Annotated in this window: 199 protein-coding genes, 1 tRNA gene and 1 riboswitch (2 of these 201 only partly in view); of the genes, 127 read left to right on the plus strand and 73 right to left on the minus strand. The window is 58.3% G+C overall.

The features are described 5' to 3' along the window. Positions 1-455 carry the 5' portion of a lycopene beta-cyclase CrtY gene (crtY, locus tag V7650_RS08125; RefSeq protein ID WP_335655729.1) on the minus strand. The gene continues 718 nt to the left of window position 1, outside the view, so 455 of the gene's 1,173 nt are visible here — the first part of the coding sequence; it begins with the start codon at positions 453-455; its stop codon lies beyond the left edge, outside the window. Positions 456-564: 109 nt separating this feature from the next. Between crtY and V7650_RS08130 the strand changes: the two genes are divergently transcribed. The 4 genes from V7650_RS08130 (at position 565) to V7650_RS08145 (ending at position 3,283) form a co-directional block, all read left to right on the plus strand. Next, positions 565-1,329, plus strand: a complete 765-nt coding sequence (locus tag V7650_RS08130) for a sterol desaturase family protein (RefSeq protein WP_335655730.1) — start codon at positions 565-567, stop codon at positions 1,327-1,329. Then, a complete protein-coding gene (locus V7650_RS08135; RefSeq protein WP_335655731.1) occupies positions 1,271-1,729 on the plus strand; it encodes a DUF2141 domain-containing protein in 459 nt (152 codons plus the stop codon). The genes V7650_RS08130 and V7650_RS08135 overlap by 59 nt, the downstream gene beginning before the upstream one ends. A 153-nt stretch (positions 1,730-1,882) precedes the next feature. Next, positions 1,883-2,743 carry a MipA/OmpV family protein gene (locus V7650_RS08140; protein WP_335655732.1) on the plus strand — a complete coding sequence of 287 codons (861 nt, stop codon included), beginning with the start codon at positions 1,883-1,885 and terminating at the stop codon, positions 2,741-2,743. 132 nt (positions 2,744-2,875) lie between these two features. Next, on the plus strand, positions 2,876-3,283 hold the full coding sequence (locus V7650_RS08145) for a hypothetical protein (protein WP_335655733.1): 408 nt from the start codon (positions 2,876-2,878) through the stop codon (positions 3,281-3,283). Between the two features lie 6 nt (positions 3,284-3,289). Here V7650_RS08145 and V7650_RS08150 read toward each other — a convergent pair whose 3' ends face one another. After that, positions 3,290-5,872, minus strand: coding sequence for a flavin-containing monooxygenase (locus tag V7650_RS08150; protein WP_335655734.1), 2,583 nt, complete (start codon positions 5,870-5,872; stop codon positions 3,290-3,292). A gap of 147 nt (positions 5,873-6,019) precedes the next feature. After that, positions 6,020-6,125, plus strand: a riboswitch (TPP riboswitch). A gap of 40 nt (positions 6,126-6,165) precedes the next feature. Here V7650_RS08150 and thiC point away from each other — a divergent pair. Genes thiC through V7650_RS08165 form a run of 3 tightly spaced genes read left to right on the plus strand, consistent with a single transcriptional unit; the run spans position 6,166 to position 9,240 of the window. After that, the gene (thiC, locus tag V7650_RS08155) at positions 6,166-8,076 is read left to right on the plus strand and encodes a phosphomethylpyrimidine synthase ThiC (protein WP_335655735.1); all 1,911 of its coding nucleotides are present in this window, start codon (positions 6,166-6,168) and stop codon (positions 8,074-8,076) included. Between the two features lie 4 nt (positions 8,077-8,080). Next, complete coding sequence (locus V7650_RS08160; RefSeq protein ID WP_335655736.1) at positions 8,081-8,308, plus strand: hypothetical protein; 228 nt, start codon at positions 8,081-8,083, stop codon at positions 8,306-8,308. Between the two features lie 26 nt (positions 8,309-8,334). Beyond that, positions 8,335-9,240 carry a hypothetical protein gene (locus V7650_RS08165; RefSeq protein WP_335655737.1) on the plus strand — a complete coding sequence of 302 codons (906 nt, stop codon included), beginning with the start codon at positions 8,335-8,337 and terminating at the stop codon, positions 9,238-9,240. A 45-nt stretch (positions 9,241-9,285) separates the two neighbouring features. Here V7650_RS08165 and V7650_RS08170 read toward each other — a convergent pair whose 3' ends face one another. Beyond that, positions 9,286-9,918, minus strand: a complete 633-nt coding sequence (locus tag V7650_RS08170) for a DUF2726 domain-containing protein (protein WP_335655738.1) — start codon at positions 9,916-9,918, stop codon at positions 9,286-9,288. 321 nt (positions 9,919-10,239) lie between these two features. Between V7650_RS08170 and V7650_RS08175 the strand changes: the two genes are divergently transcribed. Together V7650_RS08175 and V7650_RS08180 are read left to right on the plus strand one after the other, a co-directional pair. Next, a complete protein-coding gene (locus V7650_RS08175) occupies positions 10,240-10,689 on the plus strand; it encodes a PaaI family thioesterase (RefSeq protein ID WP_335655739.1) in 450 nt (149 codons plus the stop codon). 74 nt (positions 10,690-10,763) lie between these two features. Next, the gene (locus V7650_RS08180; RefSeq protein ID WP_335655740.1) at positions 10,764-11,348 is read left to right on the plus strand and encodes a hypothetical protein; all 585 of its coding nucleotides are present in this window, start codon (positions 10,764-10,766) and stop codon (positions 11,346-11,348) included. A 247-nt stretch (positions 11,349-11,595) separates the two neighbouring features. Here V7650_RS08180 and V7650_RS08185 read toward each other — a convergent pair whose 3' ends face one another. From V7650_RS08185 to V7650_RS08195, 3 genes are all read right to left on the minus strand, one after another. After that, entirely contained in the window at positions 11,596-11,766 is a 171-nt protein-coding gene (locus V7650_RS08185) for a CsbD family protein (protein ID WP_335655741.1), read from the minus strand. A gap of 214 nt (positions 11,767-11,980) precedes the next feature. Continuing rightward, positions 11,981-12,478: a DUF4402 domain-containing protein gene (locus V7650_RS08190; RefSeq protein ID WP_335655742.1), complete on the minus strand. Its 498-nt coding sequence runs from the start codon at positions 12,476-12,478 to the stop codon at positions 11,981-11,983. A 111-nt stretch (positions 12,479-12,589) separates the two neighbouring features. After that, positions 12,590-13,039: a GFA family protein gene (locus tag V7650_RS08195; protein ID WP_335655743.1), complete on the minus strand. Its 450-nt coding sequence runs from the start codon at positions 13,037-13,039 to the stop codon at positions 12,590-12,592. On the opposite strand from V7650_RS08195, the gene V7650_RS08200 reads away from it, so the two are divergent. Beyond that, entirely contained in the window at positions 13,038-13,415 is a 378-nt protein-coding gene (locus V7650_RS08200) for a DUF4160 domain-containing protein (protein WP_335655744.1), read from the plus strand. The two genes, V7650_RS08195 and V7650_RS08200, sit on opposite strands and share 2 nt — an antisense overlap. After that, positions 13,399-13,659, plus strand: coding sequence for a DUF2442 domain-containing protein (locus V7650_RS08205; RefSeq protein WP_335655745.1), 261 nt, complete (start codon positions 13,399-13,401; stop codon positions 13,657-13,659). The genes V7650_RS08200 and V7650_RS08205 overlap by 17 nt, the downstream gene beginning before the upstream one ends. A gap of 243 nt (positions 13,660-13,902) precedes the next feature. Here V7650_RS08205 and V7650_RS08210 read toward each other — a convergent pair whose 3' ends face one another. Continuing rightward, positions 13,903-14,334, minus strand: coding sequence for an ester cyclase (locus tag V7650_RS08210; RefSeq protein WP_335655746.1), 432 nt, complete (start codon positions 14,332-14,334; stop codon positions 13,903-13,905). A 458-nt stretch (positions 14,335-14,792) separates the two neighbouring features. On the opposite strand from V7650_RS08210, the gene V7650_RS08215 reads away from it, so the two are divergent. From V7650_RS08215 to V7650_RS08225, 3 genes are all read left to right on the plus strand, one after another. Then, entirely contained in the window at positions 14,793-15,221 is a 429-nt protein-coding gene (locus V7650_RS08215; protein ID WP_335655747.1) for a hypothetical protein, read from the plus strand. Between the two features lie 97 nt (positions 15,222-15,318). Continuing rightward, the gene (locus tag V7650_RS08220; RefSeq protein ID WP_335655748.1) at positions 15,319-15,714 is read left to right on the plus strand and encodes a DUF6632 domain-containing protein; all 396 of its coding nucleotides are present in this window, start codon (positions 15,319-15,321) and stop codon (positions 15,712-15,714) included. A 29-nt stretch (positions 15,715-15,743) separates the two neighbouring features. Next, positions 15,744-16,088, plus strand: coding sequence for a DUF2834 domain-containing protein (locus tag V7650_RS08225; RefSeq protein WP_335655749.1), 345 nt, complete (start codon positions 15,744-15,746; stop codon positions 16,086-16,088). A gap of 18 nt (positions 16,089-16,106) precedes the next feature. Here V7650_RS08225 and V7650_RS08230 read toward each other — a convergent pair whose 3' ends face one another. The 6 genes from V7650_RS08230 to V7650_RS08255 form a co-directional block, all read right to left on the minus strand. Continuing rightward, positions 16,107-16,535: a cupin domain-containing protein gene (locus V7650_RS08230; protein ID WP_335655750.1), complete on the minus strand. Its 429-nt coding sequence runs from the start codon at positions 16,533-16,535 to the stop codon at positions 16,107-16,109. Continuing rightward, the gene (locus V7650_RS08235; RefSeq protein ID WP_335655751.1) at positions 16,532-16,963 is read right to left on the minus strand and encodes a hypothetical protein; all 432 of its coding nucleotides are present in this window, start codon (positions 16,961-16,963) and stop codon (positions 16,532-16,534) included. The genes V7650_RS08230 and V7650_RS08235 overlap by 4 nt, the downstream gene beginning before the upstream one ends. Positions 16,964-17,028: 65 nt before the next feature. Further along, on the minus strand, positions 17,029-17,274 hold the full coding sequence (locus V7650_RS08240) for a hypothetical protein (protein WP_335655752.1): 246 nt from the start codon (positions 17,272-17,274) through the stop codon (positions 17,029-17,031). Positions 17,275-17,403: 129 nt separating this feature from the next. Then, complete coding sequence (locus tag V7650_RS08245; RefSeq protein WP_335655753.1) at positions 17,404-18,852, minus strand: S41 family peptidase; 1,449 nt, start codon at positions 18,850-18,852, stop codon at positions 17,404-17,406. Between the two features lie 188 nt (positions 18,853-19,040). Beyond that, on the minus strand, positions 19,041-20,633 hold the full coding sequence (locus V7650_RS08250) for an isocitrate lyase (RefSeq protein ID WP_335655754.1): 1,593 nt from the start codon (positions 20,631-20,633) through the stop codon (positions 19,041-19,043). A 225-nt stretch (positions 20,634-20,858) separates the two neighbouring features. Further along, positions 20,859-22,652: an SLC13 family permease gene (locus tag V7650_RS08255; protein WP_335655755.1), complete on the minus strand. Its 1,794-nt coding sequence runs from the start codon at positions 22,650-22,652 to the stop codon at positions 20,859-20,861. Between the two features lie 188 nt (positions 22,653-22,840). Between V7650_RS08255 and V7650_RS08260 the strand changes: the two genes are divergently transcribed. Next, positions 22,841-23,644, plus strand: a complete 804-nt coding sequence (locus V7650_RS08260) for a lipid II flippase Amj family protein (RefSeq protein WP_335655756.1) — start codon at positions 22,841-22,843, stop codon at positions 23,642-23,644. 29 nt (positions 23,645-23,673) lie between these two features. Here the strand turns inward: V7650_RS08260 and V7650_RS08265 are convergent, their stop codons facing one another. The 4 genes from V7650_RS08265 to V7650_RS08280 all read right to left on the minus strand — a co-directional run bounded on the left by V7650_RS08265 (position 23,674) and on the right by V7650_RS08280 (position 25,247). Next, positions 23,674-23,826 carry a hypothetical protein gene (locus V7650_RS08265; RefSeq protein ID WP_335655757.1) on the minus strand — a complete coding sequence of 51 codons (153 nt, stop codon included), beginning with the start codon at positions 23,824-23,826 and terminating at the stop codon, positions 23,674-23,676. Between the two features lie 75 nt (positions 23,827-23,901). Further along, a complete protein-coding gene (locus V7650_RS08270) occupies positions 23,902-24,330 on the minus strand; it encodes a DoxX family protein (protein WP_335655758.1) in 429 nt (142 codons plus the stop codon). Further along, positions 24,330-24,758 carry an ion channel gene (locus V7650_RS08275; RefSeq protein WP_335655759.1) on the minus strand — a complete coding sequence of 143 codons (429 nt, stop codon included), beginning with the start codon at positions 24,756-24,758 and terminating at the stop codon, positions 24,330-24,332. Before V7650_RS08275 ends, V7650_RS08270 begins: the two co-directional genes overlap by 1 nt. Positions 24,759-24,764: 6 nt before the next feature. Next, on the minus strand, positions 24,765-25,247 hold the full coding sequence (locus V7650_RS08280) for a hypothetical protein (protein WP_335655760.1): 483 nt from the start codon (positions 25,245-25,247) through the stop codon (positions 24,765-24,767). Between the two features lie 398 nt (positions 25,248-25,645). Between V7650_RS08280 and V7650_RS08285 the strand changes: the two genes are divergently transcribed. Further along, positions 25,646-25,852 carry a cold-shock protein gene (locus V7650_RS08285; RefSeq protein WP_089132154.1) on the plus strand — a complete coding sequence of 69 codons (207 nt, stop codon included), beginning with the start codon at positions 25,646-25,648 and terminating at the stop codon, positions 25,850-25,852. A gap of 71 nt (positions 25,853-25,923) precedes the next feature. Here V7650_RS08285 and V7650_RS08290 read toward each other — a convergent pair whose 3' ends face one another. Beyond that, positions 25,924-27,072, minus strand: a complete 1,149-nt coding sequence (locus tag V7650_RS08290) for a ribosomal protein uL16 3-hydroxylase (protein ID WP_335655761.1) — start codon at positions 27,070-27,072, stop codon at positions 25,924-25,926. A gap of 129 nt (positions 27,073-27,201) precedes the next feature. On the opposite strand from V7650_RS08290, the gene V7650_RS08295 reads away from it, so the two are divergent. Genes V7650_RS08295 through V7650_RS08305 form a run of 3 tightly spaced genes read left to right on the plus strand, consistent with a single transcriptional unit; the run spans position 27,202 to position 29,198 of the window. After that, positions 27,202-27,747: a pseudouridine synthase gene (locus tag V7650_RS08295; RefSeq protein ID WP_335655762.1), complete on the plus strand. Its 546-nt coding sequence runs from the start codon at positions 27,202-27,204 to the stop codon at positions 27,745-27,747. Between the two features lie 60 nt (positions 27,748-27,807). Then, the gene (locus V7650_RS08300) at positions 27,808-28,779 is read left to right on the plus strand and encodes an alpha/beta fold hydrolase (RefSeq protein ID WP_335655763.1); all 972 of its coding nucleotides are present in this window, start codon (positions 27,808-27,810) and stop codon (positions 28,777-28,779) included. Continuing rightward, positions 28,779-29,198, plus strand: coding sequence for a hypothetical protein (locus V7650_RS08305; protein ID WP_335655764.1), 420 nt, complete (start codon positions 28,779-28,781; stop codon positions 29,196-29,198). The genes V7650_RS08300 and V7650_RS08305 overlap by 1 nt, the downstream gene beginning before the upstream one ends. Here V7650_RS08305 and ung read toward each other — a convergent pair. Continuing rightward, positions 29,188-29,892: a uracil-DNA glycosylase gene (gene ung / locus V7650_RS08310; RefSeq protein ID WP_335655765.1), complete on the minus strand. Its 705-nt coding sequence runs from the start codon at positions 29,890-29,892 to the stop codon at positions 29,188-29,190. The two genes, V7650_RS08305 and ung, sit on opposite strands and share 11 nt — an antisense overlap. Before the next feature lie 132 nt (positions 29,893-30,024). Here ung and V7650_RS08315 point away from each other — a divergent pair, with 132 nt between their 5' ends. From V7650_RS08315 to V7650_RS08330, 4 genes are all read left to right on the plus strand, one after another. Beyond that, entirely contained in the window at positions 30,025-31,158 is a 1,134-nt protein-coding gene (locus V7650_RS08315; RefSeq protein WP_335655766.1) for a beta-ketoacyl-ACP synthase III, read from the plus strand. After that, positions 31,151-31,951 (plus strand): DUF72 domain-containing protein, encoded by an 801-nt coding sequence (locus V7650_RS08320; RefSeq protein WP_335655767.1) that lies wholly within the window; start codon positions 31,151-31,153, stop codon positions 31,949-31,951. The genes V7650_RS08315 and V7650_RS08320 overlap by 8 nt, the downstream gene beginning before the upstream one ends. Positions 31,952-31,962: 11 nt before the next feature. After that, positions 31,963-32,367 (plus strand): GFA family protein, encoded by a 405-nt coding sequence (locus V7650_RS08325; protein WP_335655768.1) that lies wholly within the window; start codon positions 31,963-31,965, stop codon positions 32,365-32,367. Positions 32,368-32,540: 173 nt separating this feature from the next. Continuing rightward, positions 32,541-32,975: a hypothetical protein gene (locus tag V7650_RS08330; protein WP_335655769.1), complete on the plus strand. Its 435-nt coding sequence runs from the start codon at positions 32,541-32,543 to the stop codon at positions 32,973-32,975. A 9-nt stretch (positions 32,976-32,984) separates the two neighbouring features. On the opposite strand, the gene V7650_RS08335 is transcribed toward V7650_RS08330, so the two are convergent. From V7650_RS08335 to V7650_RS08350, 4 genes are read right to left on the minus strand one after another with little or no spacing between them, the layout of a single operon-like run. Further along, positions 32,985-33,386 (minus strand): VOC family protein, encoded by a 402-nt coding sequence (locus V7650_RS08335; RefSeq protein ID WP_335655770.1) that lies wholly within the window; start codon positions 33,384-33,386, stop codon positions 32,985-32,987. A 1-nt stretch (position 33,387) separates the two neighbouring features. Further along, on the minus strand, positions 33,388-34,164 hold the full coding sequence (locus V7650_RS08340) for an enoyl-CoA hydratase (protein WP_335655771.1): 777 nt from the start codon (positions 34,162-34,164) through the stop codon (positions 33,388-33,390). Then, complete coding sequence (locus tag V7650_RS08345; RefSeq protein ID WP_335655772.1) at positions 34,164-34,994, minus strand: SDR family NAD(P)-dependent oxidoreductase; 831 nt, start codon at positions 34,992-34,994, stop codon at positions 34,164-34,166. The genes V7650_RS08340 and V7650_RS08345 overlap by 1 nt, the downstream gene beginning before the upstream one ends. Beyond that, positions 34,994-35,305, minus strand: coding sequence for a DUF3297 family protein (locus V7650_RS08350; RefSeq protein WP_335655773.1), 312 nt, complete (start codon positions 35,303-35,305; stop codon positions 34,994-34,996). Before V7650_RS08350 ends, V7650_RS08345 begins: the two co-directional genes overlap by 1 nt. 201 nt (positions 35,306-35,506) lie before the next feature. Between V7650_RS08350 and V7650_RS08355 the strand changes: the two genes are divergently transcribed. After that, positions 35,507-36,343, plus strand: coding sequence for an outer membrane protein (locus V7650_RS08355; protein WP_335655774.1), 837 nt, complete (start codon positions 35,507-35,509; stop codon positions 36,341-36,343). Positions 36,344-36,415: 72 nt separating this feature from the next. On the opposite strand, the gene typA is transcribed toward V7650_RS08355, so the two are convergent. Then, positions 36,416-38,233, minus strand: coding sequence for a translational GTPase TypA (gene typA / locus V7650_RS08360; protein ID WP_335655775.1), 1,818 nt, complete (start codon positions 38,231-38,233; stop codon positions 36,416-36,418). A 139-nt stretch (positions 38,234-38,372) separates the two neighbouring features. Between typA and V7650_RS08365 the strand changes: the two genes are divergently transcribed. Further along, on the plus strand, positions 38,373-39,341 hold the full coding sequence (locus tag V7650_RS08365; protein ID WP_335655776.1) for a bile acid:sodium symporter: 969 nt from the start codon (positions 38,373-38,375) through the stop codon (positions 39,339-39,341). Between the two features lie 2 nt (positions 39,342-39,343). On the opposite strand, the gene V7650_RS08370 is transcribed toward V7650_RS08365, so the two are convergent. Beyond that, positions 39,344-41,851: an ABC transporter permease gene (locus tag V7650_RS08370; protein ID WP_335655777.1), complete on the minus strand. Its 2,508-nt coding sequence runs from the start codon at positions 41,849-41,851 to the stop codon at positions 39,344-39,346. Beyond that, the gene (locus V7650_RS08375; protein ID WP_335655778.1) at positions 41,848-42,540 is read right to left on the minus strand and encodes an ABC transporter ATP-binding protein; all 693 of its coding nucleotides are present in this window, start codon (positions 42,538-42,540) and stop codon (positions 41,848-41,850) included. The genes V7650_RS08370 and V7650_RS08375 overlap by 4 nt, the downstream gene beginning before the upstream one ends. Positions 42,541-42,593: 53 nt before the next feature. Here V7650_RS08375 and V7650_RS08380 point away from each other — a divergent pair, with 53 nt between their 5' ends. The 3 genes from V7650_RS08380 to V7650_RS08390 all read left to right on the plus strand — a co-directional run bounded on the left by V7650_RS08380 (position 42,594) and on the right by V7650_RS08390 (position 45,395). Further along, on the plus strand, positions 42,594-43,310 hold the full coding sequence (locus V7650_RS08380; protein WP_335655779.1) for an arylesterase: 717 nt from the start codon (positions 42,594-42,596) through the stop codon (positions 43,308-43,310). A 159-nt stretch (positions 43,311-43,469) separates the two neighbouring features. Continuing rightward, positions 43,470-44,675 (plus strand): toxic anion resistance protein, encoded by a 1,206-nt coding sequence (locus tag V7650_RS08385; protein ID WP_335655780.1) that lies wholly within the window; start codon positions 43,470-43,472, stop codon positions 44,673-44,675. Between the two features lie 6 nt (positions 44,676-44,681). After that, positions 44,682-45,395 carry a hypothetical protein gene (locus V7650_RS08390; protein ID WP_335655781.1) on the plus strand — a complete coding sequence of 238 codons (714 nt, stop codon included), beginning with the start codon at positions 44,682-44,684 and terminating at the stop codon, positions 45,393-45,395. A gap of 51 nt (positions 45,396-45,446) precedes the next feature. Here the strand turns inward: V7650_RS08390 and V7650_RS08395 are convergent, their stop codons facing one another. Further along, the gene (locus V7650_RS08395; protein ID WP_335655782.1) at positions 45,447-45,884 is read right to left on the minus strand and encodes an ester cyclase; all 438 of its coding nucleotides are present in this window, start codon (positions 45,882-45,884) and stop codon (positions 45,447-45,449) included. Between the two features lie 2 nt (positions 45,885-45,886). Continuing rightward, positions 45,887-46,384 carry a glyoxalase superfamily protein gene (locus tag V7650_RS08400; protein WP_335655783.1) on the minus strand — a complete coding sequence of 166 codons (498 nt, stop codon included), beginning with the start codon at positions 46,382-46,384 and terminating at the stop codon, positions 45,887-45,889. A 222-nt stretch (positions 46,385-46,606) separates the two neighbouring features. Between V7650_RS08400 and V7650_RS08405 the strand changes: the two genes are divergently transcribed. The 4 genes from V7650_RS08405 to V7650_RS08420 all read left to right on the plus strand — a co-directional run bounded on the left by V7650_RS08405 (position 46,607) and on the right by V7650_RS08420 (position 51,836). Next, positions 46,607-47,194: a carboxymuconolactone decarboxylase family protein gene (locus tag V7650_RS08405; RefSeq protein WP_335655784.1), complete on the plus strand. Its 588-nt coding sequence runs from the start codon at positions 46,607-46,609 to the stop codon at positions 47,192-47,194. Positions 47,195-47,205: 11 nt separating this feature from the next. Beyond that, positions 47,206-48,480 (plus strand): cytochrome P450, encoded by a 1,275-nt coding sequence (locus V7650_RS08410; protein WP_335655785.1) that lies wholly within the window; start codon positions 47,206-47,208, stop codon positions 48,478-48,480. A gap of 173 nt (positions 48,481-48,653) precedes the next feature. Beyond that, positions 48,654-50,717 carry a catalase gene (locus tag V7650_RS08415; RefSeq protein WP_335655786.1) on the plus strand — a complete coding sequence of 688 codons (2,064 nt, stop codon included), beginning with the start codon at positions 48,654-48,656 and terminating at the stop codon, positions 50,715-50,717. 186 nt (positions 50,718-50,903) lie between these two features. Next, the gene (locus V7650_RS08420) at positions 50,904-51,836 is read left to right on the plus strand and encodes an SDR family oxidoreductase (RefSeq protein WP_335655787.1); all 933 of its coding nucleotides are present in this window, start codon (positions 50,904-50,906) and stop codon (positions 51,834-51,836) included. Positions 51,837-51,839: 3 nt separating this feature from the next. Here the strand turns inward: V7650_RS08420 and V7650_RS08425 are convergent, their stop codons facing one another. Beyond that, entirely contained in the window at positions 51,840-53,219 is a 1,380-nt protein-coding gene (locus tag V7650_RS08425) for an aromatic ring-hydroxylating dioxygenase subunit alpha (RefSeq protein ID WP_335655788.1), read from the minus strand. Continuing rightward, a complete protein-coding gene (locus V7650_RS08430) occupies positions 53,219-53,746 on the minus strand; it encodes a nuclear transport factor 2 family protein (protein ID WP_335655789.1) in 528 nt (175 codons plus the stop codon). Before V7650_RS08430 ends, V7650_RS08425 begins: the two co-directional genes overlap by 1 nt. Positions 53,747-53,868: 122 nt before the next feature. Between V7650_RS08430 and V7650_RS08435 the strand changes: the two genes are divergently transcribed. Continuing rightward, on the plus strand, positions 53,869-54,399 hold the full coding sequence (locus V7650_RS08435; RefSeq protein ID WP_335655790.1) for a nuclear transport factor 2 family protein: 531 nt from the start codon (positions 53,869-53,871) through the stop codon (positions 54,397-54,399). A 105-nt stretch (positions 54,400-54,504) separates the two neighbouring features. On the opposite strand, the gene V7650_RS08440 is transcribed toward V7650_RS08435, so the two are convergent. Next, positions 54,505-56,991, minus strand: a complete 2,487-nt coding sequence (locus V7650_RS08440; protein WP_335655791.1) for a TonB-dependent receptor — start codon at positions 56,989-56,991, stop codon at positions 54,505-54,507. A 165-nt stretch (positions 56,992-57,156) separates the two neighbouring features. After that, positions 57,157-57,972, minus strand: coding sequence for a helix-turn-helix domain-containing protein (locus V7650_RS08445; protein WP_335655792.1), 816 nt, complete (start codon positions 57,970-57,972; stop codon positions 57,157-57,159). Positions 57,973-58,313: 341 nt separating this feature from the next. Between V7650_RS08445 and V7650_RS08450 the strand changes: the two genes are divergently transcribed. The 5 genes from V7650_RS08450 (at position 58,314) to V7650_RS18210 (ending at position 63,506) form a co-directional block, all read left to right on the plus strand. Then, on the plus strand, positions 58,314-59,537 hold the full coding sequence (locus tag V7650_RS08450; RefSeq protein WP_335655793.1) for a tyrosine-type recombinase/integrase: 1,224 nt from the start codon (positions 58,314-58,316) through the stop codon (positions 59,535-59,537). Positions 59,538-59,942: 405 nt separating this feature from the next. Further along, entirely contained in the window at positions 59,943-60,299 is a 357-nt protein-coding gene (locus V7650_RS08455; RefSeq protein ID WP_335655794.1) for a hypothetical protein, read from the plus strand. A 527-nt stretch (positions 60,300-60,826) separates the two neighbouring features. Continuing rightward, positions 60,827-61,489: a hypothetical protein gene (locus V7650_RS08460; RefSeq protein WP_335655795.1), complete on the plus strand. Its 663-nt coding sequence runs from the start codon at positions 60,827-60,829 to the stop codon at positions 61,487-61,489. A gap of 298 nt (positions 61,490-61,787) precedes the next feature. Continuing rightward, a protein-coding gene (locus V7650_RS08465; RefSeq protein ID WP_335655796.1) for an IS3 family transposase occupies positions 61,788-63,133 on the plus strand; the annotation gives its coding sequence in 2 pieces (ribosomal slippage) (positions 61,788-62,118 and positions 62,118-63,133; 1,347 coding nt in all). Between the two features lie 133 nt (positions 63,134-63,266). Then, positions 63,267-63,506 carry a WYL domain-containing protein gene (locus V7650_RS18210; RefSeq protein ID WP_442955278.1) on the plus strand — a complete coding sequence of 80 codons (240 nt, stop codon included), beginning with the start codon at positions 63,267-63,269 and terminating at the stop codon, positions 63,504-63,506. 37 nt (positions 63,507-63,543) lie between these two features. Here V7650_RS18210 and V7650_RS08470 read toward each other — a convergent pair whose 3' ends face one another. The 4 genes from V7650_RS08470 to V7650_RS08485 form a co-directional block, all read right to left on the minus strand. Beyond that, positions 63,544-64,224: a hypothetical protein gene (locus V7650_RS08470; protein WP_335655797.1), complete on the minus strand. Its 681-nt coding sequence runs from the start codon at positions 64,222-64,224 to the stop codon at positions 63,544-63,546. Positions 64,225-64,303: 79 nt separating this feature from the next. Then, positions 64,304-66,388, minus strand: a complete 2,085-nt coding sequence (locus V7650_RS08475; RefSeq protein WP_335655798.1) for an AAA family ATPase — start codon at positions 66,386-66,388, stop codon at positions 64,304-64,306. A gap of 741 nt (positions 66,389-67,129) precedes the next feature. Then, entirely contained in the window at positions 67,130-68,752 is a 1,623-nt protein-coding gene (locus V7650_RS08480) for a hypothetical protein (RefSeq protein ID WP_335655799.1), read from the minus strand. A gap of 11 nt (positions 68,753-68,763) precedes the next feature. Further along, positions 68,764-69,048 carry a DUF4258 domain-containing protein gene (locus V7650_RS08485; protein ID WP_335655800.1) on the minus strand — a complete coding sequence of 95 codons (285 nt, stop codon included), beginning with the start codon at positions 69,046-69,048 and terminating at the stop codon, positions 68,764-68,766. Positions 69,049-69,154: 106 nt separating this feature from the next. Here V7650_RS08485 and V7650_RS08490 point away from each other — a divergent pair, with 106 nt between their 5' ends. Beyond that, complete coding sequence (locus V7650_RS08490) at positions 69,155-69,484, plus strand: tetratricopeptide repeat protein (protein ID WP_335655801.1); 330 nt, start codon at positions 69,155-69,157, stop codon at positions 69,482-69,484. 436 nt (positions 69,485-69,920) lie between these two features. Here the strand turns inward: V7650_RS08490 and V7650_RS08495 are convergent, their stop codons facing one another. Then, entirely contained in the window at positions 69,921-70,604 is a 684-nt protein-coding gene (locus V7650_RS08495; RefSeq protein WP_335655802.1) for a SoxR reducing system RseC family protein, read from the minus strand. A gap of 305 nt (positions 70,605-70,909) precedes the next feature. Between V7650_RS08495 and V7650_RS08500 the strand changes: the two genes are divergently transcribed. Next, a complete protein-coding gene (locus V7650_RS08500; protein WP_335655803.1) occupies positions 70,910-71,137 on the plus strand; it encodes a hypothetical protein in 228 nt (75 codons plus the stop codon). Positions 71,138-71,410: 273 nt separating this feature from the next. On the opposite strand, the gene V7650_RS08505 is transcribed toward V7650_RS08500, so the two are convergent. Further along, complete coding sequence (locus tag V7650_RS08505; RefSeq protein WP_335655804.1) at positions 71,411-71,758, minus strand: hypothetical protein; 348 nt, start codon at positions 71,756-71,758, stop codon at positions 71,411-71,413. A 398-nt stretch (positions 71,759-72,156) separates the two neighbouring features. Between V7650_RS08505 and V7650_RS08510 the strand changes: the two genes are divergently transcribed. The 12 genes from V7650_RS08510 to V7650_RS08565 all read left to right on the plus strand — a co-directional run bounded on the left by V7650_RS08510 (position 72,157) and on the right by V7650_RS08565 (position 108,242). Next, positions 72,157-75,576, plus strand: coding sequence for a TM0106 family RecB-like putative nuclease (locus tag V7650_RS08510; protein WP_335655993.1), 3,420 nt, complete (start codon positions 72,157-72,159; stop codon positions 75,574-75,576). 433 nt (positions 75,577-76,009) lie between these two features. Beyond that, positions 76,010-77,194 (plus strand): DUF6361 family protein, encoded by a 1,185-nt coding sequence (locus V7650_RS08515; RefSeq protein WP_335655805.1) that lies wholly within the window; start codon positions 76,010-76,012, stop codon positions 77,192-77,194. Beyond that, a complete protein-coding gene (locus V7650_RS08520) occupies positions 77,191-79,173 on the plus strand; it encodes a phospholipase D family protein (protein ID WP_335655806.1) in 1,983 nt (660 codons plus the stop codon). The genes V7650_RS08515 and V7650_RS08520 overlap by 4 nt, the downstream gene beginning before the upstream one ends. After that, positions 79,170-82,484, plus strand: coding sequence for a hypothetical protein (locus V7650_RS08525; RefSeq protein WP_335655807.1), 3,315 nt, complete (start codon positions 79,170-79,172; stop codon positions 82,482-82,484). The genes V7650_RS08520 and V7650_RS08525 overlap by 4 nt, the downstream gene beginning before the upstream one ends. 346 nt (positions 82,485-82,830) lie before the next feature. Further along, entirely contained in the window at positions 82,831-86,178 is a 3,348-nt protein-coding gene (locus V7650_RS08530) for an STY4851/ECs_5259 family protein (protein ID WP_335655808.1), read from the plus strand. Positions 86,179-86,189: 11 nt separating this feature from the next. Further along, positions 86,190-92,183 carry a DEAD/DEAH box helicase gene (locus V7650_RS08535; protein WP_335655994.1) on the plus strand — a complete coding sequence of 1,998 codons (5,994 nt, stop codon included), beginning with the start codon at positions 86,190-86,192 and terminating at the stop codon, positions 92,181-92,183. Positions 92,184-92,561: 378 nt separating this feature from the next. Next, positions 92,562-95,603 (plus strand): BPTD_3080 family restriction endonuclease, encoded by a 3,042-nt coding sequence (locus V7650_RS08540; protein ID WP_335655809.1) that lies wholly within the window; start codon positions 92,562-92,564, stop codon positions 95,601-95,603. After that, the gene (locus tag V7650_RS08545; RefSeq protein WP_335655810.1) at positions 95,596-96,606 is read left to right on the plus strand and encodes a hypothetical protein; all 1,011 of its coding nucleotides are present in this window, start codon (positions 95,596-95,598) and stop codon (positions 96,604-96,606) included. The genes V7650_RS08540 and V7650_RS08545 overlap by 8 nt, the downstream gene beginning before the upstream one ends. Next, entirely contained in the window at positions 96,606-99,584 is a 2,979-nt protein-coding gene (locus V7650_RS08550) for a site-specific DNA-methyltransferase (protein ID WP_335655811.1), read from the plus strand. Before V7650_RS08545 ends, V7650_RS08550 begins: the two co-directional genes overlap by 1 nt. A 2-nt stretch (positions 99,585-99,586) precedes the next feature. Beyond that, positions 99,587-100,345: a hypothetical protein gene (locus tag V7650_RS08555; RefSeq protein WP_335655812.1), complete on the plus strand. Its 759-nt coding sequence runs from the start codon at positions 99,587-99,589 to the stop codon at positions 100,343-100,345. Then, the gene (locus V7650_RS08560; RefSeq protein ID WP_335655813.1) at positions 100,342-102,423 is read left to right on the plus strand and encodes a 3'-5' exonuclease; all 2,082 of its coding nucleotides are present in this window, start codon (positions 100,342-100,344) and stop codon (positions 102,421-102,423) included. The genes V7650_RS08555 and V7650_RS08560 overlap by 4 nt, the downstream gene beginning before the upstream one ends. After that, a complete protein-coding gene (locus tag V7650_RS08565; protein ID WP_335655814.1) occupies positions 102,420-108,242 on the plus strand; it encodes a DUF4011 domain-containing protein in 5,823 nt (1,940 codons plus the stop codon). The genes V7650_RS08560 and V7650_RS08565 overlap by 4 nt, the downstream gene beginning before the upstream one ends. Before the next feature lie 398 nt (positions 108,243-108,640). On the opposite strand, the gene V7650_RS08570 is transcribed toward V7650_RS08565, so the two are convergent. Next, positions 108,641-109,612, minus strand: coding sequence for a hypothetical protein (locus tag V7650_RS08570; protein ID WP_335655815.1), 972 nt, complete (start codon positions 109,610-109,612; stop codon positions 108,641-108,643). Between V7650_RS08570 and V7650_RS08575 the strand changes: the two genes are divergently transcribed. Next, positions 109,595-110,002: a hypothetical protein gene (locus tag V7650_RS08575; RefSeq protein ID WP_335655816.1), complete on the plus strand. Its 408-nt coding sequence runs from the start codon at positions 109,595-109,597 to the stop codon at positions 110,000-110,002. The genes V7650_RS08570 and V7650_RS08575 overlap by 18 nt on opposite strands. Before the next feature lie 623 nt (positions 110,003-110,625). On the opposite strand, the gene V7650_RS08580 is transcribed toward V7650_RS08575, so the two are convergent. Beyond that, positions 110,626-112,920, minus strand: a complete 2,295-nt coding sequence (locus V7650_RS08580) for a hypothetical protein (protein ID WP_335655817.1) — start codon at positions 112,918-112,920, stop codon at positions 110,626-110,628. A 1,078-nt stretch (positions 112,921-113,998) separates the two neighbouring features. Here V7650_RS08580 and V7650_RS08585 point away from each other — a divergent pair. Together V7650_RS08585 and V7650_RS08590 are read left to right on the plus strand one after the other, a co-directional pair. Then, positions 113,999-114,526, plus strand: a complete 528-nt coding sequence (locus V7650_RS08585) for an exonuclease domain-containing protein (protein WP_335655818.1) — start codon at positions 113,999-114,001, stop codon at positions 114,524-114,526. Between the two features lie 387 nt (positions 114,527-114,913). After that, positions 114,914-115,801 carry a hypothetical protein gene (locus tag V7650_RS08590; protein WP_335655819.1) on the plus strand — a complete coding sequence of 296 codons (888 nt, stop codon included), beginning with the start codon at positions 114,914-114,916 and terminating at the stop codon, positions 115,799-115,801. Positions 115,802-115,900: 99 nt separating this feature from the next. Here V7650_RS08590 and V7650_RS08595 read toward each other — a convergent pair whose 3' ends face one another. Then, positions 115,901-116,116, minus strand: a complete 216-nt coding sequence (locus V7650_RS08595; RefSeq protein ID WP_335655820.1) for a hypothetical protein — start codon at positions 116,114-116,116, stop codon at positions 115,901-115,903. A gap of 42 nt (positions 116,117-116,158) precedes the next feature. On the opposite strand from V7650_RS08595, the gene V7650_RS08600 reads away from it, so the two are divergent. The 10 genes from V7650_RS08600 (at position 116,159) to V7650_RS08645 (ending at position 128,840) form a co-directional block, all read left to right on the plus strand. After that, positions 116,159-116,545, plus strand: coding sequence for a hypothetical protein (locus V7650_RS08600; RefSeq protein WP_335655821.1), 387 nt, complete (start codon positions 116,159-116,161; stop codon positions 116,543-116,545). Positions 116,546-117,131: 586 nt separating this feature from the next. After that, positions 117,132-118,874, plus strand: a complete 1,743-nt coding sequence (locus tag V7650_RS08605) for a hypothetical protein (protein WP_335655822.1) — start codon at positions 117,132-117,134, stop codon at positions 118,872-118,874. A gap of 90 nt (positions 118,875-118,964) precedes the next feature. Further along, entirely contained in the window at positions 118,965-120,773 is a 1,809-nt protein-coding gene (locus V7650_RS08610) for a hypothetical protein (RefSeq protein ID WP_335655823.1), read from the plus strand. Between the two features lie 577 nt (positions 120,774-121,350). Next, positions 121,351-121,749 carry a VOC family protein gene (locus V7650_RS08615; protein WP_335655824.1) on the plus strand — a complete coding sequence of 133 codons (399 nt, stop codon included), beginning with the start codon at positions 121,351-121,353 and terminating at the stop codon, positions 121,747-121,749. 268 nt (positions 121,750-122,017) lie between these two features. After that, a complete protein-coding gene (locus V7650_RS08620; protein WP_335655825.1) occupies positions 122,018-122,374 on the plus strand; it encodes a GFA family protein in 357 nt (118 codons plus the stop codon). 932 nt (positions 122,375-123,306) lie between these two features. After that, the gene (locus tag V7650_RS08625; protein WP_335655826.1) at positions 123,307-123,981 is read left to right on the plus strand and encodes a type 1 glutamine amidotransferase domain-containing protein; all 675 of its coding nucleotides are present in this window, start codon (positions 123,307-123,309) and stop codon (positions 123,979-123,981) included. Between the two features lie 22 nt (positions 123,982-124,003). After that, on the plus strand, positions 124,004-124,600 hold the full coding sequence (locus tag V7650_RS08630; RefSeq protein ID WP_335655827.1) for an SDR family oxidoreductase: 597 nt from the start codon (positions 124,004-124,006) through the stop codon (positions 124,598-124,600). Positions 124,601-124,604: 4 nt separating this feature from the next. Next, positions 124,605-126,290: an MFS transporter gene (locus V7650_RS08635; protein ID WP_335655828.1), complete on the plus strand. Its 1,686-nt coding sequence runs from the start codon at positions 124,605-124,607 to the stop codon at positions 126,288-126,290. Next, entirely contained in the window at positions 126,287-127,438 is a 1,152-nt protein-coding gene (locus V7650_RS08640) for an HlyD family secretion protein (RefSeq protein ID WP_335655829.1), read from the plus strand. Before V7650_RS08635 ends, V7650_RS08640 begins: the two co-directional genes overlap by 4 nt. Before the next feature lie 4 nt (positions 127,439-127,442). Further along, entirely contained in the window at positions 127,443-128,840 is a 1,398-nt protein-coding gene (locus V7650_RS08645) for an efflux transporter outer membrane subunit (protein WP_335655830.1), read from the plus strand. 468 nt (positions 128,841-129,308) lie between these two features. On the opposite strand, the gene V7650_RS08650 is transcribed toward V7650_RS08645, so the two are convergent. Both V7650_RS08650 and V7650_RS08655 read right to left on the minus strand, forming a co-directional pair. Further along, positions 129,309-129,941, minus strand: a complete 633-nt coding sequence (locus V7650_RS08650; protein ID WP_335655831.1) for a tyrosine-type recombinase/integrase — start codon at positions 129,939-129,941, stop codon at positions 129,309-129,311. Between the two features lie 164 nt (positions 129,942-130,105). Continuing rightward, a complete protein-coding gene (locus V7650_RS08655) occupies positions 130,106-130,432 on the minus strand; it encodes a DUF6471 domain-containing protein (protein WP_335655832.1) in 327 nt (108 codons plus the stop codon). Positions 130,433-130,886: 454 nt separating this feature from the next. Between V7650_RS08655 and V7650_RS08660 the strand changes: the two genes are divergently transcribed. From V7650_RS08660 to V7650_RS08670, 3 genes are all read left to right on the plus strand, one after another. Continuing rightward, positions 130,887-131,567 (plus strand): hypothetical protein, encoded by a 681-nt coding sequence (locus V7650_RS08660; RefSeq protein WP_335655833.1) that lies wholly within the window; start codon positions 130,887-130,889, stop codon positions 131,565-131,567. 1 nt (position 131,568) lies between these two features. Next, complete coding sequence (locus tag V7650_RS08665) at positions 131,569-132,387, plus strand: hypothetical protein (RefSeq protein ID WP_335655834.1); 819 nt, start codon at positions 131,569-131,571, stop codon at positions 132,385-132,387. A 624-nt stretch (positions 132,388-133,011) separates the two neighbouring features. After that, on the plus strand, positions 133,012-133,533 hold the full coding sequence (locus V7650_RS08670) for a hypothetical protein (protein WP_335655835.1): 522 nt from the start codon (positions 133,012-133,014) through the stop codon (positions 133,531-133,533). Between the two features lie 311 nt (positions 133,534-133,844). Here the strand turns inward: V7650_RS08670 and V7650_RS08675 are convergent, their stop codons facing one another. Both V7650_RS08675 and V7650_RS08680 read right to left on the minus strand, forming a co-directional pair. Beyond that, positions 133,845-134,489: a hypothetical protein gene (locus tag V7650_RS08675; RefSeq protein WP_335655836.1), complete on the minus strand. Its 645-nt coding sequence runs from the start codon at positions 134,487-134,489 to the stop codon at positions 133,845-133,847. 193 nt (positions 134,490-134,682) lie between these two features. Beyond that, positions 134,683-134,756 (minus strand) — tRNA-Gln (locus V7650_RS08680). Positions 134,757-135,059: 303 nt separating this feature from the next. Between V7650_RS08680 and V7650_RS08685 the strand changes: the two genes are divergently transcribed. Together V7650_RS08685 and V7650_RS08690 are read left to right on the plus strand one after the other, a co-directional pair. Further along, positions 135,060-136,172, plus strand: a complete 1,113-nt coding sequence (locus tag V7650_RS08685; RefSeq protein ID WP_335655837.1) for a Ppx/GppA phosphatase family protein — start codon at positions 135,060-135,062, stop codon at positions 136,170-136,172. After that, positions 136,169-136,843 carry an RlmE family RNA methyltransferase gene (locus V7650_RS08690; protein ID WP_335655838.1) on the plus strand — a complete coding sequence of 225 codons (675 nt, stop codon included), beginning with the start codon at positions 136,169-136,171 and terminating at the stop codon, positions 136,841-136,843. The genes V7650_RS08685 and V7650_RS08690 overlap by 4 nt, the downstream gene beginning before the upstream one ends. Here V7650_RS08690 and V7650_RS08695 read toward each other — a convergent pair. The 3 genes from V7650_RS08695 to V7650_RS08705 all read right to left on the minus strand — a co-directional run bounded on the left by V7650_RS08695 (position 136,840) and on the right by V7650_RS08705 (position 141,885). Continuing rightward, on the minus strand, positions 136,840-137,622 hold the full coding sequence (locus V7650_RS08695) for a DsbA family protein (protein ID WP_335655839.1): 783 nt from the start codon (positions 137,620-137,622) through the stop codon (positions 136,840-136,842). The two genes, V7650_RS08690 and V7650_RS08695, sit on opposite strands and share 4 nt — an antisense overlap. Positions 137,623-137,705: 83 nt before the next feature. Beyond that, complete coding sequence (locus V7650_RS08700; RefSeq protein WP_442955274.1) at positions 137,706-139,106, minus strand: M48 family metalloprotease; 1,401 nt, start codon at positions 139,104-139,106, stop codon at positions 137,706-137,708. Positions 139,107-139,221: 115 nt separating this feature from the next. Next, a complete protein-coding gene (locus V7650_RS08705; protein ID WP_335655840.1) occupies positions 139,222-141,885 on the minus strand; it encodes an Rne/Rng family ribonuclease in 2,664 nt (887 codons plus the stop codon). A 521-nt stretch (positions 141,886-142,406) separates the two neighbouring features. On the opposite strand from V7650_RS08705, the gene V7650_RS08710 reads away from it, so the two are divergent. The 5 genes from V7650_RS08710 to phoU all read left to right on the plus strand — a co-directional run bounded on the left by V7650_RS08710 (position 142,407) and on the right by phoU (position 149,088). Beyond that, a complete protein-coding gene (locus tag V7650_RS08710) occupies positions 142,407-143,651 on the plus strand; it encodes an N-acetylmuramoyl-L-alanine amidase (protein ID WP_442955275.1) in 1,245 nt (414 codons plus the stop codon). Between the two features lie 108 nt (positions 143,652-143,759). Next, on the plus strand, positions 143,760-146,288 hold the full coding sequence (locus V7650_RS08715; RefSeq protein ID WP_335655842.1) for a penicillin-binding protein 1A: 2,529 nt from the start codon (positions 143,760-143,762) through the stop codon (positions 146,286-146,288). A gap of 21 nt (positions 146,289-146,309) precedes the next feature. Continuing rightward, positions 146,310-146,933 carry a GNAT family N-acetyltransferase gene (locus tag V7650_RS08720; RefSeq protein WP_335655843.1) on the plus strand — a complete coding sequence of 208 codons (624 nt, stop codon included), beginning with the start codon at positions 146,310-146,312 and terminating at the stop codon, positions 146,931-146,933. 142 nt (positions 146,934-147,075) lie between these two features. Next, entirely contained in the window at positions 147,076-148,122 is a 1,047-nt protein-coding gene (locus tag V7650_RS08725) for a substrate-binding domain-containing protein (protein ID WP_335655844.1), read from the plus strand. 240 nt (positions 148,123-148,362) lie between these two features. Then, positions 148,363-149,088: a phosphate signaling complex protein PhoU gene (gene phoU, locus V7650_RS08730; protein ID WP_335655845.1), complete on the plus strand. Its 726-nt coding sequence runs from the start codon at positions 148,363-148,365 to the stop codon at positions 149,086-149,088. Between the two features lie 6 nt (positions 149,089-149,094). Here the strand turns inward: phoU and V7650_RS08735 are convergent, their stop codons facing one another. Together V7650_RS08735 and V7650_RS08740 are read right to left on the minus strand one after the other, a co-directional pair. Next, positions 149,095-150,501 (minus strand): OprO/OprP family phosphate-selective porin, encoded by a 1,407-nt coding sequence (locus V7650_RS08735; RefSeq protein ID WP_335655846.1) that lies wholly within the window; start codon positions 150,499-150,501, stop codon positions 149,095-149,097. Positions 150,502-150,648: 147 nt separating this feature from the next. Continuing rightward, on the minus strand, positions 150,649-150,825 hold the full coding sequence (locus V7650_RS08740) for a hypothetical protein (RefSeq protein ID WP_335655847.1): 177 nt from the start codon (positions 150,823-150,825) through the stop codon (positions 150,649-150,651). Positions 150,826-151,380: 555 nt separating this feature from the next. Between V7650_RS08740 and lepA the strand changes: the two genes are divergently transcribed. Together lepA and V7650_RS08750 are read left to right on the plus strand one after the other, a co-directional pair. Beyond that, positions 151,381-153,186, plus strand: coding sequence for a translation elongation factor 4 (lepA, locus tag V7650_RS08745; RefSeq protein WP_335655848.1), 1,806 nt, complete (start codon positions 151,381-151,383; stop codon positions 153,184-153,186). Between the two features lie 134 nt (positions 153,187-153,320). After that, the gene (locus tag V7650_RS08750) at positions 153,321-153,527 is read left to right on the plus strand and encodes a hypothetical protein (protein WP_335655849.1); all 207 of its coding nucleotides are present in this window, start codon (positions 153,321-153,323) and stop codon (positions 153,525-153,527) included. A 12-nt stretch (positions 153,528-153,539) separates the two neighbouring features. On the opposite strand, the gene V7650_RS08755 is transcribed toward V7650_RS08750, so the two are convergent. Then, positions 153,540-154,334: a class I SAM-dependent methyltransferase gene (locus tag V7650_RS08755; protein ID WP_442955276.1), complete on the minus strand. Its 795-nt coding sequence runs from the start codon at positions 154,332-154,334 to the stop codon at positions 153,540-153,542. Between the two features lie 424 nt (positions 154,335-154,758). Here V7650_RS08755 and V7650_RS08760 point away from each other — a divergent pair, with 424 nt between their 5' ends. Further along, positions 154,759-157,488, plus strand: a complete 2,730-nt coding sequence (locus V7650_RS08760; protein WP_335655850.1) for a TonB-dependent receptor — start codon at positions 154,759-154,761, stop codon at positions 157,486-157,488. Next, positions 157,488-158,552: a phytase gene (locus tag V7650_RS08765; protein WP_335655851.1), complete on the plus strand. Its 1,065-nt coding sequence runs from the start codon at positions 157,488-157,490 to the stop codon at positions 158,550-158,552. The genes V7650_RS08760 and V7650_RS08765 overlap by 1 nt, the downstream gene beginning before the upstream one ends. A 109-nt stretch (positions 158,553-158,661) precedes the next feature. Here the strand turns inward: V7650_RS08765 and V7650_RS08770 are convergent, their stop codons facing one another. Continuing rightward, complete coding sequence (locus tag V7650_RS08770; protein WP_335655852.1) at positions 158,662-161,013, minus strand: putative bifunctional diguanylate cyclase/phosphodiesterase; 2,352 nt, start codon at positions 161,011-161,013, stop codon at positions 158,662-158,664. Continuing rightward, on the minus strand, positions 161,010-161,624 hold the full coding sequence (locus tag V7650_RS08775) for a methylamine utilization protein (RefSeq protein ID WP_335655853.1): 615 nt from the start codon (positions 161,622-161,624) through the stop codon (positions 161,010-161,012). Before V7650_RS08775 ends, V7650_RS08770 begins: the two co-directional genes overlap by 4 nt. 122 nt (positions 161,625-161,746) lie before the next feature. Between V7650_RS08775 and V7650_RS08780 the strand changes: the two genes are divergently transcribed. Beyond that, positions 161,747-162,634 (plus strand): DUF3034 family protein, encoded by an 888-nt coding sequence (locus tag V7650_RS08780; RefSeq protein WP_335655854.1) that lies wholly within the window; start codon positions 161,747-161,749, stop codon positions 162,632-162,634. 12 nt (positions 162,635-162,646) lie between these two features. Next, complete coding sequence (locus tag V7650_RS08785; protein WP_335655855.1) at positions 162,647-163,129, plus strand: group I truncated hemoglobin; 483 nt, start codon at positions 162,647-162,649, stop codon at positions 163,127-163,129. A gap of 21 nt (positions 163,130-163,150) precedes the next feature. Here V7650_RS08785 and prfB read toward each other — a convergent pair whose 3' ends face one another. After that, the gene (gene prfB, locus V7650_RS08790) at positions 163,151-164,278 is read right to left on the minus strand and encodes a peptide chain release factor 2 (RefSeq protein ID WP_335655856.1); all 1,128 of its coding nucleotides are present in this window, start codon (positions 164,276-164,278) and stop codon (positions 163,151-163,153) included. Between the two features lie 170 nt (positions 164,279-164,448). Here prfB and V7650_RS08795 point away from each other — a divergent pair, with 170 nt between their 5' ends. The 5 genes from V7650_RS08795 to V7650_RS08815 all read left to right on the plus strand — a co-directional run bounded on the left by V7650_RS08795 (position 164,449) and on the right by V7650_RS08815 (position 169,419). Then, entirely contained in the window at positions 164,449-165,363 is a 915-nt protein-coding gene (locus tag V7650_RS08795) for an oxidoreductase (RefSeq protein WP_335655857.1), read from the plus strand. A gap of 121 nt (positions 165,364-165,484) precedes the next feature. Then, entirely contained in the window at positions 165,485-166,882 is a 1,398-nt protein-coding gene (locus V7650_RS08800) for a circularly permuted type 2 ATP-grasp protein (protein ID WP_335655997.1), read from the plus strand. Positions 166,883-166,895: 13 nt separating this feature from the next. Beyond that, the gene (locus tag V7650_RS08805; RefSeq protein ID WP_335655858.1) at positions 166,896-167,846 is read left to right on the plus strand and encodes an alpha-E domain-containing protein; all 951 of its coding nucleotides are present in this window, start codon (positions 166,896-166,898) and stop codon (positions 167,844-167,846) included. A 2-nt stretch (positions 167,847-167,848) separates the two neighbouring features. Next, on the plus strand, positions 167,849-168,649 hold the full coding sequence (locus V7650_RS08810) for a transglutaminase family protein (protein WP_335655859.1): 801 nt from the start codon (positions 167,849-167,851) through the stop codon (positions 168,647-168,649). Positions 168,650-168,681: 32 nt separating this feature from the next. Beyond that, positions 168,682-169,419 (plus strand): proteasome-type protease, encoded by a 738-nt coding sequence (locus V7650_RS08815; protein ID WP_335655860.1) that lies wholly within the window; start codon positions 168,682-168,684, stop codon positions 169,417-169,419. Here the strand turns inward: V7650_RS08815 and V7650_RS08820 are convergent. Together V7650_RS08820 and V7650_RS08825 are read right to left on the minus strand one after the other, a co-directional pair. Next, the gene (locus V7650_RS08820) at positions 169,416-171,437 is read right to left on the minus strand and encodes a GMC family oxidoreductase (protein WP_335655861.1); all 2,022 of its coding nucleotides are present in this window, start codon (positions 171,435-171,437) and stop codon (positions 169,416-169,418) included. The genes V7650_RS08815 and V7650_RS08820 overlap by 4 nt on opposite strands. A 40-nt stretch (positions 171,438-171,477) precedes the next feature. Further along, positions 171,478-172,503: a YncE family protein gene (locus V7650_RS08825; RefSeq protein ID WP_335655862.1), complete on the minus strand. Its 1,026-nt coding sequence runs from the start codon at positions 172,501-172,503 to the stop codon at positions 171,478-171,480. Positions 172,504-172,647: 144 nt separating this feature from the next. Here V7650_RS08825 and V7650_RS08830 point away from each other — a divergent pair, with 144 nt between their 5' ends. The 3 genes from V7650_RS08830 to V7650_RS08840 all read left to right on the plus strand — a co-directional run bounded on the left by V7650_RS08830 (position 172,648) and on the right by V7650_RS08840 (position 175,353). Continuing rightward, on the plus strand, positions 172,648-173,223 hold the full coding sequence (locus tag V7650_RS08830) for a hypothetical protein (protein ID WP_335655863.1): 576 nt from the start codon (positions 172,648-172,650) through the stop codon (positions 173,221-173,223). Positions 173,224-173,226: 3 nt separating this feature from the next. Continuing rightward, positions 173,227-173,943: a hypothetical protein gene (locus V7650_RS08835; protein ID WP_335655864.1), complete on the plus strand. Its 717-nt coding sequence runs from the start codon at positions 173,227-173,229 to the stop codon at positions 173,941-173,943. A 105-nt stretch (positions 173,944-174,048) separates the two neighbouring features. After that, positions 174,049-175,353: an FAD-dependent oxidoreductase gene (locus V7650_RS08840; protein ID WP_335655865.1), complete on the plus strand. Its 1,305-nt coding sequence runs from the start codon at positions 174,049-174,051 to the stop codon at positions 175,351-175,353. Here the strand turns inward: V7650_RS08840 and V7650_RS08845 are convergent. Next, entirely contained in the window at positions 175,350-176,243 is an 894-nt protein-coding gene (locus V7650_RS08845; protein WP_335655866.1) for an alpha/beta fold hydrolase, read from the minus strand. The two genes, V7650_RS08840 and V7650_RS08845, sit on opposite strands and share 4 nt — an antisense overlap. A 78-nt stretch (positions 176,244-176,321) precedes the next feature. Here V7650_RS08845 and V7650_RS08850 point away from each other — a divergent pair, with 78 nt between their 5' ends. Beyond that, the gene (locus V7650_RS08850; protein ID WP_335655867.1) at positions 176,322-178,064 is read left to right on the plus strand and encodes an N-acyl-D-amino-acid deacylase family protein; all 1,743 of its coding nucleotides are present in this window, start codon (positions 176,322-176,324) and stop codon (positions 178,062-178,064) included. A 70-nt stretch (positions 178,065-178,134) separates the two neighbouring features. Here V7650_RS08850 and dnaN read toward each other — a convergent pair whose 3' ends face one another. Then, complete coding sequence (dnaN, locus tag V7650_RS08855) at positions 178,135-179,250, minus strand: DNA polymerase III subunit beta (protein WP_335655868.1); 1,116 nt, start codon at positions 179,248-179,250, stop codon at positions 178,135-178,137. Positions 179,251-179,479: 229 nt separating this feature from the next. Between dnaN and V7650_RS08860 the strand changes: the two genes are divergently transcribed. The 3 genes from V7650_RS08860 to rlmN are packed head-to-tail and all read left to right on the plus strand — an operon-like array spanning position 179,480 to position 181,895. Beyond that, positions 179,480-180,124 (plus strand): histidine phosphatase family protein, encoded by a 645-nt coding sequence (locus V7650_RS08860; protein WP_335655869.1) that lies wholly within the window; start codon positions 179,480-179,482, stop codon positions 180,122-180,124. Then, positions 180,121-180,615 carry a hypothetical protein gene (locus V7650_RS08865; RefSeq protein WP_335655870.1) on the plus strand — a complete coding sequence of 165 codons (495 nt, stop codon included), beginning with the start codon at positions 180,121-180,123 and terminating at the stop codon, positions 180,613-180,615. Before V7650_RS08860 ends, V7650_RS08865 begins: the two co-directional genes overlap by 4 nt. A 23-nt stretch (positions 180,616-180,638) precedes the next feature. Then, positions 180,639-181,895: a 23S rRNA (adenine(2503)-C(2))-methyltransferase RlmN gene (rlmN, locus tag V7650_RS08870; protein WP_335655871.1), complete on the plus strand. Its 1,257-nt coding sequence runs from the start codon at positions 180,639-180,641 to the stop codon at positions 181,893-181,895. Here rlmN and V7650_RS08875 read toward each other — a convergent pair. Continuing rightward, positions 181,892-182,281: a RidA family protein gene (locus V7650_RS08875; protein ID WP_335655872.1), complete on the minus strand. Its 390-nt coding sequence runs from the start codon at positions 182,279-182,281 to the stop codon at positions 181,892-181,894. The two genes, rlmN and V7650_RS08875, sit on opposite strands and share 4 nt — an antisense overlap. Positions 182,282-182,580: 299 nt before the next feature. Between V7650_RS08875 and V7650_RS08880 the strand changes: the two genes are divergently transcribed. From V7650_RS08880 to V7650_RS08890, 3 genes are read left to right on the plus strand one after another with little or no spacing between them, the layout of a single operon-like run. Next, on the plus strand, positions 182,581-183,393 hold the full coding sequence (locus V7650_RS08880; protein WP_335655873.1) for a cytochrome b/b6 domain-containing protein: 813 nt from the start codon (positions 182,581-182,583) through the stop codon (positions 183,391-183,393). Then, complete coding sequence (locus tag V7650_RS08885) at positions 183,390-184,148, plus strand: molybdopterin-dependent oxidoreductase (RefSeq protein ID WP_335655874.1); 759 nt, start codon at positions 183,390-183,392, stop codon at positions 184,146-184,148. The genes V7650_RS08880 and V7650_RS08885 overlap by 4 nt, the downstream gene beginning before the upstream one ends. Before the next feature lie 38 nt (positions 184,149-184,186). Beyond that, positions 184,187-185,446 (plus strand): cyclopropane-fatty-acyl-phospholipid synthase family protein, encoded by a 1,260-nt coding sequence (locus V7650_RS08890; protein ID WP_335655875.1) that lies wholly within the window; start codon positions 184,187-184,189, stop codon positions 185,444-185,446. Here V7650_RS08890 and V7650_RS08895 read toward each other — a convergent pair. Further along, positions 185,434-185,877 carry a DUF1801 domain-containing protein gene (locus tag V7650_RS08895; RefSeq protein ID WP_335655876.1) on the minus strand — a complete coding sequence of 148 codons (444 nt, stop codon included), beginning with the start codon at positions 185,875-185,877 and terminating at the stop codon, positions 185,434-185,436. The genes V7650_RS08890 and V7650_RS08895 overlap by 13 nt on opposite strands. Positions 185,878-185,966: 89 nt before the next feature. Between V7650_RS08895 and V7650_RS08900 the strand changes: the two genes are divergently transcribed. The 16 genes from V7650_RS08900 (at position 185,967) to ligA (ending at position 205,024) form a co-directional block, all read left to right on the plus strand. Further along, complete coding sequence (locus V7650_RS08900; protein WP_335655877.1) at positions 185,967-187,193, plus strand: argininosuccinate synthase; 1,227 nt, start codon at positions 185,967-185,969, stop codon at positions 187,191-187,193. A gap of 10 nt (positions 187,194-187,203) precedes the next feature. Further along, entirely contained in the window at positions 187,204-188,178 is a 975-nt protein-coding gene (locus V7650_RS08905) for a calcium/sodium antiporter (RefSeq protein WP_335655878.1), read from the plus strand. A gap of 125 nt (positions 188,179-188,303) precedes the next feature. Beyond that, positions 188,304-188,861, plus strand: a complete 558-nt coding sequence (rimP, locus tag V7650_RS08910) for a ribosome maturation protein RimP (RefSeq protein WP_335655879.1) — start codon at positions 188,304-188,306, stop codon at positions 188,859-188,861. 2 nt (positions 188,862-188,863) lie between these two features. Beyond that, positions 188,864-190,492, plus strand: a complete 1,629-nt coding sequence (nusA, locus tag V7650_RS08915) for a transcription termination factor NusA (RefSeq protein ID WP_335655880.1) — start codon at positions 188,864-188,866, stop codon at positions 190,490-190,492. Continuing rightward, a complete protein-coding gene (locus tag V7650_RS08920; protein ID WP_335655881.1) occupies positions 190,473-191,156 on the plus strand; it encodes a DUF448 domain-containing protein in 684 nt (227 codons plus the stop codon). Before nusA ends, V7650_RS08920 begins: the two co-directional genes overlap by 20 nt. A 64-nt stretch (positions 191,157-191,220) precedes the next feature. Next, positions 191,221-193,764 (plus strand): translation initiation factor IF-2, encoded by a 2,544-nt coding sequence (gene infB / locus V7650_RS08925; protein ID WP_335655882.1) that lies wholly within the window; start codon positions 191,221-191,223, stop codon positions 193,762-193,764. Positions 193,765-193,876: 112 nt separating this feature from the next. Then, positions 193,877-194,278 carry a 30S ribosome-binding factor RbfA gene (gene rbfA / locus V7650_RS08930; RefSeq protein ID WP_335655883.1) on the plus strand — a complete coding sequence of 134 codons (402 nt, stop codon included), beginning with the start codon at positions 193,877-193,879 and terminating at the stop codon, positions 194,276-194,278. Positions 194,279-194,360: 82 nt separating this feature from the next. Next, entirely contained in the window at positions 194,361-194,939 is a 579-nt protein-coding gene (locus V7650_RS08935) for a thymidine kinase (RefSeq protein ID WP_335655998.1), read from the plus strand. Next, entirely contained in the window at positions 194,932-195,468 is a 537-nt protein-coding gene (locus tag V7650_RS08940) for a GNAT family N-acetyltransferase (RefSeq protein ID WP_335655884.1), read from the plus strand. The genes V7650_RS08935 and V7650_RS08940 overlap by 8 nt, the downstream gene beginning before the upstream one ends. Continuing rightward, positions 195,456-196,436 (plus strand): tRNA pseudouridine(55) synthase TruB, encoded by a 981-nt coding sequence (gene truB / locus V7650_RS08945; RefSeq protein WP_335655885.1) that lies wholly within the window; start codon positions 195,456-195,458, stop codon positions 196,434-196,436. Before V7650_RS08940 ends, truB begins: the two co-directional genes overlap by 13 nt. A gap of 23 nt (positions 196,437-196,459) precedes the next feature. After that, entirely contained in the window at positions 196,460-196,729 is a 270-nt protein-coding gene (gene rpsO, locus V7650_RS08950; RefSeq protein WP_335655886.1) for a 30S ribosomal protein S15, read from the plus strand. 256 nt (positions 196,730-196,985) lie between these two features. After that, a complete protein-coding gene (gene pnp, locus V7650_RS08955) occupies positions 196,986-199,280 on the plus strand; it encodes a polyribonucleotide nucleotidyltransferase (protein WP_335655887.1) in 2,295 nt (764 codons plus the stop codon). A gap of 250 nt (positions 199,281-199,530) precedes the next feature. After that, positions 199,531-200,319, plus strand: coding sequence for an outer membrane protein assembly factor BamD (locus tag V7650_RS08960; RefSeq protein WP_335655888.1), 789 nt, complete (start codon positions 199,531-199,533; stop codon positions 200,317-200,319). Between the two features lie 56 nt (positions 200,320-200,375). Then, complete coding sequence (gene recN, locus V7650_RS08965; protein WP_335655889.1) at positions 200,376-202,040, plus strand: DNA repair protein RecN; 1,665 nt, start codon at positions 200,376-200,378, stop codon at positions 202,038-202,040. Positions 202,041-202,252: 212 nt separating this feature from the next. Next, positions 202,253-202,663, plus strand: coding sequence for an endonuclease domain-containing protein (locus V7650_RS08970; protein WP_335655890.1), 411 nt, complete (start codon positions 202,253-202,255; stop codon positions 202,661-202,663). Between the two features lie 213 nt (positions 202,664-202,876). Then, positions 202,877-205,024 (plus strand): NAD-dependent DNA ligase LigA, encoded by a 2,148-nt coding sequence (gene ligA, locus V7650_RS08975; protein WP_442955279.1) that lies wholly within the window; start codon positions 202,877-202,879, stop codon positions 205,022-205,024. Between the two features lie 221 nt (positions 205,025-205,245). Here ligA and V7650_RS08980 read toward each other — a convergent pair whose 3' ends face one another. After that, entirely contained in the window at positions 205,246-206,100 is an 855-nt protein-coding gene (locus V7650_RS08980; protein ID WP_335655892.1) for a sterol desaturase family protein, read from the minus strand. Between the two features lie 87 nt (positions 206,101-206,187). Here V7650_RS08980 and V7650_RS08985 point away from each other — a divergent pair, with 87 nt between their 5' ends. Then, complete coding sequence (locus V7650_RS08985) at positions 206,188-206,850, plus strand: Crp/Fnr family transcriptional regulator (protein ID WP_335655893.1); 663 nt, start codon at positions 206,188-206,190, stop codon at positions 206,848-206,850. A gap of 4 nt (positions 206,851-206,854) precedes the next feature. Here the strand turns inward: V7650_RS08985 and V7650_RS08990 are convergent, their stop codons facing one another. Beyond that, a complete protein-coding gene (locus tag V7650_RS08990) occupies positions 206,855-207,541 on the minus strand; it encodes a TIGR02117 family protein (protein WP_335655894.1) in 687 nt (228 codons plus the stop codon). Between the two features lie 29 nt (positions 207,542-207,570). Between V7650_RS08990 and phhA the strand changes: the two genes are divergently transcribed. Further along, positions 207,571-208,464, plus strand: coding sequence for a phenylalanine 4-monooxygenase (phhA, locus tag V7650_RS08995; protein WP_335655895.1), 894 nt, complete (start codon positions 207,571-207,573; stop codon positions 208,462-208,464). 91 nt (positions 208,465-208,555) lie between these two features. Here phhA and V7650_RS09000 read toward each other — a convergent pair whose 3' ends face one another. Further along, complete coding sequence (locus V7650_RS09000; protein WP_335655896.1) at positions 208,556-209,539, minus strand: 50S ribosomal protein L11 methyltransferase; 984 nt, start codon at positions 209,537-209,539, stop codon at positions 208,556-208,558. 12 nt (positions 209,540-209,551) lie between these two features. After that, positions 209,552-211,432 carry an ABC-F family ATP-binding cassette domain-containing protein gene (locus V7650_RS09005; RefSeq protein ID WP_335655897.1) on the minus strand — a complete coding sequence of 627 codons (1,881 nt, stop codon included), beginning with the start codon at positions 211,430-211,432 and terminating at the stop codon, positions 209,552-209,554. A gap of 114 nt (positions 211,433-211,546) precedes the next feature. Between V7650_RS09005 and V7650_RS09010 the strand changes: the two genes are divergently transcribed. After that, a complete protein-coding gene (locus V7650_RS09010; protein ID WP_335655898.1) occupies positions 211,547-213,223 on the plus strand; it encodes a M20/M25/M40 family metallo-hydrolase in 1,677 nt (558 codons plus the stop codon). 114 nt (positions 213,224-213,337) lie between these two features. Further along, complete coding sequence (locus tag V7650_RS09015; RefSeq protein WP_335655899.1) at positions 213,338-214,624, plus strand: MgtC/SapB family protein; 1,287 nt, start codon at positions 213,338-213,340, stop codon at positions 214,622-214,624. A 15-nt stretch (positions 214,625-214,639) separates the two neighbouring features. On the opposite strand, the gene V7650_RS09020 is transcribed toward V7650_RS09015, so the two are convergent. Then, positions 214,640-215,320, minus strand: a complete 681-nt coding sequence (locus V7650_RS09020; RefSeq protein ID WP_335655900.1) for a spermidine synthase — start codon at positions 215,318-215,320, stop codon at positions 214,640-214,642. Then, entirely contained in the window at positions 215,317-216,030 is a 714-nt protein-coding gene (locus V7650_RS09025; RefSeq protein WP_335655901.1) for an SDR family NAD(P)-dependent oxidoreductase, read from the minus strand. The genes V7650_RS09020 and V7650_RS09025 overlap by 4 nt, the downstream gene beginning before the upstream one ends. 201 nt (positions 216,031-216,231) lie before the next feature. Between V7650_RS09025 and sdhC the strand changes: the two genes are divergently transcribed. The 3 genes from sdhC to sdhA are packed head-to-tail and all read left to right on the plus strand — an operon-like array spanning position 216,232 to position 218,867. Continuing rightward, entirely contained in the window at positions 216,232-216,642 is a 411-nt protein-coding gene (gene sdhC / locus V7650_RS09030) for a succinate dehydrogenase, cytochrome b556 subunit (RefSeq protein ID WP_335655902.1), read from the plus strand. Positions 216,643-216,660: 18 nt separating this feature from the next. Continuing rightward, positions 216,661-217,050: a succinate dehydrogenase, hydrophobic membrane anchor protein gene (gene sdhD, locus V7650_RS09035; protein ID WP_335655903.1), complete on the plus strand. Its 390-nt coding sequence runs from the start codon at positions 216,661-216,663 to the stop codon at positions 217,048-217,050. Continuing rightward, a complete protein-coding gene (gene sdhA, locus V7650_RS09040) occupies positions 217,047-218,867 on the plus strand; it encodes a succinate dehydrogenase flavoprotein subunit (RefSeq protein WP_335655904.1) in 1,821 nt (606 codons plus the stop codon). The genes sdhD and sdhA overlap by 4 nt, the downstream gene beginning before the upstream one ends. A gap of 24 nt (positions 218,868-218,891) precedes the next feature. Here sdhA and V7650_RS09045 read toward each other — a convergent pair whose 3' ends face one another. The 5 genes from V7650_RS09045 to V7650_RS09065 are packed head-to-tail and all read right to left on the minus strand — an operon-like array spanning position 218,892 to position 221,717. Beyond that, positions 218,892-219,143, minus strand: coding sequence for a type II toxin-antitoxin system RelE/ParE family toxin (locus V7650_RS09045; RefSeq protein WP_335655905.1), 252 nt, complete (start codon positions 219,141-219,143; stop codon positions 218,892-218,894). A 26-nt stretch (positions 219,144-219,169) separates the two neighbouring features. Next, a complete protein-coding gene (locus V7650_RS09050; protein WP_335655906.1) occupies positions 219,170-219,418 on the minus strand; it encodes a type II toxin-antitoxin system ParD family antitoxin in 249 nt (82 codons plus the stop codon). 32 nt (positions 219,419-219,450) lie between these two features. Further along, the gene (locus V7650_RS09055; protein ID WP_335655907.1) at positions 219,451-220,014 is read right to left on the minus strand and encodes a hypothetical protein; all 564 of its coding nucleotides are present in this window, start codon (positions 220,012-220,014) and stop codon (positions 219,451-219,453) included. Positions 220,015-220,054: 40 nt separating this feature from the next. Beyond that, positions 220,055-220,543: a hypothetical protein gene (locus V7650_RS09060; RefSeq protein WP_335655908.1), complete on the minus strand. Its 489-nt coding sequence runs from the start codon at positions 220,541-220,543 to the stop codon at positions 220,055-220,057. A gap of 25 nt (positions 220,544-220,568) precedes the next feature. Next, positions 220,569-221,717, minus strand: coding sequence for an alpha-hydroxy acid oxidase (locus V7650_RS09065; protein ID WP_335655909.1), 1,149 nt, complete (start codon positions 221,715-221,717; stop codon positions 220,569-220,571). Between the two features lie 127 nt (positions 221,718-221,844). Here V7650_RS09065 and creD point away from each other — a divergent pair, with 127 nt between their 5' ends. Further along, the gene (creD, locus tag V7650_RS09070; protein ID WP_335655910.1) at positions 221,845-223,260 is read left to right on the plus strand and encodes a cell envelope integrity protein CreD; all 1,416 of its coding nucleotides are present in this window, start codon (positions 221,845-221,847) and stop codon (positions 223,258-223,260) included. A gap of 38 nt (positions 223,261-223,298) precedes the next feature. Here the strand turns inward: creD and ypfJ are convergent, their stop codons facing one another. Continuing rightward, a complete protein-coding gene (ypfJ, locus tag V7650_RS09075) occupies positions 223,299-224,207 on the minus strand; it encodes a KPN_02809 family neutral zinc metallopeptidase (RefSeq protein ID WP_335655911.1) in 909 nt (302 codons plus the stop codon). A 127-nt stretch (positions 224,208-224,334) separates the two neighbouring features. Between ypfJ and V7650_RS09080 the strand changes: the two genes are divergently transcribed. The 6 genes from V7650_RS09080 (at position 224,335) to V7650_RS09105 (ending at position 229,581) form a co-directional block, all read left to right on the plus strand. Beyond that, positions 224,335-225,120, plus strand: a complete 786-nt coding sequence (locus V7650_RS09080) for a 3-hydroxybutyrate dehydrogenase (RefSeq protein WP_335655912.1) — start codon at positions 224,335-224,337, stop codon at positions 225,118-225,120. Between the two features lie 147 nt (positions 225,121-225,267). After that, a complete protein-coding gene (locus tag V7650_RS09085) occupies positions 225,268-226,560 on the plus strand; it encodes an amidohydrolase (protein ID WP_442955280.1) in 1,293 nt (430 codons plus the stop codon). Beyond that, positions 226,561-226,926 carry a hypothetical protein gene (locus V7650_RS09090; RefSeq protein WP_335655913.1) on the plus strand — a complete coding sequence of 122 codons (366 nt, stop codon included), beginning with the start codon at positions 226,561-226,563 and terminating at the stop codon, positions 226,924-226,926. A gap of 156 nt (positions 226,927-227,082) precedes the next feature. Next, entirely contained in the window at positions 227,083-227,502 is a 420-nt protein-coding gene (locus V7650_RS09095; RefSeq protein ID WP_335655914.1) for a rubrerythrin family protein, read from the plus strand. A 92-nt stretch (positions 227,503-227,594) separates the two neighbouring features. Further along, positions 227,595-228,926, plus strand: coding sequence for a (Fe-S)-binding protein (locus tag V7650_RS09100; RefSeq protein ID WP_335655915.1), 1,332 nt, complete (start codon positions 227,595-227,597; stop codon positions 228,924-228,926). 61 nt (positions 228,927-228,987) lie between these two features. Continuing rightward, on the plus strand, positions 228,988-229,581 hold the full coding sequence (locus V7650_RS09105; protein ID WP_335655916.1) for a DUF3501 family protein: 594 nt from the start codon (positions 228,988-228,990) through the stop codon (positions 229,579-229,581). Here the strand turns inward: V7650_RS09105 and V7650_RS09110 are convergent. Further along, the gene (locus tag V7650_RS09110; RefSeq protein WP_335655917.1) at positions 229,578-229,937 is read right to left on the minus strand and encodes a hypothetical protein; all 360 of its coding nucleotides are present in this window, start codon (positions 229,935-229,937) and stop codon (positions 229,578-229,580) included. The genes V7650_RS09105 and V7650_RS09110 overlap by 4 nt on opposite strands. 160 nt (positions 229,938-230,097) lie before the next feature. Here V7650_RS09110 and V7650_RS09115 point away from each other — a divergent pair, with 160 nt between their 5' ends. Further along, positions 230,098-230,686, plus strand: the beginning of a protein-coding gene (locus tag V7650_RS09115; protein ID WP_335655918.1) for a helix-turn-helix domain-containing protein. The gene runs 803 nt beyond the window's last position; the window shows 589 of its 1,392 coding nt (coding positions 1-589); its start codon is at positions 230,098-230,100; its stop codon lies beyond the right edge, outside the window.

The following is a 230,686-nucleotide window of genomic DNA, read 5'->3' on the forward strand; positions in this document are numbered from 1 at the left end:
GAGATGTCGCCACTGCCGCGCACGTCGAGGACCGCCCGCGCGGCAAATTCCGAACCGTCGGCGCAGGTCACCAGCCCCTTTTCGACCGTCCGGACCGTCTGCCCGGTTTTTACCGCTGCCCGCGGCAGCCGCTTTCTCAATTCGCGATCGAGATTGCCCGATTCGATGGAGAAATAGCCGTTTTTCAGGCTGCGGCTATATTGCGGAAAATGGACGTCATAGCTGTCCCACTGACGCGAGATCAGCGGGTCGACTAGCCAGCGATGCTCCGGCTCGATATCGCTTTCGAAGAAGGACCAGATATGGTTGCCGCCAAAATGGTCTTCGGCCTCGATCAGCGCAATGTCGAGATCGGGCCGGATCTTGGCCAGTGCCAGCGCCACCAGGCCGCCGGCGAGCCCGCCGCCGGCGATAGCCAGATCGTATGTGTTGGAGGAAAGGGGCGACTTCGGCATCACCCCGCCTTAGCCGATGCACGGGGCAGGGGAAAGCCTGTCTGAAGGGCTGTAGCCACTTCCTGCATTACCCCTTGCTCCCGGGCCTTGCGCACCATATTCGTCGGCGATGGACTATGTTCCCGCCATCCTGCTCTCCGCGCTCGCGATGACCGCGATCGTCGGCGGTCGCTATCTGCTCAGCAGCGGCTTCTTCGCCTGGCTGACCAGACGGGTGCGCCCCGGCCAATATGATCCGTTGCAGCCACAGATCCGCCGGGAAATCCGCTGGTCGCTGCTGTCCGCCGCGATCTACGGCGTGCCCGCCGGCATCGTCGCCTGGGGGTGGCAGAATGCCGGCTGGACCCGGATCTATACCGACCCGGACCTGTACCCATTGTGGTATCTGCCGCTGTCGCTTTTCCTCTATCTTTTCCTGCATGATACATGGTTCTACTGGACCCACCGTCTGCTGCATCAGCCGCGATGGTTCCGGCTTGCCCACGCGGTTCACCATGACAGCCGTCCGCCGACCGCCTGGGCGGCGATGAGCTTTCATCCGCTGGAGGCGATCAGCGGCGCCGTCGTCATTCCGGCACTGGTCATCGCGATACCGATTCATGTCGGCGTTTTGGGGCTGGTATTGCTGGTGATGACCGTTATGGGCGTCTCCAACCATATGGGGTGGGAAATGTTTCCGCGGTGGCTCGTTCACGGAAAATTGGGCAAGGGGCTGATAACAGCGACCCATCACGAGAAGCACCACGAATCGTACAGGGGAAATTATGGGTTATATTTTCGCTTTTGGGACAGGGTCTGCGGCACGGACATCGGGCTTGCCGACACTGGGAGCCGTTTCGCTGCTCCTCCTCGGGGCAAGCGCGTCGGCGGCTGAAGCCCCCGAACCGGTCGCGCCGGCCGTCGCCGCGTCGATCGATCTCGCGATAACCGGCCTGCGTTCCGAAAAAGGCAATGTGCTGGTCTGCCTGAGCGCCAGCCCGCAATATTTCCCCGACTGCACCAAGGACGCAAAGGCCCGCAAGCTCAAGATATCGGCAACCCGCGCCGGCTCGATCGAGATCCCCGGGGTCAAGCCGGGCACCTATGCGGTGGCGCTGGTTCATGACGAAAATGCCAATGGCAAGATGGACCTCAGGCTGTTCCTGCCGCGCGAAGGCTTCGGCTTTTCCCGCAACCCGAAAATCGGCATGGGTCCGCCGAAATTCAAGGCCGCGCAATTCACCGTTGGAGCCGATGACGAGCAATATACGGTGCACATGAAATATATTCTGTAACCAGCGAAACCGCTGTGCTTCTGGCATGTCGATGCGGCCGGGGAGCGCTTCGCCGAAACCGATCATGCCGCACCGGCCCGGGTCGGGCAACGAAACGGAACCGATCCGCGTTCCGGGCGTTTCACTGCTGAACACCGAAAATGGGGAACCGTCTTGAAAAATCCGAAAATTCTTTGCCAGGCCGCCGTCGTGACGCTGGGTCTCGCCATGTCTTCGCCATCGCTGGCACAGCCCGAACCAGGCCCGACCGAACGGTCGGTGTTCGACGGCGACTATCTGACTGCGGGTGTCGGTGTCGCCTATGGCCCCAGCTACGAAGGGTCGGACGATTATGTTGTCTCGCCGCTGCCGGTGGTGCTGGGCAGTTTCGGCGGCGTCGATTTCCAGCCACGTGGTCCGGGGATCGCCTTTGATGTCATTCCCGACCGGCAGGACGCAAAGGTCGATTTCATTTTCGGCCCGGTGGTGCGCGCTCGCTTTGACCGGCACAATTCGATCAAGGACCCGGTCGTGCGCTCACTCGGCAAGCTCGACTTCGCGGTAGAGGTCGGCCCCTTTGCCGGCGTGCAGGTCAACCGCCTGCTCAACCCCTATGACTCGCTCACCGCGCAGGTCGATGTCCGCTGGGATGTCGCCGGCGCCCATGACGGGATGGTGGTCTTCCCCAGCCTGACCTATTTCACGCCGCTCAGCCGCGGCGTCGCGGTCAGCCTGTCGGTCAACGCCGAGCATGTCGACGACGACTATGCCGACTATTATTTCAGCGTCTCGCCGGCCGGAACCGCGGCAAGCGGCCTGCCGACCTTCGCTGCCGGTGGCGGCTGGAAAAATGTCGGCGCCACCCTGCTGACCGGCGTCGATCTCGACGGCGACATCACCAACGGCGGCTTCGGCCTGATCTTCCTCGGTGGCTATTCGCGGATGCTGGGTGACCCCAAGCGGTCCCCGGTCACCTCGATTCGCGGCAGCGCCGACCAGTGGTTCGGCGCGATCGGCATCGGCTACACCTTCTAGCGCTCTGTTCCTGTCCGCGCCGGACGGGGGTGCGAAAATCTCCGCTGGACCCGCTTCGACGCGCAACCTACAATCGTGTCAGGAAGCGGGCGACTGCCTGACCGGTGTGCCCGCTGGCGCAGGAGGCATGTCATGGGCAATGCAGGCAATATCACCGGCTGGATTACCTTCTTCATAGGGCTGTACGCTGTCGCCGCCGGGATTGGCGAACTGCGCCGACCCGGTTTCTGGGCCCGGATGGTCCAGGAGTTTCGCGAGAGCAGCGCGCTGCAGTTTCTGGCCGGATTTGTCACCCTCGCGATCGGCGCGACCATCTATCTCGTCAACCCCTGGAACCCGGCAGACCCGCTGTCGATCCTGATCACCGTGCTCGGCGCCTGGATATTCGTGGAGGGCGCGCTGATTCTGGCGATGGGCGACCGGTTCCTCGCCTTCGCTGGCAAGCTGATGGGCAACGGCAATCGCGTCTGGGCCGGCTTTTCCATCGCGCTCGGCCTCGCCACCCTGTTTGCGGCGCTGGTGCGGCTGCAGATGGGCTGATCCGGCTCAGGCCGGCTCCATCACCCGGAAACAGGCGCGCAGCGCCGACGCCAGCTCTTGCCGCGCCCCGTTTGCGGTCCGAATGGCGCCGACGGCGGCGAAGGACGTGTGGATCTGTCCCGGATAATTGATATGGCGCGCGTCGGTCCCCGCCGCGACCAGCGCCTCGGCATAGGCTTTCCCCTGGTCGCGCAGCGGATCGAATTCGGCCGTAATGACCAGCGCCGGCGGCAGTCCCGACAGATCCCCGGCCAGCAGCGGCGATGCCCGGGGGTCGTCCCGCTGCGCCGGATCGGCATAATGGTCCCAGAACCAGTCCATCAATGCCCGGGTCAGCACGAAGCCCTCGGCATTGTCGGTCATCGACGGGCGGTCGTCGCCGCCATCGACCACCGGCGTGATCAGCACCTGGCCGCGAATTTCCGGGCCACCGGCGTCGCGCGCCAGCTGGCAGACCACAGCGGCAAGATTGGCGCCTGCGCTCCAGCCGCAGACCGCCAGCTCGCCGGTGATCCCGCCAAGCGTCTCAGCATGTTCCGCCGCCCATATCAAAGCTGCAAAAGCATCGTCGACGGCAGCAGGGAAGGGCGCTTCCGGCGCATGGCGATAATTGGCGGACAGGATGATGCTGCCGCTGTTCGCGCACAGGTCGCGGCACAGCGCGTCGTCGGACATGTGGTCGCCCAGCACCCAGCCGCCACCGTGAAAATAGACCGTCACCGGATGCGGCCCCGGACTGTCCGGCCGGTACAGGCGATATTCAACCGGCCCGTCCGCTCCCGGATAGCTGCCGTCGACCACTTCGCCGACCTCAGGCCCCGGCGGGTTGCCCGCGTTCATCGCCACCGACATCGCGCGCGCCTCTTCGGCGGACATGGCTTCGAACGGCGGCAGTTCCATCTCCGCCAGCATCTCCAGAAGCGCGACAACGTCCGGTTGCTGCCGCCGCACCAGCCCGTCGTTGCAGCGCGCCCCGCCCGCACCGGCAAGCCGGAACCCCAGATAGTCCTGCGCCGCCACATCGTTGCACGCTCGCCGATAGGCGTCGACGCCGCCCACATAGGGCAGGCACACCCGCGGCTTGCCGGGCACATTGGCACCCATGTACCAGGACTTGGCCTGCGGAAAGAGCGTCATGTCGCTGGTCGCCGTGCCATAGTCGACCCAGCCGGTTTCCGCGGTTACGGTCGCTTCGATCCGGGTCAGGTTCTCGCGGTCCATATGGTCCAGGCAATCGGCGATCCACTCGACATGCTGCTCGATCGACAGGATCATGTTGGACAATACCGACGGGCTGCCCGGGCCGGTGATCATGAAGAAATTGGGAAAGCCGGAGACGGTCAGCCCGAGATAGTTGAGCGGTCCGTGTGCCCATTTCTCCTTCAGACTCTGGCCGCTGCAACCGCGGATATCGACCGCCAGCAGCGCCCCGGTCATCGCATCGAAGCCGGTGGCAAAGACGATCGCGTCGAAGGCGAATTCCCGGTCCCTTGTCGCGAGTCCGGTGGCGGTGATCGAGGTGATGGGGTCGGCCTTGATATCGACGATATCGACATTCTGCTTGTTGAAGGTCTGGTAATAGTTGGTGTCGAGGCAGGCGCGCTTGGTGCAGATCGGAAATTCGGTCGGGGTCAATATGTCCGCAACATTGGAATCCTCGATCACGCTGCGGATCTTGCGCCGGACAAATTCCGCCAGCGTGTCATTGGCTTTCTCGTCGAGCAAAAGGTCGGCAAATTCGGAGCCCAGGTGCGGGATCGCGCCGGTGTTCCACAGGTCCTCGTAGCGCTGCTGCCGCTCTTCCTCCGACACGGTCAGCGCAAAATCCATCGCCTTCTTGCCCGGCACGCCGACGCTGGTCCAGCGCGCCTCCTCGCGATAGTCCTGATAGCGCTGCTTCACCGCCAGCTTTTCCGGCGCAATCGGGCCGTTGCCGGCGGGGATCGAATAATTGGCGGTCCGCTGGAACACGGTCGTGTGCTCGGCCTGCTCGGCGATCAGCGGGATCGACTGGATGCCGGACGACCCGGTGCCGATGATGCCAACCGTCTTGCCGGAAAAATCGACGCCCTCGTGCGGCCAGCTGTGGGTGCGGTATATCTCTCCGGTGTAGGTCTCCACCCCGGGGATATCGATATCCTTGGGTTGCGACAGGCAGCCGGTGGCCATGATGAAGAAGCGGCCGTTGACCGTTTCGCCCTGGTCGGTGGTCACGGTCCAGCAGGTGCGATCCTCGTCCCAGACCGCCTGATCGACGCGCGTTCCGAAGCTGATATCCCGTCGCAGATCAAATCGCTCGGCGACATGCTGCGCGTAGCGCAGGATTTCCGGCTGGGTCGCATATTTCTCGGTCCACTCCCATTCCTGCTCGAGATAGGGATCGAAGCTGAACGAATAGTCGATGCTCTCGATATCGCAGCGTGCGCCCGGATAGCGGTTCCAGTACCAGGTGCCGCCGACATCGTTGCCGGCCTCAAAGGCGCGGGCGGACAGGCCCATCTGGCGGAACTTGTGCAGCAGATAGAGGCCGGCAAAGCCCGCCCCGACCACGATTACATCCAGCTGTGGCTTGTTCGATTCCCTCATCATCCGCTCCATGTTGCGCCTCGCCGGGCTTTTACGGCAAGATAGCAGATCATGATCCGGGATACCAAATATTTAATCACCTGATTAAACTATGCCAACGGACCCGCGACGAGAATTGGGATGACATCGCCCCGCCGAGCCTTTACCATCCGGCCATCCCCGGGGAGTCGTTTGACTGAGAGGCAGGTGTAACGCCCTGCGACCCGCTGAACCTGATCCCGATCACACGGGCGGAGGGAGGGAGCGGCGTTAGACACAAGCCCGCCCTCGTTCCGCGAATGACAAAGGAACGACACATGGCCGACCTCCCCGCAAAAACCGAAATTGGCGTCACCACCGGAGCGATCCGCGGTTCCAAAAAGGTCCATGTCGCGGCGCACAGCGGCTCCGGCATCCGCGTCGCGATGCGCGAAATCCATCTGGAAGGCGGCGAAGCGCCGGTCCGCGTCTATGACACCAGCGGCCCCTATACCGATCCCGAGGCGCTGATCGATATCAAGACCGGGCTCAACGAGCTGCGCAGCCCCTGGATCCGGGCGCGCGGCGATGTCGAGGAAGTGATCCAGCGCGAAGTCAAACCGGAAGATAATGGCCAGCTCGGCCCCGACCGCTCCGGCGGCGTCGCGCCTTTCCCCAATGTCCGCCGCAAGGTGCTGCGCGCCAAGCCCGGCGCCAACGTGTCCCAGATGCACTACGCGCGCCAGGGCATCATCACCCCGGAAATGGAATATGTTGCCGAGCGCGAAAATCTCGGGCGCGAGCGGCTCAGGGAATATAAGCGCGACGGTGAAAGCTTCGGCGCTTCGATCCCCGACTATGTCACGCCCGAATTCGTCCGCGACGAAATCGCACGGGGCAGGGCGATCATCCCCAACAATATCAACCATCCGGAATCCGAGCCGATGGCGATCGGCCGCAACTTCCTGGTCAAGGTCAACGCCAATATCGGCAACAGCGCCGTCGCCTCCGACGTCGCCAACGAGGTCGACAAGATGGTCTGGTCGATCCGCTGGGGCGCCGACACCGTTATGGATCTCTCCACCGGCCGCAATATCCACGACACCCGCGAATGGATCATCCGCAACAGCCCCGTCCCGATCGGCACCGTGCCGATCTATCAGGCGCTGGAAAAGGTCGGCGGCGTCGCCGAGGACCTGACCTGGGAAATCTTCCGCGATACCCTGATCGAGCAGGCCGAGCAGGGCGTCGACTATTTCACCATCCACGCCGGCGTCCGGCTTCCCTATGTGCCAATGGCGGCCAAGCGCGTCACCGGCATCGTCTCCCGCGGCGGCTCGATCATGGCGAAATGGTGCCTCGCGCACCACAAGGAGAGCTTCCTCTACGAGCATTTCGACGACATCACCGAGATCATGAAGGTCTATGACATCGCCTACAGCCTTGGCGACGGCCTGCGCCCCGGCTCGATCGCCGACGCCAATGACGAAGCGCAGTTCTCCGAGCTCTACACGCTCGGCGAACTCACCCACCGCGCCTGGAAGTCGGATGTGCAGGTGATGATCGAGGGCCCCGGCCACGTGCCGATGCACAAGATCAAGGAGAATATGGAAAAGCAGCTCGAAGTCTGCGGCGAGGCGCCCTTCTACACGCTCGGCCCCCTAACCACCGACATCGCGCCCGGCTATGACCATATCACCAGCGGCATCGGCGCCGCCCAGATCGGCTGGTACGGCACCGCCATGCTCTGCTATGTCACGCCCAAGGAACATCTCGGCCTGCCCGACCGCGACGACGTCAAGGTCGGCGTGATCACCTACAAGCTCGCCGCCCACGCCGCCGACCTCGCCAAGGGCCACCCGGCCGCGCAGGTCCGCGACGACGCGCTGTCAAAAGCCCGCTTCGAATTCCGCTGGCGCGACCAGTTCAACCTGTCGCTCGACCCGGAAACGGCGGAAGAATATCACGACCAGACCCTCCCCGCCGAGGGCGCCAAGACCGCGCATTTCTGCTCGATGTGCGGCCCGAAATTCTGCTCGATGAAGATCTCACAGGAGGTCCGAGACTTCGCCAGCAAACAGAACCAGAGCGCCGAGGGCTTTATCGCGTCGGAAAAACTGGGCGCGGAGACCGCCGCGGCGAGCAAGGCGGCGGCGGAAGAGGGGATGCGCGAGATGAGCGAGAAATATAAGGACATGGGCGACCGGCTCTATCTGCCGGCGGACGAGGTGGAAGAACCGGCGGAGTGACGTGATGCTGCGGCGATTGACCGGCATGTTCCTGCTGATCGCCGCAGTTCCAACGGGCATTCTCTTTTTGCAGCGCCGAGGCCTGCCGTATAATGAATTGGGTCGCTATTTTGATCCTGCCGAAGGGTTGGTCTACGAAGCACAGGCCGTCACGATATATGGCGCATTGGCGACCATTTTCTTGTGTGCGGGCCTGGCAGTTCTGCTCGGCGGCAAGCGGCCCAACGGATGATGCCGGACTGGGGGAGAATTGAGGCAATGCTGACCGGAACCAACTTCTGGATCGCAGCCTTGACCGCGCTTTCGCCCGCGGCCGCGACGGCGCAGAATGCCGCGGCATTCGATCCGCAGATCGCAGCGGCAGCGTTTGTCGAGGGGGAGGCGGAGGCACCGATGGTCTATAACGTCCGCGAGGTCTCGCGCTGCAACGGCCGCTGGATGCTCCACGCGGATGCAGTCGACGATGGCGCATTCCCTGGCGCGGCGATGGATGCCTTTCCCGAAGCGCTGCGCTTGCCCTATGCGATGCAGGCGGTGGAATTTTTCCGCACGACCCAGCTGGACCATCCCGCCTATCGCGATGCTGCCGACGCGGCGGAGCGGCAGCTGCAGCTTGCGCTCGCCGGAGACAGCGACGCCAGCCGGACTTATTTCGAAGCGCTCGGCCAATGCTCGATGCAGCCGGAGGAAGTGCGCGACTATCCCGCCGATGCGGTCGATGCGCCGGCGTCCCCCAGTCCCGAAACCGCCTTCGAGCGGCTCAAGGCGCTGGCCGGCGTGTGGCAGCCGCTGGGCAAGCCGGAGAGCGCCCTGCGCATCCGCTTCTATCCGACCGCGCGCGGATCGGTGCTGGTCGAGGAATGGACCGGCAACGGCCAGCCCCATTCGCTGACCCTCTATCACCGCGACGGCGAGGCCTTGCTGGCGACCCATTATTGCCCGCAGGGCAACCAGCCGCGCCTGGCGCTGGCGCCGGACAGCGACGGGGCGATCCGCTTCGCCTTTCGCGACGCCACCGATCTCGACCCCGCGCAGGAACAGCATCAGTCCGCCCTCAGGTTTGCGCTCACCGGTCCGGGGCGCATGACGCGCAGCGAAACCTACCGCGACGGCGACGGCGATGAGCATCCGTCGCAACTGCAGCTGGAGCGGATATCGGACTGACAATATTCGGGCGGGTGGTACAACTCCCCCCCAAAGAGCAACGCCTCAGCTCCCCGGTACCAGCTTCTCCACCAGCCGCCTGAGCTCCCCCGCCGTCGTGTGCCCCGCCACCACCTCATGATAGCCAATCCCGGCCCGGCGCAGCGCTTCCTTCTTGACCGCGTCGCGGGCGGCGGCCGTGCCCTGGTGATGGCCCGCCCCCTGATATTCGATCGCGTGCGCCACGCGGGCGTCGGGGTCCATCAGCGCAAAGTCGACGCGCTTGGAATTGACGCTCAAAAAGGCCTGCTTGTCGGGACTGGCGAGAAACTCGCCGAGCGAGACCTGCGCCATCACCTGCCAGCCGGGGTTGCGCGCGATCACCGCCGCGTCGAGCGCCTTGAACAATTTTGCCTCCGGCCCGTTGAGCAGCGGTCGCGCCCGGAACGTCGCCTCCATCACGCAGGCCAGCTGGCTGGTGGCGATCGCGCACGGGTCCGCCGACCCGGCGGTGCCGCCGCCGCCGCCAAAGCGGCCGCCCCGCTTGCCCGTGTTGCGCCCCTGCCAATAGGCGCGTCGCTCGGCGCGCTTCTGCCCCTCGACCAGCCGTTCGACCGCGATCCCCAGCACCGCGCCCACCGCCAGCAGGGCGATGAGCAGCAGGGGCTTGTCGATCAGCGCGAGTATTTCCGTAGGCATGGTGCCAATATGCCAGAAACTGGTCAACAATTGGTCAACAACATCTCGCCGTTCTGCGGCATTACTGGAGCTGGCCTTCGATCGCGATGCCAAACCGCTTGCCGATGGCTTTGCCCTTGCCGATCCGGCCGGGCTGCTCGCGATGAGAGCGCCCGATCGCGGTCTGATCGACCGCCAGCGGCGGACCGACCGGCCATATCCTGAACAGCCGTCAGCAACCGCTCTATCAGATATGACAGGCTGTTCAAATTCGGGCCAGGGCCTATGCTGACCGAAGGCGGAAACCATGTCCGCCAAACGACCCGATGGAGGAGGACCAGCATGACCGAAGCGCAAACCGCCGCAGAACCGAAATATCGCGTCGAATTCGTCGAGCGCACCGGCCTCAGGACCCTGGAACAGGGCCGCGGCCATGCCCATCTGCTGATGCCCTTGGCGGGCAATGAAAATCATGTCGGCGTGCTCTATATGGGCGCCTATACCGTGCTCGCCGAGGCGGTCGCCGCGCTGCCCGGCATTTCGCTGCTCGACGTGAAGCGGCATTTCCCGATCCTGAAGGATATTTACGTCGACTTCCACAAGTCCGCCGCCAGCGACGTCACCGCCGAATATCGGTTGGACGAGGAAACCATGGCCGGGCTGCTGGCCGATCTCGATCGCAAGGGCAGCGCCACCTATATCGCCGAATTTCCGATGCACGACGCCGACGGTACCCATGTTGCCAGCGGCCGGGTGACGGTAAAGCTGCTCACGCACGGCTGGAAGAAATAGTCGGGAGTCTGCCAATCGTCTGCAACCCTCGTGCATCCCCGCAACCTTTCCGCCCCACGGGAGTCAACAGCTCTATGAAACAGATATTCCTCCTCGCCCCGCTCGCCCTGCTCGCCGCCTGCAACTCGCAGCCCGCGCCCAACACCATGCCCGATGATGCCGACGCGCTGCCGGTGCCGCCGGTCGAGCAGAAGGCCAGCGCCCCCGCTCCGGAAACCGCCACGCCTGGCCCCAATGTGCTGCGCCTCGAAGGGCTCGGCGACCTGCGCATCGGCCAGCCGGTGCCCGACGGCAGCAGCTGGGCGGTGCGCGGCGCGCAAGCCTCCGATGCCTGCCTGGTGCTGTCCTCGCCCGATTATGACGGCGTCTATGCGATCGTCGAGGGCGGCAAGGTCCGCCGCATCTCGGTCGGCCAGCGCTCCACGGTCAAGCTGGTCGAGGGCATCGGCGCCGGCGCCACCGAGGCCGAGGTGAAGCAATATTTCTCGTTCCCGGCGACGCCGCACAAATATGTCGACGCCCCCGGCAAATATCTGACCGCGCCCAATGCCGACAGCGGCGATCCGGCGCTGCGCTTCGAGATCGGCAGCGACGGCACCGTCAGCCAGATCCACGTCGGCACGATGCCGGTGCTCGGCTATGTCGAGGGCTGTGCCTAGAAATCCCTGAACATCCTCCCCGCTCGCGGGGAGGGGAACCGCGCGCAGCGTGGTGGAGGGGCGGTGCGTCGAAAAGCAGCGCCTGGACCTGAGAGACGTTCCGGCTGCCACCTCCCCGCTGGCGGGGAGATTTTCTTCGCCCCCCAACCGCCAAAAAAAAGCCGCCCCATAAAGGGACGGCTTTCCGTTTGGCGCTGCCAGGGACCGGGGGGGTGGGCAGCGCCGGGGGGTTCAGGGATGGGGAGGCTTAGACCTTGTCGCCGAGAGCGCCCTTCACGGCACCCTTGACTTGCTGGCCCTTGCCCTTGATTTCCTGGCCCTTGCCTTCGGCGCGGGTGTCAGGATTGTTGCTTTGCTGCTTGGCCTTGCCAACGGCTTCGTTCACATTGCCTTTGATCTTGTCTACGAGTTCGCCCATTTTCATGGTCCTTCTGCTTGGCCGGTTGTCCGGCCCTTGGGGGATGCAGGCAATGGCGCCTGCACAATATCAATGCACAGACCGGCCAGCGGTTCCCGCCGCTTTGCATTCTGGCGCTGAAATAGAACGCTTGGGCGCAGGCCCCGGAAGATAGGGAAAGCGTCCGGCGACCATCACCGCCCCGAAGGCGTAATCCGGTGCCTGTTGCCGGTGCCTACTGGTAGTTCACGTCGACCGCGAACTGGCCGCTATAGGCGCCCGGCACCTGGTCCGGATTGACGTGCAGGATCGCGCCGAACTGGACCTCGGCGGAGCCGCCGGTCATCTCGATCTGCGAGCCCGAGCCGCCGGGATAGGTCAGCTGCGCCCCGATCGGCGCACCCGGGCCGGTCAGATAGAAGAGCGGCGCATAGCTGATGTCGACCATCGCGTCGCTGCCGGTGATCGCCAGCCGCGACCAGCTGAACGCGCCGGTGCAGACCAGCGTCCCGCAATTGCGCGAGCTGGACAGCGGGTCGAGCACGACGCTGCCGCCACTGCTGTTGGCGATGATGTTGCCGAAGTCGAGCTCGAGCAGCACGGCAAACTGGATCGGGCGAAGGATCTGCGCCTTGCTGTCGGCGCTTGCGGTTTCCGCCGCCGCGGCGGCCGGGACCAGCGCGGCACCGATCGCCGCCGCCATCGCCAGATATTCTATGCTTTGTGCGGCCATGATCGATTTCCCAACGTGATTTTGCAGATATTGCAGTATCTTGCATAGCAGCCAGCGATGCAGACAAGGTGCACCAGCGCGGTTAAGCCGGCCTTTACCACGCCGCCGCCGTCACTCCGGCGGCGCGTCCCCGATCCTCGCGAACAGCTCCGCCCCGGTCAGCGTCTCGCTGTCCCCGGCAAAGGCGTAATAGCCGGGCTTCTCGTCGATAAACACCTGCCGTTTCAGGCGCAGGCCGGCATCCCTGTCGGTCGCATCGTCGAACAGCCCGGCGCAGACCATATGCTCGCCGCTGTCCTTCAGCCGGTAAAACAGATGCGAGCCGCAAGCCGAACAGAAGGCCCGCTCCGCCCATTCGGACGAGCTGTAGACGGTCATCTTCTCCGCCCCGCCGATCACCACGTCGGTTCCGCAATCAATCTCGACAAACGGCCCGCCACCCCAGCGCCGGCAGGTCCGGCAATGGCAGGCATCGACATGGCTGGCCGCCTGCGCGGCGGTGATGGTGATGGCGCCGCAGAGGCAGTGGCCCTGGCGGCGGGCTGGTGAGGGAGTGGTCATGGCGGGCCTCCTGCTGTCGGGATGGTGGCGGGGAGGGTATCAAAAGCCGATCGCTTTTGCATCGGGTAATATTAGGGTATTGGACGTGTCCGCAGCAGCTCCGGCAGATGCAGACACCAAGGTCGAACCTGTGGAGCAAACCATGCCGACCATATTACGGATCAGGGGCTATCGGTTCTATTTTTACAGTCACGAACCCAACGAGCCCCCGCATATTCATGTGGATAAAGACAGCTGCTCGCTAAAGGCATGGCTGGGGCCGGTGTCGCTGGCCCGCAATATCGGCTTCCGTCCGCGCGACATTAATGGCATATTGAAGTTGATTGAGGAAAACCGCACCGCGCTTTTGGAGGCATGGCATGAATATTTCAGCTAAAATCACCGACGAACGCGTCGCTGATGTGCGGTGCAGCGATGACAGCCTGATCGTCGATCTAATGGATGGCAGAACAATCTCCGTCCCGCTGGCGTGGTATCCCCGTCTGCACGGCGCAACGCCAGTTCAACGCAGCCACTGGAAAATAGCTGGCGGCGGCTATGGTATCCATTGGCCCGATATCGACGAGGATTTGAGCACGGAAGGCCTGCTCAGGGGAGGACCTGCGCCGAAGGTGGCTTGATTTTTGTTTATTTCGCAAAGTGTAACCATAATTTGCAATTTGTATAATTGTTGTTTGAGAGAATGAAAAATGCAAGCCAATGGGCTGCACTTGATTATAAAAGTGATCTGAAAAGCCCAGAAGAGGTTCGAAAATGGCGTAACGTTGTGTTGACCAGTTACGAGAAGGAACTTAAAAAAGAAAAAGCTGTCGTTTTTCAGTAAGTAACAAAAGAGCACAACTTCAACCGCGAGCCTTCCCCCCTCACAACCCCAACTCCTTGGCAATCAACCCCTCACTAAAATAAGCCCGCTCGCAAATTATCCGGTCCGTCCCCGGAGCAAACTCAAAACTAGCCGCCATCCGCACCCGAAAGGCTTTCCCGGTCGGCTCGACCACCGTCCCGCCGACGGTCAGCGGCCCCAGATGGGTGCCGGTCAGCCAGAATTCGACCAGCACCACATGCTCGCCCGCCGCGCCGATCGCGATCACTTCATTGGCCTGGTCGGGAAAGGGCGTGCGCGACTGTGCGAAATAGGCGCGCACCGCTTCCTCGCCGTCGAACACCGTGCCATTGCCGTAGAGCTCGTAGCGCGGATGTTCGAACGTATCGATCACCGCGTCCCATTCGTGGGTAATCTCCAGCGCCATATGCTCGCGCACCACCGTCAGCCGCCGCTCTTCCAGATCGCTCATCCCGTCTCTCCCCGTTTTTCCCGGCGCAATTGTCGCGCAGGTGAGGGGAGAAAGCAATCGGCATCAATGACTCGTCATCCTGAACTCGTTTCAGGACCTCGGGCGGCGCTTCCCAATCTCAAGGGATCCTGAACCAAGTTCAGGATGACGAATGTCCCGGCCAGTCCCGAGCCGGCGCATGTCATCGACCTGCCCAATGATGCGCCCTGAAATCCTCCCCGGCACGGGGAGGGGGACCGCGCGCAGCGTGGTGGAGGGGCGCGCGCCTGAACGCTGCGCCCGCCCCCCTTCGTCAGCCCCGCGGGCTGCCACCTCCCCCGCAAGCGGGGCGGATCCGTGCCGCCGGAGTCTTCCCCCGACAAAAAATCGCTTTCCTACACAGCCCGGTCTGTGGCCTAATCCCCGCCATGACGACTCCGCGCCCCGATCCCCGCAGCCACGCGGTCCAGGACCGCAGGATGTCCCGCATCCCCTCGTTCAGCCCGGTGCCGCTGCGCGCCCGCAAGGATGGCTGGACGCCGCTCCGGCAGGCGGAGTTTCTCGGCTGGCTCGCCGAAACCCGCTGCGTCGAGCGCGCCGCCGGCCGGGTCGGGATGAGCCGCGAAAGCGCCTACCGCCTGCGCCGCAAGCCGGGGGCGGAGGAGTTTGCCGCCGCCTGGGATGCGATCCTCGGCGCGCCGGGGACGGTGCGGCGAAAGGTCACACTCGACGGCCTGTTCCAGCGCATCAAATATGATCGCTACCGCCCGGTGCTGCGCAGCGGCCTCTATGTCGGCACCATCAGGAAACCCGACAATCGCGCGCTTTTGCGGGCTCTGGCCCGGCTCGACCGGCTGATTTCCGACGGGGGCGAGGAGGACCGGGGGGCGGAAGGTCACAGAAATTAAAAGCGCGCCTTTGTGTAAACTTCGCGGGCGAATTGCCATCGCGTTTTTTTCGGCCTAGCATATATTTTCTTGCGGGTCGCAACGCGGGAGACATGCCATGATCGGCCGCTATACTTTTCTGCAAGTTGCGTTGTTCCTGTTCGGAATCATTTTCTGCCTGATCTATCCGCTGGGCCTGGTCTGGCCGTCGGGCTGGGTCTGGCACGAAGGGCCGCCCGCCGCGTCGCAATATCTGATGATGATCGTCGGCGTCTATGCCACGCTTGGGGTCTTCCTGATCCGCGCCGCCGCGGATCCCGCCGCCCATCGCTCGCTGATCTGGTTCACCATCTGGTCGAGCATCGTCCACGCCGGGATCATGGCGGTGCAGTCGCTGCAGGCACCGCAGCATATCGGTCACATGCTGGGCGATGTCCCGGCGCTGCTGCTGGTCGCGCTGGTCCTGGGCCTGCTGATGCGCGGCGCTGGCCGGCGGACGGACACCGCCGGTTGAGCGATGCATGACAAGGGAGAAGCCTTTCGATGACGAATGAAATTTGGTTCAAAGGCGCGATTGTCGCCGCCGCCGCAATCTTCCTGCTGGTCTTCGCGCTGGTCGTGGTGCCGCCGCTGGTGGCGGAGCCCGACATTGCCGGTGCCTTCGCCGCCGGCTTTGTGAACCCCTATGCCAGCGGCTATTCGGCCGACGTGCTGGCCTGCTGGGTGATATTGGCGGCGTGGATCGCCTATGAGGCGAGGACGCTGGACATCCGGCACGGCTGGATCTGCGCGCTGCTCGGCATCATCCCCGGCGTCGCGGTCGGGCTGGCACTCTACCTGCTGCTGCGGATGCGGCAACTGAAAGGGCGGGGTGGCGGAGCGGCCTGAGCGGTCCGGCTTCTGCGTTCAGCCGCCCGGTTTCCAGTCCGGTGCGGCCAGCTCGAATCCGGCAAATTCGAAGCCGGGCGAGACGATGCAGCTGACCAGGGCCCAGCCCCGGTCGGCCTCGGCGGCCTGCCAGTGGCCGGTCGGGATCCGGTGCTGCGGCGCCTGGCCGCCGGCGATATCGGGACCGAGGCGGGTTTCGGCGACCTCGCCGGCGTCGCTGGCGGCGGTGCGCAGCCGCAGCGGGCTGCCGGCGTGCCAGAGCCAGATCTCGGTCGCGTCGACCCGGTGCCAGTGCGAGCGCTGGCCGGCGTCGAGCAGGAAATAGATCGCGGTGGCGCTGGCCCGTTCCCCCTCCGCCGCGGCGGCGCGCCAGGTCTCGCGGTACCAGCCGCCCTCGGGATGGGGCTGCAGGTCCAGCTCGGCGATGATCGTGCGGGCATCGTTCATGCCCGCACCGGCACCTCGTGGTTGCGGGTCACGGCCGCGACCCTGGCGACCAGCGCGTCGGCCTGGCGTTGCCATGCGGCGCTGGCGCCTTGCGGCAAGTCGTCGCCGGCGCGCTCGGCCATGGTGGCGATCACCAGCGCAAACCATGCGGCATAGTCGGCCGCGGAAAAGTCGGCGTAATTGTGATGGAGATCGATGAAATTGGTGACCGCATCATCAACCCACCACTCGCCCGCCGCCAGCCCGAGCATCGCCTCCAGCGTCTCCCGGGTCATCCGCTCGCGCGCTGCCTCGGGGTTGAGGAACACGGGGGCATATTGCGGGTGGTCGGCGATGAACCGGTCGAACAGCGCGGCGGCCATGCCCTCGTAGCGGTCGCCCAGCGCCACGAGGCTGGCTTCCATCAACGCGGCGTCGTGTCTGTCCATGGCCCCATCATAGCCATGGATGGGGCCGGCTTGTCAAACGGCTTTGCCGCAACGGGTCCGCCCGCCTATTCCATCGGTTCGGTAAAGCGGAAGAATTTGCGCAGCTCTGCTTCCAGCACGTCCATGCTGCCTTGCTGGGCGGAAGAAGAGCGCCGCGCCGCTTCCCGCGCCGACTGCACCGCGGGCAGGAGCAAGGCCACCTGGGGCTGGTTGCTTCCGGCGGACAGATTGGTCTGGCTCTGGGCCTGTGCGCCACTGGCGGCAAGGCCAAGGGCAAGAGCGAAGGCGGTGGTGATCAGGGTCTTGGTCATGGTCTGTCTCCTTGTTGGTTGATGGAGACATTATGGCGGGAATGGCCTCCCGCGATGGTGACGGACAGCACATCCCCGTGGAAAAATGATCAAGCCCATGAAAATTCGCAAATAAATTCGGTGCGATCGTCAAAAGCTGCCCGGAACCTCGCGCTGCGCCGGCGTTGGCTGCGCGGGCATCAGCAGTTCGCGGGGCTGGGTGATCGCGGTGCGCTGGCGGGCTGTCGCGCTGCCGCCGATCGGGGTGCAGGCCGCGCCCGCCAGAAAGCCGAGCGCCTGTGCGGTCGATGCCTCTCCGGGGTCGCCCAGCGGCAGGCTGATGTCATCCGGAGCCTGGCAGCTGTTGGCGAGGGAACTCGCCAGTCCGTTGAAATAATTGGCGTTGCAGGCGGCATTCTCTGTGGCAAAGGCAACGATCCGGATGCGGTCGTCGCAGTCCGCGCGGTCCTGTCCAATCTGGCCGACCGGCTTGCCGAAGCTGTCGCTGCCGATCAGCGCCATGTCGGCATCGAGATAGGGGATCATCGCGTTGATCACCAGTTCGCTGGCCGAGGCGGAGGCAGCGGTGGTGATGAAGGCGATACGGGTCGGTGCCACTGACTGCGGCTGCGCCTGGAAGTTGCGGGTGCTGTTGTTCGCCGCTAGGCTCGGGCGAAAACGGGTGACCGACTGCACCTCGCTGGCAAAGCGGTTGCGCCCCAGCAGGTCGGCGAACAATTCGGCGGTGCGCACCAGTCCGCCACCATTGTAGCGCAGGTCGATGACCAGCTCGGTTATGCCGGCGTTGCGGAATTGCAGAAAGGCGTCGCGCAGCTGCGGTTCGGCGCTGTCGATGAAGGTTCGCAGATTGACATAGCCGGTCGGGGTGCCGCCATTGTCGAGTATCTGAACGCCATAGCGCGGCGAGACGGGCTGGAGGGCAAAGTCGGCCTTGCTGACCGTCGTCGTGGTCTGGTTGCCGGCAGCGTCGCGGAAGCGCAGCACCCGGCTCGTGCCCGCGGTCGAGGGACCGAGCGCGCTGCTGACTGCGGCAGCTCCGCCCTCGGCAAACAGCGCGGTGACCGTCTGCAGATTGCCGCTACTGGTGCCGATCGCCAGGATTTCCGCCCCCCGGTCAATGCCGGCGGCAAGCGCAGGAGCGCCTTCGAATGCATCGAGCACGAAAACCCGCGACGAGGGGCTGTCATAGCTCAGGCGGATACCAAACCCGGCGGTCGCGCCGGAGGCAAGAAAGGCATTCTCCTCGGCGATCGAGGTGATGAAGGTGAAAAAGCGGTCGCGCCCCTGGCTTCTCGCCGTCGCGGTCAGCGCGTCGATATAGGCCTGCACCGATCCATAGGGTGCCGGGCTGAGGCTGGCTGGTAGCGTCTCGGGGAACAGGTAGAACTGGTTGATCTGCTCGAACGCCCAGTTCTGCCGGCTCTGCAGCGAGCAGGTCGTGCCGATCGGGGTAGGCGTGGGGGTGGGCGTGCCACCACCCGGCGGCAGGCTGACGACCGAATTGTCTCCGCCACCACCGCCGCAAGCCGACAGCATCGCAGCAAGCGCCAGGATCGAACCGGATTTCCGCAAAGCCATTGTCCCTCCTGCCGGAGCTGCCGATCACCTGATCGGCAGACGGTCCACCATCATCTCTGATGAGATTGGTGGCCATTGTCCACCAAGAAAAAATCCGCCGGCATTGCTGCCGACGGATAGTTTTTCCTCCCCAGGAAAACAGGTATACCGGGTGCCCCGAAGGGGCAGGGCACCCGATCTCTGATGGCTCAGCCGAACTGGTTCATCGTGTTGTGGGCGCCGCCGGCCTTCAGCGCCGCTTCGCCGGCAAAATATTCCTTGTGGTCATCGCCAATGTCACTGCCGGACATGTTCTGATGCTTGACGCAGGCGACACCCTCGCGAATTTCCTTGCGCTGCACGCCGAGGACATAGCCCAGCATGCCGGCGTCGCCGAAATATTCCTTGGCCAGATTGTCGGTCGACAGGGCTGCGGTGTGATAGGTGGGCAGCGTGATCAGGTGATGGAAAATACCGGCACGCTTCGCCCCATCGGCCTGGAAGGTGCGGATGCGCTTGTCGGCCGCTTCGCCCAGCTCTGTGTCATCATATTTCGCGTCCATCAGGCCAGCGCGGTCATATTCCGAAACATCGAGACCTTCAGCTGCCATCGCATCATAGACCTGCTGACGGAAGTTCAGCGTCCAGTTGAACGACGGCGAATTATTGTAGACCAGCTTGGCATTCGGAACGACTTCGCGGATCCTGTCCATCATGCCTGCAATCTGCTCGACATGAGGTTTCTCGGTTTCGATCCACAGAAGGTCGGCACCATTCTGCAGCGAGGTGATGCTGTCGAGAACGCAGCGGTCTTCGCCGGTGCCCGGACGGAACTGAAACAGGTTAGAAGGGAGCCGCTTGGGACGCAGCAGCTTGCCGTCGCGGTTGAGAATGACATCGCCATTCTTCGCTGTGGCGGGGTCGATTTCCTCGCAATCGAGGAAGCTGTTATACTGGTCGCCAAGATCGCCGGGTTCGTTCGAAACCGCGATCTGCTTGGTCAGGCCGGCGCCGAGGGAATCGGTGCGGGTGACGATGATGCCGTCTTCCACGCCGAGTTCGAGGAAGGCATAGCGGCAGGCGCGGATCTTAGCGAGGAAATCCTCGTGCGGAACGGTAACCTTGCCGTCCTGGTGGCCGCACTGCTTCTCGTCCGAGACCTGATTCTCGATCTGCAGGGCGCAGGCACCAGCCTCGATCATTTTCTTGGCCAGCAGATAGGTCGCTTCGGCATTGCCGAAACCGGCATCAATATCGGCGATAATCGGCACGACGTGGGTCTGGAAATTCTCGACCTTGTCCATCGCTGCCTTTTCTGCCGCGCTATCGCCGGCTTCACGGGCCGCATCAATGACGCGGAACAGCAGGTTCAGTTCGCGGGAGTCAGCTTGCCGCAGAAAGGTGTACAATTCTTCGATCAGTGCCGGAACCGAGGTTTTTTCGTGCATCGACTGGTCGGGCAGAGGCCCAAATTCGCTGCGCAGGGCTGCTACCATCCAGCCCGAAAGATAGAGATAGCGGCGCTTGGTATCGCCGAAATGCTTCTTGATCGATATCATTTTCTGCTGCGCAATAAAGCCGTGCCAGCACCCCAGCGACTGGGTATATTTGGAACTGTCGGCATCATAAGCGGCCATATCCTCGCGCATGATCGCGGCGGTATATTTGGCGATGTCGAGGCCGGTCTTGAACCGGTTCTGCAGCTGCATGCGAGCAACGGACTCGGCGTCGATACCGGTCCACTTACCATCCTTGCTTCGGATTATCTGGTCAGCGGAGCTTTTGAAATCTTGATAGGACATAATGTTCTTCCTTAAACTGGGGAGGCGGTTACAATTCTGCTGTCAAAATATTTTCAGCGTCTGACCGAGGGTTTGGCTGTTTTGGAGGAAATGAACCAGAGTTTATTGTAAATATTCTAGTCTCAGTGTCGGACATTCTTGACAACCGAATGTCATATTGTGAATATATTTACAAAAATAGGTGCCGCAAAACGAGCCGGGGCAAGCCAGTGTCTCGACTATCTTTTAAAGCGGCCAGATGATTGGAATGATAGCGATCGAAGTAATCGCGATCACCACGGTCAGAGGTAAACCGTAACGCGCGAAATCCAAAAAGCGATAGCCGCCGGCTCCGTAGACAAGGGTATTGGTCTGGTAGCCGATCGGCGTCAGAAAACTGGCGCTGGCTGCAAACATTACCGCGATCACGAACGGTCGGGGGTCAACCCCGAGCGAGAGCGCAAGCTGGATCGCGATGGGGGTGACCACGACAGCAACGGCATTGTTGGTTACCAGTTCCGTGAGCAGAAGGCTGAGGAGATAGATAGCGGCGAGCGCATAAATCGGTGCGACGCCCGACAGCCAAGGCGTTGCGGCGGCGACCAGCATCTCCACCAGACCCGCCTTCTCCAAGGCGGTGCCGATCGCCAGCATCGCGACGATCAAGCCGATGATGCGCCAGTCGACCGAAGCAAATGCCTCATCCGGCTCAATGCAACGCGTCACAAGCACTGCTGCCATTCCAAGCACCGCCAGTCCGGCGATCGGCATGATGTCAAAGGATGCTGCGATGACCACCGAGAGGATCACGGCGATTGCTATCGGTGCCTTGTGACGACGGAAGCCTCTGGTCTTCGGTTCGCTGACGTTCATCAGGTTTTCACCCGCTACCAGACGGCGGATACTGGCCTGCGGGCCTTCCAGCAACAGGCTGTCTCCCACCTGCAATTTGGTGCTGTCATATTGCTCGGACAAATTGCTTCCCCTGCGATGCATCGCGATCACATGGACACCATAGCGTTGGGGCAGGGCGGCTTCCTTCAGGCTTTGGCCAATCAGGTGGGAATCCGGCAGAAGCAATGTCTCGGCCAGCATGGACCGGTGTGACGAAACCGGGACAAACTGCTGATCATCACTGCTCTGCTTCAATGCCAGCTTTCCGCGCTCGCGAATTGTCATAACATCGGATTCGGTCGTGTGCATGACGAGCACATCGCCCTCCCTGATCACATATTGGTCGTGGGACTGACGGATCGAAACATCATTGCGCATCACATCTACGAGGCGGCGTCCACTGCTGCGAAAAAGATCGATCTGACTCGCAATCTGGCCGATATAGGGCGAGGTGCCGATGATGAATACAGACAGGGTGTATCGTTTTGCCTCACCTTCATCGAGCAAGGATGACATCGTATCCCGATCCGGCAGAAACCGCCGTGTAGCGGCCAGATAGGCAACGCCGACGAGGGCAATGACAACCCCCGCAGGGGCAATTTCAAAAATTGAAAAGCCGGCCAGGCCGTTCTTCTGCGCGACTCCGTCCACCAGGATATTGGTTGACGTGCCAATCAGGGTACAGGTGCCGCCCAGAATTGCTGCAAAGGATATGGGCATCAGTATTTTCGAAGGTCGCTCGCCGAGTTCCTTTGCCAGCGTTATTCCAATCGGAATCATCATCATGACCAGCGGCGTGTTGTTCGTGAACCCCGAGAGAGCGGCGATCGCAACCAGCAGCGAACCCGTCGCCAGCACCGGAGAGGCCTTGGCCAGTCCCGTAACCCTGAGAGCGAACGCATCCAGCGTTCCAGTACGCACGAGCGCGCCCGATATGATGAACATGGCTGCTATGGTAAGCGGCGCAGGATTGCTCATCGCCTCGAGAAGGTCGTCCGTCGTGATCAGGCCCAGCGCAAGCAACAGCCCCGCTGCGCCGATTGCGGTTACCTCCGGTGGCCGGATTTCCGTCGCAAAGGCGATCAGAAGCAGCAGCAATATGAGGGCGACCAAGGCAGGTGAATAAGGCGCAAGAACAGCAAGCATGAACGTTCCGATCAGGGTAGCGCGCGGTATCTAAGAATTCCCAATAATGTGCAGTATAATCCCGCGCCAGAGAGAAAGCGAAAAGCCCGACAAATTATTGTTTGGCTACCGTAAGTTTTCGTTCATGGGCGATCTTGCTTTGCGGCCGGCTCCGGACGCAATCCTGACGATTCGTATCGGAACGCATAATGGATCAGCAGCTTGTAATAATTTGCGCCTTGACCTTCTCGATCCACCTGATCGGGGCGCTGGCCTATTCGGCCCGCATCGCCGGCGTCCGGACGGGACGCATCGCCGTTTCGTTTGCCTTGTTCAACATTTTGGTACTGGTCTCCCGGCTTTCTAACAGTTTCTTGGGGCCGTTCCTCGCCAAGCGGATTGAAAACGGGCTTGCCGATGGCACCGGCGGGGGATTGCTGCTTGATTTTCGCCTTGTTTTGCTAGCTGCGACGGCGGCGACGATCGTTGGCGCATTGCTGATCCCCACGGTTCAGCGCTGGTTTAGCAGCGCGATCCTGCAGTTTCATGAGCATCGATCGATGCCTCGCCTGATCTGGCACGCCCTCACCAAGGGCGGCATTGGTTATGTGGGCAGAACTGCCACCGTTCCGAGGACGGTGCATCTAACCGACCTGCGCAAACCGCGCGGGGTGTCGATGACGATTATCATCCTGAATATCGTGGCCCAGGCGTTGCTCACGGTGGGCGTCGTCGGATCGTTGTACGCGGGTTACCTCAATCCTGAATACCGGGTCACAGCGTCGCAGCTGTCGGCGGTCATAAACGGATTTGCAACGATCCTGCTGTTCGTCGTGATCGATCCGCAACTGTCGGTGATGACGGACGACGTGGTTAGCGGCCGCGTCAGCCAGCCAATGTTTCGGCGAACAATCACCTGGTTGTCCTTGAGCCGGGTTGGAGGCACGCTGGTTGCGCAGGCCCTTCTTTTGCCATCCGCGCTACTGGTTGCCTATATAGCGGGGGCGGTTTGATGCCGCCGGTCCCGCGGTAGCGGCAAGCGCTAGCTCATTGCGGGGATGATCCAGACAAGCGACAATACGACGATGGCCAGTAGCAAGGAAACGGCCAGAACGATCCTGACATTGTGCGGACGTCGCGGCTTGTTGCTCGCCTCACGCTCGGTTACTTCAATTTCGTCGCCATGCTTTTCCATGTCCTACTCCTTTGATTCAAACAACTAATCGGAATCGCTCTAATCGTACATACCCGATTAAGGGCATGTTTACCGCTACTTTTTCCCGAAAGGCCATGTGATCACTCCGCCGGCGATCAACGCCCACCAGATGAAAACGGGCTGGAACGCCAGGCGCGGGGCGTGATATAGCCAACTCGCAGAGGTCCCGCCGATGGCGATATTGTTGACCGCATGGTTGATGTTCGCGGGGTAGACGCACAGCGCGTATAGCGCCAGCCCGATGCCTGCGCCGTAGCGGATTCCCGGAACCAGCTTCGGCGGGACCAACAAGCCAACGGCACCGATGATCTCTGCAACACCGGTGAAGAAGATCACCTCTTCGGGAAATGGTACCCAGTCAGGCGTGATAGCGAGAAACCCCGCCGGTGAGCGGATATGCGCAACACCGGCAATCAGGTAGATTGCCGCCAGAAGCCAGCGGAAAACGGTGCGTGTCCTGCCTTGTCCCTCTCTCTTCGGCACTATCTCGCCCGTCCCATGCGCGCAACCACGGTCACGAAAAAGGCCGTCGACCAACCGAGGAGGACAACGCCGTTCACGCCTTCAATCGCTGCCACCATGCGCCACGCTTCGGCGAAACCCTCGTCGTCATAGCCGGTCGTGGAATAGGTTATGGTCGAAAAATAGATTGCTTCATTGAGGTTCGGCATCGCCTCAAGCGCCAGAAAGACAAAGGCATATAGCCATATCTCAAGCCCGTGGAGTGCGATCAGGCCAAGCACGAGGGCAAGCGTTACGGCTATGCCGCGCAGCGACATGGGATGGACGTGCTCCGCCGCCTCCTCTCTCGCTTCAATCCTCAGAAACCGGCCCAGACCGTATATTCCGGCACCGTGAATGAACACGGTGAGCGCGACCATCAGCGCGCTTACGAACAGCTGCGCCAGCATTGCGGGTCAGTCGCCCCACGGAGGTGGCGGAACTGCGACCGGCTTGGACAGGTCAAATTCAACCCGGAAATGGCGTCCGTCTGCTGAAGTGGGCCGGCGCAGTTCGTAGGCAAATTGCGCGTTCGGCTGGCCCGGCGGCGAAATCTCGATGGCCCAAATATTGGCCACCGATTGCGCCAGGCCATTGGCGCGAAACGATGAAATCGATTCAGCGTCCGCTGGAAACTCCTGACGGTTCGCGCTGCCCGCGTTGCGGGTATCGCCGCCATAATTTGAAACAGAGTCGAGACTTCCGTCCTCGTGCCGGTGCCGGTGTTTCAGGCGAAGATTTTGACCGGTCCGGGATATGACCCAGGTCCGGGACCGGTTCCAGGCACCTTTTCCCTCAGCGATATGAAACGGAATGCGGATCTCGTCCGGATTGCAAGAGGCTACATGCATGATCATCGGCTTGCCCGCCATTTCGGCATCGGCGTCCTGATCGGACACCAAAATGCCAGCATAGGCCTTCCCGCAGAGCAACGTCAGCCGTTCAAAAAAAACATTCTGGGGAGATGGTTCCGGAACCGGTGCAGGAGCGGAATCGCACGCTGACAGCGATATGCAAAGAATAAGCGCGGCCGAACCGGTCTGTGCGAGTTTGTTCATCATGGCCAATGCTACACAATTTCTACCTGCCATGAAACCGCCCAAATACATATGTTTGCATATTGACGAATAGGCTGCTATAGACTGCAAAGCTAATAAATCGCGTTACGACGAAATCATGGTTTCGCAACCCCTAAGGTTCGCATACTCTTTTTCCCATTTCTCGAAGTTGGCCAATCCCGTCCGGTTCTGCATTTTGCATGATCGGGCATAATTAAGTTATGAATAGGAATAAGGCTATGCCTACAGGCACCGTTAAATTTTTCAACACCGACAAGGGCTATGGTTTCATCGCTCCTGAAGATGGTGGCGATGACAGCTTCGTGCACATCACGGCAGTTCAGGCTGCTGGCATGCAGACGCTGGAAAAAGAACAACGTCTTACATATGATGTTGAAACCGGAAATAATGGCAAGAAAGCCGCTGTGAACCTGCAGCAGGCTTAAGCCCCATATATATGGAAAGGGCGGGAGTGCTGCGGCGCTGCCGCCCTTTTTTTGTCTGGCAATGGGACGGCCTAATCCCAGTTGAACGAAAGATTGCCGAGGTTGTACAGTTCCGTGAGTAGCGTAACGACATGCTCCGCCTCTAGCCACGCCGGGCGAATATCAAGATCGGTATGAGCGCACAGCGCTTCTGCCAGATCCGTCGTTTCGTTTGAACAGTCGAATGCCTTGCCATCGACAAAGAGCAGCAACTCCTGCTTGCCCTTGCGGATGAAGGAGAAACGGCTCGCCGGATTACGAAGCAAGGCGTGGCCTGCTCCCAATAATCTAACCAGTTCCTCGTTCGCGATCAGATCCTCGGGCCGCCAGTCCGTTTCGGGATATCGCGGGGTGCTGCTATATTGGCCGAACCATCGTGCAAAGGTCTCCCGATCGGCCAATTGCTCGGTGACCATGGCATGGAGCTGGCCGATGGCGGTTGCGGATATTTCACCAGGGTTAGACTGAAACGAGAGATCGGGATCGCAATATCGGTCGCTGTCGGTGAGCTGGGGCAGCAGATCATCGCACCAACTGCCGATCAGTTCCTTTCGCGACGGTGAGCGAAAACCGATACTGTAGGTCATGCAGTCCTTGCCAACCGCAATTCCGTTATGGGCTATTCCGGGGGGGATATAGAGCATGTCGCCAGGTTCCAATATCCATTCATCCACCGGATCAAATTGGGCGAGCAGCAGCAAATCCTCGTGCGGACGCAAAGCGGTCTGATCATCGCACATGCCGCCGATCTGCCAGCGGCGCTGGCCGAGGCCTTGGACCAAGAAAACATCATAATGATCAAAATGCGGGCCGACCCCGCCGCCATCGCTCGCATAGCTGACCATCACGTCATCAATCCGCCAATTGGGGATGAACCGAAAGGGTGCGATCAGCGCCGCAACCTCCGCGACGTGCTGATCCACGGCCTGAACCAGCAGGGTCCACGGTGATTTACCCAATTCCCCGAAGCGAGTCTCGGGCAGAGGCCCGTGCTCGGCGTTCCAGTCATCGCTGGACTGTGTAATCAGGCGGGATTCCACATGATCCTCGCACGCGAGGCCGGCGAGTTCGTCGGGTGACAGGGGGTTGCGCCATGATTGCCAGGGGTTGCGGATCAGCAGGGGGCGCTTCTGCCAATAATCGCGGAGGAAGGCGGCAGTATCGAATGTTTGGAATTTCATGGACAGGCACTACACAATTTAACGCTCTACGGGTAGCTGTCAGCTACAGTTTTATCGCTGGCCGTATGAGCTTGGCCCCATGATGTTGCCGCGTTGCTCATTCCGACAATCGCTGCCAAAGGGGGAGGCATGGCAAGACTCATTCTCTTCAACAAACCCTATGGCGTATTGCCGCAATTCACCGATCGTGGCAGCGAAACGAAACGGGCAACGCTCTCGGATTTTATCGATCTGCCCGGGGTCTATCCGGCAGGAAGGCTGGACCGGGACAGTGAGGGACTGATGATGCTCACTGGGGACGGTAAATTGCAGGCGCGGATCGCCGACCCCAAGTACAAGATGCCGAAAACCTATCTGGTGCAGGTGGAAGGCGATATCGAGCCGGAAAGTCTCGGCTTGCTGCGGCAGGGCGTCGAACTGAAAGATGGCAGGACAAGGCCTGCCGAGGCTGAGCGCATTGCCGACCCGGACCTCTGGCCGCGCGACCCGCCGATCCGGGTGCGCCAGAGCGTTCCCGATTGCTGGATCAAGCTGACGATTAGCGAGGGCCGGAACAGGCAGGTGCGCCGGATGACCGCGGCAGTCGGTCATCCGACCCTTCGGCTGGTACGGTGGCGCATCGGCGACTGGTGCGTGGAAGGGTTGCAGCCGGGGGAATGGCGGGCGGAAAACTAATCCGTTTGGCGTTCTGCTGCTTTGGCGGTAGAAATAGGACATCCATGCAAAGGCCGCCCCATGAAAACGACGTTCCGCATCCTTCTGCTGCTGCTGGTGTTGCTGGGCACCGCCTTCCTGATTTTTCGAACACCCGACACCGATCGCACGGAAATGATCGCCAAATATGGCAATGAGGCATCGGAGTTTCTCGATGACGGCCATGGTGCGAGAATTCATTATCGCGACGAGGGAAACAAGAATGGACCGGCGCTACTTCTTGTCCACGGATCGAACAGCTCGCTTCACACATGGGGGCCGCTGGTTGCGCTGCTCGGGGACAAATATCGCCTGATTTCGCTCGACCTTTACGGGCACGGCCTGACCGGACCCAATCCGGAGGGACGCTATGATGCTGACAGCAATATAGCTGCCGCGGTTCGGGTGCTCGATGCGATAGACGTCGACAAGGCCTATTGGGTGGGAAACAGCATGGGTGGCTGGCTGACCTGGCGCGCCGGCTTGTCGGTGCCGGAGCGTGTTTCCGGGCTGGTGCTGATCGATGCGTCTGGCGCGCAGGTCGAACAGAAGGCAAAGCCCTATCTGGGCGCGAGACTGGCTCAGTCATGGATTGGGCAATTGCTGTTGCCAGAAATCACACCCCGCTTTCTGGTCAAATCCTCGCTGCAGGAAAGCGTGGCGCGGCCCGACTTGGTGACGGAAGAGCTGGTCGACCGTTACTGGGAATTGCTACGCTATCCCGGCAATCGTCAGGCCTCATTGGAACGGGCCAATACTCCGAGGGAGCCAGAAAAGTGGAGAGAGGTCGGCAAGCTGTCAATGCCGGTGCTGCTGCTCTGGGGCGAGCAGGACAAGATCATCCCGTTTTCCCATGCGCGTGCCTTTCAAGACGCCATCCCGGGCAGCCAGCTGACTAGCTATGCCAATGCCGGTCATCTGCCGATGGAGGAGACACCTGCCCAGGTCGCGCGAGATATCGCAAGCTGGATTGAAAAGGTAACCGCAGAGGGCTCCGGATCGAACCCGGGTTGATGTCAGATTTCCGCGCCCCCAATATGGCTGACAGACCAGATCGCCTGATCATGGTTTACAACGCAAATGCGGGTTGGACTTCGGCGCTTTTGGACGCGGCGCACAAGCTGGTCCGTCCCGAGACGTACCAATGTAGTCTTTGCATGATCAGCTACGGCGCGGTGTTGATGCGCCGACCATGGCGGGAATATCTGCGCAGCTTGCCTATGCAAACAGATTTCTACCATCGGCAGGATTTTGCGGATGCTTATCCGGCGCGCTGTTTTCCGGCTGTGAAAGGGTTGGACCTGCCGGCGATTCTGATAGAAACCGGATCAGAATTACACTTGCTTTTAAACAGTGAAAACCTGGACCGTCTTTCCGATGTCGATTCCCTGATCGCGGCGGTCGATCAGGCGCTCGATCGATTCAGGACGTGAATTCCGGCAAGCTCCAGTCGATCGGGCAGAGGCCGTTCTTTTCCAGAAATGCATTTGCCTTGCTGAAATGGCGGCATCCAAAAAATCCCTTATAGGCAGATAGTGGAGACGGGTGAGGAGCCTTCAGCACCAGGTGGTGCCCGCCTTGCTCGACGCTTTTGACATAAGCCGCTTTCTTCTGCGCATAGCTGCCCCACAGCATGAACACGACCGGCTCCGCTTTTGCAGCGATCAGCCGGACTATCGCGTCGGTGAACTGCTCCCACCCCTTTCCGCGATGGGAGGCGGCGCTGGCCATCTCCACCGTCAGCACGCTGTTGAGCAGCAACACTCCCTGTGTTGCCCAATGTTCCAGAAAACCGTGCGCGGGGCGGGTCAGACCAAGATCGCTCTCCAGTTCCTTGTAGATATTGACCAGCGACGGCGGCGGTCGGACCCCGGGTTGCACGCTGAAACACAGGCCGTGCGCCTGTCCGGGGCCGTGATAGGGATCCTGTCCCAGGATCACCACGCGCACCCGGTCGAGCGGAGTCAGGTCAAGCGCCCGAAAATATTCCGTACCCTTAGGGTAAATCTGTTTGCCCGCCGCCTTCTCCTGCAGCAGGAACTCGCGCAAGACGGTCATGTAATCGCTGTCAAATTCGCCCGCCAAGGGCTTTTTCCAGCTGTCGTCAAGTTGCACCCGATGATTCATCTCGTTTGCATAGCAAGCCGCAATTCATAGGCAAAGTATGATCAACCCTGCTTGCCAGTTTAGCTGCAGGAGATTACCATTCGGGGGAAGCGCCACCAGAAAGCGCACCCGCAGAAGGAACAGCATCTTCCCATGACCGACAGCCATATTCCCGTGATTTCCGCAACCGGCCTGTTCACGCCAAGCGACAGCATCAGCAATGAAGAACTGGTCGCCAGCTTCAACGCCTATGTTGATCTCTCCAATCGCGAGAATGCCGAAGCGATTGCGGCCGGTGAAGCGGAGGCGCTTTCGCACAGTTCGGTGGAATTTATCGAAAAGGCATCGGGGATCAAGTCCCGCTTTGTCCTGTCCAAGGAGCCGATTCTAAATCCGGAAATCATGTGCCCGCGGCTGCCCGAACGACCGAACGACGAAATTTCCATCCTTGCAGAAATTGGCGTGAAGGCCGCTCTGCAGGCGCTGGAGCGGGCAGGCCGCAAGCCGCAGGATGTGGATGTTGTACTCTGCGCCTGCTCAAATCTGCAGCGCGCCTATCCGGCGATCGCGGTCGAGATACAGGATGCGCTGGGAATGGCGGACGGCTTCGGCTTCGACATGAACGTCGCCTGCTCCTCCGCGACCTTCGGCATCCAGACGGCTGCCGATTATATCCGGTCGGGAAGCGCCCGGTCGGTGCTGGTGATTAACCCGGAAATCTGTTCCGGCCATCTCAACTGGCGGGACCGCGACAGCCACTTCATCTTCGGTGATGTGGCTACTGCAATCCTGATCGAGGCGAAGGACATGGCGCCGGCCCAGCATTGGGAAATTGTCGGAACGAAGCTGAAGACCCAGTTCTCCAACAATATTCGCAACAATTTCGGTTTCCTCAATCGCACGCATCCGGAGAGCCGGGACGACAAGGACAAGTTGTTCGTGCAGGAAGGGCGCAAGGTTTTCAAGGAAGTGGTGCCAATGGTGGCGAACCTGATCAAGGACCAGATGGACCGCCTCGATATCAAGGCGTCCGCGCTGCGCCGTCTCTGGCTACATCAGGCCAATGCGGGAATGAACCGCCTGATCGCGCAGCGGGTGTTAGGGCACGAAGCAAATGACGACGAAAGTCCGACCGTACTCGACACTTATGCCAACACTTCGTCGGCGGGTTCGATCATTGCGTTCCACAAGCATAGCGACGATCTGGCGGAAGGTGAAATTGGCCTGATCTGCTCTTTCGGTGCTGGCTATTCTGCCGGTACGGTGTTTGTCCGAAAGCATGGCTGAGCACCTTATCCGTTGCGGCATCGGGGGCTGGACCTTCGCGCCCTGGCGGGGGACCTTCTACCCCAAGGGATTGCGCCAGGCCGATGAGCTCAAATATGCCGGCGAACATCTTGGGGCGATCGAGATCAATGGCACCTATTACGGCACGCAGAAACCCGAGAGTTTTGCGAAATGGCGGGAGGCGGTTCCGGAAAGCTTCCAATTTTCGGTAAAGGCCTCCCGCTACTGCACCAACCGGAAGGATTTGCGCGAAGCCGGCGAGAGTATTGAGAAGTTCACTGGCCAGGGTTTGATTGAACTGGGGGACAAGCTGGGACCCCTCTTGTGGCAGTTTATGCCGACCAAGCGATTCGATCCGGCAGAGTTCGAGGGCTTCTTCAAGATGCTGCCCGAAACACTCGAGGGCATGGCGCTGCGCCATGCGGTCGAGGTACGGCACGAGAGTTTTCTTTGCCCCGAGTTTGTTGATCTGGCGCGAAAATTTAACGCTGCCGTGGTCTGCAGCCACAGCGACAAATATCCACAGATGTACGACCAGACTGCAGATTTCTCCTATGCCCGGCTGACGTGTTCAAGGGAAGATATCGAAACCGGCTATTCCGACAGTGAACTGGATGCGTGGGCGGAGAGGGCCAAGAACTGGCGCGACTGCAAATCGTCCGATGACCGTGACTATATCTCGTCACCTGTTCCGCTTGTCTCCGGCCGTGATGTCTATATGTTTGTCATCAGCGGTGCGAAGATCCGAGCGCCGGCGGCAGCTCAGGAGCTGATGGAGAGAATTAGAACCTAGGGATATTGGATATGACGATGACCGGTCAGTGCCTGTGCGGCGCAGTAAGCTATGAAGTCGAGGGCGACCTGCAGATGTGCGGCGTCTGCCATTGCAAGAACTGTCAGCGACAGGCGGGCAGCGCCTATTCCGTTCTGTTCGCGATCGCGGATGATCAGATCACCATCACCGGCGACTTGACGACATATGAAGACCATTCCGACAGCGGCAATGTCGTGCACCGGCATTTCTGCGGCACCTGCGGCTCGCCCGTCAAGACCTCGCTGCCGACCCAGCCGGGCCAGACCTATATCAAGGCAGGGACCTTGGACGATACAAGCGTATTACATCCACAAATCCATTTCTGGACGGGCAGCAAGCAGCCCTGGGTGACAATCGACGCCAATGTGGCGCAGATGGAAGGGAATCCGGGGTGAGGACAGGGTTGCTATTAGCTTTTGCGCTGGCCCTGAGTGCCTGTTCGTCAGAGGAACGGGAGCCCGCACCTTCCAAACAAGCTGCTTCGACCGATCAGCCATCCCGTGATCAGCCGGTCGCGCCCGCTGCGACAGAGATTGTTGTTGCGCTGGACGGCGAGGGGCTCCGATTTGTGAACGCCGAAACAGGCAGCACCAGTCTGCTCGCCTTCGGAGCCGAACGGTCAAGGACCGAAGACGCGATCGCCGCGCAACTCGGCAAGCCCGACGAGCGGTCATCGAACGAAGAATGTGGCGCGGGTCCGATGGACTTCACAAACTACGGCAATCTGGGAGTCAACTTTCAGGATGACCGCTTTGTAGGCTGGTTCCTGCGCGAGGGAGACAAGCGCTTTGCGCTCACCACGATGAGCGGCATAGGAATCGGCACGACGCGGAGCGAAATGGCCGAATCCGTCGTTTTCGATATCTACGAGGAGAGCACCATCGGCACCGAATTTAACACCGGTGGCGACGAGCCGGGCGGATTTTCCGGCTTGTTCGACAGCAACGCGCCCGACGCCGTGGTCACTGACCTTTGGGCCGGTACGAACTGCATTTTCCGCTGACCGCCGACGCTATTCGCCGCGAAAGTTGAGTTCGAGAAGCACACCATTGGGCTCACTGAAAAACAGCTGCTTGAGTTCGATCGAGGGAATATCGTTCAGCCGATAATCGATGGCGTGCGTCTCCAGGCGCTCGATAAATGCCCGGTGATCGCTGCAGTCCAGCGCCACGTGATGGATGGCCCCGGTCATCGGTCCGGAGATGGTTTCCCGGCGAAAGGCCTGTTGCATTTCTCTGGAATTGATATGAAATATCGCGCGCCCGCTGTCATCATACAGCCACTGGACATGCTCCGGCGGCAACGGTTCTGGCCCGTTTCGGACATCCAGATCAAACAGGTCGACGAAGAACCGGGTGGTACCGGCAAGATCGTCGGTGATGATGTTCACATGATCCAGAGCGTTGAGTTTCATCCTATCCCTTCAGCTTGCGGCCGCGCTCGATAATGGCAAGTCGCCGACTCTCCACGTCATCCATCGATACCCGGGCGTTGTAGGGCAGGGAAATTTCGTTTTCATAGGCCATCCCGTCTGCAAGATTGCGGTCAAAGCCCGTCATGATGAGATCCTTGTAGACCTTGAGGAAATCGCGGTCGATGGTCGTCATGTCATGGGCCAGAGCCCGGGCTGCCGACATCAGTTGGCCGGGTTCATAAACATGGTTGACGAGGCCCCAGTCACAGGCGGTCTGCGCATCCAGAAACTGGCCGGTGAAGCTCAGCTCGCAGGCCCGGGATAGGCCGATAAACCGGGACAGCTTCTGCGACAACCCCCAGCCCGGCGTTATCCCGACGCGCGCATGGGTATCGGCGAACCTGGCATTGGTTGATGCGATGCGGATATCACAAGCAAGCGCCAGTTCAAATCCGCCGGTGATCGCTACCCCGTTTATCGCGCCGATGACCGGGATCGGCATTTCGCTCAAGGCAAAGACTGGATTTGTAACGGCATCGCGGTCATTGGCCGGTCCCAGGCCGGATTCTCCGAGCTCCTTGAGATCGAGACCGGCCGTGAAGGCCCGGTCTCCGGCACCGGTGACGATCAGGGCGTGGATAGTTTCGTCATCGGCGACATGCTGACAGGCCGAGCACAGCTCGATGCGCAAGGCTCTGGACAGCGCATTCATCGCCTCCGGCCGATTGAGCGTGATCGTCGCAATACCGTCACCCTTGTCGAGCAGTACCAGCGCCATCAGTCATCATCTCCGGCTTCGTATTTTTCGGCGATTTGCGCGCCCATGGCGCTGGTCATCGCAAAACATTGCTCCGGATCGCTCTGGCGCAATTTGGCGATCGCCATTTCCGGTCCCTCAGCGATGATCAGCTCCGGCACATTGTCGGCAACGGCCTCGAGAATCTGGTGTGCGCATTCCGCGGGTTCCATGCCGTTGTCGATCACGGCGTCCGACTTGCCCCGGCTGTCACCATCTTTGGTCAAGGCATTGCGTGAGACGTTTGTCCTGATCGAGCCTGGAAGGATGTTGGTGACATGAATATTGTGGAGCTGCTCCGTCTCGGCGCGCAGGGCATCCATATATCCAATCAGGCCGTGCTTGGCAGCGCAATAAGCGGTGCGCAGCGGCACGCCAACGCGTCCGGCAACCGAACTGATTCCGACAATATGACCGCCGCCCGCCGCGATCATGTGCGGCAGCAGCAACTGGGTCAGCCAGATCGGCGCCAGCAGATCCACGTTGATGATCCGGTGGTGTACATCGGGATGGGTGTCGAGAGCCAGACTGCGCTGGCTGATGCCGGCATTGTTGACCAGAATGTCAACCTTGCCTTTCCACCGGCGCGCGGTCTCGATCGTGGCCGGAAGGGCATCATAGTCGGTGGTTTCGAACGGCAGTACCAGACTGTCTGTCTCGAGGTCTGCGGCCACTTGTTCCAGTGCATCGGTACGCCGCCCCGACAGGATGATATGCGCGCCCGAAGCCGCAAAGGCCTTTGCCAAGGCTTCGCCAATCCCTGAGGAGGCGCCGGTTATCCAGACAATCTTGCCTCGAAAGCTTCCTGTCATCAGCCTGCCCTGCTATGTTTCGGGGCATCATCGCCCAGATCTTCAAACCAGGCCTCCACTTCGCCATTGAGCTTGATCAGCAGCGGATTGCCCTTGCGATCCATGGTCTTGCCGGCCTGGACTTTAACCCAGCCTTCGGAGATCGAATATTCCTCGATATTGTGCTTCTGGGTGCCACGAAAGTTGATGCCGATACCACGTGTCAGCAAATCGCCGCCATAATGCGGACTGCGCGGATTGATGGCGAGGCGGTCGGGGGGGATGTCAGCGGGAGATTTGGCTGCTGCAGGCGTTTCTGGTGTATCGGTCATGGAAATTGTCTCTCGAAGATAGGAATTGCTGGTTCCTTGCCACAACCCATTTGATATTCCAAGTCGTGCTGGCTGGTCGGCTGTCGGACATATGTGCCTTTTATACCACAACGCGCTATATTCGTGGAAGGGATGGAACCGGACTTCCTCTCGTTCGCTTGTTGAGTTCTACATTTGTAATGACCCAAGGAGTGAACGACTATGTCTCCCACAAAATTTACACTGGCAGCAGCGACAATGCTGGCTTCGCTCAATGCCGTGCCAGCCTCCGCACAAGAAGTCGAGAACACAGAATTTGACGGCTTTTATGTCGGTGGTTCGTTTGGTTTGGGCGCTCAGTCCAATGACGTCAACGAGGGCGTTGTGTTCGATACCGACCGCAACGGTGATTTTGACAACGGCGTTTCCACGGTAACCGGAGCGAATGCCTTTTCCCCCGGTTTCTGCAATGGTGCGGCCAAGGGTAATGCTCCTGTCGCTGGCTGCAACAATGACAAGGATGATATCGACTATTACATTCGCGCCGGAGCCGACAAGCAATATGGCAATATCGTGGTCGGCTTTCTTGTCGATGCCGGTCGCAGCGAATCAACTGACAGCGTAACCGCATTCAGCACTACGCCTGCATCCTATACATTTACCCGTCAGCTCGACTATGCCCTCGGCGCACGTGGCCGCGTCGGCTATACCCCGGGCGGTGTCCTGTTTTATGCAACGGGCGGTGTTTCCTACGCCAAGATCAAGAATAGCTTTACCACCACAAACGGTGCGAACAGCTTCACGGACAATGGCAAAACAGAGAGTTTCGGCTGGAGTGCCGGTGGTGGTGCTGAAGCGAAAATCACCAACAACATCTCGATGGGTCTGGAATATCTCTACACCCGTTACAATGATGACGATTATGTCGTAAATGTTGGCCCCGGCTCAGCCGGACCGACCAATCCGTTTCTCCTGGTATCTGGTGGAACCGACATGAAACGCACGGACCCGGATTTCGACATGCACAGCATCCGCTTGACGGCAGCCCTGCGCTTCTAGTCTTTGCGTAACACCTGCAAATAAAAAAAAGGCGGCCGATAGGCCGCCTTTTTTATTGCTTGTTGGGCGGGCCTAAGCCGCGGCTGCTTGGCGTGATGCCTTCTTGCGATCATTGGGATCCAGATAGCGTTTGCGCAAGCGGATATTCTTTGGCGTGACTTCGACCAGTTCATCATTGTCGATATAGGCAATCGCCTGTTCCAGCGTCATCACCTTGGGCGTGGTCAAACGGATCGCGTCTTCCTTGCCCGAGACCCGGAAGTTGGTCAGTGCCTTGGATTTCATCGGATTTACGTCAAGATCACCCGGTTTCGCATTTTCTCCGATGATCATGCCTTCATAGACCGGTGTCTGCGCGCCGATGAATAACACGCCGCGTTCCTCGAGCATGTTCAGGGCATAGGCGGCGGTGTTGCCGGTACCGTTGGATACCAGAACGCCGACCGGACGGCCTTCGATGACGCCCTTGTAGTCGTCATATTTTTCGAACAGACGGTTCATCAGACCGGTGCCGCGCGTGTCGGACAGGAATTCGCCATGATAGCCGATCAGGCCGCGTGACGGCGCGGAGAAGGTCAGGCGGGTCTTGCCGGCACCGGAAGGCCGCTGCTCGGTCAGTTCGGCCTTGCGGCGCTGCATCTTGGAAACAACCGTGCTGGAGTATTCCTCATCAACGTCGATCACGACCGTCTCGTATGGTTCCTGCCGCTTGCCGCCTTCTTCGCGATAGAGAACGCGGGGACGGGAGATGCCAAGCTCAAAGCCTTCGCGCCGCATCGTTTCGATCAGCACGCCCAACTGCAGTTCGCCGCGACCAGCAACGTCAAAGCTGTCCTTGTCATCGCTCTCCGTGACCTTGATGGCGACGTTCGATTCGGCCTCGCGAAACAGGCGCTCGCGGATCACGCGGCTGGTGACCTTGTCGCCTTCGCGACCGGCTACCGGGCTGTCATTGACGGCAAAGCGCATCGAAAGCGTTGGCGGGTCAATCGGCTGTGCGGCGATCGGCTCTTTCACCGAAACATCGCATATCGTGTTGGACACGGTCGCCTTTGTCAGGCCAGCGAGAGAGATAATGTCACCCGCCTTCGCGCTTTCAACGGGAACGCGTTCGAGGCCGTTGAAAGCCATGATCTTGGTGGCGCGGCCGGCTTCGACAACATTGCCGTCCATGTCGATGGCGTGGATCGGCATGTTGATATCGATCTTTCCGCTTTCGACCTTGCCGGTCAGGATACGGCCGACAAAATTGTCGCGGTCGAGCAGGGTGACGAGAAACTTGAATTCCGCATCCGGATCGACGTCCGGTTCCGGCACATGTTCAATGATCTTGTCGAACAGCGGAGACAGATCGCCGTCGCGCACTTCCGGCGTATCGCCGGCATAGCCGTTGCGACCGCTGGCGAAGAGCGAGGGGAAATCAAGCTGTTCATCATTGGCATCGAGGTTGACAAAGAGGTCGAACACTTCGTCGAGCACTTCTTCCGCGCGGCCATCGGGACGGTCGATCTTGTTCACGACAACGATCGGTTTCAATCCGAGAGCCAGCGCCTTGCCGGTTACGAATTTCGTTTGCGGCATCGCGCCTTCAGCGCTGTCGACGAGCAGGATAACGCCGTCGACCATCGACAGGATGCGTTCCACTTCGCCACCAAAGTCGGCATGGCCCGGGGTATCAACGATATTGATCCGCGTGCCCTTCCAATCGACGCTAGTGCACTTGGCAAGAATCGTGATGCCGCGCTCTTTTTCCAGATCGTTCGAATCCATCGCCCGCTCCTCCACGCGCTCGTTGTCGCGAAATGTACCGGACTGGCGGAAAAGCTGGTCGACGAGAGTGGTTTTGCCGTGATCAACGTGCGCAATGATTGCAATATTGCGAAGGGACATATCAAATTCTACCGTAAGAAGAGGAAAGGGCGGTTATAAACATCGCCCCAAGTTGCCGCGCCCTTAGCCTGTTTGGTGCTGCACCGCAACATCAGAAAGCTTGCCAAATGAGATGAGGCCATCCATTTGGCGCAACGAGATGCAAACCTTCCGCCTGATCCTCACCGACAAATTTATCTGGCTGCTCAGCGGAGCGGTTCTTCTGGCGACACTCTTGCCCGTGCAGGGTCTGGCCAAGGATATCGCCGGGATCATGTTCAATGCCGGTATCTTTGCGGTCTTCCTGCTCCATGGCATTCGGCTGGAGCGCCATGAGGTAAAGGCGGGTCTGCGCAATTTGAGGCTGCAGGGCACCATATTTGTGTGGGTTTATGGGGTGATGCTCGTCATCGGCCTGCTGTTGTCGCTGGCGCTGGGCTCGGTCCTGCCTGCCGACGTTGCCTTGGGCTTTCTGTTTCTTGGCGTGTTGCCGTCGACGGTGCAATCGGCAACCAGCTATTGTGCCATTGCGCGAGGAAATGTCGCGGCGTCGGTGGTGGCCAGCGCGGCCATCAACATCGTCGGGGTCTTTCTGGCGCCGCTGCTGTTTGCCCTGCTGGCACGGTCAGCCGGAGTGGAAATTACCTCCGACACCGTGCTCAAGCTTGCGGCCATATTGGTGTTGCCCTTCGTGCTTGGTCAGACCTTTCAGTCGCGGCTGCGGCCATGGGTCATGCGGCACCGGGATCTGACCGGCTGGATCGACCGGGGCGCGATCGCGCTGGCGGTCTATGTGTCTTTTTCCGCCGCAATCATCGCCGGCATGTGGAGCCGGGTGAGCGGAGCGGAATTTGTCTGGCTGGCAGCGGCGCTACTGCTCTGGCTCGGGCTGGCCTTCGGCGGGACCTGGTTGCTGAGCGGCTGGCTTGGCTTTGTACGCGGGGATCGCAAGACGCTGCTGTTTTCCGGCGCGCAGAAGAGCGTCGCGATCGGCGCGCCGCTGGCTGCGATCCTCTTTTCACCCGAGCGTGCGGGTCTGGTGATATTGCCGCTGATATTCTACCATCTCGCACAGCTTTTTCTATCTGCACCGGTTGCCGTACGCCTCGCCCGCAACGAAAACGATTAAGGCTACAATTCCCGAAGCGCTCGGGCGGGCTTCGCAGAGAGTACGGGAATCGAACCTAGCAAGCCGATACCCAGAGTAACAATCGCACCGACGGCGAGCGTCAGCAGCACGATGCCCCAGTCCGGCTGCCAGGTAAATTCGAAGATCTGGGTGATGACGAACCAGCCGGCAAAAAGCCCGAGGCCCAGCGCCACCAGCGACAGCAGAAGGGCGAGCATGGCATATTCGATCGCCTGAACCGTCAATATCTGCGACCGCGTCGCGCCAAGCAACTTGAGGATGACGCTGTCATAAACGCGCGCTTGGCGGGAGGCGGCGATGGCCCCGATCAGCACCGCAATGCCCGAAAAAATTGCGATCGATGCGGCCGCGGCAATTGCAGTCGCCATCTGGTCGAGGATATCGCCGATCTGGGAGGCGATTTCCTTGACCTTGACCATCGAGATGGACGGAAATTCCCTCGGCAATGTGGTGAGCAACCTGTCTTCCTTGGCCTTTTCCAGCTGAATGGTCGCGGCAACATTGTGGGGTACGTCCGCAAGGACGCTGGGGGGAAAGACCAGCACATAATTAAAACCGAAATTCCGCCAGTTGACCTTGCGGAATGAGGCAACCCGGGCGGGAATTTCCACGCCGAGCAGGCTGACGGTCAGGCTGTCGCCGATCTTGAGACCCAGCGCTGCACCTTGTTCCTCGTCGACCGAAACCAGTGGTGGTCCGTCGTAATCGGCATCCCACCATTCGCCTGCCACAATTTCGCTGCCTTCGGGAATCGTGGCGCTGTAGGTCAGGCCGCGATCTCCGCGCAACACCCATGCGCCTTCGGGCAGGGTCTCCAGATCGGCGACTCTCTGACCACCAAATTCGGTGATAATTCCGCGCAGGGTAGGGACAATATTGACTTCCGCTGTCTGCGAAGTTTCCGCGACCTTGGCCCGAAAATCGTCCGCCCGTTCGACCGGGATATCGAGCACGAAAAAGCTCGGTGCATCGCGCGGAACGGTGGAGCGGATCTCGTTGGTGAGGCTGGTCTGGATTGCCGCTAGGGTCGCAAACAGCGTCAGCCCGAGACCCAGCGCGACAACCAGCTGCCCGGTCTGGGTGTCGGGCCGGTGGAGGCTGGTGAGAGCAAGGCGCAACAAGGGCTGCCTGGGTCGCGGAGCCTTGCTCGCCAGCCAGCGGATCAGCGCCCCCAGACCGGTGAGCAGCAACAAGATGGCCGCCGCCGCGCCGATGAACGAGGCCGAGAAAAGAGGCTCGTTTGCGGTGCCGAGAGCGAGCAATATGATGGCAGCGATAGCTAGGCCCACGCCGATCCAGCTCTGCCGGTCAATCTCCCGCCAGGAACGACCTTCGCCGCGAATGATGCCGGCGGCAGGGATGGTCTTGGCGCGGGACAACGGCGGCAAGGCAAAGATGACGGCGATCAGCAATCCATAGAGCGCGCTGACCAGCAACGGCAGCGGATAGATGGCAAATTCCGGCTTGATCGGCAGGACGTCGCCGGCAATCTGGATGATTGCCAAGGGTGCGAGCGCGCCAATCGCAAGGCCGAGCGCAATGGCTCCGAGTGCCACCGCCATGATCTGGAACAGATAGATGCGGAAGATCATCGCGCTGTCGGCGCCGAGAATCTTGAGCGTGGCGATCGCGCCCTGCTTGCCGCGCAGGTAGGAAGCCACACCGTTGCCGACACCGATGCCGGCGATGACCAGCGAGGCAAGGCCGACCAGCGTCAGAAATTGTCCCATGCGCTCGATGAAACGCCGCGTGCTCGGCGCGCCGTCGTCCCGGGTCTTGATTTCCCAGGCTGCGTTGGGAAACTGGTTGGACAGCCGGTCTCCGGTTGCCCCGGGATCGACTGCGGGATCCAGTTTCAGCCTGTATTTTCCTTCGAAAAGACTACCCGGTTGGATCAGCTGCGTGGCGCGCAGTGCTTTCAGCGAGGTAATCGCCACGGGACCAAGCGACAGGCCCTCGCTGAGCCGGTCGGGCTCTTCGGCGATGACGCCTGAAATCGTGAAACCCGCCTCGCCGAAGACGATCGTGTCGCCGAGCGCCAGCGAAAGCCGCTGCATCAGGGCCGGTGTGACATAAATTTCACCGTCAGCGGGTGCCGACACAGTCTCGCCATTGTCGAGCGTCAGCTTGCCGTAGAGCGGATAGGCCCCGTCGACCCCTTTCAGTTCGACGAGCTGGGTGTCGCTGCCATCCGGCAGCCGCGCCATGGCCTGCATCCGCAGGGTTTGCGACACGGTTCCCGTCGCCTCCAGCGCTGCCAGCTCAGCGGGCGTGGCTTCGCGCTGCGCAACCGCAATTTCCAGATCGCCACCCAATATCGCCTGGCCGCGGTTGGCCAGTTCCTCGGTAATGGCATTGGTCAGGCTGCCGATCGCAGCCAGCGTCGCCACGCCGAGCAAAAGACAGACGATCAGCAGGCGCAGGCCGGCAAAACGTCCGCGCAGATCGCGGCGGGCAATCGTCCAGGCCTTGCCGAGGTCAGAGCTCATTGCGCGTCACTGTCCCGTTCGATCAATCCATCGCGCAGTTCGATAATCCTGTCGCAGCGTTTCGCGAGTTCCGGATCATGGGTGATGATCAGCAGGGTCGCGTCGGTCGCATTCTGCCGGTCAAACAGCAGGCTGATTACCTTCTCCCCGGTCGCTCCATCAAGATTGCCGGTTGGCTCGTCGGCAAAGATGATCGTCGGCCGGGAGGCCATGGCGCGGGCGATGGCGACCCTTTGCTGTTCGCCGCCGGACAATTGGGTTGGATAATGCCCGAGCCGGTCGCCCAGTCCCACGGCGGAAAGCTCTTCGGCAGCCACCTTGAAAGGCTGCGCCTGGCCATCGAGTTCCAGCGGTACCGCGACATTTTCAAGGGCGGTCATGGTCGGCAGCAGGTGGAAGGCCTGCAGGACAATGCCGACGCGGCCGCGGCGTGCCACCGCCAGCTGATCTTCGTTCATCGTGCCAAAATCCGCCCCGGCGATATTCACCGAACCACCGCTGGCGCGCTCGAGTCCTGACAGGATCGCCATCAGCGACGATTTTCCCGAACCCGATGGACCCAGCAAGGCCACGGTTTTGCCCGCCTCGATCGACAGGTCGATACCGCGCAGGATATCCACTTTTGCATCGCCCTCGCCCAAAGACAGGGTGACATTTCGGGCGGCAATCGCGATATGGGGGTCGCTCATGGCAGTGTCGCTCGGTGCGGCGGATTTTTGGATCATGCGGGAAAGGATATCCGATGTTGAGGAATTTTCTAACATATGGGCTCTCACTGGCGCTTCTTCAACTTCTGATCGCCTGCAATCCCGCGCCGGTCGACGACACGACAGCGAAAACGGCTTCCGGAGAGACGGAATCAGCACCGGCTGCTGACGCGAAGGGGGATGCAACCGATGCGGAGATTCTGGTGGTTGCGTTTGGCGACAGCCTCTATGCCGGTTACGGTCTCGACCAGAATGAAGGATTTGCGCCGGAGCTTCAGGCCGCCTTGCGGGCGCAGGGCAAGGACGTGCGGGTACATAATGCCGGCGTGTCGGGCGATACCACGGCAGCCGGCCTGCGGCGGATGGATTTCGTCCTCGACAGTCTGCCACGCAAGCCCGATCTGGTGATCCTCGGCCTCGGCGGCAATGATCTGCTGCGCGGCCTGAAACCCGCCGACACCCGCGCCAACATGGACGCAATGGTGAAGAAATTGCAGGACCGCGATATTCCGGTGCTGCTGACCGGCATGCTCGCTCCCCCCAATCTGGGCGCGGCATTCAGCGACGAATTCAACGTCATCTACCCCGCTCTGGCGAAAAAATATGATGTCGCGCTCTACCCGTTCTTCATGGACGGGCTGGTCGGCCGACCCCGTCTTTTCCTGCCTGACGGACTGCACCCCACGGCCGAAGGCATTGATCTGATCGTCGGAAAGATAACGCCGCAGGTGGTCGCGGTCCTCGAGGGCTGAGCCCAGCAAAAGATGGAAGACTTGGAGGCTTGTTGCATCCTTCCAAAAAAACTGTATTAATTGCATAATACAGCACTGGAAACGCTTGAAAAGCGCGGCCTTTGCATCCATTTATAGAGAAAGCCCCGCACTGGTGCCGGGGCAGGGAGGCTGAACAGCATGGCGACCGAAACAATCACCGCGACCGACGAACTGAAACTGACTCCACCAGATCCTGTGGTGCCCGTTGCCCCTGAAAAAGCCGGTGGCCTTGTGTCGATTGGCGACGAGGTGAAGTCGAAGCTGGAAGAGAAGGTCGACAGCTTTATCGACGATCTGATCGCCCAGGATCAGAACAGCCCCGAATTCGGCAAGAAGGTCGACCAGATCACCAACATGGGCCGCAAGGAGATTGCCGAGGCGGCTGGCCAGTCCAACCGCTTCCTCGACCGGCCGATCCGGTCGATGGACGAGGAAAGCGGGATCGGCTCCGATCTCGCCGAATTGCGGCGCACGGTCGAGGATCTCGACCCGGGCAAGCGCGGCAATCTGACCACGAAGAAGAAGATTTTCGGTATCATCCCGTTCGGCAACAAGATGCGCAACTATTTCGACGGCTACAAGAGCGCGCAGGGTCATATCGCGGCGATTCTCGACCGCCTGCGGTCCGGCAAGGACGAATTGCTGATGGACAATGCCGCGATCGACGTCGAGCGCAAGAATCTGTGGGCGGCGATGGGCCGCCTGGAACAGATGATCCACGTGTCCAAGGTCATGGACCAGCGGCTCGAAGACAAGGCGGCCGAGCTGGACGCCAGCGATCCGGCCAAGGCCAAGGCGATCCGCGAAAGCGCGCTCTTCTACGTCCGCCAGCGGACCCAAGACCTGCTGACCCAGATGGCGGTGACGGTGCAGGGCTATCTTGCGCTCGATCTGGTCAAGCGCAACAATGTCGAGCTGGTCAAGGGCGTCGACCGGGCGAGCACGACCACCGTGGGCGCGCTGCGCACCGGCGTGACCGTGGCCCAGGCGCTGACCAACCAGAAACTGGTGCTCGACCAGATCACCGCGCTCAACACCACCACCGCGGGCGTGATCGACAGCACCAGCGAGATGCTGAAGAACCAGACCGGCCAGATCCACGAGCAGGCGGCCTCGGCCACCATTCCGCTCGAAACGCTGCAGCGGGCGTTCCAGAATGTCTATGACACGATGGACAATATCGACACGTTCAAGCTGAAGGCGCTGGAAAATATGAAGGCGACGGTCAACAGCCTGTCGGGCGAGATCGAAAAGTCGAAAGGCTATATCGCCCGCTCCGAAGGCCAGGCCAAGGCGCAGCTGGAAGCGCCGTCCGAAAACCCCCTAGCCGCGTTGGAGGACTAGACCCCAGTGCCCGAAACCAATCAGCAAATTTATGACGGCGCCGCGCGGGTGCTGCGCGAATCCCAGTTCCGGCGTTCGATCGGCAACCGCTCGCACAAGCTGAAGCAGGGCCATTTCTTCAAGAAGCTGGGCCGGGCTGCCCTGTGGACGGTCGGGGTGCTGGTCGGTGCCAGCATCGTTGGCGGGATATTGAGCGGGATCGGATTCTGGGGCGTGATGATTTCCGCCGGACTGATCGGGGCCGGTATCTGGGCTTCGATGAAATTCCCGAAGATGAAGATGCCGACGCCCGAGACGATCCTGAAATCCGATCTGAAGTCGCTGGCGGGCAAGACCGAGATCTGGCTGGAGAACCAGCGTCCGGCGCTGCCGGCGCCGGCGGTCCAGATCGTCAACGGCATCGGCGTCCAGCTCGACATGCTGTCGCCGCAGCTGAACAAGCTCAACGAGGGTGACGCCGCTGCCTATGAAGTGCGCAAGCTGGTTGGCGAGCATCTGCCCGAACTGATCAACGGCTATCGCGCGATTCCCGTGTCGATGCGATCGAAGAGCAACGACAGCGGCAAGTCGCCCGACGAACAGCTGATCAGCGGGCTGACCCTGATCGAAAAGGAAATCGCCGGAGTGACCCAGCAGATCGCCAAGGGCGACATCGACAATCTGTCGATCCGCGGCCGCTATCTCGAGCTGAAATATGACAAGAACGCCGAAGCGGAATAGGGCGAGCGGCACCTTCCCGCTTCGACCTTCCTCAACAACAGTCAGTCAGAACTAGGCGGGCGGGCCTTGGGTCAGTTGCTGGAATACCGACAGGCGATCAGCAATCTGCCAATGGCCCGACAGCCGGTCGCCCTGGAAATCGTAGATGGTCAGACCAGTCATGGCGATTTTCCGTCCTGTTGCCGGAATCCCTGGAATATCGCCCAGATGGGTTCCTGACCAGGTCCAGGCCACGGCAATCTCATTGCCTTCCTCAACCATTTTCTTAACATGGAAAATCTGGTCGGGGGCCATTGCCCGAGATTGGACCAGACGGTTCTTGAATCCTTCAATGGAGAGCGTCTGGCCATCCCATGGGTCCCCAGGGTCATTGTGGATTGTATAGCTGTCTGCCAGATATCGATCGACAACATCGACCTTACCATCGGTCCATACATCGTTGAGAAAGTCGGCAAGCATCTGCTTGTGCGGTGATTTTCCGGTTTCCATCGTCACAGCTCCAATATCATATGCGGTTCACCATTGGACGTTTTGGCCGGAGAAACGCCGCTGTGGTCGACGCTACAGTTCAGGCGCCTGCGGAAGTTGGAAAAGGACTCAAAGGTTACAACGTCGATCGCCTGTTCAAGCTGGATCGAGATATGGTAGAGCTGTCCGAGCTTTATCGTCCGGATGGCGACGACTTCACCCCGAAACGCCTGTCCCAAATAGCGACCGGTTACGGTGTCGCCTAAACTCAGCTTCTCGAAATCCGGCCGGTTGGAGGCCGACGCATGGAGCGTATTCCAGTCCTTGAAGCCTCTTTGATGGGCGACCATTTCCAACGATTTACTATGTGATATCGGCGCGGAATCCTGAGCGATGTCAGATCGCAGACGGCGCGCCTGCTGTTTCAGTTCCTTTAGCGATAGGGAGTCGTGTCGTGGGGAATTCATATCAATCTCATCCGTTGCAAATATGCTTCGTGATAATGGTGCTTGCGTTGCCATCTTGAAGCATGTTGCGGACATGACGAGATGATTAGTAATCACGGGACTTCACCAAGACTTCCGTCTGCAAGCGGCAGGTGTCCCGAACCGAAGCCAGAATATGGCCATGCCAAATTCGAGTCAACCGGCTTGTGGTCAACTCCCCTTCAAATCGACAGTGTCCTTGCCGCGCGCAAGACCTATTCTTTCACAAAATCCATGAAAAATATGGGAGAGGATCGGATGAGCCGGATTTCGAAGCTGCCGCCGGAGGAATGGGATCCCCGGATCAGGGAAGCGGTCAATCCCGATGCCGCGACCGATCTCGAACAGGGGCTGACCCGCTATTTCGCGCACTGCCCGGAACAGGCGCTGGGCCTGATGCAGTTCGGCGGTGCCCTGAAGCGCGGCCGCAGCCTGCCCGAGCGGCTGGTGGAGCTGGTCCGCCTGCGCATCGCCTTTTTCAACCAGTGCCGCAGCTGCATGGCGATCCGCTACACCGATGCGGTCAATGACGGCGTCGATGAAGGCGCGGTCTGCTCGCTGGAAAGACCGCAGGAAGCGGACAATCTCAGCGACGCGGAAAAAGCCGCCATTCGCTATGGCGATCTGATGGCTACCGATCATCTGGCGATCGATGACAGCGTCCATGCCGGGCTGCTGGAGCATTTCAGCGAGGCACAGATTGTCGAGCTTGGCATGACCTGCGCCTTCTTTGTCGGCTTCGGCCGGCTGGCAGCGACCATGCACATGGTCGAGGAGCTGCCCGAGGCATTCCAGAAAGCCGAGACCATTGCACCATGGGGCGAGGAAAAAATTCAGGTGCGCTAGGGAGAGACGACATGGCAACCAAGGCCGACCTGAATATCAATCTGCTCGACGCAGAAACGCAGCAATGCCCTTATGATGCCTACAAGACGCTGCGCAACGAGGCACCGGTCTACAAGCAGCCCGGCACCGAGATTTACGTCATCGCCCGCTACGAGGATGTCCGCCGGGTGCTGCTCGATCCGGACGCCTTTCCCAGCAGCCCGAAGAAATTCGCCGCCTTCAACAAGACCGGCAGCGCCGAACGGCAGCAAGCGGTGCAACAGCGGTTCCGCGAGAAGGGCTGGGTTCCCGAACCGACCCTGTCGAGCCGCGACGATCCCAACCACAAGCAGATGCGGGCGATGTTCAACGAGGCGTTCAAGCCGAGCAAGATCAAGACCATGGACCCGCTGGTCGAGACGCTGGCCTATGAGCTGATCGACGGCTTTATCGCGGACGGCGAGTGCAACTGGGTCAGCCAGTTTGCGGTGCCGCTGCCGCTCTATATCATCGGCGAGCAGATGGGCGCGCCGCGCGAGGACATGTGGAAGATCAAGCGCTGGACCGATGCCTTTTTCCACCGGATATCGATGATGCTGGACGAGGAATCCGAACTGGAGATGGTCGAGCGCGAGATCGAGGGGCAGCATTATTTCCACCCGATTTTCGAGCGGCTGCGGGCCAATCCGGACGACAGCCTGCTCAGCGAACTGGTCAACCGGGTGATCGAGGAGTGGGGCCGCCCGCTCAACGACAACGAGCTGCACGCCGAGATGATGGCGGACACGTTTGTCGGCGGCAGCGAGACCACGACCAACGCGCTCGCGTCCGGGATCCGGCTGTTGATCGAGAACAAGGATGTCTGGGCGCAGCTGAAGAGCGATCCGGACAAATATATGAAGACCTTTGTCGAGGAGGTGGTCCGCCTCGAATCGCCGGTGCAGAGCCTGATGCGCTTTGCCGCCGAGGATGTCGAGATGCACGGAGTGACGATTCCGAAAGGCGCGCTGATCAACGTCCGCTATGCCGCCGCCAATCGCGACGAAAGCGTCTTCGAATGTCCCGAGAAGATCGATCTCGAGCGCAAGCGCGCAGGGGCGCACATGGGCTTCGGCTCTGGCGTCCACCACTGCCTCGGCGCGCCGCTGGCACGCCGCGAACTGATCTGGGGCTTCACCGCCGTGGTCGACCGGTTCGAGGACATGTGGTTTGTCGAGGGCAGGAACGACTTTGCCATCCACCCGCATTTCCTGCTGCGCTCGCTCAAGGAACTGCATATCGGATTCACCCCGAAAAAAGCGGGATAGGCCGGTCGGCGACTATCGCTTTGGCGACCCGCACCGGTTCGTGACCGGAGCCTTGACGGGCTTCGCCATGCGTATCCGATGGTAAATTTTAATTCCCTTCGACGGTGAACCTTCTCTCCAAACCCGCGTAGGTTTGAGAGAAGAGGCAATTCCCCCAAACGAAGGAACGATTCATGAAAGACCTGAAACTCGGCAAAAACGGCGAGCCGCGGCAGACTGCAACCGGCGATGACGACATCATGACCACCCAGCAGGGGGTGCCGATTTCCGATGATCAGAACAGTCTGAAGAGCCATGCCCGCGGCGGCACGATGCTCGCAGACCAGATCATGCGCGAGAAGATCTTCCATTTCGACCATGAGCGGATTCCGGAGCGGGTGGTGCATGCGCGCGGCTATGGCGTCCACGGCCATTTCGAACTGACCGAGGCGATTCCGGAACTGTCGAGCGCCGACATCTTCCAGCGGGTTGGTGAAAAGACGCCCCTGTTTTGCCGCTTCTCGACCGTGGCTGGCAGCAAGGGTTCTCCCGATGTCGCCCGCGATGTCCGTGGCTTGGCAGTCAAATTCTATACCAAGGAAGGCAATTGGGATCTGGTTGGCAACAACATCCCGGTTTTCTTCATCCAGGACGCGATCAAGTTTCCAGACCTGATCCACTCGGTTAAGCCCGAGCCGGACCGGGGCTTTCCCCAGGCGCAGAGTGCGCATGACAATTTCTGGGATTTCGTGACGCTCAGCCCGGAATCGATGCACATGCTGATGTGGGTCATGTCGGACCGGGCTATCCCGCGCTCGCTGCGCTTCATGGAGGGTTTCGGTGTTCATACCTTCCGTTTGGTCAACGCCGACGGCAAGTCCAGCTTCGTCAAGTTCCACTGGAAGCCGAAGCAGGGCATGCAGTCGGTGGTCTGGAACGAGGCGCTCAAGATCAACGGCATGGATCCCGATTTCCACCGCCGCGACATGTGGGACGCCGTGGATTCGGGCGATTTCCCCGAGTGGGAACTGGGCGTGCAGATATTCGACGACAAGTTCGCGGACGAATTCGAATTCGACGTGCTCGACCCGACCAAGCTGATCCCCGAGGAACAGGTGCCGGTGCGGATCATCGGCAAGATGGTGCTCGACAATAATGTCGACAATTTCTTCGCCGAGACCGAACAGGTGGCCTTCTGCACGCAGAATATCGTCCCCGGCATCGACTTCACCAACGACCCGCTGCTGCAGGGGCGGAATTTCTCCTATCTCGACACGCAACTGAAGCGGCTGGGCGGCCCCAATTTTACCCATATTCCGGTGAACGCCCCGAAATGCCCGGTGCGCCATTACCAGCAGGATGGACATATGGCGATGACCAACCCCAAGGGCCGCGTCAATTACGAGCCCAACAGCTGGGACGAAGGCGAGGGGCCGCGCGAGCATCCGGACAAGGGCTTCAAGAGCTATCCGGAAGAGGTGTCTGGAACCAAGCAGCGCGTCCGCTCGGAACTGTTCGCCGATCACTACAGCCAGGCGCGGCAATTCTATATCAGCCAGACGCCGATCGAGCAGGATCATATTGCCGCCGCGATCACCTTCGAACTGTCGAAGGTCGGCAGAGTCGATATTCGCGAACGGATGGTGGGTCACCTCCGCAATATCGATGACGGTCTCGCCAAGGATGTGGCCGATGGTATTGGCCTCGAAAAGCTGCCCGAAAAGATCAAGCCGGCGCGCAAGCCGGTCGACGACCTGCCGGTGTCGGATGCGCTCAGTATTCTTAAAAATGCACCGGACAGTTTTTCGGGCCGCAAGCTCGGCATCTATATCGCCGAGGGCGGCGACGCCGATCTGGTGAAGGCGCTGAAGAAGGCGACCGAGGATGCCGGCGGAACCTGTGCGATCATCGCTCCGCATATTGGCGGAGCAAAACTGTCCGACGGCAATGTCATGGAAGCCGACGAGAAGATCGATGGCGGTCCCTCGGTGGTGTTCGACGCGGTCGCGCTGGTCATGTCGGAAGCGGCTGGCGACAAGATGGCCGGCAACAAGCCGAGCCAGGATTTCGTCAGCGATGCGTTTGCCCATGTCAAGTTCATCGCCTATTCGAAAGGTGCGATGCCGCTGCTCAAGGCTAGCGGGATCGCCGACAAGATCGATGATGGTGTGATCCAGATTGATGCCAAGGCGGATGCCGGGAAATTTATCGAGCAGTGCCGTAAGCTGCGCTTCTGGGACCGGGTTTCCGGGGACTGAGCGCCCGCCTATCCAAATGAAGTGACCATGGTCGAGCGGCCCTCTGGCAGCGCACGGATTGTCCTGCGCCGGCCAGGGGGCCGTTCGTCGGTCGGTCAACGCCCGAGCCGGTTCCTGTCCATTAGGACAATTGAGCCTCGCCTTCCGCTCGCCTAGCTTTTCGCAAAAGAGCAAAGAGAGACGGCAATGACACTGGTATCGGTAGTGGGCGCAACCGGACGACAGGGACTGGCGCAGATGCGGCAGCTTGCCGCCGCGGGCTACAAGGTTCGCGCGCTGTCGCGCAGCGAAAATCCCGATCTCGGCGGCAGCAATGTCGCCAGCGAGGCCCGGGTCATCGATCTCGATGACGATTCCACATTCATCCCAGCGCTGGAGGGTTCGGATGCCGTTTTCTATACCCACCCGCTGCAGTCGCCCGGCGCTCGATCCGAACTGGTCGGCAAGATGGGCCATGCGGCCGCCACCGTCGGCGCCGAGCGGTTCGTCTGGAACACGTCGGGATGGATCCCCGATCAGCCGGGCGAGGCCAACAGCTACGGAGCCAATACCCCGGCGATAAACGCGCTGTTCCGGTCGGGTGTGCCGGCGACGGTGTTCGGATCGGTGCTGTTCATGGACAATCTGCTGACCAACTGGGCGCGGCCGTTCATCGTTCACGAGGATCGCTACGTCTATGCGCACGAGCCGCATCTCGAGGCCAACTGGATCAGCCTCGACGATGTCGGCAAGTGCATGACCGCCGCCCTCGAACGGCCCGACATGGAAGGCGCGTGGATGAACATCGGCGGCCCGCAGCGGTTGAAACCGACCGATGTCACGGCGATCCTGTCACGGGTTTTCGGCCGCGAGATCCGCTATGATCCCTGCACCCCGGAAGACTTCGGCGAACTGCTGGTCAGGGCGCTGGGCGATTCGATGCCCGAGGAAAACCGGGCGCCAATGGCCGCGAGCATTGCCGATTTCTATCACTACAACAACAAGTCGCCGACCGAACCGTTCAAGGTCGACACCGACTATATGCAGCGGCGCTTGCCCGAAGTCGAATTCGAGACGATGGAGCAATGGGCCGCCCGCCAGGACTGGTCCGACGAGGCGCACCGGCCGTCGGCGGGCTGATCGTTAGCCCGCGATATATTCGTCCAGCGTGCGGTTCATGCGGCGGATGCGGGCCTCCTGGTAATTGCCCAGCGATTGCGCGCCCTTTGAGGCCTTGAGCGACGCCTTCGCGCCGTCGCGCTGCATCTTCAGATTGTCCGTGTCCTGATCGAGAATATCGGCCAGGTCGAAACCCGGGACGGTGGTGTAGCTGTCCGCAACCTCGAGCCGGACCGGCTTGGCCGGGGCAGGGCGCGGCTTTCCCTTCGGCACCGGCTGCAGCAGCAGGATTTCATGCAGGCAGTGATCGACGTCGATCGGGCGGAAGCGGTAGCACAGCCGGATGCTGATGCCGGGGAAGAAAAAGGCGTTGGGGAAGACGAAATATTCGATGCTGTCGAGCATTTCGGCGGTCGAGGTGCCGGACAGATCGACGTCAAACTGCGCGCCAAATTCCTCGCGGAGCAGCTGTGCATGCTGCGCGCGGGCGTCGGTGCCCTCCGGCAGGGCTTCCGGATCGCGGCCGAGCTTGGCGAAAATCTGCTTCTCGCTGACCGGCTTTTTGAGGTGCGGGCTGGGCTTGCCGATGGCGTGGATGAAGCGGCTGACATTCTTGCCGAAAATATCATATTGGGCGTTGGCATCGGCCGCGGTCTGCACCGCCTGGCTGTGGGTTTCGAGCACGTGGAACGCCTCGAGAAACGCCTCCATCGCCATCTTCCAGTTGGCCGGCAGCACCTTTTCCGTGTGCAGCGCGACATAGCGGTCGTCCATCGGCCAGAGCTTGAAATGCTCGGGGATGACCTCGAGATAGTCGGCCAGCGGCCCCGCGTCCTTGTCCATGTTGATGAAGACAAAGCCGCCCCACAGATCGCACTGGATTTCGGTCAGCCGGAAATTCTCCTCGTTGAGATGGGGAAAGTCCCAGCGGCACGGGATTTCATTGAGCGAGCCGTCGAGATTGAATGTCATGCCGTGGAACGGGCAGCGGATGGTCGGCCGGCGGACGCCGGTGCTGCCCTCTGTGGCAAATTGCATGCCGCGGTGCGGGCAGGAATTGACGAAGGCGCGGATCTGCATGTCGTCACCGCGCACGACGAGGATCGAATAGGGCCCGACGTCATAGACATAGCGATCGCCCTTGGCGGGGACATGCTCTTCCCGGCAGGCCCATTGCCAGGTCTTGTTCCACATCTGGTCGATTTCGGAATTGGCGAAATCCTCGCTGCTGTAGCGAGCGAAATCGATATCCTCATCTCCGAGAAATTCATATTGCTGCGCCCGCATTGCATCCGGCACCTGGTCGCCGTCGGCATCCAATATGTCCTGGTAGGACGGCCCGGGGCAGCGGGCTTCGCCCTTCGGCAGGTCGGTATCGGTGGCTTGTGTGAGATCAAGTGACATTAAATTTTCTCCGGTCTGGCCATTGCGGCCCGGTTGTAAATGGGATCGGCGGGCTTGCGTTCGCCCCAGATATTTCCCGATCCTTCCAGGAAAGCATCCGTTGCCGGATCGTCGCGGGCCCAGTCGACAATCTCGCTGCGGTAGGAAAATTTCCATGTCCCGCCCCGCTTTTCATAACGGTCGGCATAGCGGCCGCAGATGAACATATCGCGCAGTTCACCCTGTTCGTTCCTGACCCGGTGATAGGCCTGAAAATAGACTTCGCCGAAGGCGGTGTCGCCCTCGACCTCGATATTGTTCTGGCCGATCATGTGGTGATTGCGATCGTGGTCGGCGAGCGCGGTCATGCAGAAATCGGAAAAGCCGTCGGCGTCGCCAGCGTAAATTCCGTAGTCCATATAGGCGTCGTCCCAGAACTGCGCCCGCAGCAGATCGCGGTCAAGCCGGTCCAGCGCCTGCATGTACAGCCCCGGCAATTCCATGATCGCGAGCTTGTCCAGCCATGTCTGCAATAGTTGCTGTTCCATGTTCATCCGCTCCGTTTCCGGCTTTTGTGGCCTGTTCTTTCCGTCAATAGTATGCGTCGTCGCGTTGGCGTAAATTGCTCTTTTAGCTAGCTGAGCCAAGAAGCAGGATGAGGAGAGAAAAGATGGCACCGACAATTGGAAGGGTTCCCGGTCATGCCCGACTGGCCGACGAGCATGCGATCCGGGAGATCATCCACATGCATTGCCGCGGCGTGGACCGCGCCGACGAGGCGGCGCTGAAAATCTGCTACTGGCCCGAAGCCAGCGTTTTATATGGAGCAGAACCCGCTCCGGCTCACCCGTTCTGCGAGGACCTTGTGCCGGCCCTGAAAGGTTTCGCCCAGACCCACCATCTGGTCAGCAATATCCTCGTGACCTTCCCGGACGAAGACCATCCGGTAACCGCAAAGGTAGAGAGTTATCTGATTGCCTTTCACTATCTGGCGAACCCGGATGGCGAGGACAGCGAGATGACCTATCTGGGCCGGTATTTCGACCAGTTTGAAAAACGCGGCGACCTTTGGAAGATCATCCAGCGGACACCGGTGATGAGCTGGAGCCAGAACGCCGCCACCACCCACGATGACCAGCACCCCGCGCTGGCAGCGCTGACCAAGGCAGGGCGTTTTCCGGAGGACATTGTTTACCGATAATCGCGGTCGCGCAGGGTTTTGCTTATGGGAACCAAGCAGAGGAAAATCGGACCGGAACGGCCCCCAGCCATCCCGGTCCGGAATTGATCAACGGGAGAAGGTTGATCAAAATTTGAAGGCAGCCTCGACAAACAGCTGCCGGCCGCGATTCTGCGTGACCACCCGGTCGTCGCCGCCGGGCGGCAGGAACGGGCGGTCACCGACCGTATTGGCCCAGAGCTTGTCGGTCAGGTTGACGCCGATCAGCGACAATTTCCACTTGCCGTCGGGATCGCCCACCGAAACCGCGGCATCGAGGGTGACATAGCTGTCCTGAACAAAGTCGTTGAAATTGTTGTTGCCGGCAAAATATTTGCTGCTGTAGGCGGCATTGCCGTTCAGGCCCAATTCCAGTGCATCCCCCGCCGGTACCACCAGGTCAAAGGCGATGTTCCCCGACCATTTCGGAGCCCGGGCCGCAGTCCGGCCATTCAGGTCGACGTCATCGGCATTTCCGGGGATGCCGTCGGGGTCCTGCGAGATGAACGTATCGGTAAACTTGGCGTCGGTATAGCCAAGGGCACCGGAGAAGCTCAGGCCCTCCAGCGGCGTCTGCCAGGACCAGTCGACGTCAAAGCCCTTGGTCGTCAGCTCGCCGGCGTTGATGGTCAGAAAGCGGACCGCGGCGCCGTCAAAATTCTGCACCTGCAGGTTGTCAAAGACAAAGTAGAAGGCGGCGGTGTTCACGCGAAACGCACCATTGCCGAAGACCGCCTTCATGCCGACCTCGCCGCCCTTGGCCGTTTCCGAACCGAAGATGATCGAGTCGAGTGCCGCTTCGCGCTGCGCGTCCGTGCCAAAGCCCGGGGTCACGAACTGCAGCGCCGCGGTCGGCAGGATGCTGTTGTCGACGCCGCCGGACTTGAAGCCGGTCTTGTAGGAAGCATAGAAATTGAGGTCCGGGGTGGCCTGATATTTGATCGTGACTTCGGGCGAAATATTGCTGTCCGAGAATTTGATCGGGCCGGTCTGAAAGCCTTCCGGAACCACTAGGCCAATGCCGCCCACGATCCCGTTCAGGAAGGTCAGCGCATTGTGCAGGAAGGGGAAGGACGTGCGGTGGACCTTCTGTTCGTCCGTCCAGCGGACGCCGCCCGACAGTTCCAGCTGATCGGTGATATCGAACGTGGCGCTGCCGAAGAAGGACAGGGCCTCGCTCTTGGTCGCCCGGTTGGCCACCCAGTCAAAGCCGACTCCGCGAGAATCCGGGAACAGGAACGACCCGATGAAGGCGTTCTGGGACGTTTGCAGCGGCTGGCTGCGGCTTTCCCAGAAGGCACCGACCATGAAATCGAACGGGCCGTCATAATCGCTGGCGAGCCGGAGTTCCTGGGAATATTGCTGCAGCCCGTCGGAAAAGGGAGCGGGCAGTCCGCCGGGATCACCATTGGGCAGGATTCCGACATAGCTGAACTGGTCGAGATGCTCGTTCTCCAGATCGAGAATGCCGGTGACCGACGACAGGGTCAGATGGTCGTTGAGCTCCAGATCCATCGCCAGGCGCATGAAGAAGGTGTTGGTCTCGTTATAGGATTGGCCGGTGTAGCGGTCGGCGCCGGTGGTCCCCGGGGCGATGACCCGCAGCGCCGGATGACCATCGGGATGCGGATAGAGCCCGTCCTGGATGTCGCACGCTGCATTGGAGGCAATGGAGACGCCGGACAGCGCCAGGAAGACATCGTCGGCCACGCCGTTGGCGCCGCAGCTGATGTCGGAATGGCCCAGCAGGCTGTCGCCCTGATTGTGGTTATAGTTCAGTTTGAGATTGGCGGAGAAACGGTCCGACGGGTCCCATTGCAAGGTCACGCGCCCGACGAAATTCTTCAGGCCCTTGCCGCTGTTGGCGAATATCGAGGGCGTTCCCGCTTCCAGTTCCACATATTTGTCGATGTCCTGATATTGCGCGGCCACGCGAATGCCGAGCGTATCGCTGAGCGGACCGGAAATATAGCCACCGACGGTATAGCCCTCCTCCTCGAATTCGTAGGAGGCCTTGCCGCCCACTTCCCACTCCCTAGTCGGGTTGGCCGAGCGGACCGAGAACACGCCGGCCGAGGCGCTCTTGCCGAAGAACAGCGACTGCGGCCCCTTCAGAACATCGATCTGCTCGACGTCAAAAAAGGAGGCCTGGACCAGTCGCATGGTGCTCATCGACACGCCGTCGAAGTCAAAGGCGACGGCGGAGTCAAAGGCAGCGGATATATTGGTCGTGCCGACGCCGCGCAGGCTGATCTGCCCACCCGCACCGGAGCCACCGACCTGCACGTTGAGAGCCGGGATGCGGCTGACGACGTCGGCAACCTCGTTGACCTGAAACTTGTCGAGCGTCTCGCTGCTGATCGAGGTGACCGTGACCGGCGTTTCCTGCAGCGTTTCATTCTGCTTGCGGGCGTTCACGATGATGACGCGGCTGTCGTCCTCTTCCACCGCATCTTGCGCCAGCGCGGGGACGGCGAACCCGCCCATGGCCAGGGTGGCGACAGTGCCCCGCAGAAGCGCGCGTGCCGCGCGGTGAAAGCCGATGGAATCCTGGTGCTGCGAATGGTGGTTCATAAATCTCTCCCGTTTTGCTTCACCGTGTCGTGAAGTCTGCCGATGTGCCGGTTGATCCAGCATCGTCGAAGCGCGAGAATGGCGGGTGCGGGCCAAATGCTCAACTGGCCAAAAGGTCAAGAAATGCGGGACAGGGAAGTGGCGGGATCGGACCCGCCCGAGGCGCTAGTAGCTGTTGCCGAGATAGCCCAGCTGCGTCGCCTTGTAGACGGTCTGGGTGCGGTTCACGGAGTGGAGCTTTTCGCCGGCGCGGCTGATATGGTAGCGGACCGTGGAGCGGCAGACCGAAATAATCTCGCCAATTTCCTCGTCGGTTTTGCCGATCGATGCCCAGCGGATGCATTCCGCTTCCCGGCGGGAGAGCTTGCAATCCGAAGCGATATGACGGGATTTCCGGGACACCGACACATAGCCCGATATCAGACGGCGGGTCAGCGCCCCGAACAGGTTGCCGTATTTTGCATATAGCGCCGGAAAATCCTTGCCGTGGCGGCTCATGGCCGGGAAGCTGTTGGCGGAGACCTGACCAAAGGGCAGGTGCACCGGAACGATGATCAGCTCGGCATGGCCGCCTTTCGCCTTGGCAAAATAGCTGCTGACATCGATATCGTCGAGAAATTCGTTCGGTACCGAGCCGTGAAATCCGCTTCTGTCGCACCAGAAGGGTTCGCTTTCATAGCGGCAGGCCCGCGGTACGGGCGAATGCAGCGCATATTGGGCGTCCTGCCACCACCGCTCGCTCTGCTCGACCCAGCCGAAAATATCGGCGTTGAGGGATATGCCGGTGGCATCCACCATCGGCCGGCCGGATGAAATGTCGGCGCATAGCGCAACCCGAAATCCCTTGATGCGGGCTATTTCCTGCAGCGAAATGGCGGCCCCGCGAATATCGTCTGCGGTGCGGATCGTTACCTGTTCGAGCAGCGCATTCCAGTCGGGATGACCGCCACTGTCAGATATCTCGGCCTGCCTGTCTGCCACGCAACACCCTCTCCGATGACTGTCGGGCAAAAGATGGGAGCTCTGCGCTCTCTCGTTCCACTGCCTCGATAGTCGCAGTAGGCCACAGGATGCGCCGGGCAATCCACTGTCATTTGTGGCAAGACGCCGATGCTCGACGTGCCCTGGTCGGGCGCTGGAGGACGGAGGTATAGAAAAAACTGGATCCCCCGTGAGGAACCTTACTTTGTGTTCGCAGACGTTTGCAAGCCGCCGTATTACTAGCTAAATGCTGGAGTTTCAGCCGAATTTAATTTAGCGGTTGTTCGTTGACAATCGTCTCCAGTCGCATCACAGTGTGGGATCGATTGGGGGATCAATTCATGCCAAAACTAACTGCACTAGCGGTCAGGAACGCCAAACCCGGAAAGCATGGTGACGGCGAGGGGCTTTACCTGATTGTGAAGCCCAGTGGCGCAAAATCATGGGTGCTTCGAATTCAGGCTGATGGAAAGCGTCAGGATATTGGCCTTGGCACCGTGGAGACGTCGCCCAAGTCTGGCGGAGCTAGTGTTGAAGTCGACATCCCGATACTGCAACGTAAAGTGCTTTCGCTTTCGGAAGCGCGGCAAAAGGCAGGGCTGCTTAGAGGTGCTGCGAAATCTGGTCTCGACCCGATCGAAGAGCGCGATCGCGAGAGACAGAAAGTTCCAACCTTTAGGGAAGCGACCATTGCGGCACACAGCTCGCTGCAGAAGGGCTGGACCAAAAAGAGTGCGACAGCTTTTCTTAATTCCCTAGACAAGCACGCCTATCCGACGTTGGCGAGGAAGAGCGTCCATATGATCTCTGCAGCCGATATCATCACGGCGCTGGAGCCCATCTGGACCGACAAACCCCAGATTGCAAAGAAAGTCCGCCAGCGCATTACAACGGTTTTAAACTTTTCGCATTCGAAGGGTTGGCGATTAACAGAAGCGCCTCACAAATCTATTGGTAGCGGTCTTCCAAAGCAACCCAAGTCCGGCCACGTCAAAGTAATGCCATACCAAGAAGTTCCCGCATGGGTTTCTTCTCTGATTCTCAATGCGCCGACGCTGGGTCGTAGAGGAATGCTCCTCCAGATTTATTCTGCGTCTCGCCATGCAGAAGTGCGCGGTTCTCAATGGGGTCAATTCGACTTTGCAGAGCGCCTTTGGCATCGACCAGCTTGGCTGATGAAGGAAAAAATTGAGCATACAGTTACACTGAACACAAGCGCAATAGAGCTACTTCAACAGATTCGTTCAGAACTTTATGGCGAGCCGAGCTCAACAGATTTGGTATTTCCGACCCGTAGAGGCAAAATGCTTTGCGGTGAAACGTTTAACAAGGTTCTACGCGACGCAGGTGTCCCTTATGACAGCCATGGCTTCCGTAGCTCGTTTCGTGACTGGGCAGCTGAGAATGTGCCGGAGATACCAGATCCTGTTGCAGAAGCAGCTATCTCACATGTCGTGGCCGATAAAGTTGTGCGCGCCTATAAGCGGACCACGTTTATTGAGATGCGCCGCACATTATTGCAGAAATGGAGCGATTATTTACAAGGCGTGCAGACGCTGGCGTGACTCCTACAGGCAGAAACATCAGTGGATCTACCAGTGTTGCGTCCTGGCACAGCCGTTTCGACTCAATTTCTTATGGAAGGGGTCCACCGCTTTGATCGCCACATAAGCCGGGCTGGTGATTAGATCATGAGCCTTTAACAGGCGGTTAGTCGTTGGCAGTCATGTCGATCACGTGAAGCCTATCAGTGATGAAGACGATTCATTCTCGCCGCATGATGGATTACGAGCCTATCGCACGACGTGTCACTCACTCAAGACAGTGCGCGGCGTGGAAGCCGGAGCGGTTAAGGCTACCAAGCCAATGATGGGCTGCGATGTTAGGGGCAATCCACTTGACATTGCGCATCCTTGGTGGAGGGGAATTAATAATGTATGAGAGTTTTATAGCCAACGATAGAGGATGGTATGCGTTCAATTTTTAGAAAGTTTCTCTTGGCGTCAGTTTTATGCACGGCAAATATTGCCAGTCCTTCACTAGCTGCAGAGCCGAATGCGAACGATATCTTAGAGGCTTACGATGCCGATATGGACTGGGCGAAGGCAGGTCTTGTTGGAATGTATTCTGGGATGTTTTGGATGAACGCCTTTTTGAAAGATGATGGACAACCAAAGCTATACTGCGTTCCAGACGAATTAGGAATAACACCAGAACAAAACGCAAGTATCTTAAAAGAATTTATCAAAAAAGACGGGCGAGCTGGGAAATTTCCCGCGGGTTTGGCGCTGCTGACGGCATACAAGTTTACCTTTCCCTGCAATTGAAGTCGCTCATAGCTAAGGGCGGCGATGCGCCGGGATACACGAATCTAGAGTTAGATAATTTCACCCGCTAGGAAGCGGAACGGACTGCCTGATAGAGGGCCGGGTGCCGGTCACGGGCTCCATATTCTCACAACGCTTGTTGTTCAGCAAGGCAGCAGCAAGCTAAGCGAGGGTGCGATATCTAATATTCTTAATGAAGCGAAGGGGCTTGGGATGGACACGGGGCTTGACGCCAAAGGATTTACAAAGATGCAGATAATCCGAGCAAAACAACTTACGGATTTTCCTACTGGAGTCTGACATCCCGCTGCTCAAACCTGTCTTACCCACCTTGCTAGATCCCAGCGTCCATCGTAATCGTAAAGCTGGAGCAAGGTATGGTTCTTATATTAATCAAACATGGGATAAATCTGAATCCATTAAAAAGCTCGGATGGACGAATTTGTGGATCTATTGAATTTTTTAAATGGTGATTGTTACGAAAAAATCACCAATAAGAATGATGAAGCAGCCAAAAGGACAGAGGAATGACGGATAGTCGACCAAAAGCAACTAAAGATTATTGGACTGACGAAAAATTAGACAATCTCGATTCGCGAAAATTACAAAACGTGAGAACCAATGCTCAGACCGAAGGTCGCGATGACATCGTCGCGCGGTGCGATACTCGATTAGCCGCGATGAAAATCCGCAAAGGAGGCAAAAGGTCAGGCAAGTCCGACGACATACGCATTCTCGAGGCAGAGGGTGATGGTCAACTGGTCTCACTTGCAACCAATCTAAAAGCAAAATATGATCTTTCCCAAGAGACAGCAAAAGCTGCATCCGGTGGGGTAAAAGGATACAGGGCACGTAACCTTTTGGGTAAGAAGGGAGCGTCTAAGGTTGGCGGTCATCAGGTAAGCGGGAAAGTCTTGGTAGATCGATACATTTCCTATGGAATTGGCGAACATACAGTTGGATTAGGATTGATACTTGCTAAGGAGCAGCCTCTTGAAGCTCATAAATGGTTCGTTTCCAGTGTTTCGCAATTGCTACCTGAACGGGTTCCGATACAACTGTGTGTGCCGGGAATGGATGCAATCGATGACAATAAAAATCAGGGCATTGCTTATGACGATTTCCAAACTGCGGCGGGGAAGTTCACAGAACTGATCGACCAAATTGCGCCTAAGCAAGGCACAAAATGACTCGCCGACAATTCGCCTTTTCCAAATCTACAATCTCTGCGTTTGAGCAATGCCCGCGGCGACTGTGGTAGTAGACGCATGAGCGATAGCAGCTATCTAACGAAAATTTATAGGTGAGAACACTTAAACCATGGCAGAAAGCAGGAAAGGACCAATGGACCGGATGCTTACGCTGGTTCGCGCGCTTGCAGATAGCGTTGAAGGGTTAACATGTCCGCCGTCAGCATTCAATAGACAGACTGGCTGCATAAAATAAGTGAGTGTTTTGGTTTCATCGCAGTGACTGTAAGGAACGAAGATGAAAGCAAAACACTCAAAAGCCCCCGCGGAGCGGGTGGTGAAAGACATCCGCAGAGCAACGCGCAAACAATATAGCGCGGAAGAAAAGATACGGATCGTGCTGGAAGGTCTGCGCGGCGAGGATAGCATTGCCGAGCTATGCCGCCGCGAAGGTATTGCGCAGGGCGTGTATTACAAATGGTCGAAGGATTTTATGGAAGCCGGCAAGCGCAGGCTCGCTGGCGATACGGCGCGCGCTGCCAATAGCGACGAGGTCCGTGATCTTCGGAAGGAAGCCCGCGATCTGAAGGAGGTCGTCGCTGAACAGATGCTCGAGATGCGCCTGCTGAAAAAAAGCATGATCGGGGATGGGGGCGACGACGAATGAGGTATCCCGCATCCGAAAAGCTGGAGATCATCCGCATCGTCGAGCGGTCACATCTGCCTGCCAAGCAGACGCTCGACAGGCTGGGCATCGCCCGGCCTACCTTCTACCGCTGGTATGATCTGTACCAGCGGTTCGGCGAAGAGGCGCTGGAAGACCGGTGTCCCGGTCCGCGCCGGGCATGGAACCGGATCCCGGAGGAGGTGCAGGACAAGATCCTGGATATGGCGCTGGAACGCTGCGAGCTGAGCCCGCGAGAGCTGGCTGTGACATTTACTGATGAACAGCGCTACTTCGTGTCGGAAGCCAGTGTTTACCGCCTGCTCAAGGCCCATGACCTGATCACCAGCCCGAACTTCATCGTCATGAAAGCCGCCAGCGAGTTCAAGGACAAGACCACGGCGCCCAACCAGCTGTGGCAGACTGATTTTACCTACCTCAAGATCATTGGCTGGGGCTGGTATTATCTGTCGACGATCCTCGATGATTACAGCCGCTATATTATCAGCTGGAAGCTGTGCACGACCATGCGCGCAGAAGATGTCACCGATACGCTGGAGCTGGCTCTTGAGGCATCAGGCTGTGCGTCGGCGCATGTGTTGCATAAACCGCGTCTGCTATCGGACAATGGGCCCAGCTATGTTGCTGGAGAGCTCGCTGATTATCTGGCCGACAAGAAGATGCGCCACGTTCGCGGTGCACCGTTCCATCCGCAAACCCAGGGCAAGATCGAGCGTTGGCACCAGACCCTCAAAAACCGCATCCTGCTCGAAAATTATTATCTGCCCGGCGATCTCGAAGCGCAGGTCGAGGCGTTCGTCGAGCACTATAACCACCAGCGTTATCACGAAAGCCTGAAAAACGTCACACCCGCCGATGCCTACTTTGGCAGAGCGGAATCCATCATCAAACAGCGAGAAAGGATCAAACGAAAAACCATCGAACATCGGCGCTTGCAATACCGCAGACAAGCCGCCTAATATCAACCAACCAGATGGAACCAAATACTCGCCTATTTTAAACCGGCATATGTCTCAAATTATCTGACGACGGACAGACCTCGACGAATGGACTGCAGGCAGCTTTGGTATTTGGCGGGACGCATCACATGATATTTCGTTACGTGTCTTGCCCGGTTCAGCGGAACGGGCACGTCAGTGGCGATTTCACCCTAAGCAGGAACAAGAGGAACTGGATGACGGATCCATTCGCATTAGTTTTTCGTGCGGCGGCTTGCGAGAACTCTCAGACCACCTATTCAGCTGGGCCGGAGAGCTTGTTATTGAAACACCGGTTCAACTGCGCGAAATGATGGCGGAACGGCTAAATAAGGCGCATTCGCTAATTAGGTAGGTCCGGATTACGAGGCCATAATGAAGTGCGGAGGTCATCATGATATCTGCAACATATCCAGCAGTGGCTTTACCATAGGACTGGGATCGGCGCAGGTGTTGGTCCAATTTGCTCTGCTTGGGTGGGTCAAAGTTACTATAATTTTTCCGCTTTCTGCGCTGTGAGCGGTGCTTGTCCAACTCCGTTTCTCATAGCACTCTTTAAACTCAGCGATACAATTATGAGCACCCGTTTTTTCTCTCACCCAGTTGCCTGCTGTTTTACCAAGACAGATGATCATATCAATTTCCAGAGATTCAATAACGGCCTGATGCACCGGCCAGCAAATATCCAGCAATGATGCTTTTTCCGATATGAGGTCATCCTCGCTGCGAGTGCGCGCAAAAATTACGTTGCTCGCCGGCGTCAGCAGTAGGTCCCTGTTCAGCTGTTTAAAAAGATGTTGAATCCTTAGCTGCGTCGCATTGGGTTGGTCTGATGCCTCGCTCCAGTTTTCATTTATATAAGACGAATACGGCTCTGTCCGGTCTTTCCATTCGTTGATTCGCTTACCAACGGTGTCATCGTTATGAGTTATCGGATCTCCGCCTGGATTAAGGCCTAAAAGATATATTTGGCGTTTACCTGAAAATGCTGGCCGAGAACTGTAGAAAACAGAACCTGAGCGATCCAACATCTCATCATCCAAGGCATCAAGAGCTGAAGTTATTTTGATCATAAATATAATTCCCCATTTTCGCTGGCTATTATTTTATCGCTAGTGATGATTATAAAAAATGTTCATTTGAAGCCAATGATTAGACGGCGCTAGCAAATCCCATAACGCCTTTGTTTCCCCGCGCTTCACTTGCGGCGCTCAACCAGTGCACCAAAGTTTGAGGCGAAATATCGGGTGTAAAGCGTAACCGCCTTTTCGCCTGCGCAAAATCGCCCGGCGTCAAGCCATCGGCGTAAGCTAGTGAAGGAGGCGCAACGATGCCAAAGCATTTTTCGAATAGTAATTTCGACTGTTCTTTGGTCATGGTCAGATAGCGTATATGCAATGAAAAGCGGCGCGCACTCGCCGGGTCTAATCGATCGCTAAGATTGGTGGTGGCAATAAAACGTGTTTGTTCTTTTTCCATTTCTGTCAGCATCGCGTTTACCATGGACAATTCCCAGTTATGCTGCGTTTCCCTACGATCGCCTAAAAATCCGTCGACCTCATCAATCAACAACAACACGGGCCGCTTCGCTGCTCCGCGAAACGTGTCTGTGATATGCTGTTCTGTTTGTCCTACGTAAGAGCCTAATAAGTCAGCGCCGGTAACAGCGATGAGATCAAGGCCCAGTCTTTCGGCAAGATATGCCGCATAAGCAGATTTTCCAGTGCCAGAAGGACCTGACAAAAGTATGCTCCATCCTTCTCCCCGGCGTAAACGAGAGGATGAACGATTTGTCTCCAAATCATGCAACTGATCCGCAAGTTCCTCAAGATTGGTATCCGTCCTGGACAATGCAGGATCAAAATCCCCAGCTTGCAGAATGATCTCGGTATCTGGCTGCCGGCCAGTTGCCCGAACCATATCTTCAACTAATCCCGATACCAGATCGGAATTTCCACCAACTCTTGCAGCGGACCTGATTGCTGCTTTGTATATTGCCGGCGTTGCCGGGATTGCCGACAATTGTGATGCCATTTCAGAAACATTATCTAGTTTTGGTTCTGCAACAATAAGCTTATTTATCAATTTCTTTCTTGCGCCGCGATCGAGGTGATCAAAGTGGATCGCCATATCCATTCGCCTGACAATAACTTCTCCTAATTCGCGGGCATTATTTACTATCCAGATATGCGCTCCCCGACCTTCCTCGACCATGTGGTTGAGCCATAATTTTGATCGGTGGTCCAATATTCTTGCGGCAAATAAGTCTTCAGCCTCATCGATGATTAGAACATTTCGCTGCTGCGTTTGAGTTAAGCGCCGGATTAATTGAAGATGATTGATACGTTCCTTTGGTGAGGGCTCACCTCCGTATTCATCCGACATTCCGATGAACACGGATTTCGCATTCACAGCCTGAGCCAATAATTTTGCAAATTCTGTCTTCCCGGTTCCGGGCGCGCCGTAGAGTAAGATATTGCACGCATGACCGCTATCCAATGAATGATCAATCAGTTTTGAGGCATTGTCTATTTTGTCCGAGAGAGCGGGAAAATCATTGGTGTGTAATATTGTTTTTCGTTCCGGCGGGATCAATGATTTTTCCATCTCAGCTCGCGTGCCGATATCTTCACGGAAAAGTCTCTGCGCCCATTCTGCCAGGTCAAGGTCTCCGTGCCTGACGTCCGTTATTAATCCCACTCTAAAAAGTTTATTCCGCGGCAGCAGAGCTGCTATCACCGTTTGTTTCGGATGCCCGGTTAGCAGCGATATTTGCATTTCCGTCCTGGTTAGGTGCCGGTCAAAGTCCAGAGCTGAGAAAATAGCCCCCCATTCGCCAAATAGTAGCCGGCGCGCTGCGACAGCTACGATATCATGCTCTACTGGACTGAGTTTTAATAAATCGGCGACAAACCTGATGCGCCTGTCGAGAGCGTTTTTGCCATTTTGTCCTGCAAACCGGAACAGTTCGCAAGATTGTAACAGCCAGTCTGTCACTTCCTTCTTGTTATCGGCAGAGCCAGTAAACTTTGGTAGCTTGAGGTCAATTTGGGCCGCAATCGTGGCAAATAACTCACGTAACGGATCCAGGGGCAGTCGAGTCAAAGTGGTGCTGATATTCGACATAGCGAACCCCAGTCGACGATATTCAATTTCGTCAAAAGGATCGGTTAAAGCATTGCTGAAAATGCCAAATCTTGTGGATGTTTTACAACTGGGATGAAGCGATTTTTTCATATTATTCTCCTGCGTGAGCTCAAGAGATAGCGATTATCTACGACATAAACGGGCGTAGTTTAGAACAGGCCAGTTTAACAGTTGCCGACCAATTATATGACGTTCAATTTTTTCTATGTCCAAATTTGACGCCATCGAATGTTATTGAGAAGGTGATCCCAAGATAGAAAGGAGAATTTTATCAACGAAATTCGCGCACCCCACATAGGTATATTCTGGATGATTAAATCCAATTTAGTTGCGACAGGATGCACACTGGAAAGCGGTGATCACGCAGCCGATTGGGTTGATTATCCCGGAGGGCACGCAAATTACTGGGAGAGGTGGCAGGATGCTGGGGAGAATTGGCTGCACGCCCATAACTTACCAGTCGACATTTTATCGAGCGAATATGACGATCATCCGCGAGGAAGGATATTATACGATCTTAAGTCCAAGCGGTTCATCCTATATGCTGACGAGCGGTTGCAAAACGCTCCAATGATACGGACAATTAAAGCCAAATTTGGGCTCCTTCGCGAGGCAGTAACAGTCCGCAGCGATCTGCACTATCGCGCGCCACGTTGCTGCTAGAGCAAATTTTTCTATATAGTAATTCCGGCACCCCATTTGTTTCACGCTCAATTTCAGACTCTCGGGAGCGTGTGCCTCGCTTCCGAAAGCGGATTTGCCCTTACAGACTGTTAGATCGCAACAACCCATCATTTCTGTTCAGTAACAGAAGTCGCTCATTCAGTATGATTAGACCGGGATCATTGCATCGATCAGTGCACGATTGGATGCTAGAAGTGCTGCATGAAAATCGAGGCCATTTGCAGCAATCACACCGGCTTGTGAAATCAGCTGCATCGCCATGCGCTCATCGCGCGCGCTGCCGGCGTTCGAGAAAATCGCGGCAGCAATGGTGCCCGATCGGCATGGTGGAGGGAGCTCTTCGTCAAGCACGATCGACGGGCAAAATCGAGACCTTGGAGCAAGGCGGAACAGGAACTCCTGCAACTCGCCGTTGTCGAGATCGTCCAGCCATCCTTCGATATCTATCATCTCATGGTAAGGTTCTTCGAGCAAGCCTGAGGCAGCGCCTAAAGGCAAGTCAGCGCCAGTCATGAACTCGGGAGTATAGTCGGGCCATCGTAGATAATCGTAGTGGAGATTATAGCGTTGTGGTATGAAGCTGTGCCAGCGGAAAGGCCGCATGCGGGCTTGAATAGCCAATGCGTCCAACCCCGAAAGCACTGGATAGCAAATCCCCATATCTTCCGCTGGGGCAGTTAGCCAGAGACCAGCTCCGCTGTCCGGACGAGGTTTGACTTTCAACCAAACGGGTCTCGGGACATCATACGTAAATGGCTTCCATCCAAAGCCATGGTATTCAGAATATGTGACCTCCGGCAACTTTGCTTTACGATCGTCTGGCGAGACGTTTTTCATAACGAGCCATTCGTAAATGAGCTCGTCATCTTCCGTTTCGCCATCCTCATATCGTTCTCGGCCGAACGGGAGATCGTCCAAGAAGTCGTGGGGAATGACAAAAATGCGGCTCTCGTGCCGATATCCAGCAAGGCCAAGGGAGATTGTGGGGAATTGCCAACTCTCGTCGGCATTTCGAGTGCTGGGCTCGAAGCGGTAGCTTTGATCGCTTCTTTGCCTATATAGAAAGCCCGAAACTTCCCCAGCCTTGCGTGAAGCTTCGCCTAACGGTCCTTTGGAGTAGGCATCCCCGTCATAGCGGTCATGGAGGCGGAGAGTGGCGTCGAAGGGGTCGACAGAATCCTCGTCGTCGTAAGTCGGCTTCACAAAATCGTAGGAGTGGATGGCAAATGGTGCCTGATCCATCGCTTCCCACAGCTCCCCAATATCGGTTTGAGCTTCGATGGCGTCGCAAATTTTGGCGGTAAGGGTAACCAAGAGAGTTTGCGCACTTTCTGACCGCAGAGGGGCAGTGCTGAGTGCTGGAAGATATGTGGTCCCGCGCAAGACGTCACGGCAACTTCGTGCGCGTTCTTTTTCCGAGGTGTTGCTTTCGTCCGGGAAAAGGCTCTTTGCGGCGTGCTCGATGAGAGCGGCCCAGTCAGCACCATTGCTGGCGACGGGATCGGGGGCCGTTTCGCCATGGAACAGAACATAGCGTTTGCGCTTCTCCCAACGGTCGCCGTTCCACAATGCATCAAACCATTTGTGGGCAACGGCCTTTGGCTGCTGTGGTGACAGCTTCTCGGCAATCTCACCAAGGCGCTTGGCGATAAGAATTGCGTCATCGCGATCGGTTCGTGGAGACTGGCGCAGCTCGTCCATTACCGATGGCTTAGCGTTCGCATTATTAGATTTTTCGAATAGGCTCGAAGCATCAATCACGTTTTTCATTCCGGTTTTCCTCAATGCAACCAGGCGACGGTGACCACCGTGCCGTTGCTCGCTTCGATGACATAGGCATTACGAAATTTTTCGAACGCACGCGCCTGTGAGCCGAGCAACTTGTCAGCTGCCGCCCAAGAGCGCTTGTCGAAGCGATACCGCAAAGTTCCGCTGCCTGACGGTGTTGCATTGGCGAAGTCCAATATGAGTTCGACTGCAGCTTCTGGGATGCAACGGCGCTGCATTTGCGTCTTGGCGTGGCGGCTGAGGCCGGGAGGGTTCAGCGTTGGATTAAGATAGTGCATAGCGAAGGTGACATCCTGTTGGTTTGTGATGCCCCCTTGTAGCGGTCGACCTGCCTGCACCTCACGGACAACTTGGATATATTTCTGGCAATATGCAATTATTTTATTGGCGATAATTCTGGCAATTATTTTGATGTCGGTCTCTTTTAAGAAACTGCGTAGCGTCAGCGACCTAGGCCGCGCCAGCGAGGCCGAACCGCTTGATGCAGAAGCACTGCGCCTCAAACGCGAGGTGTTAGGAGACAAGCATTCCGGCACGTTGCTAAGCTTGAATAACCTCTCGCATGTCCGTATGGATTTGCCTTCCCAGTCTCATTTGGCGGTAGAACCAGCGCGTTCTCTGATGAGCAATATTCGCGCTGCTCGAAAAGTTGCCGGCTATTTGTCGGCCCGTCCGAACATCATGTGTCGATCAGCCGCGAAGATCCCCGGGTAGGTAAGGTCGTTGTTCATTTCCCGCGCTTAGGATTTTCCGTCCAGAATTGACGCAATTTGCAGCATATCCTGTTGAGAATTTGAGCAAGTGGGAAAGGTTTTTGCCGCGGGTCGAGCGGCAGGATGCCACCTGTAACACACTAGGCAACCAGCACGACGAAAAACCGCGATTGGTCCCGACGTGAAAGTTCATATTTTGAACTAAAGTCAGGGCAAGGATGCGACATCGCCTTCGTTATTTTACAAGACGCACTAAAATTACCCAATGATTTGAATACCCGCTATTATTCCGTCGAGCTCACCAATCTGCGGTTTCTTGGGTTATCTGTCTAACCAGTCTGAGCAGACCAGCGCGAAGCGCTTCGCTATTAAAACCAACGGGACGACTAGAGTGGTTCTGTTCGTCGGACCTATTCATGAAATGTCTTGAGAGAGCACTAATCGACTTCGTCAAACTTTTCGGCATGAAGTTTGCAATATCGACCAGCGGTTCTTTTGTTCTTGCATCGACGGTAACTCCCTTTGACCGTAAGTCCACGGCCTTGTATTCTGGATGTTCCAGCTAAGCAGCGATGAGGCTCACGATTAGCCCATTTCTTCTGCGCCTTCAGTCTATTGATATTGTTTCGTCGAGAATGAAATTTCTCTGCCGACGAAAAAGTATCCCTTAGCGAAGAGAGAATCAATACAACCGCTCCTAAGAAGAGTCCCAAACGGATGGCTAGGGATATCGGTTTATTTTCAATTTCATATATAAAGTGACCGTTGTTCTCACAAAGATTTTCGATAGATCCAAATCCAATGTAGGTTTGGTTTGTGTGGGCATTGTAGGTATGTGTTTCAGCATATTGATGCCTGCAGTAATCTGATATCGGTAACATCGGTATGATACTTACGCATGCTAAAAATATGCCCGCGGCCAATATAAAACTAGGAAACAAACTGTCCTTGGCTTCGTGGTCTGTGTCAATGAACCTGTAAAGAAATAGCGCCGCTGCTCCAGCGAGTATTCCCAGTAACAAGCTGACAATCCCTGCAAACGTAAGAACCCAAGAAAAAACTAAAGCTCCAATGAACATTACGACAAGGACCCCAATCAGAGACCAAAACTTATCTTGCATCCTTCACTCCATTTTGATTTGTATTTCTATTTCCGAATATTCACGGCAAGCAAGCCAGTAAATTCTTTGGGTTTTGCGGGTAAGATCAATTACAACATTCAGCAATGAAGCATCCAAACATCAACTCAGCGGATCGAGGCTATGCCAACGAGCGTAATGAATCAACTTTCGACCAATTTTCCGAGTGGTCCAGTAGAATTTGGACCTAGGCAGCAAACTGAGAGCAACGCCTAAATGACGCCGATAAAGCCGTTGCTTGAGCATCACATCTTGATTAGGCTCGCAGTCAAACAGGGAGAGAAGATTTGCGTAAATTGATGCTTGTTCTGGCTTCTGCAGGTCTTGCAGCATGCAGTGACGGTTCTACTAGCGATAGCGACCCCAGTTACAGTCCTCCTGGTGAAAATTCTACCAGCGGAATGACCGCTGAACAGGAGAATAAATATGACAACCTTTCGTCTGAAGGCCAAGATTATGTCGATGAACAGATGAAGCAATACGATGAGCATTGCGCGAACTCGTCCGATTGTTAATCAGTTATCGGATTGTCGTTAAGCGCTGTTCACGCAACCCCACAAGGCTCCTAGTGATGGGTGAGTTGGTAGCGTCGACCCTCTCATTGGATCTGCGTAGGTTCTCAAGCGGCTAAGCCTGTCCTGAGGAGCCTTCGAACGCTGCGCCCTATGTTCTCTCGTTAGCAAGATAGCGTTCGGATATTGCACGGTGACACGCCATTACGGGTAACCAGCAGTCTGCATTCTGTGGAACATAGTCTGGCTCATCGTCCCAACCTCAAAAGCAATCCGTTAGTCGTCTGTCGAATTGGTATGAATAATCGCCCTAATGTCAGTGAGGTGCGTATTCGTGAAATAGATTGCTTCATCATTCCCGGCGAGAATGACCTCAAGATTGTTTTCCGCACAATCAAGTAGCAAATCGCTGATCATATCGACAGAGCCATGGGCGTGTTTAAACATGGCAGCGTGGTTAGGACAAAGAGCCAAGCGATTTTGATGATGTCGCTTATTTAGGCTTCGATCCAGTTGAACCTTTTTGAAATAATAGCGGCCATCATCGAGTTTGAATGGCAAAGGCGATTTACAAGCCCAACATATCATTTCGCCATCCGCGTTGGTATATTGGCGTTGGGTCAACTCGACTGCGGTTCTGCATCGAACGATGAGCGATATTTGAAGGATCGCTCGAATCCTCTGCGCGCCAGGACCCGACAGACCACAGTCACCCATTTGCCACCGGTCTGAAATGCGCCAGATTACAGATTTAGCCGCAGCAGCTCACGTTGCTGTAAACGAACTTATAATATCTATTGTTCAAAAGGATCATCTAATTAAAAATCTCTTCTGATACATGAAACATCAACTTGCCATTTAATGTGATGCATCATTAGAAAACAGAGTGCATGAGGACGCGGGGCCAATAGTCAGGATCTCGAATATTCATTGGGGTTTCTGAAACTTACGCAGTTTTCCAACTACTGCACTTTTCGGAATTTTGGGGGAGTCTGCAGTTGCGCCGACACAACGACATAATCGTGCACTCACCGTCTGATTTGGTTCGATATCTAGGGTGTGCCCATGCTACTGCTCTAGATTTGCTGCGCATGACCGATCCGGAAAAGGCGCCAAATCGCGCGGAAGACGACGCGATGGGAAAGCTAGTCCAACAAGCTGGGCTGGATCATGAAGATAATTACCGAGAGAAATTAACGAGAGATGGAACTCTTGTGGAGGTCCCCAGCGATGGCTCGCTGGAAACTCGCGCCCATTTGACCCGCGCGGCCATGGAATCAGGCGCGCGCGCAATCTTTCAGGCAGCGTTTCTCCAAGATCAATGGAGCGGATTTGCCGATTTTTTGATCCGTGTGGAGAAGCCTTCAGATTTGGGCGAGTGGTCTTACGAACCAGTTGATACCAAGCTCGCCAGGTCAGCTAAAGCGGCTCACATCGTTCAGCTCGGTCTTTACGCCCGGATGATCGCCAACGTGCAGGGAAGTTTTCCGGACCGCGTTCATGTCGAGCTCGGGAATGGGACGCGCGAAAGCTTTCGAATGGTCGATTTCGATCATGTTTTGGGAAACGCGATCCGCCGCTACCTAGCCTTCGTGGAACAAGGAGGGGAGAAAACGTCGCCGGAACCATGCGCTGCATGCCCATTGTGCCCATGGCGCGATCACTGTGCTTCAATATGGGAGGAGGAAGATCACCTCTCGCGCATAGCTGGACTGGGCAAACCGCACGCGCAAAAGCTACGCGATGCGGGGATTTTAACTGCGACTGCTCTTGCCAGTTCGCCCGACGATACGCGAATTGCGCGCATGGCACCTGCGACTTTTGCAAAATTGCAAGCACAAGCCCGGTTGCAGATCGCCCGTTGGCAAGGCGGCGAGCCCGTAGTCGAAACGCTCGACTTGGAAGATGCCCGTGGTTTTGCCAACTTGCCCGAGCCACATCCCGCAGATCTATTTTTCGATCTTGAAGGTGATCCGCTGGAAGAAGGCGGTCTCGATTATCTATGGGGAGTCCATTACAGGGAAGGCGGCAAACCCATTTTTAGGTTTCGTTGGGGTCATGAACATGCGGCAGAACGCCTAGCATTTGAAGATACATTGGATTGGATGGCCGAGCATCTGCAAGCCAATCCAGGCGCGCATATCTATCATTATGCTCCCTACGAGATTACATCGTTGCGCCGGCTTTCGACTTTGCATGCCAGCCGCGAGGAAGTCTTGGACAACTTGCTGCGTCAGCGCCGTTTCGTCGACCTCTATGCAGTATTGCGGCAGGCTATCCGCACATCAGAGCCCAATTTGTCACTCAAGACGATGGAAATATTCTTTGCCGAAGCGCGTGATGGTGATGTCACCAAAGCGGATCAATCGATCATCGAATATAAAAGCTGGAAGATGACCGGTGATGAGGCCGTCCTGCAGGGTATCTTGGAATACAATAAGGTCGATTGCGAGAATACCGAAGCGCTACGGGATTGGCTAGTCGAGCTTCGAATGCCGGACCTTCCGTGGAGAGCTTCTGGTCCTGCCGTTCCTGTAACGATCGAAAAGACGGAAGCGCGCGTAGAGGCGGAACTGCGAGCGGAGCGATTAGTCAAAGGGATTCATGCCGGAAATACTCCAGAGGGTGAGGAGGGCAGGGCACTAGTGGGGCATCTTACCCAGTTCCACCGCCGCGCCGATAAGCCTGCTTTCTGGGCGATGTTTGACCGCTGCGAGCGTGAGCCTGACGAATTGGTGGAAGATGGCGAGTGTATTGGGGCGATCATGCCAGATATGGATGATGTTGGTATCTGGCAGCGAGCGGAGAAAAAGAGCACTATCGCTAGTTACCGTTTCCCTCCCCAAGACAGCAAGCTGCGCGAAGGAGCGTCCGTGCTTCATGCGCCCACGCTCCAGAAAGTGGGCGCAATTATCGCTCTGGATTGCGAAGCGGGGACAACCGAAATCAAGCGCGGTAACAGCGCAAAAGGCTTTTGGCCGCTGGACGGCTCTTTGATCCCGGAACCTACAGTGCCAAACGCGATACTAGTAGCTGCGGTGCGCCGGGTCGCAATGGCCTGGGCCGGCATAGACGAAGACCAATGGCTGAACGGCTGCGTTGACCCTGATGGTCTTACAACGGATGTTAGCGCACTGCCCGACGCGCAGCCTTACCGTGCGCTACTTGATCTCATTGAACGGAACAAGCCTCGACTGCGAGACTGGCAGGGCGGCGGTCTGGTGCAAGACGGTGAAAGCTTGATCGAGGCAGCGACCCTGCGCTGCCTTGCGATGGATCACACGACTCTTTTTATTCAGGGGCCGCCCGGCACTGGCAAAACATATACGAGCGCTCACGTGATATGCTCACTGATCGCAGCTGGCAAGCGCGTGGGCGTGTCAAGCAACAGCCATAAGGCAGTCAACAATCTACTCGCTAAGGTTGAGGATATCGCCGAGGAAACGGGGCTTTCCTTTTCCGGCGTCAAGAAATGCACGCGCGGTAACGAGGATCAACGTTTGAATGGGCGGGTCATTACCGACGTGGAAAGCGCCAGTGACGTTCACGACTATTATCCTGATCTGGTGGGCGGCACCGCTTGGCTATTCGCTGACAAGGATTTCGACCAGGAGTTCGATTATCTCTTTGTCGATGAAGCGGGACAGGTCTCACTTGGTCATCTTTTGGCTATGGGTTCGGCGGCAAAAAACATTGTCCTCGTGGGCGATCAGATGCAGCTAGCGCAACCGATACAAGGCTCGCATCCTGGCGAAAGCGGTCTTTCAGTTCTGGATTATCTATTGCAGGGAGACGCGACCGTTGCACCGGACAAGGGTATCCTCCTCGACACAAGTTGGCGAATGCACCCTCAAATATGTAGCTTCATATCGGAAGTCGTCTACGACGGACGGCTGAAAGCGCACCCTGACTGCGGGCAGCAGCGCCTGCATCTGGAACAGGGGCACGACCCTGTGCTAGCTGAACAGGGTCTACGATTTGTGCCGATGGAACATGTCGGTTGCGGCCAGCGCTGCGACACAGAAGTAAAACGCGTGAAGGAACTGGCGACTGCATTGCTCGGCACCAAATTTGCGAGACGAGATGGCAGCACCGGAAAAATAGGGTGGGACAATATTCTAATCGTTGCGCCATATAATATGCAGGTAAACGCGCTCGCAGCCTCGTTGCCCGCTGCTGCACGTGTGGGCACGGTGGACCGGTTCCAGGGGCAGGAAGCGGAAGTAGTAATTGTCAGTCTCACCACCTCGACGCCCGATGATCTGCCGCGCCATATTGAGTTCTTTTACTCCAAGAACCGGATCAACGTCGCGATCAGCCGCGCTCGCACGCTGGCGCTGATCTTGGCCAATCCCAAGCTGTTGGAACTAGACGCAAAAACTGTCGATCATCTGCGGTTGGTAAACACGCTAGCTTGGGTGGAAGAGGAAGGAAGCAAGTGAGAGAAGAACAATTCAAGGCATGGCTAAAAGGAAACCGGGAAGTCCGATGGCACGATTTCATCCCAAATGAGCAAGGTGCGTAAGCTGAGCCGTTACGCAAACGACCTGCAGCTTACCATCGCCCTAGACCTCTCATTGGCGGCGTAGGTGATTCATTAAAATGTGCCGGATGAGTGGATTATAGAATCACTGGTTCGGGACACCCACGGACCTAAAAACGCGGATTTACTTTAAAAGCATACCAAACACGCTTTGCAAAAATAGGCTATCGTCCTATTAACTTAGACAACCGAGGCTGAATAGATGCCAAAAATAATCTCTATAAAAATCAGAATTATAAATTGTATATTATGAGAGGATTGCTTGATATTGCCTAGCCATTCCAATGTTCAATATGCTAATCTCGGGCGGGCCAAAATTGAGGTCAGTTTCGATGAATAGTTCAATCGGCTGGATCCGGTTCGACCAGCGGGAATATGATCAAGCTGCCGAAGCCCGCGCTCTGCTGACGACGCCGGGTTCCCGCGACGAACTCGGCTTCGCCGGTATCCGTGATAGCTTTGCCGACGCAATGTTTCCAGGCACGAGCACCATCCAAACGCGAATGCGCTATGCAATTTTCGTGGGCTGGACTTATGATCGATTGATCCGCCTACCGTCTGCTGAGCTGATCAAGCGCGGTCGGAACGAGGAGATCGAAACGATCCGGCGGCTGGAAAAGGGGCGGGCCGGCAATGGCATAATCGGTTCCCGAGCCGGAGAAGACCTCATCAGGTTGCCCAGCATGTCCTATTGGACGCTGCTCCAGCAGTGGCGAAGTGCAGCGATCGGAGACAACTTGTTCCCCTCACGAATAACTTGGATGACAATGGACCCGTGCGAAAGGAAACGCTGGCCTCTCATGTCTGACACCGGGCCGCGGTCGTCGTTCAAGCAGTCGATGAATTTCATCCTGCCGCAAACCGAAATTGATTATCTCGCCGAAAGGCTTGCCGAGCGGGAGAAAGGGGGTAGCCGCAGCCTTTTTCACGAATTGCTCAAGGGTGATGCGCGGGTAACTAGTGAGTTTCCAGAACTGGCTGACATTGTAACCGACGACGTTCGCAACAGTGAGATTCTCCGGCGCGCACGGGCTTTTTCCGAACTCACCTGGGGTGCAAGCTTGGCATATAATATACTTCTACTGGAAAAGCGGTTGAGACAAGCAAGAGGCTCCGAGAAGACGGTCGAGGAAGATGAAGAATTGCTTGAAAGTCGACGGAAGGATTGGCTGGAATGGATTGAAACTGATCGTCAGACAAACGCAAGGATGGTTACAGACCCTAGCTTCTTCTCCTTGCCAAATTGCACTGGTGACAAAGCGATCGGGTTTGTGAACGAGTGGGCCGGACTATCTGTCACCCTGACCGAACCACAAGGCGCCGCTGCACTCATCTCGAAGCGTGAGGCGAGCATAAAGAGCAGGACACAGCAGCGTTTCTCGTCCCAGCGTGCGTTGTCCCGCTGGGGTGGCGCATCTGATATTACCGCCGCAGCGTTCCGATGGCCAACTGCACGCACTTTTCTCAGGGATCTGCGAGCAAAAGGTTTCCCCGCGACCACCGACGAGGTAGCATGAACCAAGAAGACCCCTTAGCCACCGCCTTTGGTCCTGCAAACGTAACGTTCTTCACGCAGCTACTGGCACCGCCTGAAGGCATGATTTTCCAACAGGCGGTGGGCACCACATTTACGCTCGATTTGGAAACGGCCCTTATACCCCCACTCATGGTCCTTGGGCTTACTAAGGGAAACGACGACGCTCGGTCGCAGGGTGCAAAGCTCGCACTTAACTTGCGCCATGCAGTTGAAAGGATGACTGTATTTATGGAAGCGGGCCATTTATCAAGCAGGCGCGCCGAAGATGAGATCCATTCGCTTCTAGCACCAATGCTACGGGAAGTTCTGGTCCCCAAATCGAAGGGGGGGCACCGTAGTTTTCATCCCAAGGTTTGGGTGGTGCATTACACGGGCACCGAACCTCGATCCGCAGATGTGGTGCGCGTAATTATATCTTCTCGGAACCTGACCCGGTCAATGTCGCGTGATGCGATGGTGATGCTCGAGGGAAAAGTGGTGAATCGACCGCAGTCCCGCAATGCACCGATCGCTGACTTTTTGCGCGCTTTACCGCCCATCGTTGTTTCACAAGGTGCCGAAGGAGAACCGGCTGCGCTGACTAGCGCCGCTATTGAGACCTTAGCGTCGCTACTCGAGCGGACCCGTCTGGAAGCTCCCGAAGGGTTCAAGCTCGAAGGGTTCACTTTTTCCGGCCCTGGGCGGTCGACCAACTGGCGGCCCAAACCCTGTGACCGCCTCACAGTTATTTCGCCATTTTGTGATGAGGAAACGCTGAGCGAATATGCGGAGACCTGCGGGGCTCGAAACCTCTTGCTTGTCAGTCGTCAAGGAACACTTGGAGGGCTGCCACCTGACAACTTATCGGGAGGAGAAAATTCTTGGAGTGCTTACGTTTTCGATGAAGCCGCAAGCCCCGACGAGATCGACGAAGCCACTGATGCCGAAGCGCAACATACATCACTCGCAGAACGCAGTGAGCAGTTGCACGCCAAAATCTTTATAGAAGAGAGCGGTGCGTCCCGAACCCGGATCACGGTTGGATCGGGCAACGCGACGAACCCGGCCAAAGATGGTCGCAACATCGAGATTTACGCAACGCTCAGTAGTCCGGCAGATGAAGAACATTTGGTGCCTAATTTCGATGAACACGACACCCCAAACGGATACAGGGGCTTCGCCTCATTACTTAGGCGCTTTGAGCCATTGGGCTCCACCGAAGACGAGATGTCGGAGGAAGAGGATGAGTTTGATCCTACAATGCGTTTTGCCATCTACGAACTGCTCAACCGCCATTTCACAATGCGCTTCGACCCTGATGAGCTCACCAACCTTTGGATATGCCGCATTGAGTGCGTTTCTACTCCAGATTGGATGGTCATCGGCGATATAAACGTGACGGTGAAGCCCGCGACCGGCGCTGATGACGCGGCTATCGATGTGACTGGTTGGAAGAAAGGTAAATCCCAGGAGTTTGCGGCCGTTCCGGTAATCGAGCTGTCACCATTTGTAACGGTCAGGCTCTTGCGCGCACAAGGCGGGGAAGAGACCTTAACGACTCAGCTCGTGCATTCGGGCTTCCCACAAGACCTGCATATGTCTGCGGTGATGAGGCGCAAGATGCCTGCTGCTTCCGATTGGCTCGAAGCTCTTGCTGCAGCCCTTGGTCAATCGCCAACGTTTGGAAGCGGAAACACCGGATTCTCCTCGGGCGGATCCAGCGAATGGGGCGTTGGTCTGTCGCTGAACATGCCCCTGATGGAAGCGCTGATCAACAACCTCGGAGATACTGAGACGTTATTGGCATTTGATAGAACGATGACGGCGTTTGGGCAGGCCATCGCGGACGTTGGTGATGACGTTGAGAATAGAGCGGCGCTTGATCGACAAAAGATGCTGCACCGTGAGCTTTCCGATTTCTGGGAGGTATTCCTGCCATTCCTCCCGGTAGGCCTTAATGAGGGTGAAGGACCAGTATGAATACCAAGGCCAATTATCTAAAACCTTTTCAGGAAGCGACAGTCGAGCACGCTTTCAGGCGTCTATACCTGGACGATGATGCGACCACCCATTTCCTCGTTGCCGACGAGGTTGGGTTGGGAAAGACGATGGTCGCGCAAGGCGTCATCCGCGAAGCTGTAGCCCATCTTAAGGCGATAGGCACGGAAAGCATAGACATAGTCTACTTGTGCTCAAATCAAGCGATCGCCCGACAAAATCTGCGTAAACTGCGGAAAGCCCTGCCAGATGACGCAAGTGTTGAACCGAGGCGCGCGGACCGGATGACCCTGATGGCTTTGGAACTCGGCGACAAAAGCAGTGCGGGCAAGGTCAACTTCTTCCCTCTTACTCCTGACACGTCGTTTAAGATGGGCAATGCAATGGGAAAGCGTGAAGAGCGGCGTTTTCTCTACTATTTTCTCAGAAATTGCTTTCACGGCAATTATTCCTTCATGCGCGAGCATGCGCAGGGCCTTCCGGGCAAGTCGCTAATGAGAATGTTGAAGGGTGGGGTCCGAGGTCGTGACACGGATTGGTATAGTGATATCGCTGATGATGAGGATGACGCCGAAACTGCCGTGGGCAGACTGGGCGATCCGAAGGAGATTATAGGCGACCTCCATGGCAGGTTTGCCGCCGTCGCAGCACTTTACCCAACGCCCTGGAAGTCGATAGCTGATCCTGAGCTGGACCGAGAAGTCCGCCAATTAGTGAAGGAGTTGCGACTACGCATTGCGATATCCTCTGTCAGGCTTCTTGAACCCGACCTCATAATCATGGACGAGTTCCAGCGGTTCACTAAATTACTCGGGAGCGACCGGGGAAACGTAGTGGCGCAGCTCGTCCATAAGCTCACGAGTTTCCGCGACGAAAAGACAGGAGAGAATGTGCGGATGCTGCTCTTGTCTGCCACGCCATACCGCTATCTAACCCTTGCAACTGATGGTGATGACGGCGACGCAGCATATGTCGTTTACGGAGAGGATACAGAACCGGCGAAGCAAGAGCCCGAAGGACATAAGGAGGATTTTGAAGGCACCTTGAGGATCTTGTTCTCACATCGACCGGAGATCGTGGATGAGGTGATGGCCGAACTAACGCGGTTGCGCGCAGCGCTGCTGGGCATGCCTGATACCTTTGTCGACGGTGTCAGTGCGCGTATTGCGGTGCAAGAGAAACTCTCAAGTGGCATCGCCCGCACGGAACGTGTCGACTCGTTGCTCGAACGTGACTCCATGATTCAAGAGATTCCCGTAACTGTAAATTTGGAGACCGAAGATATTCGCGATGCCGAGTTGCTACAACAACTGGCAGTGGCGGCTGGATCGCGGAATCCGATTGAGTTTTGGAAATCTGCTCCGTATCTTCTAAATTTTATGAATGGTTATGCATTGCTCGATGAAATCGAACAATGCCGCGATGAAAACGAATTGGCTGGGAAGCAGCACGGTGATCGGGTTGGCGATAGGGCCAAGATCGTTCGCAGATTGTTGAGAACGATCGCAAAGCGAAGCATCCAGCCCGCTCATCTTGTGCGTTACGCACCGATTCCGGCCAGAAATGGTCGAATGCGGGCACTTTTGCGCTACGCATTCGACGGCGTAGATAACAGCGATAAAGGTGATATCACCTGTGATATCGGTGAGAGCCGTAAAGCCTCAGGCGAGTCGGCTTTGGCGGGCCGATTGTGGATGCCTCCAGCGCTGCCTTACCACTCCCGGATCAACAAGAAATCATCGGAAGAAGATACTGCGGATTTTTACTTTCCGAAGCCGGAAGAGGTGAGCAAGGCTCTGGTCTTCTCGTCGTGGCAGGTGGTGCCAGACACTGTCGCCGCCATCGTCAGCTATGAAGCGGAAAGGCGGACTTCACTGAGGAAGCAGCCCTACAAGAGCTACGCCAAAGCTTCAGGGATCGAAGATTCTGCTACTCAAATATTGAAATACCCATCACCAACCTTGGCTCGGCTTATCGATCCACTAGCCATGTGTTACGGCGACAATCGGCTGCATACGCTGGAAGAGCAAAGGCGGCACATCGTCGCTACCTTGCGGCAAGAGTATCCAACCAAACGACGCAGCAAGAATAATCAAAAAGGGCAAGTGGAGCAGATATGGGATGCTATTCTATCGGATGACAACTTGTCTCACGCATCCGAAAGCCGTCCCGATCTAATCTCGGCCCGAAGTAATAAGGCCAGGCTCTCTAACGACCGCGGGCTCAAACTTCTTACCGATTTTTGTTTGGGCAGCCCAGCGACCTGCGCGCTCAGATCCTTGATGCGTGTTACCGGCCGAGATGGTGGGGACTTAGTAGCTGCCGCGTCGAAAATCGCTGCCGATATAGTGCGACTTATGACTCGGCCGATCAATGCCGCCCATATATTGGACGAGCGGACGGACAAGAGCACGCCCTCGTGGATGGCGGCTCTGCGCTTTGCTACGAAGCACGATCTGCAATCCGTATTGGACGAGTGGTTTCACATCTTAGCCAACGACGCCACGGACGACGACGGCGTGAACGTCTGGAAGATCGCAGAAGCAGTTCAGCAAGCCCTGTCCGTGACGCCTTCAACAGTCACGGTAAGGAATGTTGCGAACTGGAGCCGGAAACGCATTGATGGAGAATCCGTCAGCGCAAAAAACTTCACAATGCGAGGTTATTTCGCAATGCGCCTAGCGAACGCTCAAGGAGAAAAAGATGACGACGGCAACAGGGTTGGTCACGTCAAAGATGCTTTCTGCTCACCGTTTGCGCCGTTTATCTTAACCACCACTTCAATTGGACAGGAAGGTTTGGACTTCCATCCTTACTGCCATCGAGTGTATCACTGGAACATACCCACCAACCCTGTGGATTTGGAACAGAGAGAGGGCCGGGTTCAGCGTTATAAAGGCCACGCTCTGCGGCTGAACTTGGCTGAAGCACATGCTGATGCCCTAGCTCCAGCGATAAGAAGTGAGCAGATGATTGATCCGTGGGAGGTCATGTTCGAAGCAGCAGAAGCGACAATTATCGGCGGCTCAGTGAGCGAAGGCAGACGGGACGGTCGCGCGCCTTCATGGGTGTTATCAGGACGCCACCGCGTCAAACGCCTAGCGCTTATACCTCCCTTCAGCCGAGAGGCTGCCGGTTACCAAAAGGTCCGGGACGATCTCACGCTTTACCGATTAGCCTTTGGGCAGGTGCGGCAAGACGATCTGCTAAGGCACCTGAGCAACCTAAAATCGGAAGGTCAGATGGACCCGGATCGAAGTGACGAATTGCAGATATCTCTCAGACCGAAATGAGCTCATATTGCGACCGGAGTTTCCCAACATTTTGATTGCCCGTTGTTATTCTGTTGGCCGCACCAGTTTTTCTGCCATTTCTTGGGCTAAAGCCAGTTGGAACTCCGGTGTTTCTTGGGTCCAATCAAGGAGAACATTTTGCTCCAAATTACTCAAAACGGTTAGCCGGCCGTAACCCGTTGAACACACCGAATAGGGTTTGTTAATTTTGCTTACGGTTAGAAATGTAGTGCCGTTCGTTTCCGCAATCATTTAGCGAGAATACTGAGGGTTATTTCATTTTTTAATAACTACTTGGCGTCCTATATCATATGTAAAGGCGCGTTTTGAAATTGGGTGGGGCGGTATGAATAGCAGTGACGAGTATCAAGCCGCGTTAGATAACTGCGGTGCGGATCTTATGAAGCTGAAGCGGCTATTTGGGTTATTGCAGAATGCCGAGGGTGATTGGTGCGGAAAGGCGCGCTGGCAAGTAGCTTTTAGAATGCGCAAAGCGCGAACCTCTCTCCCCCCTGCTGACGGCCGCCCGTTATACGCATACCAATTCCAGCTCGAACAATTCGAGTATTGGCAGGAAACTTTAACAAAACAGGTCGCATCCGGAAAAATGCCGCACGCAGGTGCGTTCGTTCTGTGGGCTGCGGAATGGTTTCGGCGATGTTATCGCGGCGACGTAATTAAGTGGGATGCACTTGGCGAACAGCTAGGTCTGGATTTAACACAACTCGGCTGGCGTAACCTTGCGGATAAAGGGTTGCAATATTGGGGTTTGCGCCCGGTCGTTGTAAACGGAATGAATTATCGTCTTGTGGCAATTGCTAGGCAGGCTGGTTTTCCCGTGGCAGCGCTGGCCGATGGACAAGGCGGTTGGGCCGAGAGTTATCTATCGGGTCTGGTTGGTCAGTTATTGGGCGCCGCAGTCATTCGCGAAGATACTGCAATTCGCATTGCTGAAAATCTTAGCGATAGGGTTCCAGTTAGCTGGCGCAATGCAGAAATGCAGGCGGTTTGCGCAGAACTTGCGAGCGTCGTTGTAAGCCTAAGGCAAGAGGCGGACGAGGGCGGTGCGGGCTCGGCGGCCTTGGTATCCAGTTGGCTGATACAGAACCGGCCAGACTGGCGCGACACCCTTCCGCTCCGGATGGAGGGGCAAGCATCCGCGCTTATAGATAAATTGCTGACGGCGAAGGCTATACCAGGCGCTGGCGGCTCCGTGCGGGTGCGACGCTTTGCGGATGTAGATGATAAAGGGATTCGCCAGGGTTTAGTCCTGGATTTGAATGGAAGCTTGAAACTGCGTCAAGCGCAACAGGCTGCTGTCGATGCCGATGGCGGCATCGCACGGTTGCGTTTGTTTGCTGCTGGTGAACTAGCGCAAACGGTAACCGGAGAGCTGGCGATGTTAGACGCGCCGGACAGGCCTTCGGATGGCTGGCGGACAAGGCTCACTCATCGCACGGCGCAGCATGACTATGACTTCGAAAAGCCGGTCAACGTGGAACTACGTGCCGATGGACAGCGTATAGGCGCGCCGTTTGAATTGGGGGGTGGGGAACCGGTGAATGACGGTTTGCGTATTTACGAACTGGATCAGGATGCGAGGAGCAACGAGGGGCGGCTATGGCTTCGCAGCTGGAGTTCGGGCGCATTCAAAGCGGAGAAGCTTATAGTCGAACTGCCGGATGACTGGTTATGCGTTGAAGATACAGCGCAGGATGAAGAAAACAACACTGTATGGCGGCGGATTGCGGGCCGGACCTTTTGGCAAGTGACAAGCCCATTTATTGCGGAAAATTCTCAGGGCGACCGTTACCTGATCCGTCCAGGTCAAGATGCTGCGCATCGGGATGCCCTGCATCTTGACGGACGGCATGTGAATGGCGTTCAGACGGGGACCGGTTTACCACTGATTGCTGGTAGGCCCACTGTTCAGCTTACAGAGTCGAACCGAATGCGGACGATCGGAGGAGAGAAAATCGGCTGGAGGCAGCTTGGCAAACGGGACTGGAAGTCTTGCGCGCAGCCAGCCCCCTTTGGAATTATTGAGTATGGCTGGCGCGATGGATCAACCGGCCATCTACGTGCGAAAAGCAGTGCAATGCTATTGCCAGAAAATTTCGCAGTCGAGATGCAGAAAAACGGGGACATTCTGAACATACATCTGTTGGGTTGGGCGGGGCATGCGGTTTTATCCAATTCCATTGATTGCGACATGAATAAATGGCGGATCAACCTTGCCAATATGGAGCGGGACCGCGTGGATCTTGTGCTATCAAGTGACGCTGCAACAGATATCCACCTAGAAATTCCTTTGCCCATCGTTAGTTGGATTGCCAAGCAGGACGGGCAGCTGCTCCCCCGCGATAGTGTAATCTCCATAGCCACGGTGAACCGGTATGTTGCGCGCAACGATCGTTTTGAACTGATCGGCGAAGTTCTTGCTGCAAACCGGTCGCCGCACCGTAATACAGCTATGGGAAGAGGTGTTGGTGTCAAAGCTGGCGTAGGTCGTATCTGGCCCGGCAGCAGCGACATGAGCTTGTCGGTAATTCGGGATGATATTGCGCGAATGATCCGCCCGTTAGGCATAGATCATACAGTGCAGCTAAACTTTCTCGACGGCCTTTCGAACCAATGGTATGTTCAGGAGTTCGAAACGGAGATTGAGGAGCGGGATCTTCGTGGCTGGTTTCCTGTATCGTCGTGCGGCGAAGATAATCTGATGGTGCGTGGCCGCAAGTTGACGGACCCGGCACGCGAACATAAGTTTGGTGAATATACACTGGCTGACACAGTCCATATGGTGCCGCTGCCTATCCCGCGTTTGAGGGAACAGTGGCTAATCTATCTGTCAACCGATGACCGGGTGCTTTCGCGCCCTATTGTGATCGGAACGCCCGCGCTGAACCCTCAAGCGCACAGCCGTCTCGGGCGGGTAATGGGATTACCTTACGAAGAGTTGGATGAGGCGCTCAACTGTTTTATCCAGACGATCTTGGACGACCCGTCGAGCAAGTCCGCACAGGAGGACATTCGTTCCGTTGTAGACCTTGCTCATTCGCTAGGCGGCTTACCCCCGATGACCTTTCTAATATTCGCGCTAATGAATGAAAAGTCCGAACTCGGTCCGCACCTGCTTATGCACGCAGGCGAAAAAGAAATGGCGAGTATCGTCGCACTGGCTGACGGCTTGTTGTTCGACTGGGCGACGGTTCCTAAGGGTAGCTGGCAAGCAGCGCATGACGCAGCGGGCATATACTACATGAACAACTTGCCCGAAATGCCGGGCCAGTCGCCGGTGGAACGCGGCGAAATGATTCTAGATATCTTGCGCGAGCAACAGGAAGCGATTGTCGATGCACTACCCTGGCTGGCGGGCGTTTTCCTCAATGATGTCGTGGACGTTAGTTTTGATGATATTTGTGACCGGCTGTTCGATCGTTCACGGGACAGGATTGATCGGGACAGGCACAATCCATTTCGCCCTGAACTTGACGCCCTTCACGTCGATCGGCGTTTGAGTCCAGGTCTCGCTCGCGTATGTGACGCGCCCTTCGCTGCTGCGCTTTCGGCAGCCGGAAAGCTGGAGCTGACACGAGCCCAAATCATGACGCTCAAAGATGTGCGTGAAAACCATCCGCAGTTTTTTGGCGAGGCCTATAGCTTCGCCCTTGCAAGTCTATCGGGAGAATAGCCGTGAATAGCATGATTGATCCATTCGCTGTCGATGCAGAATTGCGCAGCCATCTTTCTGAAGCGCTTATCGCGCAAGGCGGTTTTGGCAACACTGACCTGAATAGCTGGCTACGCGAGAGGCTTAGCGGGCAGGTAATGGACAAAGGCGCATTACTGACCGATCCGGTTGTCGAAGCAGCAGCGGAATATCGGTCATCGGGATTTACCCCGGCACAGATGGATAAGCTGTTGTGTGCCGAAACACGCGACGCACTTTTGGGCATGCCGGGTGACGAGCATCGATTTGATTATCCTATGTATACCCATCAGCTAAAAAGCTGGGAAACGCTGTCGCATGAGAAGAGGCGCTCGTTACTAGTCGCGAGCGGAACCGGGTCGGGGAAGACCGAATGCTTCATGGTTCCGATGCTGGATGACCTGGCGCGTGAAAGCGCAGAACAGGGTAACAGAACGCTGACCGGCGTGCGTGCCATAATGTTATATCCGCTTAACGCGCTAATCGCGAGCCAAAAGGAGCGGCTTGACCGCTGGACGAAGCCATTTGGCGGGCGGATCCGTTATGGTCTTTATAATGGACTTATGCAGCAAGGAAAGGCCGACGATTTACGCCGGGCCTATGCTGAAGCGCCGCAGGAAACGCGCTACCGCAAAGATCTGTATGAAAACCCACCACCCATTCTGGTGACAAACAATACTATGCTGGAATATATGACAATAAGGAAGCAGGACCTCCCGGTCTTGAAGGCCTCAGCCGGCAAACTTCGCTGGATTATAGTCGATGAGGCGCATAGCTACATCGGATCATCGGCGGCGGAATTATCGCTATTGCTACGCCGCGTATTGCAGGCGTTTGAGGTGGAGGCATGTGATGTTCGTTTCGTTGCTACATCGGCGACGATCGGAACGGAGGATGATGCCGGACGGGCGGCTCTGCAAAAATTTTGGGCTGATATCGCCGGTATCGACCCGGAAAATGTAGATGTCATTTTCGGAGAACGCGAACCGTTCCTCTTCCCGAAAAAAGACAGTGCAGAGGCCAATAGTTTTGAGGCTGCTTTGCCCGCTATTCCAGCGGAAAAACGATATACTGTAGCCAAATCGCTCGCCGAAAATCTTCGTGCTGGGCCGTTGCCGCTGGCCGATATACATAAAAGTGCGGGCGGCGATGGCGCCGCCCTGCTGCATGGTTTTGCAGGCGAAAATACGGATTTGCCATTATTGCCAATGCGCGTTCATAAATTTGTTCGTGCGGTGCCAGGTCTTTGGTCGTGCACAAACAATTTATGCACGGGCGAGCGCGCAGAAGGCTGGCCCTTTGGCGCAATATTGTTTGAACGAGAGGAAGTCTGCCCGCATTGTGCATCGCTGGTATTGGAAATTCAAGGCTGTTCAAACTGTGGGGAGGCGATGCTTTTAGCCCATGAGCAGGGCGGAATATTGAGTCCCGTGAAACGGCAGGGGCAGGGGGATGAATTTTCTGACGGCAGCGAGGGCGACGATTTGTCAGGTGTCGAGGGCGAGGATGCACCGCGTCAGGAAACCGGACGCGGCTATGACATCATGATCGCTGGGCGCGCTGTAGAGGGTGCCCGGCAGCACGGGTTTGACCATTCCACCGGGATACTTAGTGACCGCAGCGCAGATGACGGTATTTGGATCGCACAGGCAGCGAGTGACCCCTGCAAAGTATGCGGCAATAAAGGCGGTATCGGCTGGCCGCCCTATCGTTCGTGGCGCTTTGGCATGCCGTTTCTGGCGCAAAATTCCGTCCCACTGATTGTCGATGGCGTGAGCGCTATGCCGAAACCCCATGACAATCCGTTGCCAAATGATGGCCGGCAAGTCATCAGCTTTACCGATAGCCGGCAGGGCACGGCGCGTATGGCTGCACGTATCGAAACCCAGTCGGAACGCAATTTCGTCCGCGCCTTTGTATATCATGCTGTGCAGCAGGCAGGAGAAATGCCGCAAGATGCTGCGGATCAATCTGAACTGGAGGCACAGCTTACACAGATGAAAGCCGCTGGAATTACGTTCGGTCCGGCCGTTGAGTTTTTGGAAAAGCAGCTGGCAGAAGCCGCTATCCTACCTCCAGGCCGGCTCAGCTGGAAAACAATGGCAGAACGCCTGGCGCGCAGCCCTATTCTCGAACATACCATACAGCAGGTTTGGGATCAGGACCGCGAGTTGCAGTTTATAGATAACCCGGGCCGTCTCGCCCATTTTCTGTTGCTGCGCGAGCTGGGACGCCGTCCTGTTCGCGCCAATACCATCGAGACGATGGGCCTTGCCCGCTTGTCCTTTCCCGTCATCGAGAAATTATCGGAAACCAGTCTGCCAGAATCTTTTCGCCGAGCCGGCAGATCACTCGCCGACTGGAAAGACTATCTTTATTTCTTGGTTGATCAATTGCGAGGAGCCTTTGCGATACGTATGAACCGCGAGGAAGAGCATTGGCTTCCGGGCGGGGCCTACACAGTTCCAATCATTCGTTCAGAAGAAGAAAGGATCGGCAAACGGGACTATCGCTGGCCGGCCGCCAAGGGTCACGGCAATGAACAGAATGCCGTTAAGGCACTCGCTCTGGGCCTCGCGCTGGACCCGCTGGACCCGGGTGACAGGAATGAAATCAATGACACGTTGACAACTGCCTGGACCGCACTTCGTCCCCTGCTGAGTGCCGGCGACACCTATGCACTTGATTTAGCGCTGTCTGATATCGAGCAAATGTATGAAGGCTGGCGCTGTCCGATTTCGCGGCGCATCGTGCCGCGCCTTGTATTTGGTCGTTCACCCAACATGATTGCGCATCCCGTTCGCGAAGGAGATTCTCAGCCTCGCCATATTCACATGCCGCGGTTGCCATTGACATTCCCTCGAACTGCCGACGAAAAAGCCGAAATGTTGTCTTTTGGAAAGACGAACGACATCATCAAATCTTTGCGGCACGATGGGCTTTGGAATGCCATCCACGACCGTATGCTGGTCAATGCTCCTTTCGTGCGCGCTGAAGAACATAGCGCGCAGCAGCCCGCCTGGCGATTACGTGATTTTGAAGCGCAGTTCAAACGCGGCGAAATCAATATGCTTGCCTGTTCGACCACCATGGAAATGGGCGTTGATATTGGCTCCATCGAGGCGGTGGTGAATACCAACGTTCCGCCTTCAATCGCCAACTACCGTCAGCGCGTGGGACGTGCGGGCCGCCGGCGTCAAGGCTATGCATTCTCGCTTACAATTGCGCGCGATACACCGCTGGACCGAGAAACTCTGCGCGATCCCGGAGCTTATCTTGCGCGGCAGTTGCGCGCTCCGAAAGTCACGATGGATTCTAGGCCCATTGTGCAGCGTCATGCCAACGCTATGCTTCTGGCAGTCTGGCTAGCCGAAAGCGGCGGCCAGCTTATCCGCATTGAGGCAGGAAGGTTCTTCGGATGCGGGTCGGATCTTCAGCCGCTTGATCAGGATGAGCGCTCGCCGTGCAGTGAATTTATCGACTGGCTGGCACTAACACAAACTAAAATGGCGATGGAACCGAAGCTCGACAAGTTGGTGCGCGGCACTATTTTGCAAGGTGACAGACAAATTCTATCCAGTTGTGCTCACGCGTTTGAAACGGAAGCCGGAAAATTCATTGCGATATGGGATCGGTTCCGTGAACAAATGAAAGAGGTCAAGGCCGAAGCGCAGGCTGCCATTATGCATCAGGCATCGCGCGTCTGCCGGGAATATCTCCTAAAAGAACTGGCCAATCGAGCCTTGATACCGGGTAGCGGTTTTCCAACAGCGGTCGTGCCATTTGTCACCACCTGCCGCTTCAATAAGGATAAAAATAGCAGGAATTCAGGCCAGGACGAGAGCCCCCGTAGCAAGCGGTATGATTATCCTTCGCGAAATGCAGACATTGCCATCCGCGAGTATGCTCCGGGTGCGCACGTCGTTGTCGATGGTCTTGTATGGACCTCTGCAGGGGTAGCTCTGACTTGGAAGCGTCCTGTGGATGATGCTGACGCACGCGAAACACAAAGTTTTAAAAGGCTGTGGGCGTGCGGGAAGTGCGGGGAGCATGGCACTGGTTTCGAAATACAGAAGCTGTGCAGCGTATGCGGCGAAAGTTTGACCAACGATATGGAATATTTGGAGCCAGCGGGATTTCGCGTTGATTGGCTCGCAACGCCTAATGCCGACACCGACCGCGCTGAATATATCGAACCGGAAGACCCCTTAATCTCTGCGCGCGAAAGCGACTGGCAAAATCTGCTCGATCCGCGTGCCGGGAGATATCGCGCTTCGTCAGTTGGGACGGTTTTTCATTATTCACGCGGGCCAGGGAAAAGCCGATACGACCTCTGCCTCGACTGCGGCCGCGCCGCGCCGCATACCGATAACGGTATACCAGCTCTGGCGGACCATGACGCGCTCACGCCCATGAAGGGACATGCGGGACGTTGCAGCGGCAACGATCGCAGTTTTGCAATCAAGCGTGGTATCGCGCTTGGTTTCGAGGTGCAAACAGATGTGGCCGAACTGCAGCTTTCCGGGTTCCTTAAGCAAGGGACTGCATTGGCGCTAGGCTCTGCTTTACGCGAAGCTCTCTCGAGACAGCTAGGTATTGAAACACGCGCACTTGGTTTGGGCGTGCGGAAAAGTGACGGTGACCTTGCCGAACCCGTTTGGTCGGTATTGTTATATGATCAGGCTTCGGGCGGAGCGGGCTATGCTCCTCGACTTTTTGACGATATCGGTTTGATGTTGATTGAAGCTCGCGGGATATTGCAATGCGATTGCGAGAAGGCCTGTTCAGCCTGTGTCCTTGCTCCGGACCTGTTTGCAAAACAGGAAATATTGGACAGGTGTGACGCGTTGGATTGTTTAGATGCTATTCTAGAGATTGTCGCCGAACCGGACGCTGCGGACCGCGCTTTTCCCGATGCGAAGCTGTCGCGCAGGGTGGCCGACGATTTGGTGATGCAGATGGCAACAACCGAACGGTTCATCTTACCAATATCGACTTCTTTCGATCTTTCCGCACTGTCCCGCGAGCCATTTAGCACGCTATTTCATCAGGCGGAGCGATACGGAACAGGGCGTGCATTGTTGCTCTCACCTAATACGATAAACGATACGGACGAAGCCTTCCGCCGGGGTTTGCAGAAATTGGCGCATCGCTATGAACTGGATTTGTTTGTTGGTTCGTTGGACGATGCTGCAAATGGCGCATTGCCGATTGCTATATCCCAAAATTCGGAGCGGGTTACAGCGTGGTATTGCCGAGACGGGAATGCAGCGATTCCATCCGCGCAATGGGGTCTGGGAGATGCCCGTCCCGTCGTGAAGACCGCCGCGATAGAATTTCCAGCTGCGACCTTAATTTCTCCAGATTATTTTGATTTTTCTAGTAATTCGTCAAGCGCTTTGGAAGTCATCGCTGCAGGACAAGGCTGCGCGGCCATGAACTTTGGCAATTATTTTGTCGAGCAGCATCTACGCGGTTTGCTAGAAGATATCGGGATGTGGAAAACTGCGGAGTTGATCAGCATCAAATATTCTGATCGTTACCTGAAGGCACCTCTGCCAATGTTATGCGCGTTTAAGACATTTGGCGCGCTGCGCGAGGCTTTGTCTGCAGGAAATGCAGTTATCCCGCTGACACTGAGTTGTGATCGGGCCAGCAACGACCGCGAACCATTTAAAATCTTCCACGATTGGAAAAGTGACGAAGCGCAGGATGCAGTCGCTGAATGTCTGGCGAATGAACTTGATTTTGAATTGACGATAGCGAACGAGCGTGCATCTCATCCGCGGCATTTGCAGCTAGCTTTTAGCAATGGCAATAATGTCAGTATATATCTCGACCAAGGGTTTGGGCAGTGGGATGCTAGCGGTAACGTGCATTTTAATTTCTTTGAAACTCCGGAACAGCAAGCCGCGAGCATTTTTGCATTTAGGCCTTATATCGGAAGTAATAGTGAAAGCTATATCGCGGCAAAGCTTGTAACATGATATTTGGAGGGACACAGGACAGGGGATAGAATCTGCCTTCCTCATCCTCATAGCGGTGTTATCTAGACTGCTGATCACCTCCGTTTCGTAAACACGCTCGCCTGGGTGGATGGACGCCATTGCAAATATGCATTCGGAACGGTCTACGTTGCGTTGACTGAAACATCCCTACAAACCCGTCTTAGACATTAGTTGCATTCATCAGTATTCGAGTTACAACCATTTGCAAATTAAGTGGTTTCTGGACTTACTATTTTCATGAATAAATAATGTTGGTTAGCCAGCAGCCAACAAAGGGAGGATATTGATATGCATCGCGAAATTAGAATGTCGCTTTTTTTAGCTAATGTCTCGGTTCCTAAGAAAGCTGATGATTAAATGAACAGCCAGGCATTTTTCGAATCCCCCATCCTCAATTCGCCGTATGAAGAACCAGGTCAGCACTGGCAACTGAGTGACGCTGGTCAGCCTACAGGTCAAATCGAGTCAGGACGGCGTAAGAGCGATCTGACTACGCCGATACCCAAGGCGAAAACGACGCGCGGGAACGCCGCTTCGCAACAGGATCTCTATGCCGATGCTAAGGGCGAGATCTATGATCCTACTGAAACTATCAACGGAATCCGGTCTGCAGTGGAAAGCTGGCGCGCTTTGCCTGAAAGCCAGTGGCAGGTTACGCCCACCACGGCTCGGCTTCTTCGCCACTGGCGCACGCACAAATTCGCCAATCAGCGGCCATTTTTCTGCCAAGTAGAAGCCGTCGAAACAGTTATTTGGCTTACAGAGGTTGTTGGCCGTCCGAGCCGCAAGGGCGGCAAAGTAAAACTGGCGACCGGTCAGCGGTTTTGGGATCATCTTTTTGCTGCCAATGAAGCGTCCAATCCTGATCTGATCCGGCTTGCGCTCAAGCTAGCGACTGGGGCTGGAAAAACGACAGTGATGGCGATGCTTATAGCCTGGCATACGCTGAATGCAGTCCGGCATCCCGGATCCAAAAAATACTCAAAGGGCTTTTTGGTCGTCGCGCCGGGCATAACCATCCGAGACAGGTTGCAGGTGCTGCAACCAAATGACCCGAACAGCTATTACAAGAGCCGCGAAATTGTGCCGGAGGATATGCTGCGTGATCTGGGGCAGGCCAAGATCGTAATTACCAATTTTCATGCCTTCAAGAAGAAGGACGAGGTGTCACTCAACAAGGTCCAGCAGGCAGCTTTGAACACCACACCGAAGCAGGAAAGCGATGGCGCAATGCTGCGCCGCGTTGCTGGACCGCTTCTAGGTATGAAGAATGTCATCGTCCTAAACGATGAAGCCCACCACTGTTATCGCGAACGTCCGTTAACGCCTGAGGAAGAAAAAGCGCTGAAAGGCGATGACAAGGCGGAGGCGAAGGAAAATAACGAAGCGGCACGCCTTTGGATTTCAGGCCTAGAGGCGGTCAAGCGAACACTGGGCCTCAACATGGTCTACGATCTATCCGCTACTCCGTTTTTCCTGAAAGGCTCCGGCTACCGCGAAGGGTCGCTGTTCGGCTGGGTTATGAGCGATTTCAGCCTGATGGACGCGATCGAGTGCGGCATCGTGAAGTTGCCGCGGGTCCCCATAATCGACAATGTGGAGCAAGGCGAAATGCCGATGTTCCGAAATCTGTGGGAACATATCGGCAAGAAGTTACCGAAGAAGGGCCGCGGAAAATCCGGCTTTGACGATCCGCAGAAATTACCGAACGAACTGCTTTCCGCGATCGACGCTCTCTACGGCCACTATGTTAAAACTTTCGATGCCTGGAAAAAATCCAAGCTCGGCGTTGAGCCGGTCTTCATCGTTGTATGCAATAACACCGCTACGTCAAAGCTGGTGCACGACTATATCGCCGGTTACGAGGTGTCGACGAAAGACGGTGGCAGCCAGCTGATCGCCGGAAAATGCCCGCTTTTCCGAAATTTTGATCCTGATGGCGTGGCTCTACCCAAAATGCGAACCCTGTTGATTGACAGCAAGCAACTGGAAAGTGGCGAGGCGGTCAGCGCTGAATTCAAAGCCGCCGCCGCCGGTGAGATCGACCGGTTCAAGGATGAGATGATCCAGCGCACCGGTGACCGTGCTTCGGCTGAAAAGATCGACGATGCCGACATATTGCGGGAAGTGATGAACACTGTCGGTAGGCCCGGTCAACTGGGTGAGGCAATTCGCTGTGTAGTTTCGGTGTCCATGCTCACAGAAGGTTGGGATGCGAACACTGTTACCCATGTGCTCGGGGTGCGAGCATTCGGCACGCAGCTATTATGCGAACAGGTTATCGGTCGCGCACTACGCCGCGTCTCTTACGAGCTCAACGCCGAGGACCGGTTCGGCGTTGAATATGCCGACATCTTCGGCATCCCGTTCGATTTCACGGCGCAGGCTGTTCAGGCAGATATAAAACCGCCTCCGCCAATGGTCAGGGTGGAAGCGATCAGTCCGGAACGTGACGATGTAGAAATCCGATTCCCACGCGTCGAAGGCTATCGCACCGAATTGCCGCGGGACACGCTGCAGGCAGAATTCACTGAAGATTCCACTCTGGAGCTGAACCCCGACCTGGTCGGTGCGACCGAGACGATCAGTTCTGGTATCATCGGTGAAACAGCGGACATGACGCTGGACTATCTCGCCGATATGCGCCCCGCCACAATTCAGCTGCGCCTTGCCGACCGCATAGTGCGCCGACAGTTTACCCAGGATGGCGAGGTGCCTAATCCTGCTCTTATCTTGGAAATGCGCAAGATCGTTCGCCGCTGGATGGCTGAACATCTGGTGTGCAAGGGCAGCACGCAGCCGGCGCAGTTGCTATATTATGACATTGCTGACCGGGTCGCGGAGCGGATCAAGCGCGCCATCACCCGGGGAACGAAGGGGGAGAATCGTGTGGTCGCTCTGCTCGATCCCTATAATCGCGAAGGCTCCACTGCCCATGTCGGTTTCAACACCAGCCAGGACCGTTATGAGACCGGCGTTAAATGCCATATCAATTACGCGATTGCCGACAGCGATTGGGAACTGGAATTCTGCCGTATAGCCGATCAGCATAAGCGCGTCCTCGCATGGGTGAAGAACCACAATCTAGGCTTTGAAGTCCCGTATCACGCAGGCGGTGAAGCCCGGCGATACCGCCCCGACTTTATCCTTCAGGTCGATGATGGCCACGGTATTGATAACCCGTTGAATTTAGTTGTGGAAATCAAGGGTTTCCGGAACGAAGATGCCAAGGACAAGGCTGATACCATGGCTACCTATTGGGTGCCGGGCGTGAACAATCTCGGGACGATGGGACGCTGGGCCTTCGCCGAATTTACCGAAAAATGGACGATGCAAACTGAGTTCGCCAACAAGATTGAATCTTGGCTGGATGTTATAGAGGAAAAATCCCATGCCTGATTTTGCAAGGTTTCTTGTCATCAAAACTGGCTGGTGCGACAGCTACACAGGTGATGAACCGCTAGGCAATTTTTCTTATTTTGCGGACGGGATGGGCGCCGAGCGATTTAATATGTCCCCAACACCTGAGGGCTTCAAAGTGTATTGCGTAACGCCCGCGCCGCAAGCAGCTATCATGGATGGATGGACTATTGCGCATGTCGCTGTCGATCCGGCAGAGAAAAAGATGAAGTTGGTAGGTTGGTATGAAAACGCCAAATTTCTCGGCGATGCAATTCCGCGAAGTGGTGAGCTCGCTGGATCAGCCTCAGTCTATTCCATCCTTGCTGAAAATGCATATCAGATTCCTCCCGAGGAAAGACCAATTATTGATCACAAACACAAACTCGGTAGCACGCGTTTGGGTTGGCTGCGGGGCAAAGAAACCAAAACCGATTGGAGTTACGTCAGACAGCAGCTCGAATCAGCCATAGGGTCATTCAATGCCGATAGCTTTGATCAACGTAATTTTCAGCCAACTGACTCTAAACGCTTTCTCGGAGATACCACCAGGCCCTTGAATCGAGATGATGATGGCGTTCAGGTGGATGATGGAGGAAATCCTTACGGACGAAGCAAATATGCTGAGAGTCCAGAACACAAGGCGTTAAAGGAATGGGCTGTCGCGAATGCGCATTTCTTCGAATATGCAGAGGGTGATAAAGCCATCGGAATATCGGAGTTCTCGCTCCCATCCGGTGATAGTGTTGATGCAGTTCAACTCACTGATGAGCAAATCACTCTAGTTGAAGTTAAGTCGCGACGATCCGGCGAAAGAGATATCGAACGCGGTATTTTTCAGTGCGTAAAATATGCCGCGGTCTATGAAGCGATGCAGTATCGGCAGGCAAAACAACGAGAGGTCAACGCCGTATTATTGACCGAGAATCCGGTCAGCGATCGCTTGACAGCTCTGGCAGGACGGTTGGGCATCGAACTCAAGCAACACAGGATCGAACAATAATGGCCAAAAAACCGCTCCGCGTTGAAACACTCACCCATGATGAGGACACCCGCAAGAACGCGCCGACTGCGGAACTGGAAGCGTTTGTGGATGCTGATACCAAGCGGCCGATTAAGGTCGCTTATGAGCGGCGCAATCCTGATCTTGATCCTCAATTGGTGTGGCGGGGCAAGGATATGGCGGATTGGTCCGACCTGATCGTCGGGGCACCGCCGCTCTATATTCAGGAGAAGATTCACCCCAAGGCGTTGATCGACGATCTGAAGCGCGCCAGTGAGCGTGAAGAACCGGAGGAAGCGCCAGACCTGTTCTCCGATTTCAACGGCATCGAACCCGACCAGCGAACCGAGTTTTACGAACATGACCAACATTGGTCGAACCGCATGATCCTGGGCGACGGTCTGAAGGTAATGGCGTCGCTGGCGGAGCGTGAGGGGCTTAAAGGCAAAGTGCAGTCGATCTATATCGACCCGCCCTATGGCATCAAGTTCAACTCTAACTTCCAGTGGTCGACCACCAGCACGAAGGTAGAGGACAAGAAGGCTGATCACCTGACGCGTGAGCCTGAGCAAGTGAAGGCCTTCCGCGACACTTGGGCGGACGGCATCCACTCTTACCTCACCTACCTGCGCGACCGCCTGACAGTGGCGCGCGACCTGCTGACCGAAAGCGGCAGCGTTTTCGTCCAGATTGGCGACGAAAACGTCCACCGCGTGCGAGCTCTGATGGATGAGGTATTCGGGGACGAGAACTTTGCCAGTTTGATTACCTACAAGACGTCGGTCGGTTTGGGATCGAGCGGACTGGATAATACGGCAAATTTTCTCGTCTGGTATTTCCGAAACAAGGAAATGGCGAAATTCCATCCTTTGCTGCGTGAGACAGTGCCGGGTGAAGAAGGGGCGTCGCGCTACAAGACATTGCGCCTTCCAAATCTTGCCGAAGCATCGGTAAGCGAGTTCGATGAAATCCCGCAGGACGCTCGATATTTCCGCGATCAGGGTATGACATCCCGCTCTGCCGCAAACACGACGCTCTTTAGCTACACCTATCGAGACAAGGACTACAAACCGAACTCGGGCGGTTGGCGAACATCAAAAACCGGTATGGTGCGTGCGGATCATGCCGACCGTCTGCTTCAAACTGGTAAGACGCTCTCTTACCGAAAGTATTACGACGACTTCTCGGCTATCTCCATGGACAACGTCTGGTCGGACGTAAGCGGCGGTGTCACAAGTCGAGCGGATCCCAAGGTGTATGTCGTGCAGACCGGCACGACGGTCGTCCAACGCTGCATCCTGATGACCACCGATCCCGGCGATCTGGTGCTCGATCCCACCTGCGGTTCGGGCACTACCGCTTATGTCGCCGAGCAGTGGGGGCGGCGCTGGATCACGATCGACACCAGCCGCGTCGCGCTCGCGCTCGCCCGGGCGCGGATCATGGGCGCGCGCTATCCCTGGTATCTGCTCGCCGACAGCCGCGAGGGGCAGATGAAGGAAGGCGAGATCACCCGCACCCCACCGCGCGACACGCCGACGCAGGGTCGCGTCCGCCAGGGCTTCGTCTACAAGCGCGTGCCGCACATCACGCTGAAAAGCATCGCCAACAACGCCGAGATCGACACGATCTGGGAGGAGTATCAGGAAAAGCTCGAACCGCTGCGCGAGGAAATCAACCGCCTGCGCGGGCGCGACGGTTCCGACGCCGACCTGCCGCCTTTCGAGGAATGGACCATGCCGCGCGAACCCGGCTCGCCATGGTCAGAAGATGCCGCCAAGGCACTGGAAAAGGCCCGCAACGAAGGTGCCTCCGATGCGGTGCGCAGCAAAGGGCTCGCCAAGCTGAACGATGAACTGGGCCGCGACTACAAACTCGATACGCTGCCCAAACATCCTGTCGATCTCTGGAACGATCAGGAGTGCGAGAAGCTTCACGCCGAATGGTGGATGCTGCGCATCGAACGCCAGCAGGAAATCGACGCCAGTATCGCCGCCAAGGCGGACACCGAATATCTCTATGACCAGCCCTATACCGATAATTCACGCGTGCGCGTAGCAGGGCCGTTTACCGTTGAAAGCCTCTCGCCCCACCGTGTCCCCGCCATCGATGTAGATGACAGCCTGTTTGATGAAATGGAGGCAGCAGAGGGCAGGCGGCAAAAGGACGGAACCGGTGAAAGCGCCGACTTCGCGCAAATGGTGCTGCAAAACCTGGAACGCAGCGGCGTGCAACAATCCAATCGTGAGGACCGGCTGGTATTTGACAGCCTGAAGGTCTGGCCCGGTCAATGGGTTGTAGCCGAAGGCGTTGTGCGCCAAAGGTCGCTCGATGCCGCAGAAGATGAAGAAGAAACGGAGGCTGGTCCTACGCGCCGCGCAGCCATCTTCGTTGGCCCGGAATACGGCACCGTCAGCCGCACCGACCTGACCGCCGCTGCGCGCGAAGCAATGGAGGCCGGCTTCGACCTGCTGATTGCGGCGGCTTTCAACTTCGATGCCCATGCGGGCGAACTGACCAAGATGGGCGCGCTGACGGTATTGCAGGCCCGTATCAACCCCGATTTGCACATGCCTGACTTGGCAAACACCGGCGCAGGCAACCTGTTCACGGTATTCGGCGAACCGGACATCGTCGTTCATGACGAGGGCGACGGGAACCTGTCCATCGAAGTGATCGGCGTCGACATGTATAAGGGCGGCCAAATCGAAAGCGGTGATGCCGACGACATCGCCGTGTGGTTCATCGACACTGATTATAATTACGAAAGCTTCTTCGTCCGTCACGCCTATTTCCCGGGCGCTAACGATCCCTACAAGGCGTTGAAAACCACGCTGAAGGCAGAAGTGGACCAGGAAGCATGGGACTCGCTCAATCGGACCCGGTCACGCGTGTTCGCGCGACCTAAGGACGGTCGGGTGGCCGTGAAGGTAGTGAATCATTTGGGCGATGAAGTGATGAAAGTATTGGAGGTTTAACAGTGCTACCCAAACATGGACGGTTGGATTGCACGCGTTGTTTCGGCGAAAAATCGTGTGATTTTGACAAAACAGCGGAAACATCGGGCGACTGGAGGATAGTCAATAATCCGTTGGCTTGGGGAAATCAGAAGGCAGAAATTGCGGTTCTGGGATTTTCAAAGGGACCGAATCAACGAGGGGCGCTGGCCACCAAATCAGTCGATGAAGTCGCGTTCGAACGCGGAAGAACTCCGCTGGCCAAAATTCTCCATCATATTAGACTCATTGAGCGGCCAGATCGAGACCTCGTTGACAGCAGTATTGAGGATGTAAACAGCCGTTTCCATTTCGGATCCTTGGTTCGCTGCTCCGTTGAGCGCTATGATACAAGCACTGGAGAATGGACTGGCACGGGAGCGGGTATGCTCGATCGCTTCGTCAAAAAGGAGTTCGGCCATCGCGTGGTAGGTAACTGCATTGAGCAGCATCTCGGCAATCTACCAATGGAAACGAAGCTTGTTATCCTTCTCGGCATGGGTTCGAAAGGCAATTACATCCGCTCGTGCAAAGAGGCATTTCGCAATGCGTTGGGCGGAAATTGGGAACAACATAACGAAGTGGCCTATAGCGACGGCAACCGCATGTTCGTTCACACCGAACATTTCAAATCGCAAGGTGCGCTTCTCCCTAATTGGCTTTCCGAAAGCCAGCACGAAAGAGGACGCTTAGGTTTGTTGGCTCGTGAGGCAGTGGCTGCGTCCGGCGTTGTGACGGTATGACACTGTTATATGCATCCACCTTCGCTGATGCGCTCGGAAAGCTTAACCATAACGAGCAGAAGCAGGTTAAGATAACTACGGTCGATCTAATGATGGATCCGAAGGGAGCTGGATTGAGCCTTGAAAGGATCAATCGCGCAGAAGATGAAAAATTGTGGTCAGCTCGCGTTTCAGGTGACTTGAGGATCATCATGCGGCGTGACGGCGAAAATGTATTGCTCGCCTATGTAGGGCATCACGACGATGCCTATCGCTGGGCAGAACGGCGTAAAATTGTTCCTCACGAACGCACTGGCGCCATGCAAATCGTAGAGTTGGTTGAAAGGGTGGAAGAAGTCGGCTCAGCGAATGCATCGCAAGAATATCCCCTCGAAAAAACAGACGAACCCGTTGTCCAACCTTTCTGGGTTCTGACGGACGATCAAATGCTGGATGTCGGAGTCCCCCGCGATTGGCTGCAGCCAGTGCGCGAAATGGCAGAAGGTGATCTGGATAACTTGTTCGAGAGGTTGCCGGCCGAAGCGGCTGAAGCCCTTTATGATTTCGCGACTGGCGGAAAATTGGAAGATCATATCGCTGTGGCTGCAAAGCCGGGTGAGAATCCCTTCGTTCATCCCGATGCCCAGCGACGTTTTCGGATTCTCGACAATATCGAAGAATTACAGGCTGCGCTGGATGCTCCCTTCGAAAAATGGGCGGTGTTCCTCCACCCTGCACAGAGGGAATTAGTCGAAAAGACAGTCAGTGGCCCAACGCGGGTAACGGGTTCTGCGGGCACCGGAAAAACGATCGTCGCTCTGCATCGCGCCGTGCATCTTGTGCGCCACGATAATGCTGCCAATGTGCTCCTTACGACATTCTCCAAGAAGCTTGCCGAATCGTTGGAGAGCAAGCGGGATATTCTCACCGAAGCGGAACCCGAGCTGCTGGATCGCATCACAGTGCGTCCGCTCGATCAAGCAGCCATTGAAATTTATACCCAGTTACAATCACAACCTAATCGAGCCACGCCTTCGCAAATTCGTTCATTCTTAAGCGAAGCGGAAAAGGCGGGCCTCGGTCAAGGTTTGTCGAAAGAATTTCTGTTCGAGGAGTGGGATGAGCTGGTCGATGCCTGGGGCGTTTCAGATCCGGACCAATACGCAGCCATTCCCCGGACGGGCCGCCGAACGCGGCTTGGTGCCCAGCAGCGAGAGGCGGCGTGGAGTGTATTCCACTTTGTCAGACGGCGATTGAAGGAGCGCAATCTTGTTACTTGGGCAATGATCTATGGCGCGCTTACAGATTGGTTGGAGGAAGAAGGTCTCGGAAAGCTGCCATACACGCATATCGTGGTGGATGAGGCACAAGACCTGACCGTCGCACAAGTGCGTTTTCTTGCCCAGGCCGGTCAGGATAGAAAAGACGCCCTTTTTCTTGCTGGTGACATTGGACAGCGCATTTTTCGATTGCCATTCAGTTGGGCGAAACTCGGGCTCGACATCCGCGGTCGGAGCCATTCTTTGAAGGTCAATTACCGGACTTCACACCAGATCAGAGCCATGGCCGATCGGCTACTGCCACCATCGATCACGGACATGGACGGCATAGAGGAAGGCCGGCGCGGCACCGTATCAGTGTTCGATGGCGTCGAACCAAAGGTAGTTCTAGCTAAAGATGAAGATGATGAATGTGCAAATGTGGCTGCATGGATCGAAAGCTGCATTGAGGCAGGTATTGCGCAAGCACAGATTGGCATTTTGGTCAGAAGTGACGGCCAATTGGGGAGGGCGAGAAATGCTGCGAAAGCGGCAGGATTCGACCCTAGATCCGAAAGCGGTATTGCCATTGTAACGATGCACGATGCCAAGGGGCTGGAGTTTCGTGCCGTTGCAGTCATAGCCTGCGACGAGGACATCTTGCCGGACCCCGCGCGGCTGGCAATGATCGGCGATATTGCGGAGATGGAAACTGCCTACGAGACCGAACGACATTTACTTTATGTTGCGTGCACCCGCGCACGCGATAAATTGCTAGTTAGCGGGGTGATGCCAGGGAGTGAGTTTATTGATGATATTTTGGCTAAGGTTGCATCATGACGCGGGCCTTAATGCTCCATTCGGCCGATCAGCTGGAAGAGGCTGCGCAGAGAAACAAAAGCAATGCCGCGGAGCTGAAGCTGATCCTGTCGGAGCTTGCTCATCGAAGAACAAAAAAAACAAGACGACTAGAAAAGCTTGTTCAAACCTATTTACTCGAATGTAATTCTCATGCGGTTAAGGAGAACGTGCATGAGGAGCGCGGTAAAATGAATGTAGCACCGCCGAAGGAAAGTGATGCAATGGCAGAAAAATTGCTCAACATCGACGAAACAACGCGACGGTTTACTGAAGGCGGAGTGGCCGAATTGCGCGCGAAGCTGATTGATTTGTCACGTCGCAATCCGCTCATTTCATTTAAGCACGGCAGTCGCTCAGCAAGTATGGTTAGAATTGTGGATGAGAGGCCCGACCTGCTGTTCGAAACCATTCTGCAGAAGGGAATGCGTTTCGAGGCCTTACCAGATGAAGAAACAATCCCACCCGATGAAGACACGGCTGAATTCAAGGTTGCCTATGAACGTGCACAGCTGACCAATGAAGCTTTTCTCGCAGAAACTGAAACATTGGGCGATGACGAGGCGGATGCCCAGCGCTGGGAAACTGCAGAACGAACCTTGCGCAGTGTAGTGCGTGAGGAACTGGGGTTGCCCAGGCTCGATTATGGCAAAGCAATCGATGTCGCTGCCATTGCTCGCGCACATGGTTTTGATCCATCTTATGATCTGAAATCCAGCGACGATCCGATTTCGGACCATCATAAGAATGACCGCATTCGCGTTTTGTTGACCCCCAAAGAACGTGATAAACGGCTCAAGACGATTTGGGAGCGATACCGCTCGCATCAACGTGAAACTGGCCTACATACACTGTTTTTGGCTATAGGATTTGTCCAATGGTTCGATGATAACGCTGGCGATACGCCAAACTTCGCACCTGCCTTACTGCTTGCCGTGGAAATCGAGCGCAAGGTAGTGCGTAGCCGGTATGAATATACCTTGTCTACGCACGATGAAGGGCTGCAAATCAACGTCGCCTTAGCCGAAAAAATGCGACAACACTGGCAACTGGCGATGCCGGAATTGCGACCGGACGAGACTCCAGAATCCTATTTCATTCGGCTCGAATCAGTTCTGGAACAAGGCCATCGGTTGAAATTAAGGCATTTCGCTACGCTTTGCGTTCTACCTTTCCCACGAATGGTTTTGTGGAAGGACTTGGATCCTGATGCGTGGCCGGAAAATGCATTTGCGGGTCACGGGCTGCTTCCTGGATTGCTAGGCGCTGCGCCAATGGGCGGTGATCCATCACCTCGCGAACCTTACGATATAGATTCTCCAGAATGGTCTGATCGTGCGCCAGCGCTGATTAGGCCCGCAGACGCATCGCAGCACAGCGCGCTGATAGAAACAGCCGAGGGTGCCAACTTGGCGATAGAGGGACCGCCTGGAACCGGTAAATCGGAGACCATAACCAATATTATCGCCACTGCGATCAGCCAAGGCAAAAATGTTTTGTTCGTCGCAGAGAAACAAGCAGCACTGCGCGTGGTGGCTGATCGACTGAAGGCGAGTGGGTTGGGCGAACTGGTGCTAGAACTGCATGGCGAAAGTGCAAAACGGGACGAGTTCTATCGCTCGCTGCGTGTCAGGCTGGACGCGCGCTCAGAACAACAACCTGATAAATTAGAACTGCGGCGGCGAGAATTGACTAGCCAACGCGATCTACTCCGCAACTATCTGGCACTGCTTGATACGTCTTTGGGGGCACTGGGTCGAAAAGCATATGATCTGGTCTGGCGAGAGCTAGCTTTGCGGGCAAATATTAGTGAATATGCTGAGGCTAATTTTAGTCACCTCGTTGGTATCAATGATGCTGCTTTGATCGACCAAACAGGGCTTATTGATACTCGCGGTCAGCTGACAACATATGCCAAGGCTATTGCAGCTTTGGATGACGGCCGCGATGTTCGGTCACTTTGGTTAAAGGCGCAAATTTTAACGATCTTCGATCAAAGCTCCCAGATTAGTGCCGCTTCCCGAGCGGCCGATGCTGCAGCCGCATTTGGTGCGCAGCTTGACGAACTCAGCGCGGTCGCGGCGCTTGATCTCCCTGGGCCGTGGCAAGATATTCAGCCTCTTCTAGACCAGCTAGGCATGATAGAACCGTTCGGCGACCTTCCGGAAGATACGATGAAGGCTGCTTTGCGTGAACCGGAAACTGTGCGATCTTTACTCCAAAAACAAAGTCGGTGGCGCCAGTTATATTCCCGGGCCAGCGAGGATATGAACGATGTCAATACTGCTAATCCCAATACAGTCAGCGCCCTAACCAATGCGTTAGCAGTTGTGGCTCCGATGCCTGAGACTGCCCGCAATGCCGAGGAGAGAGCAGTTCGATCGAAACTGGCTTGCGAAAGTTGGGATAGAGTGGCTGTTCATGCCGCATCTGTCGTTACCCAGCTTTGTTTGCCAAGCGACCTGCCAGGGGACGCGCTCCTGGTTGCTACTGAAACTGTTAAGCGGCTGACGGAAGTCGATGAAAAAAAACGCGCGTTCTATTCCCAGCGCTTGCTTGACCCAGTAGCTGGTCTGGTGCTGGGAGAAGAAGCCGACAAGGCAGAAAGTATCTGCAGTGAGCGTGATGCGGTCGAAGCCGACCTGCGCGATCCAACCAATGCAGAGCCTTCCGAAGAGCTTCTCAGGATCGCGGACATCTTGGAAGAGACCGGGTTTTTCGCACGCATTTTTAGCGGAGAGTTTCGTGCAGCACGTCGACGTGCCGCCCGTATCCTGCGCGACAGTGCCGACCGCGAGGTAGCGGCACATGCACTCAGACGCACCGCACGCCATCAACGCCAAGCTGATAGTTTTCTGGCTGATAGCGCCGTAAAAACATATTTTCCTGATGTGTTATGGAAAGGCGCCGGGTCGGACTTTTTAAATCTGCGGGAAGCAAGAATAGCGCTTGATGCAGCACGGCAGTCCTTCGCAACAATCGGAGCGAGCTCTGCTATCGGCGAATACTTGGCCTTAGGCGTAGACGGTCAGGCCATGATTGGCCGTGCGGCGAGCGAACTGCTGCCTGCTTTGGAAAACGCTTTGCAATATGTGCCGCTAAAAACGCGCGTCAACGATATTCCGGGGGAATTAGCATCGGGCCGTGACCACCTCCATCAGTTAACCGCTTCTATTCAATCACTTACAATCCGACCGGAGTGTCAGCTAGTTCGTGACGGAGAACCCTTGGACGAGCGCATTTCTGCTCTGTTGGGTAGCGTAGATGAATTCGATTCCATCCGTCAACATGCCGCGTTTGGTTGGGTCGGCGCCATCGATGAGCCGCTCGAAGCTCTGTCCCGCGCGCTTCAGTCGGCGGATCAGTTGCGCGCGAACCCAGACACGATGGGATTAGTTGAAGTGCTTAGCCGGAGCGAGCGGCCGGTCTCGATGATGGTTGATATATTAGGTCTGCGCGAAACGTTGATTGGATCAGCCGACAAGTGGCAGGAGGCTGAGAAGCTGCTTTTAGAGAGCGCAGGACTGGAAGTGGATGCATTGTGTGAGAGCAGTGACGGACGGGCATCTGAATCCTGGCACACGTTAGCAGATGACTTGGCTGCGATGGCAGCAGATAAAGCCGGGGCAAAACTGGCAGCTGATTTGTTCAAGTATCGCGCAGACTTAGACGGCGCGGGTTTAACCCTGCTGGCAGAAAGTGCGCTATCCGGCGCAGTCGAGCCCAACCATCTGGCCGATATCTATGAACTTGCTCTCGTCAATGGATTGCTCCGGCAATATCTCACGGGTGATGGGGCCGATCTGCAGAGAGCGGGTGGTCTGAACTTGGCCGCCGCGCGCAAAAGGTTCGTTGAGATTGATCTTGAATTGCATGCTTTGGAAGCCAAAGCAATTTTGGCAAATCGGCTGGAGGATGTTGCGCCTTGGGGTATCGGTCATGGGCTAGTCGGTGATTATACCGAAAAGGCGCTACTCAGTCATGAACTTGGTTTACGCCGTCCGCGCACCCCGCTTCGCGACGTAGCGCAGCGGGCGGGGAACGCCCTACAGACTTTGAAACCAGTCTGGATGATGTCTCCAGCCAGTGCGGCGCAGTATATCCGTCCCGGTAGCCTACAATTTGATTTGATTGTTATGGACGAAGCTTCGCAAATGCGTCCGGAATATGCAATTAGTTCGGTTTTACGGGGTAAGCAGTTCGTTGTGGTTGGCGACGCAAACCAATTGCCACCCAGCGACCATTTTCAAAGTCGGGATGATGGCGAGCAGGATGATGATAGCACCGGTATCGCCATTGATACGGAATCCATCCTTGACCTTGCAAGCTCTCGGTTCCGGCGCAAGAGACGACTCAAATGGGCTTACCGATTCCAGCATGAAAGCCTCATTCAATTTTCCAACCGTGAATTCTACGATGGTGACCTAGTTGTATTCCCCAGTCCTATAGGCACCGATGACGATTTGCTGGGCGTCCGTTGTTTTTATGTTCCGAGCATTCATCCCGACACTTATTATGAGAGTTCCATAAACCAGCGAGAAGCACAGGCCGTAATTGAAGAAGCCTTCCGGCTTATGATAGCTTATCCCGAACGATCGATCGGGATCGCGGCGATGAATGCTAAGCAAACAGAGTTGATCCAGAACGATTTCGACCGGCTGCAACTCGAACAACCTGAAGTGCGAAAATATCTGGATAGATATTCCGATTCCATTGATGAGTTTTTCATCAAGAACCTCGAAAACGTTCAGGGGGACGAGCGGGACATCATTTTAGTTTCGACCGTATATGGTCGAAACCAGGAAGGGATTGTCAAACAGAATTTTGGACTGATGAACCGCGAAGTTGGGTGGAGGCGACTGAATGTGCTCGTTACCCGTGCCAAGTTGTCAATCCGGATTTTTACGTCTCTCCTGCCAAATGACGTGAAAGTGGCAGCCAATTCCAGCCGCGGAATCCGGGCTTTTCATGCTTATCTCACTTATATTCATGGGGGCGGCGCGGTCGACGATGCTGTTGGTGGCGACGCAGAAAGCCCTTTCGAGGACTTTGTTGCCGAAAAATTACGGGCACATGGGTATGATGTGCTCCCACAAGTCGGCGTGAACGGTTTTCGCATTGATTTGGGTGTTCGGCATAGCGATTTTCCGTTAGGTTTTTTGGCTGGCGTTGAATGCGATGGAGCACCGTATCACACAGGTCACACGGTTCGTGACCGAGACCGTATCCGCCAGACACAGCTAGAAAACCTAGGGTGGCGTATTTATCGCGTTTGGTCTGTTGACTGGTATGCCGATCCAGACCGAGAAACACAGCGGCTGCTTCGGTGGCTGGACGGCGTTCGTGAACGCCGGATGGCCACACTCTCCGAAAAGCCGGTCATGCCTCCACAGCAAAAACAGAGCATTGAGCGAGAAGCTGATATAGAAATTGAGCTGACCGTCGATCATGATCAACAGGAGGAATCGCAGATCAAGATTGCGGGAATCAAGATCACTGAAGAAAGCAGTGATGATCAGGAGCCCCGTAAACCGGTTGGTCGAAGGATGAGAGATGTGGACGGAATAGTTTGGTATGAAGACCAGAAAGATACACTATATTCTGTTTGGGATGACGAGACGCTATTAGGCGAGGTGATGGTCTTATCCCGAGCTAGTGCAGCCCCTAAGCTTTACGGTGACCAAATTGTCGTGGCGCGCTCGGAATATGAAGGGAAAGTTGAAAGTTCGGGCGAGCGGTTTAAATCTGATGATATCTACGCCGCAATCCGCAAGATCGCCCAACTAAACATGGGTGATTAGCCCGCGGAATCGTTAACTGTTAAAATACGACAATGGGCGGAATCAGCAACCTAAGCAATTGTGCTGAGCAGCCTCGATAGCAGTGACAAAAATTAGCGCGCGCAATATGCCGCGGTCCATATGAGATGGTGAGCCAAGACGTATTTTAGCGGACCGAACCGCCGCCTGGCTATGGATTTCGTCGAGGCGACATCCGGATCTCAGCAATAGATCATGAAACCTCCTCGCTTCGTCCTTATGCATTCGGATGACAGTTCGCGCAACGGAGGCCCTGTCGTGAGGATAGCGGATAAAAAAACATCGCCGATGGTTGCGCGGCCGCTTTTCGCAACTTTGTCCAGATAACTGATCAAGCGGGTAACTTGGCCTAGGAATAGAATCACTGACCGCGCTGTGTTTCAGCGGGATGATTCACCGCGTGGCTGCCGCGCTCCCGACCCATAGTCGCCTTCCCTTTCGCCGGTATAACTGCGCTTTGCCTCTCCCCACAAGTCGCCAAGTTTCCCGCCAAGATAGCTCGCGGGCTTTGAATTCACGCCGGCCAGCACGCCGCGGGTAGCAAGCTCGAGAATGTTGATGACGGCCCAGACCGATTCCTCGAACGCCACGCCCACGCCGCTTGCCAGTCCCCCCACCGCATCGCCCGTTTCCCGATAGATACTTGCGCCGCGCGCTATGCCTTTGATTAGCCCGACGATGCTGATGAAGCCGAGGCTCGAAAACACCGCATCCAGTGCGGTATCGCTGAAATCGATGATCGGTCCGCCGAGGCCTAGCTCGACGGCATCGGTCAGAGCTTCATTGGTGTAGCCACCGTCGATTGAGTCCGTAATTCCGGCTTTTTCCGAGGTAACAATGGTCGGGATATGGTCGGCCACGCTGTTGATATAGCTGGCGCTGTCGGTCGCCTTTATCTGGTATTCGATCCCGTCGATCACGATATCCGTGTCGGGGTGGTTGAAATGCTCGAAACGCTCTCCGCCAAACTTTGCTTCGACAAGCTCTTCGAAATAGGCCCCCTTGGTCAGGGAAACCAATCCGGCCAATTGCTCGCTCGGCATCATCAGCGTGTCGAGCCAAATGTCCATATCGCCCATGCCTGCATAATGGTCATTCACATCGCGCAGGCTCGCGAAGATGTCGGACGCTTGCGATAGATCGCCCCAAGCCGATACCGGCACGGACAGCGCCGAGACATAGAGCGCGTTCTTGACGACCCAGTCGCTGTCGAAAGCCTCTTCGCGCGATTGCGGGATGGCGGTCAGCGCGAGGATTTCGACGTCCCGCGCCCGCCTCTCTACCAGATCGGCAAGCTCCGCGAAACGCTGATTGGCTTGCCGGAATTTCGGTGAATGTTCGAGCGTGCGCAAGGCGTGTTCGAGTTCGGCGATCTTCGCATCGACCTCAGTGAAATCAGGGCGCGACCATTGTTTGCGCCACTTAAGGATACTTTTCGCTATGGCCTCGTCGATCTGCCTTTGGGCTGCCGCTTTCTGTTCACTGATGGACCGGATCGCGTCGCGCAAGGCCCGTTTCGCGCGCAAGAAGGGATCGACCTGGCGCATTGCCTCGATCTGCTTGCGCAGGCTGGCGCCCGCTTGTGCGCAAAGCTGCCTGACAGCAGCTTCGCGTTCGCGCCGCACCTCACGGTCACTGACGCTGGACAAATGTCTCAAAATTTCGCGGTCGTGCAGGCTCAGCAGATAAGTCACGGCGGGTTCGGCTATTGCCCGCGCATCGAGATCGGCACGCAGATCTAGAATCTCCTCCGAGGACCCTGCATGGAACAGATCTTGCACGACAATCTCGGCCGCCTCAAAGCGCTCTATCCGGCTTTCAGCCTTGTGCCGGACGAGCGCGGCGGCGCCGCCCGCCGAACCTAGCACAAGCGCAGCGCCCCCCATGCTGAGGGCGAACAGGTCCGTAAAGTAAGACGATAGCGAACCCGCAAGAGCGCCTGCACCAGTGATAAGCGCTCCCGTGGTAAGGAAGGCATATGTTCTCCGCGCCAATGTGTGACGCCTGCGCAATGCTTCTATCGGATTGTTCATTGCACCCCGCTTCCCATGCATTGCACTGTTTAGCGGATGGTGGCTTATCAAGTAATTAAAAATTCTGGGGGAATAATTCGAAACGCTGATGCGGTGTCAGACCGATGGCCGAATGACTGCTTTCGACGGATCGACCACCGGAAGCAGACAGTCTCCTGTTGGCCAAGAACCTGATATTGGCTTTGGCTAATGTCACAGGGAGTGACGGCCAATTCAAAAATCTCTCTAAGGTCCAACTTCAGAGAGATTTTTTGAAAGTGCGTTTGGGACAGAAAACCGACTTTATCCCGACTTAAAATTCCGAAGTATTTGTTCGGCCCGTTCATCTGTCGCTAAATCGGACTTGAAATACGACGCCGTAAATAGTCATGATATGTTGAGGATGCCAGCACCGCATCTGCGTTCTCCCCGGCCTCGATCTCATCGACTTTCGCCATAGATAAACGAATATGAGAAGGACCAAACACGGGCTTTTCCTCTACATCGAGAAAAAAGTCAGGTGCCTCTACACCATGAAAATATCCCGGGCCAAATACCGGTTCAAACATATCCGGATCGTGGCGCACAATCAGAATAAAGGCCCACCAGCGAGCCAGGTCTTCAGTTGCTAAAGCCAAACGTTTCTGGTCTTCGAAGAACCCGTCACCCCTTGTTTCGGAAAGTTGTTTCAATCGCAAATTCACATTAGCCCGCAGCATTTTCATGAGCATTTGTGGATCACCGTTCGGACGAATGCTGGAAGGATCTGACGGCCTGCCAAAGGCTGATATCTTGCTCTTGTCTGCATCTTGCCAGCCCAGTTGGTCCCCATACCAGTCCAATGATGAATGCGGAGGCAGCATCAGCTCATGCCCTAATCCCAGCACTGATGACCGGCCGTCTACGATGGAAGCCCGATAGCTTGGACTCCACATCTCCAGCCGTGAAAGATCGGCCGCTTTCAATTTCTCGTCATGAGAAATTACCTGAGCGATCGGGCGAGTAGACATGTTGCTAAATGGAGGCTCGGCTGGACAATAGACCCAGCCCGCAAACGGATGTTCGTTATTTTTGGAACGATTAAAGCCATTGGAACGATGCTTATCCGCAATCTCTACTCGAAGATCGTCAAACTCATCTGGCCACGCGGGACCAGGTATGCCGGTGGGTGACGGTAAAAAATCAGCATCCGAAGTCCGCATGCGGGACGTGAGATCTGGAGAACTTTGATGAGCCATAGGCTCATTAACTGGCAAAGATTCCGTAGGCTTGACCCGAGGATTTTGAGGGCCTTCATCTGTTCGTAAATCAACGCCTATGGCGGATGAATTATTCGCATCAGACGATTCCGAAACCAACGTGTTGTCAATTTCACCAATAGGCAAAGGCATGGCACCTGATGCTAGAGCTAAATTCTTATTCGCTGTATCTTCGGTCAATTCAACCGCCTGAGCAACAGAATCTTCGGCCGAATTTTCCAGAATTTCGTCCGCGGCTGGGTTATCATCACCCCCTTTGCGAGCCAATTCGGGGTGACGCATAAAGTCCTCAATGCTCTCAAAAACCAGCTGGCCAGAGCTGTTCATCCCGCCATTCATATCAAGAGCAATCTGATATCCCCGTATCTCCAGCGCGGCGGCTTCCAGAGCTTCATCCTGGTCATTTTCAAGGCCAACCAGAGCAGTATTGGCGTTCTCCAGAGCCATACGAAGCCTCGTTTGCATGGTTTTGAAATCTTCGGATGCGCCCTCCATGGGAGAATTATCGCCAGCGTCCATGTCTTGCAAAGCACCAAATGGCTCAACCTCTGATGTTAACAATGCAGCAAACTGATCTTCTGTTTGCTGCATCGCGCTTTCAATTTTGGAGCGTGTTGCCTCACCGTTGGTAGTGCCGACCAGCAGGTCTATGATGGCAGACATCAGCTTCGAGCCAGACCTGATATCATTTCGCCGAACACCTGCAGCGTGGAAAGCAGCAAACAAGGGAAGCAAAAATTTGGGAATAGAATAACGCCATGATTCCGCCAAGGTCCGGCGCCGGACAAGTTCCTGCAACATAAACGCACGCGCTGCTTCATGCTCAGCCAGACGCACCGCATATCCAGACATTACGCGGTCATTGACCATGATGGAACGAAGCAAGCCATGCTCCGATTTGATCATTTTCGAGATGCTGGCATTATCCCTAAAGCGGCGATCGATATCGTCCTGCGCATCAAAATCCATAGTGCGATTGGATGCCTGAAAGAGCGAAGAGCGGATAAGCTGAAAGTCCTTGTCGGCTTCTACTATTCTGTCTTCCAAAGACTTGCCCGGACTCAACGATAGCGGGTCAGGGATAAGCCTGTCGATCTCACGTAACGCGTCCAATGCATTTGCCGGGGGAACGCCAATTTCGTCTAGAAATGCTTTCAGTTCGCGGCGACGGCGGTAGCGATCCCGGCGAATATCGGCAGTGGTAGAAGCCGCATTTTCTGATGTTTCATCGTCCAAAGAACTGCTCAGATTTTCGTTATCGCCTTCATTCGATAGCTCTGAATCGAACAATCCACCTGCGTTATTTTCTATAGATTCCCCGGTATCATTATCGATTGATTTGGGCGGCTTGCTATCGGGCTTACCTGCATTTTTGTCATCGTCCGTCATGCCCTAAGCTCCTATTCGCCATATCTAGCCGCCATATATCGGGCCGGTTATTGCAACGCTCAAATACCAAATTTCAGCGTGACGGACTGTCAATTTGCCCCGTATTGAGGGCAAACTACGTCGGACATGTAAATAGAACATGAAATCATTGATATTGAGACACTCTGCTTGAAGTGTCATCGCGGCAATTTGCAGCGTATTAGGATGTTCAGAGTGTCAAATGATGCCAATTTACGGCAAAACTACCTGTTCGAACTGTCAATGACACGGCATGGCTTTTTGCCAACTATGTTCAAAGTGTCAGGTGTTTCGGTCAGAATATCTCAGGCGTATGAAGTGTCACTTACCCAATTTTCGATATAATTATCGCATTATCACAGTTTTTCGTTTCAATGCTATCGAAGTGTCACGCCGATATATGGCCACCGTTATAGTGTCATTATCGTTTCAAATTCTTCGTCATACCCCGGTCGAAGCGTCAATAGTGAGCAAAATCGGTTTCGTCCGACCTGCGGCGAAGTGTCATACAAGGTCAATATATGGAAATGACTATTCGAAGTGTCACACACGACATCGTATCCAGAGTGTAAAATCGGTCGATTTTACCAACAATCGGTGGATAATATCGTGAATATTTGCCTATGTGGGATGTTCAAATTCCGAGGCGCAATACCACAAAAAGGGGTGCACTACCTTTCACCCCTTTTTGCAGGCGCAATACCACAAAGTCCTTAGCACCGCCGGAGCAAAGGACTTTGTTGCGTCCTTCAACCTTTGGTTTCCGGATGTAGATCGCTTCGCTCTCACGTCGATGTTTTCTCTATCACAACTCTTTTCGCCAAAAGAGATTGAGATCTCCTTTAAAGACCAGCGATGGTCTTTGGGCGGTCATCCATGACCTTGGGCGGCACTTGCTGGTGCCTTGGGCGCTGCGGGGTGCAAAGCATCCGCAGCTTGTAAAATCCTCCAGAAGAAAAAAGAACATTGAAGTGCCTTGCCGGTGAAGCCGGCAGGTGAAGGAAAAAAGAGCAGTAGCGCTCGGCAAAGCCTCGCCGGTTTCCCAACAGGAGTAGCCATAATGAACATGATACAAAACCAACCAAAGCTGGAGGAAATCGCCAGACGGCTTGACCGTGAAGAAGCCTACCGCGTGCTGCGCGCTGTCCCGAACCGCTTTTCCCATATGCCAGAAGACGGCGTGCCGCCCGATGGTAGATGCATTGCAATCTTGGACACAGAAACTTCGGGGCTGAACGTTCAAGCAGACAAGCTGATCGAACTCGCGATCATGCTTGTCTGGGTGGATGGCGACGGAGAGGTGACCGGGCACATGGGACCGGTGAGCTGGCTGCAGGATCCTGGCGTAGAACTGGAACCGGAGATCACGTTGATAACCGGTCTTGCCAATCACCATTTGGCCCACAAGCAGATTGATGATGCAGCAGCATTCGGCTTTCTCGATCGAGCGGACCTGCTGGTCGCCCAGAACGCAAAATTTGATCTCGCCTGGATCGAGCAGCGCTACCCAGGGCTGAAAGGCAAAGCCTGGGCTTGTTCCTGTAGCGAGATCGACTGGCTCAAGCTTGGCTACGAAGGACGATCTTAGCAATATCTGCTTTGGCAGCATGGCTGGTTTACCAACGCACACCGGGCTGAGGCAGACGTCTGGTCATTGTTTTGGTTGCTGCAGCAGCGCCAGCGGGGTCCGGGCGACAGTCCGGTCCAGACTCATCTCCAGCGGCTGCTGGAAGCCGCCGAGACGTCCACCGTGCTCGTGGAAGCTTTACGCGCGCCATATTCTGCAAAGGACAAGCTCAAGGCTCGAGCTTATCGGTGGGATGCGGGGCGCCGCGTCTGGTGCAAAGAGATGGCGGAGGAAAAGCTGGCCTCTGAACGCAGCTGGTTCCGAACCGAGGGGCTTCCGCTGTTCGGCGCTAAAACAATGACCGCAACTGAGCGACACCGGTAAAATCAATCACGAACCTCAACAAACATGGCCTGCCTTTCGGCGGGCTTTTTTTATGAAAGAAGTAAACTCATGACCAATCCAACAGAAATTGAACAGCAGCTGGCACGCGAAGCCAATCTATTTTCAGCGCGCGGCAGTGCAGGCAATCAAAATAGAACCCGCACCTATATCGTTGCTGATTTTGAATATGGCTATGACCGGGACCGCTATAACGGATATCGCACAGCGGAAGGCACAGACGCCGAAAAAAAGATCCGCTGGCCCTTCCACCGCATCGCAGCAGCTTCCTGGTGCGTGATGCGCTTCAAGCAGGGTTCGGACGCTCCCGAGATTGAAGGTCCGGTAGTTCTCTCTGCCGATGACCACAGCGAAAAGGAAATGGTCTCTGCTTTCTTTGATGCTTTGGACGAGGAGCCAGGCGCTGTGCTGGTGACATGGGGCGGGGAGCATAAAGATCTCGCCGTTCTGCGACGAACCGCTGGTGAGCTTGATCTGATCATGCCCGGGCAGCTGCGCGACCTATCGCCAATCTCTGACCGCAGGATTGATCTATGCGGCGCCGTCTCTATCCGCACAGAATCCGTCCATCTTCCGGAATATGCAGCAGCTTGCTCGATACCGGCAAAGCCGTCGCCGTCCAAATCCATTGGCGACTTGGTCGAGAAGGGGAAATGGGAAGACGTCGAGGAGCAGGTGCTGGCTGATGTCATGACGACGGCGATCATCATGCTCCGCCATCTCAAATCCCACGGACTGATCCGCTGCGCCATTCCAGCATGCAGTTTGGCGCTGGCAAATGCAGCGACGAGCGCGAACCCGGACAGCGAATTTCTGAGGCGAACGTTCAAGCCCTGGGCTCAGCTCAAAGATAGCACGGCCAATTATACCTGCCCGATCTACCGGGCAGCGTAGCTTCAGCCTTACGCTCCATCACAGGCGTAGACATTTTGAAAGTCGAGCCGGCGTGATCACGGGCAGGCCTCTAGGGGCGACCGGCTCTACAAATATCTTCTAACCACACCCCAAGCGGGCGGCATCTTCGGATGACCGCCCGCTTGGCATTTCAGGATAATTTTTATGAAACTTCCCATATATTCGGAGAGGATCATCACCTTCTCCATCGTCTATCATCCCTATCGCCGCAACACGGAGCGGTTCATACGCGCCTTTGGTGCCTTCGAAGTCAATTTCCAGCCTGGTGATGACATATTGTTCACGCGCCATCATCACACATATCCGAGAAAGACGCGAACCGCTCCTTTGCTGGAAATGACGAAGCTGCTTGATCAACAAACCGACTGCGTTTGCGCCATTCTGGAAGCTCCGGGCTGGTCGCACCGGCCAAGACACAAAGCCGACTTTGCTGATGATGTTCTTAAAGCTTTTCCGATTTTCAATCTGGGTCTCCACCGCAAGATCCATGTTCACCGGACAGAAGATCAATATGTCAGGGTCAGCGCTGAACTGTTTGGCATCCCTGTGGCGTCCGAGATGGCCGGGCCATCAGAAAAATCGAGGCGAGCAGCAGACCACGCACAGGCGTTGTGGCTTTCCTGGGTCTTCAATTGTCTCGCTGAAGATCCGGATCAGGCGAACCTCGTCGCGGCCTTTCAGGCTTGGCGCCGGATTGATGACCTGCGCCCGGTAGCATTTTGAAAAACGTGGCTCGTAAATCTGAATTGCTGCAAAATTTTTATCTGGCTAGAAATGTCGCAGCAGCGAGGGAACATCACCGCGCATTATAAATTCGTGCGACAGCAGCCTGCACGGCCCTCAAGTCGGTTGAGTGTTCATTCCTGTGAACTTTCGATATCGGTAGCGGCGCCGAGAATCGAACTGCCAGCGCTACTCCGTAATTTTCCGTTGAAAGTCTAAATCCGCATTCGATTGGGATGATCGAGATATGAAGGTTGAACGTCAGGAAATGGGCCGATAGCGGACTGTCCGGTTTTGGGCAGTCGGCCCGACTAGCAGATGTTAAACGCGGAGCGATTGTAATGTCAGCTACCGCCCCAACAGTGGACATTCCTGAGCGCGATTTCGCTTCCCGCAAGCTGACCTTGGATCATGCATGGCTTAAGCCACACCCGCATTAGATTTCGTTGACTAGCTAGAGACTGACAAATCATAACAACACCCGTAAAAATCATTCTTGATTATCATGCAATTAGAGAAGATTACCCGAAAATATACTTCAAGCATTGACAACATATCACGGTGATTCATTTATCGGGGACGCGCTATGAAACTGATTGCAGCAATCGGAACTGCCTTCACTATTTTCTTCTCAACGGCAGGGCTGGCCGCCCCAGCTGAAGAAAAAGATTCCTGGGGCGTGTTCGCCCGGCTCGCGGATCGCACATGGAAAGCTTCGGATGGATCCTTGATGCATTATTCGTGGAAGTCTCCGGGTCAAATACTGGTGATGGAATGGGCCAAAGGGACAGAAACCTATGTAAGGCAATATCGACTTAGCCTGGATGGGCAGAAAATTTTATCATTTGAAGGGCCGGAATTGCAGGATCGCAGATCGGTAAAATTGATCCGGTCTGACGCATATGCTTCATATGATCTCAATGACAATTTTCTAGGCGGCTGTTGGCTAGAAGCAAAAACCAGCGCGCTAATATGCGAAAAGGCTGGAACTGCGGATTTGGACAATTGGACTGCAGTAAACAACGAAATATTTTTCAATAAAAAACAAATTTCATCAAATAATGTCAGCAAAAATCAGGCCGAGGTTAATTCTAGAATCGCTGCAATAAAAAAGCGCTGGGGTGTTTTTGTTGAAGGAAATGCCTTGGAAATCCGTCGCAACGAAATTTTATATAAAAAACGCGATTTTTTTGTAAAACTCCAGCGGCCTGGTTCAAAAAATCGTGAGTTATTAGCATCCATATATTGGAAAAATGACCAAAAACGCGGTTTCTCCATGGTGGAGAGCTACGTTGATCTAGATCCTGCAATAGGCTGGTATGGTTGGTGGCTATGGTATGTGGACCCGAAAACAAACCAAATTATGCGCAGATATGGCGGTGACGCTGAAGCTGATGTGGTTTCGTTTAATTCAGATGGAACTGTGCAAAGTAAGCTCAGATACGGAGAAGCTTATGGCAAAAAAAATGTCACCATAAACGCAACATCCGTTGGATTGGATTTTGTTGGTCGTGGTAACGACGGTGAAATAACATGGCAGCAGACACTGACCCAAGTCGAGACTGGAGAATATAAGCGGGCTTATGACGGATTGATGCTAGCCAAACAAAAAAATAAAAACAATGGCTCTGGCGGCATCGGCGGCATTCTTATGGGCGCTGCACTAGGCGGAGCGTTGTCGGGTGGATCAGCAGAAGGAATAGTGGCTGGCGCGCGCGTGCTTGGCACCAAAGATGGTGCGCAGCAGGTCTATAACGAATATGAAAGCAAACGCGAGGCAAACGAGCGAGAGGCAGCTCGATCAGAAGCGGCCTTTCAGGCATCTATGCGAGCCTTGCAAACCAGCAACGCCAAGCCGTCGAACGCGTCCCCAACTACACAGCCCGCAACCAGTTCTGTCAATCCAGTGTCCGCACAGAATAGTGCCGTTTCCGGAAACGCCGCAACACAGAATACTGGATCGACTTCCAAAGGGTCCGGCAACGCAGCCAAGTCTTTCCCAAATCGTCCGCTGCAGTTCATTCTTTATGTCGTGCCATTGTTAAAGGATTCAGACGTCTCGCAGCCGCAATGTCTGTCCAATGTCATTACCGTCAACGGCCCCCCATCGTGGAGTTCCGCAAGCAGGGATGGTCACGAGGCAGACTTGATCATTGATCGCTATAAGGAACGCTTCGTTCAGTCCTGCGGTCGAGCGCGTGGAACTGGCGCTGCTTCGGCCCGAACCGTTAGCTATATCAACAATTATCACGAAGGCGTTGATGTCGATGAAGAATATGCCAACCGTGCCGCTATTCGCAATACCACGCTGGTTGACATTCAACCGTGAGGCTATTGGAGAATTTACGGAATTAGCTTGTGCCAGCCGTCAATCACTATCCGGTTTGATATCGAAGCACAGATTCTGAGGAATTAGGTAATGAAATTTTTTAGTATAATTCTTTCCGCAATAATATTTTGCTCATCCACCAATGCGTGGGCAGACGATACCAGTAATCCCGCTAAGCCATTCGGAGTGCTCCAGACGCTGCCGAATTCATACTGGTATGATTCAAGTGGAAGTATCGTTCGCTTTTTTTGGTCGCTTGAAGCTGAAGAGATTAGCGTGGAAATCATATCTTTGATTGAGGGAGAGGAAGGCCAGTATTCGGCAAAATTTCGCCGATCAGTGGATAACTCGAGGGTCACGGCGGACTATAAGGGGCCAGACGACTTGTTTCAGTCGACAGTTCGATACAGGGTCGAATTGCCTTCGCCAGATAGATACGAACTATTCTCCGAAGATGGACAAAAACTATCGACTTGCCGAATGTCGAGTAATGAGAAGTTGCTCCGATGCGAGGAAACGACTGCAACTGGAGAGATAAAGGAATTCCAAAACACAAGAGTAACAAAGCAGCAATATGAAGCGCTCAGGACTGAAGCTCTCGGCAAAGTTCAGCAAATACAGATTAAAAGAAAAGCAGCTGCAGCGACCCGCACAATGGAAAATAACGCGCGGGAAGATACATTGCGCACAGCTTGGGGCGCTTTAATCAATTTCATACCGCTACAAAATGGTGTCCCCGTTGTAGTTGATCGAGACTTCAAAGCACAGTGGACGTGGAAAAACCAAGTTAAGCCTGCTGCTGTAAGGTTTTCTTGGCGAAAAAATCCCGAAGGAATCGTTGGTATTTTTGAGGAATGGAGCTCTCCGGGGAGCATCGAAGTTGGTAGATTTTTTTGGAAACCTGGACCACAGCCCGGACAGTTGACCCGCAAGACTTATTATTCCGGGAAGGAAGCTGTCTTTCAAATTGCCCCCGATGGCACGTTGACTGGAACGGGCTACGGATGGGTTTACGGGCCAAGCCAACAACTTGTGATTTCTGATAGTTCGGACGGAGCTAAAATGGCGCAATATAAAGCAAGCGACACTGCCCGATCTTCTCCATACGCGACGTATACATTTGTTGAACAGGTCGGGGCGTTTGAACAAGCGCGAGCAGATTACCAGCGGTCAAAAGTTCAAGCCAAACAATCCGGTTCTGGCGGCATCGGCGGCATTCTTATGGGCGCTGCACTAGGCGGAGCGTTGTCGGGTGGATCAGCAGAAGGAATAGTGGCTGGCGCGCGCGTGCTTGGCACCAAAGATGGTGCGCAGCAGGTCTATAACGAATATGAAAGCAAACGCGAGGCAAACGAGCGAGAGGCAGCTCGATCAGAAGCGGCCTTTCAGGCATCTATGCGAGCCTTGCAAACCAGCAACGCCAAGCCGTCGAACGCGTCCCCAACTACACAGCCCGCAACCAGTTCTGTCAATCCAGTGTCCGCACAGAATAGTGCCGTTTCCGGAAACGCCGCAACACAGAATACTGGATCGACTTCCAAAGGGTCCGGCAACGCAGCCAAGTCTTTCCCAAATCGTCCGCTGCAGTTCATTCTTTATGTCGTGCCATTGTTAAAGGATTCAGACGTCTCGCAGCCGCAATGTCTGTCCAATGTCATTACCGTCAACGGCCCCCCATCGTGGAGTTCCGCAAGCAGGGATGGTCACGAGGCAGACTTGATCATTGATCGCTATAAGGAACGCTTCGTTCAGTCCTGCGGTCGAGCGCGTGGAACTGGCGCTGCTTCGGCCCGAACCGTTAGCTATATCAACAATTATCACGAAGGCGTTGATGTCGATGAAGAATATGCCAACCGTGCCGCTATTCGCAATACCACGCTGGTTGACATTCAACCGTGAGGCTATTGGAGAATTTACGGAATTAGCTTGTGCCAGCCGTCAATCACTATCCGGTTTGATGTAGAAGCAAAGATTTGGAGGAATTGCCTAAAGCTAAGCTTATAAAAGGTGTGAACTTCAATTATTAGGCGCGTTTTTTCAGGATAGCTGCTGCAATATCTGTTTAATGCCAACCGTCAGCGGAAAGTCGTGATGTTGTTCAAGTCGAAAATGTCAATTGGTCACCCGCGATGTAAGTAACCGAAGTTGACGGCCTGCAGGTGCGACACGCGCTGCGGCAATGCAGAATATGGGCCTTGAGAGTTCAAAAGTGAGTTTAACGCAAGCTGCGTGTTCGATCCGCTGAAGATCGATCGTCTAAATGTCAGCTTTGTCGCTTTTTGCACCATAAACCGCACCTTCCGCAAACCACCCAGTTAGCGACATAAGGCTGCGACCTTGTTGAAATGAAAGCAGACCGGCAGGAAGCGCCCCAGTAGCGGGCATTCCGAGGGCCGGGGGTGACAGCGGGTTACGTGCCTGTTAGGTGAGACCGCTAATGGCGATCGGAAGTCGATCAGTATTCAGGAGAGTATGCATGCTTTTTCACACCATGGTCGGATCGAACGACATTGAACGATCCAAGCGCTTCTACGACACGGTGCTCGGCACCTTGGGTGCAGGGGAAGGGACGCGGAACATCGCCGACAGCGGCCATACCCGTCTGATCTACAATAACGGCAACGGAACCAACTTCATCGTCAGCCAGCCGATCAACGACGAACCGGCAAGCGCTGCCAACGGCAGCACAGTCGCCTTTTCCTGCGACTCGCCCGAGCAGGTGAAGCAGCTTCACGATACCGCCGTTGCCGCTGGCGGAACCTCGATCGAAGCTCCGCCAGGACCGCGCGAAACGGCCTCCATGGGCACCATCGAACTGGCCTATTTTCGTGATCCCGACGGCAACAAACTGTGCGGAATTCATTTTCCTGCCTGATCCGTCAGGCATGGGTCTGCTTCTAAACCCAGCGGACCTCGATCATGCGATCCCGCGAATGTCCGCTTTCCACCCAGTTTCGGTCATTCAAGCTGATTAAATGGGAATAAAAGCGGCTGGTCGGCAAACGCCCCAATTGCGGTCGTTTGCTGTATCCTGCTTCAATGTCCGCGGTGAGCACTAAAGCAGACACAATTCCATTTCTGCTATTCTGCAGCAAAATGTGATGATAGCTGCAGCAAATCGTTAAACTGGAGAGCTTCTTTTTATGCAAACCTATGTTGGCTCTTGCCATTGCAAAAACGTAAAATTCGAATTTAGATCGGATGATATTTCCAAGGATATCTATCGGTGTAATTGCTCTCTATGCCAAAAAAAGGCGATAGTCATGAAGGCGGAACACAAGAGCCAATTCAGGCTCACTTCAGGGATTGATGACCTACTATCGTATAAGTGGAACAAGAAGATTGCGGAGCATTTTTTTTGCAAGAATTGTGGGGTTTATACGCACCACAAGCGGAGACGCGATCCTGAACAAATTTGCATTAATTTCGCCTGCTTGGATGATGTAGATATGCCGTCCGCAGAGAAAATTGCCATCGTCAATGGCTCCGGCCACGATTAGTCATGTTAGAAAAACCTATTTGATAGTGTCCGGTTGCTGGAAAATACAGTCGACAGAATTCGGTATCCTCAACGACCGCTTCCCACCCAGTTTACGACGTTAGATAGCAACCATGGTGAAATAAAAGCATCCGGTCGGCAAGCGCCCCACTTGCGGACGTTCCCTTGCTCACGCTATTTTGCTATAAGCAGACGCGGGAGAATGCTTGTGTCGCTTATTCGTGCCGCCCTCTTTGTTACATTGGCTGCGTTCATCACGTCGCCAATCCGAGCTGACAGCTTGCAGCGCGCTGACGGGAGCCTCATCACATATCACCTACTCAACCGGGCTATAGAAGGACGGCAAAGTCTCATCTTGATGCTTCAAGGATCTGGATGCGGACCGGTAATCGAGCGAAAATGGCTGCGAACGGAGCCACCTGTCCTGGCGCCGGGCCGGGCCGTTCTGGCAATCGAGAAATATGGGATCGCCGATGGCAATATTACTGCCAACGGATTTGAGGATGGGTGCTCACATGCCTATTGGCGCGGGAATACACTTCATCAGCGCGTTTTCGACGCAACGCAAACACTCGCGCATTTGCGCAAAGAAGAATGGTGGAATGGCGAGTTAATCATTTACGGCGGTTCGGAAGGCGGAGCAATCGCTGCGATGCTTGCACCTCTCATACCCGAAACTCGGTCTGTCATTATCTTTTCATCCGGGATCGGCGTTTCAGTTTCGGATTTGATACGAAGTGCGATTCCGCCTCCCGTAGCCATAGTTATGAACGCCCCTATTCCGAAGGAGCCTATTTATAACACAGCGGTCCGATATGTTGCGCGGTCTTGAGCCTAAATTCGAAGAATTTGAGCCGCGACCGCGCAACCGAACCTCTGGACGTGCGTTGTTTGGACGAAGATCAATAAAAACAAAAAACTAAGGCAAAAATCATGAAAATTTTAATGGTTCTGACATCGCACGATCAACTCGGCGACACTGGCAAGAAAACCGGATTCTGGCTTGAGGAATTTGCTGCGCCTTATTATGTATTCAAGGATGCCGGCGCAGATATCACGCTCGCATCGCCAAAAGGTGGACAGCCGCCTCTCGATCCGTCGAGCGACACCGATGACGCCCAGACCGATGATACAAAGCGTTTTAAATCTGATCCAGCCGCACAGAAGGAGCTTGCCAATACGGCTGTTCTGTCGACCATTTCTGCCGACGAATTTGATGCGATCTTCTATCCCGGTGGTCACGGTCCGCTATGGGATTTGGCAGAGGATAGCGACAGCACGACATTGATCGAAACCTTCTCTGCAAGTGATCGTCCAGTCGGTGCGGTCTGCCACGCCCCTGCGATATTCAAACATCCCAAAAATGCAGACGGCAAGCCGCTGGTCTCAGGCAAGAAGGTGACCGGCTTTACCAATACGGAAGAAGAAGGCGTCGGCCTGACCGATGTCGTGCCTTTTCTGGTTGAGGACATGCTGAAAGAAAATGGTGGGGAATATCGCAAGGGTGACGACTGGGCCTCTTTTGTTGTCATTGATGGGAAGCTGGTAACCGGCCAGAATCCCGCGTCATCGGCAGAAGCTGCGCGCGAGCTACTCCGCCTGCTGTAGACCACAAAAAACGGAGCGACTTATGAATATCCTAATCGCCGGTGCGACCGGCAAAACCGGGCTACGGCTTGTCGATCAATTGAAAGCAAAAGGCCATACACCGATTGCGCTGGTCCGTGAATCTTCGGACACCAGCGCTCTGCCAGAGGACGTGTCGCAACGTCAGGGTGACTTGACCGACCTTCAGAGCGGTGTTTGCGATGGTTGTGACTCGGTAATCTTTGCTGCCGGATCCGGCGGTTCCACCGGTCCTGAAATGACCGACAAAGTTGACCGCGAGGGAGCCAAACGGCTGATCGATCTGGCTGCCGATGCAGGTGTCTCCCGCTTTGTCATGCTGAGCAGCGCTGGCGCGGACAAACCCGACCCGGAGAGCGATCTTGCGCATTATCTGCAAGCCAAGCATGAGGCAGACGAGCATCTGAAGGCCTCCGGCCTCAGCTATGCCATCGTTCGCCCCGTCAGCCTGACCGACGACGACGGCAGCCGCGATATGCTATTTGGCGATGATGTCGATCCAAAAGGCAAAGCGGCACGAGGCGATGTCGCCGCGGTGCTGGCAAATGCGGTAGACGACAGTGAATGGACGGGCAAGGCTCTGCTGATGCAGTCCGTCTAGACCGGTGCCTGACAAACCCGGCCTGACCGACGATAGTGCAGGCTATAAGTTCAAGCAGCACGAATTGCCGATCCTGCCTGGATCGCCGGCCAACCCGGATCATCCAGCACGCCGTAAAGCCGCTTATCTGGTGATAGGCCTTTTTCTCGGGCTCGTCGGAGGAGCCCAGAACGGCTTCCTGCTGGCCAACACCGCCGCGCTTCAAGGCGAAATGGCGCTGACCCCGGTCCAGGCCGGGTGGATCAGTGTCGCCTTTTATTCGACCTACGCCTGCATGAGCATGTTGCTGTTCCGCATCCGGCAAGAATTCGGCATCCAGCCGTTTGTGAAATATGCGATGATCGGCCTTGTCGCGGCGAATTTTATTCAAGTGCTGGAACTCGGCTATTATCCCGAAATTGGCGCGCGAGCGATGGCCGGGATTGCCGCCAGCGGACTGTCGGCGCTGTCGATTTATTATCTGATGCAGGGATTGCCGGCATCCGCCCGGATCGGCGCGCTCATTCTCGGTATCGGACTTGTCCAGACCGCATTCCCGCTAGCGCGCGCCATATCCCCCTATCTGCTGGTCGACGGCAATATCAGCCTCGCTTTCCAGCTGCAATTTGGCCTGTCAATAATTTCGCTCGGCGCGGTCTATCTTTTGCGCCTTCCCATCGGCTTTCGGAAAAAGACATTCGAGAAGCTGGATCTGCCCAGCATCACATTGTTCCTGATCGGCGTAGCAGCATTGCTCGCTTTCCTGATTCAGGGACGCATTCAATGGTGGGACGCCAGCTGGCTTGGGTGGGCCCTGGCGCTCGCTATCCTTTGTCTGGGCGGTTGCCTGTTAATCGAGATGAACCGGCGAAGCCCGATGCTCAACACGAGCTGGCTATCGAGCCGGGCGATCCTGTCTCTGGCGATCACTGGTGCGGGAGTGCGGGTGCTTGTCGCCGAGCAAAGCTTTGGCGCGAGCGGCCTTTTCTCGGCGCTCGGCTATGGCAATGAGCAACTGACCGGCTATTATTTTATGCTGGCCGGAGCAACCGTTGCCGGCAGCATTTTGTCGCTCGTCCGCCTGGACCCGAAAGACTTGACCCGGCCGATCCTGTTTGCCATCTTGGTCATTGCGATCGCCGCCTTCGCGGATACCCGCACCGGGATCATGTCCCGCCCTAGCGACCTTTACTGGACTCAGGCCGCCATCGGCTTCGCTGCGGTCTTCGCTATGGGTCCGGTGATGATGGAAGGCATGTTGCGCGCCCTTGCAGCGGGCCCGGCCTATGTTATTAGTTTCATTGCGGTCTTTTCCCTATCGCAGACCTTGGGTGGTCTCGCAGGCGTTTCGGCGCTCTCCGCCTTCCACACGATCCGGCTTAAAACCCATTTGATCGACGCCGGCGCCACGCTAACCGCGACCAACCCGCAGCTTTCCAGCGAGATTGGACAGATATCAGCACGTTTTGCGGCGACAATTTCCGATCCCGTGCTACAACAGCAGGCGGCTGCTTCGCGGATCACTCAGGAAGTCGGTCGTGAGGCCGCGGTATTGGCGTTCAACGATGTGTTTTTCCTGATCGGGACTCTTGCTACCATCGCATTTGTCGTGGTGCTGGTGCCGTGGATCATGAATCGCATCCGCGGACGCAACCCACTGAGCAAGGAACTCGTCTTTCTTGAGAATATGATCGCCAGGAGCAAGCGATGAATCAGCAGAACAATGATGACAAGCCAGACGCCGAGAGCCCGGAAACGGAACCTGTGTCCAGCCCTGCAGAGCCATCAAAGGCGGAGGTCGAAGAGGAAGGTGGCTGGAAACCCAACGTCTCCCGCAAAAAGCTCGTGCTGGGCATAATCGTGATATTTGCAGGCGTTCTGATAGCACTTTTTGCCTGGGGATTAACCCCGTTCAACAGCGGCAATCAAACCACCAACAATGCCTATGTCCGCGGGATGACAACGGTGATTAGTCCCCAAGTCTCCGGCTATCTGACCGAAGTGCCGGTGAAAGATTTCCAGCGAGTCACGAAAGGGCAATTGCTCGCCCGGATCGACCCGGCACCCTATCGCCAGCGTCTGCAACAGGGACGAGCAAATACAGCAGCCCAGGCCGCCAATCTTGCCAATAGCCAGCAGAGCCTGCGTTCAGGCCAAGCGCAGATGCGTCTGCAAGATGCCTCTGTTGCCGCTGCCCAGGCAGGCTTGCAGAAAGCGCAGGCCGATATGAGGCGGATTGCAGAGCTAGTTGGCGAAGGATCGGTGTCGCTCCGCGAAAGGGATCAGGCGCGGGCAGCGCTGAAACAGGCAGAAGCGGGCGTCCTGCAGGCCAAAGCACAGCGCGCGATTGCGGCCGAGCAGGTGCGATCGGTTCAGGTCGGACGCGGCGCTCTCGAAGCGCAGGTTCAAGGCGCTGATGCCTCGGTCGAGCTGGCAGAAATCGAATTGTCCCGCACCAATATCCGTGCGCCCCGCAATGGGCGGCTGAGCGAAATTTCAGCGCGTCTGGGCCAATTGGTAACTGGCGGCACCCAGTTGATGTATCTCGTGCCCGACAACCTTTGGGTTACGGCCAATTTCAAGGAAACCCAGACCGCCAAAATGGCCGTCGGCCAACGGGCTAGCTTGACGGTTGATGCGCTTGGCGGAGCAGAACTGACCGGAACGGTGCAGAGCATCGCGCCAGCTGCGGGCAGCGAGTTTAGTCTGGTCAAGCCGGATACCGGTGCCGGCAATTTCGTCAAGGTCCCGCAACGCATCGCAGTGCGCATAAAATTCGATGCTGATCAGGAGCTGGTCAAGCGGCTCGGCCCGGGCATGTCGGTCATTGCCACCGTGCATACAAATAAGCAGCGGTGACCTGATGACCGTTCCATCCCGTCTCGTTCTGGCTGCAGCCACAATGGCTGGCGCTCTCACGCTCACCAGCTGTGCGCCGACGCAGCTCCCCCTGCCTGCGTCGGCCGCCGTGCAACCCTCGCTCGAATGGCGGACCGAACTTCCGGCAACAGAAAAGCTTCAGCATAGCTGGTGGCAAAGATTTGGTGATGCCGGGATGGTGGCGCTGGTCGAGAAGGCGCGTAAGAATAATCCCGACATTCTACTGGCCGCTTCAAGGGTGGAGGAAGCCCGGGCGACGGAAGCGGTGTCACGCTCGCTGTTATTGCCGACGCTCGAAGCCGGGGTGGCAGGAGGCGCACGGCGGGAAGTGTCGCCCTTTGGCCAGGGGCAGAACTCGCTCGTTGCAGAACCTGCTTTCCGCGCATCCTACGAAGTGGATCTTTTCGGCAAAAACCGTGCGAATATCGACGCGGCGCAAGCGGGTGTCGCGGCAAGCGAGGCAAGCAGAGAAGCCGCATTGCTCTCAGTGAGTGCTGCGACGGCGAGCGGCTATGTCAGCTTGCTGGCGCTCGATGCCCGGCGCAAGGTCCTTAGCGATACGCTAGAATTGCGCAGTCAGGCGCTCAAGTTCGCCCGCGACCGGGCGAAAGTCGGCTATACATCGCAGCTGGAATGGCGTCAGGCGCAGGCGGAATATCAGGCGACGGCGCAACTGGTGCCGCAGATCGAAGCGCAAATCGCCCGACAGGAAAATGCCCTTTCCGTGCTGACAGGAGATATGCCGGGCGACATAATTCGGGGAGGCTCGCTCGCGGATTTGCAGCAACCACCCGCTCCCGATATTGTCCCATCGCAGCTGCTGCGGCTGCGCCCCGATATCGCGGCGGCAGAATATCAACTGGCAGCATCCGACGCGCAAATGCGAGCGGCACGGGCAGGCTTCATGCCCAGCCTTGGCCTTAGCGCATCGGCGGGCGCAGCAATCTCCGATCTGTTGGCCGACCCGATCTCGATCTGGTCGATCGGTGGCAGCCTGCTCGCGCCGATTTTCAATGCCGGCCGGCTGCAGGGTCAGTTTGACGCCGCAACCGCAAGGCGCGACCAGGCTGCTTTCGCCTATCGTTCGACCGTGTTGGACGCCTTCCGCGAAGTGGAGGACCGGCTAGCAGTCGTCGCCCGCCTCGGTGACCAGCAACGCGCCGTGGAGGCCCAGCGCACCGCGGTGGCCGATGCATTGCGGCACGCGCGGAACCGCTACCGGGCAGGCTATACGCCCTATATCGAGCAAGTGGACGCCCAGCGCAGCCTGCTCGGCGTCGAACTGTCACTGGTGCAACTGGAAGCCGACCAGATCAACGCGATCATCGGCCTGTATCAGGCAGTCGGCGGCGCGCCAGATACGGGAGCGGGGAGAAATTAAATCCCTGTGGTGGCGCTGTCGAAAAAAAGTCACACGGTTCTATGCGATTAAGGGATAAACCGACTACGCAGCCATATGTCCAGAGCCTCCGTTCGGGATGTTGGTGCGACCAGGAATAGGGTCAAAAATTGCACGCACGCCAGATGCAACCGATTTATTACTCACTTCACTTTTTAAAAACCGAAAAGGCTTCTTGCCACCCGGTTGAAAACTTCCGAAGACGGCAAAGCTAATGTTCGTTTTCGGTAAGTTGCAGCCACAAGATAATGTCTGCTGTGATTACGCGAAGCGGGCGATCTGCATTCACCGCGCTAGGTCCGCTATTGCTTCTGGTCTCCCGATAGCGGACTGTCACAAAACCACCCAACTGTGGCCGTTCGAAGTGATTAGATGGAAAATAAAAGCAGCCGGACGGCAAACTCCTCGAAAGCGGACACCAGTCCGTAAGTGACTGGTGTCCGAGCATGGTCATATCTCTGTTTTTTCAGCCAGAGTGAGAGCATCTTCTATGTCGACACCCAAATAGCGAACCGTGTTTTCGATCTTTGAATGGCCGAGCAAGATCTGGATTGCTCGCAGGTTACCTGTCGCCTTGTAAATGATCGACGCTTTGGTTCGCCTCAGCGAGTGAGTCCCATACTCCTCCGTTCGAAGTCCGATGGCTTCAACCCATTCATCAACGAGCCTTGCATATTGCCGAGTGCTCAAATGTCGCATGTGATCTACCCGACTTGGAAAGACATAGTTCTCAATTGAGCCACCACGCCGTTCTAACCGAGCAAACAAGCTTCCTCTGGCATCCGAAGCAATTTCGAACTGGACCGGACGTCCGGTTTTTTGTTGGGTAATTGCCGCTCGATTTCTAATGTTCGGCCCTGAGACCAAATCGCCGATTTGAAGCTGAACAAGATCGCAACCTCTCAGCTTACTGTCGATCGCTAAGTCGAACAGCGCCCTGTCTCGCAGTCTCTGTTCGCGATCGAGAAAGAACCTGATCGCCCATATTTGCTTCTGTGTGAAAGGCCTCTTCGGGCCAACTTTGACACCAAATTTCCATGGCGCCCGGTTTCTCGCTGCCGGATCGAATTTTGAAAGTCCCATTGTTTTTCTCCTTGGCCGGAATGGCCATGAAGAGCGTCAGCTATTAGGGGCTAAAAAATCGAGCTGCTATGTCGGAAGTTGGGGCGCAAAGCGGACTTAGAATTGTAATGTTGCGGATTTACGAACCCAGGGCACTTAACGACTGGCTCCCAAACAACTTATATTTATTCGGGCTTGGAAGGCTTCTTCGCTAAAGACTGCGCTCCGGTTTTTCCGGTGGCTTCTTCCAGAGAGGCGGGAATATTGATCCACTCAACATCAAGCGCCTTCAGGCACTGCGCGAGGAAAACAGCCGTAAAGCGACCTCGGCTGACCTTATTCCGTAAATTGAGTTCGTTGTCTTCAATGCCGTAGCTTGCAAGGCGCTCGGCAAGGACAGCGTAAGACACGCCTCTCCGCATCATTTCAGCACGCAAGATATTCTTGACGAGCTCCTCCCAGGATTTTTCGCTTGGATGTGCCGGATCGGACTTCTTGTTTTTCTCTGTCATGCCGATCTTATAGGACGGAAATTTCAAACTGTAAAACTTCTATCACCGGCTGTAATGGCGGGCATCATCATATATGATGATATAATGCTGGACATTCACCAGACATCACCGTATATGATGATGCAGATCACCATATGGCACGACATTTCCATCCTTCCTCTAAAGCGAAAACGCTCTCGTTGCGTTCGATCTTTAGCATGTCAGAAGAACGCGCCTATGCGAGGTTTAAACGCCTGCGCTGGATATCCACCAAAGGCAGACCCGTTTGGCCGCCACTGACCTTCGCGGCGTCGGCTGCCGCGCAGCATCACCAATCAATCAATAATAGCAGGAGCAGATATTATGTAGCAAACACACCAAGAACCAGCAGCGGGCAAAACGCTGCACACATCATCAACCAAGTCGCTCGAAATTCCGTCGCTGCGGCTTTTTTCATATCTAAAGGAAATATATCATGGCGAAGAAGCCAACCAATAATCTCGTGCCAGCAAAGGGCGAGCCCAACAAGCCTTATAAAATCGCGGGCACTTCCATCGTCCCGGCCCAGCTATTCCATGTTCCCTCGCGTCAGCCAAGAAAGGAGGGGCCGTGGCGCGATGAACCCGACAAGCTTTCATGGATCGATAAAGCCACCGGTATGCCGTGCATAATGCTCCGCGCCCGGCTAGGCACTTTATCAGGCTATGTCGCGGTGAACACCGAGCATCCTCTGTTCGGTTACGACTACCGCGCTGTTCCGGCAGACCTTGGCATTCAGCCTCACGGCGGCCTGAACTACAGCGCGGCCTGCGATGAAGAAGCGGACGAACGCGTTTCTGTCTGCCATGTTTCAGGGCAGCCCCCGCAAAGGGTCCGCCATCCGCACGGCAAGCAGGAGCATCCTCCATTCAGTGAAGAACTATGGTGGTTCGGGTTCGCATGCGACAAATCCTATGATTTGGTTCCGGGCTGCTACCAAATCCATATGTCGGCTGAAAACGGGCAGACTTATCGCGGCGAGGATTACGTGTTCACCCAGTGCACAAATCTCGCGCATCAGTTGGCTGCGGCCGGTGGCGAAACGGGTTCGGGCGTTCCCATCGATACAAGCAGCTTTACCGTGCCGCCGGTCGGCCTCGATGCAGGGGAGAAGTGAAATGGACGAGAACATTCCATACGAAAAACGCCGCAATCCCAATCTGCCTTGGGGATACTGGATGGCAGCTCCCGGTGAAACCACAGGCGATCAGGTTCTGATCGATGAAGATGGCAGCGGGTGGGCGTCTGTTCGTGAGTGCCTTTGGGTCAAGCGCTTCAATATGGCGATGCCCGAGCAGCTTCAGTATATTGATCTCGAACTGGAGTTCCTGCTCACCTTTCTGGTCATCACGGAACGCCGGATCATTCGGGTTGAGGAGAAGGCCATCGACCTTTTCGGCGACTACGACAGGTCCCGGTTCTACCAAAGCTGGCTGATCGACAAGAAGCTCATGACTTATGTCCGGGGCGGTTCCCAATCTACGGAACTCACGCCGGAAGCTTTTGCTATCTTGCTGATGCTCGCCAACACACGCAGCCTGAGGAACCAGCCGCTGCCGGTTGGTCTGCCGACTTTGGAGCGGTGGCATGGGCTCGACCCGGAAGCCATGACGCTTGAATGGGAAGCAGCGCTCCAGAAACTGGAGCGTTATGCAGGTCAGCTGCCATATCGGTTCGAGCGGGTAATGATCGGCAAGTTTAATGCCATTAGGCTTGTCGGCGATGGGCTGGGGCCAAACATCCCGCTGCGCCGGACATTGTGGTCGCTCACCTTCCCGGATCAATATGCGCGGGACCGGTTCTACTTCTGGCTTTGCCACCGCGTCGATCGGTGGAGCGATTGGGGGACGCGCGCTTGGCAGAACGGGCCCCGAGCGCTCAGCGAATATCTGCTGCAGCTGAAATTTGCGGATGAACCGGCCGTGAGGCCTGACTGACTACGAAGCATTATGCCAAGAACGGCGGGCGGGTTCTTCGGAGGCCGCCCGCTTTTATTTATCTGGAGGCAAAATTGCCAAGACCCTGCTTGCCGCTGGTTCATGCGGTGCAATTCGTCGCTTAGCGTTCGGATATTGCACCGTGACACGCTACTACAGGTAAACAGCAGTCTGCAATCCGTGGAACAAAATCTGGCTCATCGTCCCAATCTCAAAAGCAATCCGCTAGTCGTCTGTCGAATTGGTGTGAATGATCGCCTTAATGTCAGTAACGTGCGTAGCTGAAGCAGTAGCTGACGGTCAGTGTCATTCAGGCACACAAAAAACCGAACAAGAAAACGCTGAGCGCGAACGCGACCGTCTTGCCGCGGTATTGCTTATATAAATGCAGGAAAGCGATTTTGACAAAGCACTTTTGGGACGCCGAGCATTCTTGCGGATCGAAAGACAGGTAGAACGGCATCGTGATCAGAGGAAGCGTTGGAGTCAGGACAATAGCATCGGCCGGGGCTTCTGACACAACCGATTTGGTCCTTAACTAGATGGCAGCGTAACCGTCTAAGATGCGAGAAAGCATGCGTTAATAGGAAAAGGTTGCGGTCATAACAAACGTGGGACCCACCCTTGAACGGATCTTTGGGCAATAAAGTTATGAAAGTATTGGAGATTGAAACTATGGCAAATCCGTTCGGCATTGAAGCTAGTTCAACTGTTCCCAGTGGGATGGCAACTTATGAAGTCACCTTGCATTCCGTTCCTGAGCCACATCCGGCGTTCAAAGAATACTCAGGCATTTGGAAGCCAAAAAATGGCCTAGTCAGTATTATGGGTAGGTCTGAAACCTTTAATAAGGATCCCTCCGCATCTGAAGCCCGGCGTATTTATGCTGAGGTAAAACATGAGTTGACACAACTCTATGGTCAACCGTTCGAAGATGAAGAGATTTCAGACGAAGATTGGCCAGAAGAGCTAGGCTTTTGTTCAGCAATAGACAATGGCGCTCGCAGCCATACATGCGATTGGGACCTTGGGACGCACGACCTGACCGATAACGTGCAAAATATTATGCTGACCATAGTATCGGACGATGGCGACGAAAAAAGCCAAGTGTGGCTAGAATATGGGTTCCCTGGATGCCAGGACTAGGAAGCCAAGGGCAGGCGAGTTTTCTAGAGAAAGTCTTTAGGGTTACAGCAAAGGCGGCTTAAAACTGAATGGAGTTGCGCTTTTCGGCAATCCCAATTTACTACCGCTCAGAGTTGCGTGATAGGTTGGGATTGTTGAAAGGACATGTTTTCGCCTGTGGCTGGGAAAAATGCTGATCAGCGATCTCACCTTTAAGCGAACTTTTCTGTATCTATTTTTGTCCGACCGATAGGCTACATCGTAAAATGCTTCTTCTCTAAAACGAAACGACTGGGAGTCCGTTACGTCCGAAAATTATCAGGCGGAAGGATTTAAAGAAAGTAGCGCTTGATGCTCTCCACTGTGATGACCGTGCGGCTGCCGATCTTCTTACGGACTAGCGTCCCGTTGTTCATCAGATCGTTGATCTTTGTTCGTCCAATCCCCGTCGATTGCATGACCTGAGCGATTGTCGCGGTCAAGTCACTGCCCCGTATCGGAGGCTGGACCTTCTCAGGTGGACTCATATGAGATTCGGCTGACAGCTCGGCGTTCGATTCAGGTGGTTGCGTCGGAATAGTCGCTTTTTTAGCCTTGCAGGATGTAATCGGCTTTGGCTCAGAACAGTAGCGTCCCAACACGTTGCCGAGAGATACGTCCGAAAACCTGATCCCGGTAATCTGGACGTCCGGTTCACCGCCAATAAGGTCAGAGCCAGCTAAGCGCGCGGTGCCGCCGTTCAATGCTTCAGCGGTTTTGCCATCCGCGATGATCCGTTGCCATACTTCTGCTGGGATCGCGGCGTCCCTAACGGATCGCGGAGCCTGACCGGCTGATATAGTAGTCCGCATCAACGCATATGTCTTAACCAGCCCAGCTGCGGCGTAGTCTGCCAGAATCGATTGAGCTTCGGCCAAGCCTGCTTCTTCGACAAGTTTGATTGCTTTGGAAGGCAACAGTGGTGTGTGGGCGCTCATTTGAATCCTTTTTTCGTTCTCTGGTCACATACCAAAAAAAGGTAAATAAGCGCTTTCTTATACCCTACTTTGTTCGCCATTGTTCGCTGTTGGCCGTTTTTCAACCTGATCCGAGTGTGGGAATGAAAGTGGGAGCGCTTCATCAAAATCAAGCGCAATAGCCTTGAATATCAATACTTTATGGAAGAGTTATTGGATCCCCCGTGAGGATTCGAACCTCAATTAACGGAGTCAGAGTCCGTGGTATTACCATTATACGACAGGGGAGTGCCGGTGCGCGGGAATAGGCAGGGAGCGGTCGTGGGTCAACCCCTTTGGTGGCATTCGGGCTGCAAAATATTGAGGCAGGGACGGCCATGGTACGCATTGTCGCTTGCTGGGCCGCCAGACAGCTTCCGCGATCAACGGCTATCGGACGTTGCAGCTCCTTCGTGAGGCCGAATTACGGGAGTCTCGGGATATTTTCTGTTACATACGGCTACCGGCCCTTGCGTCAGCCGCACGGCAGCGTTATCTTGCCTATCAAGTACCGGCGGTATTATCCGATCCGGAGAACATAAGAGTACGGTCATGGCGGATCAGGCATCCCCATCGCCGCAAGCTATAAAAGGCGGAATATCCGCAAGGAAATCCCGCCCCAAACCTGCGGCGACACATACAGGACAGGGTCGCATTGCGTCTCCGGTTCCTCCAGGCAACGCGCGCTGGCCCAAGTTGCGCTCCTACGCGGCGATAGATCTGGGCACCAACAACTGCCGGTTGCTGGTGGCAAAGCCGTCGTCCGACGGTTTCATTGTCACCGACGCCTTTTCCCGCGTCGTGCGGCTGGGCGAAGGTCTGGTCGAAACCGGTCAGATCAGCAGCCGGGCGATGGACCGGGCGGTCGCCGCGCTGGCGATCTGCGCCGACAAGCTGCGCCGCCGCAACGTGACGCTCGCGCGGTCGGTGGCCACCGAGGCCTGCCGGCGGGCCAGCAACGGCGACAAGTTCATCGATCGGGTTCGCCGTGAAACGGGTATCGCACTTGATGTAATCACGGCCGAAGAGGAAGCGCGGCTAGCCGTGCTCGGCTGCCATATCCTGCTCGAACCCGGCGAGGGGCCGGCGCTTATTTTCGACATTGGCGGCGGATCGACCGAACTGGTTCTGGTTGACACCAGCGGCTCCGCGCCGGAGATCATCGACTGGCAGAGCGCGCCGTGGGGCGTGGTCTCGCTCACCGAAAGCGAAAAATTTGATGGCGAAGACCCGGTTGCCCGGCGGCGTGCCTTTGCCGCGATGCGGGCGCGGGTCGCGGACAGTTTCGCGAGCTTTGCCGAACGCCTGCCGCGGCTGGAACAATGCGATTACCGGTTGCTGGGCACGAGCGGGACGGTGACGACGCTGGCCAGCCTGCATTTGAAGCTGCCCCATTATGATCGCAAGGTCATCGACGGGCTGATCGTTCCCACCGAATCGATGCGCGATATCAGCGCGATGCTGGCGCAGGCCTCGCCGGAAGAGCGGGCCGACATCCCCTGTATCGGCCGGGAGCGGGCCGATCTGGTGGTCGGCGGCTGCGCGATCCTTGAATCGATTCTCGATATCTGGCCGGCCAGCCGCGTCGGCGTGGCGGATCGCGGCATTCGCGAGGGCATCCTGCGCTCGCTGATGTCGGCGAACGAGCGGCGCGCGGTCCGATGAGCCGGGGCAGGGCGGGAAGCAAGCAACGGGTCAAGACCGCCAAGGGCCGAAAGATCGGTTCCACGCGCTGGCTCGAGCGGCAGCTGAACGACCCCTATGTCAAGCAGGCAAGGGCCGAGGGCTACCGGTCGCGGGCCGCCTACAAGCTGCTGGAACTGGACGAGCGCTTCAAGCTGGTGCGCAAGGCGAAGGCCGTGGTCGACCTCGGCATCGCGCCGGGCGGTTGGTCGCAGATCGTCCGCAAATATGCGCCGAAGGCGGCGATCGTCGGCATCGATCTGCTGGAGGTCGATCCGATCGACGGAGTCACGATATTCCAGATGGATTTCATGGACGATGCCGCCCCGGACCTGCTGATCGATGCGCTGGGCGGCAAGCCCGACTTGGTGCTGTCGGACATGGCCGCGAACACGGTGGGCCACCAGCAGACCGACCATTTGCGGACGATGGGGCTGGTCGAGGCCGGTGCCTATTTTGCCGTGGAGAATCTCCAGAAAGGCGGTGCCTTTGTCGCCAAGGTCCTGGCCGGCGGCACCGACAATGACCTGCTGACGCTGCTCAAGCAGCATTTCGACGTGGTCAAGCATGCCAAGCCTCCGGCGAGCCGCAAGGGCTCATCGGAATGGTATGTGATTGCCCAGGGGTTCAAGGGCAGGGCGGAGACGAACTAGTTTGCCGCGCGGGCCTTGGCCACCATCGCCTTGATGCCGTCATAGCCAATCGCACCCACTTCGGACTGGTCGCCGACTACCCACGCGGGCGTGCCGGTGAAGCGCATCTGCTGGGCGATGGCGATATTGTTCTGGATTTCTGCTTTCGCTTCCGGCGAAGCAATGAACGCGCGGGCCGCCTTCATGTCCAGCCCGACTTCCTTCGCGGCAGCCTCGATCGTTGACGGGGTCGGGCGACCGGTCGCGAACATGGTCTTGTGGAAGGCATAATATTTGCCCTGCTTGGCCGCAGCCAAGGCCATCAGCGCGGCGTCGTTGCTTGCCTCGCTGAGGATCGGCAGTTCGCGGAACACGACCTTCACATTCTTGTCTTCGGCAATCAGCTTGGCGATATCCCGTTCGGTCTGCTTGCAATAGGGGCAGTTGAAATCGGAATATTCGACGACGGTGACATCACCGTCCGGATTGCCGGCAAAGGCGTTGCCGGCAAAGGGCTTTTCGATCTGCGCGCGCACCGCATCGATGGCAGACGCCTTTTCGCGATTCTGCAATATTTCAACTGCTTCGGGGATGATTTCGGGATTTTTCAGGATATAGTCGCGCACGATACCCTCGATCGCCCGTTGTTCCTGCGCGCTGATCCCGGCGGCGAGCGCAGCCTCGCTGGCCGCTTCGGTCGAGGAGCTGCTGCTCTGCCAGAACCACACGCTCAATGCCGCCACAATGGCCAGTCCGCCACCCGCCATAATCATCCACTTTCTGTTCGAATTGTCATCCACAATCGGGTTCTTTCGTTGAAGGACGGCATTGGCCATGGCCGCCCGGCTTGTCCAGTGCAAATGGCATGACCAGCAGGCTGCGCCTAGCGGCGGCGGTTGTTCTTCTCAAATTCCGCCTTGGCGATGAACGAAATGTCCTGGGCCCGGATCCAGTCCGGCGTGTTTTCGGTGATGCCGCCGAGCGCGATCTGCGAGCTGCGGATGGCAGCGGCATAATTGCCCTGGAGCAGGGAGCTTTCGGCGGTCGCCAGCTGCGCCCGCGCGATGTCGCCCTGCTGCGAGTAGACCACGCCCAGCTGATACCAGGCGAAGGGATTGCGGTTGTCCTTGTTGACGGCGGCCTTCAGGACCTTGGTGGCCTCGTCCAGATATTGCGGATCCTCGGTGGCGATCAGGGCGTGGCCGAACAGGCTCGCGATCAGCGGATGGTTGTTGGTGAGCCGTACGGCCTTGCGCAGCGATTGCAGTGCGGCGTCAGGCTTGCCGGATTCGAGCAGAATCTGGCCCTGCAGTTCCAGAAAATAGGGATCGTCCGGCGCGGCGGCGAGCAGGTTGTTGACCTCATGCAGGGCGCGGTCGGGATAGGCGCTCTTGTGCCACGCATAGGCCCGTGCGTAGCGCGCGGGGACCGACTGGTCGCTCTCGGGATACTCGCGCAGGGTGACCGTCGGCTCGGCGGTAAAGCCAAGCAGCTTGGCCTTCACCCGCTGGAACCGGGCTTCGATCTCGGGGTCCGATGGCTTGTCCCAGGCAGGGTCCTTCTGATAGACATCGCGAAGCAGGCTAACCCGCTCGCCGGAGAGCGGATGGGTACGCCCGTAGCTGTCTTCCTGGGGTATGCCGAGACGGAATTCGTAATTCTGCAGCTTCTTGAAAAAATCGATGGACCCTCTGCCGGTGATGCCGGCTTCGCTCAGATACCGGGCGCCGGCGGAGTCCGCCGACCGTTCCTGCACCCTGCTGAAGGCCAGGAACTTGCCCATCGCGGCCTGCTGTCCAGCGGCCAGGATCCCCATGCCGGCATCGCCGGCGCCCGCTGCGATGGCGGCAGCGCCCAGGATCAGGCTGAGAATGGTGATGCCGGTTGCGGTCTGCATACCTTCGTCAAAACGGATGATATGACCGCCGGTGATATGACCGAGCTCGTGCGCCATGACGCCCTGCACTTCATTGGCGGTGTCGGCGGTCTCGATCAGTCCGGAGTAAAAATAGATGCGCTGTCCGCCGGCGACAAAGGCGTTGACCTGGCGATCGTTGATCAGCACCACCTCGACCTCGTCGGCATCGAGCTCGGATACTGCAACCAATGGGGAAACCATGTCGGTGAACAAGGCTTCGGTTTCCGCGTCGCGCAAGATCGACTGGGCGGCGACCGGCTGCACCGCGATTGCAACCATGGCCAAAAATGCGACCATCAGCCGGAACATGCGACCGGCAACGGCGGAGCTTGTGATGGAAAGCGGGGCAGCAAGAATATTGCGCATGAAATTCCTCAGCATGAACGTCCGGCTTCGAATTTGCCCCCTGCCATCCCGTGTCTGAACCAAGGATGAAATAGCCGTCTCCACCCGCAACCGGGCAAAGACGGCATTTCTTTGTCTATCCGAACGTGCGTTGCCACCAGCCCTGGCGCGGCGAACCGTCGCTCGATTCCGAGGCGTCGCTGTCCGCGCTCTTGGCAACCGCTTCGTCCTTGGGTTTGGCCGCTGCTCTTGGCTTGCGCGGTTTAGCCGGTGCCTTTTCCTTGACGGGCTTCGCCGCTTCGGGGGCTGCCTTGTCGGCCGTGTCCACGCTGTCGGCTTTCTTGGCCCGCGCTCTCGGTGCCCGCTTTGCTGCCGGTTTTTTCTCAGCAGCCGCGTCGGCAGAAGCCTCGGCGGTTTCAGCAGCGGGCTTGTCGGCGGTCGGCTTGGCCTTGCGCGGCGCGCGGCGGCGCTTCGGCTTTTCCTCGCCTGCGTCCGTTTCGCTTGCCGGCTCTGCCGCAGGCTGCTCGCTTGCCGGCTCGCTCTTTGCAGCGCGACGACGGCTGCGGGGCTTGGCCTCGGCCTTTTCCTCGGTGGCTTCGCCCGTTTCGGCGTCTGCTGCATCGGATTTGCGCGGGTTCCTGCGGCGCGGGCTGGCCTTTGCCGTTTCCGGTTTGTCGCCGGCCTCGTCATCGCTCGATTGTGCGGCGGATTGATCGCCATTGTCCGAGACGCCATCTTCGCGATTGCCGGATTCGGCACGGTCACCACCGCGGTTGCGCCGGCCGCGCCGACGCCGCTTGCGCTTGGGCCGTTCGCCACCGTCGTCGCGGCCTTCGCTTGTGCGTTCGTCCCGGTCTTCGACTTCCGTATCCTCGACCTGCTCGATCTCATCCTCGTCATCATCCTCGTCGATGATGGGCTCGAACTTGGGCATATTCTTTGGCGGGCTGCCGGAGGTCTGGATTTCCATCCTTGCGCCCTCGGTTTCACCGTCCGGGCTGATTTCGATCGAGACGCCGTAGCGCTTCTCGATATCGTCAATCTCGTGGCGCTTGCTGTTCAGCACGTAGATGCAGGCTTCCTGGCTGGTGCGCAGGCTGATCACGCTGGCCTTGCCCTTGGCTGCCTCTTCCTCGAGCAGGCGGAGTACGGACAGCGCGGCAGAGGATGCCGTGCGGACCAGTCCGGTGCCTTCGCAGTGCGGGCAGACCTTGGTCGAGGCTTCGAGCACGCCGGTGCGCAGGCGCTGGCGGCTCATTTCCATCAGACCAAAGCTGGAAATCCGTCCGACCTGGATGCGGGCGCGGTCGTTTTTCAACGCATCGCGCATGGCCCGTTCGACCTTGCGAACATTGCCCGAGCGATCCATGTCGATGAAGTCGATCACGACCAGCCCGGCCATGTCGCGCAGCCGCAGCTGGCGCGCGATTTCCGCAGCAGCTTCCATATTGGTCTTGACCGCGGTCGCCTCGATTCCGTGTTCGCGGGTCGACCGGCCCGAGTTGATGTCGATCGACACCAAGGCCTCGGTCGGGTTGATCACCAGATAACCGCCGGATTTCAGCTGGACTTCCGGCGAGTACATGGCCGAAAGCTGGTCCTCGACACCATAGCGCTGGAACAGCGATACCGGATCGGCATAGCTCTTCACCCGCTTGCTGTGGCTCGGCATCAGCAGCTTCATGAAATTCTTGGCGGCGGTATAACCGTTGGCACCCTCGACCAGTACCTCCTCGATTTCCCGATTATAGATGTCACGGATCGCGCGCTTCACCAGATCGCTGTCGCTGTGGATCAGGCTGGGGGCGGTCGCGCTCAGTGTCTTCTCGCGGATTTCATCCCACAGCCGGGCGAGATAGTCAAAGTCGCGCTTGATTTCCGGCTTGGTGCGGGACAGTCCGGCGGTGCGGACGATGCAGCCCATGCTGGTTGGCAGGTTCAAGTCGCCGATGATCGACTTCAGCCGCTTGCGGTCGCCGGCATTGTTGATCTTGCGGCTGATTCCACCACCGTGCGAGGTATTCGGCATCAGCACGCAATAGCGGCCGGCCAGGCTGAGATAGGTGGTCAGTGCGGCGCCCTTGTTGCCACGTTCTTCCTTGACCACCTGGACGAGAACGACCTGGCGCCGCTGGATGACGTCCTGGATCTTGTAGCGCTTGCGCAGGGCCATGCGCTTCTGGCGCGCCTGGTCGCTGGCCTTGGGCATCGGACCCTTGCCACCGCGGCCCTTGTTCCGGCCACCGCGACCGCGACGGCCATCGCTCTTGTTCCTGCCGTCTCCGTTGTCGTCGGACGATTCCTCGTCGGAATCATCGTCATCCTCGTCATCGTCGCCGCTGTCTTCCTCCGGCATTTCGCCTTCGCTGACGTCGATCGTGTCAACGCTGTCATCCTTGTCGACTTCGACCAGCGCCGTGTCGAGCTCCTCGGTCGCATCGCTGCGCACCATGTCGGCGGGCGAATCATCCTCTTCTTCTTCCTGCGCACGGAGGGCGGCTTCTTCAGCCGCATGTTCGGCCTCTTCGGCCAGCAGCCGTTCGCGATCCTCTCTCGGGATCTGGTAATAGTCCGGATGGATTTCGGAAAAGGCGAGGAAGCCGTGGCGGTTTCCGCCATAGTCGACGAAAGCCGCCTGCAGCGATGGTTCGACCCGGGTAACCTTTGCTAGATAGATATTGCCTTTGAGCTGTTTATGCTCCGAAGATTCAAAATCGAATTCCTCAATCTTGTTCCCTTTTACGACAGCCACCCGGGTTTCTTCCTGGTGGCGCGCGTCGATTAGCATGCGCGTAGTCATTCAATAGTCTCCTGGCAGGGAGCGCCGGATCAGAGCCCGGCGGGTCCATGCGATATAATGGGGATGACGTTTCTCTGCGCGCGTTCCCTTGATAGGGGGCGGGCGACGTCATCCGGTTGATTTCCAATGTTTCTGATAAAAATGTGTCTGCAACAACCGCATGGCTCTGGCCGTTAGCCAGAGTCTTTCCGCACAAGGAAGCGCCTCCGATAGGGAGAGCTTCATAGCCGGAGATTTCATGCCTCATGTTGCGTCAACCTGGTAGATGCCGAATGATTTTCGGCATTTAGTCGAACCACTTCGGAATATTGCCCGAAAGGTTCAGACAGGCTGCTAGCACCGCTTGCGTCGATCGGCAACACAAACTGTCAGATATTGCAACGCGGACTCGCTTCGGGTCGCAAACCCGATTCATGGCTAACAGCCCGTTAACCGCGACATTTTACGGGGCCTTACGAAAGCATCCTTAATTGCGTCTTCACTTCGTTTGTGGGCTTGAATTATTGGGGACGCCGTCTTTTATGAAATTTGACTGGACCAAAACGGGCCACCGCATGCATAAGCAGGGGATGGCACTGGGAACTTTATTGGCGTCCACGCTGCTTGCGATCCATCCGGCACAGGCGGGCTCCGTTAGCCGGATCGAGGCCAGCGGTTCGAAAATCACCATTTCATTTGACGATCTGGTCGAAGGCGCTTCGGCCTTTTCGCTGCTCGGACCCGACCGCATTGCCATTGATGTGCAGGGTGGCAAGGCCGGCCAGGGCGGCTATGCGGCGGGCATTGTCAAGGCCGTGCGGCAGGGCCAATATGATCCCAACACCGCCCGGATCGTGTTTGATCTCGATCGCCCGGCAGTGATCACCGAAGGCCGGTTTTCTGCCGACGGAAAAAGCCTGCAGCTCAATCTGCAGCCGGTCGGCCAGGGGCAGATTGCCAACGGCCGGCAATCGTTTCTGCCGCCGATGAATTTCCGCGCCGAACCGCCGCGCAAAAGCTACAGCGTGAAGATGCCGCTCGGCAAGCCGCGCGACTCCGTCAACTTGCCGAAAATATATGGTCCCAGCGATACGAGCCGGCCGCTTGTGGTCATCGATGCAGGCCATGGCGGGCACGACCCCGGAACGGTTTCCCCGCATGGCGGCAAATATGAGAAGAATGTCGTTTTGGCGCTTGCCAGGGCAATCCGGGATCGGCTGGTGGCCGGCGGCAGGGTCCGGGTGGCACTGACCCGGGACAGCGACGAGTTCCTGGTGCTGGAGGAGCGTTATGGCATTGCCCGGCGGCTCAATGCCGACCTGTTCATCTCGCTCCATGCCGACGCCGCGGGCAATGAAGACGCGTCCGGCGCGACCGTCTACACGCTGTCCGAAGTTGCCTCCGACCGGGAGGCCGCGAAACTGGCGGCGCGGGAGAACAAGGCCAATATCATCAATGGCATCAATTTGGGAGGAGCAACGCGCGACGTCTCGTCGATCCTGATCGACCTGACGCAGCGCGAGACGATGAATGTCTCAGCCGATTTTGCCAAGCTGCTGCATCGCGAAGGCAGCCGCCAGATGGCCTTCCGCAAGATTCCGCACCGCTTTGCCTCGTTCGTCGTGCTCAAGGCGCCCGACACCCCGTCCGTGCTGTTCGAGGCCGGCTATCTGACCAACAAGGATGACGTGGCCTTCCTCAATTCGGGCGATGGTAGGAGCCGGGTCGCGACCGGCGTCGCAAGCGCGATCGAATCCCACTTCGCCCGCAAACTGGCCATGCGCTAAGGCCACAGGATCCCGCAGATTGCCTGCCCGGCCCGTTGCGACCGGCCGCGCTTTTTTCATCGATAATCGCTGGAAAATGGATGCAAGCCGGTTTAGATAGCCGACCCTATGGGAAATGATGCGTCTGATACGGCTGGAGAAAGCCTCGCCTACAAGCTGGAACGAAGCACGGGCGGCTTTTTCGAGCGGGTCGAGAATCTCTGGCAGAAAAAATGGTTTCGCCTGCTGGTGGCGTTCCTGGGCCTGTGCGTCCTCGGCTGGCTGCTGATATGGCTGGTCTTTGCCCGGGATTTGCCCGACGCGACGGCCCTGCGCACCTATAAACCGCCGCTGCCGACGATGGTCCGCGCCTATGATGGCGAGCCGGTCCACAGCTACGCCCGGGAACGGCGCGTCCAGCTGCAGTTCTCGGAATATCCGGCGCTGCTGGTTCGCGCCTATCTGGCGGCCGAAGACCGTACGTTCTTCGAACATGGCGGGCTCGACTATCCCGGCATCGCGACCGCAATCGTCACCAATCTGTCGAGCAGCGGGCGGCCGGTCGGCGCCTCCACCATCACCCAGCAGGTGGCCAAGAACCTGCTGCTGAGCAGCGAGGTGTCCTATCGCCGCAAGGTCCGCGAAGCCATTCTCGCCTACCGGATAGAAGACGTGCTGACCAAGGAAGAGATCCTCGAACTCTACCTCAACCAGATTTTTCTCGGCCGCAATGCCTATGGCGTGCAGGCCGCCGCCCAGGCCTATTTCGGCAAGGATGTCGATGCGCTGGCGCTGCACGAAATCGCCTATCTCGCGATCCTGCCGAAGGGACCGTCCAACTACCGGCCCGAGGTGCACGAGCAGCGCGCGGTCAACCGGCGCAACTGGGTGCTCGGCGAGATGCGCGACAATGGCTGGATCACGCCGGCGCAATATCAGGCCGCGGCGGCGCAGCCGCTCGGTGCCATTTCCCGTGCGGGCCCCCGGTTCGAACGCGTCGGCGGCTATTTTATCGAGGAAGTGCGCCGCCAACTGATCGAGCAATTTGGCGAGAATGAAAAGGCCGGGCCGTACAGCGTCTATTCCGGCGGCCTGTGGGTTCGGACCTCGCTCAATCCGGAACTGCAGGAATATACCAAGGACGCGCTGCGCAGCGGCTTGCTCCGCTACAGCAGCGGCAAGGGCTGGAGCGGCCCGATCAACAAGATCGAGATCGACGACCAGTGGGCCCAGCGCCTGGCGTCGACGTTCATCAACACGGATTATGAAAACTGGCAGATCGCGGTGGCGATCCGGCCGACCGGCGGCGGCGCGGAAATCGGCTTTCCCGATGGTACCACCGGCCGCATCAATTCCGTTCCCGACGCCCTGAAGGCTGGCGACATCATCGCCGTCAGCCCGCTTGGCGGCAGCAGCTACCGGCTCGAGAACGTGCCAGAGGTGTCGGGCGGAATGGTGGTGCAAAACCCGCGCAACGGCCGGATATGGGCGATGCAGGGCGGGTTTGACGACCGGATGAGCTCGTTCAACCGTGCCACCCAGGCCGAGCGCCAGCCGGGATCGACGATCAAGCCGTTCGTCTATGCCACCGCGCTCGAGCATGGCATGACGCCGGCGACCCTGATCGCCGACGCGCCCTTCTGCGTGTATCAGTCGGCCTCGCTCGGACGAAAATGTTTCCGCAATTTCGGCAATTCCCGCGGTGCTGGCGAACAGACGCTGCGCTGGGGTGTCGAGCAGTCCCGCAACCTGATGACGGTGCGCGCGGCCAATGACTCCGGCATGGAAAATGTCGTCAAGACCATCAAGACGATGGGGATCGGCGACTACAAGCCCTATCTCGCCTTTGCCCTCGGTGCTGGCGACACAACGGTCATGAAGCTTACCAACGCCTATTCGATGCTGGCCAATCACGGCCGGGAGCTGACGCCAACGGTGATCGACTTTGTCCAGGATCGCCAGGGCAAGGTGATTTTCCGCTCCGACAAGCGCAATTGCGAAGGCTGCAACATGCGCGACTGGGATGGCCAGCCGATGCCGCGCCCGCGTCCCGCCGGCAAGCAGCTGATGGACCCGATGACAGCCTATCAGATGGTCGACATCCTGCAGGGCGTCATCACCCGTGGCACCGCGCAAAATCTCAGAAGCCTCGAACGGCCGCTGTTCGGCAAGACCGGCACCGCCAGCGGTCCGACCAACGTCTGGTTCGTCGGCGGCTCCCCCGACATGGTGGCCGGCGTCTATCTCGGCTTTGACCAGCCGCGCAACATGGGCGGCTATGCCCAGGGCGGCACGCTGGCAGCGCCGATTTTCCGGCGCTTTGCCGAAAAGGCCATGGCCGGCATGCCCAAGACCCCGTTCGTGGCGCCGAAGGGCGTGCGGATGGTGCGGGTGGATCGCAGGACCGGCAAGCGGGTCTATGGCGGCTGGCCCACCGACGATCCGAAGGCGGCGGTCATATGGGATGTCTTCAAGCCCGAAACCGAACCGCGTCGGGCGATGCGCAAGGATGATCTCCTGGCGCGGCTGGAAGCGCGCAAGGCGCAGCTGCTCGCCGAACGGGCAGCGGCCCAGGCGCGGGCCCTGGAAGCCCGGCGGAACAGCGGGCCGGCGTCGAACGACGACGAATTCCTTCAGGCCGAGGGCGGCATCTATTAGCGATGCCGGGCCTCTGCTCCGATGCTGAGCGCGTCGGACATTGTCCCGGCCGAGGGGATCGGTACGGTCGGGAAGGAGAGCGTCACGGAACTCGCCCGGATCACCGCCGATGCCTTTCGCGATGATCCGTTCAATCTCTGGCTGTTCGGCAGCGTTGCGCCGATGCAGCGCACCTTCGCGAACATGGCCCGGCATATTTATGCTCCCAATGGCTTCTGCCAGATATTGCGCGAGGAGGGCCATGGCCTTGCCGCGACAATGTGGCTGATGCCGGGCGACAAGTCCGACGGCAGCGCGGCCGGCATGCTGCAAACCTACTGGGGGCTTTTCGCAAGCGGGGGACCGGGTGCCTTGAAACGCGGCAAGGCCGCCGGCGATGCCATGGCCAAGCATCATCCGAAGCAGCCGCATGCCTATCTGTTCACCGTCGGCGTCGCCGGCGCGGGCCGGGGCAGGGGCCTGGGGCGCCGCCTGCTGCAGCCGGTGCTGGACGCGTGCGACCGCACGGGCACAATGACCTATCTCGAAAACAGCAATCCGGCGAACCGGAATTTTTACCACGGCCTTGGTTTCGAAAGGGTCGAACTTTTCCACGCCCGCTCCGACAGCCCGCCGCTGGAGGCCATGCAAAGACGGCCGCGCTAGCCCGGCCAGGCGACCGTCGCCAGCTGCAATAATTGTGAAATATATCTGTAATCCAGCGGTCATTGTGCACCGGTAGAGGGCATGATCGAAGGGCCGCACCGGGATGGTCCGCGCGCAAGCAACCTGGACAAGGAAAAATCTGATGAAAACCAAAATTGCATTACTCGCACTTGCTACGCTGACCCTGGCGGGCTGTGAAAACCAGGCGGGCGGCAGCGGCGGTGGCGGCAGCCGCGACCAGTTGCGGATCGTCGGATCGTCCACCGTCTTCCCGTTTGCCAAGGCGGTATCCGAATATTTCGTCACTGGCGGCAGCTTCAAGGCTCCTGTCCTCGAATCCACCGGCACCGGCGCGGGCATGAGCCTGTTCTGCTCAGGCGTTGGCGCCGACACCCCGGACATTGAAAATGCCTCGCGCCGGATGAAGGCGTCGGAATTCGAGCTCTGCCAGAAGAACGGCGTTACCGACATCGTCGAGATCAACATCGGCATCGATGGCATCGCCGTGGCCCAGTCCAAGGAAGGCCCGGGCTTTGCCCTGACCCCGGAACAGATTTACAAGGCCATCGCGGCCAAGCCGTTTGGCAAGGAAAACACCAGCAAGACCTGGTCCGACATCGATCCTTCGCTGCCGTCCATGCCGATCAGCGTCTACGGTCCGCCTTCGACATCGGGCACGCGCGACGCGCTGACCGAGTTGATCATGGAAGTCGGCTGCAAGACCGATCCCGCGATCAAGGCAATGAAGGACAGCAACAAGGACGAATATGAAGCGATCTGCCACGAGATCCGCACCGACGGACCCTATCTCGACACCGGCGAGAATGACAATCTGATCGTCCAGAAGCTGAAATCCAATCCCAATGCGGTCGGCATCTTCGGCTACAGCTTCCTCGAGGAAAATCTCGACACCGTTCGCGGCATCGCGATTTCCGGGGTCGAGCCTGCCTATGACGCGATCGCTTCCGGCAAATATCCCGGTGCGCGGCCGCTCTACATCTACGTCAAGAAGCAGCATGTCGGCGTCATCCCCGGCATCCAGGAATATGTGACGGAATTCGTCAAGGCCGGCACCAATGACGGCTATCTGGTCAAGGCCGGCCTGATCGCCTCGCGCGACGCGACGCGGGCGGCGATGATGGACGCGGCGAAGAACCTGCCGCTGCTCGCCAAGAGCGAACTGAAATAGGCTTTTCTGCCACGGGATGAGGGGGCGACCCCGAACATCCGGATCACGGGGGCTGTTGGCAACAACGGCCCCTTTTTCTTTGTTCGCGAACGGAGATCGCCGCTCAAGCCGCTCGCAATCCTCCCGCTTAACCGCCGTTTCTAGCCGTACCTCCGCCCCGCCGTCTGCGGAAAAGGCAAGACGGTTGCTTTTTATATGACATTTTTGTTACAATGCGGGAAATCATATCGAGGAAGCAGCATGAATCTCAGTACCGCCCATCACACGGTGTCCGCATTCGACGCCGAAATCCACGATCTCCGCGCCATGGTGCTGGAGATGGGGGAGAAGAGCACCGGCGCGATCGTGCGGGCGATCGAGGCGCTGGAGAAAAATGATCTCGGGCTGGCGCAATCGGTGATCGCCGGCGACCAGGAGATTGACGAACTGGAACGCCGGATCGACACGCTGTCGATCCAGACGATTGCCCTGCGCGCGCCGATGGCGGACGACCTGCGGCACCTCATCGCTACCTTCAAGATTTCCAGCATTGCCGAGCGGATCGGCGATTATGCCAAGAATATCGCCAAGCGCGTGCCGCTGGTCGCCGAGTCCAGCCGCCAGATCGAGCCGGTAGCGCTGCTGCCGTCAATGGCCAAGATCGCCGCCGAACTGGTCAGCGATTCCTTCAAGGCCTATGCCGACGGCGATGTCGATCTTGCGGTTTCGGTGTGGGCCCGGGACCAGACGCTGGACAATTTCTACACCAGTTTCTTCCGCTCGATCATCACCTATATGATGGAAAACCCGGCGCATATCAGCGAATCCGCGCATCTGCTTTTCATCGCCAAGAATCTGGAGCGGATCGGCGACCATGCGACCAACATCGCTGAGCTCAGCTATTTTGCCGAAACCGGCCGCCAGATGCCGGAACGCACCAAGGGCGACGACCTGACCGGCCCGCAGTGGGCCGCCAACGAATCCTGACTGCGGTCAGAAGCTGATCTGGAATCGTCCGGCAAAGGCGTCGACGCCATAGTCTCCGCTGCCCGCGGCAAGGATCGCCGCGTTGCTGTAGTCGAGCCGGGAATAGGACAGCAGGAAGCGGACATAGTCGATCGGCGTCCAGATCAGCGATGCCTGATAGGCATTCTGCTTGCCGCCGACAAAGCCGCCATCGACCAGATCCAGATAGTCGTAACGGACATTGACCTGCCACGCTCCGAGTCCGCCGTCACCGACCGGATTGGACACCTTGACGCCCCGGAATATCCCGTCCTTGTAACCGCGCGTGTCGTCGGTCAGGAACAAGCCGACCTCGATCGCGCCGCCAAAGAAGCTTGGGTCGGCGAGCGGGCCGGTGCGGTTCAGCGTCAGCCAGTGGCCTTCGCCCGCTGCGTGAAAGCGCCCGGCGATGACCGCCGCCTCGAGCCCGTAGCTGCTCTCTGACTTCGCGCCGGTGATATTGCCGGTGTCGACAAAGCGGGTGTCGGTGAAATGCACCGCCGGCCGCTGGCGATAACGGCGCGTACCGATGGCGTCGCCGAGATCGCGATAATGGTAGGATGCGCCGAAATGGGTCTGCACCTCGCCGAATTTCGGCATCGCCACGGCGCGCAGGTCAAAGCCGATGCTGTTGTTCTCGTCATCGTTGAGCGCGTCGATGCTGTCGGTGAACAGCCCGGCCTGGAACAGCAGGTCCGACACGCCATATTGCGCCGACAGCCCGATATTGCGTTCAAATCCGAAGGCGTCGGTATAGCCGGCCCGCTCGATGAAGCTGGTGTCGTTGCTGCTCGACAATTCCTCGAGGCCCTGGAACGGGTTGTGCTGGCCGGCGGTAATCGTCAGCCCGCCCTGCTCGTAGCTCAGCAGCGCGTCGGTCAGTTCGACCGTACCGCCGGTGAAGTCCGCCTCGAGCTTGTAGCCGAACCCGCCCGGCATCGATCCGGAAACGCCGAGCCGTATCCGGCGGGCTTCATTGGCAAAGCCGAGGCCCGGATCGACGATGCTGTCCGGCGCGCTGACCGTGCCGGCGTCGAACAATATCCGCCCGCGCGGCTTGAAGCTCCAGCCGCCCTCGGCCTTGAGCTCCGGCGCACCCTTCCAGGCGACCTTGACCGGATCCTTTAGCTCCTTCTGCTGCGCGAGCCGTTCCTCGGTCGCGGTGATCTTTGCGTCCGTCGCCGCGATCGCGCTGGTCGACGCCTGCTGGCCCTGCTGGACATTGCCTAGCTGCGCCCTCAGGTCGGCAACCTCGCGCTCCAGCTGCTCGAGCTTGCCGAGCAGCGCCGCGGCTTGCTCCTCGGACATCGCCGCCGCCATCGCCGCCGCCGGCCAGAGAGCGAGGGCCGCGGTGCCGGCCAGCAGGCCGAGTGACTTGAGCATGTGGGATGTCATGGATTGAGCCTGTCCGTTGCGCCTAGTGGATGGTTGATTGATGAGCGATCTATGACGGAAGCGTTGCCCTTTCATGGCACATTTATTTCACGTTTGTGACAGCGCCCGCGCCGCTTCGCAACCCGCCAAATCGGCGGCGCCACGCACTCAAACGCCCCCCGGCAAACGCCGCTTGCCCCTGGTCCGCCCAGTCAGATGATAGCGGAAACAGCGGTCGCAGCGATAGGGACGCAGGATGATGGAGGCCGCCTGCGCGGCGGCGATGGCCTCGGCTTCGGTGGCAAAACGCTGCTTCTTGCGGCAGATGGCGAGGCGGGTGCGCATGGAACGGATTTAGCGGCGACCACCAAAGCCGGCAAGCCAGTCTTTCCTCCCTGCCGCACAGCGGTGGGGAGGGGGACCAGCCGCAGGATGGTGGAGGGGGCGGTTGGGCCTTGGCGATCAGCTTCCTGGCTCTCGAAGGGCTGTGATTGCCGCGAATGCCCCTCCGTCAGCCGTTCCGGCTGCCACCTCCCCGTCGCTTCGCGACAGGGAAGATAGGTGACGTCCAACAGCCTTTCCTACAGGCCTAACTCCATTCCATATCCCGTTATGGCTCTTTGACAATTGAATCACCCTTCCGCCTAGCGAAGTCAGCTTTGGCCGGGCTCTGTTCTTCAATTCAGATATCACATGAAAAATATTCTGGAACCTTCTAGTTTTAAATAAAAAAGGCGATAAAATCCTCGCGAAATATCCCCAAAAGATTTTTAAGAACATAACATTGTAAAGTTTGTAAAGTTCATCCGCCGCGTGGGTGACGACCCTGAGGCCAACTTGCGCTCTCCAGGCCCGTCGTTTCCTGCTGACAACCCGCCACGCCCCTGCTAACGGGCGCGGATGACCGATCAAAGCCATATCCGCAATTTCGCCATCATCGCCCATATCGACCATGGCAAATCGACCCTCGCCGACCGGCTGATCCAGCAGACTGGCGGGCTGACCGAGCGCGAGATGAGCGAGCAGGTGCTCGACAATATGGATATCGAGAAAGAGCGCGGCATCACCATCAAGGCGCAGACCGTGCGGCTGCACTACAAGGCGAAAGATGGCGAGGATTACGAGCTCAGCCTGATGGACACGCCGGGCCATGTCGACTTTGCCTATGAAGTGTCGCGGTCGCTGGCCGCCTGCGAGGGCGCGTTGCTGGTGGTCGATGCGGCGCAGGGGGTCGAGGCGCAGACCCTGGCCAATGTCTACCAGTCGATCGAGCATGACCACGAGATCGTCCCGGTGCTCAACAAGATCGACCTGCCGGCCGCGGAGCCGGAGCGGGTGCGCAAGGAGATCGAGGAGATCATCGGCATCGACGCGTCCGAGGCGGTGCTGGCCAGCGCCAAGTCGGGGATCGGCATCGAAGATATTCTCGAGCAGATCGTCACCAAGATCCCGCCGCCGGGCGGCGACCGCAACAAGCCGCTGAAGGCGATGCTGGTCGACAGCTGGTACGATCCCTATCTCGGCGTGGTCATCCTGGTGCGGGTGATCGACGGGGTGATCACCAAGGGACTGAAAATCAAGTTCATGGCCCAGGGGACCGAGCATTTGGTCGACCGGGTCGGCTGCATGCGGCCGAAGATCGAGCAGCTGCCGGAACTGGCGGCGGGCGAGATCGGCTTTATCACCGCGCAGATCAAGGAGGTCAGCCAGACCGCCGTCGGCGACACGATTACGACCGTGAAGAACCCGGCCCCCGAGGCGCTGCCCGGCTTCAAGGAAGTCCAGTCAGTGGTGTTCTGCGGCCTGTTCCCGGTCGACGCGGCGGATTTCGAGAAATTGCGCGAGAGCATCGGCAAGCTCAGGCTCAACGATGCGAGCTTCACCTTCGAGATGGAGACCAGCGCGGCCCTGGGGCAGGGATTCCGCTGCGGTTTCCTGGGGTTGCTGCATCTGGAGATCGTCCAGGAACGGCTGACCCGCGAATATGATCTCGACCTGATCACCACCGCGCCGTCGGTGGTCTACCGGATCGTGATGAACGACGGCAGCGAGATGTTCCTGCACAACCCGGCGGACATGCCCGACGTGGTCAAGATCCGCGAGATCGAGGAGCCGTGGATCGAGGCGACCATCTATTGCCCGGACGAATATCTCGGCGGCATATTGAAGCTCTGCCAGGACCGGCGCGGCGTGCAGAAGAACCTGACCTATGTCAGCGACCGCGCCCAGGTGGTGTACGAGCTGCCGCTCAACGAGGTCGTGTTCGACTTCTACGACCGGCTGAAGAGCATCTCGCGCGGCTATGCCAGCTTCGACTATCACCAGATCGGGCTACGCACCGGCCAGCTGGTCAAGATGAACATCATGGTCAACGGTGATCCGGTCGACGCGCTCAGCATGATCGTCCACCGCGACGCCGCCGAATTCCGCGGGCGGCACATGTGCGAGCGGCTCAAGGACCTGATCCCGCGCCATCTGTTCAAGATCCCGATCCAGGCGGCGATCGGCGGCAAGGTGATCGCCCGCGAGACGATCTCGGCGATGCGCAAGGATGTGACCGCGAAATGCTATGGCGGCGACATCAGCCGCAAGAAGAAGCTGCTGGACAAGCAGAAGAAGGGCAAGGCCAAGATGCGCGAATATGGCAATGTCAGCATCCCGCAGGAGGCATTCATCGCCGCGCTGAAGATGGGCGACGAAGCCTAGCCTGCTTCGGCGCAGCGCAAATGCCGCTCAATCCGGCGGCATCACCGGTGCCCCGACTTGAAATAATCGCCGATTTGGGATATGGTAAACGCTTGTAAACGAATACGGGTCGCCATGGCTTGCGGGAGTCATATATGTTCGGATTATTTGATCCGTCCTATCGTCGCGTCAGGGACGAGAGGGAGGTAAGATATTATTTTTCGAAATATGGTGAGGATGCTCCTGACATCCTGAGCGCGCGGGCGCATGACGACAGCCTGGACGCGCGCAATCGCCGTCACTGGCGGCGAGTGGCGCGAATGGCACGGCAACGGCAGAGCGATTTCCTGCCAAAACACTAACGTCGGGCGCCGCTATCCGCCGGTGCGCTGATAGGGGCAGGGTTTGATATTTTCAGGTGAAATTGCCGGACCTTTGGCACGAAACCGGGCGAAATAGCCGCCCAGTTCGGGGCGTTCCATGAAACCGACCAGTTCGTAGCCGACCGCCTCGAATTCGCAAAACAGCTGTTTCGGCGGGATGCCGTGCTGGGTCACGTGGCGATTGACATCGACCACGATCACCTCGCCGCCGCGCTGTCCGCCGCTGCTGGCGAGCAAGGCCGGTCGCAAACGGGCAAGAAACGCGTAGGGCTCGCGCACCTCGTGGTACATGTGGACCAGGAAAATACGGTCGAAGCTGTTCTCCGGCAGCCGCGGATCATCGGGGGCGCCGAGCTTGATGGAGACATTGTCGAGACTTTCCCGGTTGACCCGCTCGGCCAGCCGGTCGATCGCGCCCTGGTCGATATCCTGAGCCAGTACCCGGCCCTTGTTCCCGACTCTTTCGGCCAGCCGCACCGTATAATAGCCTTCGCCGGCGCCGATGTCGGCGACCGTCATCCCGGACTCCAGCCCCGCAGCCGTCATGATCTCCTCCGCCTCGCCGCGCTTGTCGCGCGCGGTTTCGGTCGACCACTGGTTGCCGGCCAGATCCGACACCGGACGTGACGCCGGTGGATAGGCCCGCGAGGTTTCCGGACGCCGATCATTGTCGTCCGGCAGCCGTTTGCAGGCGCCAAGTGGTGCGGTGAGAAACAGCGCACCGGCGAGCAAGACAAAACCGGTCAGGCGCGAAGCGGATCGGCGGGTTTCAGCAATCAAAAACATCGCGTCTGAGTAGGCCAGGGCGGGGCCCGGTTCAATCCCTGTTTGCGGGACCATCAAAATGCACTGGCGGCGGTCGGGCCGGACTTGCTGCTCGCCTGCGGCACGTTGGCAACATGGCGAAGACGAACGTAACCAGCAAGTTGAAGAATTTCGCTCGTTCCGGAGGGGATAACCGTATTTCCGGCAACCTGGATCGCAAGTTGGCGAGCAGCGCAGTAGCATTAATGTCACCCGGCTTTTCCGGCGTCACAAAAGTAAAATATAGATGCCATGTTCCCGTCACAGATATCGTCCGAAAGAGTCACCGCATTTCCCTACGGCTGCCGCTTCACAAGCAAATCACAATCGGGGAAATCAATCGATGTCGCGCCAATCCAACCTTGTAAAATCCGGATTCAAACTCGCTCTTATGGCAGGATGCGTCATGCCTGCAGCAGCATGGGCGGGAACGATTAGCGGTGTCGTCGTCGACCCCAGCGAGACACGGGGCCTGCAGGCTGCCCAGGTCCGCATTGTCGAACTGGACCGGGTCGAGACGACCGACCGGGACGGCAGCTATGTCTTCGCGGATGTTGCGGCCGGCACCTATACGCTGGAAACGCGATACATCGGTACCGACGTTATCCAGACCAAGGTGACCGTGAGCGAAACCGGAACCACCCGGGCCGACATCATATTGCAGGGCGGCGAGAATGCCGACATCGTGGTGATCGGGCAGAGCGCCAACCAGGCGAGTGCACTGTCCCGCCAGCGCGAGGCAGACGGGGTTTCCTCCGTTCTGACCCGCGACGCGATTGGCCAGTTTCCCGATCAGAACGTGGCGGAATCGATCCGCCGCCTTCCCGGCGTCAATGTTCTCAACGACCAGGGCGAGGGACGATTTGTGTCGGTCCGCGGCCTGGACCCCGAGTTGAACTCCAGCTCGCTCAATGGCGTTCGCCTTCCTTCTCCCGAATCCGACGTCCGCTCGGTTGCCCTCGACGTCATTTCCAGCGACCTGATCGAGTCGATCGAAATCAAGAAATCGCTGACGCCGGACATGGATGCCGATACCATCGGTGCTTCGATCGAGATCAACACGACCAGCGCCTTCGACCGCAAGAAGGGCCTGTTCGCGGTCAAGCTGGAGGGCAGCTATAATGAATATGCCGACAGCGTCACCCCCAAGGGCAGCGTCGATTTTTCGACGCGTATTGGTGACAATGTCGGTATTTCCGGCGGTTTCAGCTATTACAAGCGGGAATTTGAATCCGACAATATCGAGGCCGCAGGCTGGGACGTGGATGGCGGAACCGTCTATGCCGAGGAAGTCGAATATCGTGATTATGATGTCACGCGCAAGCGGATCAGCGGATCGCTGAACGTCGATGTTCGCGCTTCGGACTTCACCACGATGTTTGTCCGCGGCAATTACAGTGTGTTCGACGATCAGGAATATCGCCGCCGGACGACGATCATCTTTGACGAAGCACCAGCTAGCGGCGATGCCAACAGCGCATTCTTCACCGATGCCGACGGTCGGATCGAAGTGCGCCGGGACATCAAGGACCGTTTCGAACGCCAGCGGATCGCCACCTACCAGATCGGCATGGATCATGACGACGGCGTCTGGAATGCCCATCTGTCCGGAAGCTGGGCCCGGTCCAGTGAAAAGGAGAACGGCTCGGTTGACCCGACACGGTTCCGCTCTCGGTTCGATGGCGACGGGGTAGACGTCAACATGGACTACAGCGATCCCCGCATACCGCTTTACAGCGTAACCAGCGGTGCCGATCTGTTCAACGATCCGACAGAATATGGATTCAACCGCGCCGAATTGAGCAAGCTGTCGGACAGCGTCGACACCGAATATGCGCTGAAGGGTGACCTGGGGCGCAGCTTCATCATGGATGGCGGGGAGTTCACCGTGCAGGCCGGCTTCAAATCCCGCTGGCGGACGAAGAGCTATAATTTCGACGGCATATTCTACGGCGATTATGACGGCGACTATACGCTTGCAGATGTGCTCGGCAGCCAGACCTACCGGATCACCGATATGGGACCCGTGGCCAGCTATCGCGGCGCCACCGAATTCCTGTTTGCGAACCTCGGCAATTTCGAGGTCGACCAATATGAAACGGACCTGCTGAGTCTGCCGAGCGACTATTCCGCCGATGAGGATGTTCTGGCCGGCTATCTGCTCGGACGCTACGACAGCTCTACCCTGCGGGTGATCGGCGGCTTGCGCGCCGAGCGCACTTCGAACAAGCTGTTCGGGCAGCTGGTGGTCGATGATGGCGATGATGTCACCGACGTCATCCCGGTCAATGTCGAGCGCCGCTACACTGACTGGCTTCCCAGCCTGACCGTGCGCTTCCAGCCGCAGGACCAGCTGGTCTTGCGTCTGGCGGGCTACAAGAGCCTGGTTCGTCCGAAGCTGTCGAAAATGGCACCGCGCTTCACGATCAACGAGGACGAGGAAGCCGAATTCGGCAACCCGGACCTGTTGCCCTATCGTGCCTGGAATGCCGACGCTTCCGCCGAATATTATTTCAGCAGCAACGGTGCGGTTTCGATTGGGGCCTTCTACAAGTCGATAGACAATTTCATCGTCGACCAGACCCTGACCACACCCGGTACCTTCCAGGGGATTGACTATCAGGAGCTGACCCGCGCAATCAACGGCGACAAGGCGGAGATTTTTGGCGTCGAAGCAAGCTTCAGCCAGGTGATGGATTTCCTGCCATCGCCACTCGACGGCTTCCTGGTCAACCTGAACTATACCTATACCGACGCAACCGGCACCGTTCTGACCGACGGGGATATCACCACGCCGCGCGAGATCAGCCTGCCAAGCAGCTCAAAGCACACGTTCAACGCGGTGCTGGGATATGAAAAAGGTCCCTTTGATTTCCGGCTGGCCGGAACCTATCGGGACAAGTATCTCGACGAGCTTGGCGATGATGCAACGACTGACCGGATCGTTGACAACCATTTCCAGCTGGATGCGAGCGTGAAGTTCAAGCTGACCAAGAACATCCGCCTGTTCGGCGAATGGATCAACATCAACAACGCCAAATATTTTGCCTACCAGAATTTCGGAGGGGCCCAACGCAATCTGCAATATGAAGAATATGGTTCGACCTTCAAATTCGGCGTCAAGGTGACGATGTGATGAAAAAGCAGATCATTCTGCTGGCTGCGACAGCGGCCGGACTGGCGGGCTGCTCCGCCAATGCGGGCATGAGCCCGTCCACCGCTGGCTCGGGGATGCCCACGGTTGAACTGACTGCGGCGGGAGAAACCGTTCCGGTCGGCACCGTTGCGCGCGATGCCGCCGATGATCCGGCGATCTGGCGCAATCCCGATGATCCGGCAAAAAGCCTGGTCATCGGGACCGACAAGCGCGCCGGTCTCTATGTCTTCGACATGGATGGAGCCAAGAAGTCATTCCTGCCCGAGGGTGAGCTCAACAATGTTGATCTGCGTGAAGTGATGATCGATGGCCGCAAGATCGTTCTGGTCGGGGCGAGTATTCGCAACGATCTGAACAACGCGCATATCGGTTTGTACGCGCTGGATACGGACCGTGCGGAGCTGAAGCCGCTGGGCAAGTTTCCGGCCGGGGCAGGGGAAGCCTATGGTTTCTGCTTTGGCCAGGACAGCGGTGGCGAAGTCTTTGCCTATATGATTGGCAAGGCCGGCGATGTCCGGGAATTGAAATTGTCGTTCGCCGGAGGTGTCCCCAACGCCGTAATCACGCGCGAGCACAAGCTGACGACGCAGCCGGAAGGCTGCGTCGTCGACGACAGGACCGGGCGGCTGTTTGTCGGCGAGGAAAATGCGGCGATCTGGCTTTATGACCTGAACGGGGATGCGTTGGTGCCGCAGCGCTTCGCCAATGTGAACGGCCGGGAACTGGTTGCCGATGTCGAAGGTCTGGCGCTCGCACCGCAGGGGGAGAATGCCGGCTATCTGGTCGCGTCGAGCCAGGGTGACAACGCCTATGTTCTGTATGACTTGGTCACCGGGGCCTATGTCAACCGCTTCCGGCTGGTCGACGGCGTGGTCGACGGCACGTCGGAAACCGACGGTATCGAGGTGATACTGGGTGATTTCGGGCCGCGCTATCCCGACGGCCTGATGGTGGTGCAGGATGGTGACAATGGCGATCAGACCCAGAATTTCAAATATGTCAGCTGGCGCGATGTCGCAGAAGGCCTGCTCGGCTCACGATAGGAACGGGCCGGTTCTGCCGGCCCGCCTTTGCCGGTCGCCGGAGCGAGAGCATTGCTCGCTCGCAGAGGTCGGGTATCGAGCCTTCACGGCGCCAATGCCGGATTGAAGGTCAGAGCAGGAGGATTTGCTTGTCCTGACCTGAAAGGCGGGCGATCAGGTCCGGAATATCGCTGATCGGCAAGGGGCGGCTCAGGAGGAAGCCCTGGATATTCTCGCAGCCATTTTCCAGCAGCGCTTCGACCTGTCCCTGATCCTCCACGCCTTCAGCGATGGTGTCCATGCCGAAGGCTGCGGCGAGACCGGTTATGGCGCGGATGATCGCGGTTGATCCCTTGTTGGTCAGAATGTCGATCACGAAACTGCGATCGATCTTGATCTTGTCGAACGGGAAGCTGCGCAAGTAGCTGAGCGACGAATAGCCGGTGCCGAAGTCGTCGAGCGCGATCCGGACGCCGATCGCCCGGAGGTTGTGCAGCATCGCCAGAGTGGAATCGACATTCTCGATCAGAAGGGACTCGGTGATCTCGATTTCCAGCCGGTTCGGTTCAAGGCCGGACTGGGACAGCGCCTGCAGGATGATGCTGCTGAGACCATTCGTGCGGAACTGGACCGGAGAGACGTTGACGGCAATCCTGATGTGCTCGGGCCATGCCTTGGCCTGATGACAGGCTTCCTTGATCACCCACTCGCCGATCTGCACGATCAGGCCGGTTTCTTCTGCCAGCGGGATGAAGTCGAGCGGCGACACCTGGCCGCGCTCGGGGTGGTTCCAGCGCAGCAGCGCCTCGAAGCCGTTGATCTCGTTCTTGTCGATGTTGAACAGCGGCTGGTAATGAAGCTCGAACTGTCCGTGCTCGATTGCGAGCTTGAGATCAATTTCCACCTGCCGGCGCTTGCGCGCCTGTTCGTCCATGCCCTTTTCGAAGAAATGGTAGCGACCCTTGCCTTCCTGCTTCGCACGGTAGAGCGCCAGGTCGGCATTTTTCATCAACTCTTCCGAGGTCATGCCGTCCTGCGGCGCAACGGCGATGCCGATGCTGATCGATGTTGGCAGCACATGGCCATCGATATGGAAGCTGCGCGCGAAACATTTCTCCAGCCGGTCGGCGATGCCGGCCACGGCATCGACGGTTGCCACATCCCGGATCAGGACGCCAAATTCGTCGCCCCCGAGCCGGGCGAGCTGATGGTGGCCGAGTGTCTCGGTCATCCGGCTGGTGGCGTCGCGCAGCAATTCGTCGCCGATCGGGTGGCCAAGCGAGTCGTTGACCGACTTGAAATTGTCGAGATCGATGTAGAAGATCGCCAGGATCTGGTCCGGCGTGCAGCGCTTGAGCGCGACATCGACCTCCTCGCGGTAGAATTTGCGGTTCGGCAGGCCGGTCAGCGCATCGTGCAGGGCGATGTGGGAGATCCGGTCCTCGCGCTCGGTGATGGCGTCGACCATGCGGTTGAAGGTGCCTGCGAGACGTCCGATTTCGTCGTCGGACTCCACCTGAACCTTGGACCGTTCGCCAGCACCGATCTGCTGCGCTGCGCGGTCGAGCTTGCCGAGGGGGCGCGTGATGTTGCGGGCGACTGCCCAGCCGACCGAGACGACGACGGCGAGGCCGACGATGCCGAGGGTGATCAGCAACCAGAAGATCGGGCTGTAGGCACCAAGGGCATTGGTCAGCGACTGGCGCAGGATCAGCACCGGCTTGGCCTCGCCGCTCAGCGCGGACAATTCCGAGAGCCGGTAGAGGATTCGTTCGTCCTTCTCCATGACCTCGATCAGGCCCTTGCCGGCGGAGGCTCTTGCCTCCCATCTCGCCGGCAACGAGTCGGAGCGCACGATGCGCGCGCTGAGTCCGGTCGGGGCGAGGTTTGTCAGGCTGGCCATTTCGGCGCGATCAAGAGGTTGGCCGATGACCAGCCAGCCGATCACGTCCGGTGCCTCGATCGGCGCAGCGACCGCTCCATAATATTGCCTGTCGATCTGCATCAGGCCCTTGGTCTCGCCGGACTCAACGGCGAGCCAGAGCTCATTCAGTTTTTCCTCGCTGATCCGCTTTTTGAGGCCGATCACCCGGCCTTCGAGGGTCAGGACAAAGGCAGTGGGCACGTCCATCCGCTGGCGCAGGCTGACCAGCGCACTTTCGATGGTGGGAACGTCACCAAGGGCAACCGATTCGCGAAAGCCGAAGTCCGCGGCCAGGATTGCGGAGCCGCTGGCCATCTGCTTCGACTGCAGATCGAGGATGCGGTCGAAGGCGTTGGCATTGGACTGCATCTCGCTGGCAACGACCTGCTCCGCATAATTCTCGATGCCGCGGGTGGCGATGAAGATGAAGCTGGCGAAGGTGAGGACGAACAGGGCCGCGTAGAGCGCCGCGATCCGGATAGACAGCGAACCGAAGCGGAACATTCGCAGTCTCAGGAACCGGCGAGCGATATTCCACGGGAATTGCGCGGCGCTCATCGCAGGGCGAGTTTCACGGTCTGGCGGTTGGCGCCACTGGCCAGGGAGACGGACGTGACCGTCTCGCCACCGCGGACCCGATTCGCGGGATGCCAGATCTTCATGGTTGCGGCTCCGGTCGGCAGGTCGCGAATGGTCAGCAGCCCGTTGTGATCGGTCTTGGCGGCAAAGGGGGTGTCCACCACCTTGATATAGCCCTTCATCTCGTCATGGATATTGCAGCCCAGCGCGACGGCGCCCGCGATCGCGAAATTCTTCGTTTTGGTCTGATCCCGACCGTAGAGCGCGATCTGGAATTTCGCCGGCTTGGAAAAGCTGTAGATACTGTGGCGCACGCGGTCTTCGTTGGGAAAGCGGACGGTGGAACCCTTGGCGACGATCAATGTGCCCGGCTGAAAGGAAATATCCCGCTGGGTCATCGTGTTGGAGTCGGCAAAACTGCCGCGGGCCGAACCCCATCCCGCCTTCGGGTAAATCATCACCACCGCATCTCTGACGGGCATGCCGTTGGCGTCCTTTACAGCAACCGAAACGGCGCTGCCATTGGCCGCATAGGCAGCAGCGGCGAGCGAACATAACAGTCCGGCGAACAGGGGGATGGCTGGTCTCATCGGCAGGACCACTACGCTACCACTGGTTACCAACCTCCTAATATAATTACAATTTCTAACAATTGCGACCACGTTACATTGAATTAATCAGGAATTAACCAGCTTCGGCTAGCTGGTTCGCCATGGTTAGAAAGCTCATTCGGCTGATCGCGATATGCGCAGCGACAGCCTGGCCCCTGTGCCATCCCGTTTCCGCCCAGACACCGGACCTTCGCAACGGCGGAAAGCTGTTGCTGACCAATGGCGTGACTACGGTCGAGGGATCGTCCGGCGGCGGGCTGGCGACATGGTCGGTGATCGCCGGCAACGAAACACGCAACGGCATCGGCGTCTCCGGGCATATCACGCTTGTCGAACTGCCCGACTATCGCCTGCAGAATCACGGCGTGGCGGTCGGCCTGTTTGATGGGGTGGAATTGAGCTACGCCCGGCAGAATCTCGACACCAAGGCAATGGGCGCTGCGCTTGGCCTGGGCCAGGGCTATATGATCAACCAGGATATATTCGGAGCCAAAATGCGCATTGCCGGGGACCTGGTCTATGGCGATCCGCTGATGCCGCAGATCGCCATCGGCGTGCAGCACAAGCGCAATCTCGATGGCAATGTTACCGGAGCGGTTGGCGCTGCGGACAGCGATGGCACCGACTATTATGTCAGCGCGACCAAATTGTTTCTCAGCCACAGCCTTCTGGCCAATGCGACGGTCCGATACACCAACGCCAACCAGGGCGGTCTGCTGGGCTTTGGCGGTGACCGGAACGCGGACAAGTCCTTGCAGTTCGAGGGCAGTCTGGCCTATCAACTGTCCCGCAAGCTGGTAATTGGCGGAGAATATCGCACCAAGCCCGACAATCTGTCCTTTGCGCGCGAAGACGACTGGTTTGATGCCTTTGCCGCTTTCGCAATCACCCGCAATCTGACCGTTACGGCTGCCTATGCCGACCTTGGATCGGTGGCCACGGCGGACAAGCAACGCGGGGCTCTTTTTTCCCTGCAGGCTGCATTTTGAACGAGGAATGACATGACCATTTTATTGAGCCTGCTGTTGCTCGCCCAGAATATCGATACCGTTGACCCGGTGACCGGGGAATTGCCGGTCGATCCTTACGAGCAGAGCAATGACAATGCCGGAGCCGACCCGTTTGCCAACGGAAAGATGGCGGCCGCCTTTCACGGCCAGGAAGGTATCAGCCGGATCGCCAATGGACTGGTCGACCGGATCACGGTCGACCCCCGGATCGAGGATATTTTCAAGGGGCAGGACATGGTGCGGCTGCGGCGGACCCTGTTCGAGCAGTTCTGCTATATTCTGAACGCCGGCTGCGACTATAGCGGCCGCGACATGAAGACCGCCCACCGGGATCTCGGCATACAACGGGCTGATCTGAACGCGCTGGTCGAAAATCTTCAGGGCGCGATGTCGGAAGAAGGAATTTCCTTTGCCGCGCAAAACCGGTTTCTGTCCAAACTGGCACCGATGGACGGGGATGTTGTCGAACGCTAGCCCGGGAAGGAATTCCTGCACCTAGTCGACGTCATCGACATCGACTTTCTCTCCCGTGACCTTTTGCGCCAGCGTTGCAGCGATGAATTCATCGAGCCCGCCGTCGAGTACGGTACCCGGAGCGCTGCTGATGTGTCCGGTGCGCAGGTCCTTGACCATCTGATAGGGCTGTAGGACGTAGGAGCGGATTTGGTGTCCCCAGCCGATTTCGGTCTTCGCTTCATATTCGCCAGAGGCTTCGGCCTCGCGACGCTGCAGTTCGGCCTCGAACAGGCGCGCCTTCAGCATGCCCATCGCGGTCGCGCGGTTCTTGTGCTGGCTGCGGTCGTTCTGGCTGGCGACGACGATCCCGGTCGGCTGGTGGGTGATGCGTACGGCGCTGTCGGTGGTGTTGACGTGCTGGCCGCCGGAGCCGGAGGCGCGATAGGTGTCGATCTTGAGGTCGCTCTCGTTGATCTCGACCTCGAAACTGTCGTCGATCACCGGATAGACCCAGACGCTGGAGAAGCTGGTGTGGCGCTTGGCGGCGCTGTCGAAGGGCGAGATACGGACCAGCCGGTGGACGCCGCTTTCGGTCTTGGCATAGCCATAGGCATTTTCGCCCTTCACCTCGATCGTCGCCGACTTGATCCCGGCCTGATCGCCGGCCTGATAGTCGACCATCGAAACCTTGTAGCCGCGCGCCTCGGCCCACCGCTGGTACATGCGAAGCAGCATCTCGGCCCAGTCCTGGCTTTCGGTGCCGCCGGCGCCGGCGTGGATTTCGATATAGGTGTCGAGACCGTCGGCCTCGCCGGAGAGCAAGGCGCTGACCTTGTCGCGGTCGGCACGGGCGGCGAGCTTCTCGAGGCTGGCAACGCCTTCGTCTGCCATCGCAGCGTCGCCTTCCTCCTCAGCCATCTCGATGAATTCGAGTGCGTCGTCGCGCTCCTGCGCGATTTCCTTGGCAGCGCTGATCGATTCATCAAGACGGCGGCGTTCGGTCATGACCGCCTGCGCCGCGGTCTGGTCATCCCACAGCGTCGGATCCTCGACCCGGGCGTTGAGTTCGTCGAGACGCCGCAGGGCGACATCCCAGTTGAGCGAGGTCCTGATCAGACCAAGGGCGGCGTCGATCCGGTCGACAAAGGCTTGCGCGTCGGCACGCATGATAATCTCCAAAGCTGATGGCAGCAGCGATTAGACGATATCGTCGGGAAGTAAAGTAGTGTGGTACCGGACGGTCGGAGAAGTCCGCACGCCGGGGCGGCGAGCCGCGGATTTTGTGTCTAGCCAGTTGAATCTGTGGTATCGAGGGTCCCCACCGGGAGACCAGCAGCATGACGATCAGCAATTTTACCGATAGCGACGTGCCCGACCAGGACGGCCGCGTCTTTCTGGTCACAGGTGCAAACAGCGGCCTCGGCTACCAGGTTGCGAAGCTGCTGGCGGGGCGCGGCGCGCGGGTACTGCTGGGCTGCCGTTCTGCCGACAAGGCCGAAGCGGCGATGGCCGATATTCGCACGGTTTACCCGGAAGCCGACATGCGGTTCATACCGCTGGATTTGGGCGACCTGAGATCGGTTCAGGCGGCGGCGCAACGCGTAAGCGAAGAGCCCCGGCTCGACGTGCTGGTGAACAATGCAGGGATCATGATGCCGCCGCGGGAAGAAACCGTCGACGGATTTGAATCACAATTTGCGGTCAATCATCTCGGAACCTTCGCGCTCACCGGGCTGCTGCTCGACAAATTGGCGCAAGGCCGGTCCCCGCGCGTGGTGATTACGTCGAGCATGGCGCACCGCAGCGGTGCCATCGATTTCGATGATCTGAATGCGGAGAAGAGTTATAGCCGCTGGGGTCGTTACGCGATGAGCAAGCTGGCGAATCTGCTGCACATGTATGAACTGGACCGGCGTTTGCGCGCGGCGGACTCCCCGATACTGGCCGTTGCCTGCCATCCGGGAGTCGCAGATACAGAGCTCGCGCGTCACTTTCCCGGGTTCTTGCTGTCGGTGCTCCGCCCGGTCACCGGATTGTTCATGAATACGGCAGCCCAAGGCGCATGGCCGACGCTGGCGGCCGCAGCCGGGCAGGACGTGGAGAGCGGCCAGTATTTTGGGCCGAGCCGCAACAACGAATGGACCGGCCCGGCGCGGGAAGTCCGACCCAGGTCCACCGCAAAGCGGATCGAGCCGGCCAAGCGGCTGTGGGCGGTGTCGCAGGAGATGACGGGCGTGACATATTCCGTGTGAACGGGGGGATGGTGTGTCATTTTGGCATTTCCTTTGCGTTGACGGCGCTCGTGCGCTAGCCTTGCAGCGGGAGGACGAGTTTCGACGCTTCGTGTGAGGGGGAATTTACTTGTTCGATGAAATGCTGGGTAGCGGTGACCATGTCCGCGCGCCCTATCAGGACTACAAAGACTGGCTGGACGGCGAAGAGGTCAATCGGCTGCATCGCAAATCGATCGAAGCCGAAGCTTTTTTCCGCAAAACCGGGATTACCTTTAATGTCTATGGCGAGGACGACGCCGACGAACGGCTGATCCCGTTTGACGTGGTGCCGCGCGTGCTGTCGGCGCGGGAGTGGCGCAAGCTGTCGAAGGGAATTGAACAGCGGGTCCGGGCGATCAACGCCTTTCTGTACGACATCTATCACCGCCAGGAAATTTTGCGCGCCGGCCGTGTCCCGGTCGAGCTTATCGCCAACAACGCCGCGTTTCTGCCACAGATGATTGGCGTCAATCCGCCGGGCGGCATCTATACCCATATCATCGGAACCGACATTGTCCGCACCGGCGACGAGGAATTCTATGTGCTCGAGGACAATGCGCGCACCCCGTCGGGGGTCAGCTACATGCTCGAGAACCGGGAAACGATGCTGCAGATGTTTCCCGAACTTTTTGCCAAGATAAAGGTGCAGGAAGTGGGCAACTATCCCGGGCAGCTTCGTCGTTCGCTGGCCGCCTGCGCCCCGTTGCAATGCAGCGGCAAGCCGGTCGTGGCGGTGCTGACGCCGGGCATCCACAACAGCGCCTATTTCGAGCACAGCTTCCTCGCCGACCAGATGGGTGTGGAACTGGTTGAGGGGCATGACCTGAAAATCGTCGATGGCCGCGTCGCGATGCGGACGACGGAGGGCTATACCGCGATTGACGTGCTGTACCGGCGGATCGATGATGACTATATCGACCCGCTCAATTTCAACCCGCAGTCCATGCTCGGGGTGCCGGGCATAATGGATGTCTATCGCGCCGGTGGCATCACCATCGCCAACGCCCCCGGCACCGGGATATCGGATGACAAGGCCCTGTACAGCTACATGCCCGACATCGTCGAATTCTACACCGGCGAAAAGCCGCTGCTGCAAAATGTCCCGACCTGGCGATGTTCCGAGAAGGATGAGCTGGCCTATGTTCTGGACCATCTCGAGGAACTGGTGGTCAAGGAGGTGCATGGTTCCGGCGGCTATGGCATGCTGGTCGGACCAGCGGCGTCGAAGAAGGAAGTGGCTGCGTTCCGGGCCAAGCTGATCGACAACGCGAGAAACTATATCGCCCAGCCAACGCTGGCCCTGTCCACCGTGCCGATATTCACCAAGAAGGGTTTGTCGCCCCGCCACGTCGATCTGAGGCCGTTCGTGCTGGTGTCGCCCAATGGCATCAACATAACCCCGGGCGGACTGACCCGGGTTGCGATGACCAAGGGATCGCTGGTGGTGAACAGTAGCCAGGGCGGCGGCACCAAGGATACATGGGTACTCGAAGAATGAGGGGGCATCGCTAATGTTGGGTAAGACAGCTGCCAGCCTGTTCTGGATGTCACGCTATCTCGAGCGCGTGGAAAACAGCGCCCGCTTCATCGACGCGGGATTCCGCATCGCGCTGACCCGTTCGGCCTCGGCGAGCGAGGAATGGTCTTCGGTGCTCAAGTCCTCGGGAGTGATCGACGCCTATCGCGCCAAGCACGACAATTTTGAATCGACGCAAGTGATCGATTTTCTGCTGCGCGATCGCGCCAATGCCAGCAGTGTCATGGTCCTGATGAAGAAGGCCCGGGACAGCGCGCGCACCGCGCGCACCGCGCTGACCCGGGAGGTGTGGGAAGCGACCAACGAAAGCTGGATCACCCTCAACGCGGCGCTGGCCAAGCCGGTGAAGGATCAGGACCTGCCGGAGACGCTGGGCCTGATCCGGCAGCAGAGCGCGCTGGTCCGCGGGGCGACGCTCGGCACCATGCTGCGCAACGACGGTTTCAATTTTCTCCGGCTCGGCAGCTTTCTGGAGCGGGCGGACAGCACGGCGCGTATTCTCGACGTGAAATATTACCTCCTGCTGCCGTCGGTTGCGCTGATCGGGTCGTCGATCGACAACGTGCAGTGGGAGACAATCCTGCGGTCGGTGTCCGCGCACCGTTCGTTTCGCTGGCTCAATGGTCCGGATATCAGCGCCCAGGCCGTGGCAGACTATCTCATCCTGCACAAGCAGATGCCGCGTTCGCTCAGCTTCTGCTACGCCAAGATCAGCGACAATCTGAACTATATAGACCAGAATTACGGTCGCAAGAGCCACTCGGGTGACTTGGCCAACGAGATTTGCAACGACGTACTGAACAAACCGATCGAAGCGATTTTCGAATATGGCCTGCACGAATATATTTCGGATTTCATCCGCGCCAACAACCGCCTCGCGGCGCAGATCGAAACCGATTTCAATTTTCAGGACAGGGTTGGATAATCATGCTGCTGAAGATCAATCACGAAACGCGCTATGTCTATGATGCGCCTGTGCAATATGGATTGCAGCAGGTACGGCTGCGACCGAAGGAGCGTCGCGGACAGGAAATCAGGAACTGGAATCTCGACATTGAGGGCGGCAAGGTCGAGCTGTCCTTTCAGGACCAGCATTGCAATCATGTCGACCTGATCAGCATCGATCGTGGCCGGACCGAAATCGCGATCCGGTGCACCGGAGAGGTCGAGAACAGCGACGGCAGCGGCATCATGGGGTCGCATTCCGGATTTGCCCCACTCTGGTATTTCAAACAGGCAACCGATCTGACCAGCCCGGGACCCGAGACCCGCAGATTGCTGAAATCGCTCGATGACAGCAGTGGCAGTGATATCGAAGCCCTGCATCGCCTGTCGGCGGCGGTGCTGGAAAAGGTGGTCTATCGCACGGGGCGCACCGATGCCGGAACCGATGCCGAAACGGCGCTGAAGACCGGGGAAGGGGTGTGTCAGGACCACAGCCATATTTTCTGCACGGTGGCGCGGGCGCTGGGGTATCCGGCCCGCTATGTCTCGGGTTACCTGATGATGAGCGACCGCGTTGACCAGGATGCGACCCATGCCTGGGCCGAAGTCCATGTCAGCGGTTTGGGCTGGGTGGGATTCGACGTGTCCAACGGCTATTCCCCGGACGAGCGCTATGTGCGCATCGCGACCGGGCTCGACTACCGCGAAGCTTCGCCGATTTCGGGCATGCGATACGGGTCGGCACGCGAAGATATGATTGTCACGCTGCAGGTTCAGCAGTAATTGCCCTTGCAGAGCAGTTCAGGAATCAGAGAATGACTTATTGTGTCGGTCTGCGGATGAAGCGCGGCCTTGTGTTCATGTCGGATACCCGCACCAATGCCGGGGTCGACGATATTGCCCAGGTCCGCAAGCTGACGAGCTGGGATGTTCCGGGGGATCGGGTGATCACGTTGCTGTCGGCAGGAAACCTGGCGACGACGCAGGCGGTGGTCAGCCTCCTCGACGAGCGCGGCAAGCATCCCGACGACCGCAATCCGTCGATCCTGCAGGCGCCATCCATGTTCCAGGTTGCGACGATCATCGGGGAAACGCTGCGTGAGGTGGTCAAGACCTATGCGCCCGATGGCCAGGAAGCCAAGTCTCCCTTTGGCGCGACGCTGATCTTGGGTGGCCAGATCAAGGGCAGCGACCCGCGACTGTTCCTGATCTATCCCGCCGGCAATTTCATCGAGGCGAGCGACGACAGCCCGTTTTTCCAGAGCGGCGAAACCAAATATGGCCGGCCGATTCTGGTGCGCGCCTTTGACCCGGACATGTCGTTCGAAAATGCGGTCAAGCTGCTGCTGGTGTCGTTTGATTCGACCATTCGCGCCAACCTGGCGGTGGACCTGCCGCTGGATCTGCAGGTTTACGAAGCAGACAGCTTTGCGGTCACGCAGCAGCAGCGGATCGAAAAGGTTGATCCCTATTTCCAGTCGATTTCCGAGGGATGGGGCGATGCGCTGAAAAATGCGTTTCTGTCGCTGCCCGATTTTCACTTCAAGGACTAGCCGAAACGCCTCTTCCCGGCCAGCGCCCGATGCGCCATGGCCATGGTGGTGAGCTGGGCATTGACCCGGATGCAGCTCGGCATGACGCTGGCATCCGCGACGTAGCAATTGGTTGTGTTGTGCACCCGCTGGTTGACGTCGACGACGCCCTTCTCAGGGTCCAGGTTGATCGCGTTGCCACCGTGGGGATGGGAGCTCGACAGCACCACGTCGTCCGGTTCGGTGATCGCCTTGGCATAGAAAGCGTCGATGTCGGCATGGCTCATGTCGCTGGTCAGCGTCTGGCCGCGGAGCAGGGCAGGGTAGACCTCGATCGCCCCGTTCAGGAAATGGACCTTGGTCATGGTGGCCAGCGCGCGGCGGAGCAGCGCCAGTTCCTTTTCGCCGATCTTGAGCTTGAGCTTGCCATTTTCCATATGGCCGAGTCGATCAGCCGGGAACAGCACGCCGGCGGAGACCAGCCGGTTGTAGTTTCTCATCCGCTCGTAATGATCCTCGAACCAGCCCGGAACCAGCGTCGCCATGCTCATCGGTGGCTGGAAATGGCTTTCGATCAGGAAATCGCCGCGGTCGACATAGGTCGCCATCTGGTCTTCGTTCCAGACGTTCATGGCCGTCCCCTCCGGCATCAGTGCGACCACCGGGCAGGCGATGTTGAGCGATATGTTACGCCCCGACTGCAGGATCCCGCTGTCCTGCAGCAGCGTGCTGGAAGCGAGTGCACCGGCGGCAACGACAACCCCCTTGCGCGCCCGGATGGTACGCTTTCGGCCGTCATTCAGCCTTATTTCGACCGCCCGTGCGATCCTCTTGCCATTGGCACCTTCATCCCAGAGGATCTCGGTGGCCTCGGCGCGATCGAGAATCCGGGCGGGCTTGCTGCGGTCACCGCTGGTCGCATGCATGAGAAAGCTCTCCGGCATCGCCTTTTTTCGCCCATAGGGGCAGCCGGTATTGCAGTAACCGCAATAGACGCATTCGCTGTCGGCCGTTGTCGGACCGTAATTCTTGCGAAACCAGGCGGTTATCGCCTTCTTGTCCATCGGGTCGTCCGATTGCGCGGCATATTTGTTCCAGCCATCGACCAGGTGCGGGCCATTGTTGCGGCCGACGATTCGGTCGATTTCGGCCACGTCCAGCGCCTGCTCGACCGCCTCGTAGCTGCGCGCGAGCTCGGCTTCGGCGACGGGGGCGCCCAGTCCGGCCCAGGTTTCATACACGTCTTCGGCATCGGGATGGACCAGGTCCTCGTGCTTCATGCGCAGACAGATGCCGTTGTTGATCACGGTGGAGCCGCCGACCACCCGCCCCTGAAACACGATGATGTCGCGGTCCGCCGTTGTCTGCAGTGCTCCATCCTTGAACAGCCGCGCCGTCATCCGCGCTTCCTCCAGCGTGATCCGCGACGAAGGATAGTGGCTGCCCGCCTCGATGATCAGGACTTCGTGACCCTCGTCCGCGACCGCGGCTGCGGCGACCGCGCCGCCAGCCCCGGATCCGATGACGATCACGTCGGTTTCCTCCGGAACGGCATCATGCCCGACGAAAACGGCTGCGGTAAGGTCCCGGCGCGGTTCGCGGCGGACCGGGCGTTCGCCCGGAGCGGAGCGGTCGCGCTGTGCCGGCAGCTCGAATGCAAGGTCCGCGTATATTGGGTTGTCGAAATTTGCTTCCTCGTCACCATGCTGCCAATGGCCGTAATAGCCGGCGAGAATGACACCCTTGGTTCGCGCGATATCCTGAAACAGGTCGATCCGCGATTTCTGCAGCCGACGGCGGATCAGGCTTTTCCGGATGCCGGGCGATGCCGCGAGGAAAAATGGCCCGCCCAAGACCAGAAACAGGCCGTACAGCGCCATCCCGATTTCCGCCGGCTTGTCGCCATCGATATTGGAGAAATGCTCCTGCAGGTTAGCGACCACCTGATCAGCGGATATGGCCATCTCGCGGTCATGGAACAGGGCTTCCGCCATCGCCTTGATCATCAGCGCCTGCAATCGATTGAACGGTCTCCGCAAGTTTCGTCTCCCTAGGTGCGACCCGGGGCAGGTATATAGTCTAGTCCTCGTCGCTATCGCCGTCAAAGGCAACGCCCAGTCCGTCTCCGTCGGCACCCGCGCCCAGTCGCCGCACGACCACCCTACTGGAGAGATCGACTTCGGCTACCGTATCCGGCCCGGTTTCGGCCACATACATCTTGCTGCCGTCGGAGGAGAAGAGGATCGTCACCTGCCGGGAATCGGCGGTGCCGCTAATCTCGATGGTGGCTTTCTGTTGGCGCGTCGCGACATCAAACAGGCCGAGGGTGCCATTTCCCAGATTGGAGGTGATCGCGGTCTCACCATCGGGGCTGATTGCCACCCGGATCGGAAACGGACCGGTGGCTATCGTGTCCAGTTTCCCGAGGCTGATCGCATCGAATATGTGCAACTGGTCACCGCGTCGATCGGCGACCCAGACGGTTTTGCCGTCGGGTGTTATGGCGAGACCCTCCGGTTCGGTACCGCCAGGCAGGTCGGCGATCTTGGTCATGGCGACCAGATCCAGCACGCTGACGGTTCCGGACTGCATATTGGACACAAAGGCGCGTGATTTGTCGGGTGTGACAACCAGCATGTGGCTGCCCTTTTGGCCGGTCGCGATCGTAGCAATCTCTCGCTGCTGCGTTTCTCCGGTGGGCGGCGAGACCAGAGTGATATTGTCGGTGCCTTCCGTGGCCGCGATGATCCGGCCATCGTCGAGCCACATTATCCCATGGGGACGCGTTGACGGGGCCAATGACACGGTTTCGATCCGTTCGCGTGCTGCGATGTCAAATATGTCGATTGTTTCTCCGCCATAGGCGACGACGGCGGCCAGTCTGCCATCCGGGGCTATGGCTATTTCATGCGGCTGGTGGCCGGTCTTCTCTCTCGAGATTTCCCTGCCGCTGGCAAGGTCGATAAAGCTCAGGCTGTCCTCGCCCTTGTTGCCGACGAGAAGGGTTGGCGCGCCATCACCCCGTTCCGCGTGCGCCGCGGGGATCGAAGTAGCGCCCAGCAACAGCGCCAGCGAACAGAATCCCCCATATCTCCAGACCATCATTGCGCCTTTCCTGCCAATTCCAGCAGGATAGCAGCAAACAGAAGTTTTTCTATCCCGTTTTCGCCGCAGGTGTGACGCAAGCCACTCCTTGTGACCCTGCCTGTGATAGGATATGACAAATCCGATAACCAATGGGATTCCATCATGCGTATCAAAGAACGCCGTTTCGCTTCTTCGCTGGTTTTCGCCAGCCTTGTCATTGCGCTCGCTATTCCGGCGCCCGCGACGGCACAGTTCGGCGGACTCTTCAAGAAGCCGCCTGCCAGCAGCGCAGCCGGTGCCAATGACCGGGGGCAGGATTGCGACACCGACCCCCGGAAATCGATCGGCAAATCCATTCTGGGCAACGTGATCGGTGACTTTACGCGCCGAGCGACGAGAGGCATGGGCGTGGTCGGATCCTATATTCCGCGCGCCGAAGTGGCGGATACGCTGACCAATTCGATCGCCTGCCAGCTGGACCCCGACGAACAATTGCAGGCAGCGGAAGCCACGCGTAGCGTGACCCGGTCGGAGCAAGTGGGCACAAGCTCGGAGTGGACCAGCCAGACCCGAAAGGGGGTGTCGGGCAAGTCGACCGCGACGGCAAAAACGCAAACGGCGGATGGCACGAGTTGCATGACAATCACCGATATTATCATTGTTGATGGCGAAGAATCCCGGGTGTCCAAACAGATGTGCAAAGCGCGTGGAGAACCGCGCTATGCAGTGGTGGTATAGGACATGAATAGCAGGATCAGAGTCGCCTTGGTCATCGCATCCGCGTTCACACTGGGGGCCACTGAAGTTGCCCCCGGCATGGACCCCGAGAACCCGACTTGTCCGAGCGCGCCAAACTGGTCGAGCAATGCGACGATGCAACTGACGCCGAAGGTGATCAATGGCACCAAGGTGCTGCTGGCCGAAGGCGCGGTCGATGAAGCTCTGCCAGACCGGCTCCGCAAGACGCTGGCCGACAACCCGGATATTACCGAAATCTGGCTGCGGTCCCCCGGCGGGGTTGCGAGGGCCGGCAATGAGGCCGGCCGCGTGATCCGCGAGGCCGACATGCTGATCATCACCCGCATTCCGGCAGGCTGGACCTGTTTCAGCGCCTGCAATTTCGTGTTCATGGGCGGGCGGGCCAGGATCGTCGAGCCAGGCGCGCATTTCATGGTCCACATGTTCACCATGACCAACGACCGCAATGCCATAAACTACAGCATAGAAATGGGAACAGACTCCACCGTCGGGCTGATCGGCGAAGTGGAACAGCAGAGCGCGCTGCTGGCAACCGAGGACAATGACTTCCTGATCCGCATGGGTGTGTCGCGCAAATTGCTGTCCGAAGTCATGTACCGGACCAATGCCGTCAAGACCGATGACGGCGACGGCGCCACCCGGCGCTGTCTGACCAACGAAGAAGCGTTGCGATATAATGTCGCCAATGTGGACGGCTAGTCGTCGGATTCTGTCCCCATCAGCTCACCAAAATGACAGCGCCCTTTTGCTTTTCTTTTGAGAATATGGCGTTAGCATGACCCTAATGTTCTGGGAGACTGCAGCATGCGGCATATTGCGATCATAGGGTCGGGCCCGGCGGGCTATTATTCGGCGGAAGCGGCACAGAAGAAGTTCGGTGAGGAGGTCGCGGTCGATATCATCGATCGGCTGCCGGTTCCCTTTGGCCTGATCCGCACCGGCGTGGCCCCTGATCACCAGTCGATCAAGGCGGTCTCCCGGCGCTACGAAAAGACCAATCTTGGCGACAATGTCCGGTTTGTCGGCAATGTGACGGTGGGCGAAGATATCAGCGTGGCCGAGTTGCAGTCGCTCTATGACGCGGTGGTACTGGCCACGGGTGCTCCGCATGACCGGCCGCTCGACATACCGGGCAGCGACTTGCCGGGCGTGATCGGCAGCGCTGCCTTTGTCGGCTGGTATAATGGCCACCCCGATTTCCGTGATCTTGATCCGCCGCTTGATGCGCGATCTGTCGCGATTATCGGCAACGGCAATGTGGCGCTCGATGTCGCCCGGATCTTGGCAAAGACGGAAGAAGAATTTACCGGCAGTGATATTGTGGGGCACGCACTGGATGGACTGAAGGCCAGCAAGGTCGAGAAGATTGTCTTTCTCGGACGGCGCGGCCCCCACCAGATTGCGATGACGCCGAAAGAGCTTGGGGAATTGGGCCATCTTGCCCGCGCGAGGCCGGTCATCGAGGCAGGCGATTTTCCGGACGAGGGCGACGATGCCATGCTCGAACCCGGAATACGCAAGTCGGTAACCCATTTGCGCCATTTCCAGATCGCTGCGGCCGACGCGCATCACAAGCCGATCGAGATTATTTTCGACTTCTTCGCGATGCCGGTGGCCATGGAAGGCGACGGGAGAGTGGAGAAGCTGATCGTCGAAAGAACGGCGCTAGACAAGGATCTGCGATCGATCGGCACCGGAGAGCGTTATGCGCTGGACTGCCAGATGGTGATCAGCTGCATCGGCTATCGCACGCCACCGATTGAAGGGGTGCCCTATGAACATGGCCGCGGACGTTTTGCCAACAGCGAAGGCCGGATATTGCCGGGTCTCTATTGCGTTGGCTGGGCGCGGCGCGGCCCGTCTGGCACGATCGGCACAAACAAGCCCGACGGCTTTGCCATTATCGAGGCGGTGGCCGAGGATATTGGCTCGGGCGGGCGCAAGGAGGGGCGGGCCGGGCTGGACCGCCTGCTGGAAGATCGCGGTGTGGAAACGGTTACCTTCCGTGACTGGAAGAAAATCGAGGAGGCGGAAATAGCCCGCGCCCGCGACGGCTCCCCGCGGGAGAAATTTACCGATATCGCGGATATGATTGCAGCACTGAGCTAGTCGGGCAGCCACTCTCGTAAAATCGCATTGACCCGTTCCGGCGCTTCCTGCTGCACCCAGTGCGAGACACCCGGCAAGCGGTGCAGTTCGAGATCAGGGACCCATTGCTGGGTGCCGTCGGTGCAGCGAATATCAATGGCGCTGTCTTCCTCGCCCCAGATCATCAGCGTCGGGATGTGGACGATGCCGTCGCCCGTCTGCCGTGCATCGGGCATACGCAGCAAGGCGCGGTAATAATTGATCATGGAGCGCAGTGCTCCGGGTCGACTGGCGGCGTCGGCATAGACCTGAAGTTCGGCTTCGGGAAAGCGACTCTTGTCGACCGCCATGCGGGAAAAGGCGCGCTTGACCCGCTCGGCGCCGTTCCGGCCCAGCAGCCATTCGGGCATGCGCGGCAGCTGGAAGAAGAAAATATACCAGCTTTTGCGGAGCTGATACCAGTGCCGCATTTCGCGCTGCGCGCATTTTGGATGGGGGACGTTCATGATCACCAGCCGTGTCAGCGGTCGGATTTTCAGGATTGCGAAATGCCAGGCGATGATCGCGCCCCAGTCGTGCGCGATCAGGGTGACTTCCTCCGCGCCGCTGGCATCAATCAGCGCCGCCACATCTTGCACCAGTGTTTTCAGTCGATAGCTGTCCACGCCCTCCGGTTTGCTGGAGCCGCCATAGCCGCGCAAATTCGGCGCCCAGACCTGATAGCCCATCTCCACCAGCAGCGGAATCTGGTGGCGCCAGGAATAGTGGAGTTCGGGGAAGCCGTGCAGGCAAAGGGCGAGTTTCGATCCTGCGCCGGCGGTCGCGACCTCGAACGTCTGGCCATTGGCTTCGACCCATCGCATGGCAATGCCGCTTGCAGGCTCGGGGTTCCAGGAGAATGAGTCGACCATGTCATTTCCTAGCATTAGCAGACTTTAATCATCCAGTTAAATCTGATAAGTAGTCCGAAAATATAAAGGAGAGACTCGATGCATGATCTGGTAATTCGTGGCGGAACCGTGGTTGACGGAAGCGGTGGCAAGCCCTTTGCGGCTGATGTAGCGATTGATGGCGACCGCGTGTCGCTGGTCGGGACGGTTTCCGCGCAGGGCCGCGAAGAGATTGATGCGACCGGAAAATTTGTCACGCCGGGCTTTGTCGACGTGCATACCCATTATGACGGACAGGCGACTTGGGATGACGAGATGGCGCCGTCGAGCTGGCATGGCATCACCACGGTGGTGATGGGCAATTGCGGTGTCGGCTTTGCGCCCGCCCGGCCCGACCGGCACGAGTGGTTGATCAACCTGATGGAAGGCGTGGAGGATATTCCGGGAACCGCGCTCGCCGAGGGGATGAGCTGGAACTGGGAGACCTTCCCTGAGTATCTCGACGAACTGGAAAGAATGCCGCGCACCGTCGATGTCGCGACCCACGTGCCGCATGGCGCCGTGCGCGCCTATGTACTGGGCGACCGGGAGAAACCGGGCGCAATACCAACGCAGGACGAGATCGACCAGATGTCGAAAATTGTCGAGGACGGCCTGAAGGCCGGTGCTCTCGGTTTCTCCACCTCGCGCACCATTCTCCACCGCAGCATCGACGGCGAACTGGTGCCTGGCACCACGGCCACCAAGGAGGAGCTGATTGGCATCGGCAGGGCGATGGGGCGGGTCGGCTATGGCGTGTTCGAGATGGCCAGCGACCTCAACCGGGAATGGGACGAATTCGGCTGGATGGGTGATCTGTCCCGCGAGACCGGGATGCCGGTGACCTTTGCCGCGCTGCAGTCGATCGCCAAGGACCAGTCGCTGGACGAGCAGATTGCCAATATGCGCGCGGAGAACGACAATGGCGCGAATATCGTGGCGCAGATCGCGTTGCGCGGCAATGGTATCGTCATGGCATGGCAGGGCACGGTGCATCCGTTCATCCGGCACCCGAGCTGGATGGCAATGGACGGTCTGAGCTGGGACCAGAAATATGCGAAACTGAAGGATCCGGCTTTCAAGGCGCAGTTGCTGGAAGAAACCAGCACCCCGCCGGAGCAGGTTGACATGATTCCCGTGTTCATGGTGGTGACCCAGGGTTGGGCCGCCCAGTTCGAAATGGACGAGGATTTCGACTATGAGCCGCAGGCAGACGAAAGCATTGCTTCGCGCGCCGCGGCATCTGGCAAGTCGGGGGCTGAATATGCCTATGATCTGCTTATGGCGGACGAAGGCCTAGGCTTTATCTATCTGCCATTGCTCAATTATATGGACGGCAATCTCGATTTTCTCGAGCAGTTGCAGCAGGCCGACGATACCGTGAACAGCCTGTCTGACGGCGGCGCGCATTGCGGCACGATTTGCGATGCGGCGAGCCCGACCTTCATGCTGGAATATTGGGTGAAGAACCGTGCGCGCGGCACGATCAGCATCGAGCATGCGATCAAGCGGCAGTGTCTGGATACGTCGCGCCTCTACGGTCTAAACGATCGGGGCGTCCTCAAGCCCGGCTATCTCGCCGACGTCAACGTGATCGACATGGACCGGATCAAGCTGGGCAAGCCGTGGCTGGCGTTCGACCTGCCGGCGGGCGGCAAAAGGCTGCTTCAGAAGGCCGACGGCTATGATTATACGATCAAGTCGGGGCAGGTGACGTTCAAGGGCGGCGTGGTGACCGACAAGCGCCCAGGCGGGCTGATCCGCGGACCGCAGCGTGTGGAAATGCTGGAGGCGGCGGAGTAGGCCGCCAGCCGCTGTTGCAGGAAATGACGACTTGGCGCCATCGGCGCCAAGTCACCGGCTCGCGGTGGTGCTAAACCCGCATCGGCATCAGCACATAGAGCGCTGCTGACTTGTCATTCTCGCGGATCAGCGTCGGGGCGCTGGCGTCGGCGAGGTGGAGTTCCACCGTGTCACCCTCGATCTCGCCGAGAATATCCATCAGATATTTCGAATTGAAACCGATTTCGAATGTCTCGTCCTTGTAGGAACCGGGCACTTCTTCCTCGGCCTTGCCATTTTCGGGCGAGGTGACCGAAAGGGTGATCTTGTCGTCGCCAAGCGCCATCTTGACGGCGCGGGTCTTCTCGGTGGCGATGGTCGAGACGCGGTCGACGCCCTGGGCGAAGCTTTTCGGGTCGATCTTGAGCAGCTTGTCATTGCCGGTCGGAATGACGCGTGTGTAATCTGGAAAGGTGCCGTCGATCAATTTGCTGGTCAGGATCGCGGTGCCGAGAGTGAAGCGGATCTTGCTGGCCGACAGGTCGACCTGCACCGACGCTTCACTGTTCTCGTCTAGCAATTTGCGCAGTTCATTGACGCATTTGCGCGGGACGATCACGTCCGGCATGCCTTCCGCTCCGGCAGGGCGGGGCAGGGTCACGCGGGCGAGACGGTGGCCGTCGGTTGCGGCGGCCTTGAGTACGGGCGTTTCCTCGTCCTGCACGTGCAGGAAGATGCCGTTGAGATAATAGCGCGTTTCCTCGGTCGAGATGGCGAAGCGGGTCTTGTCGATGATCTGAATCAGCGACGAGGCCGGCAGCTCGAAGCTGGTCGGCAGCTCGCCCTCGGCGATGACCGGAAAATCGTCGCGCGGCAGCGTTTGCAGGTTGAACCGTGCCCGGCCGGCATTGACCTTCATCTTGCCATCGGCGGCGTCCAGCTGCACCTGCGATCCGTCGGGCAATTTCCGGGCAATGTCGAACAGGGTGTGGGCCGACACGGTCGTGGAGCCGGCGGTCTCGACCTGGGCCTGGACGGTCTCGACCACCTGCAAATCGAGATCCGTCGCCATGAGCTTGATGCTGCCGTCGGCGCTGGCTTCGATCAGCACGTTGGAGAGGATTGGAATGGTGTTGCGCCGCTCGACCACGGACTGGACATGCCCCAGGCTCTTTAGCAATGCCGCGCGTTCAATGGTCGCTTTCATAAACCGTCCTTCTTGTTCCAATCGCCCGTAACGACAGATGTGCGAAAACAGACCGCACGCGTTCACGGATAGTCCTTGGCTTCATTAACAATAAAGTGCCGCAGGGCAAGCCTGATCGCGGCCCATGGTCGGATAATGCCGTGAAAAACTGTGGAAAAAAGCGACAGGGTGGCTAAAGCCGCAGGTGCACGGGTTGGATTTGGCCATTTCGGGACAGGACAGGGTTAACATGAGCGGAATAGATACCAAGGGAACACGCCTGTTTATCGCACGGCACGGCGAGACGATCTTCAATCTGGCCGGGCGGATACAGGGGGACCATGTCCATACGCCGTTGACCCGGACCGGATTTGCCCAAGCGGATGAGATGGGGCGGGCACTGGCGCGGCATCTGACGACCGAACAGCCGTCTCTCGACCTGATCGCCTCGGACACCGACCGGGCACTGCAGACATTGTCGGTGATCGCCGAACATGTCGGTGCCGACTGGCACCAGGCACGCAGCGACGCTCGGCTGCGCGAAATCGACATGGGGGAATGGGGCGGTGCCTGGTACCGGGACCTCGCCGGTCAGCTGGAAATCGACGAGGCGGAGCGGTTGTTCGTGACCGTCGCTCCCGGTGGCGAGGATTATCGGGCCATTGCAACGCGGCTGGAACAGTGGATTGCGGAACAGGAATTTACCCGCGACGCGGTGTTGATCAGCCACGGCATGACCAGCCGGGTGCTGCGCGGGCTGCTCACCGGTCTGGATCCGCATCCGCGCTTTGGCGCGCCGATTGCCGAAGGCCTGCCGCAGGGCTCGATCGTGCAGATCAGCGATGGTGTCGAAAAGATCCTCCATATTGGCGGAGGGGAAGGGGAGAAGGCTTGAAACGGCAGACTGCCCTTATCGCGCTTCTGTCCTGCGCCATTGCGATACCGGCGAATGCCAGGGATTCCCTCGGCATCTTTAACAGCTGGGGGGCCTTTCGCGATCCGGAAATCCCGCGCTGCTATGCGATCGCCGAGTCAGAGGAGATCACCGGCAAGGCGGAGCGGAAATCTTTCGCCACCATCGGTTTCTGGCCCAGCCGCCAGATTCGTCGCCAGTTTCATGTCCGCCTGAGCCGAGACCGCTCGACCAACAGCCGGGTCATGGTCAGTATTGCCGGTCGCCGTTTCCAGCTGACCGCCAACCGATCGGACGGCTGGTCGCAGGACAAGCGCATGGATGCCGCGATCAACGCGGCGATCCGGTCTGCGACGAGCATGACCGTGGAAAGCGTGGGGCGAGACGGCAAGCCGATCGTTGACGCTTACCGGTTGCGGGGCGCGGCGACCGCGATTGACGCGGCGTCTCTCGGCTGTTCGCGGTTGCGGTAGATTTTCCTGAAGACAGGCCTTATATGCCGCCCATGCAGATTCCCGGACACATAGATCCCGTTCCCTTGCCCGCCAAGGTCACTCCGCGCCCCGATGGCCGCGTTGATATTATCGGCCTCAGTCCGCTGGAGATTCGCGGGCTGATGAACGACGCCGGACTGGATGAAAAGCAGGCCAAGTTGCGCTCTAAGCAGCTGTTTCACTGGATATACCACCGCGGTGTGACCGATTTCGACAAGATGACCGATCTCGGAAAGACACTGCGCCCTTGGCTGGCGGAGCGTTTTGTCGTGGGTCGACCCGAGGTCGTCGAGGCGCATCTTTCGGAAGACGGTACCCGAAAATGGCTGCTGCGCTCGGCGGACAGCCAGGATTATGAGATGGTCTTCATCCCGGACGAGGACCGCGGCACCCTGTGCATTTCGTCGCAGGTGGGCTGCACGCTGAACTGCCGCTTTTGCCATACCGGCACGATGCGACTGGTGCGCAATCTGACGCCGGGCGAGATCGTCGGCCAGGTCATGCTGGCGCGCGATGCATTGGGCGAATGGCCTAAAGGCGTGATGGATTTTGCCGACGAGGAAGAAGCCGAGAATACCAAGGAATATAACCAGGCCTATAAATCGGACGGCCGGTTGCTGACCAACATCGTTTTGATGGGAATGGGTGAGCCGTTGTACAATTTCGACAACGTGCGTGATGCGATGAAGATTGTGATGGATGGTGACGGGCTTGCGCTGTCGCGCCGGCGGATTACGCTGTCGACCAGCGGTGTGGTGCCGATGATCGCGCGCGCGGGTGCGGAGATCAACGTCAATCTCGCGATCTCGCTGCACGCGGTGAACAAGGAGACGCGGGACGAGATAGTCCCGCTCAACCGCAAATATTCGATCGAGGAACTGCTGCAGGCCTGCGCCGATTATCCGGGTGCCAACAATGCCCGGCGGATCACCTTTGAATATGTGATGCTCAAGGACAAGAATGACAGCGATCAGGATGCTCGGGAGCTCGTTAACCTGCTGCGCAACTATGACCTGCCGGCAAAGGTCAATCTGATCCCGTTCAATCCATGGCCGGGTTCGGACTATGAATGTTCCAGCCCCGAACGGATCAAGGCTTTTTCGAAGATCATCTTTGATGCCGGGATTAGTGCCCCGATCCGAACCCCGAGGGGCCGGGATATCATGGCGGCATGCGGCCAGCTGAAATCCGCCAGCGAAAAGAAGAGCCGTGCGGAGCTCGACCGTCTCGCCGAAGAGAAGCAGGCCGCTCTGGGCTAGGCGACGGCGATTACGTCGATCTCCACCATCAGCTCCGGCAGGGCGAGGGCCTTGACCTCAAGCGTCGTGTCCGCCGGATAGGGATATTGGAAATAGGTCTTGCGGGCTTCGACTATTTTCGGGAAATTTCCCATGTCTGTCAGATAGATGGTTACTTTTATGATCTGGTCCCTGCTGCTCCCAGCCGCATGGAGCATCCGGTCAATATTCAGAAATATCTGGCGCAACTGCATGTCGAAATCACCAGCGCCAACGACTTCGCCCTGTTCGTTCAGCGCCGCCTGACCAGAGAAAAACAGCATGTCGCCCACCTGCCAACCCGGAGAAATCGCATAGGGAGCCAGCGGATCGGGATCGAGCTTGATGACTTGTTTGTAGGTACCCATGATATTTTATCCTTCCCATCTGAGAGCGATATTGTGACGAATATTGGTCCTGTTTAACAGTCATAAAAAGCTGCGGTGATCGCTATCTCCTTCATCTTTGAACGGTCCGGGAGGTAAACGCACCCGCGGGGAACCGCCCTTCATGCAAAACAGGGACGCTCTGCCCGCGACCATATCAAACTGGCCGCCGGTATTGACGTTGGCATGTCGCTGTCTCGCGGTGCTGCGCAGTTTAAATAGATCGGCGCATGATGTAACGATGGGCTTGGCAAGCGCGAACAAGCGTCTAGAGTGCCATCATGCCGAAGGAAGCCGCTATTTCCCGACAACCGCGCCACCGCCTGACGACCCGCCTGTGGCACTGGCTGAATGCCTTGTGCCTGCTGGTGATGCTGATGAGCGGCCTAACCATTTTCAACGCGCATCCCCGGCTCTACTGGGGCGAATATGGGGCGAACAATGACCATGCATGGATGGCGATCGGATCCTCGGACCGAATTGGCTATCTGCGGCTGGGCAGCATGCGCGTCGAGACGACCGGGGTTCTGGGCAACTGGCAGGACAGCCAGGGCCGGACCCGGAAATGGGCCTTCCCGGGCTGGGCAACCATTCCGTCCAGCTACAGTCTGGCGGACGGCCGCCGCTGGCATTTTTTCTTTGCCTGGATTTTCAGTGTCGGACTGGCATTGTTCATGATCCGGTCGTTGTGGAACCGTCATATCCAGCGGGACTTGCGCATGAGCAGGACCGAATGGCGTGCATCCCATATCTGGCAATCCCTTCGCGACCACAGCAGCCTTTCCGCAATCCGCCAGTCCGCCTCGGAAGAATATAATGTCGTCCAGAAGCTGAGCTACATCGGCGTGATATTCGTATTGCTGCCGCTGATGATTGCCACGGGGCTGGCGATGTCGCCGGCCATGGATGCCAACTGGCCGATCCTCACGGATGTTTTCGGCGGGCGCCAGTCTGCCCGATCGGTCCATTTCATCACCGCATTTCTGCTCGTGCTGTTTTTTCTGGTCCATATTCTGATGGTAATGCTGTCCGGACCATTGCGGCAGACGGCTGCGATGCTGGCGGGCGGTGAGCGCAAGGAGCAGCAATCATGACGATCCTGACACGCCGGGCGCTGATCAGCAGCGCAGCGATAGGAGCGGGCACCCTGCTCACCGGCTGCGACGCGCTCAACCGTAGTCCCGCCTTTCAAGGCGTGCTGGCAAAGGCCGAAACCGCCAATTTCGTTGTTCAGCGGACATTGGGTGACCGGATGGAGCTGGCCAGCGAATATCGCACGGCCGACCTGTCGCCCAGTTTCCGGGCAAATGGTACGAGGGATCCGGGAACCGTGAAATATGCGGCAAGCGCGGCGCAGGGATTTGCCGACTGGTCGCTTCGACTGACCGGGCTGTTTGTGCGGCCGCAGCAATTCAGCCTCGCGGCCCTGCAATCCATGCCGCAGCGGACCCAGATCACCCGGCACGACTGTGTCGAGGGCTGGAGCGCCATCGGCCAGTGGACTGGCGTGCCGCTCAAGATCCTGCTCGATATCGCGCGGCTTCAGCCGAGTGCCCGGTTTCTGGTGTTCCATTGCGCCGACAAGCTATCGGGGCGGCCCTATTATGAAAGTATCGATCTGCTCGACGGCTTTCATCCGCAGACCATACTGGCTCATCAATTGAATGGGGAGCCACTGCCGGTGGCCAATGGCGCGCCGCTGCGACTGCGGGTCGAGCGTCAGCTGGGCTACAAGCATGCAAAATATGTGCGCGAGATCGAGGCGGTCGCAACACTTGCCGCGACCGGCGAGGGCAAAGGCGGCTACTGGCAGGATGTGGCCAATTACGAATGGTATGCGGGTATCTGACGCAACGGCAATGTTGGCGTCGCATATGGAGCGAGTGAATGTCGATATTGGGCAAGTTTCTGCATAATGTAGTCGAAAAGGGTTCGCTTCGAATAACCCATGCGGACGGGTCAATCGAGCAGTTTGGCGCGTCCGCCGACGGCTTTCCTGACATCGGTATCCGGCTTGCCGACAAGGCCGTGGTTCGGCAGATCCTGCTCGATCCGCGGCTGGGGGCCGCCGAAGCGTACATGGACGGGCGGCTGATCATTGAGCAGGGCGATGTCATGGGACTGGTTCAGTTGCTTCGCGCCAACCGGCCGTTTGAGAGGGGCGGTACGCTCAGGAAACCGAGCGGCTTGCGGAAGTTTCGCGATGCCGCAGCAGCCAGTCTCGACCGGGTCAATCTGCCGGGCCGAGCAAGAAGTAACGTGGCGCACCATTATGACATCGGCAACCCACTGTACGAACTGTTTCTTGACGAGGACATGCAATATAGCTGCGCCTACTGGGACTTTGCCCGGCGCGGGCCGGATATGACGCTGGAACAGGCCCAGCAGGACAAGAAGGCGCATATCGCCGCCAAGCTGGACCTGAAACCAGGGCAGCGCGTACTGGATATCGGCTGCGGCTGGGGCGGTATGGCGCTTTACCTGCACCGCCATTGCGGCGTCGAGGTGCTGGGCATCACGCTGAGTGAAGAGCAATTGAGAAAGGCCCGGGAGCGCGCCAGCGAAGCAGGCGTTTCAGAAACGGTCAAGTTTGAGTTGATCGACTATCGCGATCTGGCCGCGCGCGATGCCGGGCGTTTCGACCGGATCGTATCGGTCGGCATGTTCGAGCATGTCGGAACTCCGCAGTTTGAGACGTTTTTCCGGTGCTGCGCCAATCTGATGACCGACGACGGGGTGATGCTGCTGCACACGATCGGCCGCATGGGTGGTCCCGGCACCACCGACGCCTTCACGCGCAAGTATATTTTTCCGGGCGGTTACATACCAGCGTTGAGCGAAACCCTGGTGGCCAGTGAAAAATATCGGCTGATTGCCACCGATATCGAGACTTGGCGGTTGCACTATGCCCACACCTTGCGCGAATGGTACAGGCGCACCCTGCATAATCGAGAGAAGATCACCGCTCTCTATGACGAGCGCTTTTTCCGGATGTGGAGCTTCTATCTTGCCGGCGCCACGGCGGCTTTCGAATATGGCGGTATGTGCAATTACCAGATCCAGTTCAGTCGCAACCGGAGGACCCTGCCACTGACGCGGGACTATATTGGGGAACAGGAGAGCTATTTGATCCGTCAGTCCGGATAGCGCGTGTTCATCAAATCCCAGTTGTTGGCGATCAACTGCTCCAATATGGTCATATCTATCTGGTCCAGCCGGTTGATATAAAGGCAGGATTTTCCCATGCCATGTTTCCCGAGTAGAGCAAGGAGACGGTCCTGCTCGGCTTGCGCTTCGGCCGTGCAATAGGCACCCATCAGATAGAGGCTGAGCTTGGCTTTGCGCGGCGAGAATCCGGTGCGGCACATCATGCCTTCCCGGCCGCTGTCATATTTATAGTTGTAGCTGCCAAAACCGATGATGCTTGGGCCCCACATTTTCGGCTCCTCGCCGGTCACGCGCCGGAACAGCGTGATCAACTGCCTGGCTTCATCCTGCCGACGCGCGGGCTCGGCAGCGGCCACAAAGGTTTCGACCTCTGCGTCGGTCCGGGTGGTTTTCAATTCTGCCTTTGCCACGATGCCCTCCTCATTATTCAGGTATATCATATTGCACGGCAAATTGGAGCCTGTTAGGCGCGGCCTTTGATTCATGGAAAGACGAGACAATGAGCGATTCCGTTAAACGTGTGGTTCTGGCCTTTTCCGGCGGCCTTGACACCAGCGTCATCCTCAAATGGCTGCAACAGGAATATCAGTGCGAGGTGGTGACCTTCACAGCCGATCTCGGACAGGGCGAGGAGCTGGGACCCGCGCGCCGCGTAGCCGAAACGCTGGGCGTCAAGCCGGAGCATATTTTCATCGACGACCTGCGCGAGGAATTCGTCAAGGATTTCGTCTTCCCGATGATGCGCGCCAATGCGCTCTACGAGGGCCTTTACCTGCTCGGCACGTCGATCGCGCGGCCACTGATTTCCAAGCGACAGATCGAAATCGCCAAGCTGACCGGCGCTGACGCCGTCGCGCACGGCGCAACCGGCAAGGGCAATGACCAGATCCGCTTCGAACTCGGCTATTACGGCCTGAGCCCGGACGTCAAGGTCATCGCTCCCTGGCGGGAATGGGATCTGACCAGTCGCACGCGGCTGATCGAGTTTGCCGAGAAGCATCAGATTCCGATTCCCAAGGACAAGCGGGGCGAGGCACCGTTTTCGACCGATGCCAACATGCTCCACACCTCTTCGGAAGGAAAGGTGCTGGAAGATCCGTGGGAGGAAGTGCCGGACTATGTCTACTCGCGGACCAAAAATCCCGAGGACGCGCCGGATATCCCGGAATATATCACCATAGATTTCGAGCGCGGCGACGGTGTCGCGATCAACGGTGAGGGCATGAGCCCGGCGACATTGCTGGAAAAGCTGAACGAATATGGCTGTGAGCACGGCATCGGCCGACTGGATCTGGTGGAAAACCGCTATATCGGTATGAAATCGCGCGGCATGTACGAAACGCCGGGCGGTACCATCTATCATGCTGCCCACCGGGGAATCGAGCAACTGACGCTTGATCGTGGTGCGGCGCATATGAAGGATGAACTGGCGCCGCGTTATGCCGAGCTGGTCTACAACGGCTTCTGGTTCTCGCCCGAGCGAGAGATGCTGCAGGCGGCGATTGACCACAGCCAGGTACGGGTGAACGGTACCGTCCGGCTGAAGCTCTACAAGGGTTCGGTGAGTGTGGTCGGCCGCAAGTCGCCCGACAGCCTCTACAGCGAGAAAGTGGTGACATTCGAGGATGATGCCGGCGCCTATGACCAGAAGGATGCGGAGGGCTTCATCAAGCTCAATGCGCTGCGGCTGAAGCTTCTCGGCAAGCGCAATGAGCGTAACGGGTAGAGACTAGGCCATGCTCGTTCCGCTGCTTCTGCTTCTTGTCGGCTTTGTCATACTGATTGTCGGGGGCGAGTTGCTGGTGCGAGGTGCCGTTCGGGTGGCAGAGCGGGCGGGTATGTCCGAGCTTCTGATCGGCCTGACCATCGTCGGATTCGGTACATCTGCACCGGAGCTGGTCGCCAGCGTGGAAGCGGCACTGGCCGGCTCGCCGGGGATCGCCTGGGGCAATATTGTCGGGTCCAACCTTGCCAACAGCCTGCTCATCCTGGGCGTTGCGTCGCTGATCCTGCCGGTCGTGGTGCCAAGGGGGCCTCTGTGGCGCGATGGCGGATTGGCGCTGATTGCGACGATCGTCTTGTGGCTGGTCGCCAGCACAACTGGGATAACGGCTGCGGTCGGCATCGGATTTCTCCTGCTTCTCGTCGCCTATCTGGGTTATGCCTATTGGGCCGAGCAGACACAGTCGGCTGGGGCCAGTGCCCTGCATGAAAAGGCCGAATCGCTCGAGATTGCAGACACCCATTTGCATGACTTGCAACCGCTCTGGCGCTCGGCACTGGTGCTTGTGGCCGGATTGGTCATGATCGTGCTTGGTGGCCGGTGGCTCGTCGAGGGTGCGGTGGATCTCGCGCGCCTGATAGGCATGAGCGAGGCGGTAATCGGCTTGACCGTCATCGCCATCGGAACCTCGCTTCCCGAACTGGTTACCTCGGTGATCGCTGCCTACAAGGGAGCGAGCGCCGTGGCGCTGGGCAACGTGCTAGGGTCCAACATATTCAACCTGCTCTTTATCGGTGGCATCACGGCGATCATCGCCCCGGGCACCATACCAGGCGAAATTGCGGATTTCGCTCTGCCGTTCCTGATCGCGGCCTCGGTGCTGCTGTTCGTTTTTGCTGCGACGGGACGAAGGATATCCCGGGCGGAAGGCGGGATATTGCTGGCAATCTATCTGGTGCTGCTCGCCTATAATGTGTTGTCAGCCTGAATCAGGGATTGCAATATCCGGAATCTGCTCCTAAATAGCATCCATCCCAACATTGTGAGATTTGAAGGGGCTGGCGCCAGACGGGGCCGGCAACCAAGGTCTTTGCAGCAGGAAACGGAATCCATTTGACCGAAATAGCGACCCTGACGACATTGATTGAACCGGAAGCCAAGGCTCTCGGATTCGATCTCGTGCGGGTTCAGTTCGTATCCGGAGCCGAAGAGCCCACACTGCAGATCATGGCGGAGCGTCCGGAAACCGGGCAGCTCGGCATCGATGATTGCGCGGCATTGTCGCGGCGGATATCGGCAAAATTCGATGATCTGGAAGAGCAGGGCAGGGATCCGATCGATCACGCCTATCGGCTCGAAGTGAGTTCTCCGGGCATTGACCGTCCGCTGACCCGCCCGATCGATTTTCAGAACTGGTCCGGCCATGAAGCGAGGATCAATCTGGTTGAGGCGATTGCCGGCAAAAAGCAGTTGCGCGGTATTCTCCAGGGGCTGGACGGAGAGACGATTAAGATTGACGATCGCAAGGCGGGAAGTCAGGAGACACCACTTGCAAACGTCCATAGTGCGAAATTGATTCTGACCGATGCGCTGATTGCTGCCACCGTCCCGGTGTCGGCAGACGGCGCGGACGAAATTGAAGAACAGACTTTAGAAGAACAGGAAGACTAACCATGGGCAGTGCCATTTCAGCCAATAAAGCCGAGTTGCTGGCGATCGCAACCGCCGTTGCGACGGAAAAGATGATCGACAAGGCGATCGTCATCGAGGCGCTCGAGGAAGCGATTCAGAAGGCCGCTCGTGCCCGCTATGGTGCCGAGAATGACATTCGCGCGAAATTCGACGTCAACACCGGCGATCTGCGGCTGTGGCGCGTCGTTGAGGTGGTTGACGAGGTCGAGGACTATTTCAAGCAGGTCGATATCAAGCAGGCCGAGAAGCTCGAGCCGGGCGCCAAGGTTGGCGACTTCATCGTCGATCCGCTGCCGGAAGTCGATCTCGGACGCATCGATGCGCAGTCTGCCAAGCAGGTGATTTTCCAGAAGGTTCGCGATGCGGAACGCGAACGGCAATATGAAGAGTTCAAGGAACGGGCCGGAGAAATCATCACCGGCGTCGTGAAATCGGTCGAATTCGGCCATGTGGTCGTCGATCTCGGTCGCGCCGAAGGCGTCATCCGCCGCGACCAGCAAATCCCGCGCGAAGCTGCCCGGGTTGGCGATCGCGTCCGTTCGCTGATTCTGGACGTCCGTCGCGAGAACCGCGGACCGCAGATTTTCCTTTCCCGCGCCCACCCCGATTTCATGCGTCACCTGTTCGCTCAGGAAGTGCCGGAAATTTACGACGGTATCATCGAAATCAAGGCTGCTGCCCGGGATCCCGGTTCGCGCGCCAAGATCGGCGTGATCAGCCATGACAGCTCGATCGATCCGGTAGGCGCCTGCGTCGGCATGAAGGGCAGCCGCGTTCAGGCCGTCGTGCAGGAAATGCAGGGCGAGAAAATCGACATCATTCCGTGGTCGGAAGATATCGCGACATTTGTCGTCAATGCCTTGCAGCCAGCGACGGTTAGCCGTGTGGTGATCGACGAGGAAGAAGGCCGGATCGAAGTTGTCGTTCCCGACGACCAGCTCAGCCTTGCCATTGGCCGCCGCGGACAGAATGTCCGCCTCGCGTCGCAGCTGACCGGTCTGGCGATCGACATCATGACCGAAGCGGATTCGAGCGAAAAGCGGCAGGCCGAATTTGCCGCGCGGACAGAGATGTTCCAGGAAGATCTCGACGTCGACGAAACCCTGTCGCAGCTGCTGGTGGCCGAAGGCTTCAGCGAGCTGGAAGAAGTGGCCTATGTTGCGCCGGAAGAAATTTCGAGCATCGAAGGGTTTGACGAAGAGCTGGCCGTGGAACTGCAAAATCGTGCGCTCGAAGCGCTGGACCGGCGCGAGGCGGCTGCGCGCGAAAAGCGCACCCAACTGGGCGTCGAAGATGCGATCGCGGAATTGCCGCACCTGACCGAAGCCATGCTGGTGACGCTCGGCGAAGCCGGACTGAAGACGCTCGATGACGTTGCCGATCTGGCGACGGACGAGCTTGTTCTGAGGCGCAAATCTGAGCCGCGCCGTCGCAATGACAATCGCAAGCCCGAACCGGACGGCGTTCTTGCCAAATATGGCCTGACCGAGGAGCAGGGCAACGAAATCATCATGGCCGCACGCGCGCACTGGTTCGACGATGAAGACGAACCGGCAGCAGCCGTGACGGAAGAAGCCGGGGAGGACGCAGATGCGGAATCCCCCCAATGAGACGCGGTCTAAACCTCTAGATCAAGCGCCTTATCGTAAATGCATTTTGACCGGGGAAAGCCTTCCCCAGGAACAATTGATGCGTCTTGCGATGGGTCCCGACGGGCAGATTGCACCGGATGTGAGGGCGAAGGCCCCGGGCCGCGGCGCGTGGATCGGCGTTGACCGGGCCGCGCTGGAAATGGCGCAGGCGAAGGGGCAGCTGAAGGGCGCGCTGGCACGCGCCTTCAAAACAGGCCAGTTCGATGTTCCGGAAAATATAGCCGAAATGCTTGAATCTGCGCTGGAACGCTCCACCTTGGACCGGTTGGGTCTCGAGGCGCGGGGGGGTACGCTGCTGACGGGCTCGGAAAAGATCGAAACCGCCGCCCGACAGGGCGACCTGACCATGCTGCTCCACGCGGCCGATGCGGGTCGCGACGGCTGTGCCAAACTCGATCAGGCGTGGCGTGTCGGCAGCGACCGCGAAGGCGAAAATATTCGCGGACTGATATTGCCGGTGGACCGGCAGGGGCTTTCTGTGGCATTGGGCCGCCAGAATGTGGTGCATATCGGGATAACCGACAAGCGCGCAGCGGGGCGAATTTCGCACAGCCTGAATAGATGGCTTCACTTTATCGGTTCTGATAAAGTCGACGATGATGCGGAAAAGAAAGTTGCGTGATCCGGGTGAGAGATGCCGGATGTCATATTGCAGTGTTTATTATTTTAAGGATTAAGTCTGTTCGATGAGTGAAGATACAAAAGATACGCCAAAATCTGCACGCAAACCCCTTGGGTTGAAGCGTTCGGTTGAGCCTGGCGAAGTCAAACAGACTTTCAGCCACGGGCGGACCAACAAGGTTGTCGTCGAGGTCAAGCGCAAGAAGCTGGTCGGCAAGCCCGGTGCGCAGGAAGCGGCCAAGGAAGTCGTCAAGGAAGTTGCGGCGCCCGCTCCGGCACCCGCTCCCAAGCCGGCACCGAAAAAGCCCGCTCCCGCATCCAAGCCGGATAATGGCATGACTCGTCAGGAGTTGCAGGCAAAACTGCTGCGCGAGGCCGAAGAAGCCCGCCTTGAAGCCATGCAGGAAGCGCGCAAGCGCGATACGCTCGAGAAGAAAGAACAGACCGCTGAAGAGAAAAAGCGGGCTGAAGAAAATCGCAAGGCCGAGGAAGAACAGGCCCGCAAGGCGCAGGAAGAAATAGCCGCGGCTGAAAATGCTGCTGCCGATGCTTCTGCCGTTGTCGAGCCCGCTGGTGTCGAAGAACCGGCTGCCAAGACCGATGCACGGCCCCCGGCGCGCAAATTCACGCCGGTGGAATCGCCGAAGCGTCCCAAGCCCGAAAAGGAAAAGGAAAAGCAGAAGGTCGGACGCGATGATCGCAACGACCGTCGCCAGTCGGGCAAGCTTACCGTCAACAAGGCGCTGCGCGGCGAAGACGGCGCAGCCCGGGCCCGCTCGCTCGCCGCGCTGAAACGCGCGCGAGAAAAGGAAAAGCGCGCCCAGCGTTCGGGACGGCCAAGCGAACCGCGCGAAAAGCAGATCCGCTCCGTCATCGTGCCGGAAGCGATCACCGTGCAGGAACTGGCAAAGCGCATGGGCGAAAAGGGTGCGGACCTCGTCAAATCCCTGTTCAACATGGGCTCGATGGTTACCGTTAACCAGACGATCGATCAGGATACCGCCGAATTGCTGGTCGAGGAATTCGGCCACAACATCCAGCGCGTGTCTGAATCCGATGTCGAAATCGATACCCAGGCCGATGTCGATCCGGAAGAAACGCGCAAGCCGCGTCCGCCGGTGGTCACGATCATGGGCCATGTCGACCATGGCAAGACCTCGCTGCTCGATGCGCTGCGCGGAACCGACGTGGTCGCCGGCGAAGCGGGTGGCATCACCCAGCATATCGGTGCCTATCAGGTGACGATGAAGAATGGCGACAAGGTCACCTTCCTCGACACGCCGGGTCATGAAGCCTTCACAGAGATGCGGATGCGCGGTGCCAATGTCACGGATATCGTGATCCTGGTCGTTGCCGCCGATGACGGCCTGATGCCGCAGACGATCGAGGCGATCAACCACACCAAGGCGGCCGGCGTGCCAATGATCGTGGCTATCAACAAGATCGACAAGGAAGGTGCCGATCCGACAACGGTTCGGACCCGCCTGCTCGAGCATGAGATCATCGTCGAGGAAATGTCCGGCGATGTGCTGGACGCCGAGGTTTCGGCCCTGAAGAAAATCGGACTCGAAGAGCTGATGGACAAGATCCACGTTCAGGCCGAGCTGCTGGAACTCAAGGCGCGTCCTGACCGTCCTGCCGAAGGCGCAGTGGTCGAGGCGAAGCTCGATATCGGGCGCGGCCCGGTTGCCACCGTATTGATCGAGCGCGGCACGCTGAAACGCGGCGATGTGTTCGTCGTCGGTTCGCAGACCGGCAAGGTTCGGGCGATGATCGACGATAAGGGGCAGCAGATCAAGGAAGCGGGGCCTTCCACTCCGGTCGAGGTGCTCGGTATCTCGGGCGTTCCGTCTGCCGGCGACAAGCTGACCGTGGTCGAGAATGAAGCGCGGGCGCGCGAAGTCGCCGCCTATCGTGCGGAGCAGCAGAAGCTGAAGCGCACCACGCAGGCACCGACCAGCCTGGAGAACATGTTCTCTGCGGCGGCGAACAGCGCGGTGGAGTTCCCGGTACTGGTGAAAGCCGACGTCCAGGGTTCGACGGAGGCGATCGTGCAGGCGCTGAACAAGATTTCGAACGACGATATCAAGGTGCGGATCCTGCACAGCGGTGTCGGCGCGATCACGGAATCGGATGTAACCCTGGCCGGGGCGAGCAAGGCGCCGATCATCGGCTTCAACGTGCGTCCCAATGCCAAGGCACGGGAAATCGCGAAGCGCGACGGCGTCCGCTTCAAATATTTCGACATCATCTATGATCTGACCGACGATATCCGTGCCGAAATGGCCGGTGAACTGGGTCCAGAGAAGATCGAAAATGTCGTGGGCAGGGCAGAGGTCAAGGACGTGTTCAAGTCAGGGAAGAAGGACAAGGCAGCCGGCTTGCTGGTTACCGAAGGCGCGCTTCGCAAGGGCCTGTTTGCCCGCCTTACCCGCGACGACGTCATTGTCAGCGCAACGACCATCGCGTCGCTGCGCCGCTTCAAGGACGATGTCGAGGAAGTGCGCGCCGGCATGGAATGCGGTGCGGTTCTGGAAGATACCAACGATATCAAGCCAGGCGATATGCTCGAAGTCTTCCAGGTCACGGAGAAAGAGCGCATACTCTGATATAATCGTCCTGCCGGGTCACGTCCGGGATCCAGTTGTGTTGGCACCGTCGCGACGGATGTTTACGGATTTTGAGCGCGCTTCGGCATGACGAATTTGAGGCATTTTTATTGTGGCAAAATATAATGACACATCTCCCGAAGGCCGTTCGGTCCGCTTGCTGCGCGTGGGCGAGCAGGTCCGGCATATCTTGTCGGAACTGCTGATGCGTGGCGAGGTGCATGACGAACTGCTGACCGCAACCAGCGTCAGTGTGACCGAGGTTCGGATGTCGCCCGACCTGCGCCATGCAACGGTTTTCGTAAAGCCTCTGCTGGGCGCGAACGAGGCGGATGTGCTGAAGGCACTCAGGACCAACACAGCGTTCTTCCAGAAGGAAGTCGCGAAGCGGGTGCAGATGAAATATGCCGCAAAGCTGAAATTTCTGGCCGACGACAGCTTCGACACGGCGGAGCATATCGAAAGCCTGCTCAACGATCCAAAGGTTGCGCAGGATTTGGGCGGGGACTCCTAGATTCCTCTTGTCGTCATCCTGAACTTGTTTCAGGACCCCGGGAGATCCTGAAACAAGTTCAGGATGACGAGTGACAGGACAGATGGCCAAGCTCTATTTCTATTATGCGTCGATGAACGCGGGCAAGTCGAGCAATCTGCTGCAGGCGGCGTTCAACTATGGCGAGCGCGGCATGAAGGTGATGCTGTGGACCGCGGCGATCGACAACCGTGCGAGCTTTGGGGCAATCGCCTCGCGGATCGGGCTGCATGCCGACGCCCATCGCTTCGGCGAGGACGCGGACATGTTCGCCGCGGTCAGCGCGGAGCATGAACAGGGGAAACTGGCCTGCGTGATGATCGACGAGGCCCAATTTCTGACCGAAGCCCAGGTCTGGCAACTGGCACGACTGGCGGACGAGGAGGGGATTCCGGTGCTGTGCTATGGTCTGCGCACCGATTTTCAGGGCAACCTGTTTCCCGGCTCGGCGAAGCTGTTGGGGATTGCCGATAGCCTGGTCGAACTGAAGGCGGTCTGCGAATGCGGGCGCAAGGCGACGATGAACCTGCGCATCGACGCAGCGGGCAGGGCGATCGCAGCTGGCGCGCAAACCGAAATCGGCGGCAATGAAAGCTATCTTGCGCTGTGCCGCAAGCATTTCCGGGAGCGGTTGAATGGCTGAATTGTCGACAGTGCTGGAAAGCGGCCCCGTGCGGCTTGAGCCGCTGGCCGAGCATCATCTCGAACCGCTGAGAGCGGCCTGTGCGGAAGATCAGGAGATCTGGGACATCTATCCGGTTTCGATGCTCGAGGAGAATTTCGACAAGGCGATCGAGGCCTTTCACGACACGTCCAACTGGGTCCGCTTTGCTGTGATCGATATCGCTAGCGGCACGGTAGTTGGCATGACCAACTATATCAATCCCGACAAATTCGGCGTGGTGGAGATTGGCGGTACCTATATCGCGCCATCGGTGCGCGGTACCGGATTCAACGATACGATGAAGAAGCTGATGATTGATCACGCCTTTGCCAATGGCTTTGCGCGGATAGAATTCCGCGTCGATACCCGCAACAAAAGGTCGATGGCAGCGGTGCTGAAACTGGGCGCAAAACACGAGGGCACGTTGCGCCGCAACCGGGTAACCTGGACCGGCTATGTGCGGGATACGGCGGTTTTCGGCTTGCTGAAGGAAGAGTGGGCCGCTTGAAACATCATGGCTGGATCATATTGGACAAACCACTGGAACTCGGCTCGACGCAAGCGGTGGGGGCGGTAAAGCGGAATCTGCGCGAGGGGGGATTGCTTGGCAAGGGCAGGGACAAGCTGAAGGTCGGCCATGGCGGGACGCTGGATCCGCTGGCGACCGGGGTATTGCCGATCGCGATCGGCGAGGCCACCAAGCTGTGCGGACGGATGCTGGACGCAACGAAAATCTATGAATTCACCATCGGGTTCGGTACGGAAACCGAGACTCTGGATGTCGAGGGAGCCGTGACCGAGACGTCCGATCACAGGCCGTCGCTGGTGGCGATTGAAGCGGTTTTGCCACAATTCACAGGACCGATCGAGCAAATCCCGCCGAAATATTCGGCGCTGAAGATCGATGGCAGGCGGGCCTATGATCTGGCACGGGCAGGGGTGGACGTCGAGATGAAGCTGCGGGAGGTGACGATCTTTTCACTTACTGTTTGTCATCCTCAACTTGTTTCAGGACTTCCCGAGAACCCGAAACAAGTTCAGGATGACGAACCTCTGGAATCAATCATCCTCACGGCCATAGTCTCCAAGGGAACCTACATCCGTTCGCTGGCGCGCGATATCGCGCGGGCCCTTGATACGGTCGGCCACGTCACCATGTTGCGGCGGACAAAGGCCGGTCCCTTCACCCTGGAACGGGCGATTTCGCTGGACAAACTCAACGAAATTGGTAAGGGCGCGGACATCAAAGACTATCTTTTGCCGCTTGAGGCAGGGCTGGACGACATCCCGGCTTTTGACCTCACCCCTGATCAGGCAAAACTGCTTCGGCAAGGCATGACGCTGGACGAACGGGACATGATCGGGAACCCCGCACTCAACGGGCTTTTTCTGGCGACAGAGGACCATGGTTCTCCGGTTGCGCTGGCCGAGCTGGTTGATGGCACCGTCAAGGTGGTCCGCGGGTTCAACATGTGAATGATGTTCGAAGGAAAAATAAAATGACGATTACCGCCGAGAAAAAACAGGAACTGATCATGAAATTCGCCCAGAACGAAGGCGATACCGGTTCCCCGGAAGTTCAGGTCGCCGTGCTCACCGAGCGCATCGTGAACCTGACCGAGCATTTCAAGGGCCATCACAAGGACAATCACTCGCGTCGTGGATTGCTGATGATGGTCAACAAGCGGCGCAGCCTGCTGGACTATCTTCGCAAGAAGGACGTCGAGCGCTATGCCAAGCTGATCAAGGACCTTGGTCTGCGTAAATAGGAATATTGAAGGCGGCCCCCTGAGCGGGGCCGTTTTCTTATGACCGTTAGTGGTGAGCCTGTCGAACCACCCTTCTCCTACGAGAGACGCCCTTCGACAGGTTCAAGGCTAACGGCAAAATGCCAAATTTCGCAATAAGGTGAAATGAGGCGAGTGTATGGGGCAAGAATGACCCCGAACCGCTGTCCAGCCGGATTGCTGGACACAGGAAAGCCCCCGCACTGCATAGGGCAGGCGGGACAAAGGAAAAATACGAATGTTTGATGTAAAGAAAGTTGAAATGGAGTGGGGCGGACAGACCCTCACCCTCGAAACGGGCCGGATTGCCCGTCAGGCTGATGGCGCGGTTCTCGCGACCCTCGGCGAAACGGTCGTGCTGTGCGCAGTCACCGCCGCCAAATCGGTGCGCGAAGGGCAGGATTTCTTCCCGCTCACCGTGCACTATCAGGAAAAATTCTCAGCCGCCGGTCGTATCCCGGGGGGCTTCTTCAAGCGCGAAGGCCGTGCGACGGAAAAGGAAACGCTGACATCGCGTTTGATTGACCGTCCTTGCCGCCCGCTGTTCCCAGAAGGTTTCTACAACGAAATCAACGTGATCTGTCAGGTGATGAGCTATGACGGTGTCAACGAGCCTGACATTCTCGCGATGGTTGCCGCTTCTGCTGCCCTGACCATCTCCGGCGTTCCCTTCATGGGTCCGATCGGAGCAGCGCGCGTTGGCTACAAGGAAGGCGAGTATCAGCTGAACCCGTCGATGGAAGAAGTCGCCAATGGCGAACTCGACCTGGTTGTTGCAGGCACCATGGGCGCCGTGATGATGGTGGAATCGGAAGCGCAGGAGCTGTCCGAAGAAGTTATGCTCGGTGCCGTACAGTTCGCACATGATGCGTCCAAGCAGGTCGCCAACCTGATCATCGATCTCGCTGAAAAGGCGGCCAAGGATCCGTGGCAGCTTGATGCTGGCGACGACAACAGCGCGATCAAGGAAGACCTGCGCAAGCTGGTCGGAAAAGATATCGCCGCGGCCTACAAGAAGACCGACAAGTCAGAGCGTTCCGACGCGCTGAACAAGGTTCGCGACAAGGCCAAGGAAAAATATGCCGACGCAGACGGCCAGACCCAGATGACCGCCGGCAAGATGGTCAAGAAGCTGGAAGCCGAAATCGTTCGCGGCGCGATCCTCAAGGATGGTACCCGTATCGACGGCCGCAAGCTCGATCAGGTTCGCCCGATCGAAGCGATGGTTGGCCTGCTGCCGCGGACCCACGGTTCCGCTCTGTTCACCCGCGGTGAAACCCAGGCAATCGTGACCACGACGCTTGGCACCAAGGACGCCGAGCAGATGATCGACGGCCTCGACGGTCTGAGCTACACCAACTTCATGCTGCACTATAACTTCCCGCCCTATTCGGTCGGCGAAGTCGGTCGTTTCGGCTTTACCAGCCGCCGCGAAACCGGTCATGGCAAGCTCGCTTTCCGCGCGCTTCGGCCAGTTCTGCCGTCAGTGGAAGAATTCCCGTATACCATCCGCGTATTGTCCGACATCACCGAGTCCAACGGTTCGTCCTCGATGGCGACAGTTTGCGGTGGATCGCTGGCGATGATGGATGCCGGCGTGCCCCTCGCGCGTCCGGTTTCCGGTATCGCGATGGGCCTGATCCTCGAAGGCGAAGATTTTGCGGTTCTGTCCGACATCCTCGGCGATGAAGATCATCTCGGCGACATGGACTTCAAGGTTGCGGGTACCGAAAAGGGTATCACCTCCTTGCAGATGGACATCAAGGTTGCCGGCATCACGCAGGAAATCATGAAGTCTGCTCTGGAACAGGCCAGCGGCGGCCGCGCGCATATCCTTGGCGAAATGTCCAAGGCGCTCAGCTCCGTTCGTACCGAAATGTCCGAACATGCTCCGCGCATCGAAACCTTGCAGATCAACAAGGAAAAGATCCGTGAAGTCATTGGTACCGGCGGCAAGGTCATCCGTGAAATCGTTGCGGAAACCGGAGCCAAGGTCGATATCGATGACGAAGGCCTGATCAAGATTTCCTCTTCCGACAAGTCCCAGATCGATGCGGCAATCGCATGGATCAAAGGCATCGTCGAAGAAGCGGAAGTCGGCAAGGTCTATGACGGCAAGGTCGTCAATCTGGTCGACTTTGGCGCATTCGTGAATTTCATGGGCGGCAAGGACGGTCTCGTCCACGTCTCGGAAATCAAGAATGAGCGGGTCGAGAAGGTCTCCGACGTCCTGAGCGAAGGCCAGGAAGTCAAGGTCAAGGTCCTCGAGATCGACCAGCGGGGCAAGGTTCGCCTGTCGATGCGGGTTGTCGATCAGGAAACCGGCGAAGAGCTGGAGGACACCCGTCCTGCACGCGAACCACGCGGTGACAAGCCTCGTGGCCCACGCCGTGACGGTGCTGGTGGTGGCGGTCGCGGACGCGATGGCGGCGGCCGAGGCCGTGACGGTGGCGGACGTGGCCGCAACAATGATGGTCCGAAGGACGAGGGCGGCGGCGATATTCCGTTGCCGGCTTCGATCACCGAAGACTAGATTTTCGCTACAAGAAACAATCAGGGGCCCGGAGCGATCCGGGCCCTTTTTTATGTGGCCAAGGGTCCGTCGGACGATTGTCACCATGCAGTGGGAATTAAGTCGAAAGTCGGAGAGGAATAATGCGTCGCCCTGGGGGTGATTAATGTCCGGTAAAGCTGCGAGCGAACAGGGAGAGAACGACTGCACCAGCGGCTTTTTTTGCTTTATTCTTGGCTGGACGAAAACAAGCGGTTAAGAGGTCTGCCATATGACAAAACACATGATCAAATGGGCCGTCATCGGTCTCTCCGCCACGATGCTTTCCGGTTGCGCGCTGCTTGGCGGCGGCGGCAGCAGCGGGCGTGGCACCGACACGCGCTATGTCGCACGCGATGTGGATACGCTCTACAGCGCGGCCAAGGAACGGCTGGATCGCGGCCAGTACAAGATCGCAGCGGCGCTGTTCGACGAGGTCGAGCGCCAGCACCCCTATTCGCCATGGGCGCGTCGCGCGCAGCAGATGAGTGCCTTCAGCTATTATCTGGCGAATGACTATAACAAGGCGATCGAATCATCGCGGCGCTTCCTGTCGATCCACCCGGGCAACGAGGACGCGCCCTATGCCTATTATCTGATCGCGCTCTGCTATTATGAACAGATGAGCGATGTTACCCGCGACCAGAAGATCACCGAACAGGCGCTGGCCTCTCTCGGCGAGGTGGCGCGGCGCTATCCCAATTCGCGCTATGCGGCGGACGCCAAGCTGAAAATGGATCTGGTCAACGACCATTTGGCCGGCAAGGAAATGGAAATCGGACGTTTCTATCAGCGGCGCGGCAAATGGCTGGCCGCCACCATCCGCTTCCGCACGGTGATCGAGAAATATCAGACGACCACCCACACACCGGAAGCGCTGATGCGGCTGACCGAATCCTATCTGGCACTGGGCGTTCCGGTCGAGGCGAAGAAAACCGCCGCCGTCCTGGGCGCCAACTATCCGGGCACCAAATGGTACGAACGCGCCTATGACCTGGTCAACAAGCACGATGCTACCTAGCATCACCGGTGCTGCAATGCGTTGCGACTAGGGTGAACCTGTTTTAAGAGGGCTCTGTGCTGCAGTCCCTTTCCATCCGCGATATCGTCCTTATCGAAGCGCTCGATCTCGAGTTCGGGCAGGGCCTGACCGTGCTGACTGGCGAGACCGGTGCCGGCAAGTCGATCCTGCTCGACAGCCTGGGGCTGGCGCTAGGCAACCGGGCCGACAGCGGGCTGGTCCGGCAGGGAACCGACAAGGCTCAGGTGACTGCCAGTTTTGGCGCGCCGGCATCCGGCAGCAGGCTGGCGGAGACGCTCGCCGACAATGACATCGCCATCGAACCTGGCGAACCGCTGATCATCAGGCGTTCGGTCAAGGCCGATGGCGGCAGCCGCGCCTTCATCAACGACCAGCCCTGTTCGGCGGCCCTGCTGCGCACGGTCGGCAGCCAGCTCATCGAGATCCACGGCCAGCATGATGATCGCGGCCTGATCAACGCCAAGGGGCACCGGGCCCTGCTCGACGCCTTTGCCGGTGTCGACGGCCGTCCGGTCAGCGAGGCCTTTGATGCCTGGCAGGCGGCGAAAAGGGGGCTGGAGAAGGCAAGGCAGGAGCTGGAAGCGGCAGAGCAGGATCGCGAGTATCTGGAGCACAGCGTGGCCGAGCTGGCCAAGTTCGCGCCGCAGCCCGGCGAGGAACAGGAACTGGCGCTGGAACGGGCGACGATGATGAAGGGCGAAAAGCTGACCGGCGACCTCGAGGCGGTGCGCTCGGCTTTCGAGGGCTCGGAAGGCGGGCTCGCCTCGCTGCGGGCGGCGGCGCGGCGCCTCGATCGCATCGCCGAGGACCATCCCCTGCTGAAGGACGCACTGGAGGCGCTCGACCGCTCGATCATCGATGCCGGCGAGGCCGAGGACAAGCTCAACGAGGCAGCGGCGGCGCTGAGCTTTGACCCGCAGCGACTCGACGACATGGAGACCCGGCTGTTCGATCTGAGGGGGCTGGCGCGCAAGCACCGGGTGGAGCCCGACCAGCTGTCAGAGCTGCTGAATGACCTGCAAGGCAAGCTGGCGGCGATCAGCGATGGCGGTAGGACTTTGGAAGGATTGGAGGCTTCGGTGGCCAGCTCGAAAGCCGGTTACGTGGCGGCGGCGGAGACGCTAGACGCACAGCGCAGCAAGGCGGCCAAGGCGCTCGACAAGGCGGTGGCCGGAGAGCTGGCGCCGCTCAAGCTGGATGCGGCCCGATTTGAGACTTTGCTTGAAAAAATGCCGGAAGAGCATTGGAATAAAAGCGGAATGGACCGGATCGAGTTTCTGATCGCGACCAACCCCGGCGCGCCGCTTGCGCCGCTCGGCAAGATCGCATCGGGCGGCGAGCTTTCGCGCTTCATTCTGGCGCTGAAAGTGGCGCTGGCGGAAGAATATGGCCTCAAATCGATCATCTTCGACGAAGTTGACCGCGGCGTCGGCGGCGCGGTGGCTTCGGCAATCGGCGACCGGCTGTCGCGGCTGTCGAAGGGCGCACAGCTGCTGGTCGTCACCCACAGCCCGCAGGTCGCCTCCAAGGGCGATGCGCATATGCTGATCAACAAGTCGCTCAGCGGCACGGTTTCGCGCACTGATGTCAGCGCGCTGGACGCCGAAGGGCGGCGGCAGGAGATTGCACGGATGCTGTCGGGCGCGGATGTGACCGACGAGGCGAGAGCGCAGGCGGACCGGTTGCTGGAGGGGGTTTGAGTGGGAATCTCCGTTGTCGCGGGGCCCTCAGGATCAGGGCAGTCTAAGCCCCTCCTCTTCAGAGGAGGGGTTGGGGTGGTGGCGATGCGAAAGCATCGCTCGCGCAGCGAATGCCGCTGGTGCCAACGGAAATACATGGGAAACGCTGAGGGCGGCTTTTCGCCGAGAGAAACCACCCCAACCCCTCCTTTAAAAAGGAGGGGCTTCAGCTTGTGATCGACCGGGCCACTCTTCTTGCTCGGGCGAGGGATATGCGGCGCAATCCTACGGAGCCGGAGAAGCGGCTTTGGCGGCATCTTTCGGCTTCGCAGCTTGAGGGCCATAAATTTCGCAGGCAGACGGTGATTGATTATTGTATCGGCGATTTTTTCTGTCCGCTGAAAAAGCTAATTGTGGAAGTGGATGGGGATACGCATGATAGCGAGGCGGATTTCAAGCGGGATGACCGGTTGCGTGGCAAGGGATATCGGACAGTGCGGTTCAGTAATTTGGATGTGATGGGGAATATGGACGGGGTTTTGGTGGTTTTGCGTGATGCGTTGGAGGGGACTCCGGATCGGTGGGCTGGGCGTCAGGCCTCCACCACCCCAAACCCCTCCTCTCAAGAAGAGGGGCTTTGGTGAGCGAGAGCCTTGCTAACACCGCCTATGATCGGGTGCCCCGATTTAAGCCCCTCCTTTTTAAAGGAGGGGTTGGGGTGGTTTGGTGCCGCTTGTCGCTGCGCGAGCGATGCAAGAGCATTGCCACCACCCCAACCCTCCTCTCAAGAGGAGGGGCTATTCGTGACCGCCACTCCGATTGAAAATCTCTCCGAAGCCGATGCCGCCAATGAGCTGATGCGTCTGGCGCGCAAGATTGCCAAGCATAACCGGCTCTATCACGCCGAGGACAGCCCGGAAATTTCCGATGCGGATTATGACGCGCTGGTGCGGCGGAATAACGAGCTGGAGGCGGCCTTTCCGCATCTCGTCCGCGACGACAGTCCGAACCGGCTGGTCGGGGCAGCGGTGGCGGCGTCGCCCTTGTCGAAGGTCAAGCACGAGCAGCGGATGATGAGCCTCGACAACGGCTTTGCCGACGAGGATATCGCCGAATGGCTGGCGCGGGTGCGGCGGTTTCTGAACCTGGAAGAGGGCGCGCCGGTGGCGGTGACGGCGGAGGACAAGATTGATGGCCTGTCCTGCTCGCTGCGCTACGAGAAGGGCGAGTTGGTGCTGGCGGCGACGCGGGGCGACGGGCAGGTTGGCGAGGATGTGACCGCGAATGTGCGGAAGATCGGGGATGTTCCGGAGCGACTGTATCCCCGCGTAGGCGGGGATCCATCTCCCGATGGTGCTGCCGAGGCGCGAGCGGGAGATAGGCTCCTGCCTTCGCAGGAGCACACTTCCCCTCCCATCCCCGATCTGTTCGAAATCCGCGGGGAGGTCTATATGGCCAAGGCGGATTTTGCCGGGCTCAACGAGCGGCTGATGGACGAGGGCCGGGCCGATGCGGCGGCCAAGGGGATGGAATTTGATCCAGAGAAGATCCGGCAATTTGCCAATCCGCGCAACGCTGCCGCCGGGTCGCTGCGGCAGAAGGACGCGCAAATCACCGCCAAGCGGCCGCTGAAATTCTGGGCGCATGGCTGGGGCGTGCACAGCGATTTGCCGGGCGAGACGGCATTTGACGTCATGAAGGCCATCGAAAGCTGGGGCGTGCCGGTGTCGCCGCTGGTCCGGCGGATGGAGTCGCTGGAGGAGATGCTCGCCCATTATCGCCATATCGAGGCGGAGCGGGCGGAGATGCCCTATGATATCGACGGCGTCGTCTACAAGGTCGACCGCCTCGACTGGCAGCAGCGGCTGGGCTTTGTCGCCAAGGCGCCGCGCTGGGCAATCGCGCATAAATTTCCCGCCGAGCAGGCGCAGACAACGCTGGAGAGCATCGATATCCAGGTCGGGCGCACCGGCAAGCTGACCCCGGTCGGGCGGCTGACGCCGGTGACGGTCGGCGGTGTGGTGGTGTCCAACGTAACGCTGCACAATCGCGACGAGATCGGCAGGCTCGGCGTGCGCCCCGGCGACCGGGTGGTGATCCAGCGGGCCGGCGATGTCATTCCGCAGGTGGTCGATAATCTGACCCGCGACGAACAACGCGAACCTTATCATTTCCCGGATCATTGCCCCGAATGCGGCAGCGAAGCCGTCGCCGAAGAGGGCGAGGTCGATGTCCGCTGCACCGGTGGGCTGATCTGCCCTGCGCAGCGGTTCCAACGACTGGCGCATTTTGTCTCGCGCGCGGCGCTGGATATCGACGGGCTCGGCGAGAAGAGCATTGCCGAATTTATCGCGGCGGGCTGGCTCGAAAGTCCGGCCGATATCTTTCGCCTGCACGAGCATCGGACGGAGATCCTGGCGCGCGAGGGCTGGCAGGAAAAGTCTGTGGATAATCTGTTGGCGGCTGTGGAAAAGAAGCGGAAGCCGGATGCGGCGCGGCTGCTGTTCGGGCTGGGGATCCGGCATATCGGGACGGTTACGGCGCGGGATTTGCTGAAGAATTTCCGGACGCTGCCACGATTGGCCGAAGTGGGCCAGGCAGCGCGCGATGAGGAAGCTGCACGCGACGAAATTACCTCGATCGACGGGGTTGGGCCGACGGTGGCGCAGGCGCTCGCGGATTTCTTCCACGAACCGCACAACCGTGAAGTGTGGGACGACCTGCTCGGCGAAGTCTCACCGCCCGACTATATCGTCGAAACCCGCGAAAGCGCGGTGAGCGGAAAGACCATCGTATTTACCGGCAAGCTGGAAACGATGAGCCGTGACGAGGCCAAGGCGCAGGCCGAGGCGCTGGGGGCGAAGGCATCCGGGTCGGTAAGTTCGAAGACCGATCTGCTGGTCGCCGGGCCGGGGGCTGGATCGAAGGCGAAGAAGGCGGCGGAACTGGGGATCGAAGTGATCGACGAGGCGGCCTGGGCGGAGATTGTGAAGGCGGCGGGGTGAGTGGGTCTGTCATTTGTTCCCAGTATCCCTACTAGCCGTTAGTCCCGGGCCTATCGAAGGATGTGTGTCATCGAGACGCGCACTTCGACAGACTCAGTGCTGACGGCTTGTTCTTGCCATCCGTCAACAAAGGAGCGTCATTGCGAGGAGCGTAGCGACGTGGCAATCCGGAGCGGGGAGCGACGCCCTGGATTGCTTCGCTTCGCTCGCAATGACGGAATTCAGGTTCTCGACGCGGCTTCGATTGCGGCCAGTTCCCGTACTCCATGGCCGCCTTCTCTGTTCTCCGGAAAGATCGGCCAGGCCAGTTGCTGGCCCAGGGTGGCGGGGGCGAGATCTTCGACGCCGTAGCTTTCGGGATAGCGGCGGGTGATCCGGGCGGTGCCGAACAGCACGTCCCAGAAGAACAGGAGATTGCCGAAATTGCCCTTGTAGTGGGTGACGCCGTCGCTCTTGTGCCGGCCATGATGGGCATGGTGCGTTGCGGGTGTCGATATCGTCCTTTCCACGACCCACATGACCGGCGACAACCATTTGAACTTGTAGAGCTTTTCGTCCCAGGCGACATCGCTGTGCGCGCCGACGATGACCGCCATCTTGACGATGATATAGAAGACATAGACCCAGCCCAGGCCGAGATAGATCAGCACGCCGGAAAACCAGATGCTCGGCATGGTGAGATAGTAGAAGATATTATTCCGGTAGACCAGACGGACGCTCATGTAGCGGGCGTTGTGGTGCGAGCGGTGCAGATTGTAGAGAAAGGGCACGCTGTGCGACAGTCGGTGCCACCAATATTGCATCATGTCGTCGAACACCAGGAACAGGCCGATCGCCGCGATCAGCGGGATGCCGGCCAGCGCTCCGGCCCATTGCGGCGCCGCTGCGCCCATCACGAACTGGACCGCGAGAAAGATCGCCGGCTGCGTGATCCCGAGCAGCACGAACGAGCCGATGATCTCGACCCAGGCGTCGTCGCGGGTCTGCTCGGGCTTGCTGAACAGGCGGGTGCGGAGCAGTTCGAGCGTGCCGAACAGCAGGAATATTCCGCTGATCGCGTAAATTTCCGGGCGCATATTCTCTCTCCTGCCGTCTGTTCGTTGAGGCTTGCCTAGCGCAGGCAGGCGTGGTTAAATGCAAACTGCTTTGCATTGAGGGAAATTATGCAGGATTCGTCCCTGGCAGCGACCGGCTTCGTCAAAGCCCTTCCCGCCGATGTCCGCACCGCCCTGCTGGCCAGCGGGCGGGACCAGCGTTTTGCCCGGGGCCAGATCATCCAGCAGCGCGGCGACCGGGCCCGCGAATTCTGGTATGTTGCCAGCGGTACGGTGCAGATCGGCCGCTATGGTCTTGACGGGCGACTGATCCTGTTCGCGCTGCTCGGCGCCGGCGATACGTTCGGCGAGCTGGCCTTCATGGGGGAATTTCCGCGTGCGGTGGACGCGATTGCCGGCTCTGCCTGCACCCTGACCCGGATCGGGGAAGGCGCGCTGCGCCGCCTGATGGAATCCGATCCCGCGATCACCCGGCTGCTGCTCAAGACGATGGCGCTGACCGTGCAGGAGGCGTTCGACCTGATCGAGGCGAGCCGCAACCTGTCGGTGCCGCAGCGGCTGGCGCAGGCCTTGCTGCAGCTGTCCGCCGATCGGCCCGAAGACCGTGCGGTCCGGGCGACCCAGCAGGATCTGGCCGACCTGGTCGGCGTGTCCCGCGTGTCGCTGGGCAAGGCGCTGGCGCGGCTGCAGGAGGAAGGTCTGGTCGACCCGGGATATGGCTTCATCGGCATCGCTGACCGCGGCGCGCTGCGGGCCTTTCTCGCCGACTAGCGGCTCAGCCGCGCGGCTCGGGAAACCAGCGCATCACGCCGCCCTGGAACGGGGTCCACAGGCCGGTTCGGATACCGGCCTGGCGGAGCACGTCGCTGGTCCAGTTGTTGCAGGTGTGGAGGGCGCTGTAGTGACCGTGCGAGCGATAGAAGAGATCGGTGGCGCCGTAGCCCGGTGAGGGTTGCGAGCGGTAATGGTCGTCGAGCGCGAACCGCGACTCGATCGCGGCGGCGATCCTGCGATATTCGGCAGTGCTGACGGTGAGCGGGCGGCGATAATGGGGATAAGCCTGTGGATATTGCAGGTGATCGACGTGGACAAGTACCGCGTCGCTGCCGAATATCGCGCTGAACGCATCGGCGGCGCGCAGTTCCGACCAGGTCGGGGTGTTGCGATACACCCCTTCGTGGCCCCAGCCGACCAGGATATGGCTGCCGTAGCGCGACGGGTCCGGCAGATGTTCGGGCCGGACCAGCGGCGTCCAGTCGTGCACCTCGTTCCACACCGGCATGACGATGCCGGTGTGCAGTCCGTTGGTTTCGATGAACAGCTCGACACCGTCTTCGGGCGGCTGCCAGTCGCGGTTCGCGGGCAGCAGGCTGCCGGCCAGGGCTGCCAGCAGATAGGCGGAAGGGATCGCCGCCAGGGCGAGGATGCTCCGCTTCAACCATTTTGTCGATAAAGTTGCCATTGAAACCAATTTTGCTGTAAGATGCTGCCATGCTTAGCAAACCCGAAACCGAATCCCATGTCTATGACAAGCCGCCGGCCCACGCAAATGCGGACTGGACGATCGATCAGGACTGGCAGGCCTATAGCGCCGAAGACCACGAAACCTGGGACATATTATATGCCCGGCAGAAGGAGATGCTGGCCGGACGCGCCGCGCAGGCGTTCCTGAACGGTGTCGACATATTGAAGCTGTCGCGGCCGGGTATTCCCGATTTCGACGAACTCAACCGCATCCTGATGGATGCCACCGGCTGGCAGGTGGTGGCGGTGCCGGGGCTGGTGCCGGACGATGTGTTCTTTGACCATCTCGCCAACCGGCGCTTTGTCTCGGGCAATTTCATCCGGCGGCGCGATCAGCTCGACTATCTGCAGGAACCGGACATTTTCCACGATGTGTTTGGCCATGTGCCGATGCTCGCCGACCAGCGCTTCGCCGACTATATGGCAGCCTATGGCCGCGGCGGGCTCCGGGCGCTGAAATATGGCACGCTGAAGCAGCTGGCCCGGCTCTACTGGTATACCGTGGAATTCGGCCTGATCCGCGAGCCGGAAGGGCTGCGCATCTATGGCGCGGGGATTGTTTCCAGCTATGGCGAGAGCGTGTTTGCGCTCGATGATCCGAGCCCCAACCGGATATTGTTCGATCTCGAGCGGGTGCTGCGCACCGAGTACCGGATCGACGATTATCAGCAGAATTATTTCGTCATCCCGAGCCTCGACGAGCTGCTGCGGGTGACGGTCGAGACCGATTTCAAGCCGGTCTACGACCGGATCGCGGACTTGCCGGATATCCGGATTGCCGAAATTGTCGAGGGCGACGAGGTGCTGACCGAAGGCACGCAGGCCTATGCGCGGTCGAAGGGCGAAGCCACGGTTGTCTGAATATTTGTGTACCAGCGTAGGCAGGTACCCATCTCCTGAAATTACGTCTTAACCGGCTGGTCCTAGATGGACCCCTGCCTACGCAGGGGTACTAGCATTCCCCGAAATAATCCGATGCGAGCGGGGATTTTTTCCGGTGCGGCTTGCGGGTCCAGCCATATTTCCTTGCCTTGACCAGGGTCAGGCACGGCCATTCATTGTCGAGCCGGCTATGCTTGAGGCGAAAGCCCTCGCGGACATAGGCGCGGACGACTTCGGCCTTCTGGCGGCTGAGCAGGCCGGCGAGCAGCAGCACGGTGCCCGGCTTTGCCGCGGCGGTGATTTGCGGGGCGAGCGCGACCAGCGGACCGGCGAGGATATTGGCGATGATCAGGTCATAGGGCGCGCGCTGGCCGAGCGACGGATGGTCGAGGCCATTGCTCTGGACCAGGCGGACATGGCTGCGGTCATTGCCCAGCGGGATCGCATTTTGTGCGGCATTGGCCCCGGTCACGGTCACCGCCACCGGATCGATGTCGCTGGCGATGGTCTTCGCATCGCGCCACAGATAATGGGCGGCAAAGGCAAGCAGACCGGTGCCGGTGCCGATATCGGCGATATTGCGGAACCGGTGGCCGGTCCGGCGGAGCTGGTCGAGGCTAAGCAGGCAGCCCATGGTGGTTTCATGGTGACCGGTGCCGAACGCCTGGCCGGCGTCGATGCAGATATTGACCAGTTTCGGGTTGCCCGAGGGCCGGTCGCTCGCGGTGTGGACGTGGAAGCGGCCAGCGCGCAGGGGCTCGAGTCCCTGCTGGCTGAGCGTCACCCAGTCCTCGTCGGCGAGCCGCTCGACCAGCGGCTGGACGCCGGTCGCGCTGGCCGAGGGAGACAGCAGCAGCAGGTTGCCGAGCAGCTCGGCATCCGGCGGCATTTGGCAATAGACGTCGATCATCCACGCGTCGGGATGCTTCGGATCGGTTTCGCTGGCGACGATGGTGGGGGTGGAATCGCTGGAGCTGACGAACAGATTGTCTTCCGAGAGAATCCGCGCCTCGGCCCGGGTGCAGGGGATCGAGACCTTCCAGGTGTCGCTCATGGCCGGCGGCGGTCAGGCATCGACATTGTCCCGCTCCAGCTGGTCGGTGGCTTCCATCCACTGCGCTTCCGCCCTGTCGAGCCGATCCTGCGTGTCGGCGCGCAACTTCATCAGGTCGGACATGGCGAGATCGGCATGTTTCGGATCGGCAGAGGCCGGATCGAACATCGCGCGATCGATGGCGGAGATGTCGGCGGCCAGCTGCTGCATCTGTTTCTCGGCGCTGGTGACGCTCTTGCGCAATTCGGTCTGCTGCTTGCGCCGCTCGGCGGCCATGCGCCGTTCCTCCTTGCGGTTGCCGCCGCCGGCCTTGCCGGACGCGGAACCGGGCTGGTTCTTGCCGAGCACGAAGTCGGTATAATCCTTCAGCGTGCCGGCAAATTCCTCGGCCTTGCCGCTGTCGACCATCACCAGACGGTCGGCGGTGAGCTCCAGCATGTGCCGGTCATGGCTGACCAGAATGACGGCGCCGCTATATTCGTTGAGCGCGTGGACCAAAGCTTCGCGCGCATCGACGTCGAGATGGTTCGTCGGTTCGTCGAGGATCAGCAGATGCGGGGCATCGCGGGTGATCATCGCCAGCGCCAGCCGGGCGCGCTCGCCGCCGGACAGCTTGCCGACCTTGATCGTCGCCTTGTCGCCGGAGAAGCCGAAGCGGCCGAGCTGGGCGCGCACCGCTCCGGGCTTGGCATCCTTCATCAGCCGCGTCATGTGCTCGAGCGGCGTGTCCGAGGTATCGAGTTCCTCGACCTGATATTGGGTGAAATAGCCGACGGTCAGCTTGCCCGACTTGTTGATCGCACCGGCTTTCGGCTCGAGCTGGCTGGCGAGCAGGCGGGCGAGGGTGGTCTTGCCGTTGCCGTTGCGGCCAAGGAGCGCCGTCCGGTCATCGGGATCAAGGCGCATGTTGAGGCCGGAGAGGATGATATTGTCGCCATAGCCGACCGACGCATCGTCGAGCGTGACCAGCGGCGGCTTCAGCTCGGCAGGGCTGGGGAAATGGAAGCTGAGCGAGGGGTCGTCGATCGCCGCGGCAATCGGCTCCATGCGGGCGAGCGCCTTGACCCGGCTCTGGGCCTGTTTCGCGCTGTGCGCCTTGGCGCCCCAGCGGGAGACGAAGGATTCCAGCTTCTCGCGCTGAGCGATCTGCTTTTCGCGCGAGGAGGCGAGCTGCGCCTGGCGCTCGGCCCGCTGCTTCTCGAACGCGTCATAGCCGCCGGGATAGAGAGTCGTGGTGCCGTGCTGCAGATGCAGGATATGGTCGACGACATTGTTGAGCAGGTCGCGTTCGTGGCTTATCACCAGGATCGTTGCCTGATAGCTGGTCAGGAAATTCTCCAGCCACAGGGTCGCTTCAAGATCGAGGTGGTTGGAGGGCTCGTCGAGCAGCAGCATGTCCGGCTGCGAGAAGAGCAGGGCGGCGAGTGCCACGCGCATCCGCCAGCCGCCGGAGAAGCTGTCCATCGGCTGTTGCTGCGCTTCCTCGTCGAAGCCGAGGCCGATCAGGATCTTGGCGGCGCGCGCCGGGGCGCTGTGCGCCTCTATCATGTTCAGCCGCTCGTGGATCTCGCCGATCCGGTGGGGATCGGAGGCGGTTTCCGCCTCCGCCAGCAGCGCTGCCCGCTCGACGTCGGCGGCGAGCACGGTATCCAGCGGACTGTCCTGCCCGGCCGGCGCTTCCTGCGCGATATAGCCGAGCCGTGCGTCCTTGGGCATGTCGACGCTGCCGTCATCGGGCTCGAGCATGCCCGCGATCACCTTCATCAGGGTCGACTTGCCGGCACCATTGCGGCCGATCATGCCGACACGCGCGCCCGGAGGCAGCGCAGCGCTTGCGCCATCGAGGATCACGGTGCCGCCGAGGCGCACGGTTATATTGTTGAAATTAAGCATGGGCAGCCGTTAGCGGAGCGTGCGCCTTTGTGCAAAAGATAGCGTAAAAAACTTCGCGTGCAAATTCGGGCGGAGAGGCTAGTATCCTTGGCTTAGCCCAATTTCAGGAGTTTTATGTTGTTTTCAGGTCGCCCCCTCCGCTTGTTGTCCGCCACCGTCTTGTTGTCCGTCTCGCCCGCCTACGCGCAATCCGCCGACCAGACGGTCGCGATCAGCGCCGATGAAATCACCCGGACGGTGAAAACCATGACCCTCGACCAGTTCGAGGGACGGGCCCCGGGCACCGCCGGAGAAGACCGGACGATCGGCTATCTGATCGGGCGGTTCGAGGCGCTGGGGCTGGAACCCGGCGGGGTGGACGGCAGCTGGACGCAGCAGGTTCCGCTGCTGCACACGCATCTTGGCAAGCCGGAGACGCTGGCTTTTTCGGTCGATGGCAAAAGCATGGCCCTGAACGCCGGCAAGGATATCTATGTTTCGACCCTGCAGCCCAATGACCAGGCGGTGGTCGACGGTGCGGAGATGGTGTTCGTCGGCTATGGCGTGACCGCGCCGGAGCGCGATTGGGACGACTTCAAGGATGTCGATCTCAAGGGCAAGGTCGCGGTCTTTCTGGTCAATGATCCCGATTTCGCTGCCGCCAAGGACGAAGCCGTGGCGGACAGATTCGGCGGTCGGGCGATGACCTATTACGGACGCTGGACCTACAAGTTCGAGGAAGCATCGCGGCGCGGTGCGGTCGCGGCGCTGATCATCCACGAAACCGAAGCGGCGGGCTATGGCTGGAGCGTCGTGGAAAGCCCGCAGGGCGAAAATTACGGCATCGTCAAGCCAGCGGACCAGGTCACCAGCCTGGCGCTGCAAGGCTGGATCAGCGGGGAAACGGCGGGGAAACTCTTTGCCGGTGCCGGGCTGGACCTTGCCGACCTTCGCGCCGCGGCGCGGACCCGGGAATTCCGGCCGGTCGCGCTTGCAGCAAGTTTCTCGGCCGATTATCCGGTCGAACAGGAAGTGGTGCAAAGCCAGAATGTGTTTGGCAAGATCAGCGGCAAATCGCGGCCCGACGAAACGATCATCTATGGCGCGCACTGGGACGCCTATGGTGAGGGTCCGCCGGACGACGAAGGCCGGATCTATCGCGCCGGAGCCAATGACGATGCGCTTGGTATCGCCGGGATCATGGAGATCGCCCGCAAGTTCAAATCGCAGCCGCAGCCCGACCGCACGATCGTGATCGCCGCCTGGACGGCCGAGGAACGCGGCCTGCTGGGTTCGGAATTTTATGCGCAAAATCCGATCTATCCGGTGGAGAAGACGGTCGCCAATCTGGCGATTGATGTCCTGCAGACCGCCGGGAAGGCGAAAGACGTGATCCTCGTCGGCAAGGGGCAGGGGACGCTGGAAGACGATCTTGCCCGGTTCGCCCAGTTGCAGGGCCGGGTGACCAAGGAAAATCTGCCCGAGCGGGGGCTGTTTTTCCGGGCCGATCATTTCTCGCTGGCCAAGCAAGGGGTGCCGGTGCTGCTGATGATGAGCCTGGCGGGCGCGTCCGACCTGGTCGAGGGTGGCCGGCAAGCGGGCCAGAAATGGATCGATGACTATACCGGCAATTGCTATCATGCCGCCTGTGATGCCTGGTCACCAGAGTGGAACCTGGATGGCGCGCTACAGGATATCAACGTGATGTTCGATATCGGCAACAGCTTCGCCTATTCCGACCAATGGCCGGAATGGAAGGCGGGTTCCGAATTCAAGAAAATCCGCGATTCGAGCGCCGAAGCACGGCAGTGATGCGGCGGCATCAGGATATTTGCGTATAGGATGCACCGCTCGCCGACCTGATGAGCATCGGATGATCATGCCGGATCCCCGATTGCGCCAGCGCAGCCCCTGCCGGTCCTGCCGATGAACCTGTCGGGCGAGTGGCTGATTTATCGCGATCTCGCCATTGCGCTGGCGGCGGGGCTGCTGATCGGCCTCGAGCGCGGCTGGGCTATGCGCGGCGAGCGGCGCGGGAGCCGTGTCGCCGGGATTCGCACCTTCGGCTTGATCGCCGGAATGGGCGGTCTGGTGGCGTTGATTGCACAGAGCCTCAACATGGTGCTGGCGGCAATCCTGCTGGCCGCGATGGTGACGATGTTATCGGTCAGCTATGCGAGGACGATCCATCTGCCGGACGGACGGAGCATCACCAATTATGTGGTCGCGCTGTCGACATTGTGCCTGGGTCTTCTGGCCGGCAGCGGCCATCCGGCGGTGGCGATGGCCGGCGCGGCTATCGTGGCTGCGCTGTTGTCGACGCGCGACCGATTGCACGGATTTCTGCGCAAGCTGGGTTCCACGGACATCAAGGCGGCGATCCGCTTTGCGATCATCGTCCTGGCAGTATTGCCGTTTCTGCCGGATCAGGCCTATGGCCCTTATGATGCGCTGAACCCGCAGCAATTGTGGCTGGTCGTCGTGCTGGTGACCGGTCTGTCCTTCGCCGGCTATGTCGCCAACCGGATTTTCGGTGCCGCTCACGGCACGATCGTGACGGCCGTGATCGGCGGCGCCTACAGTTCCACCGCGGTTACCGCATCGCTTGCCCAGAGCCTGCGCAGCGAAGCGGCCAACCGGCGTACCCTGTCGGCAGGAATCGCACTGGCTTCGTCGGTGATGTATGTCCGGGTGCTGCTGCTGACATTCGTCCTGGCGAATTTCGCCTTCGTTACGCTCGCCTTGATCCTGCTCCCGGCAGTGGTCGCTGCCGCGATCTCCGGTTTGCTGATGCTGCGCAAGCGCGGTGCGACGAAGGCGGACGCACAAGTCGAGACGCGCAACCCAATTCGCCTGCTGCCCGCCTTTTTCTTTGCCGCGACGGTTGCCGTGATGTCGATGGCCGCTCATTGGGCCGAGGCGAAATATGGCAGCAGCGGGATCGCCTATCTGGTCTTGATCATGGGATCGTTCGATGTCGATGCCGCGATCATCACGCTTGGAACGCTGACGGGGGGGACGATTTCCGTTCATGTCGCCGGGTTCGTGCTGGCGATGACGGTATTGGCCAATATGATCTTCAAGACCGGGGTGGTGATCGTCACCGCCGGCTGGAAAAGCGGTCGATCTGCATCGCTTTCGCTGGTTGCCAGTAGCCTGATCCTGGCGCTGGCAGGACTGGTCAGTTTCGTGGTGCTGGATATCCGTTTCTAGGGAGCCAAGCCGACGCTAGTCTCTCCTGGCCAGCCAGATCGTGTGTTTCGCGCCCTTGCCGTTGCTGCGGGCGGGGACCGATTTTTCTTCGACGGCAAAGCCCGATTTGTGCAGCCGCGCGGTGAATCGCGCATCCCCCTCGCTCGACCAGACCGCCAGTATGCCGTTGCTGCGCAGCGCCTTCTTCGCCGCCGCCAGACCGGCCATGCTATAAAGCCGGTCATTGGCTTCGTGGGTCAGCCCGTCGGGACCATTGTCGACGTCGAGCAGGATCGCGTCATAGTCGCGGTCCGCCTTGCCGATGACATCGCAGACGTCGCCGGTGGTCATGGTCACCCGGCTGTCGTCCAGGCATTTCTGCGATAGCGCTGCCATCGGCCCGCGTGCCCATTTGACGATGGCCGGGATCAGTTCCACCACTTCCGCATTCGCTTGTGGCGGCAGCACCGACAAGGCGGCGCGCAAGGTGAATCCCATCCCGTAGCCGCCGATCAGCAGGCGCGGATTCTTGACGCCAAGGCCCGCGCAGGTGAGGGTGGCGAGTGCCTCTTCCGATCCGCTGAGCCGGCTGTTCATCAATTCGATGCGGCCGAGCATGATCGAAAATTCGTCCGCGCCCTTCAGTTCGCGGCGGAACAGTCGCAGCTCGCCGCCGCCGGGAATCGGTGCGGTGTCCAGCAGTTCGCGGGCGATCATCGCACGAAGCTGGCGCCATTGGCGTCGAGTACCGCGCCGGTCATGCTGGCCGGTGCATCGAGCGCGCAATAGCGGGCCATCGATGCGATTTCCTCGGGCTGTGCCACCCGGCCGAGCGGAATGTCGGCGAGCAGCTTGTCGCCACCGCGGCTGGCCAGATAATCCTCGGCCATGCCGGTCATGGTGAAGCCGGGGCAGATGGCGAAGGCGAGGATATCTTCGCTTGCATAAGCCCTGGCGATGGTCTTGGTCATCGCCACCATGCCGCCCTTGGACGCCGCATAATGCCAGTGTTCGGGGCCGTCGCCGCGATAGGCGGCGCGGCTGGCGATATTGACGATCCGGCCGCTTTCGCCGCGCTGCCGGAAATGGAGCACCGCCAGACGGCACAGTTCGGCCGATGCGGTCAGGTTGATGGTCATCGTACGGTTCCAGCTGTCCAGCCAGTCGTCGGCGGTGATCGGGTTGGGCTGGAAGAGGCCGGCGTTGTTGACCAGCACGTCGATGCGGCCGTCGAGCCGGTCGAGCGCCTGGTCCCACAGCTCCGGTGCCGCGCCGTCCCGGGTGAAATCCGCAGCGATCAGGTCATCGTCGCCCGCAGTGCTCTGGCCGACGACCTTCAAATGGTCCTGATCCAGTGATTCGATGATCGCCTTGCCGATGCCGCGGCTGGCGCCGGTGACGAGAATATGTGTTTTTGCCTTGCTCATGTCCCGCTGACTAGAACGCCGAGGCGCGCGCGTCCATGAGAGATGCGGATTTTGTGCAGTGGACGGGGATGATGCGGCCTGCCCCTAATAAATTATCCAAATCCAGCGCATCTGGTTTGCATGATACGCGCTTTTCGCTAAGGGAATGGTTCGATTTCAAAGACTCCGGCACGGGCCGGGGGGATTGCTCAGGGGAAGACCATGGCCGGCGCATCAGGTTCACCATCGAACAGACCGCTTTCACCGCATCTGCAGGTGTATAAATGGGGGCCGCATATGCTGGTGTCCATCCTGCACCGGGCGACCGGCGACGGCATGGCGCTGGTCGGCGTGCCGCTGCTGGTCTGGTGGCTTTACGCGATTGCGGCGGGGCCGGAAAGCTACGCCTATTTCCAGAGCTGGTTCGACTTTCTCTATCTCGGCTATATCGTGCTGGTCGGCATGAGCTTTGCCTTTTTCGAGCATATGTATTCGGGCCTGCGCCATTTCGTGATGGATGCCGGCGCCGGCTACGAGCTCAACACCAACAAGCTGTGGGCGACCGCGGTGCCGCTGGCGGCGATCCTTACCACCGCGGCGATGTGGCTCTATATCGCTTTCAAGAATATCTGACAGGACAGGAATCAGACCATGGGTTCAGGAACCAACATCGGCCGCGTCCGCGGCCTTGGATCGGCACAGGAAGGCGCGCATCACTGGATCGTCCAGCGGGTTACCGCGGTCAGCAATCTGCTGCTCGTCCTGTGGCTGGTGATCTCGCTCGTCCGGCTGCCGAATTTCGGCCATGAACTGATCGTCGAATGGCTGGCCTCGCCGCTGGTGGCGGTGCCGATGATGCTGATGCTGGTCAGCATATTCTGGCATCTGCGCCTTGGACTGCAGGTGCTGATCGAGGATTATGTCCCGGATCACGGCATGAAATTCGGCCTGATCATCCTGCTCAACTTTTTCGCCCTTGGCGGCGCGTCGCTGGGAATTTTCTCGGTCGCGAAAATAGCCTTTACCGGAGTGGTAGCATGAACACCGAACAATCCACCCAGCCTGCCTACAAGATCATTGACCACAGCTACGACACCGTCGTCGTCGGCGCCGGCGGTTCCGGTCTGCGTGCGACCATGGGCGCGGCAGAATCGGGCCTGAAAACGGCCTGCATCACCAAGGTCTTCCCGACCCGTTCGCACACGGTTGCGGCGCAGGGCGGTATCGCTGCCTCGCTCGGCAACAATACGCCCGACCACTGGCAGTGGCACATGTATGACACGGTCAAGGGCTCCGACTGGCTCGGCGACCAGGACGCGATCGAATATCTGGTGCGCGAAGCGCCGCAGGCGGTCTATGAGCTGGAACATGCCGGCGTGCCTTTCTCGCGGAACGAAGACGGTACCATCTACCAGCGTCCGTTCGGCGGCCACATGCAGAATATGGGCGAGGGGCCTCCGGTCCAGCGCACCTGCGCCGCTGCCGACCGCACCGGCCACGCGATGCTGCATGCGCTCTACCAGCAGAGCCTGAAATATGACGCGGACTTCTTCATCGAATATTTCGCCATCGACCTGATCATGGAGAATGGCGAGTGCCGCGGCGTGATCGCTTTGTGCCTCGAGGACGGATCGATCCACCGCTTCCGCAGCCACGCGGTGGTACTGGCGACCGGCGGTTCCGGGCGCTGCTATTTCAGCGCGACCTCGGCCCATACCTGCACCGGCGACGGCGGCGGCATGGTGCTGCGCGCCGGCCTGCCGTTGCAGGACATGGAATTTGTCCAGTTCCACCCGACCGGCATCTACGGTGCCGGCGTGCTGATCACCGAGGGTGCCCGCGGCGAGGGCGGCTATCTGACCAACAGCGAAGGCGAGCGGTTCATGGAACGCTATGCGCCGAGCGCCAAGGATCTGGCCAGCCGCGACGTCGTGTCGCGCTGCATGGCCACCGAAATCCGCGAGGGCCGCGGCGTCGGACCGGAGAAGGACCATATCTATCTCCATCTCGACCATATCGCGCCGGAAGTGCTGGCCGAACGGCTGCCGGGCATCACCGAGACCGGCAAGATTTTCGCCGGCGTCGACCTGACCCGCGAGGCGCTGCCGGTGGTGCCGACGGTCCATTACAATATGGGCGGCATCCCCTGCAATTATCACGGCGAGGTGATCAACCCGACCAAGGATGATCCGGACGCGATTGTCCCCGGCCTCTATTCGGTCGGCGAAGCGGCCTGCGTTTCGGTGCACGGTGCCAACCGGCTCGGTTCCAACTCGCTGATCGATCTCGTGGTCTTCGGCCGTGCAACCGGCCTGCGGCTCAAGGAAAAGCTGGTGCCGAACGCGCCGCACAAGCCGCTGCCCGCCGATTCCGCCGACTTGGCGCTGCAGCGGCTCGACCATTTCCGCAACGCCAAGGGCCCGATCCCGACCGCACAGCTGCGCGTCGAAATGCAGAAGACGATGCAGGCGCACGCCGCCGTGTTCCGCGACAACACGTTGCTGGCCGAAGGCGTCGCGGCGATGGACAAGGTCAATGCCAAGCTTGCCGATATCGGCGTCACCGACCGTTCGCTGATCTGGAACACCGACCTGATCGAGACGCTCGAGCTCGACAATCTGATGAGCCAGGCGATGGTCACGATCAAGGCGGCCGCCAACCGCAAGGAAAGCCGCGGTGCGCACATGCAGGAAGACTATCCGGATCGCGACGATGCGGAATGGATGAAGCACACGGTCATCACCTTCGAAGGCTGGGGCGGCAAGGGCGGCAAGAGCGAAATCAGCTATCGCCCGGTCCATGACTACACGCTGACCGACGAAGCGACCTATGTGGAGCCGAAGAAGCGGGTTTATTGATTGTGATTCGGCTGAAGTGAGAGATTATTCCAGTCGATTATCGATATCGCGGGCTACGCGTAATATCTGGACGATCTCTATCTCGTCGTCCGAGACACGATAAAATATCAAATGCTGGTCGCATCGCATCTGGTGCAGACCGGGATGTTCTTCAACCTCCGGGAACCGGTTCGGGAATTCGCGCAAGGATTTGATTTGTTCGCGCAACTGCTCGGTGTAGTGTCTCGCCTGGTGTTTGCCCCATTGGGCTTTCGTTGATCCTGCAATGCGGCGCATCTCGGCTGACGCAGCGGAGCGAAATATCAGTCTTCGCACGCTTCGCCAAACTCATCGTCAAACCAGCGGTCAATATCAAATGCTGTATCAACAGGACTGGCCAGTCCTCGATCAATAGACTCGATCAGCTTTGACCTGAACTCGGTACGTTCTTCATGCATTCGCAAAGCATCCCGGATCACTTCGCTGGTGGACCCGTAGCGACCGGATTTTACCTGCTTGTGGATAAATTCAAGGTGATGGTCGCTCAGCGAAATCGAAGTGTTTTTGCTCATGAACGCAGATATACCAAATATTGGTAATCCGATCAATCCTGTGGCCGCGACTGCACAACCGGCTGCGGCAGCAGGCTTGTCGGGGCCGCAAGTTCTGCGGTTTCGGTCTTGCATCCGCTGCTGTGCGCCATCCCCTTGAGGAAGCTCCTCCGGGCAAATCCGGCGGCCATGGCCTGCTGGTAGCGCAGCTCGGCCGCGTTGGCGCCGCTGACTTCGCGGACGATGCCGCGGAACGGGATCAGTCCGCCGATAATCCCGCTCGCCACGCGGCTGACGCTGCGTTCGCGCTTCTCCGCGCGGGACACCCGGACGGTCTCGTTGACGTCCGGACCGAGAATCGGGCGAAGGCTGGCGATTTCGGTGGTGATGGCGCGGCATCCTTCGATGCCGGCCAGGTCATAGGGGGCTTTCTGGATTTCCAGCAGGCGTGCGGGAATCTCGTCCTGCTTCAGATTGACGTCCCGGGCCGGCTGGGTCACCGCGTTTTCCATATGGTCGACCATCGGCTGATCGGCATCCGGTGTCGCAGCCCGAAGCTCCGCGCCTGCGGCCAGCCAGATCATGCCAGATAGGGCGACAAGCTTCGCCGAACCCATGATATTTCTTCCTTGTTGCCCCCAAGGTTGAAAATGCGCCTTATGGCCGTGCGGGTGCGCGGCATCCCTTTTGAAGACCGACGCCCTTGAGGAAGCCGCGGCGGACGGTGCCCGCGTAGATGGCTTCGTTGTAGCGCCGCCGCTCGGCATTGGCACCGGTCACCTCACCGATGATGCCGCCAAAGGGAATGATCGAGCCGATCGCACTGCCGGCGACGCGTGCGGCGGTCTGCTCCCGCTTCTTGGCGAGGCTCTTGTCGACCACTTCGTTGACATCCGGACCGAGAACCTCGTTCAGCTGCTCCACCTCGGCGATGATGGCGGCGCATCTGCGCAGGCCGGCCAGCGAATAGGGATCCTCCTGGATTTCCTTCAGCTTGTCGGGCACTTCCTTGCCGTCAAACGGCTCGGTCACCCGGTTGCCTGCGGATTCCAGGGTGGAGTCCTCTTTTGCGCCCGATTGGGCAAGCGCGCCGGTTCCGCTCATGGCGGCGAACAGCAACAGTCCGCCTGCGTGCAACATTTTCATATTTCTAATCCCCTGAACGCGCGCGCTATCGAAAGCGTAGATTGTCGCGGTTCAATTGATCAACCGCTGTGACGCCCATTAGTTTCATATCACGTTCGATTTCCTTTTGCAGCAGGGACAGGATCCGTTCCACGCCGGCCTGTCCGGCTGCGGCGAGCGCATAGAGATAGAGACGTCCCCCCGAACAGGCCTTGGCGCCGACGCTGAGCGCTTTCAGCACGTGGCTGCCGCGGGTGATGCCGCCATCGCAGATCACGTCCAGCCTGTCGCCGACTGCGTCGCAGATCTCGGCAAGCTGGTCGAAGGGCGCGCGGCCGCCATCGAGCTGCCGGCCACCGTGGTTGGAGACCATGATCGCGGTTGCTCCGATATCGACCGCGCGCATGGCGTCCGCCACCGACATGATCCCCTTGAGGCAGAATTCACCGTCCCAGTCCCGGGCGATGTCCTCGGCCATTTTCCAGTCCAGCGACTGGTCGAGCTTATTGGTAAAATAGTCGGCCACGGATTTCGGGACGCTGGTGCCTTCGGACACATGCTCCTTGAGGTTGGAGAGTTCGAACGGTTCGCGGAACATGTAGTTCAGCCCCCATGCCGGCTTCGCCGCATAGCTCCAGAAGCTCGTCGGGGTGATCCGCGGCGGGCTGGTAAAGCCGGAGCGCAGGCAGCGCTCGCGGTTGCCGCCGACGATCGTGTCGACGGTCAGGGTCAGGGCGTCGAACTTTGCCGCCTTGCACCGTTCGATCATCGACCGGTTGAGATCCTTGTCCTTGTGGACGTAGAGCTGGAACATTTTCGGCGTGCTGATGCTCGAGCCAATCTCCTCGATGCTCACCGTGCCGAGGGAAGAGATGCCGAAATAGGTGCCGAATTTCTCGGCGGCCCGGGCGACGGCGCGCTCGCCCTGCCAGTGGAACAGGCGCTGGAGCGCGGTTGGGGACAGGAACAGCGGCATCGCCAGCGTCTGCCCCATCACCGTCGTGCTCATGTCGATCGTCTCGACGCCGGTCAGGACATTGGGCACAAGGTCGCAACGCTCGTAGGCCTCGGTATTCCGCCGCCGGGTCACTTCATCGTCTGCCGCCCCGTCGATATAGTCGAAAATCGGAAAGGGCAGGCGCTTTTTCGCCAGCGCGCGAAAGTCGTTCACATTGTGGCAATCCGAAATATTCATAACGGCCTTTCGTTTGGACGCGTGTACGCCTCGTTCTGTCGCATGCAATGAAATGATGTGACTACGAGTTTAGACGAACGCACGGGTCTCGCAAGCAACCATTGTTGCGAGAGGAAAGGGAGACAATATGTTGGAAAAGGAAGCAGGGCCGGAACGGCCGGACAAGCCGGAACGATCGCCGGGTGCCAAATTCCTGATGGTGCTGCTGATGGGGTTTCTCATTACCATTCCGCTGTTTACCGTCTGGTTGCTGAACTACGACCGGCAAAGCCAGAGCGAAACCGCGCAACAGTCGATCGTATCCGGCTGGGGCGGCAAGCAGGTTTTTGCCGGCCCGAAGATCGTCTTGCCCTACCGCGCCCGGATCACCGAATCGGTCGAGGAAAATGGCAAGACCGTCACGCGCACCAGCATGGTCACGCGCGAACTATATGTGGCGCCCGAACGCGTGACGCTCGACAGCCAGATGGCTACCGAAACGAAGAAGCGGGCGATTTATGAAGTCATCGTCTATGACACGGCGATGGCCGGTTCGGCTGTCTTCCGGCTGCCCGATGACCTGGATCGTTACGGAGTTACGCTCGACCAGATTGACTTTGCGCGCGCGGAACTGCGCTTCGGCCTCTCCGATGCCCGCGGCCTCGCCGGTGACAACAAGGTCACCGTCAATGGCCAGGCGCTCGAATTGCAGCCCGGCAAGGGGCTGGGCGAGACCGGTAACAGCGGCTTCTTTGCCTTTGTCGATGGCAGCGCGCTGGCCAGTGGCGCGCTGGAAGCGCAGTTCGACGTCCGCTTCCGGGGCAACCAGAGCCTGACCATCGCGCCCCATGCCGGTCAGACCGAATGGACCGTCCGTTCCAAATGGCCGCACCCGAGCTTTGCCGGGAGCTTTCTGCCGGAAAGCCGAACCGTCGACGCTGACGGGTTCAAGGCGAAATATGTCATCACCAATCTCGCCCTGGGGACGGCGCTGATCGCCACGGAGGCGGGCCAGCAAGTACAGCCGATCCGCGCGCAGGACATGGCCTCCTTTCAGCCGGATTATGCCAATGGGACCGGCGCGAGCGCGACCGTTGATCTGATCCAGCCGGTGGACCTTTATGGCCAGGTCGATCGGGCAGCGAAATATGGCTTTCTGATCATCGGCTTCACTTTCGTCGCCTTCCTGCTGTTCGATCTGATCGGCGGGGTCAGGATATCGTCGGTCCACTATATTCTGGTGGGGGCGGCGCTTGTCCTGTTCTTCGTTCTGCTGCTGGCCTTCGCCGAGATCATCGGCTTTGCCTGGGCCTATGTCCTGGCGTCGCTGGCGACCATTGGCCTGATCACCGCCTATTCGGCCTCGATATTGTCCAGCTGGCGCAGGGCCGCGATCATCGGCGGGCTGCTCGCTTCGCTCTATGGCGCGATCTACATATTGCTCAGCCTGGAAGCCTATTCGCTGCTGATCGGATCGCTGCTGATCTTTGCCGCTCTCGCCGGGGTCATGTTTGTGACCCGGCGGCTCGACTGGTCGAGCAGCCTGGCCCGCTCCCGGGCCTGAACCGAGGCGGGCTCCGGCGTGCGCCGGGGCCCGTCGTCCTAGACCGCGCCGCGAGCAAACGTATCGCAGGCGCCCGGATCGCCGGTCTCCAGCCCTTTGCGAAGCCAGGCCTTGCGCTGTTCGGACGTACCATGGGTGAACATGCTTTCAACCGGGCGCTGCCCCGCCCCGCGCATCAGCGTGTCATCGCCGATGGCGTGGGCCGCCGTCAGCCCTTCCTCGACATCGCCCGGCTCCATGCGGTCGGCATTTTGCGCGGCCCAGACGCCGGCATAGCAATCCGCCTGCAATTCCATCCGAACCTGCAAGCCATTGCCTTCGGCCTTGCTAGCGGTGCGCTGGGCATTGCGTACCTGGTCGGCAACGCCGGTCAGATTCTGGATGTGGTGGCCGACCTCGTGCGCGATCACATAGGCCTGCGCGAAATCGCCCTCAGCGCCAAGCCGGGTCGACATTTCACGGAAGAAGCTGGTATCGAGATAGACACCCTGGTCGGCCGGGCAATAAAATGGCCCCATTGCCGCCTGCGCCGCGCCGCAGCCCGACTGGCCGGTGTGGTCATAGAAGGTGAGGGTGGTCGGGCGGTAGCGCTGGCCCCGCTGCTCGAACAATTTGCCCCAGGTCTGCTCGGTCGAGGCGAGTACCTGACAGGCAAACAGCTCTGCCTCGGTATCACAGGCGACATTGGCGGAAGACTTGTCGGCCTGAAACCCGCCGCCGCCCGTATTGTCCGCCAGTTGCAGGCCGCCGCCGCCAAAATAGAAGAAGGCCAGCGCGGCACCGCCGATCAGCAGGATCGTGCCACAGCCCAGTTTCCGCCCGAGCAGCATTGGCAGGAAACCGAGCAACATTCCCAGGCCGCCGCCACCTCCGCCGCCGAAACCGCCGCCGCCACCGCGGCCCTGATCGCGAACATTCTTGCTGGGATCCAGATCGTCCAGGCGCATGCATTTTCTCCTCGTTGACTCGCAATTCGCCCGAATTTCGGAAAAGCGCAAGCGCCACCGGTTTCTTTTGCAAAAAGCATTGCAGTCCGCGGCGACGCTTTTAAGGTCGCCGCAAAGGAGAATATACATGTTTCTAAAGGGCAAAACGGCGCTGATTACGGGCAGCACATCGGGTATCGGTGGCGGTTACGCAAAGGCGCTGGCCGCGGAAGGCGCGGCGGTGATGATCAACGGATTCGGTGATGCCGGGGAGATCGAAACGCTCCGGCAGGAGCTGGAATCGCTGAGCGGAGCGGGGGCTGCCTACAGCAATGCCGACATGACCAAGCCGGAAGAGATCCGGCAAATGTGCGCCGATTGTGCAGAGCAGCTGGGCACCGTCGATATCCTGATCAACAACGCCGGGATCCAGTTTGTCTCGCCGGTCGACGAATTTCCCGAGGACAAGTGGAACGCGGTTATGGATATCATCATGAACAGCGCCTTCCATACCACCAAGGCGGTCCTGCCGGGGATGAAAGGCAAGGGCTGGGGCCGGATCATCAACACCGGATCGATGCACAGCAAGGTCGCGAGCCCTTTCAAATCCGCCTATAACGCCGCAAAACACGCCATTGACGGCTTTGGCAAGACGGTCGCGCTGGAGGTTGCGCAGCAGGGCATCACGGTCAACACGATCTCGCCCGGCTATACCTGGACGCCGCTGGTCGAGGGCCAGATTCCCAATACCATGGAGGTGCGCGGGCTGACCCGCGACCAGGTGATCAACGATGTGCTGCTGGCACCGCAGCCGACCAAGGAATTTGTCCAGATCGACCAGATCGCCGCACTTGCGGTGTTTCTCTGCAAGGACGAGGCGCGGTCGATCACCGGCGCCAATATCTCGATCGACGGCGGCTGGACCGCGCAATAGGCCGGAAGTGTTGGCGCAATGGCGAACCCGTCGCCGACCGGCCCAAGCAATTTTGACCTGACAATCGGCGTCGATCCGATTAGGCAGGGTGGCATAGCGACACAGGGGATGATGATGATGCGGAAAATTTCAAAACTCGGCCTGAGCATGGCGGCCTCGATGCTGGCCCTTTCACCGGCACAGGCCGACGAACTGAACAAGGCGATCCAGGCTGACATGCCGTCGCTGATGGAAATATACCGCGATCTGCACAGCAACCCTGAACTGAGCGGCGAGGAAGTGCGCACCGCCGCAAAACTTGCTGCCGAAGCCCGGCGGCTCGGATTCGATGTCACCGAGAAGGTAGGCGGCACTGGCGTTGTGGCGGTGATGAAAAATGGCGAGGGCCCGACGGTCATGCTGCGCGCCGACATGGACGGCCTGCCGCTGGAGGAGAAAACCGGGCTGCCATTCGCCTCCAAGGTGACGGCAAAGACCCGCCAGGGCAATGACACCTATGTCATGCACGCCTGCGGTCATGACACGCACATGACCGGATGGGTCGCGACCGCCCGGCAGCTGGTCGCGCGCAAGGACGAGTGGGCGGGCACACTGGTGATGATCCTGCAGCCGGCGGAAGAGACGGGCGAGGGCGCGCTGGCCATGATAGAGGACGGCCTCTACACCCGGTTCCCGAAGCCCGATTATGCGCTCGCCTTCCACGATGCGGCCGGCGCGCCGGCAGGCTATATCGGTTACGCCCCGGGCTATGCGCTGGCCAATGTCGACAGCGTCGATATCCGGGTGATGGGCGTTGGCGGCCATGGCGCCTATCCGCACACCACCAAGGACCCGGTCGTGTTGGCCAGCCGCATCGTCGGCGCGCTGCAGACGCTGGTCAGCCGGGAGATCGATCCGCAGGATCCGGCGGTCGTCACCGTTGGCAGCTTCCAGGCCGGCTCCAAGCACAATATCATTTCCGACGAGGCGCTGCTGCTGCTGACCGTGCGCAGCTATGGCGACGATACCCGCGCCAAGCTGCTCGACGGGATCAAGCGGATCGCCCGCGGCGAGGCGATTGCCGCTGGCATGCCGGAGGACCGGATGCCGGAGGTGACCTTGCGCGAGACCGAATTCACGCCCGCCACGTACAACACTCCGGAATTTTCCGTGGAATTGGCCAAGCTGTTCGAAAGCCGTTTCGGCAAGGACCGCGTGGTACAGTCCAAACCGGTGATGGGCGGCGAGGATTTCAGCCGCTATCGCCGCGCAGACGAGACCATCAAGAGCATGATCTTCTGGGTCGGCGGCGTGCCGATGGCGGAATATCAGGCCGCACAGAAGGAGGGCACGAAACTGCCATCACTGCACAGCTCGTCCTGGGCACCGGAAGCCGACAAGGTCATCGCCACCGGCGCCGAAGCGCTGACCGCTGCCACCCTCCATATCCTGAAAAAATAGATGGGCGGGTCGGGTCTTCTGCTGGCGCTGTTGGCGTCATCCGGTCCGGCCGCCGCCGCGGGTGACGGGCCCGACGCGTCCTATTTCGCGGGGCGCTGGGCGCTGATCGGAGAGAATTGCGCCGCTCCCACGAGCTGGACGATGATCCCCGGAGGCAATTTCGTCTCGCAGGATCTGGCCGGGACCTGGGAATGGGCCGAGGGCAAGCTGGTGCTGCGGCTCGAGGATCTGGCGATCGACGAGGAAACCGGGGAAGCCGGCGGGCGCTTCCGGATGGACGGTCCGGTTGCGGTTCTGGGTCGCGATCGCTTCGATCTCACCATTGCACCGGACGTCTACGAGCTGCAGCGCTGTCCGGAGAAGTAATCGCTATTGCGAATAAGTCGCAAATTATTGATCGAATTTACCGATCAACGCCGATCAAAAAATTCGATGGAGTGCGATCGCCTGCTGGCCTACCCAATCGCCAGGCCGATTCTCGGAATCGGTATCGGAATTAACCACGCCATAATGGAGAAGAATATGGGACTTGCTGGAAGCAAAACCGAACAGAATTTGAAAGACGCCTTTGCCGGGGAAAGCCAGGCCAACCGTCGTTATCTCTATTTCGCGCAGAAGGCTGACATCGAAGGCTATAACGATGTTGCCGCCGTATTCCGCTCCACCGCCGAAGGCGAAACCGGTCACGCGCATGGCCATCTCGAATTTCTCGAAGAAGTCGGCGATCCGGCAACCGGCGAGCCAATCGGCGCGACCTCCGACAACCTGAAATCGGCGATCGCGGGTGAAACGCACGAATATACCGATATGTATCCCGGCATGGCGAAGTCGGCCCGCGAAGAAGGCTTTGACGAAATCGCCGACTGGTTCGAGACGCTGGCGAAGGCGGAAAAGAGCCACGCTGGCAAATTCCAGAAAACGCTCGAATCGATGGACGCCTGATCCACTGATCCCGACAATGGTGCCGCCTCCACCCGGAGGCGGCACCATCCCATTATCCGCAAACCCCGTCCCTTGGGCGAAAGGGCAATATCATGACAGAAGGCAGCCTCGGCGCGCCGACCCGGCATCCTATCGCATGGCGGGAGGAATCCTATTATGACGAACCGGCGCTCGATCAGGAATTGCGCCGCGTTTTCGACATCTGCCACGGTTGCCGCCGCTGCTTCAACCTGTGCGACAGTTTCCCGCAGCTGTTCGACCTGATCGACGAGAGTCCCAACGAGGAAGTCGAGGATCTGACCGCGGGCGATATCAAGAATGTCGTCGATGCCTGCACGCTGTGCGACATGTGTTTCATGGTCAAATGCCCCTATGTCCCACCGCATGAATTTGACCTCGACTTTCCGCACCTGATGCTGCGCTACCGCGCGGTCGAGAACCGCAAGGGCCAGACCGGCGCGGTCGACAAGCAGCTCGCCGAGATTGACCGCAACGCGGTGGTTGCCGGCACCGTCGCCGGCCTGGCCAACTGGGCCACCAACCCGAAAAACGGCCTGACTCGCGGTCTGATGCAGAGCGTGGCGGGGATCGACAAACGCGCGCACCTGCCGGAATTCGAGGATGTGCCGCTGACCCACAAGCATGTCGGCCACGGTCCCGTCGCCAACCCGGACGCTCCGGCATTCGGCCGCAAGGCGGCGATCTACGCGACCTGTTACGGCAATTTCAATGACCAAACTGCCGGCAAGGCCGCGCTGGAAGTGCTGGCCCATAATGGTGTCCAGACCCGCGTGGACTATCCCGGCTGCTGCGGCATGCCGAAACTGGAAAATGGCGATTTGCCAGCCGTTGCCGGATCCGCCGAACAGGTGGCGGCCTTCTTCGAACCGATCATCGACGAAGGTTACGACATTGTCGCGCTCACCCCGAGCTGTGCGTTGATGATGAAATTCGAATGGCCACTGATCCTGCCGGAAAATGAGGCGGTGCAGAAGCTGGCGAGGGCGACCCGCGACCTCAGCGAATATGTCGTGGAGATCGCCAGGGACAAGGGTCTCGTCGAGATCGCGCCGATGCAGGCCAGTATCGGCATTCATTTTGCCTGCCACAGCCGCGCCCAGAATATGGGGCCGAAGGCGATGGAGATGCTGAAGCTGATTCCCGAGGCGACCCCGACGATCGCGGAACGCTGCTCCGGTCACGGAGGCAAATGGGGTATCTTCAAGAAGAATTTCGACAAGGCGGTCAAGGTCGGCCGGCCGGCGGCGCGGGCCGTTGCCAAGGGCGATCCGGACTATATGGTCAGCGAGTGCCCGCTTGCCGGGCCGCATCTCAGGCAGATCATGGAAAGCGGCGGTCAGCAAAAAGTGCCGGAGCGGATCGGGCACCCGATCGAGCTGCTCGCCAAGGCTTACGGACTCTGAGCGCTCGGCAAATTCTGCCCTTGTCGTTTGTGCAGTACAACCCAGAATTGAAGGATCACCTATGCCCCGCGATACACATGAAATAACCCGGGAAGACATTATCTCCCTGCAGGATTACGAGTCGATCCGCAAGGACAAGCGGCAGGAGTCGATCCTGCGCAAGAAGTTCCGCCGTATCGCCATCGGTCCCTATGCGACGATCCAGTTCGAAAGCTGGGAAAGCATGTGGCTGCAGATCCAGGAAATGCTCCGCATAGAAAAGGGGGGCGATGCACAGCTCACGGACGAGCTGGCGGCCTATAACCCGATGGTCCCGAACGGATCGGAATTTACCGGCACGTTGATGTTCGAGATCGACGAGGAAGAACGGCGCACCGCCTTCCTGAAGACCCTTGGCGGCGTCGACCGGCATATCCATCTGGTGATAGGTGGCGAGAAGGTGACCGCGGAACCGGAGCAGGATATCGACCGCACCCGTGCCGATGGCAAGGCCAGCGCCGTGCAATTTGTCCATTTTCCGCTAACCGGGGAACAGGCCCGTATCTGGAAGAGCATGGAAGGGCAGGTGATGGTCCAGATCGATCACCCCAATTACGGTCATGCCGCGATCATCAGCGAAGAATGCCGCCGCGATATGGCGCGCGATCTGGACTAGAAGGGTTCGGGATCCGGGCGGTCTTTTGGCGCCTTGGTGATTGGATTGTAGATGCTTCCTGCCTTGGTGGATCCGGAGGGGGTGGGCTCCGGCTCGCTCCGCTGGGCCGGTTCCGGACGGTTCGGCTTCGGCTCTGCGCCGTTGAGTTCGACCATCGGGTCGCCGAAGGTGAAACTGTCTGCGCCGCTCTCTTCCTCGTCGTAGCCCCAGGCGTCATCCGGACTTTCCTGCACCGTCGGCAATGGCTGCTGCACCGCTTCGCTGACCGGTTTCTCTTCGGGCGGTGTGGCCGTCGGCGCGAGAAAATAGACCATAAGACCGGTGCCGGCGACAAACAGGATGGATTCTTTGAGCATAGGGAGACACCAATTTTTCTTAGATTTCCTATCGACATTAGAAGGATGCGGTTAAGAAACATTTACCCCGCCATATCCACGGCATGTTCGCCCGGAACGGAAATTTGTAACAATCATCAATTCGCTTGAAATGTTGTAAACTAATTTACATAGAAGCCCGATGACAAGCCAGAAACTTTTTGCCGGTGCCGCGATCAAGAGGTTGCGGCGCAGTGCCGCCATGACCCAGGTCTCGCTTGCCGACGCTCTGGACATATCCCCCAGCTATCTCAACCTGATCGAGCGCAACCAGCGCCCGTTGAGCGCCCGCTTGCTGGTGTTGCTGGCCGAACGGTTCGACTTTGATCCGCGGCAACTGATCGCTGCGGTTCCCGGCGGCGGTATCGATGCGATCCGCCAGCGGCTCGCGGATCCCCTGTTCGAGGACCTGTCGATCGACCGCGCCGAGCTGGAGGAATGGCTGATCGCCTCGCCGAACAGCGCCGAGGCCTTTGTACGTCTTTTTGACAATCGAGCGGCGGGGAACCGGGACGGCACCGACACCGCACCGGATCCGATCCAGGCCGTGCGCCGGGAAATCGAGCGATGGCGCAATCATTTTGCCGATCTCGACGCGATGGCCGAGCAGCTGGCGGATGAACTGCGTCTCGGCGCTGGCGACCTTTACGGCGCCATTGCCGAACGGCTGCGGGTCAAGCATCAGCTGACCATCCGGATCCTGCCTGAGACGGTGCTGTCGGACAAATTGC

Origin of the sequence: Parasphingorhabdus sp. (assembly GCF_036964565.1) — a bacterium.
Classification (GTDB): Bacteria; Pseudomonadota; Alphaproteobacteria; order Sphingomonadales; family Sphingomonadaceae; genus Parasphingorhabdus.

What these genes read in the sequence shown, in the direction of transcription:
- V7650_RS08700 (WP_442955274.1), bottom strand. Translation starts at nt 139,106, where the DNA reads ATGCGCAATATTCTTGCTGCCCCGCTTTCCATCACAAGCTCCGCCGTT.
- V7650_RS08435 (WP_335655790.1), top strand. Translation starts at nt 53,869, where the DNA reads ATGGCACCGACAATTGGAAGGGTTCCCGGTCATGCCCGACTGGCCGAC.
- V7650_RS08830 (WP_335655863.1), top strand. Translation starts at nt 172,648, where the DNA reads ATGCGTATCAAAGAACGCCGTTTCGCTTCTTCGCTGGTTTTCGCCAGC.
- V7650_RS08835 (WP_335655864.1), top strand. Translation starts at nt 173,227, where the DNA reads ATGAATAGCAGGATCAGAGTCGCCTTGGTCATCGCATCCGCGTTCACA.
- V7650_RS08840 (WP_335655865.1), top strand. Translation starts at nt 174,049, where the DNA reads ATGCGGCATATTGCGATCATAGGGTCGGGCCCGGCGGGCTATTATTCG.
- V7650_RS08600 (WP_335655821.1), top strand. Translation starts at nt 116,159, where the DNA reads ATGACGAAGCTGCTTGATCAACAAACCGACTGCGTTTGCGCCATTCTG.
- lepA (WP_335655848.1), top strand. Translation starts at nt 151,381, where the DNA reads ATGACCGATCAAAGCCATATCCGCAATTTCGCCATCATCGCCCATATC.
- V7650_RS08180 (WP_335655740.1), top strand. Translation starts at nt 10,764, where the DNA reads ATGAAACAGATATTCCTCCTCGCCCCGCTCGCCCTGCTCGCCGCCTGC.
- V7650_RS09085 (WP_442955280.1), top strand. Translation starts at nt 225,268, where the DNA reads ATGGCGGCCTCGATGCTGGCCCTTTCACCGGCACAGGCCGACGAACTG.
- V7650_RS08735 (WP_335655846.1), bottom strand. Translation starts at nt 150,501, where the DNA reads ATGACATCCCACATGCTCAAGTCACTCGGCCTGCTGGCCGGCACCGCG.
- V7650_RS08775 (WP_335655853.1), bottom strand. Translation starts at nt 161,624, where the DNA reads ATGAGACCAGCCATCCCCCTGTTCGCCGGACTGTTATGTTCGCTCGCC.
- V7650_RS08590 (WP_335655819.1), top strand. Translation starts at nt 114,914, where the DNA reads ATGGCCTGCCTTTCGGCGGGCTTTTTTTATGAAAGAAGTAAACTCATG.
- V7650_RS08285 (WP_089132154.1), top strand. Translation starts at nt 25,646, where the DNA reads ATGCCTACAGGCACCGTTAAATTTTTCAACACCGACAAGGGCTATGGT.
- V7650_RS08630 (WP_335655827.1), top strand. Translation starts at nt 124,004, where the DNA reads ATGAATATCCTAATCGCCGGTGCGACCGGCAAAACCGGGCTACGGCTT.
- V7650_RS08515 (WP_335655805.1), top strand. Translation starts at nt 76,010, where the DNA reads ATGAATAGTTCAATCGGCTGGATCCGGTTCGACCAGCGGGAATATGAT.
- V7650_RS08355 (WP_335655774.1), top strand. Translation starts at nt 35,507, where the DNA reads ATGTCTCCCACAAAATTTACACTGGCAGCAGCGACAATGCTGGCTTCG.
- V7650_RS08540 (WP_335655809.1), top strand. Translation starts at nt 92,562, where the DNA reads ATGAACAGCCAGGCATTTTTCGAATCCCCCATCCTCAATTCGCCGTAT.
- V7650_RS08750 (WP_335655849.1), top strand. Translation starts at nt 153,321, where the DNA reads ATGTTCGGATTATTTGATCCGTCCTATCGTCGCGTCAGGGACGAGAGG.
- V7650_RS09050 (WP_335655906.1), bottom strand. Translation starts at nt 219,418, where the DNA reads ATGAGCAAAAACACTTCGATTTCGCTGAGCGACCATCACCTTGAATTT.
- V7650_RS08610 (WP_335655823.1), top strand. Translation starts at nt 118,965, where the DNA reads ATGAAATTTTTTAGTATAATTCTTTCCGCAATAATATTTTGCTCATCC.
- V7650_RS08530 (WP_335655808.1), top strand. Translation starts at nt 82,831, where the DNA reads ATGAATAGCAGTGACGAGTATCAAGCCGCGTTAGATAACTGCGGTGCG.
- V7650_RS08860 (WP_335655869.1), top strand. Translation starts at nt 179,480, where the DNA reads ATGAGCGGAATAGATACCAAGGGAACACGCCTGTTTATCGCACGGCAC.
- V7650_RS08425 (WP_335655788.1), bottom strand. Translation starts at nt 53,219, where the DNA reads ATGTCACTTGATCTCACACAAGCCACCGATACCGACCTGCCGAAGGGC.
- V7650_RS08315 (WP_335655766.1), top strand. Translation starts at nt 30,025, where the DNA reads ATGACCGACAGCCATATTCCCGTGATTTCCGCAACCGGCCTGTTCACG.
- V7650_RS08665 (WP_335655834.1), top strand. Translation starts at nt 131,569, where the DNA reads ATGGACGAGAACATTCCATACGAAAAACGCCGCAATCCCAATCTGCCT.
- V7650_RS08345 (WP_335655772.1), bottom strand. Translation starts at nt 34,994, where the DNA reads ATGACAGGAAGCTTTCGAGGCAAGATTGTCTGGATAACCGGCGCCTCC.
- V7650_RS08580 (WP_335655817.1), bottom strand. Translation starts at nt 112,920, where the DNA reads ATGACGGACGATGACAAAAATGCAGGTAAGCCCGATAGCAAGCCGCCC.
- V7650_RS08765 (WP_335655851.1), top strand. Translation starts at nt 157,488, where the DNA reads ATGAAAAAGCAGATCATTCTGCTGGCTGCGACAGCGGCCGGACTGGCG.
- V7650_RS08215 (WP_335655747.1), top strand. Translation starts at nt 14,793, where the DNA reads ATGTCCCGCATCCCCTCGTTCAGCCCGGTGCCGCTGCGCGCCCGCAAG.
- V7650_RS08190 (WP_335655742.1), bottom strand. Translation starts at nt 12,478, where the DNA reads ATGGCCGCACAAAGCATAGAATATCTGGCGATGGCGGCGGCGATCGGT.
- V7650_RS08810 (WP_335655859.1), top strand. Translation starts at nt 167,849, where the DNA reads ATGCTGCTGAAGATCAATCACGAAACGCGCTATGTCTATGATGCGCCT.
- V7650_RS09100 (WP_335655915.1), top strand. Translation starts at nt 227,595, where the DNA reads ATGACAGAAGGCAGCCTCGGCGCGCCGACCCGGCATCCTATCGCATGG.
- V7650_RS08880 (WP_335655873.1), top strand. Translation starts at nt 182,581, where the DNA reads ATGCCGAAGGAAGCCGCTATTTCCCGACAACCGCGCCACCGCCTGACG.
- V7650_RS09110 (WP_335655917.1), bottom strand. Translation starts at nt 229,937, where the DNA reads ATGCTCAAAGAATCCATCCTGTTTGTCGCCGGCACCGGTCTTATGGTC.
- V7650_RS09000 (WP_335655896.1), bottom strand. Translation starts at nt 209,539, where the DNA reads ATGAGCGACACCTGGAAGGTCTCGATCCCCTGCACCCGGGCCGAGGCG.
- V7650_RS08780 (WP_335655854.1), top strand. Translation starts at nt 161,747, where the DNA reads ATGGTTAGAAAGCTCATTCGGCTGATCGCGATATGCGCAGCGACAGCC.
- V7650_RS08785 (WP_335655855.1), top strand. Translation starts at nt 162,647, where the DNA reads ATGACCATTTTATTGAGCCTGCTGTTGCTCGCCCAGAATATCGATACC.
- V7650_RS08645 (WP_335655830.1), top strand. Translation starts at nt 127,443, where the DNA reads ATGACCGTTCCATCCCGTCTCGTTCTGGCTGCAGCCACAATGGCTGGC.
- V7650_RS08295 (WP_335655762.1), top strand. Translation starts at nt 27,202, where the DNA reads ATGGCAAGACTCATTCTCTTCAACAAACCCTATGGCGTATTGCCGCAA.
- rpsO (WP_335655886.1), top strand. Translation starts at nt 196,460, where the DNA reads ATGACGATTACCGCCGAGAAAAAACAGGAACTGATCATGAAATTCGCC.
- V7650_RS08495 (WP_335655802.1), bottom strand. Translation starts at nt 70,604, where the DNA reads ATGCAAGATAAGTTTTGGTCTCTGATTGGGGTCCTTGTCGTAATGTTC.
- V7650_RS08255 (WP_335655755.1), bottom strand. Translation starts at nt 22,652, where the DNA reads ATGCTTGCTGTTCTTGCGCCTTATTCACCTGCCTTGGTCGCCCTCATA.
- V7650_RS08385 (WP_335655780.1), top strand. Translation starts at nt 43,470, where the DNA reads ATGGCGACCGAAACAATCACCGCGACCGACGAACTGAAACTGACTCCA.
- V7650_RS08220 (WP_335655748.1), top strand. Translation starts at nt 15,319, where the DNA reads ATGATCGGCCGCTATACTTTTCTGCAAGTTGCGTTGTTCCTGTTCGGA.
- V7650_RS08210 (WP_335655746.1), bottom strand. Translation starts at nt 14,334, where the DNA reads ATGAGCGATCTGGAAGAGCGGCGGCTGACGGTGGTGCGCGAGCATATG.
- V7650_RS08150 (WP_335655734.1), bottom strand. Translation starts at nt 5,872, where the DNA reads ATGATGAGGGAATCGAACAAGCCACAGCTGGATGTAATCGTGGTCGGG.
- V7650_RS08900 (WP_335655877.1), top strand. Translation starts at nt 185,967, where the DNA reads ATGAGCGATTCCGTTAAACGTGTGGTTCTGGCCTTTTCCGGCGGCCTT.
- V7650_RS08550 (WP_335655811.1), top strand. Translation starts at nt 96,606, where the DNA reads ATGGCCAAAAAACCGCTCCGCGTTGAAACACTCACCCATGATGAGGAC.
- V7650_RS08195 (WP_335655743.1), bottom strand. Translation starts at nt 13,039, where the DNA reads ATGACCACTCCCTCACCAGCCCGCCGCCAGGGCCACTGCCTCTGCGGC.
- V7650_RS08460 (WP_335655795.1), top strand. Translation starts at nt 60,827, where the DNA reads ATGACGGATAGTCGACCAAAAGCAACTAAAGATTATTGGACTGACGAA.
- V7650_RS08245 (WP_335655753.1), bottom strand. Translation starts at nt 18,852, where the DNA reads ATGGCTTTGCGGAAATCCGGTTCGATCCTGGCGCTTGCTGCGATGCTG.
- V7650_RS08325 (WP_335655768.1), top strand. Translation starts at nt 31,963, where the DNA reads ATGACGATGACCGGTCAGTGCCTGTGCGGCGCAGTAAGCTATGAAGTC.
- V7650_RS08400 (WP_335655783.1), bottom strand. Translation starts at nt 46,384, where the DNA reads ATGGCAACGCAAGCACCATTATCACGAAGCATATTTGCAACGGATGAG.
- V7650_RS08875 (WP_335655872.1), bottom strand. Translation starts at nt 182,281, where the DNA reads ATGGGTACCTACAAACAAGTCATCAAGCTCGATCCCGATCCGCTGGCT.
- V7650_RS08415 (WP_335655786.1), top strand. Translation starts at nt 48,654, where the DNA reads ATGAAAGACCTGAAACTCGGCAAAAACGGCGAGCCGCGGCAGACTGCA.
- V7650_RS08225 (WP_335655749.1), top strand. Translation starts at nt 15,744, where the DNA reads ATGACGAATGAAATTTGGTTCAAAGGCGCGATTGTCGCCGCCGCCGCA.
- V7650_RS08720 (WP_335655843.1), top strand. Translation starts at nt 146,310, where the DNA reads ATGCTGAGCGCGTCGGACATTGTCCCGGCCGAGGGGATCGGTACGGTC.
- V7650_RS08160 (WP_335655736.1), top strand. Translation starts at nt 8,081, where the DNA reads ATGCTGCGGCGATTGACCGGCATGTTCCTGCTGATCGCCGCAGTTCCA.
- V7650_RS08690 (WP_335655838.1), top strand. Translation starts at nt 136,169, where the DNA reads ATGAGCCGGGGCAGGGCGGGAAGCAAGCAACGGGTCAAGACCGCCAAG.
- prfB (WP_335655856.1), bottom strand. Translation starts at nt 164,278, where the DNA reads ATGCGTGCCGACGCGCAAGCCTTTGTCGACCGGATCGACGCCGCCCTT.
- V7650_RS08300 (WP_335655763.1), top strand. Translation starts at nt 27,808, where the DNA reads ATGAAAACGACGTTCCGCATCCTTCTGCTGCTGCTGGTGTTGCTGGGC.
- V7650_RS08640 (WP_335655829.1), top strand. Translation starts at nt 126,287, where the DNA reads ATGAATCAGCAGAACAATGATGACAAGCCAGACGCCGAGAGCCCGGAA.
- V7650_RS08290 (WP_335655761.1), bottom strand. Translation starts at nt 27,072, where the DNA reads ATGAAATTCCAAACATTCGATACTGCCGCCTTCCTCCGCGATTATTGG.
- V7650_RS08825 (WP_335655862.1), bottom strand. Translation starts at nt 172,503, where the DNA reads ATGATGGTCTGGAGATATGGGGGATTCTGTTCGCTGGCGCTGTTGCTG.
- V7650_RS08470 (WP_335655797.1), bottom strand. Translation starts at nt 64,224, where the DNA reads ATGATCAAAATAACTTCAGCTCTTGATGCCTTGGATGATGAGATGTTG.
- typA (WP_335655775.1), bottom strand. Translation starts at nt 38,233, where the DNA reads ATGTCCCTTCGCAATATTGCAATCATTGCGCACGTTGATCACGGCAAA.
- V7650_RS08605 (WP_335655822.1), top strand. Translation starts at nt 117,132, where the DNA reads ATGAAACTGATTGCAGCAATCGGAACTGCCTTCACTATTTTCTTCTCA.
- nusA (WP_335655880.1), top strand. Translation starts at nt 188,864, where the DNA reads ATGGGCAGTGCCATTTCAGCCAATAAAGCCGAGTTGCTGGCGATCGCA.
- V7650_RS08165 (WP_335655737.1), top strand. Translation starts at nt 8,335, where the DNA reads ATGCTGACCGGAACCAACTTCTGGATCGCAGCCTTGACCGCGCTTTCG.
- V7650_RS09015 (WP_335655899.1), top strand. Translation starts at nt 213,338, where the DNA reads ATGAACCTGTCGGGCGAGTGGCTGATTTATCGCGATCTCGCCATTGCG.
- V7650_RS08525 (WP_335655807.1), top strand. Translation starts at nt 79,170, where the DNA reads ATGAATACCAAGGCCAATTATCTAAAACCTTTTCAGGAAGCGACAGTC.
- V7650_RS08200 (WP_335655744.1), top strand. Translation starts at nt 13,038, where the DNA reads ATGGCGGGCCTCCTGCTGTCGGGATGGTGGCGGGGAGGGTATCAAAAG.
- V7650_RS08380 (WP_335655779.1), top strand. Translation starts at nt 42,594, where the DNA reads ATGTTGAGGAATTTTCTAACATATGGGCTCTCACTGGCGCTTCTTCAA.
- V7650_RS08985 (WP_335655893.1), top strand. Translation starts at nt 206,188, where the DNA reads ATGCAGGATTCGTCCCTGGCAGCGACCGGCTTCGTCAAAGCCCTTCCC.
- V7650_RS08235 (WP_335655751.1), bottom strand. Translation starts at nt 16,963, where the DNA reads ATGGACAGACACGACGCCGCGTTGATGGAAGCCAGCCTCGTGGCGCTG.
- V7650_RS08755 (WP_442955276.1), bottom strand. Translation starts at nt 154,334, where the DNA reads ATGTTTTTGATTGCTGAAACCCGCCGATCCGCTTCGCGCCTGACCGGT.
- V7650_RS08340 (WP_335655771.1), bottom strand. Translation starts at nt 34,164, where the DNA reads ATGGCGCTGGTACTGCTCGACAAGGGTGACGGTATTGCGACGATCACG.
- V7650_RS08615 (WP_335655824.1), top strand. Translation starts at nt 121,351, where the DNA reads ATGCTTTTTCACACCATGGTCGGATCGAACGACATTGAACGATCCAAG.
- V7650_RS08395 (WP_335655782.1), bottom strand. Translation starts at nt 45,884, where the DNA reads ATGGAAACCGGAAAATCACCGCACAAGCAGATGCTTGCCGACTTTCTC.
- V7650_RS08265 (WP_335655757.1), bottom strand. Translation starts at nt 23,826, where the DNA reads ATGGAAAAGCATGGCGACGAAATTGAAGTAACCGAGCGTGAGGCGAGC.
- V7650_RS08240 (WP_335655752.1), bottom strand. Translation starts at nt 17,274, where the DNA reads ATGACCAAGACCCTGATCACCACCGCCTTCGCTCTTGCCCTTGGCCTT.
- V7650_RS08455 (WP_335655794.1), top strand. Translation starts at nt 59,943, where the DNA reads ATGCGTTCAATTTTTAGAAAGTTTCTCTTGGCGTCAGTTTTATGCACG.
- V7650_RS09095 (WP_335655914.1), top strand. Translation starts at nt 227,083, where the DNA reads ATGGGACTTGCTGGAAGCAAAACCGAACAGAATTTGAAAGACGCCTTT.
- sdhD (WP_335655903.1), top strand. Translation starts at nt 216,661, where the DNA reads ATGGGTTCAGGAACCAACATCGGCCGCGTCCGCGGCCTTGGATCGGCA.
- V7650_RS08320 (WP_335655767.1), top strand. Translation starts at nt 31,151, where the DNA reads ATGGCTGAGCACCTTATCCGTTGCGGCATCGGGGGCTGGACCTTCGCG.
- V7650_RS08335 (WP_335655770.1), bottom strand. Translation starts at nt 33,386, where the DNA reads ATGAAACTCAACGCTCTGGATCATGTGAACATCATCACCGACGATCTT.
- V7650_RS08535 (WP_335655994.1), top strand. Translation starts at nt 86,190, where the DNA reads ATGATTGATCCATTCGCTGTCGATGCAGAATTGCGCAGCCATCTTTCT.
- V7650_RS08475 (WP_335655798.1), bottom strand. Translation starts at nt 66,388, where the DNA reads ATGAAAAAATCGCTTCATCCCAGTTGTAAAACATCCACAAGATTTGGC.
- sdhC (WP_335655902.1), top strand. Translation starts at nt 216,232, where the DNA reads ATGGCCGGCGCATCAGGTTCACCATCGAACAGACCGCTTTCACCGCAT.
- V7650_RS08595 (WP_335655820.1), bottom strand. Translation starts at nt 116,116, where the DNA reads ATGATGGCGCGTGAACAATATGTCATCACCAGGCTGGAAATTGACTTC.
- V7650_RS09060 (WP_335655908.1), bottom strand. Translation starts at nt 220,543, where the DNA reads ATGAAAATGTTGCACGCAGGCGGACTGTTGCTGTTCGCCGCCATGAGC.
- V7650_RS08845 (WP_335655866.1), bottom strand. Translation starts at nt 176,243, where the DNA reads ATGGTCGACTCATTCTCCTGGAACCCCGAGCCTGCAAGCGGCATTGCC.
- V7650_RS08905 (WP_335655878.1), top strand. Translation starts at nt 187,204, where the DNA reads ATGCTCGTTCCGCTGCTTCTGCTTCTTGTCGGCTTTGTCATACTGATT.
- V7650_RS08660 (WP_335655833.1), top strand. Translation starts at nt 130,887, where the DNA reads ATGGCGAAGAAGCCAACCAATAATCTCGTGCCAGCAAAGGGCGAGCCC.
- V7650_RS08920 (WP_335655881.1), top strand. Translation starts at nt 190,473, where the DNA reads ATGCGGAATCCCCCCAATGAGACGCGGTCTAAACCTCTAGATCAAGCG.
- V7650_RS08710 (WP_442955275.1), top strand. Translation starts at nt 142,407, where the DNA reads ATGAAATTTGACTGGACCAAAACGGGCCACCGCATGCATAAGCAGGGG.
- V7650_RS08770 (WP_335655852.1), bottom strand. Translation starts at nt 161,013, where the DNA reads ATGAGCGCCGCGCAATTCCCGTGGAATATCGCTCGCCGGTTCCTGAGA.
- V7650_RS08885 (WP_335655874.1), top strand. Translation starts at nt 183,390, where the DNA reads ATGACGATCCTGACACGCCGGGCGCTGATCAGCAGCGCAGCGATAGGA.
- V7650_RS08560 (WP_335655813.1), top strand. Translation starts at nt 100,342, where the DNA reads ATGACACTGTTATATGCATCCACCTTCGCTGATGCGCTCGGAAAGCTT.
- pnp (WP_335655887.1), top strand. Translation starts at nt 196,986, where the DNA reads ATGTTTGATGTAAAGAAAGTTGAAATGGAGTGGGGCGGACAGACCCTC.
- V7650_RS08450 (WP_335655793.1), top strand. Translation starts at nt 58,314, where the DNA reads ATGCCAAAACTAACTGCACTAGCGGTCAGGAACGCCAAACCCGGAAAG.
- dnaN (WP_335655868.1), bottom strand. Translation starts at nt 179,250, where the DNA reads ATGAAAGCGACCATTGAACGCGCGGCATTGCTAAAGAGCCTGGGGCAT.
- V7650_RS08370 (WP_335655777.1), bottom strand. Translation starts at nt 41,851, where the DNA reads ATGAGCTCTGACCTCGGCAAGGCCTGGACGATTGCCCGCCGCGATCTG.
- V7650_RS09080 (WP_335655912.1), top strand. Translation starts at nt 224,335, where the DNA reads ATGTTTCTAAAGGGCAAAACGGCGCTGATTACGGGCAGCACATCGGGT.
- V7650_RS08715 (WP_335655842.1), top strand. Translation starts at nt 143,760, where the DNA reads ATGGGAAATGATGCGTCTGATACGGCTGGAGAAAGCCTCGCCTACAAG.
- V7650_RS08405 (WP_335655784.1), top strand. Translation starts at nt 46,607, where the DNA reads ATGAGCCGGATTTCGAAGCTGCCGCCGGAGGAATGGGATCCCCGGATC.
- V7650_RS08440 (WP_335655791.1), bottom strand. Translation starts at nt 56,991, where the DNA reads ATGAACCACCATTCGCAGCACCAGGATTCCATCGGCTTTCACCGCGCG.
- V7650_RS09090 (WP_335655913.1), top strand. Translation starts at nt 226,561, where the DNA reads ATGGGCGGGTCGGGTCTTCTGCTGGCGCTGTTGGCGTCATCCGGTCCG.
- rlmN (WP_335655871.1), top strand. Translation starts at nt 180,639, where the DNA reads ATGCCGCCCATGCAGATTCCCGGACACATAGATCCCGTTCCCTTGCCC.
- V7650_RS08990 (WP_335655894.1), bottom strand. Translation starts at nt 207,541, where the DNA reads ATGGCAACTTTATCGACAAAATGGTTGAAGCGGAGCATCCTCGCCCTG.
- V7650_RS09005 (WP_335655897.1), bottom strand. Translation starts at nt 211,432, where the DNA reads ATGCTTAATTTCAACAATATAACCGTGCGCCTCGGCGGCACCGTGATC.
- V7650_RS09025 (WP_335655901.1), bottom strand. Translation starts at nt 216,030, where the DNA reads ATGAGCAAGGCAAAAACACATATTCTCGTCACCGGCGCCAGCCGCGGC.
- V7650_RS08805 (WP_335655858.1), top strand. Translation starts at nt 166,896, where the DNA reads ATGTTGGGTAAGACAGCTGCCAGCCTGTTCTGGATGTCACGCTATCTC.
- ligA (WP_442955279.1), top strand. Translation starts at nt 202,877, where the DNA reads ATGCGTCTGGCGCGCAAGATTGCCAAGCATAACCGGCTCTATCACGCC.
- V7650_RS08980 (WP_335655892.1), bottom strand. Translation starts at nt 206,100, where the DNA reads ATGCGCCCGGAAATTTACGCGATCAGCGGAATATTCCTGCTGTTCGGC.
- V7650_RS08655 (WP_335655832.1), bottom strand. Translation starts at nt 130,432, where the DNA reads ATGACAGAGAAAAACAAGAAGTCCGATCCGGCACATCCAAGCGAAAAA.
- V7650_RS08205 (WP_335655745.1), top strand. Translation starts at nt 13,399, where the DNA reads ATGAATATTTCAGCTAAAATCACCGACGAACGCGTCGCTGATGTGCGG.
- V7650_RS08145 (WP_335655733.1), top strand. Translation starts at nt 2,876, where the DNA reads ATGGGCAATGCAGGCAATATCACCGGCTGGATTACCTTCTTCATAGGG.
- V7650_RS08760 (WP_335655850.1), top strand. Translation starts at nt 154,759, where the DNA reads ATGCCTGCAGCAGCATGGGCGGGAACGATTAGCGGTGTCGTCGTCGAC.
- V7650_RS08685 (WP_335655837.1), top strand. Translation starts at nt 135,060, where the DNA reads ATGGCGGATCAGGCATCCCCATCGCCGCAAGCTATAAAAGGCGGAATA.
- V7650_RS08815 (WP_335655860.1), top strand. Translation starts at nt 168,682, where the DNA reads ATGACTTATTGTGTCGGTCTGCGGATGAAGCGCGGCCTTGTGTTCATG.
- infB (WP_335655882.1), top strand. Translation starts at nt 191,221, where the DNA reads ATGAGTGAAGATACAAAAGATACGCCAAAATCTGCACGCAAACCCCTT.
- thiC (WP_335655735.1), top strand. Translation starts at nt 6,166, where the DNA reads ATGGCCGACCTCCCCGCAAAAACCGAAATTGGCGTCACCACCGGAGCG.
- V7650_RS09020 (WP_335655900.1), bottom strand. Translation starts at nt 215,320, where the DNA reads ATGATCGCCCGCGAACTGCTGGACACCGCACCGATTCCCGGCGGCGGC.
- V7650_RS08940 (WP_335655884.1), top strand. Translation starts at nt 194,932, where the DNA reads ATGGCTGAATTGTCGACAGTGCTGGAAAGCGGCCCCGTGCGGCTTGAG.
- V7650_RS08960 (WP_335655888.1), top strand. Translation starts at nt 199,531, where the DNA reads ATGACAAAACACATGATCAAATGGGCCGTCATCGGTCTCTCCGCCACG.
- V7650_RS08430 (WP_335655789.1), bottom strand. Translation starts at nt 53,746, where the DNA reads ATGGAACAGCAACTATTGCAGACATGGCTGGACAAGCTCGCGATCATG.
- ung (WP_335655765.1), bottom strand. Translation starts at nt 29,892, where the DNA reads ATGAATCATCGGGTGCAACTTGACGACAGCTGGAAAAAGCCCTTGGCG.
- V7650_RS08575 (WP_335655816.1), top strand. Translation starts at nt 109,595, where the DNA reads ATGTTCGAGCGTGCGCAAGGCGTGTTCGAGTTCGGCGATCTTCGCATC.
- V7650_RS08565 (WP_335655814.1), top strand. Translation starts at nt 102,420, where the DNA reads ATGACGCGGGCCTTAATGCTCCATTCGGCCGATCAGCTGGAAGAGGCT.
- V7650_RS08350 (WP_335655773.1), bottom strand. Translation starts at nt 35,305, where the DNA reads ATGACCGATACACCAGAAACGCCTGCAGCAGCCAAATCTCCCGCTGAC.
- V7650_RS08410 (WP_335655785.1), top strand. Translation starts at nt 47,206, where the DNA reads ATGGCAACCAAGGCCGACCTGAATATCAATCTGCTCGACGCAGAAACG.
- V7650_RS08650 (WP_335655831.1), bottom strand. Translation starts at nt 129,941, where the DNA reads ATGGGACTTTCAAAATTCGATCCGGCAGCGAGAAACCGGGCGCCATGG.
- V7650_RS08260 (WP_335655756.1), top strand. Translation starts at nt 22,841, where the DNA reads ATGGATCAGCAGCTTGTAATAATTTGCGCCTTGACCTTCTCGATCCAC.
- V7650_RS08305 (WP_335655764.1), top strand. Translation starts at nt 28,779, where the DNA reads ATGTCAGATTTCCGCGCCCCCAATATGGCTGACAGACCAGATCGCCTG.
- V7650_RS08800 (WP_335655997.1), top strand. Translation starts at nt 165,485, where the DNA reads ATGCTGGGTAGCGGTGACCATGTCCGCGCGCCCTATCAGGACTACAAA.
- V7650_RS09055 (WP_335655907.1), bottom strand. Translation starts at nt 220,014, where the DNA reads ATGGGTTCGGCGAAGCTTGTCGCCCTATCTGGCATGATCTGGCTGGCC.
- V7650_RS08795 (WP_335655857.1), top strand. Translation starts at nt 164,449, where the DNA reads ATGACGATCAGCAATTTTACCGATAGCGACGTGCCCGACCAGGACGGC.
- V7650_RS08480 (WP_335655799.1), bottom strand. Translation starts at nt 68,752, where the DNA reads ATGAAAAACGTGATTGATGCTTCGAGCCTATTCGAAAAATCTAATAAT.
- V7650_RS08725 (WP_335655844.1), top strand. Translation starts at nt 147,076, where the DNA reads ATGAAAACCAAAATTGCATTACTCGCACTTGCTACGCTGACCCTGGCG.
- V7650_RS09010 (WP_335655898.1), top strand. Translation starts at nt 211,547, where the DNA reads ATGTTGTTTTCAGGTCGCCCCCTCCGCTTGTTGTCCGCCACCGTCTTG.
- V7650_RS08740 (WP_335655847.1), bottom strand. Translation starts at nt 150,825, where the DNA reads ATGCGCACCCGCCTCGCCATCTGCCGCAAGAAGCAGCGTTTTGCCACC.
- V7650_RS08170 (WP_335655738.1), bottom strand. Translation starts at nt 9,918, where the DNA reads ATGCCTACGGAAATACTCGCGCTGATCGACAAGCCCCTGCTGCTCATC.
- ypfJ (WP_335655911.1), bottom strand. Translation starts at nt 224,207, where the DNA reads ATGCGCCTGGACGATCTGGATCCCAGCAAGAATGTTCGCGATCAGGGC.
- V7650_RS08585 (WP_335655818.1), top strand. Translation starts at nt 113,999, where the DNA reads ATGAACATGATACAAAACCAACCAAAGCTGGAGGAAATCGCCAGACGG.
- V7650_RS08545 (WP_335655810.1), top strand. Translation starts at nt 95,596, where the DNA reads ATGCCTGATTTTGCAAGGTTTCTTGTCATCAAAACTGGCTGGTGCGAC.
- V7650_RS08675 (WP_335655836.1), bottom strand. Translation starts at nt 134,489, where the DNA reads ATGAGCGCCCACACACCACTGTTGCCTTCCAAAGCAATCAAACTTGTC.
- V7650_RS09045 (WP_335655905.1), bottom strand. Translation starts at nt 219,143, where the DNA reads ATGCGCCGCATTGCAGGATCAACGAAAGCCCAATGGGGCAAACACCAG.
- phoU (WP_335655845.1), top strand. Translation starts at nt 148,363, where the DNA reads ATGAATCTCAGTACCGCCCATCACACGGTGTCCGCATTCGACGCCGAA.
- V7650_RS09105 (WP_335655916.1), top strand. Translation starts at nt 228,988, where the DNA reads ATGCCCCGCGATACACATGAAATAACCCGGGAAGACATTATCTCCCTG.
- V7650_RS08890 (WP_335655875.1), top strand. Translation starts at nt 184,187, where the DNA reads ATGTCGATATTGGGCAAGTTTCTGCATAATGTAGTCGAAAAGGGTTCG.
- V7650_RS08485 (WP_335655800.1), bottom strand. Translation starts at nt 69,048, where the DNA reads ATGCACTATCTTAATCCAACGCTGAACCCTCCCGGCCTCAGCCGCCAC.
- V7650_RS08705 (WP_335655840.1), bottom strand. Translation starts at nt 141,885, where the DNA reads ATGACTACGCGCATGCTAATCGACGCGCGCCACCAGGAAGAAACCCGG.
- V7650_RS08230 (WP_335655750.1), bottom strand. Translation starts at nt 16,535, where the DNA reads ATGAACGATGCCCGCACGATCATCGCCGAGCTGGACCTGCAGCCCCAT.
- V7650_RS08275 (WP_335655759.1), bottom strand. Translation starts at nt 24,758, where the DNA reads ATGCTGGCGCAGCTGTTCGTAAGCGCGCTGATGGTCGCGCTCACCGTG.
- V7650_RS08175 (WP_335655739.1), top strand. Translation starts at nt 10,240, where the DNA reads ATGACCGAAGCGCAAACCGCCGCAGAACCGAAATATCGCGTCGAATTC.
- V7650_RS08130 (WP_335655730.1), top strand. Translation starts at nt 565, where the DNA reads ATGGACTATGTTCCCGCCATCCTGCTCTCCGCGCTCGCGATGACCGCG.
- sdhA (WP_335655904.1), top strand. Translation starts at nt 217,047, where the DNA reads ATGAACACCGAACAATCCACCCAGCCTGCCTACAAGATCATTGACCAC.
- V7650_RS08420 (WP_335655787.1), top strand. Translation starts at nt 50,904, where the DNA reads ATGACACTGGTATCGGTAGTGGGCGCAACCGGACGACAGGGACTGGCG.
- V7650_RS08185 (WP_335655741.1), bottom strand. Translation starts at nt 11,766, where the DNA reads ATGGGCGAACTCGTAGACAAGATCAAAGGCAATGTGAACGAAGCCGTT.
- V7650_RS08850 (WP_335655867.1), top strand. Translation starts at nt 176,322, where the DNA reads ATGCATGATCTGGTAATTCGTGGCGGAACCGTGGTTGACGGAAGCGGT.
- V7650_RS08935 (WP_335655998.1), top strand. Translation starts at nt 194,361, where the DNA reads ATGGCCAAGCTCTATTTCTATTATGCGTCGATGAACGCGGGCAAGTCG.
- V7650_RS08520 (WP_335655806.1), top strand. Translation starts at nt 77,191, where the DNA reads ATGAACCAAGAAGACCCCTTAGCCACCGCCTTTGGTCCTGCAAACGTA.
- V7650_RS09065 (WP_335655909.1), bottom strand. Translation starts at nt 221,717, where the DNA reads ATGAATATTTCGGATTGCCACAATGTGAACGACTTTCGCGCGCTGGCG.
- creD (WP_335655910.1), top strand. Translation starts at nt 221,845, where the DNA reads ATGTTGGAAAAGGAAGCAGGGCCGGAACGGCCGGACAAGCCGGAACGA.
- phhA (WP_335655895.1), top strand. Translation starts at nt 207,571, where the DNA reads ATGCTTAGCAAACCCGAAACCGAATCCCATGTCTATGACAAGCCGCCG.
- V7650_RS08620 (WP_335655825.1), top strand. Translation starts at nt 122,018, where the DNA reads ATGCAAACCTATGTTGGCTCTTGCCATTGCAAAAACGTAAAATTCGAA.
- V7650_RS08365 (WP_335655776.1), top strand. Translation starts at nt 38,373, where the DNA reads ATGCAAACCTTCCGCCTGATCCTCACCGACAAATTTATCTGGCTGCTC.
- V7650_RS08625 (WP_335655826.1), top strand. Translation starts at nt 123,307, where the DNA reads ATGAAAATTTTAATGGTTCTGACATCGCACGATCAACTCGGCGACACT.
- V7650_RS08250 (WP_335655754.1), bottom strand. Translation starts at nt 20,633, where the DNA reads ATGTCCTATCAAGATTTCAAAAGCTCCGCTGACCAGATAATCCGAAGC.
- V7650_RS08375 (WP_335655778.1), bottom strand. Translation starts at nt 42,540, where the DNA reads ATGAGCGACCCCCATATCGCGATTGCCGCCCGAAATGTCACCCTGTCT.